Consider the following 230686-nt stretch of genomic DNA (forward strand, 5'->3'; position numbering starts at 1 on the left):
GGCGGAGCGGACGGGACTCGAACCCGCGACCCCCGGCGTGACAGGCCGGTATTCTAACCAACTGAACTACCGCTCCACACAAGTGCGATGAATAATAAAGTTGTGATAATTAATCGTCAACAGTTTTTTAATTGTTTTCGCTCATTTAGTTAAAAAATGTACAATTATCAAGTTTTAGTACAAAAACCACTCACTTCAGTGGCTTAGTTTTTATCATCTGGCATACTCAAATCAATATCATCTAAGTCGACGCTTTCTAGAATACTGTCTTTAGGTTTATCTTCATTTACTGGATTTTGCTTTAACCTTTCTTCCGCCGCAGCCATCGCCTTTGCCAGCGTTTGTTTTTTACGCCATATAACCAAACCAATAATACCAACGAAAAAAAGTATGCCATTAATGGTAATAATCCAGAACATCGCATCGTCTTTAGCGACTTTCTCTTCAATTTCTGCTTGAATGGCCGCTTTTTCAGCAAGTTCTTCAACTGTTGGGACTGGAGCTGGGGGCTCTACTAAATTAAAAAACATTTCAGGTAAATTGAGCACAATTTCTCGGCCATCAACCGTAGTAGAAACCACACTGCCTTTAACACGATAACTGCCAAACTCAGTCACTTTAGGTAAGTATAGAATTTGATCTGCACTGGTCATGGTTTGCAAGGTAATAGGCAGCAACAACCCAGCAGGGCCGACTAAGTCAAACTCAAAATGAGTTTCTGCTAATTTCACCACAGATTCATCAACCGTTAACTGTATCTGCCATATGCCTTTTAATGGATCGCTATTGGGTACCATTTTGACTTTGATTGGTTGTGGCAAGAGCTCAAACGGCATCACATATTCACGCTCAAAGACATTATTTCGTGCAGTGACATTGAGTACATAATGACCGGTAGGTTGTTGTAAATTATGGCTTCCGGTAAAGATGCCATCGTCAGGTGTTTCGTCCAACAATTCACCATTGTCTTTATAAGCACCAACAATAATGGTACCCGTTGCGAAATTGTCGTCAGTTGGAAGATGCGCACTGGTAAAACGTGCAGTCCATTCGACCATATACTCCAAACCCGGCATTCTCATGGTTAAATTATCACCCAAGAGTCTTGCTGTAACTTTTAACCTTTCACCCTGATAAAGTGGTTGCGGTAATGGTTGCACAGCAATGTCTAATGCAGAGATTTTTTGTATTGTCGATCCTTCAACCACACTGCCTAATAACTGCCAAGGCCCTGGCATCGGTTTTTCGATATAAATCATATCGGCAGCAATACCATCTACCCATTTTACCGTTTGAGGATGACGATTTGAGTACCATTTGCTGCCATCAGGTAAAATCACCACGACAGGCGCAGAACCATAGCTTCGTTGGATAACTAACGTTAAATGATCAACCATATAATCGATTCGAAAACGATTTTTAAGTTCTGCTGCTTGCGATGCATTGACCATTGCAGCTTGGGCATTAGGTTGCCAAGCAAAGATAAGACTCAGCAACAATAAACATGAAATAGCAAGATAACCGGCGCGAGTGGCACTCATAAAGGTTGGTTTACCCTCTCCAGAGACATTTACCTGACTTCGCAATGAGATCAAGTCGTTGTTCGTGTAATAGTATTTCATCGGCTGATGCACCAACGACTTTAAGATTAAACGCCGCCGGATCGATATTTTTAATTCCGCCACCTTCTTGACCCGCTTTTTCATTGGACAAATTAAACTTAATTTGTCCACCTGTCATGATTAAGTAAACATCAGCAAGAATTTCCGCATCGAGTAATGCGCCGTGATAAGTACGGCGGCCATTATCGATACCATAACGTCGACACAATGCATCTAGATTGTTTTTTTGGCCTGGATGCAGACGTTTTGCAATGGCTAAACTGTCGAGGATACTGCAAATCTCTTTGGTTTTAGGCCCAATTGGATTGAGTTTTGAAAACTCATGGTCCATAAAGCTCACGTCGAAGTTGGCGTTATGAGCGACAATTTCAGCGCCATCGATAAAATCGATAAAATCTTTGGCTATTTGATGAAAACGCGGTTCGTTGGCAACACGGTCATTGGTAATACCGTGAACTTGAATTGCCTCTTCATCAATCGCTTGACCAGGATTAATATATTGGTGATACGTTCGACCTGTTAAGCGACGATTAATCACTTCAACACAACCAATTTCAATAATGCGATGGCCCACATAAATCGGTCCACCCGCTTGGTTCATACCGGTAGTTTCGGTATCGAGGATCACTTGACGACTTGCACTAGAAATAATGTTCATATTTTTTACTCATTCAGCCCTCGCCTTTGTATAAATTGAGTATACTGGCGCGAATATTTCGCTATGGTAACAACTTGATGGCCGAACTCAAACAGCTGTATATTTTTACTGATGGCTCTTGCTTAGGAAATCCAGGACCTGGCGGTTATGGCGTGGTAATGAAATATAAACATCAGCAACATGAAATCGCCGATGGATTCTCATTAACAACCAATAATCGTATGGAACTTTTAGCCCCAATTATCGCGTTAGAAACCTTATACGAACCCTGTAATATTATTTTAACCAGCGATAGCCAGTATATGCGCCAAGGTATTATGACTTGGATCCATGGTTGGAAGAAAAAGGGCTGGATAACCTCAACTAAACAACCAGTTAAAAATGTCGATTTATGGAAGCGTCTAGATGCGGTAAGTCAATTACACAAGATCGACTGGCACTGGGTAAAAGGCCATGCCGGCCACATTGAAAATGAACGTTGTGATGTATTAGCACGCAAAGCGGCTGAAGCTAAGCCTCGACAAGCTGATACAGGTTATAACCCAGAATAGTGAGGTCATCGCTATTTAACTCTAGCTCGGGATAATCACTGGTTATCAAAAAGTCCTTTGCTACGCTAACGGGGTGCATTGACTTGCAATAAGCTAGATATTACCGCTTCAATCAGCCCTGGTAGCAAAAGTAATATTTTGCTATGAAATAGCTCAACTCTTCTAATTTTGGCTTACGGACCTCATCTCTTAAAACGAGTTGAGGTTACTTTTTATGATTTTGAATTGTTTAATGTCTGGGTCTCAATACTCGGAGTGTGAGTTAACCCGGTACGACCTGCCGATGGCGCCGTTGACCAGTTAGGCGCTTTGACCTTCGACTTATCTTTAATCGGTGTAAGTGGCGTCGTCATTTTTCGAGCCACGATTAAGTAAACACTGCCAGTACTAGGTAGCCAGTTGGCGATACTTTTTTGCCACAATGGTGCTTGTTGAGGTTTGCTCGGTTGATTAGGCGTGTTGACTCCGCGGTGCCCTAATAACGAATGGTACATTAACCGTTCATCTGCTAGTACTTTATATCCCAGTAACCCAAGCCAATCTTTAACTCTTGATGGCATAAAAAACTGCCCGTTCCAAGGTAACTGAGTTTGATATTTAGGCAATATTTTGCCTATAAAAGCCGGACTGATGGGATTAAAACCAACAATAAAAATATAACCACTGCTAATGAGCACTCTGTCGAACTCTCGTAAAATTTGATAAGGGTCTGATTCAAATTCTAAAAGAAAACAACTTAACACCGCATCAATTGCACTTTGCTGTACAGGTAAATGATGCGGATCGGCTTGAATACTCGCATCTGCACCATCATAAACAGAAAAATGCCGTGCTATGCTGCAATGTAAACTGTTTAACTGGCTACTTAACGCCCCTGCTTTAAGTAAATGATAGCCAAATATTCGCGGCCACCATGGGGCTAATTTTGCTTCAATCTCAGCTTGCAATAATTCACCAAAAGGTAAATCTTGCCAAATAAGGGGTTTTAACATGGAGCCCGCCAACGATTACTTTGCAAAAATGTCATATTCTCTCAACCCATCAACTTTACCATAGCTCATTTAATGTTCAGCTAACCATCATTGATACTTTTAGGATAACTTCACTTGAAGTTATTTAACGATATCCGTTACCCTAACAGATAGTCAATCATCACTCGAGTCAGATTATGCTTAACGTTCATACCATTCCAGCTTTTAATGACAACTACCTCTGGTTAATTCATCAAACAAGTAGCCTTGATGCTTATGTAGTTGACCCTGGCTGCGGCCAAAGTGTTATCGATTACCTAGCTACAACAGAACTTAATTTAGTCGGCATACTCATTACTCATCATCACAGCGACCATACCGGCGGTATAAAACAACTGCAACAGCACTTCAACAACCGTCTTATTGTTTATGGTCCGAGTAACGAACCTATCGATGGTTTAACCCATCCTTTAACCGTTTCATCGGATATAAATATTGAGATACCTCATTTAGGGCTTACCCAAGTGATGGCAGTTCCTGGGCATACTTTAGGTCATATTGCCTATTATATTGATGATAAATTATTTTGTGGCGATACCTTATTCAGTAGCGGATGTGGACGTTTATTCGAAGGCACACCGACACAAATGCTGCAATCGTTAACTATGCTGGCAAACTTACCCGACCAAACCCAAGTCTTTTGTGCTCATGAATACACACAATCCAATGTCGATTTCGCCTTACATGTCACACCAAATAATTCACAGTTGATTGATTATGCCCACAAAGTTGGCCAATTACGCTCACAAAACATACCAACGATACCTAGCACAATCGCGACAGAAAAAGCCATAAACCCGTTCCTACGTTGTCATCTAAATGAGACTCAAGTCGCAATATCAACAGAATACAAAATAACAAATATAGATGATATTCAGACATTTACATTGTTAAGGGAATGGAAAAATCAATTTTAGATTAACATGAAAACACTTTAATAAGACATGCCAAATAATTTAATCTACAATGCCAAACTGAACTAAAGCATGACCAAAAGAGTCTCATAGGCATTTGGTATGTTCGCCCTTTTTTTAACGCCCTGAGAACTTGAGGAAGTGTATCTTCAAATGAAAGCAAACTTGATTATTATAGCTGGCAGTATGCTGGCTATAACGGGGTGCCAGACACTCCATACTGCAGAGCCAAGTTCTGATAGTACAACCCACGCTGTTACAGCTAACGCTAAAAACAAAAAATCAGCGACCGTAACCCTTGATCAAATTGAAGAACAAGTTGCTCAAGTTAACGATTTATGGCTCATGATCGGCAATCAAATGCGCTTTCCTGTTGTCGATAATGCTTTAGTGGCTCAATACCGCCAATGGTACATCGAGAATCCTACGCATTTAGAAATCGTGACTCAACGTGCTCAGCCATATCTGTATTACATTGTCGAACAGTTAAAAAAGCGTAATTTACCTTTAGAGCTAGCATTGTTACCTATTGTTGAAAGTGGCTTTGATCCACTCGCCTATTCACCAAGTGATGCCTCGGGATTATGGCAATTAACCGCGCCAACGGCCATGTCGTTCGGTGTAAAGACAAATTGGTGGTATGACGGACGCCGTGATGTTGCCTCATCGACAAAAGCTGCTTTAGATTTAATGGAATACCTCTACGCCAAAATGGATCACAATTGGTTATATACCATTGCCGCTTATAACTCAGGTGAAGGTCGAATATTCAATGCAATAAAACATAACCAGGCCCGTGGAAAATCGACAGATTTCTGGTCACTATCGCTGCCTCGGGAAACAGCTCATTATGTGCCTCAGTTATTAGCATTGGCCGATGTCATTAAACATGCAGACAAGTACGGTATCAATTTAATCCCTATTGATAATTCACCTCAGATAGAGGTAGTCAATATTGAAAGCCAACTCGACATTAACTTAGCTGCTGATTTGGCTCAAATTGACATAAATGATTTAAAAGCGATTAATCCAGGTTTAAAGCGCTGGGCAACAGCCCCACAAGGTCCACATCAATTGATTGTACCTAGTGAAAAAGCGGCTTCCTTTAAACGAGCATTAGCCACTATTGAACCAAACTCCCGTATTAACTGGGTTCGGTATAAAATTAAATCTGGTGACAGCATCAGTGAAATTGCCGACCAATTTGAAACCACTGCAACATTAATAAGAAGCAGTAACGGTATTAAAGGCAATAATATTGTTGCTGGTCGTTTTTTAATTATTCCTGTTGCGGCAAAAGATCCCGATCTCGTCACCATGACCGCAGACCAAGTACTCGCGCGTAGAACCGTGGTTAAATCAAGCTCGAACAAGCAAGCTTATACCATTAAATCTGGTGATTCATTATGGAAGATAGCGCAGTCACAGCAAGTGACCGTCGCACAACTAATGAAGTGGAATAATCTTAAAAAACAATCCACGTTAGCCATTGGCAAATCATTAGTTATTTTTCCTAATGAAGTCGCCTCTCTCACTGCAAGCAATGATAAAACGGTTAGCTATCGCGTACAATCAGGTGACTCTTTAGCGCGTATAGCACTTAAATATAAGGTTACCGTTGCAGAGTTAATCGAATGGAACAGTTTACAAAACAGTAAATTGATCCAACCAGGACAGATACTGAAATTGATTATGACCAATAGCTAGTTAGCTTTGCCAATAAGGCACAATTAATGAACAAAGGCTAAAATAGCTATTGGTATGAGTTAAACACTCAGTTAATTTCAGCCATAAAAAAACGGACAAGTGAACACTTGTCCGTTTTTTTATGGCATAACATTCGCATTAATAAATCCACTGGTTCACAGTGTTCAATAATTTGATTAGGCTAACCATACTGTTATTACTGTACATTACTATCCATTTTTAGCCTAGATAACCTCGACTCGGGATAATAAACGGTTATAAAACAGTCCTTTGTCTCGCTAACTGTGTTGCATTGACTTGCAATAGGTTAGCTATTGACGTACCAATGCGCCTTGTTAGCAAAACAAATGACAAGTTTGATATAAAATAGGCTAAATATTGTCATTTCGACTCACATATCCCACTTCTTACACCGAGTTGAGGTTAGTTAACGGCAAACCGTATAGCAGTAACAAAGCCGCTTTGAATAAGGCTGTAGTATTATTCATATCGAAGCACCTACAGCCCTTGTCATTAATGGATGATTTAAATTCCAAGCTTCTTAAACAATCCTTCTTTTAGCTTTTCTTTAGCTTTATCAGCCTCATCTTTAAATTGGCCTTCCAATAACGCTTTGGTATCAATGCCAAACTTAGGCTCTTGGAATGTACCTTTGATAGTTAACGGAATGTCGATACCTTTCAGTGACTCATCAGCAGCTTCGCCTTGTCCTGATAATGACCCAACGACACTGGTTGTTAAGGTGTAATCCAACGCTTCGGTGGCAATGTTTGCTGTGCCTTTACCATTTAAGCGAATTAACGGTGAAGCCATCGCTAAATCAGGGTTAGTCACAACAGCATCTTTCATCGTGAAACTACCGGTCAAACTGGTAAAATCGGTTTTCAGCTCTTCTTTCTTATCTGCCGATAAATCACCTTTCAATTTTTGCTGCGCGCTACGGATCATCTGTGGAATGTTAACCCCATACAACGAGCCATCTGCTACTTCAAACTGACCCTCTGCATTAAGATTGTTTTTTAGATTATCAGCAATCAAACTGGCACCGCTGCCTTTAACTTCAAAACTCGCTGTTCCAGAAAGTAAATCCACTTCAGCAGCATCGATTAATAACGGACGAATTTGCACACCAGTTAATTTTTTATCAAACACATAAGTTGGTACCGCTTTACGACCATCAAGCTTAGCGCTAAGTACTAGCTTACCTTCATATAAATCGGCAGTCAGCGACGATAACGTTAATACACCTTTATTTATGGCCATTTTCATTTGCCAATTTTGCGTTAACATATTACTGACTTTAATTGATTTAGCGGTTAAGTTTAGAGTTAAATCTATACTCTTTAATGCCGATAAATCAGGTTCTTGAGTTGACGCAGTTTCAGATGTTGCCTCAGTTTCTTTCGCATCGCCTTCTTGCTTTGGCAGTAATGCATCGACATCAATATCGCCAACATCAAGATTCATCGCAATTTTAGGAATGCTATTACCATAATTAATCTTAATATCGCCAGTGGCAGCTAAGTCCATAGCTGACATTTTAGTCAATTGCAGCTCAATGGTTTTTGCATCTAATGCCATCGTCATTTGTGTACTCAGCTCTGCGGTAATCGCTTTGCCTGGCAAGCTATCGCCTTGGGCTTTATGCACCATGTCAAAATCATTAATCGTGACATTCTGCAATGCTTGGTCGACTTTAACGTTGCCTTGCCCAGATGACGCTAACTGCATATCAGGCAGTGTCGCTGAAAACTCGTAAGCAAAATCAGCGAATTGTCCTAGGCTGAACTGTCCTAAAGTAAAACTTTTTAGACTGAAGGTTTGAGTGGTATTGCTGGCCATATCAATAATATTGATATTCGTATTGGTAAGTTCAATGCCGCCAATATCTAAGGTCTGTAAAGACATCGCTTCTGAATTGCTTGAGGTTGATTGCGGTTTTTCTGCCGATGTTTCAGCAGTCAAACCATCAAAACTGGTCTTGCCGTCTTTTTGAGTGACTAAGTTGAGTGTTAAGCCATCAAGCTTTAATAAATCAACTTCAATTTGTTGGCTAAATAATGGCATCAACGCCACATTAGCCACTGCCTCATTAACATCAAGCATCGAAGCTGGGGTAAACCCATTTGGGTTCGATAACGAAATGCCCCCAAGCTTGATGCCTAAAGAGGGAAACACGCTCCAACTTAAATCTTGGCTGATTTGTAAATCACGGCCAGTTTGATTTTTTACCGCATCGACAATTTGCGGTTTAAAATTATTTAAATCGAAAAACATTGTGAGGTAGACAGTTACACCTATCACTAACGTTAGCACTATTGCTAACAACCACTTTATTAGTTTCATTTTTGCTTCCTTGTCTGTCGCTATTTTAAGTTAAAATAGCTAAATCCAGTGCCTGCCTACTGACAGCAACACCATTTAAATCTGCGTAGATCATCATTCCAGGAGAAATACTGATGCCAGCAATCTCAATTGTGACATTGACCTCTCCTACGCCTTTTTTGTCAGTTTTAATGGGATTAGCGCCTAAAGCTTGCACACCAATTAACATGGTGTTAATGGTTCCAGCGTCACGAATACAACCATTAATGATAATACCTTCCCAACCATTGTCACATGCACTTAAGGCTATCATGTCGCCAAGCAATGCACGTCTTGTTGAGCCACCTCCGTCAACAACCAATACTTTACCGTGACCCTTTTTAGCTAATTCAGATTTTACTTTTGAATTGTCTTCAAAACATTTAACGGTCACGACTTCACCATAGAATATCGATTTTGCGCCGAATGCTTTCCATGGATTTGACAACAACGTCAATTGTTCAGGGTAGTGATCAAATAAGTCTGGCAATAGATCTAACATGACTCCTCCTTGTAGATCAAAATCTTAGGTTACCGAGAATGAGTATATTCAACAAGTATTGTTAACGATATATTATTACACTCAAAAAGTACCGTTAACTTACTATATCAACATACCCACAAATCAAGTTAAAGAGTGACTTATTCAATAAAAATGAATATAATTTATAAAAATAACGTAAAAAATCATACTTATGAGTGAAGATTTAAATTTACAGAAAATGATGGATGCGTTTGATGAGTTAGACTTCGAACAACGCACTACCACAAACCTTGAAAATGCCCGTAATAAGCAGCAAATGACAGCGTATATTGACTCGTTGGATTTCAGTTTGCGCCGTTTATTAATCTTGCAAGACACGGTCAATACTATTGTTGAGCAGAAACAAGTAAACCTGCTTAAACAAGAGCATATTCAAACTTATAAAACTAAGATAATTAACCTCTCACGCCAGTACAATATCTCATATCAAGATGTCATCAACATTATGGTGCAAATATCACACTAGTACTGCTGAAATAATTGAATCTATTTCTGAGAGAATAAGTAACCTCAACTTGAGTGAACAGGTGAAATAAATCGCTAAAATGGATTTATTTCAAGTCCGCTATCGCAAACTTGCGATGTATTTAACTCATAATGATTTTTTCATCAGTCAGTTACTATATCAATGACATGGCTATTTCAAGTGAAAACACCATCGATAGTAAGTTATAGAGTCTGTGAGATAAAGAGCTGTTTGGGCATCACTCATTATCTCGAACGGAAGCTAGTCAGGCTAATAGAACCAACCTGACTAACGACGGGTTATTTTACTTTAAATTGGTCTACAAGTTGATGTAACTGAATAGCACCTTGTTCTATATCCATACTGCCTTTGTTAATGAGCTCATTCTGAGTTCGATTTTCTAACGACATGTCATTGATGCGAGTAATATTCATATTCAGTTCGCCAATAACAGTGCTTTGCTCTTCTGTGGCTGCTGCTATTTGAACATTCATTTGCGATATTTGCTCAATTGAAGACTTAATATTTTCAAGCGCAACTACAACTTGTTGAGTTTCATTGACCGTTTCAGATGATTTAACTTTAGCCCTAGCAACAGAAGCATTAACACTGTCAATGGCACTTCTGATTGCGTCGATGATAAGATTAATTTCACTTGTTGAAGCTTGAGTTCGGCTAGCAAGCGTTCGAACTTCATCAGCAACAACAGCAAAACCTCGACCAGCTTCTCCCGCTCTAGCGGCTTCGATGGCAGCATTCAACGCTAACAAATTAGTTTGATCTGCTATTCCCACAATCACATCCAGAATTTGACCAATCTTACTTGAACTTACTTGTAAGCCTTTAGCAACCTCTTCTGTCGCGGCTAATTCACTGGATAATTCAGATATTTTTTTCATCGCATTATCAACAACGTTAGCAGATTTGTCTGCCTCTTTATCAGCATGGTGGGTACTGTCTGCTGCCAGTTGCGCATTAGAAGCCACTTCTGATGCGGTCATCGACATTTCATTTATCGCGGTTGCCACATTCTCAGTTTCGGCTTGTACGTTAGATGAGATTTGATTGGCCTGCTGTGCAATCGTCGACATATTTTGTGCTAAGCGACTCGACTCATCAACCGAGTGGCTGACAGATATAATGACTTTCTGGATTTTATCAATAAAAGCATTGAAATGATGTGCGATTTGTTTGAGTTCATCATTACCCTCTTCAGACAAACGTAAGGTCAAGTCCCCCTCGCCCTTGGCAATATTTTTAAACGCGCTAATGGTTTCAATCATCGGCCCTGAAATACTGCGAATGATAAAAAACAGCAATAAGATGACAGGCAGCCAAACCAGAGCCAATAACAATAAGTATTGCGTAATAAATTGATTTTTATCATTTTGAATATCATCGACATAGATACCCGTCCCGATAATCCATCCCCAGGGCCTAAAACGCTTGACCACTGACATTTTTGGACTAGGTTGTTCCTGTTGTGGTTTGTTCCACATGTAATCTACTCGTGCTGAATCCTGCTGTTCGGTACGTTGGATCATTTGTTCAAACAGCTTAACGCCATTTGGATCTTGCATTGCTAATACCTTGGTATTCACCAATTGCTTTGCAAAAGCATGTTGGATCATCGTCCCTTGAGTATCAATACTGAAATAATACTCATTGCCTGAATAGCGTAATTTATCAATTGCTGCCAAAGCCATGACTTTGGCCTCATCTTCGCTCAGGATTCCAGACTGAGCATCTTGATAATATTTATCCGCGATGGTGGTAGCGATGTCTACCAAAGCATTCAGTTTGGCTTCTTTTTCATTAATTAACACGTTTTCAACTCGTGTTAATGAAAACCAGAAAACGATAACAGTAGCAATGATTGCTAATGCCAACATTCCTAATAAACGGTTTGCAATTGTCGTTTTACGAAAAAACATATTAATTGGGTTCATACAGGCACCATGACATTATGATTATTATTAAAATGGTTATGAGATGAAAACTGACACGAACTCAGCAATGTTAGTTATAGTATAAAATAGACTCAGTAACAGGACTGTTTTATCACTGCTGTGTTTTGTTGATGAGTTGTTCACGATAGTGCTTCGCAACCGACAAATATAGTAGACTTTATTATAATGGCTAAAAAGGGACCCTTAATTACTCCATGCTGCATCTATCGTAATAATGCAGCTTGATCTGGTTCGATATGCCAATCGATATTTCTGCTCAATAGCGTTTCTATTCCGCAATAAAGATGATTACTTCGCAACAATAACCATCTCAATTTGTGCTCTTAACCACACAAAAGCGGGATCGGTCTCAGTATTCATGTGCCAATATAAATGGGTATCAATGTCCGGTAGTTCAAATGGCATTGTGCACACATGTAAATCTGGATGTGTAAATTGCTCCGCTAAAGAGCGCGGTAAGGTCAACATAAAAGGCGACCCTATGACAATTTTCGCGGCTGTTTGGTAACTCTGGCATCGGTATTTAATGTGCCGATTAATACCTTGTTGTTGTAACAAAATATCTTCCATTACTCGGCCAGTGGGCCTGCTCGATACTGCTACATGCTCAGCATTGGCATAGTCGGTTGGAGTCAGCTTCGTACTAGGCTCTAAATACATTGCATGTTGTCGACGGTCTATCAACACACAAAATGGATCTGACAATAGGGTTTTGTGAGCTAAAGGGGCATTCACCGCTCGCGCAACATCAATGGCTAAATCCACCTCCCCATTGGCTAATTGACGCGCTATATTTTCCCGAGACAATGACATACTGGCTATTTTCGCATGCGGAATTAACTGCGAAACTTGCTTAATCAGCGTCGGCATTATTTGGCTTTCTAGGGCCTCATGAATGGCTATTTTAAAAGTTTGCTCCGTAGTAAGCGGGTCAAACTCCCCACATTGCTGCAGTATTTGCCTTATTCGATTTAGCGCACTTATAAGTTGCGGAGCCATACGTTGACAAGCAGCTGTCGGTTGCATTTGCAGGCCTTGGCGTACAAATAGCGGGTCGTTTAACACTAAACGTAATCGTTTTATCGCATGGCTTACTGCTGATGGCGTTATAAACAACGACTTTGACGCTAAAGTCATGTTTTGTTCAGAATAAAGCGCTTCAAATATTTTCAACAAATTAAGGTCAAGCTGCTGAATTGCTTTAGTATCTGCCATCTTGACCTCTATTGTTAAATGAATTTGCCACACACATCTATGAATGGCATTCATTACAACCTAGCATGTTATTTCATTTCATTCACTCAAAATACTGCGATATGCTGAACCCTTAACAATAGCTTGGTCACATACTGACAATAACTGAGGCTTACGTCACACAGGATGCTTAAATGAATATCTACGCTACAGAAAAATCACAACAATATTTAGCGAAAGTAACGTTGTTTATTAATCAATATATCCTCCCAATTGAAGCTGAATTACTCGCAGAAAATAGACGAATCAATCACAGTTGCGATTGGACTCGTTGGCAACTGTTACCGCAAATAGAAGCACTTAAAGCTCAAGCAAAAGCACTAGGATTATGGAATTTATTTCTACCTGATGCCACATTAGGTAAAGGGCTGACTTGTGTTGAATACGCCCCCTTAGCTGAAGCAATGGGGCGATCGCTTCTGGCCCCAGAAATCTTCAATTGTAATGCACCAGATACCGGTAACATGGAAGTGCTTTATCACTTTGGTGATAAGCAACAACAGCAACAATGGTTAACACCTCTACTAGCTGGCGAAATCCGATCAGTATTTGCGATGACAGAACCTGACGTGGCTTCGTCGGATGCCACCAATATGCAAGCCACTATTATTGAAGACGGTGATGATGTTGTCATCAATGGCCGCAAATGGTGGTCAACGGGTTTGGGCCATCCAAATAGTAAGATCATGATCTTTATGGGACTGTCTCATAGCGACGCACCAAAACACCAACGTCATAGCATGGTATTGGTGCCGATGGACACGCCTGGGGTCAGCATCACACGTATGCTAACAGCCTATGGTGATTATGATGCACCTTATGGCCATGGTGAGATGGAGCTCGTTAATGTTCGTGTGCCCAAAAGTAATGTCATTATGGGTTTAGGTAAAGGCTTTGAAATAGCTCAAGGTCGATTAGGCCCCGGTCGTATTCATCACTGTATGCGCGCGATTGGCGCAGCAGAACGAGCCTTATCATTAGCGATTGAGCGCGGTAAATCTCGAATCGCCTTTGGTCAGCCTATTATCAAATTAGGCGGTAATCTTGAACGTATAGCCCAAGCGCGCATGGCAATAGAGCAAGCTCGATTATTGACACTTAATGCAGCGTGGAAAATTGATAACTTAGGCGTCAAGCACGCCATGACCGATATTTCTGCAATTAAAGTGGTTGTCCCGAATATGCTGACCCAAGTCGTCGATATGGCGATTCAAATGTATGGTGGTGCAGGCATGAACCATGACACACCATTAGCAGGTTTTGCAGCTATGGCAAGGAGTTTACGTTTAGCCGATGGACCGGATGAAGTGCATATGGCCATGGTGTCGCGTCTTGAGTTAGCAAAGTACCAATAATGGTGATAACAATGAAACCAATAGAACAACAACATGTGGTGATCACCGGCGCGGCATCGGGCTTAGGTAAAGCTCTTGCGCTTAAATGGGCGAGTCAGCATGCCGAAGTGTGCGTTGCAGATATTAATCAACCAGCTGGCGAACAGGTGTGCCAAGAAATCGAAGCGTTAGGAGGCAAGGCTTTTTTCGTGCCTTGCGATATCACTAACACAGACAGCATTACAGCCCTCGTAAAAGTACTGAATGAGCGTTGGCAACATATCGATGTATTAATCAATAATGCCGGCGTGGCTTCTGCAGATAAAATAGAAGCTGAACCTATGTTGCAATGGCGTTGGATTATGGAAATCAACTTATTTGGTATCGTTAACATGTGTCAGCAATTTGTACCGCTTTTTAAACAACAAGGTGTTGGCAGTATTGTGAATGTGGCATCACAAGCGGGTTTAACCCCAATCCCATTTATGTCCAGTTATAATGCATCAAAAGCGGCTGTGGTATCGTTGTCAGAAACGTTGCGCTTAGAACTTGCCGATGACAATATTAATGTTAGCGTGTTATGCCCTGGCTTTTTTAAAACAAATCTTGGTACTAGCTTACGCACCCAATTACCAACCATGGAAAAACTCATGGGTAAGCTATTTGATAAGTCACCTATCAATGCAACACAAGTGGCAGACATCGCCTATCAAGGCGAAAAGAACAAACAATTTCTATTACTGACACATCAACAAGGCAAACGGCTTTATCAGTTAAAACGTTTATTGCCTTTACATTGGTATTTTAAACTAGTGTTAAAACAAACACAGCGTCTTAGGCAATTGTTAAGGGAGGAACAAGCTTAATGAACCAACAATATCTTGATAAAGCTAAAACGGTTCGTACCGGCGAGGAGCTTGACGCAGCGCTTATCGACCCGTGGTTAAAACAGCACATTAATGGGCTTGAAGGTGAGTTAACCATAACCCAGTACACTGGCGGTGCATCAAATTGGACTTACTGTTTAAGCTACGCTAATCGCGAGCTTATTTTACGCCGTGCACCTAAAGGCACCAAAGCCAAAGGTGCTCACGACATGGGGCGCGAGTATCGATTACAGCAAGCACTTAAACCCGTGTACCCTTATGTGCCTGCAATGCTGGTACATTGCGATGATGACAATGTCTTAGGGACTGAGTTTTATGTCATGGAAAAGCTCAATGGCATTATCCCAAGACAAAATCTTCCTAAAGGCTTAAAAGTCGATAAACAACAAGCCAGAACCCTTTGCACCAATGTGATTGATTGTTTAATCGAGTTACACAAAGTGAATATTGATGCCGCTAACCTTAACCACATCGGCAAAGGCGAAGGTTATACTCAGCGTCAGATTGATGGCTGGAGCCAGCGCTACACTCAAGCTAAAACTTGGAATGTGCCTTCTGGTAAAAGTGTGATGACTTGGCTACAACAACATAAACCAGCACAAGAAAGCATTTGCCTAACCCACAATGACTTTCGGTTTGATAACGTAGTGTTAGATCCAAATGACATCAGTAAGGTCAATGGAATACTCGACTGGGAACTGGCGACGCTGGGGAACCCATTAATGGATTTGGGCAATACCCTCGCCTATTGGGTTGAAGCCGATGATGACTTTTTAGCTCAAATGACTCGCCGCCAACCCACACACCTTGATGGCATGCTCACTCGCGAGCAAGTGGTGAAATATTACTGTGACAAAATGGACATCACTATTGAAGATTTTCGCTTTTATGAAGTATTTGGTTTATTCCGTTTAGCAGGCATAGTGCAGCAAATTTATTTTCGCTATCACCATAAACAAACACGCAACCCTGCATTCAAACAATTTTGGATTTTTTCACATTATTTGTTGTGGCGCTGTAAACGTGCAATGAAGCAAAAAGGATAACCGTGGCGAATATTTATTTAATCCGCCATGGGCAAGCAAGCTTTGGCGCTAATAACTATGACAACTTATCAAGTTTAGGCCATAGCCAAGCAAGGCATTTGGGTGAGTATTTTAACCAACGCTTAATTCAACCTAAGCATGTTATTTGCGGCAACATGACTCGTCATCAACAAACTCGTGATGCTTGTTTATCGACGTTGTCACCACTTTTATTGAATGAGTCATTACAGATAAGTACTCTTTGGAATGAGTTTGACCATGAAAATGTGATTGCGGTTTATCGACCAGACTTAGCCAATCCAGAAGCGATGAAGCATTACCTCCAACAACAAGCTTCACCCACCAGGGTCTTTATCGAATTATTTAGTCAAGCCATTGAGCAATGGCAACAACAATCAAATTACGCTAACGATAACTATAACTATAACGAATCTTGGCAACACTTTACTCAACGTGTAAGCCAAGGATTACAACAACTGATCGAGCAGACAAATGACAATGACACTGTGTTTGTATTCACCTCTGGTGGCGTAATTAGTGCCGCGATAATGCAAATATTATCAGTACCAGAAGGTCAATTTTTTAATATCAATAAACAGCTAGTTAATTGCGGTGTGAGCCAATTACAGTTAAAACGACAACGACTGAGTTTAATTACCTTAAATGAGCATAGCTTTTTTGATGGGGAGCAACGCCATTTACACAGCTTAATTTAAGTTATATTCACTTTGTGAGTATCGTTAAGTGACGATGCTCAACACATTTAGCAAAACAATTAAAACAAAAAAAAGAGCACATTATGAAACGGACAAACATATTAATCACTGGGGCGAGTTCAGGTTTAGGCCGCGGTATGGCAATTGAATTTGCTAAGCAAAACCATAATCTAGCCTTGTGTGCTAGACGAATAGACCGCCTCGAAGAATTAAAGCAAGAATTATTGGTGATTAATCCCAATATACAGGTGTTAATTAAATCACTTGATGTGAACGACCACCCACAAGTATTTGAAGTATTTAGTCAATTTAAACAAGAATTAGGCCAACTAGATCGCGTCATTGTTAATGCTGGAATGGGCAAAGGTGCTGCAATTGGTAGCGGTTTTTTTGAAGCTAACTTACAAACTGCGCAAACTAACTTTATTGCTGCAATAGCCCAATGTGAAGCTGCGATGGCCATTTTTCGTGAGCAAAACAATGGCCATCTTGTCACTATTTCTTCGATTAGTGCAGTGCGTGGATTTAGACGTGCCATGACCGTTTATGCGGCTACAAAAGCAGCCTTAACGTCGTTATCTGAAGGTATCCGTATCGATGTGATGAACACACCAATAAAAGTGACGTGTATACACCCTGGCTTTATTCGCAGTGAAATTAATGAAAAAGTTAAAACGGTTCCGTTTATTGTCGACACCGAGACAGGTTGTAAAGCTATGGTGAAAGCGATTCAAAAAGAGAAAGCTAATGCTTATGTACCGAGTTATCCATGGGCTATTTTGCATTGGGTATTACGTATTGCGCCGCTTAGTGTGCTGCGTAAAATGAGTTAAATTTTTTTAAGAAAATGAGCTAAAACAAAAATGCCAAACTCTATGTTTGGCATTATTTTATTACGCACATTAACTTCAATGATATTTATTAAGCTGCCACGACTTGTCTGGCTTTACGCAATGGGTGCAAACGATTATGCATCACTTTAATGGTGTCGAATTGTACTAGCGATTTGCTGTCTGATAACTGACAGTATTGCGATAGAATCATCACTGTTGCGGCTTGTAAGCCATTATCAACCACTAATGCTAATACTTTTGAATAACCACAATTAAGTTGAAATAACTTACCGACTTCGCAATAAACACACTCATCACTCACGTCGAAAAACCAAGACTTGGGCATTTGTGATTGTAATAAAAAATGGGCAGCGGTGGCATTTAAAGCGGTTTGTACAATACCTGCATCAGAGATGTGTAGCACTTTAGGAAGTGTTTCGAGCATTTTAATGTAGAATTTTGCGTGTTCAAGATTAAATTCAGTTGCGGTTAACGCATCTGGAATTAATAGTTTTGTCTTGTATGGGGTTAAGAACTCCATCTCGGAACCCAATGAAATACTTAGCTGCTTGCAAGTTTCATTGTATTCCCAATGCCAGTCCTTGTTTGGCATTAATAACATGGCAATCTGCACCTAAATGTTGAACACTTGTGCATAATAGTTTATTTTTCACCCAATATCAAAATTTAATTATAAATTATAACATAAATTTCATAGTGTTAGCGCGATCGAATGATCTAAAATTCGATCGCGGCATGATTTTTGATCAATAACGTTATATTTTAGTCACTATTTTTTACAATAAGCTCTAGCGATCTGATCAACCAATTTAGGACCTTGATAGATAAAACCAGAGTATATCTGCACCATAGTTGAGCCAGCGTCAAATTTAGCTAAAGCATCTGCTGCACTATTGATCCCACCAACACCAATGATCGGGATCTTACCTTGTAAACAGATCGCTAATTGTTTGATCACTTGTGTTGATAAATCCGTCAACGGTTTGCCACTTAAGCCACCCATTTCTTCAGCATTTTTTAATCCAACCACATTATCGCGGCTTAAGGTGGTGTTGGTAGCGATAACACCATCAAACTGATTACTCATCAATGAATCAGCTATGGCGCTAATTTCTTCTGAGCTTAAATCAGGCGCAATTTTTAGCGCCACTGGCACATATTTACCGTGTTTAGCGGCTAATTCAGTTTGTTTGGCTTTAATTGAGCTAAGTAAGTCATCTAATAACTCACCGTATTGCATTGAACGTAAACCAGGAGTGTTAGGAGAGGAAATATTAACTGCAATATAGCTCGCATATTGATAAACCTTTTCCATACAAATTAAGTAGTCATCTTTACCCTGCTCTACTGGAGTGTCTTTATTTTTACCTATGTTCACGCCAACCATAATGTCAGACTTTTTGGCCATTAAATTACGAACCAGATTATCGACACCTTTATTATTAAAACCCATGCGATTAATAATGCCTTTGGCAGGTTTTAATCGAAATAAACGCGGTTGATCGTTACCGGCTTGTGGCCGTGGTGTTACTGTCCCGACTTCAACATGGCCAAAACCCATTGCATGAAAAGCATCAATTGACTCGCCGTCTTTATCTAATCCTGCAGCTAAGCCGACAGGATTTGGGAACGTCAGTCCCATACAGGTTACAGGAGCAGATTTAACCTGTTGACGATAGAAACAATTTAACAGATTGTTTCCGGTCATTTTCAAACTGCCAATCGCGATATTGTGGGCTAACTCAGGGTCCATCTGAAACATTACTTTTTGCGCGAGTTTGTAAAACATGTTTTCTCCTAGACCTAAAAAAAACCCCGGCAATCGCCAGGGCTTATTCACATTATAAAAACTACTTCTGACCTTCGCAATGCAAAATCAGCAAGTTCAGTTCTCTTAAGGCGACTGAGAACTTAGCAAATTCATGGGTTTGAGAAACCTTGAAGTCGGCTAGCATGTGATACCATCTTTCAAGCAATGGTTTGTTTAATGTAATCCATTGATTAATAACACTATCTGCATCACAAGTATCTGTACAAGTACGTAATACTGCAGAACTTAATGCACGTTGTTGCCAATCAAGTTCTTCTCTGAATGCCGCACGAGCAAGTGCTTGCCAATGGTTTGCTACAGGTTGAGCATTGATTTGTTCTAAGAACCAATGTAATTCAACTTTTGCACCGAGTTTGAAGTAAGTTTCTGATACCAGATCAACTGACTTATTCTCGATTTGAGCAATTTGTGCAATGTCTAACGCAGAGAATAATGTACTCATTTTAGCGACAATTAGTGCAACTGCTTCAGGGACATTTTCTTTTACTAGAGTAGTAATTTCAGCAGAAATCACTTTAACTTCAGCTTCAATCATATACTGGTCAACGTTAGCTTTAAGCTGTTCAAATACAGGCTTAAAGAATGCCACTGTTTGATCAATATCATGAGCACGATTGCGATGACGAATAAACCAACGACATGCTCGACGCATATTACGACGTAACTGATGTAGCATTTCACCCTGCACATGTGCCGGAATAACACCATTTAACTCAGTAATAGAAGCGGTTAACTCATCAAGACCAAAGATTTCTCGGGCCATAGTATAACTAATAGCCGCTTCAGCAACTGTTGCACCGGTCTCATCTTGCATACGTTGTACAAAATTAAAGCCCATATCATTAACCAATTCATTAGCTAATGATGTAGCAATAATTTCACCACGTAGAGGATGTGCGGTCATTTTATCAGCGTATTTTGCTTGTAACTTTTTAGGGAAATAAGCCACTAATAACTTGCTTAAAAATGCATCTTCAGTGATTTCAGGTGTCACGAGCTGTTCTTTAAGTACCATTTTAGCGTAAGCAACTAATACCGATAACTCAGGACGAGTTAAAGCACGGCCATTGGCTAAACGTTCGGCAAGATCGTCATCAGTTGGTAAGAACTCAAGTGCGCGGTCAAGTTTACCGTCTTTTTCAAGATACTGAATAAAACGAATCTGCTCTTTAAGCTGTGACACACCATGTACTTGGGTAACCGAAATCGTACGGGTTTGATCTTTACAATCTTTAATCACAATTTCACTGACTTCGTCAGTCATGTCTTCAAGTAAACGGTTACGCTGTTTAACGGTTAACTCACCTTCTGCCACTAACGTGTTTAAGAAGATTTTGATGTTAACTTCGTTATCTGAACAATCTACACCGCCAACGTTATCGACGAAGTCGGTATTCATACGGCCGCCATTAGCGCAGTATTCAATACGGCCTAATTGAGTGCAACCTAAGTTACCGCCTTCACCGATGATTTTAGCACGTACTTCTTTACCATTAACACGTAAGGTGTCGTTGGCACGGTCGCCTACTTCAGCATGCGATTCTTTGCTCGACTTAACGTAGGTACCAATACCACCATTCCAAATCAAGTCTACTGGCATTTTCAGTAGTTCTTTCATCAGTTCAGTTGGGTTCATGGTGTCTTTGTCAGTGTCCAACATCTTCTTGATTTCTGGTGTCAATTTAATTGACTTAGCAGAGCGTAAGAATATCCCGCCGCCTTTAGAAATCAGTTTAGCGTTATAGTCTTCCCAGCTTGAGCGTGGCAGTACAAATAAACGCTGACGCTCAGCATAGCTTTCTGCAATTTTGGGCGTAGGGTCAATAAAGATGTGCATATGGTTAAATGCAGCGACCAATTGAGTTTGCTCAGATAACAGCATACCGTTACCAAATACGTCACCAGCCATGTCGCCAATCGCCACACAACTAAATGGAGTAGTTTGGCAATCTACACCAATTTCACGGAAATGGCGTTTAACCGACTCCCATGCACCGCGTGCAGTAATACCCATTTTCTTGTGGTCATAACCGTTACTACCACCAGAAGCAAACGCATCGCCTAACCAGAAGTTATATTCAATCGCAATCGCATTAGCAATATCTGAGAATGTTGCCGTGCCTTTGTCAGCAGCAACAACCAAATATGGATCGTCTTCATCGTGACGTACAACATCTGCGGGTGGAACCACTTCACCATTAACAATGTTGTCTGAAATATCTAATAACGCACGGATAAAGATACGGTAACATTCTTGCCCTTCAGTGAATAATGCTTCGCGGCCACCTTCTGTCGGCAGTTGCTTACACACAAAACCACCTTTTGCGCCTACAGGCACAATCACGGTGTTTTTAACTTGTTGTGCTTTTACTAAACCGAGTACTTCGGTACGGAAGTCTTCACGACGATCAGACCAACGTAAACCACCACGGGCCACTTTACCACCGCGTAAATGCACACCTTCAACACGAGGCGAATACACGAAAATCTCAAACTTAGGCATCGGCTTAGGCATTTCTGGGATTAAGCTCGGTGCAAATTTAAACGAGATATAGTCTTTCGCTTTGCCGCTGACTGCAGTTTGATAGAAGTTAGTTCGTAATGTGGCGTTTATTAAATCTAAGTAACGACGAATAATCCGGTCATCATCTAAGCTTGAAACGTCATCAAGTTGTATGTTCACCTGTTCAAGGAACTTACTTAAGGTGCGCGTTTTTAGTTTAGGGTTAAACTTACGGATGAACATTTTCACCAATAAGTCCGCTAATTTAGGATAACGGCTAAACGTTTCTTCGATGTACGACTGACTGAATGTTGCATCTATTTGACGCATATACTTAGCATAAGCACGCAAAATAGACACTTCACGACCACTGAGGCCTGTTGACAGTACCATGCGGTTAAAGCCGTCATCTTCTAACTTCTTCTGCCACACTTGCAATAAAGCCGTTTGGAAACGGTCTTGACTGTCGGCTAGATTCTCTGTGGCAGCGCCTTGCACTGTCATTAAGAAATCTAAAATCCAGAATGTCGCGCCATCATTGGTTTTCACTTCGTACGGACGTTCATTGATCACGCGTAAGCCAAAGTTTTCAAGCATTGGCAAAACATCAGACAAATGAATTGGCTCGTCTTTATGAAACAGTTTTAAGCGAACTTTATTGTCATTTAACGCCGACTCTTGTGGCTGATAGAACAACATGCCTAACTTGTGATCATCATCCAAAGCTTCTAAATGCTGCATATCAACCACAGCAGAACTTGGTAATACATCATCTTTATAGCTAGGTGGGAACGCATTTAAATAACGCTTTGTCAGTCCTGTTCCAGCTTGTTCACCAACGGCATTGTTTAATGCAGTGTGCAGTTTGTCATCCCACGAGCGAGCGGCTTCAATAAGATTTTTTTCAATGGCGGCCACATCAACATCCATATTGTTATTATCAACTTTGATAATATAGTGAGTGCGAGCCAAAGTAGACTCAGAAAAATACGTGGTGAACTCAACATCTTCATTACTTTGGAAATGTTGTGCCAAAATGCGTTGAGTGTCTTGGCGTAACTTAGTGTTGTAGCGGTCTTTAGACACATACACTAAACACGACAAGAAACGACCATAACCGTCTTTACGCACAAACAGCTTTAACTTATCGCGATCTTGCATTTCCAAAACACCATGAGCTATGTTTGATAGCTCAGGATCTTTAGCTTGAATTAGCTCATCACGAGGTAAGTTTTCAAGAATGTTCATCAACGCTTTATAATCATGCGAGCGCGGAGTTAGCCCTGAATTATCAAGAATGCGCTGAACCTTTTCGCCCAATAATGGAATTTCGCGTGGGCTACGGTTATAAAGATTTGAAGCATATAAACCAATGAAGCGATCTTCACCGATTACGTTGCCTTTTTTATCGAAACGTTTAACACCAATATAATCTACATAAGCCGGACGATGTACACGACTTTTAGCAGAGCTCTTGGTGAGAACAAGTAAGCTTTCATCTAATGCCTCTTTACGGGCTGAATCAGATAAACTTGAAAGTAATAAACCACGCTCACTGTGTGAGGTTTTTGAACGGTTCATTAGCCCTAAGCTAGATTCAATATTAGGAACAAGCTCAACATCACCTTCAACACGTTTTAAATCGTAATAACGATAGCCAAGCAAAGTGAAATGATGGTTGTTCAAGTAGTTTAAAAAATCAACTGACTCTTTCAATTCCGTTTTATCACCAGGGAATGGACGTGAAGGTAATTGCTTAATAGTCTCGGTTAATGTATCTGACATTAATTGCCAATCATTGACCGACGCTGAGACATCAGCAAGTACAGATTGAATTTCTTTTTCAATCGCTTTAATGTCAGCATCACTATTTTGTTTATCAATTTCGACCAAGAATACAGCAACATTATTGCTGTTATCAGTTGTGTCATTAACAAATGACACATCTGACACATTGTTGTTATTACCACGTACAACGGCTAATGGCGTATGTAACATCACATGGGCAGTGATGCCCATTCGATTTAACGCCATTGAGAGCGAGTCAACCAAGAAAGGCATATCAAGTTGGATAACCTCAATAATGCTGTGAGTTGACTGCCAGCCATGTTTTGCTTGGCTAGGATTAAATACACGGATGTGGGTTTGATCCTGGGCCGTTTTATTCAGCGCATTCCAAAGGCTCACTACAGCACCATATAAATCACTGTCATTACGAGCATTGAGATCGTCTTTTGACATATGGGCGTAGAGGCAATTGGCAAATTGCTCAACTTGTTTGGCTTGAGAATGAGGGATTTTTGTGTGAATTAAATTGACTACATTTTCCAGTAGTACTGAAGGCATTGCATCTTTCAAGGCCATGTTGCAGATTCCTTAAGCGTCTATGGCAGCGCTCTTATCATTATATGGATGCTTCGGCTTGTTGATTGTGTCGGTCCGAGTCATTTTGTGTGTAGCACGTAAATAACTGTTTTTCGTTTAACAAAAGAAACTCATATTTGAGATCTTGTGCAAAGTTTATTACTAAATTGCTGCTATATCGAGGAAAATTTTAGTGGTACATCCTCTATAAATCCAGTCGGCAGCATAGATTAGCGTTTAAAATGACATTTAAGTCGTTTGCATAGAGTAACTATGCAAAATAAAAAAGGGAGCTAAGCTCCCTTTTTTATTTAATTACATGTTTTAGTTACTTTTTTCGCCAAAACATCGCTGAAAGTGCGGGTAGAATAATAATTGCTCCCAACATATTCACTAAAAACATAAATGTCAGCAAAATTCCCATATCCATTTGGAATTTAAGGTCTGAGAAGAACCAAGTGCTCACTCCAATGGCTAACGTTAGGCCGGTAAAGATAACCGCACTACCACGTTCAACGAGAGCTTCGAAATACGCTTGTTGCACCGGCATGCCATTACTGAGTTTATTGGACATCGTCGACAAGATATAAATCCCGTAATCAACGCCGATACCCACACCTAATGCAATCACCGGTAAGGTACTCACCGCTAAACCAATATCAAGCAAGGTCATTAATGCTTGCGCTAATGTTGATACCACATAAAGTGGAATAATTACCGCAATCGTCGCTTTGAGTGACTTAAAGCTAATTAAACACAGTACAAACACAGCGCCATATACATATAGCATCATTGGTAGCTGAGCTTCGCTCACGGCTTCATTTGTGGCGGCCATGACACCAACAGGACCTGATGCTAGCTTAAATTGCAAAGTGTCAGAGTTAAGTTGTGCGGCAACCGCTTTAACTTTGTCTACAACCACCTCGATGGTTTCAGCTTTGTGATCTTTTAAGAACAAGTACACAGGCATAACCGAGCAATTACTATTGAGCAAACCAGATGTTGTCGGTACTTGGCCAACGGCTTGGACTAAACTCGCGGTGGTACGCGGTAAAATCTCCCACTTAGGGTTACCTTCGTTAAATCCTGCATTCACTTTCTTAGCAATAGATGCCAAGCTTGCCGTTGACTCTACCCCAGGTGTATTTGCCATCATCCATTCGAACTGATCTATCTGAGATAACAATGAATGATAAGTACAGGCTTCTGGTGTAGCTTCTACAATCACAGACATTACATCAGTTGTAATTGAAAAATGTTTAGTGATAAAGAAAGTGTCTTGGTTATAACGAGAGTCTTGATGCAGTGCAGGCGCCCCGCCCTGTAAATCACCAATTTGCATTTTGGACGCTTGTTGAAAACCAACCGCGTAAAGTATCGCAGTCGAAATCAATACGACAATGGCATATTTAGGGGTCGCAAATTTAGACAAACCACGCCAAATATTTTCAATTTTTTGACGTTTTTCAAGACTGTCTTGCTTACTCGGTAATTCAAAATATGAAATCACCAATGGTAGTAAAATCAGATTGGTTAAAATAATAACCGCGACACCTAACGATGCAGAAATAGCCAACTCACGAATAATACCAATATCAATTGACAGTAAGGTTAAAAAACCAACCGTATCAGATAATAATGCAACACCACCGGGCACTAATAAGCTACGAAATGCGGACGCTGCAGCGGCTTTAGTTGTTTGGCCATCAAGCACACGACGACGTACAGCATTGATCATCTGTACCCCGTGACTGACACCAATAGCAAACACTAAAAACGGCACTAAAATCGACATTGGGTCCAAACCAAAGCCAACCACGGTTAATAATCCTAATTGCCAAAATACTGCAACCAAACTACACACTAGTGGTAAGACGGTTAGCACTATCGATTTTGAAAATAGGTATACCATTACAGCAGTAATCGCAATGGCGATTAAAAAGAACAGCAGTACGCCTTTAGCGCCCTCAGCAACATCCCCAGCCATTTTTGCAAAACCGATAATATGAATTTTAATCTTATCGTTTTCAAACTTGCCACGAAGCTCTTGCTCTAATTGATTTGCAAACGCAATAGTATCAATAGCCTCACCCGTTTGAGGGTCAAACTCCATTAACTGCGCAGACACCATGGCAGAGGTGTAATCATTACCGATAAGTCGGCCTACAATGCCAGCTTTTTCAATGTTATCGCGAACGATTTTAAGACCGTAATCATCATTACTAAAATCAGCGGGGATCACCGGACCACCGGCAAAGCCGTCTTCTACGACTTCGGTAAAACGAGTTGAAGGTGAGAATAACGACTTAACCTGAGAACGTTCTACACCCGGAATAAAAAATAATTGATCGTGCACATTTTTGAGCGCATCAAAAAATACCGGGTTAAATATATTGCCACTGGTATCTTCTACCGCCACCATAATACTGTTAGCACCACCAAAATCTTTTTGATGTTTGGTATACGTTTGCATGTACGAATGATTGAGTGGGATATTTTTACTAAAAGCAGCATCCATTTTTAATTGGCTGGCTTGATACCCTAAGAAAAAAGTAATAAAAATAAACGAAATGATGACCCATTTTCGATTGCGGAATAAATGAGATTCAAATCCATTGACCAGTTTTTCTAACATCTTTTCGGCCCTATTATTGTTGTTTTAATTGTCCAGTTTAACCAAAAGGTTAATCAAGCTGGAACAGTCCCTTAGAACCGGCAAACCATAACTGGCCTTTACTGTCTTTAGCAATTGCCACTATATTTTCACCTTGGCGTCTGGCAACAATTGTTGCTTTATCATCATCTACTGACAACACAATCCCAGCATTTCCCACCAGGTATAGGTCATTATTAGCGGTAATAAGTGCGCTATTAATTGATGATTGGACAGGTAAATTAACTTCTTGCCATGCGGATAGCGCTAAGTCTGACTTAAACACATGACCACGTAAGCCCATGACATAAACATCTTCGCCAACTTCAATGGCATTAAACATTGAACCATCATAATCAAAGTTAGTTTTCGAAAATGTTTGGCCGTTATCACTTGATACCGCTACCAAGCCAAGCTCACCCACAAGCAACAATCGTTTATCTTTTAGGCGAATTAAACGGTTGAAATGGGGTAATAATGAAGCTCGCTCAGATAAATACAATGCTTCATCTTCTGCTTTAAGTTCATTTAAATAGGCAATATCTTCTTCAAATAATAATTCTTGATGAAATTCTTGTTGCCATGTTTTACCGCCATCAGCGGTGCGATAAAATAATCCATAAGCGCCCACCGCAATACCATCAACGGGACTATAAAAACGAATATCTAGAAAAGGTTTCTCTATTTCAGCAGATTGCATCTGCACCGACCACGTTAATCCACCATCTTGAGTGTGGATGATGGTGGCATCATGGCCGACAGCCCAACCTTGTTTGTCGTCGAAAAAAAACACTTTGGTTAATTGAGACAATACAGGGGTCGCGACTTGGTGCCATTGATTATTGTCCAAAAGCAACACATTACCGCGTTGGCCTACCGCGACAAGTTTGTCACCAGCATTAGCAATATCAAGCAATAAAGAGGATTGAGCTAGGGGTTGAATCTGAACAGAGAGTGGATCGAGTTGAGCATCTACTGAAGTAGTATATAAACATGCACTAATCCCAATCGCCACTGCACTGCGAAGCATGCTAAACGTCATACAAACTTCCTTTACAATTTATAGGGGCGCAACCGCGCCCCATTTTATTTATGGCTTGTTAACGAATACCGGCACGTCTTAGGGCGTCTGGGGTAAAGTTAGCTTCAGAAAGCGATGCATCAAAATTATACATGCGACCTTCGTTGTCTAGACCCATTGCTAAATAACGGCGAGATTGAAGATCGTGGAACACTTCTAAGGTACTCCAAAGCGCAGGCACTTCATAATAGTTGATAAGATGAGCGACACCAACACGATAAAGCTCATCGCGATTATCATATATATCAGTTACTGCAACTTGCCATGAATCTTCATCAATATAAAACACACGAGTTTTATATGTATGACGCATGCCTTCTTTTAACGTCGCTTTGACTTCCCATACGCGATGTTTTTCATAACGTGGATATTCAGGGTTAATATGGCCAGGTTTTAAAATTTGGTCATATTTCAACGCATCTGAATGTAAACGATAATCATTGTATGGAATGTAAATCTCTTTCTTACCGACTAATTCCCAGTTATAACGCATTGGAGAGCCGTTAAACATATCGAAATCATCTGTTGTTCTTAACCCATCAGACACAGTACCAGGTGTATCAAAAGCTACGTTAGGCGCTTTACGAACTCGGCGTTGTCCAGTGTTATAAGTCCAAGCTTGGCGTGGAAGAGCCTCTTGATCCATGGTTTCTTTTACAAGTAATGCTGTACCAGCGAGTCGTGCTGGTTGAGTCACAACTTGTTTAAAGTAAAACAATGTATTTGTTTCTTTAAGTTTCTCTAATGTCACCTCTGGACGAGAATATTCAAAACGAATTTCCTCAGCGTTTTCAACCAAAGTGTAAGAACCATTAGACATCGGCGCAGCTTGGCTACGATAGGTTTCTACATCAACACCACGATAACGTAAAATATGATTCCAAATCACTTCTAAACCGTTAGCAGGGATTGGAAATGGCACACCAATGGTCGCCCCAGTAATACCGTTACCTTGTGAAACTAACTCAGCTCTAACGGCATTGGCTTTAGTCGCATCATAAACATATTGAGGTACGGCTGCAGTACGGCGACTTTCATAGACATTCATTTTGTAAGTATCTGGATATACTTCAAATAATTGTTTCTGACCCGGGGTTAAAAACTCAGCATACTGGGCTTTATTTTCATTAGTGATCGTAAATAGCACTTTGTCAGTTGGGAAAGGATCTGGATGATGCATACCCTTAGTGTAACCCGCTATAGGTTTGCTAATACCACCACTCCAAACAGGAATTGAACCATCGGCATTAGCCGCTTTTTCTGCACCCATAGGGGTTAATGTTGTACCCAATTTGTCTGCATCAGCTTGTGATACTTTCGCCAGCGCAGCAGGTGCACTTAGTGCTAGCATCACTGCTGCCGATAATATCGTCAGTTTCTTCATTATAATTATCCTTCTAAATCGAATACTTGACGTTGAAAGAGATGTAATCTCTGTCTGTCATCGCATTTGTTGTTCCTACGCCACCAAAGAAGCTGTTGTAAGAAATATCTGCGCCCCAACGACTTTGATAATCAAAGTTCACACCCAAAGCGACAGATTTTCTGCCTTCGGTGAATAAGAACATTGGATCCGGTGTAATGCCATCAACGTCATGAGAGAAAATCACTCTTGGGTACATGTTCACACCAGCAAACACATTGTTAAAGTCAGCTTTCGCCACTAAACGATAACCCCACGCAAAATCTGTTGGGAATGGATTGGTTTCAGGACCATTATGTAATGCGGCAATAATACCAGTCATTTCTGGGTTACCACCAGAACGAGCTGTTCCTGGACCGTTTAGACGTAATTCGTCAAAACCAGGCATATCATGGATCCACACACCACCGACTTCAGCAAGCATGGTTAGATTATCTAAACCTAATGTCGGGCCGAATAAGTGGGTAAAGGTTACCTGTGCTTGAGTCGTATCGGTAAGTATATACCCCTCAGCGTTTGAGCCAGGCTCCACATTATCCATTTGTGAAATACCATCTAAATCAGGACGAAGACCCGCATTAGCTAGCTGCTGAGGCATCGCTAAGAAAAGTAATTCAACGTCGTCAATTTGCAATGGCTCATCAACACGATGAGAAATTTCACCGGCAACAGAAGTGTCGCCTACCAAAGTGTTAAAACTAAAACCATACAACTGGATATCTTCAGGATATACAATTTGCGATTTGGTAAAGGTTTCCATACTTAACAAAAGTTCGCGGTCAATGTTCCCACCACTTTGTGCTAAACGGCCATAATCACGACCAATAGCTTCTGCAGTAAAGTTAGAGGCAGTACCACTAATAATTGGACGACGACTGTGGTAATTCATGTAATAAAAACCAAACTCAGTTTCGCCCAGTTCTGGAGAGTAATAGCCTAATTTAACCCCAAATTGGCCATCATCACTAGGATCTGCAGCATCTTGAACCAAAGCAACCTTAGTTGAATAAGCAGTCATGTAAGCGGCATATGCTGAGTTAAACCCAGTAGCGGCTGCAGCTTCATATAAACGTGAATATTCTGAAATAAGGAAATCTTGGTTGATATCTGGATTGGAGTTGAAACCCAATTGCGCATTTTGGTTGTAGCCACCATATCCAGCAAAATCATTGGTTGCAAAGTTTGACCCCGGTGTAGGGATCCAAATTGGCTGCCAATCATACTGATAGAATGCTTCTAGGTTTAAGTTTTCAGATAAACCTAACGATGCCCAAACCATGCCTTGTGGACGGAATGCTTCTTTGAGCTCCGCACCGGGTGCATTAAGAATATTTAAGTCTACAGCATTGATTTCAGCAATGCCGTGAGAAATCAAGGTGCTTTCGCCCCATGAAACGACTTGGTTACCCACGCGAACACTTAATGGGTTAGCACCGTCATTTAAGTCCCAGTTACCGTAAACAAATGCATCTAGTAAGCGAATATCTTTACATTGCACTTCTGATGCTTTGTTATCTTCACAAGGATCGAATTCTTTTCCGGTTAATGGATCGTTAAAGCCATAATCACCATCATTTAATTTGCGATCGTAAAAATACATACCGCGTAAAAAGATACCGTAATTTTCGTACTTCAGTGATAACTCGTGAAGACCTTTAACAATCTCAGAAGTAGTATCACCTTGCGCATACAACAAATTACTTAAGTCATTGTTGCTTGAATAAGAACCAGGCTGAGTCCAAATTTCTGTTGAGGTATATTTGGTTGATCCAAACGCACCACCAAATGCCGAATAACCAGACCAATCGAATTGTGGTTGGTTTACCTTTCCGATTTGATTATTCCAATCGCGGTCTGACACACGCCAACTCGCACCTGCAGTCCAAGTTGAGTCAAATGTACCTCGTACATCACCCCAATCAAAAGAAACGGCTGAGGCTGAAGTGCTCATCCCCAAACATAATGCCGACACCACCCCCAAAGCGAGAGCCGACTTGTTAAATCTTTTTTTAACAATATTCATTTTAGTTCATCTCCGTAACCTGTTGGATTAGTTGTTATAGGAATTTAACCAACATCTTGTTAGCCCACAGGCAACACCATTGTTACAGCATTTAACTATATTGAGCAAGGTCAAAAAAAAGAAAATGTTTAAGAAAATTAACGATGTCGGGGTAAAAACGACAAAATAAAACCAGCCTATATTTGAATTAACACAGACGATATAATTACAGTCATTTAACCATTAACGAAAAAAGTTTATTTTCATAGACTTATATATATTAACGGGGCGCTACTTCACACACCACTAATCAATCAAACGTTTGAAGTAAATACTCTATAATTTATTAAGTGATTTGAAATTCCCATCTTGGTTAAGGACTAATTTGAACTGTCCTTGAATACCTTGAGGGGTTAAATAAGGTCTAAAATACTTACCATTGATGTGCAACACACGACCGTGGTGATCTCTTACTTGCACTTTCTCTGCAAGTCCTTGGTAATATGGTAGAAATGCTTCATAACTTACGTTAAGAGAAAATAATAACTCCATAATTTACTCCATAAAAAGGAGAGCAAGCTCTCCTTTTTAACATACTAAACAGTCTAACTATTCATACTAGATGAATAGCCGTGACGCTATTATTCGGCCAATGATTTAGTGACTTTTTCATATAAATCTTTTGATAAATCCGGTAAAGCTTTTAACTCTGCTAAACACTGTTTCATTAATTGCTGACGATGTTGATCGAATTTGGCAAACTGAATTAATGGTGTGATCATTCGCGATGCGACTTGTGGATTCGACTTATTCAATTTGACTAAAATTTTAGTCAAATAACGGTAGCCTTCGCCATCAGCACGATGAAATTGATAAGTGTTTGCGGCGGCAAAAGCCCCAATCAATGAACGTACTCGGTTCGGGTTAGAAAAACTAAAACTGCTGTGTTTTGTCAGCGTTTTAATTTGATCTATCACTTCATCGCTATTCACTAACGCTTGTAATGTCAGCCATTTATCCATCACTAATGGCGTTGATTCCCACGTAGACTCAAAGTCACTTAATAACATAGGTAAACAGGCTAGTTTGGCTGTAGCTGCCGCTTTCAAAGCCCCTAAGCTATCAGTCATATTTTTAGCTGAATAATATTGCTTTTCAACTAATGATTCATGAGTATCGGACACTTGACATAACAATGACAAGGCAATGTTTTTAAATGCACGAGCACCAGCGTTATCTATAAGTATCAGCTCTCGATAACGTACCAATAATTCATCTTCACAAGCTGATGCAAGTTCTTCAACAACAAACTCTCTGGCTTTGGCCAAAGCATCTAAATCAACACTATCTACCTGCTCAATTAATGCAGAAGCAGTAGGAATAGACAAAATCTCAGCCACTAAAGCTTGGTCTATTTTCGCATCTAAAATGACGCCTCTAAATGCTTCAACAACACGAGTATCAACCATCATGACTTGCTGCTTTTGCAACTGAGCAACATTATTCCAAATGGCTTGGCTCACTAACTGCACAGATGCTTCCCAACGCGCCACTTCGCTAGAAGCATGGCGCATAAGATGCACAAGTTGATCAATGCTAAAATCGTAAACCAATTTAACAGGTGCAGAAAAATCTTGTAGTAAAGATGCTATAGGTGCGCTTTCTAGTCCATCAAACACAAAGGTTTGGTTGGCTTTAGTCACATCTAGCACTTTATTGACTATTGATTGCCCTACACTATCCAACAGCTCAACACTGAACGGAATATGCAAGGTTTGGCCCTTCACACCTTGCGACATCACTTGTTGAGTAACGGTTAAATGGTACTCACCTTTATCCGCATCAAAACGGTCTTTTACCGTCACAACGGGTGTACCAGCTTGGCTATACCAACGACGGAATAAGGTTAAATCTTTACCGCTAGCATCTTGCATAGCATTAACAAAGTCATCGCAGGTTACCGCTTGGCCATCATGACGCTCAAAATAGCACTTCATTCCAGCTTGAAAGCCTTCTTCGCCTAGAATGGTGTGCATCATGCGGATAACTTCAGCGCCTTTATTATATACCGTCACAGTGTAGAAATTGTTCATTTCAATTACACTTTCAGGCCGAATAGGATGTGACATTGGACCGGTATCTTCAGCAAACTGTTGATTTTTCATCACTCGAATAGCATGAATTCGGTTAACTGCGCGCGACCCAACATCGGAACTAAATTCTTGATCACGAAATACCGTTAAGCCTTCTTTTAAACTTAACTGAAACCAATCACGACACGTGACTCGGTTACCTGTCCAGTTATGGAAGTACTCATGACCTACAACCGACTCAATACCATGATAATCTTCATCTGTTGCACTGGCTTTATCAGCGAGCACGTATTTGGTATTAAAGACATTCAAGCCTTTATTTTCCATCGCACCCATATTGAAAAAATCAACTGCAACAATCATATAAATATCAAGATCATATTCAAGACCGAAACGAGTTTCATCCCATTTCATTGATTTCTTCAATGATGCCATAGCGTGATCAGCTTTATGTAAGTTGCCTTTATCAACAAAAACTTGCAGTTTGACTTCACGACCAGTTTGAGTCGTAAAACTGTCATTAAGTAAATCAAAGTCTCCAGCGACCAAGGCAAATAAGTAACTTGGTTTAGGGAATGGATCATGCCATTTGACAAAATGACGACCAGAACGAGGCATCTCCCCTTTATCAATTAAATTGCCGTTACTTAACAAAAATGGAAATGCCTGTTTATCGGCTTCAACGCGCACGGTATAAATAGCCAGAACATCGGGTCTATCTAAGAAATAGGTGATCCGGCGAAATCCTTCTGCTTCACATTGGGTACAATAAGCACCGTCTGACATGTAAAGCCCTTCAAGACTCGAATTTGCCTCAGGGTCAAGCAAAGTGACCACTTCTAATTCAAACTCATTTTGGTCCGTACTAATTATTAATTGGTTGTCGTGTTGACGATAGTTAGCCGCTACACCATTAAGTTTCACTGTACTTAGCGAAAGTTGTTCGCCATCAAGCACTAAATCATGCTGATGCTCACCATTACGGATCACCTTACTGATGGCTGTCACTTTAGTGTTTTTGCCATCTAGAATAACGTTCAAATCAACATGGGTAATGGTGAATGAAGGCTTGGTATAATCTTTTAGGTGTTTTTCTTGCGCTTGGTTCATACATGTTCCTCTTGAACGGTACTAATGCCAATATGATTAAATGTGCGTGGTCTTTATCGAATTGGTACTGTTTTTAGTGATTGTGATTAAGAAAAAACGCGCCTAAGCGCGTTTTTTAACAGTAATAAAAAATTACTTTGAGTTTGTTTTAGCTATTTTTTCTACGTCAGCCATATCGAGGGTGATATAAGCCGTTTCATCTAAAAAGGGATCAGGTAACTTGCTATCATCTGTTTTTTCAATATCGTCTAAAGACTTCACGGCAGCCAAACCTTGATGGACTCGACGTGCGTTTGCTCGGTCTAAAGCACGCTTATCATCGTCTTCACGAGAAGCAATTCGTTCACTCTCAACAAGTGATATTGTTTTGTCTTTATGATGTTTTTTAAACTCAGTAATGTCTTGGTATATATAACTGAACTCTACATCTTTGCTGATACGCTCTTTATGTTTAACATCAAGATTGTTGATCAGCATAGGGTTGATATTCCCTAAAGTAGAGTACTGAGCAACGGGAACCTTATCCCATGGCAGAGCATTCTCTTCCTCTGACTCGCCGTATTCGCCAGCCTCTAAAGCACTTGGAAAACGGACATCAGGCGTAACGCCTTTTAATTGAGTGCTGCCACCATTAATACGGTAAAATTTAGCGATAGTATATTGTACGTGACCAATTGGCTTTTCATACATGTCATAAATACGACCCAAGCTTTTATGTTGCTGAACAGTCCCTTTACCAAAGGTAGACTCACCGACGATAAGTGCGCGGTCATAATCTTGTAAAGCCGCAGCAAAAATCTCTGAAGCCGATGCACTATAACGATCAACCATCACCGCCAATGGGCCATTATATGCACTGGCGCCATCATTATCACGATTTTGATTAATGCCACCATTAGCATCACGGATTTGAACAACTGGGCCCATGTCAATAAACAGGCCTGTAAGTAATGTCGCTTCGGTTAATGCTCCACCGCCATTACCACGAAGGTCAATAATAATCCCTTCAACATTGTCTTTTTCAAGTTTAGTGATTTCTTTAGCCACATCTTGTGACAAATTCATATAAAATCCAGGGATTTGGATCACCCCGACTTTACGATTGGCATACTGGCCTTCTTTAGGCTCAACCACTTTTGAGGTCGCGGCACGGTCTTCTAAACGAATTTTATCTCGGGTAATGACCACTTCAAAAGGTTTAGCATTAGCCCCGCCTTTATTCGGTAAAATCTGTAATACGACTTCACTTCCTTTTGGCCCTTTGATCAAATCAACAACATCATCTAAACGCCAACCTATGACATCAACAATGTCACCGGTTTTTTGACCAACACCAACAATTTTATCTTCTGGTGATAATTTCTCGCTATTGGCAGCAGGCCCTCCGGCCACTAAACTTTTGATGACGGTGTAGTCATCATCCATTTGCAACACGGCCCCAATACCCTCAAGACTTAAATTCATTTCCATTTGGAAACGTTCTGCATTACGAGGTGATAAATAACTTGTATGAGGTTCAACACTACGAGCAAACGCATTCATGACTGTTTGAAACACGTCTTCACTTTGTGTTTGGCTTAAACGCTTAATGGCATTGTTGTAACGCTTCTCGAGCACTTCAACAATTTCAGGCCACTTTTTACCGGTTAATTTAAGATTTAACGCGTCATATTTAACGCGCTGACGCCAAAGTTCATTCACTTCGGCTTCATCTTTTGGCCATTGCGCATCTTTGCGATCAAATTCATACGCATCGCCAGCTTGAGTAAAATCGAACTCTTTATCAAGCAAAGACAACGCATAAGCAAAACGCTCATAACGACGTTTCTGTACTAGGTCGTACATGGTAAATGCAGGGCTAATATCGCCCGATTCAACCATGTTATCAAACTGGTTTTGATATTGACTAAAGCTCGCAATGTCTGCCGCAGTCAGCACATTACGACGATAATCAAGTTGCTCAAGAAAACGGGTATATATTTGCTCAGAGAATGCATCGTCAAGTACAAAACGATGATAATGCGAGCGAGTAAACAAAGTTGTTACTCGCTTGCTAGCCACTTTATGTTGTGGCTCTTGTGCTAGTTTAGGTAACTCGCTGATTTGAATCGTTGGTGAAATTGCCCATGCCGAAAAGCCGACAAATAAACTGGCAATTGACGCGGCCAAGGTAAGTTTTCGCATCAACAAGTACTCCTTAAATTTCTATAATAGTATGTGCTCAGCACGTACTTTGATGGATAAGCCAGAATCTAATTGAACAAGCACATCCTCTTTATTAATATCAGTCACAACACCAGGAACAGGTGTGGCACCTAATTTAACATTAACGCGTTGTTTTTGTTTTAAATCTTCTAGCTTAGCCGGCACAAGTTTAATCACTGGAGCCGCCACCGGTGCAGGACGTTCCTTTTTAACGGCAGGAGCACGTTTAGGTGCCACTTTCTTTGCCGGCTTTTTAGGCGCTAACGCTTGACGTTTTGCTTTAGCTTTATCTTGGCTTTCTTTAAGCGTCAAAATAGCATGGTCAATGTGCTCTTGTTCTAATTCAGCACATTCATTACCGTCAAGATCTATACGTTTAGCACCTGCTTTAACGCCTTTCAAATAGCGCCAGCTGCTTGTGTAACGACGAAGCGCTACACGTAATTGTGTTTTACTGACTTTAGAATCATCAGCTAACCGTTCAGCCAAATCTTGAAACAAACCAATTTTTAATGGCTTCGTTTCACCTTCTGCAATAAAGCATAAAGGAAAGGTTTCATATAAATACGCTAAAATTGCGTTGGTGTCGGTCAACTTGTCTGTTGATTCCATTTTTACTTCCACGTTAATAAAGGGACTGATTATGCGGCATACAATTTGCCTTGCAGTCGTTCATCTTTCGTTAAACCTTACTGTTAAGGCTTAACGTACAAAATATCACTATCCGCCAGTTTGCTAAAGTCATTGAAACAAACCTTAACAATTTAACCAAACTTACTCTCAGCTTAATCATCGCTCATCAGTAAATCCAGCACAAATGCGTATAGCGGCATATTATAAAGCCCGCGACAGCGAATGCGACCATGATTTAATCTAATTTGTTCGCTATTTAACCAAATAGGCAAGTTTCGAAACTTTTTACCATGTTTTCTAAACCAATTTGATCATCTTGATCGAATCGATTCAGTAATGGGCTGTCAATATCTAACACTGCCACAACCTCATTACCCTGCCTAACAGGGATCACGATTTCTGAATTACTGGCAGAATCGCATGCAATGTGGCCATCAAATTGATGAACGTCGGCAACTCGTTGGGTTTTATTTTCTGCTGCGGCAGTGCCACAAACACCTTTGCCGATATTGATACGGGTACAAGCCACTTTACCTTGGAATGGTCCAAGGACTAATTGTTCACCACGCTTAATATAAAAACCTGCCCAATTTAGGTCTTCTAGGTTGTCATTTAGCAACGCTGAAAAATTTGCCATAGCAGCAATCAAATCATCTTCGCCTTCAAGTAAAGCTTGTGCTTGACGATTTAATGTTTGGTAAAATTCGGTTTTCATGTCCATTCCTTAAGCTGACACTCAATCGAAGAATGAGTGATGAATACGACTATTCTGCAGATGTAGTTTTAGCCGTAGTCTTTTTAGTTTTCGCTGTAGGAGCGTTTTTAACCTGTACGATGCCTTTTAGCAAGTTAGAAAGCTCATCTTTATTGTTTGCTAGATAAAATGCCAGCTGTTCGCATTTATTTTCATCAAGTCCGAGGTCTGCCTTAATAAGAAATGGCACTAGGTTATCGGAAATATCGAGCATCTTATCGTAGGCATCAGCCTCTTTCTTCGATATAAATGTCATCTTTTCCACCCCTTCTCTGACCACGACAAATTGGGTTATCACTGCCATGATGTAATCCTCACTGTTTTTATATACAGTGCATAGAATCTCACATAGTTAACTTATGATGCAAGTGTTCTGATTATTCTGATATTATCAAGCACAAGAAAATCGAGATTATTTAACAATTAACTCATTTTTCTGCCAATATAAGGCCAAGCAGAGAGGTTTGACTCTTCGCTACCCAATAATGTGTTTTACTATGGATTAGATTAATTCTTCATGCATGAATTTGATGATCATGATTCTATAATTTTATGCCAATCATGTGATTTGGCAGTGAGAAAACGAGCTTTGCCTTCAAGTGCCCGTGCGCTTTGTCCGCGTTGCCACACGGCGCTCTATGATTCACCTTATTGCTCCATTAATGGCATGCTAGCGTTATGCGTTGCGGCGTTAATTATTTTTATTCCTGCTAATTTATTGCCAGTACTCGAAATCCACTTCCTTGGCAGTGTACGAACCACTACGGTGCTGCAAGCTGCTGTGACGGTTTGGGCCGAAGGATATTGTGTTGTAGGCCTAGCGGTAATGGTTGCTGCAGTTATCGCGCCTGGGTTATTGATTTTGTCAATTATGGCTCAAGTTGTAATTGTAAAATTAAAACTGCACAACTCATTTTGGCAAAGAACCTACACTACATTGTTAAAAAATCATGGTTTGATATCACAAATGACCATGTTAGAAATTTATGTCATCAGTTTTCTCGTGTCGGCCTTTCAGTTATCAGACTTTTCCGATGTGTATTTTGGTATGGGAACATTCAGTTTTACAATGTTGTTTATCATCATATTATTTTTACAACGTGAATATAATCTAGAACACATGTGGAGTTATGTAGATGCCTAGTACTCCAATTACACCATCCAATGAACATATAGTGGACAGCACTAAGCAAACTGCGAATACCGATAACGAGCCGAAAACTGAGGTTTTACCTCATATTCAGGGCAAGAAAATTGGCTTATGTTTATGCCCTGTTTGTCGCAAACTTAACGTCACAAGTAACAGTCATTGTCGACGTTGTTTTAGTCAATTAAGTAGCCGTAATTATGCCAGCATCCAACAAAGTTGGGCTTTATTAGTTACTGCGACAATTTTACTTGTTGTCGCCAATATTTACCCTATTACCTTGTTAACTAATCGCGGAGTGGTCACCAATGACACCATTTTTAGTGGCATTAGTCATTTAGTCAAAACCGGTATGTTTCCGATTGCTATCATTGTTTTCACTGCCAGTATTTTAGTACCTTGGCTTAAAATTATTGGCTTAGCGACTTACTTGACGGCTATTAGTTTTAACTTACCAATATCAAAAAGAAAATTAATGGTTGGGTTTCACATTATTGAATGGATCGGCCGCTGGTCTATGCTCGATTTATTCGTTATTTCATTAACAGTTGCCTTAGTTAATATGGGGCAATTATTAGACGCAAAACCTGCACCTGCCGCGACAGCATTTGCGTTAGTTATCTTACTAACGCAAGTCGCAGCAAAAGTGTTAGATACTCGATTACTTTGGGACCGCTTGGAAAACACTGATGACACAAATTGAATCGCCTAAAATTGTGAAGAAAAAGTTATTCTCGCCAATATGGTTATTACCGGTTGTTGCTTTGATATTAGGTGCCTGGTTAGGGGTCAAAAGCATTAAAGAATCCGGCATTGAAATATTAATACATTTCCCTAGTGCTACGGGTATTGATATCGGCAAAACGTTGGTAAAATACCAAGGGTTGACGGTAGGTAAAGTCACTGACATTGGTATTGACGATGATCTAAAAGGGGTAAACGTTAAAGTTATTATGGATTACCGTGCCGACCCTTTCCTCAATAAAAACACCCTTTTTTGGTTAGTAAAACCTAAAGCAAGTATTACCGGAGTTGAAGGACTCGATACGTTATTTTCTGGTAATTATATTGCTCTTCAACCTGGTGATGGCCGCTCTGCAACCGTATTTGAAGCACAACGTGAAGCGCCTGCGATACTCCCCGGCAGTGAAGGACTGATGATCGAACTAAAATCCCCTAAACTGGGTTCGATTGATGTTGGCTCGCCTGTATTTTACCGTCAAGCACCTGTCGGAAGCATTGTCAGTTATCGCCTCGACGGAAATAAACAAATAATTATCAGCGCATTTGTTCAAGAACAATATGCCCATTTAGTCAATAAAGACTCCCATTTTTGGAATGTATCGGGCTTGAAAATCGATGCTTCTTTAGCGGGGATAAAAGTCAGCACTGAAAGTATCGCGTCTATTTTGGCCGGCGGCATCAGCTTTGATACCGGCAGCTACACTGAAAAGGCCCAAAATGGTGATGTTTACAACCTATATGAGGATGAGCTTACCGCTATTGGAGGTGTTCATTTTGATTTAACTGCATCTAGCAGTGAAGATGTTAATGAAGGCACCGCCATCACCTACCGCGGTATCGTTATTGGTGAAATAGAAAAAGTAACCTTAACCGACACTGGAGTGAAGCTTATTGCTCGGGTTGAACATCATTACAAAGCATTAATTACCAACGATAGCCAATTTTGGATAAGTGGTGCCGAGTTATCATTAAAAGGTGTCAAAAATATCAGTAGACTGGTTACTGGCAGTGTTATTAATGTCTTACCAGGCACTCAAATAACCGAAGAGGCGATGCAATTTGAATTGGCATCACATGCTCCCGATTTGCTCAGTCAAGACAAACTTAAATTGACGGTAGTTGCCACGACTCACACAGGTGTCAGTAATGGCGCGCAAGTGCGATATAAACAATTGCCTATTGGGCAGATAACCAGTATTGGTTTAAGTAAAGACTTTTCAACTGTTGAATATAACATTGAAATTCAACCAGAGTTTAAGAGTTTGCTGACTAAGGGAAGCTTCTTTGTTCCTGAAAGTGCCATAGCCATTAATGCTTCACTAGAGGGCGTTAATGTTAAAACTCGCGACCTCACTACGATGTTGGAAGGCGCTATTAGCTTAATTCCGGGTAACAGCGAAATGCTGCTTTCGGCTAATAGTACTTTAACACTGCACGAATCAATTGAATCGGCCCAAACGCTTTACGCTCAACAACAGCTGACACCCTTTACTTTAACTAGTATTGATGGTGCCGACTTAGCTGAAGGCTCGCCAATTTATTACAAAAAAATGCAAATAGGCTCAGTGAATAAAGTCAATTGGTTAGCTAAAACGGATAAATTTAATATCGATATCAATATCGACAATAAATTTGTTCCGTTAATTAAGCCCACTACGGTTTTTTGGCGTAATGACGCTGTAGCCATCAATGCCAGTTTAGCCGGTGTCGATATCAATGTTGCACCATTGAAAGGTGCAATAAATGGCAGTATTACCCTTGGACATATAGACGACAGAGTTGATACTGAAAATAATCAACCTAATCTACGATTATATGATAACAAGTCACTCGCACTCATGCAGGCTAAAGTCATCAACCTCACTCTGCCTGTGAGTACTAAAGTGTCAGAAAAAGCGGCTATTCGCTATCAAGGGCATAAAATTGGTGAAGTGTCACAGGTTAAACTAAATCAAGATTTAAACACTCAGAATGCACAAGCTTATATCTATGGCCATTACGTAAACCATTTTAGTGCCAGTGACACTGAATTTTTTATCGTCGATGCACAAATTTCTTTAGCGGGTATTAATGCCCCAGAAACACTATTAACGGGTCCTTATATTGGTGTTATCCCAGGTAACAGCACAGAAATTATTGATAATTTTGTTGCCCAACCTCACTCGAGCTTTGAGGCTACCGTACCTAAAGATGCATTAGCATTCCAATTAGTAGACGATCAACTAGGTTCTATTAAGGTCGGTACACCGCTATTTTTCCGCGGAATTAAAGTCGGACAAATTGATGGATACAGGTTGGATGACTCAGGAATTGAAATTACGTTGTTTGCCCATGTAAATGCTGAATATAGTCACTTAATCAACCAGACTAGCCAGTTTTGGGATGCCTCTGGTATTAAATTAGACGTCGGTTTATTTTCGGGTGCACAGTTAGAAACAGGCTCATTAGAAACGATACTCGCCGGTGGTATAGCATTTGCGACCCAAGATACAACATCAGACAGTAACAGTATCAATGCAACCGAACGTTTCCCATTGCATGAGAATATGCAAGATGAATGGGCACAATGGCGACCGACACAAACTAAGTAACCTCAGCTAGAGATAATACAATTAGTACAAAAACAAAGGCCGATATATTTATCGGCCTTTTTATTTATATTATTAATTTCGATAATTGATGTTTAACCATAAAACCAATAACACACACCGATGGCGGCACTAATACCTGCAAAATCTGCTGCTAAACCACACCCTAGTGCATGACGACCATTACGGATCCCCACTGAACCAAAGTACACAGCCAACACATAAAATGTCGTTTCGGTACTGCCTTGTAAAATAGCTGCTAGTCGGCCCGCAAAAGAATCAACTCCGTGATGACTCATGGTTTCTAACATCATCGCACGCGCACCAGAACCGCTAAAAGGTTTCATGAACGCGGTTGGCATCGCATCAATAAAGCGCGTATCGGCGCCTAATGCACTCACGCCACTTGCTAACAGCTGTAAGGCATAATCTAACGCCCCTGAAGCCCTAAGAAACCCAATGGCTAATAACATCGCCAGCAAATAAGGGATTAGCTGAATTGCTTGGCTAAAGCCCTGTTTAGCGCCATCAACAAACTCGTCATACACGGCAATTTTGCGATAACCTGCGACTAAAATAAAACTTAAAATCAGCAACAACAGTATACCGTTACCTAACACCATAGACACCTGGCCTATCGCATCGGCGGATAATGTCACCAAATAAGCAATCCCGGCCATGAATACACTCATAATGGTTGCAGCATAAGCCAAAATAACACTATTGATTAACGAGATACGCTGCACTAACGCGACAACCAATAGTCCCACAACGGTGGAAACACTTGTGGCCAATAAAATGGGTAAAAAGATATCCGCAGGATTAGCCGCACCTTGTTGGGCACGATAAAGAAAGACTGTTACAGGGACTAATGTTACTGATGAAGTATTTAATACTAAAAATAAAATTTGGGCGTTGGTTGCTACTGATTTTACAGGGTTAAGAGATTGCAGATCATGTATCGCTTTTAAGCCTAAAGGCGTTGCTGCATTGTCCAGTCCCAACATATTAGCAGTAAGATTCATGCTAATGCTGCCATAGGCGACATGTCCACGAGGAACCTCAGGCATCAACTTAGACAGTAAAGGTTCAAATATGCGGGCAAACAAACCCACCACACCGGCCTTTTCACCAACTTGCATCAAGCCCATCCATAACGCTAACACACCGATTAAGCCAAGCGAGATGTCAGCGGCTAACTTAGCACTGGCAAACAATGCCGTCACCGACTCGCTTAATACATCGACATTGCCATTCACTAATTGAATCGAGATAGACAACGCAGCAATGATAAAAAATAATAACCACACTCTATTTAGCACACACCACTCCATTAGCCAGTCGGTTTTATTAACGTCAATATACAGTAATCATTGCCAAACAGGGTGTACAATTCCGTGATATGATCGCTTCAATTACTGCAACAATAATGTATCGTTTTTTATTATGGCCCAATTAAATATAAACTTTATCAATCACATTGAGAAAGAGTTACCCGCTCACTTGGCTTTAGAAGAGTTTATCGCCTATTGTGATAAACCACTTCGTAAATCCATTCGAGTGAATACGCTTAAAATCAGTACTGCACAATTTGTCAGCATCATGACTAAAGCCGGCTGGCAACTGTCTCCAGTACCTTGGTGTGCTGACGGATTTTGGATTGAGGGTAAAGATGATATCCAACTGGGTAATGCCATTGAACATATTCAAGGGCTATTTTATATCCAAGAAGCCAGCTCAATGCTGCCACCGACCGCATTATTTTATAATGGTACCGCCGCTGAAATAATCTTAGATGTCGCTTCTGCACCAGGTTCTAAGACAACGCAAATCGCAGCCTTAATGAATAACAATGGCTTATTAGTCGCTAATGAATATTCTGCCAGTCGCGTTAAAGTATTACACGCTAATGTGTTACGTATGGGGGCCAGCCACACCGCCCTAACCCATTTTGATGGCCGAGTCTTTGGTGAATATTTATATGAATCGTTTGATGCTATTTTATTGGATGCTCCTTGTGGCGGCGAAGGCACCGTTCGTAAAGATCCCTTGGCATTAAAATACTGGGATATTGAAGATGTTACTGCGATTGCTGAAACCCAAAAAGATCTTATCGAATCAGCATTTTTAGCGTTAAAGCCAGGCGGAGTGTTAGTCTATTCGACTTGTACTCTAAGCCAGTTAGAAAACCAACATATCTGTTATCACTTACAGCAAACTTACCCCGATGCGGTTGAGTTTGTTTCACTTGCTGAGTTATTTGATGGTGCAGATAAAGCATGCACTAAAGAAGGTTTTTTACATGTTTGGCCACAGATTTACGACAGCGAAGGATTTTTTGTCGCTAAAATTCGTAAAACAGCCTCAGTCGAGCGAGTAAAAAAACAGCCTAAATTACAAAAAAACTTTCCTTTTACTCCCGTAAACGAAAAGCAAAAAGTGGAATTAACACAATACTTTCAAAACAACTTCTGTCTCGAGTTACCCAGCGATGACGTGATCATGTTGCGTGACGATGAATATTGGTTGTTTCCAGCCCAATTTATTCCTTTTATAGGCAAGATGCGTTTTCAACGTATTGGCATTAAGCTCGCTGATGCGATGAAAAAAGGCTACAAAGCTAAACATGAAGCCGTTATTGCTTTATCGGCAGCAGCGCATAATCCAGCAAAAACCATGGAATTAAGTGCGGCGCAAGCACAAGATTTTTTAATGGGCCGTGATATTGCTACAAGCACTTTTGATCAACCGACACAGCAGCAGTTAGCCATCATGCCACAAGGCGAAATGTTAGTGAGTTATCATAAAGTCGTGCTTGGGGTTGTAAAACATTTAGGCCATAGACTGAAAAACAATTTACCGCGTGATTTGGTCCGCGATAACGTTAACTTGAGCCTATAGCACGCTACACTATTTCGATGAGCAAGAATAAAGAATATAAAACATAATTATCAATGAATTACTATAAAACACAGTGATAAAACAGAGTGCTAAACCAACATTATTAATTAAATTTTATGCACAACGCAATTTGAGTGCCTATAGTTAATTCATGTTCGACTCAGTATTTGGCATTTTAAGCTATCTTAAGATGCCACAACAGTAGCGCAAGGCTCTTAATCGAGCCCTTTCCCTAGGCCCAAAACAATTGGATAGTTTTGGGCCTTTTTTTATCTTTTCAACCAACGGTACGCCCTAAAATGTGCTTAAGTCATAGGTTCATGGTGGTATTTGAGTAACGTTAGCGCAATTATTTAAGCAACTGCGCTAACGTTATTTTATTTGCCTGCACAGCAGGCATATCAGAACTTTATTGCCGCGAAGTAAGCCACAAATTAGATAATTTGCTGTTAGTCTCAGGATTGAATTAGCTTCAATCTTGAACTAGCTGCAGATTTGATTTAGCGGCCAACTAACTTAGCGGCATCTTTAAATAAATTAAAAAAGTTATCCGTGGTGTATTGAGCTAACTCTTCGAATTTTTCACCGCGCAATTCTGCGACAAATTCGGCAACATCTCGAACATAAGCAGGCTGATTCTCTTGGCCACGATGCGGCACCGGAGCTAAATAAGGTGAATCGGTTTCGACCAGTAATCGGTCTTTTGGTACTTGGCGAATAACACTGCGCAATTCACCTGCATTTTTAAACGTTACAATTCCTGAAACAGAAATATAAAAGCCTAAATCAATGGCGGCTTTGGCCATTTCCCAGTTTTCAGTAAAGCAATGCAGCACGCCACCCACTTTGTCGGCATGACCTGCTTTTAGCATATTAATGGTATCTTCACGGGCATCGCGAGTATGTACAATTAATGGTTTATTCACCTCAACAGCTAACGCAATTTGTTGTTCAAAGCACTGCTGTTGCAAGGTTTTTGTGTCATTTGAATAGAAATAATCTAAGCCTGTTTCGCCAATGGCAACCACTCTGGGATCTTGTGCAAAACGTTTAATGTCTTCAATATTCAACCCTTCTTGTACATCGAGAGGATGTACGCCAGAAGACAAAAACACATTATTAAAGGCAGACATTTTATCTCGCATGGCTTCAAAGCCTTGCTGACGAACGTTGACGCATAATAGATAGTCAACGCCTTGAGCTTTGGCATTGTCCATAATGAATTGTAAACTGGCTGAGTCTGGGGCCGCTTTTAAGCGGTCAAGGTGGCAATGTGAATCAATTAGCATGGGAATTCTTTCGCAACTACATTAACAAATAAAACAGATGCGCAAGAATACCTAGCTACATAGTGCAGGTCAAATCGCTAGAGGCAAGTTCGCTTGATAATAATTTTTCAATATGATGTTTATGACTTTCAACATCAGTTTTAATTTTAACCCCAATACCCGCTGGGCGCCCACCAGATGCACCTAATGGATTAATCCATACAACTGTGCCTTTAAACTCGTTTGTTTGGGTGGCATTAGGCAATCGATAAGCAATGGTAAGCTCTTGGCCTAAAAAATGACTTTCTGTAGTCGCAACGAATAAACCTGCAGGCTTAATAAAAGGCATATAAGCACGATAAAGTTTATGTAATGTATCGTAATTAACAACAAGATCGACCATAAATAATTATTTTCTTTCCATAAGCAGGTTAAAAATCAATATAAAAACGTTTTAATGGGTCAACTGTCTAAATGTGAGCACATATTGTTGACACAAGGCTGGCGCGTTCACACTCGGCATTGTTTCAAGTCTATGACACATGGTCATCACACGCCCAGCAAGTTCAATGACTTTTGATTGAACCAGTGGATTTAATGACTGACGACTCGTGTTTTCAGTTTTTAGCTTATTACTTTTTAACACATATTGGCGCAAGTACAAATACAAAACATTAAGTGCATCAACAATTTGTTGTTCAGACACCTTCAATAAACTGTTGCTTAAATGACCCATTTGTAAACTTTGGGCCCAATCTTGGCGAAATGTCAGCAGTTGTTGATAATGCTGACTGGTTAAACTATTTGCTAACGCAAGAGGACCACCAACAACACTAAGACACCATGTAACATCATGGATTTTGCCATCGGCATTGGCTGGCGGTAACAACTGCTGCGCCGCTAACCACTGATGGATTTCATGCTTAGTTGGCTCAACAAAATTAAGCGTTTGACAACGACTGGTAATGGTCGCTAGTAACTGGGCTGATGTATTGGTTTGCAAAATGAGTACAACATCATCGCCAGGTTCTTCAAGGGTTTTCAATAATGCATTAGCCGCTGCCAAATTTAAGCGTTCGGCATTAACGATTATAGCTACACGTGCGCCACCTTGCTGAGCCGTTTGGGTTAACGCTTGGCAGAGCTGACGAATTTGATCGACTTTAATTTGGTTGCCATCAGGTTCGATTATATATAAATCAGGATGATTACCTGCTGCCAATAACAAACAACTTTTACACTGGCCACAAGCACCAACCGGAGTGAGTTGCTGGCAAAGCACAGTTTGCGCTGCGGCCTTAGCAAGCTTATCGCCCCCTAATGCTTTATCGATGTTGAACAAATGCGCATGACTGCTTTTGCCTCGATAATGCTGGTCAACAAAACGCTGATGTGGATCGGCTAACCAAGGCAGCTGGTCAATCTGATAATCACTCATGTCGGCACATTATCCCTTTTAATATCAATCACTGCTCACTCATAAGAGTGGATAAATGGCGTTGTAATTGTATACCAATATCATTATGCACTTGTTCCATGGATTGACTGGCATCAATCACCACAATGCTGTCATCTTCATGCGCTAATTGTAAGTAGGTTCGTCTGGCTCGCTCAAAAAAATCAATCGCTTGTTGCTCTATTCTATCAAGCTCGCCACGACTGGCTGCACGGCTTAAGCCTAACGTAGGATCAATATCCAAATATAAAGTGAGATCGGGTTTAAAACCACGTAAGCAAGCATCACTGACCGCTTTCACTAATGGCATTAACCCTCGGCCACCACCTTGATAAGCTAATGATGACAGATTGTGTCTATCGCCAAGTACCCATTGACCCGCAGACAAAGCAGGCTTAATAACATTGGCGATTAATTGTGTTCGCGCTGCATAAATAAGTAAGCATTCTGCTTCATCGCATAATGGATCTGTCTCATCGGCAATTTTAACTAAATCGCGCATTTTTTCTGCCAAAGGAGTCCCGCCCGGCTCACGAGTACACACAGGAGCCTGACCGATATGCTGCTTAATAATATCGTTAACAAGGGCTATCGCGCTTGATTTACCAGCGCCTTCTAATCCTTCAATGACAATAAACTTGCCTTGCTGTTGAGTCATTTTCTTTTTCTCTGAAATTCGTTTACGGCATTATTATGGGCTTTCAACGTAGATGAAAACACATGACTGCCATCATTGCGTGAAACAAAGTACAAGTAATTTACTTTGGCTGGATTAGCGGCGGCAAATAATGATGCGCGACTTGGTGCAGCGATAGGCGTTGGCGGTAAACCATCAATCTTGTAGGTATTGAATGCCGTTGCTTCGCGTAAATCTTTACGAGTAATATTACCTTTATAACGTTCACCCATGCCATAAATTACCGTGGGGTCGGTCTGAAGACGCATACCTTTTTTAAGTCTATTATTAAACACTGCAGACACCCAATCACGCTCTTCAGGTTTGCCCGTTTCTTTTTCAATAATAGACGCAATAATTAATAATTCGTAAGGTGATGATAATGCTAAATCAGGGTCGCGCCCTTCCCATGCTTGCGCTAAGCTTAACTGCATCATGGTGTAGCTGCGGTTTAAAATAGTCTGTAAGTTATCATCTGCATGATAATGGAATGTTTCTGGATAGAACTTACCCTCAGGCAAACCAGAGGTATCGCCATTTTGTAATAGCACTTGGTTAAAGTCGTCGGTATTTTTTGCTAAATGCTCAGTCGTGGTCAGTGCTTGCTGCCACTCGGCAATGGTTTTACCTTCGATTAAGGTGATGCTGAAAACCACTTGTTGGCCTAAGTACAGCCGTTTTAATAACGCTTCTAATGTATCGCCTGGGATCAATTGATACAAACCGGTTTTAATATGGGCAAGCTTAGGTTCAAGTTTGACCAGATATTTAACTTTCCAGCTATCGGTAATCAATGATTGTTGCTCTAGTTGTTGCGCAAGCTTAATCAAACTAGTACCAGGTTCAACCGTTAATGTTTGAATTTCAGTTAACTGTAATGGCTGTTTTTGGTAAGCGATTAAGCCAGATACAAGCCAATATCCTCCAAGACAAAATACTGTAAATAGAGGAATAAGACTGGCTAAAAAAAAGGTTTTTATGGTTTTAATCATGATGATAAATTCACACTCAAAATGTGCCTGAATCGCGGTGTTTGCGTCCAATGGCTAAATTGAAAGTCGTCAATGGCAGTTACATCAACAATGCCAAATAAACTGTTCGTTATAAATATATTGTCCGCGGCCTGAATATCACCAAGTGTTAATTGTGTAGCCATAACTGAGAAACCCTGACAGAGCAGAGTATCAATTAATGTCTCACGCATCACACCACTTACGCCCGCATGGGTTATTGCTGGGGTAAACACATGACCATTTTTGACTACAAAAATATTGGCCATGGATGACTCTATCACATTACCGTCACAGTCAAACACTAGCCAATCTTGATGAGTACTCGGTAGAGGTTGTGACTTTATGAGCACCTGTTCCAATCGGTTAAGGTGTTTCATTCCCGCTAGAAGTGGTTGCCTGCCAAGACATATGGGTGATGATGCTAGCGAGATACCACTTTGCTGCCAATCAAGGTAATGCTCAGGAATGGGATGCACTGACACAACTTCTGTAACGTCTGCGCTCAAAGGAGCCTGATAACCACGGCCACCGACTCCACGCGTTAGCAATAGCTTTATACAATGTTGTGGGTATTGTTGGGCGAGTAGGATTAATTGTTGTATTAATAAGTCGCTTGGATGCCACTGAATACTTAGGCGCTCGCAACTTTGCTGCAAACGAGAAATATGCCCGTCAAGGAATAGGATCCCTGCGGGCATATCAGCTGATGCTGTGCGCATGGTTGCGAACACACCATCACCATAAGCAACACCACGATCAAATGGATTTATGAGTCCGTTTTCAACGTGATTAACCCAAACTGGTGCCATTATTTATCCTGGCTGATCCGGCTTGCCACAGCCTCTTGTTGATCTTTGTACTTCGAGCTTTTACGCGTGTTATATGGACGAGCAACCGCAGAGCTTAAGCGCTCGAAATTAAGCGCACCAATCGTCATACCAGGGCGAAGAGCCAACGGCAATTTGCCACTGTTAAAAAACTCAAGTACAATTTTACCTTGCCAACCTGGATCAATACGATGTGCGGTCACATGTACCATCAACCCTAAACGGGCAAGTGATGAGCGACCATCTAACCAACCTACAACATCTGCAGGTAAGGTCACACTTTCATAGGTTACCGCTAATGCTAATTCGCCAGGATGAAGGAAAAAAGCTTGATCATCAGCAATTTCAATTTTATCGCTCATGATCCGATCAAGTGCTATTTGCATTTCTGCACTAGGGCCACTTAAATCGATGTAAGGTGCAGTATGGTCTTTAAATACACGAAATTGGCTGCCTAAACGTACATCCACGCTCACTCCTGAAATGGCTTCAATACCAGGGCGAGGATCGATAATAATGGTGCCATTATCTAAACATTGCTCAATTTCTATATCGGTTAAACGCATGCTGCACTCTCTTCTAGATAAGGCTACTTCGCCAATAAATGCTGAATTCTAGCTTTTAAAATATCAGTTGCGATACGGTTTTTACCGCCCCGTGGAACGATAATATCGGCATATTGTTTTGACGGCTCAATAAACTGTAAAAACATCGGGCGTACGGTTCGTTTATATTGTGAAATAACCGATTCCATTGTTCTGCCACGTTCAGCAACATCACGAGTTAACCGACGTAAAAAGCAAATATCTAATGGCGTATCCATAAACACACTGGCATCCATTAAGTCACGTAATTTAGGATTGGTTAATAATAGAATGCCTTCTAAGATAATCACTTTTTTAGGCTGCATGGTCAACGTGTCGCTAATACGAGTATGCTCAGTATAGCTGTAACATGGAATGCTAACTGGCTCACCTTGTTTAAGCTGAGATAAATGAGACGCTAATAACTGATGGTCTAACGCTTTTGGATGGTCGTAATTAGTTTTGACACGATCTTCCATCGTCAAATGGCTTTGATCATGATAATAAGCATCCTCATTGATCACACCAATTTGATTTGTTCCTAAATCACGACACAATTCTTCAAAAATTGTTTTAGCAATTAAACTTTTACCTGAAGCCGACGCACCGGCAATCCCAATAATGACACACTGCTGAGAATTCATCTCTTAACCTTACTCGTCTTCTGATATGCTAATTTTTACGGTTGATTGTACTTGTTGAAGTGCTAATTCTGCCCCTAGTTTGCGGGCAATTTCGCGATATATCCCTGACACTTCACTTTCTGGTTCGCTCATCACGCTCGGCGTACCATTGTCCATTGATTCACGAATATTGATGTGTAATGGCAGTGAGCCTAATAATGGTACGTTATAACGTTCCGCTATTTGACTACCACCATGAGTACCAAATGGGTGTTCTTTATGGCCACATTCAGGACAAAGATGAAAACTCATGTTCTCGATAATCCCAAGTACTGGAATGTTGACCTTGTTGAACATGGTGATGCCTTTCTTGGCATCCGCTAAAGCAATATCTTGCGGCGTTGTCACTATCACCGCACCACTAACCGGTACTTTTTGCGATAATGTCAGTTGAATATCACCAGTTCCTGGTGGCATATCGACGATTAAATAGTCTAATTCAGGCCACTGCGTTTCATTAAGTAACTGTGCTAAAGCACCTGCGGCCATAGGACCACGCCAAACTGCAGCTTCATCACCACTTAGCATAAAGCCAATTGATTGCGCAGAAATGCCATGCACCAATGCTGGTGTCATGTGCTTTCCATCTGGCGATTGTGGACGAAAATTAGGAATGCCCAACATCAATGGAATAGACGGGCCATAAATGTCGGCATCTAAAATACCCACTTCGGCGCCTTCAGCTTTTAACGCTAATGCGAGGTTTACTGCGGTGGTTGATTTACCCACACCGCCTTTACCAGAAGCCACAGCAATAACTTGTTTTACATTAGGAATAGGTGCAATGGCTGGCAGCGCTGAATAAACCCGTGGTTGGAAATCAATTTCACATTCCACTTCATCAATGGCGTCAAGAACAGCCAATTTATTGGTTATTGCCATCACGGTGTCACGGTATTGTGTCATACACGGATAAGGATAAACTAAGCCTAATTGTAGGCGTTTTCCTTCTATCGACAATGCTGTAACACATCCTGCACTGACCAAACCTTTATGCAAATAAGGATCTTCAAATGCTTCTAAAATATCTAACACTGGTGACAATAATTCATCACTTAATTGATAATTTGTATGCGTATTGACCAAAACGGCAACTCCGAACCAGAAATTTGCACAAGTGTATCAGAACTTGGTAAAAAAATAGCGACTAATAAGCCTTTTTAAGTCATGTTTTGGTGAAAAAAGTCTGCTAATCAGTTAGTATCAGGCAATATTTTTGGTGTAATTTGATATCGAGACAAAATGACAAAATCACAGCGTAAAATACTGGTCACAAGTGCCCTTCCTTATGCCAATGGCCCAATCCATCTAGGCCACATGCTTGAATATATCCAAACGGATATTTGGTCACGTTTTCAAAAGTTACGTGGACATGAATGCCACTACATTTGTGCCGACGATGCTCACGGCACGCCGATTATGCTTAAAGCACAGCAAATGGGCATTACGCCAGAAGAAATGATTGCCCAAGTGCAAAAAGAGCACCAGCAAGATTTCGTGGATTTCAATATCCAGTTTGATAACTTTCACAGTACTCACAGCGACGAAAACCGCATTTTGGCCAGTGATATTTATCTAAAGCTCCGTGATCGCGGTTACATCAAAACCAAAACCATTTCACAATTATATGACCCTGAAAAGTTAATGTTCTTGCCTGACCGTTTTGTTAAAGGCACCTGCCCAAAATGTAAGTCTGAAGATCAATACGGTGATAACTGTGACAACTGTGGTGCAACTTATAGTACAACCGATCTGATAAATCCTAAATCGGCAGTCTCTGGTGCTACACCAATAATGAAAGATACCGAACACTTCTTTTTCGACCTGCCAGCATTTGAAGGCATGTTAAAAGAGTGGATTCAATCAGGTTCATTGCAACAAGAAATGGCCAACAAGCTTAACGAATGGTTTGAACAAGGCCTAAAGCAATGGGACATCTCTCGTGATGCACCCTACTTTGGTTTTGAAATCCCTGATGCTCCCGGTAAATTTTTCTATGTTTGGTTAGATGCACCTATCGGTTATATGGGCTCATTTAAAAACCTATGTGACAAGCGTGATGATTTAAACTTTGACGATTTTTGGAGTTTAGATTCTACCGCTGAGGTGTATCACTTCATCGGTAAAGACATTGTTTATTTCCACAGTTTATTCTGGCCAGCAATGCTTGAAGGCGCTGGCATTCGTAAACCGACCAGTGTTTATGCTCACGGCTATGTCACGGTAAACGGTTCAAAAATGTCTAAGTCTAAAGGCACGTTTATTAAAGCGCGTACTTATTTAGATAATTTAGATCCGGAATACCTACGTTATTATTACGCGGCTAAATTAAATAGTCGTATTGATGATTTGGATTTAAATTTAGAAGATTTCGCTCAACGAGTAAACTCAGATTTAGTCGGTAAATTAGTTAACCTTGCTTCACGAACGGCAGGTTTTATCGGCAAACGTTTTGACGGAAAATTAGCCAAGGTAACCGACAGTAGCTTAACCGACATATTCTTAGCCAAAAGCGAAGTGATTGCCGAATTATATGAAACTCGCGAATTTGGCAAAGCGATGCGTGAAATCATGGCATTAGCTGATATTGCTAACGCCTATGTTGCAGACGCAGCACCTTGGCAATTAGTTAAGCAAGACGATAAACAAGATGAAGCACATCAAGTTTGCAGTAATGCATTAAACTTATTCAGAATCTTGGTCACTTACCTCAAGCCTGTATTACCAAAACTGGCCGGTGATGTTGAAGGTTTTTTACAGTTAACCTTAACGTGGGACAATTTGGGCCAAGATTTATCAGGTCATGAAATAGCGCCATTTAAAGCATTAATGCAGCGTATCGAACCCAAAAGCATTGAAGCTATCATCGATGCCTCTAAAGAGAACTTGCAAGCCAGTAACACGGACGCACCTAAAACCGATGCGCCGACACAAGCCGTTAATCAATTAGAGCAAGATCCTATCAGCCCAGAAATAAGCTTTGAAGATTTCGCAAAAATTGACTTACGGATTGCGCGTATCAGCAAAGCGGAACATATCGAGAAAGCCAATAAATTACTGCGTCTTGAATTAGATTTAGGCGGCGAAACCAAACAAGTATTTGCGGGTATTAAATCTGCTTATGCTCCTGAAGATTTGGTTGGCAAACTCACGGTGATGGTGGCAAACCTTGCCCCACGTACAATGAAGTTTGGTGATTCAGAAGGTATGGTATTAGCTGCAGGTCCTGGCGGTAAAGATCTGTTTATACTAGAACCCCATGAAGGTGCTCAACCTGGCATGCGCGTTAAGTAACTGTTAAATACATAGAAAAAGACCGCCTCGGCGGTCTTTTCAACAGAAACACATCCAGAAAAACACTACCAGTGATTAAGTGATTAATCTACAAGTATAAAGTAGTGCATTAATGATTAGAATTAACATCAACATCTGATTTTGGCTTTGCATTAACTTCGTTCTGGATATCTACATCTTGTTGGTGAGTGGCATTATCTTCATCCATTGCCTGCTTTAATCGCTCTTCATATAACATAAACAGTTTAATAAAATCGTTACCAAAACGCTCACCCACTGATTCTTTCAACCACATATCGTATAAACGTTTTGAAGCTTCTTTTTCAACCCGCTTATAGGTTGCTTTTCGTCTCAACACATATTCTTCCGAATGACCTAATAACTGTAACGATGACAAGCTGAGTTCAAGAGCTGAATGATGCGTTTCCGACTCGACCGCGTCAGCGCCAGCCTCTTTTAATAAATGCCCATGACCACGGTCAAATGCTCTAGCAACAATCTTAAGTTTAGGGTACGTATGATGTAAGTATTTAACTAACTCCACACTACTTTCTCTATTATCGATGGCCACCACAAAAAGCGAAGCTTGTTCAATGCCAGCAGTTTTTAATAAATCTGGACGAGTCGCATCACCGAAATAGGCCTTAGTATTAATACGCCTGATAGCGTCGACCTGTGAAACCTGATAATCGAGCACTACGGTTTTAATATTATTCGAAATTAAAAAGCGATTTACCACCTGGCCAAAACGGCCAATACCCGCAATAATCACCGTGCCCTCATCATCAATATTATCCTGTTCACGCTGATTTTTTTTCACTTGAAAGCGTGGATAAATCACTTTATCGAATAATATAAATAACCCTGGGGTTAAAAACATCGATAACGCGACTACGATCGATAAAGTCTGCGCCAGATCAGTTGGAATAACATGCTGTTGAACACTGAAACTCAGTAATACAAAACCAAACTCCCCCGCTTGAGCCAGACATAACGCAAACAACCAACGATCACTGCCCTTAATCCTAAAAATCAACGCTAATAAATACAGCACAAGTGCTTTAATCAGCATAACACTTAAGGTGATTGCAATTATTTCACCAAAATCAGCAAATAGAACCGTAAAGTCGATTCCAGCGCCAACAGTGATAAAAAACAATCCCAATAATAAGCCTTTAAACGGACCAATATTGGCTTCAAGCTCATGCTTAAATTCACTGTTTGCCAGTACAACGCCTGCTAAAAAGGTGCCTAATGCGGGTGATATACCCACTAAACTCATTAATGCCGCAATGCCGATGACCAACATAAGTGCTGCTGCGGTAGAGATTTCACGAGCACCTGATTCGGCGACCATTTTAAATAATGGTCTACTGAGATAGTGACCACCTAACACCACAGCCCCAATAGCTAACACCAGTACAATGGCATATGCCCAACCAGGTAATGAGGCCACTAGGCTTAACTGCTCGTGTTGTTCACTCATACTACTAACTGCAGCTTGGGCTTTCTCAACTAACTCAGGTAAGGCTAATAACGGAATAAAGGCCAACATGGGGATGACCGCGATGTCTTGAAACAACAATACCGAAAATGCGTTCTTTCCGGCGTGGGTTTTATTGAGGCGTTTTTCAGATAAGGTCTGCAACACAATTGCGGTAGAGGATAGTGAAAAAATTAATCCTATCGTTAATGCAATACTCAGTTGGTAGCCCGCATAAATTGCACAAGCCATTACCACCACAACCGACCCCACAACTTGTAAACCACCAAGCCCCAGTAAACGATTACGCATCGCCCACAACATTTTGGGTTCCAGTTCTAAGCCAACCAAAAATAGCATCATCACCACACCAAATTCGGCGAAGTGTTGAATGGTATTGGTTTCACTGCCCACTAAACCAACAATAGGACCAATGACCACACCCGCAATCAAATATCCCAACACGGAACCCAAGCCTAATTTATTCGCTAACGGAACAGCAATGACTGCAGCGGTGAGATAAATAAAAGCCTGTAAAAAGTACTCTGTCATTGGGGGTCCTTATCGGGTAAATAATTAATATCGACTTTTACACTGCAATTACAAGTGCAAGTACAAGTGCGGGCCAATATTTAGCGATGTATTTTAATCCACTACACTGGGTTAACGATATCAATAAAATGATGGGTTAAATCAAACTTACTCGCTAAATGCTGCCCTAATGCCTGAATACCAAATTGTTCAGTAGCATGGTGTCCTGCAGCAAAATAATGCAGCCCTTGCTCCATTGCTGCATGATAAGTACGTTCTGACACTTCACCGCTTATAAACGCATCTACTCCCATTTGGGCTGCATAATCAATATAGTCTTGAGCACCACCAGTACACCAAGCCAAGGTTGAAATAGGCTTGCTGTTATCACCAATATGTAATGGTGCACGTTTAAGTACCTTAGTCAGTAATTGACTCAATTCGCTGGCGCTTAAAGGATGCTCTAAATGACCATGCCAGAGTAAGTCTTGCCCTACTGGTTCATATACTCGAGGACTAATAATCCCTAACTGGTAAGCTAGTTGGGCATTATTTCCAATACCGTGATGGGCATCAAGCGGTAAATGGTAGCCGAATAAACTCATATCATGGTCCATTAATGCCTTAATTCGGCGATACTTCATCCCAGTGATAATTTCTGGCTCGTTTTTCCAAAAAAAACCGTGATGAACAAGAATAGCATCAGCATTAACGGCCGCCGCTTGCTCAATTAATGCTTGGCATGCTGTTACGCCTGTCACAATCGTGCGGATATCAGACTTACCTTCAACTTGTAAGCCATTAGGAGCATAGTCTTTAAAGGCTGACACGTTTAAAAAACTGTCTAAATATGTCCCTAACGTTTGACGAGTAATGGTAGAGGAGCCTTGATGATGTGTTGACATAATATTTTCCTAACAAAATGGATAGAAGCCTCTGAAGTCAACTCAGAAGATAATGGGCCGTTTATCACTTACAATCCGTTGTTAAATTGCAAGCGAATCAGCCACTGAGTTGTACGATTTTTTAGGGATTTAACTAATTAACCTCTGCTCAGAATCATAAACGGTATCGTGCTAATTTTAGCTTATTTATTCAATACCTTCACTAGAGATGAGTTTAATAATTCAATGTAACTCACTGTCGAATATTTCAACAACAGCAGTCATAAACGCTGATAAATCGGACTTTATGAGGGATAAACCGACAATTCAAGCCACTAATTGGACTTTTGTAGCCTTCACACATTAAAATTAGTAACAACCTTCATTTAACATGATAACAAATAGGTTATTAACTATGACAACATTGACTAAAGAAGAGGTCATCGGCCAACTACAAATGGCTCTTGAAAAGCAGTCTGGACAAGCAGTTTCTATTGAGCAAGCTGGCAGCTGGTACAAAATTGACGGCGGCAAATCAGTGCGCTTTAGCGAACTTGAATCCATGCATGCACAACTAACTGCATCGTCAGTAAAAAAAGCACCTACTGCGCGCCAAGCAGCTATTAAGCCTGCTGCAAGGTTAACGGCAAAAACTGCAGCGAAAAAACAACCGAGTAAAAAAGTGCAATTAAACTCAGGCGGATTAACGCCTAAGCAGTTGTGGCGTAAAAAACTCGAAAACACAACCGGTCATCAAACCTTGCCGCGTGGATTTTAATCTCTATTAGCAACAACAGATCAAACAGTATTGTTAGCAAATATTGACCACAGTGTGTAAACAAAAGGAGCCTAGGCTCCTTTTGTTTTAGTTGCATTTTCACATTGCGAATAATTACATCGAGAATAATTACATCGAGAATAAATACATCGAGAATATTTACATCGCTAGGTCGACCCTGACATAACCGGTTAAGTAAACCACCCTAACCTCATCTCCGGCAGTAAAACTCATACCCGGATCCGCATCTTGGATCACCATAACTTGGCTACCATCTTCTTGCTTTATCATTAGTTCAACTAACTTAGTTTCAAGATAATATTGTTGGTTACCGTGCTGACTGCCAATGCCACCGCCAATCAACGCCCCCAAAACAGTGGCAACATCTTTACCTGAACCGCCACCAAATTGATGACCGATGACACCACCGATTAATGCACCGCCAAAGGTTTTCCAACCGCTTCGACTGTCTTCTACTAGCTGTTTCTCTGTCACATGCTTCACAGATTCAATGTGGCCGTATAACACTTTTTCAACTGGAACGGCTTGATTACGTTCGTAAGCAGCTTGGCTTTGACCACAAAACAAACAAATAGTCAGCAATACTGCAAAAAAACTCTTCACACTTACAGTTATGATTTTAAACATGGCCATTTTCCGCTAAGTTAACGATAAGGTATTACAAATAATATACTCAATTGTGAACTCACTGTCTTATTTAAATCAATCCATCGGCTTCCCGCCGCCAGAGCAAGCTCTTACTGATCCGAATGGTCTATTAGCCATCGGAGGAGACTTACGGCCAGACCGCCTAGCACAAGCCTATCACCAAGGTATTTTCCCTTGGTTTAACGCTAATGACCCCATTTTGTGGTGGTCTCCCGATCCTCGAGCGGTGTTCACACCAAGCCATCCTTTTGGCAGTAAAAGCTTAATTAAATTTCTTAAAAAGTCTTCATGGCGCTTTACCATCAATCATGCATTTTTAGATGTTGTTGCCGGTTGTGCTGGGCCCCGTAACACCCAAGATGGCACTTGGATTTCGGCCGAAATACAAATGGCCTACTATGAGCTGCATCTCCAAGGGCGTGCTCATTCTATTGAAGTATGGGATGGCGAACAGCTAGTGGGCGGATTGTATGGTATTCCGGTGGGCGGTATTTTTTGCGGTGAATCGATGTTTCATCGTCAAACAAATGCATCAAAAGCAGCCTTTGCTATACTGAATCAACACTTGGTGAAACACGATTTTCAATTGATTGATGCGCAAGTAATGAATCCTCACTTAGTTAGCCTTGGGGCTAAAGCCTTACCTAGAAGCGAGTTTTTAACGGTGCTTCATCAGTACAGAGATCGTACAACTTCAGCGTCAATGTGGAACAAACAAGAGGTGTTTATTGAATTCTAAATCTGTCAGCGTTGGAATAAGCCAGCCTTTTGATTGCAATTATATTGAAGGTAATAAAGAGCAATTGCTGGTGATCCAAGAACCGCAAATAGACGCAGCGCTGTTTGAACAACTGCTGACGATGGGCTTTCGTCGTAACGGCAATGCTATTTACAAACCTCGTTGTCCCTCCTGCCAAGCTTGTCAGCCTATTAGATTGAATGTTAATGATTTTATATTATCTAAACGCCAAAAAAGAACCTTAAAAAACAACCAAGATTTGCATTGGAAAGTCACTCATACCTCACGGCCAGAGCACTATGATTTGTATCAACGTTATATCAATGAACGTCACAACGATGGGCCAATGTTTCCTGCATCGCCAACCCAATATGATGATTTTTTATTATCAGATTGGTTACCGCCGATGTTTATTGAGGTGTTTGATCAAGAGCGATTAATTGGGGTAGCCGTAACCGATGAAATGATGAGCAGCTTCTCAGCAATTTACAGTTATTTTGATCCTGATTATGCCGACCGTTCATTAGGTTCGCTGATGATTTTAATCCAATGCCAATTAGCAAAATCATTGGGTAAACGTTTTTTATATTTAGGCTATCAAATTGATCAAAATCGGAAAATGAGCTACAAACGTCAATACCGTCCGTATCAAATTTTAACAGCACTCGGTTGGCAAGTTGGTGAAAATCTTACGGCTCTTTCTCGTTAACGCCCTTTACAGTTCAGTGTTTTTGGGGCATGATACGCCCGATTTTTTCATATTTGAAGGCTAATGGGATAACTAATTAATGGCGAAAGAAGACAACATTGAAATGCAGGGCACTATCCTTGAGACCTTGCCAAATACAATGTTCCGCGTAGAGCTTGAAAATGGACATGTGGTGATAGCCCACATCTCTGGCAAAATGCGCAAAAACTACATCCGTATTTTAACGGGTGACAAAGTCACTGTACAGTTGACTCCTTATGACCTATCAAAAGGTCGTATCGTCTTCCGCGCACGTTAATCGCTAGCCTCAACAATGTAAAAACCGACTGCCTGTCGGTTTTTTTGTTGTTATACCAAACTGCATAAATAAAGTGTATTCAACGTAAAGCAACACGCATCAAACAAGACGAATGTTCAACGTAATGGGTATCCCTTTATCAGAGCATTCAACCAGGCATCGCGATGGTTGTAATCCGTTTTGCAGAAGCACCTCATACGATCCACTACTATGTTTATTGATTTAAAAAGGGAATACCCATTTTGCTATCAATACCCATTGAATTGAACAGTAAGAAATGCTTTGAGTTGAAGGCTTATTTATAAGTAACGGTATTGGGCGCAATTAACATACATAAAAAAAGATGACCCATGGGTCATCTTTTTTAATGGCATATTTTCAAGTATATGGATTGATTCCTACGAGACTTTTTCTAACGACTCGCAATCGATATTGATCTCACCTTCTTTAACGTCAATATGCGCAATACCACCTCTTTCAAGCACACCAAACAGAATCTCATCCGCTAACGGACGTTTAATCAATTCAGTGACGACACGTGACATTGGGCGTGCGCCCATCGACTTGTCATAACCTTTCTCTGCAAGCAAGGTTCGCGCTTCATCACTAACATCTAGCGTGACACGCTTATCATCTAGCTGTGCCTGAAGCTCAACTAAGAACTTATCAACCACTTTGGCGATAACGGTCATATCCAAATGATTAAACCATACAATTGAATCTAAGCGATTACGGAACTCAGGTGAAAAGACTTTATTGATTTCAGCTAAGGCATCTTGAGTGTGATCTTGCTGTCTAAAACCAATCGATTTACGAATAGTTTCTTGTACGCCAGCGTTGGTGGTCATCACTAAGGTGACATTTCTGAAATCTGCTTTGCGACCATTATTGTCGGTCAAAGTACCGTGATCCATCACTTGCAGTAACAAGTTGAATACATCAGGATGCGCCTTTTCAATTTCATCAAGTAGCACCACACAATGCGGATTTTTAATCACAGCATCGGTTAACATACCACCTTGGTCATAACCCACATAACCTGGAGGCGCCCCGATTAAACGTGACACGGTATGACGTTCCATGTACTCAGACATATCAAAGCGAATCAGTTTAAGGTTAAGACAATTAGCTAATTGATTAGTGACTTCTGTTTTACCTACCCCAGTCGGGCCTGCAAACATAAAGCTGCCTACTGGCTTTTTCTCAGAACCTAAACCGCTGCGCGATAAGCGTATAGCAGCACTAAGGCTCTCAATCGCTTTGTCTTGACCAAATACTACCATCTTAAGGTTACGTTCAAGGTTACGTAACATATCCTTGTCAGTCGACGATACCGACTTCTCAGGAATACGCGCCAACTTAGCAATGATGGCCTCTATTTCCGCTTGACCAATGGTCTTCTTACGTTTGCTTTGCGGCATCATCACCATGCGCGCACCAGCTTCGTCAATCACATCAATCGCTTTATCAGGTAAATGACGATCGTTTATGTGTTTGGCCGATAAAATAGCCGCACTGCTGATGGCAGCTTGGGTATAACGCACCCCATGGTATTCTTCGTACTTAGATTTAAGTCCCATCAAAATTTTGGTGGTTTCGGCAACTGAAGGCTCATTAATATCAATCTTTTGGAAGCGACGCGCTAAAGCACGGTCTTTCTCGAAAATGCTTTGATATTCTTGGAATGTGGTTGAGCCCATGCAACGTAACTTACCACTCGATAATAATGGCTTAAGTAAGTTAGATGCATCCATCACACCGCCAGAAGCGGCACCAGCACCAATAATGGTATGAATTTCATCAATAAACAAAATGGCATGCTCATCAGCAGCGAGTTCTTTTAATAAGCTTTTAAAACGCTTTTCAAAATCACCACGGTATTTAGTGCCCGCTAATAATGAGCCTAAATCTAACGAATACACCGTTGCATTGGCCATAACATCAGGCACTTGCTTATTGACAATACGATAAGCTAAACCTTCAGCAATAGCCGTTTTCCCCACCCCAGCTTCACCCACTAGTAATGGGTTATTCTTACGGCGACGACACAATGTTTGAATAGCACGTTCAATTTCAGCATCACGACCAATTAATGGATCGATACTGCCGTCTTGGGCTAATTGATTTAAATTAGCAGCAAACTGCGCCAACATGCTGCGATCTTCTGGATTTTCAGATTGTTCGTCAATGCGTTCTTGATCTTGTGGTTCGCCAGAATCATCTTCTTTTGACATGCCATGAGAAATAAAATTAACCACATCTAAACGGGTAATATCACAACGACGCAGTAAATACACTGCTTGCGATTCTTGTTCACTAAAAATAGCGACGAGTACATTGGCACCAGAAACTTCGTTACGACCAGACGATTGCACATGGAATACAGCTCGTTGCAAAACACGTTGGAATCCCAAAGTGGGTTGTGTTTCACGTTCTTCAGTTGATTCTGCAATAATGGGCGTGGTTTGTTGAATGAAATTAGCCACTTCTTCTCGTAAACGATTAACATCCGCCCCACAAGCAATTAATGCTTCGTAGGCAGAAGGATTATCAATCAGCGCTAATAATAAATGTTCTACCGTCATGTATTCATGACGTGAATCTCTAGCTTGCTGAAACGCTAGGTTCAAGGTGACTTCCAGGTCTTTGTTCAGCATAAGCACCCCCTAAATTTAACCACAGACTGTGAGATATCGATTTTATACTTTCTCTAACGTACACAGTAACGGATGTTGGTTTTCTCTTGCAAACTGATTTACTTGAAAAACTTTTGTTTCTGCAATCCCAAATGGAAATACACCACACAATCCTTTGCCTTGGTTATGAATCGCTAACATAATATCTACAGCTTGCTGTTCATTTTTCTCAAAAAAACGTTGTAATACTTCTACCACAAAGTCCATCGGGGTGTAATCATCATTGTTTAGCACCACTTTATACATATGGGGTGGTTGTAGTTCAGATTCAACCTTTCCTTCAATATGTTCTACATTGCCTAATTTAGCCATTGTTTAATTCTAGCCTCTCGTTTGGTTCCCGACCACTTGATATCGTTAAATTAATTAAATGTTGTTTTTTTGTTAATTACTACTTGACATATTTTCGTACAAATTTCATTCTGTTTGTTAGGCGGCGAATACTAGACCGCTGGATAATAAGTTTTACTATCTTACTGGTAAGTAGACAACAGAAGGAAGTGGAAGTATGGCAAACGGAACTGTTAAATGGTTCAACAACGCCAAAGGATTCGGGTTTATTTGCCCTGATCAGGGTGGCGAAGATGTATTTGCGCACTATTCAACTATCGAAATGGAAGGTTATCGTACCTTAAAAGCAGGTCAACCTGTGTGCTTCGAAGTTGAAGAAGGCCCCAAAGGAATGCATGCTTCAGCCATCTCGCCAACAATCTAATTGGTGAGACTATAAAACAAAAAGACAGGGATTTTAATCCCTGTCTTTTTTATTGCCTAAAAAAACATCAACTCAATCAATTTAATACACCTTCAACTGAAGATGTATTCATTAACAGAATAACTCACACCTAGTTAGGAGAGCTCTTGTGCAGATTAACCAATTACAAACTGGTTTAATGTTGCACTAGGGCGCATTGCTTGCTCGGCTTTAGCTGCATCTAAACGGTAATAACCACCTAAATCAACTGCTGGGCCTTGTGCACCGTTCAATTCAGCAAGAATAACCGTTTCATTTGCAGCCAATGACTTAGCTAGAGGTGCAAAGTGTGCAGCAAGCTCTGCATCAGCCGTTTGCTCAGTTAATGCTTGTGCCCAATACATCGCTAGGTAAAAGTGACTACCGCGGTTATCAAGTTCACCTACACGACGTGATGGTGATTTATTGGTATCAAGGAATACACCAATTGCCACATCTAAGGTGTCTGCTAATACTTGTGCCTTAGGATTATTGGTCGTTTGGCTTAAATGCTCTAAAGACGCAGCAAGTGCTAAAAACTCACCTAATGAATCCCAACGTAAGTGACCTTCTTTTTCGACTTGTTGCACGTGCTTAGGCGCTGAACCACCGGCACCTGTTTCAAATAAGCCACCGCCATTCATTAACGGCACGATAGACAACATTTTAGCACTGGTACCCAGTTCAAGAATTGGGAATAAATCGGTTAAGTAGTCACGTAACACGTTACCCGTTACCGAAATAGTGTCTTCACCTTTGATGATGCGCTCTAGCGTAAAGCGAGTTGCATCCTCTGGCGTCATTATTTGAATGTCTAAACCAGCAGTATCTTGCTCAGCTAGATATTGAGCCACTTTCTTAATTAACTCAGCATCGTGAGCACGGTTACTGTCTAACCAAAATACCGCTGGTGTATTACTTAAACGTGCACGCTTGACGGCTAGTTTTACCCAGTCGCGAATTGGCGCATCTTTCACTTGGCACATGCGATAAATGTCGCCAGCTTCAACGTCATGGCTCATTAACACATCACCGGCTTGGTTAATCACATTAACCGTACCAGTAGCTTTAATTTCAAAGGTTTTATCGTGGCTGCCGTATTCTTCTGCTTTTTGAGCCATTAAGCCCACGTTAGGTACGCTGCCCATAGTTGTTGGATCAAATGCACCGTGCTTTTTACAGAACGAAATCGTTTCTTGATAAACACCAGCGTAACAACGATCTGGGATCATTGCTTTGGTGTCTTGTAACTGGCCATCAGGACCCCACATTTTCCCCGAAGAACGGATAGCTGCAGGCATTGATGCATCAATAATGATGTCACTAGGTACGTGTAAGTTAGTGATACCTTTATCAGAATCAACCATCGCAAGTGCTGGACGAGCAGCATAAACAGCAGCAATATCTGCTTCAATTTCGTTACGTTTAGCTTCTGGTAACGTGCTAATTTTGGCATAAACATCACCAAAACCATTGTTTACATCAACGCCTAGCTCAGCAAATAATTTACCGTGCTTATCGAACACATCTTTAAAGAACACTTTAACGGCAAGACCAAATAATATTGGGTCAGACACTTTCATCATGGTCGCTTTAAGGTGTAAAGATAGTAAAACATCTTCAGATTTTGCCGCTTCGATTTCACGAGCATAAAAATCCACTAACGCTTTTTTGCTCATCACTGATGAGTCAATAATTTCGTCCGCTAATAACGCTAAGCCGCTTTTCAATACAACGTCTTTGCCGTCTTGTTGAGTCAACACGATATTGACTTTATCAGCTGCCGCTAGAGTGACAGACTGCTCACTGCCATAGAAGTCGCCTTCGTTCATATGAGCAACGTGAGACTTAGAGTCGCTGGCCCATTTACCCATTGAATGTGGGTTTTTCTTGGCGTAGTTTTTCACTGACGTTGGTGCTCGACGATCTGAGTTACCTTCACGTAATACTGGGTTTACCGCGCTACCTTTAATTTTATCATAACGCGATTGAGCTTCAACTTCTGCGTCATTTTTAGGCTCATCAGGATAGTTAGGAATGTCATAACCTTTTGCTTGAAGTTCAGCAATACAGGCTTTTAACTGCGGAATTGATGCACTAACGTTAGGTAATTTAATGATGTTAGCTTCTGGCTTATTAGCCAATTCGCCTAATTCGGTTAGCGCATCAGCAATTTTTTGCTCTGCGGTTAACTTTTCAGGGAAGTTAGCAATAACACGACCTGACAAAGAGATATCGCGCGTTTCAACTTTTACGCCAGCAGCGTTAGTGAAAGTGCGGATAATCGGTAATAAAGACAGCGTGGCAAGTGCCGGTGCTTCGTCGGTTTCTGTGTATATGATCGTTGGAGTGTTATCTTTCATTTTGTTTCCTACATTATTGTAAATTTATAATTTATTAGAATAAATTGCGTAAGCATTTGACGGGCTTTGGTGGATAACACTCGCACAAGTTAACCGTGGTCAGCGACCATGGCACACTTTTTTATAAGCCAAGTATGTGAAATCCCCTATCCCTTTATTATTATATTTTGTTCTCAAACCTCTGAGATTTAGCGGTTAAAGCCGATATCTCAGAATGATAAATTAGGTACAGATCACAATTTTTAGGCGGACATCATAGATCATTCTTAGTAATTTTCAAATTCCACTAAGGGCGAATACGCAGTAAACTACCATAAATAGATTTATATTCGTTCACTTTTCACTCACTTGTATTAGCAAAGGATGTTAACCATACCTTTATGTCAAAAATCGGTAAATTCAGTCAATTTAAAAAAACATCTACTTACAGAACTGGCGCGTCTACAAAACCAGTTAATTCAGAGGCAACAAGTGCGACAGCCAATCGTGGCAGGGCAAAATCGCGACCGCCACAAAAACCACGGCCTGAAAATCCCGTCATCGTATTATTTAACAAGCCATTTGACGTGTTGTGCCAATTTACCGATGAAGCAGGCCGACAAACATTAAAAGACTTTATTCCAGTAGCCGATGTTTACGCAGCAGGACGTTTAGACCGTGATAGTGAAGGTTTGCTATTGCTTACCAACGACGGACAATTGCAGGCAAAGCTTACCCAGCCATCGCAAAAAACCTTTAAAACCTATTGGGTTCAAGTGGAAGGAGAACCATCAGATGAGGCAATCAATGCCTTATGTAATGGGGTTGAATTAAAAGACGGCATGACATTACCGGCTAAAGTTTGCGTAATGACATCTCCTGATATTTGGCCAAGAACCCCGCCGGTGCGAGAGCGAAAAGCCATTCCAACAACCTGGTTGGAAGTGCAAATTTGTGAAGGTAGAAATCGCCAAGTCAGAAGAATGACCGCACATGTAGGTCACCCAACCTTAAGATTAATCCGTTATAAAATAGGCAAATGGTGTCTAGATGATTTACCAAATGGTGAATACAAAGTGATCAGCACGGCAATGTAATCGCTGGCAGACGCTTTATACAAGAGGGAAATATGACTGAACGCTATAAACCTAATACTACTGTAGCTTGCGTGATCCACTGCCAAGGTAAATTTTTATTGGTTGAAGAATGCATCAACGGTGCGGTTAAATTTAACCAACCAGCGGGGCATTTAGAGGCCAATGAATCGATTATTGCAGCATGCGCTCGTGAAATTGTTGAAGAAACGGGACTTGAGCTGACACCACAAGCCTTAGTAGGGATCTATCAATTTCGGGCAGCTACAGATTTAGCCTTTGTTCGTTATACATTTTGTATTGAGCTGGCCGAGCAACAACACGCCACACCCGGTGATAATGCCATTACCGCTACCCATTGGCTTAATCTTGCAGACATCATCGCCCTTGGCAACCAGCTTCGTAGCCCATTAGTGCTAAAAAGTATTGAAGATTTTTTACAACAAACGGATAAAAACCATTCCGCACAGCACACGCCGTTATCGTTGCTCAATGTAGATTATTTTTAATGGCTTGTATTAGGCTATTTGTATGTGCCTCAAGATAGCCCATTAAGCGAATGCGTGATAGAATACGCGCCGCACAAATGCCGTATTAATTGACCGTTTACCAATTAATCTCTTCGATATGTGCAACTATAATCTCTGCGATATTCACAACTAGATAGTATTCAAGTTAACGACTAGCAAAAATCTAGCACAATCGCCTTGAAACATCGGCATTGCGGCACAATATATACATTATCTTTCTTCAAGGTTTTTAGGATTTATGACATCACTCAGCCCTACTTCAAACGGAAAAAAAGTCATTGTCGGCATGTCCGGCGGTGTGGACTCTTCAGTATCAGCTTACTTGTTAATGCAGCAAGGCTACGAAGTTGAAGGTCTGTTTATGAAGAACTGGGAAGAAGACGATACTGATGAATATTGCGCTGCAGCAGATGATTTAAAAGATGCTCAAGCGGTTTGCGACAAGCTAGGTATAAAAATGCACACCGTCAATTTTGCTGCCGAATACTGGGATAACGTATTCGAATACTTCTTAGCAGAATACAAAGCAGGCCGCACGCCTAATCCCGATATCATGTGTAATAAAGAAATCAAATTTAAAGCATTTCTTGAATTTGCCGACGACATTTTAGATGCTGATTATATCGCCATGGGCCATTATGTTCGTCGTCGTGATAATAGCGATGGCAGCGTTGAAATGCTCCGTGGGGTTGATGGCAATAAAGATCAAAGTTACTTCTTATACACCTTAAGCCACGAACAAGTTGCCCGCAGCTTATTCCCTGTCGGTGAACTTGAAAAACATCAAGTACGCGAAATAGCCCAAAAACTGGGACTCATTACTCACGACAAAAAAGACAGCACTGGCATATGCTTTATTGGTGAACGTAAATTTACTGACTTCTTAGCAACGTATTTACCAGCACAACCTGGTGATATCGAAACATCGGAAGGTGAAGTGATTGGTACACATCAAGGGTTGATGTATCACACACTTGGACAACGCAAAGGCCTTGGCATTGGTGGACTGAAAAACAGCAATGAAGACCCATGGTATGTGGTCGAAAAAGATTTAGTCCGTAATGTGCTTATTGTGGCGCAAGGCGGCAATCACCCTCGTTTAATGTCAACAGGTATGACTGCCAATCAGCTCCATTGGGTTGATCGTAAAGGTCCAGCCAATAACAGCACGATTACGGTAAAGACCCGTTATCGTCAACGTGATGTTGGATGTACCCTCACCTATGATGACGCAGACAATATTACCGTGATGTTTGATGAGGCGGTTGCCGCAGTGACCCCTGGGCAATCAGCCGTGTTTTATGATGGTGACATCTGTTTAGGTGGCGGCATAATCGATACTTTAATTCGAGGATAATCCGTGAGCCAAACTCCAGACAACATCTTGTTTGAACGCACTATGGCCTTCGCGGGTATTTTACAAGCGATTGGCCAAGTGCAGTATTTAGCACGCCACGGCGAAAGTGACAAAGACGCCTTAGCTGCTACGCTTAATACTATTTTAGTCACAGAGCCTGAATCGACAGTTGAGGTCTATCAAGATAAAGCCATTTTAGATAATGGCTACCAACTGATTCAAAATCAGCTCGGCGATGGCAGTAACAAAGATGTCGAAACCACTCGTTACTTAGTTGGCGTATTAGCGCTTGAACGTAAGCTTGCCCGCTCGCCCAATGGTTTGGGTATGCTGGCAGAGCGCATCAATCAAGTGCATCGCCAACTGGCACATTTTGCGATTACCGATGAACAAGTACTTGCCAATTTTGCCAGTATTTACAGTGATATCATCAGTGAATTAGGCCCTAAATTACAAATATCAGGTAATCCCGATTGCTTAAAACAGCCTCAGGTGCAAAACAAAATTCGTGCGTTACTGCTTGCTGCAATGCGCAGTGCGGTATTATGGCGCCAATTAGGTGGCAAACGCCGCCATTTAGTGTTTGCCCGTAAGGCCATATTTGATACAGCAAAACAAAGCCAAAATAACAATTAATCGAATCACCCTACAACAAAGTTCATCAAGGAGCTTCAAATGGATCTTTCCGCACTAACTGCTATCTCTCCGGTAGACGGTCGTTATGGTAGTAAAACCGCCTCATTACGAGGGATTTTCAGCGAGTTCGGTCTTACTAAGTACCGTGTTCAAGTTGAAATCAACTGGTTAAAGCTATTATCTAGCTGCCCAGAGATTGAAGAAGTTCCCCCTTTTAGCGAAACCGCCCTTGCCGTGCTAGACAGCATCAAGGACAACTTTAGCGAACAAGACGCCCTGCGCGTTAAAGCGATTGAAAGCACCACCAATCACGACGTTAAAGCGGTTGAGTACTTTATTAAAGAACAAATTGCCAATAATGCCGAGTTAGTCGCCATTGATGAATTTGTCCATTTTGCCTGTACCTCTGAAGACATTAACAACTTATCTCATGGCTTAATGTTAAAAGAAGCGCGTGAACAAGTGCTAGTGCCGCATTGTCAGCAGATTATTGATGCGATCAAAAAATTAGCTCATGACAATAAAAGCGTGCCGTTAATGTCACGCACCCACGGCCAACCAGCATCGCCATCAACGTTAGGCAAAGAAATGGCTAACGTTGCGGTACGTTTAGATCGTCAATTAAACCAAATCAACGCTGTTGAAATTATGGGTAAAATTAACGGTGCAGTCGGTAACTACAACGCACACATCTCTGCATACCCAGAAGTAAACTGGCATGAGTTGTCACAGCGTTTTGTCACCAGCCTTGGCATTAATTGGAACGCGTATACCACTCAGATTGAGCCACATGATTACATTGCTGAATTGTTCGATGCCATTGCTCGTTTCAACACCATCCTAATCGATTTTGATCGTGATATTTGGGGTTATGTTGCACTAGGCCACTTTAAGCAGCGCACTATCGCAGGCGAAATTGGTTCATCAACGATGCCGCACAAAGTCAATCCAATTGATTTTGAAAACTCGGAAGGTAACTTAGGTATCGCTAACGCGCTAATGCAACATTTAGCCGCTAAATTACCCGTTTCAAGATGGCAACGTGACCTAACTGACTCAACCGTGTTACGTAACTTAGGCGTTGGTATGGCTCACTCGTTAATTGCATATCAAGCAACCTTGAAAGGCATTAGCAAGTTAGAAGTGAATGAAGCACAACTTTTAGCTGAATTAGACAAAAACTGGGAAGTATTGGCAGAGCCAGTACAAACCGTAATGCGTCGTTACGGTATTGAAAAACCGTATGAGAAGTTAAAAGAACTGACGCGTGGCAAACGTATTGATGCTGCACAACTTGCAGTATTCATCGATGGTCTTGAATTACCAGAACACGTAAAAATTGAATTGAAAAAGATGACCCCAGCAAACTACATTGGCCGCGCAGAAGCCTTTGTTGATGAGCTAAAATAGTCTTATAAGCTTATACATACCATTAGCGGTCGCATATGTGGCCGCTTTTTTATTGTATTACCACTCGTTAATTATCTCGACCTGAGGTCAATGATGTACACATTAAATATTGATACCCAAGCCTTTATTAAACAGCATTGGCAGCAAAAACCACTTGTAATCAAACAGGCTTTTGTCGACTTTCAAGATCCTATCGCAGCAGATGAACTTGCCGGCCTAGCCTGTGAAGAAGAAATATCATCACGCGTTGTGGTCACAAAAGGTGATGACTGGGACGTGGTTCAAGGTCCATTTGAAGACTATGACCAATTTGGTGAAGACAACTGGCAGCTATTAGTTCAAGCCGTCAACCATTGGTATCCAGATTCTCAGCCTCTGGTCGAAGCATTTCGATTTTTACCAGACTGGCGCTTTGATGACTTAATGGCATCATTTGCCACGCCAGGTGGTGGTGTTGGGCCGCATATCGATAACTACGATGTGTTTATCATTCAAGGCGATGGCGAACGTCGTTGGAAAGTGGGCGACAAAGGTCAACATAAGCGTCGTGGTGATAACCCTAACTCACCGCTAGTTGATGACTTTGAACCGATTATCGATGTGGTATTGCAAAAAGGCGACGTGCTCTACATTCCACCAGGATACCCACATTGCGGCGAAACGCTATCGCTAGCCTTGTCATATTCGATTGGTTTTAGAGCGCCTAGCCAACAAGAACTATTAACTGAACTCGCTGATAGTTTAATCGACAGCAACCAAGGCCAAAAACGTTTTAATTCTGTGGATGAGCCAGCAACACCAGGGATGATTAGCCAATCACACCAGCAGGGTATTATGGATTTATTGACCCAATTGGCTCAAGATCCAGCCAGCTATCAAACCATGCTAGGTAAGTTACTGAGTCAAAATCGTTTCGAACTTGATATCTGTGAAGGCGAAGAGCCATTAACGGCCGATGAGTTATTGGAAGCGATTGAGCAAGGCGCGATAATTCAACGCATTGGTGGTTTGAAAGTATTGCAGTTAGAAAATGATAATGAGCAGCGTTTGTTTATTAATGGTGAAGTGTACACCTTTACTAATGTTACAAATGACATGTTACAACTATTGGCTAACCAGGTCAGGATCACGCCTGAAGAGGCCGGTTTATTCACAGCCAACCCAGCGGCAATGGATGTTCTAACCGAATTACTCAATCAAGGGTTATTCTATTTAGCCGAAGACGATTGCGAGTAATCATTAGCATATAAGTCACTGAGCTTGATGGCGGCTATCAATAAGAGCTCATCGATATGTTCTATCAAGCTCAAGATAATAAAAAAGGCACTGTGAGTGCCTTTTTTATGTTTATTACGTCAAGTTACTAGTGGCTCAGGGCATTACCCCCACAGTTTCTCATCTTGATTCATTTTATATAAGCTTTCTGCTCGCGACACCAATAATTGTGCAAACTTAAGTTGAGTAGGATCTTTGGTTACACCCGACTTGTGCAAGTTCTCTGCTTTAAGTTGCCACATCATTGAAAAATGTCTAATCGCATCACGAGCTGTTGCCGCGACTTTCACATCAACATAATCCGAAGGTAAATCACCAGACATTACCCAAAATGTTTGTTTTTTAGGTTGCTTCGATTCCATCTTCCAAATGGCTAAATAAGGAGCAAGATAACGGCTTTCGTCAGCAAGTACTTTACTTGGGATCACCCCTTTCTCAGCCAAAAAACGGTTCGCCTTTTGAAATTGAGTACGAACCCACTCTTGTCTTAATGCCTCAGGCTCTGGTGTTGGCTGTGCAACCGGCTCTGCTACTTCTTCAGTCATAATACTTCCTATCTTATTGTTATATTACAGGTTAGAACAAAAATGCAACCTGATATTCAATCTCAAAAACACTGATGCAACACAAGTTACTTTACGTTTACGTAAGGTGGCAAGCTAAATTTCCACATCAATGACAAAAATAACTAAATCATGCTTTGTTGAGAGTATCGCTAAATGCTATCGTGCTGCAATAAATATAACAAGCAGTCGTTTGCGCCTTTTGTACTCAATTAACAGAAGGTGTGAGAACTTTACTTTAACAAGCTAGCAAGCGGAGATGTCACGTGGCAGTTTTTAATCATGTTTCGTTCGATGAACACGAACAAGTGGTCTTTTGTCATGATAAACAAAGTGGTTTAAAAGCCATAATTGCAGTCCATAACACTAACCTAGGCCCTGCCGTAGGTGGTTGTCGTATGTGGAACTATCAATCGGATGATGAAGCCTTAACAGACGTATTACGTCTTTCTCGTGGAATGACTTATAAAAATGCGTTAGCCGGTCTCACCATGGGTGGCGGTAAAGCAGTGATCATCGCCGATCCTAAAACAACCGACCGCGAAGCGTTATTCCTTGCATTTGGGCGCTTTGTGAACAGTTTAGGTGGCAAATATTATTCTGCAGAAGACGTTGGCGTATCGACATCAGACATCATGATAGCCAGTCGTGAAACTGAATTTGTTGCTGGACTTGAAGGTAAATCAGGCGATCCATCGCCACTTACCGCGTTAGGCACGTACCTTGGCATTAAAGCCGCCGTAAAACATCAACGCGGCATTGATAGCCTAAAGGGGATTAAAGTCTCTGTGCAAGGCGTGGGACACGTTGGTTATTACTTGTGTAAGCATTTACATGATGCAGGCGCTGAACTGATTGTTACCGACATTCATCAAGCCTCGCTTGACCGTGTTGCAACCGAATTTGGTGCAACAGTTGTTGCTCCACAAGATATCTATACCCAGGATGTTGATGTCTATGCGCCTTGTGCATTAGGTGCAACACTTAACGACACAACCTTACCATTACTAAAAGCGACCATTGTTGCCGGTTGTGCCAATAACCAGTTAGCTGAAGTTCGCCACGGTGAAAAACTCAAGCAAATGGGTATTCTGTACGCGCCAGATTACGTGATTAATGCTGGCGGAATTATCAATGTGTCATTTGAGAAAAACTATGACGCTGCAGCCTCTACCGCCAAGGTTGAGCAGATTTACAATACCCTGCTGACTATTTTTGAACGTGCTGATAGCGAGAACCGCACTACCGGTTCTGTAGCCGATGAAATGGCTAAAGCAATTATTGATGCCGCAAGATAGTTAATCAGCTTGATATTAAGGCTTTTGAATCCCTTAATATAACTTTATAAACATGCATTTATAAAAATCAATTTATAAACATAACTTTATAAAAAAAGCTAAAAGGAAATGCCTGTGCATTTCCTTTTTTATTACTCCTCCCTCCAGATATTGCTGGTGACGGGTTCATCAAGTTGCAACAAATCGTTCACCTTAGCGTCAAATAACTGCCCTACTCTACATCAACACTGACGCAATCTGTGTATTAGGGTGAATGACGGATGATCTCACACAGCAAAAAAAGCAATCAACAACGGCAACCTTTATCTCACTTAACGCATAGTGACAAAATTCAGCATTTTCATGCGTTGTGGATATCGGATGTTCATCTAGGCAGCATTGATTGTAAAGCAGACTTTTTATTACATTTCCTCAATCATAGCCAATGCCAATACTTGTATTTAGTCGGTGACATTGTCGATATCTGGGCACTGAAAAAACGTGTTTATTGGCCCGACAGCCACAATAAAGTGATACAAAAAATCCTCGAACTGGCCAGTAGTGGCACCCAAGTTATTTACATACCAGGTAATCATGATGAGGCTTTCAAAGATTATGCCGACAGTCATTTCAGAGGTATTACCCTCGTTAAACAGCATATTCATCAGTCTCTGAGTGGTAAACGTTTTTTAATACTTCATGGCGATCAATTTGACTCACAAGTATGTGTTAGTCGTACCTACGCAAAATTAGGCGACCATTTATATGATGTGTTGTTGTGGCTAAATCGTCAGTTACACAGAGTAAGAAGCCGCCTAGGATATCCATATTGGTCACTAGCCAGCTACATAAAACTCCGCGTCAACAAAGCTCAGCAAGCCATTAACCAATACCGAGATGCCGTACTGCGCTATGCCATTAAAAAACAAGTCGACATGGTGATATGTGGCCATATTCATCAGCCAGAATTATCACAGCATACGATTAATAACCACATCATCACTTACGCAAATGATGGTGATTGGGTTGAAAATTGTACTCTCATAGCAGAGACAGAATCTGGAGATGTGCAGTTGCTTAAGTGGGATGAACAAACGTTGCAAGCTACAGCAGTAAACACGATTGATTTTGGCAGTTCAGAGGCTACATCAATCATCACGCCCCAAAAACAGCACGTTGCATAAATAAGGCTAAAATATGATATTTACTGTTGATAATATGGTCGAAAAAAACCTGCCAAATGTGCATAACAAGCCTTGGTTAGCCGTGCCGACTAAAGCCATGTTGCGTTACTTGCTTCATGAAAAGCAGTGTAATGACATTGCCAACGAACATGCGCATTTATCCGGGGTCGATTTTGTTGAACAAATTCTTGCCTGTTTGAATTTCAGTTACAGCGTCCCCAATAACGAAATTGAAAATATTCCCATTGAAGGTCGAGTGGTGATCTACGCCAATCACCCTATCGGTTCACTTGATGCGCTGGCATTAATCAAACTGATTAGTCAGGTGAGACCAGACATCAAGGTCGTTGCCAATGAATTACTAATGGCCATTAAACCGCTTCATTCCATTTTATTGCCAGTACGTAACATGACTGGTGGAACACCGAAACAGCACTTAAATGAAATTCATCATCACCTCAAAAATGAAGGTGCGGTATTGATTTTCCCCTCAGGTGAAGTATCGCGTTTACGCCCTACGGGTGTCACTGACTTACATTGGCACAGCGGATTTTTAAAAATGGCTCGCGCCTGTAATGCGCCGCTTTTACCTATGTATGTTGATGCAAAGAACTCCGCTACATTTTATGGTGCTTCAATGATTTACAAACCATTAGCGACGTTATTGCTGGTCAAAGAAATGTTTAAACAAATGGATCATGTGATGCCAGTGCGGATTGGCCAATTAATAGCAAAAGAAGTTGTCAGCACTCAAGACTTTCCGCTTAAAACTAAAGTGAATCTGCTTAAAAATCATTTATATCGCATTGGTAAAAATCGCAGTCCGTTATTCATTACCCAAAATGCCATTGCTCATCCTGAAAAACGCAGTGAGCTACAACAAGCATTACAACAATGCGAATTGCTCGGTAAAACCCAAGACAATAAACAAATCTATTTATACAAGCATACTCACAGCAGTCCTATTATGCGTGAGATTGGCCGGCTTCGTGAAATCGCCTTCAGAGCCGTGGGCGAAGGTACCGGTAAACGTCGCGATACCGATAAATATGATAATCACTATTTTCATTTAGTGTTATGGGATAAAGACGAATTAGAGATTGTGGGTGCCTATCGTTTTGCCAGTGCCAAAATGCTCCACGAATCCATTGGTGAAAATGCGCTGTATAGCCAATCACTATTTGAATACCACGATGCGTTTGCTCCCTATTTTGACCAAGGACTCGAACTTGGCCGCAGCTTTGTGCAACCTAAATATTGGGGCCGCCGTAGTTTAGAATATTTGTGGCAAGGTATTGGTGCATTTTTAATTAAAAACCCACAGTATCGTTACCTCTTTGGGCCTGTGTCGCTAAGCGATAGTCTACCTGTCCCCGCCAAAGAGATGCTGGTATTTTTTTACCAACATCATTTTGCCACCAAACACGTTTTAGCGACTTCATTTAATTCATATCAATTCACCGACGAACGTCAGCATCAATTGCATCAGTTATTTAATGGCGATGACTATGCTGAGAACTTTAAAATACTCAAACGGACGCTATCGAATATGGGTGTATCAGTACCGACGTTATTTAAGCAATATGGCGAATTGTGCGACAACAATGGCGTACAGTTTCTCGACTTTGGTATTGATGCAGAGTTTGGTGACTGTATCGATGGTTTAGTGTTAGTCGATATTCATCAGTTAAAGCCGATAAAATATCAAAAATACTTGGCTGGTCATTTACCTGAAAACAAAATTGCATCTTGACCAGATACAAGCTTATAACGTGAGTAAGTCGTTGTCATTGGCCGTTAAATGATTGTTACACTGATATTTATCTGATATAAAAGAATAAATACGTGGAGAATCGCTTATGACAACTGCTACTGAATTGTTGACAGAGACATTACCTGATAACCCGACTAAACATCTCTGTGTCGCGGACATCATGACTACGCGAGTGGTTACCATAGAGATGGATGACCGGCTGACACTGGCCAAAGAAATTTTTGACAATGTCAGCTTTCATCATCTACTCGTGGTTGATAACGAGCAATTGAGCGGCATATTGTCTCATCGGGACTTTCTACGGGCACTCAGTCCTAATATCGGTACCGCTGCTGAATTAATTAGAGACACTGAAACCCTGCATAAAAGGGTTCATCAAGTCATGACTCACAATCCATTCACTATTGCTCCTCATTGCGATATCAACCAAGCAACCAGACTTATTTTAGACCACGATATAGGGTGTTTACCGGTATTAGACAACAACACCATCGTGGGCATTATTACTTGGAAAGATCTATTGAAGGCCTATTACGTGAAGTAAATGGTCTGCTTTTCATCTATTTAATCGTTAACAAAAAATAGTCTGCCTGTTACTACTGTATTTTTGAACTGTTCTTTTGATCTGTTCTTTTGATCGAATACTCATGTATAAGTTCCGTATATTATCCGTATATTCCGACAATACAACCCTGCTTCATTTATCATCAACCGCTAATATTTAAATGCCGAAAAATCATATTTTGGCAATAGCTCTTCCAAAAAATAAATATTACTAAGCTTGCCAACTAGATAGCTTCATTTCGTAAATTGTTCATATTTATATGCTGGAAAATGTCACATTACTCTGCTTTTATTAGACACAGGGCTCGTGGCTATCATGTGATAAGGACAGCATTATGATTAAGTTTACATACCACCTCAATCAAGACAACATTGAGTTGCAAGCGAGTAATTGGTGCGGACTAGAACGAGTATTTATTAATGGCAAAGTGGTGTCACGCAAGTTCAACTTTGGTTTACAAAGCATGCATGATGTACTGCTTAATAATGGCAAAAAGTGTCGTTTTCAATTAATAGTCGATCCACAAACAGAATTAGTCTCTTGCCGTATTTACAAACAAAACCAATTGGTGACTATTTTAAATCAAGGTAAAAAACAGCTACAAAAAAGCCAGTTCCTAATCGAAACTAGCTTCGTTGTTGTGTGTGTTGGCATGCTCAGCTTGTATTGGTTAACTTAAGTTAAACATAACCAATGAGATTGGTATAACACAAGCTGGCTTAGGTATTAACCTATGGTGAAATCAAGCTGAACGGTAGATTTTGCTTCTGTTGGCTTACCATCAACAAATTTAGGCGCATAACGCCATTGACTAAGCGCTTCTATCGATTCTTTTTCAAACTGGGTGCCACCTTTAGAGTCAATGATCTCAGGTGATTTAACAAAACCATTTTCATCAACTGTAAACTCAACTTGCACCCAACCAGATTTTCTTCTTTGGGCATATGATTGCGGGTATTTTGGTGGTTTTCTAAATAACGGGGTTTGTTCTTGTTGGTCATTCCATGGCGTCATTTTACCAATCGCAATACAATGCTCAGTGGCTTTATCTCCTAGGCCTTTTTGCTCATACAGTTTCACTAACAAGGCATGCGCACGAAGTTCATAAGGATGACTATAAGGTAATGCCTGATATTGTTTGATAACTTCAACTAAATTTGTAATTGCTTGACTTGGCTTACCCATGGAATCATATAACGCAGCAACGAGGTAAGTAGCATCAACTCGTTTAATGGCATCTTCTGGTAACTTACTGGTATAAATATCGTAAGCGTCAAACGCCAAAGTTCTCACTGTGCGGGTATAATACTCGGTATGCGATAAGCGATGAAACGTAATGAGTTTTACTTCGGCAACCGTTAACTCATTGTCAGCTTTTTCTGCAATCTCTATTGCTTCAAATAATAACGTTTTCGCGTATTTATCATCTGTTGTCGATTCAGCTAACCCAATCAAAGGATCGATTAACTCGATACCATTATCGGTCACGTTTTCACGGTATACAGCTAATGCAGAAGTAAATAATTGATGCGCTTTAAGCGTCGCTTCATCTTCAATAACACGGCCTTGATTCTTTTTCTTAGGTTCAACCATTACCGCATTTGCATAATTAATGGCTAACTTAGCGCTATCAAAGCTGTCTTGACCGAATTTAATTTGACCTAACTCATAGGCTTGCTGCGCATATTTCAGCGTATCTTGGTTGTTGTGGTTTTCAACAGAAACATTGTATTGCTGGTAAGCGTGTGAAAAAGCTTCTGTATTTGCTGGTTCAGCATAAGCAAATTGGCTCATAAAAGCCGCTGCTATCGATAAGCGTAAAAGTGTCTTCATAACGTTCTAAATCCTTTTTGATTTTATCCTTAACCTTTTCTCGCACTTCGCAAAATACTGGTCGAGTAATATTTTAATAAACAGCCCTCCACTTTTACCCATTTTTATGACCTACGTCAACTTACTGTAAATAATTGTAAACAATATGTTGTGAAATATTGTTCCATAGGCACACTAATTTAGTTGCTGGCTATTTATGTCAGCGAAACCATTACAGGAGCCAAGATGTCAGCCATCATCAAATTGCTCCAAGCGATGTTAAGCAGCTTCAAAGACCTTATTCCTATTATTTTAGTGGTCAGTTTTTTTGAAATATTTGTGCTTCATCAAGCGCCTGCACAACTTGGATCTATTCTTGTGGGTGTGGTGTTTATTGTATTGGGACTGACCTTTTTTGTATTTGGTTTGGAAATGGGTTTATTTCCGATTGGCGAATCACTGGCTGAAGCATTAGCACGAAAAGGCAGTGTATTTTGGTTAGTTATTTTCTCATTCTCGTTAGGTTTTGGCACCACATTAGCAGAACCTGCTCTTACGGCTGTTGCAAACGAAGCAGCGCAGGTTGCCGCGAATGCTGGTGCGATAGAGTCAAACCAACAAGCCATGAGTTCTTATGCGATGGGCTTACGATTAACCGTCGCTGTCTCGGTTGGTCTGGCCATTTTACTTGGGGTCATTCGTATTCTTAAGGGATGGCCAATCCATTACCTCATTATTGGCGGTTACGTGTTGGTGATGATCCTCACCAGCTTTGCACCAGCCAACATTATTGGTATCGCTTATGATTCTGGTGGCGTCACCACATCGACCATTACTGTGCCTTTAGTCACTGCACTAGGGGTCGGCCTGGCAAGCGTCATTAAAGGTCGTAATCCAATGGTAGATGGCTTTGGATTAATTGCTTTTGCCAGTCTTAGTCCAATGATTTTTGTATTGCTATACGGCATGGTGTTTTTGCAGTGATCGCTATCGCCAATAAAATGAGGAGTGGTTTTGCTAAATGAACTGATTAGCACTTTATTACTGACTGCTCGTGATGTCATACCTATTGCGATAATTCTATTTGGCTTTCAGCTGGGCGTGCTTAAACGCCCAATAAACCAATGGCGTAAAGTATTGCTTGGATTTTTTTATGTGATTATCGGCCTCACCTTCTTTCTCGTGGGCTTACAATTGGCGCTATTCCCTATCGGTGAGAGCATGGCCAATCAATTGACCACCAGCGAGTTTTTACACCCTGATGGTGGCAATGAGCCGTATATTTGGCAAGACTACTTTTGGGTTTATGTGTTTGCCGCCGCAATCGGTTTTAGCACCACCATCGCAGAACCGTCATTAATCGCAGTGGCCATCAAAGCCAACCAAGTCTCTGGTGGCACCATTGGCATTCAAGGTCTGCGAATGTCAGTGGCATTTGGCGTGGCGATTGGGATTACGTTAGGCTGTTTTCGTATTGTGGTTGGTGATCCCATTCACTATTACATTATGGCCGGCTATGTTGTGGTGGTCATTCAAACCTTTTATGCCCCCAAAATGATTGTCCCTTTAGCTTATGACTCTGGTGGCGTAACCACCTCAACGGTAACGGTTCCATTAGTCGCGGCATTAGGACTTGGACTGGCCACCAATGTTGAAGGCCGTAATCCATTAATTGATGGCTTTGGCTTGATTGCCTTTGCCAGTTTATTTCCGATGATCACTGTAATGGGGTACGCCCAAGCGGTTGACTATTTATCCAAACGAAAAGCCACTAAGGAGTAACCTATGCGCTTTAAATTAATTGTCGCCTTTGTCGACGATGACTGTACCGATAAGGTACTTGATGCAGCGCGTGTTGCAGGTGCAACGGGTGCCACGGTAATTAATCATGCTCGCGGTGAAGGCTTAGAAAAAAAGAAAACCTTTATGGGGCTTACCTTAGATGTTCAGCGTGATGTGATTTTATGGTTGGTAGAAGAACACATGAGCCGCAACATTCTCGAAACCATTTCAAATGTAGGTGAATTTGACACTAATTCAGGCAAAGGTATTGCGATACAAATTGATGTTGAGGATGCCGTTGGTGTGGCCCATCAGGTTCAAAAGTTGAGTAAAGACATTGAGGATCAAATATGAGTAGCACAACCCCTATACGTAACCGCGACGTCATGAATAACCAGTACGTCATGGTTGATGGTATGCACACAGTGGCCGAAGCGATCCAAGAAGCCATTAGCAATAACGTGAATATATTAGTGGTAAATAAACGCAATGAGCATGACGAATTCGGCATGGTACTCATGAGCGATATCGCCCGCAAAGTGTTAGCCAAAGACAAGTCACCAGAGCGTACCAACATTTACGAAATCATGATAAAGCCAGTGCTCTCATTGTCTGCTGATATGGACGTACGCTACACGGCTCGACTTTTTGAACGTTTTAATATCAATAAAGCGCCGGTGATTGAAGCGGGTGAGATTTTAGGTTTTGTCACTTATGACAATATTGTACTTAAGGGGATGATTAAAAAATAATATCAATATACTACAGCGGGGCATTTTAGCATGATGAAGCGGAACAGACTTCATGATCAGTGAGCCTAACCGCAACCTAACTGATTGGCTGACTTTGCCCTACAACTCGATCTATGCTTGTTAAATTTTCCGGTATTTCACAGACAATATTACGTCCACTATTTTTAGCTCTGTATAATGCTATATCGGCAATTTTGGTGAGGTCTTCTAATTTTGTCATTTGATTATTACACTCTGCAACACCAAAGCTTGCGGTTATTGATAACGAACAGCCATCATGTAACACAACCATTTTTTCAATTTTTTTACGAATAAAATTAGCCAGTTGAATAGCCGCTAATTTGTCGGTATTAGGTAAAAAAATAATAAACTCTTCTCCACCCCAACGCGCTAACACGTCACTATTTCTAATATGTTGCTTTAGTGTATCAGCAATACTTTTAAGGGTGGCATCACCTACAGCATGACCATAATCATCGTTTATTGTTTTAAACCAATCGATATCTAACAGGATCATTGAAAATGTTTTTTGTTCTCTCATGCCAAGATCCCACAGAGGACTGGCATTGACAATAAAAGCACGACGATTATATAACCCGGTTAAATGATCTACTTGCGCGATGACTTCGGCTGTAATCCGCGCTTTATCAACTTGTTTTAAATTAAACGCTAACGCCAAGGCTAAAATAAACATTTCAATCAGCATGCCTACTTCAATACTGTGAAATAACATCGTGTTATACGGAATAGCACCCCAAGTTGTTGCGGCAGAAAGGGCTGCACCACCCGCACCTAAAAATACCGCAGGGATAAAAAATTTGACCATTGCATGGCCATTTCTTAAGGCTAAAAAACCTAAGCTAATAAAAATAACGACTAATAATGAAGTCAATGCCACACCAACATTAACGGCGAGTAATTGATCTGCGTATATAAACAGCGACACAACTAACAACACCAGACAGGCGTATATCGTTTTATTAAAACGATATACGTTAGGTAAATAGACTTTTAATTTAAGGAACTCAAAGCAAAACGCGATACCGAAAATGATGTAACAATATAAAAAAAGTATCATTGCCCAGCGCTGCACAAACAAATTTTCTGGCCAGATAACTTTAAAACCATGGCCCGTGTAAGCGATATTTAAACTTAAAAATGACAATAAATACAAAGAATAATATATATAGCTACTGTCTTTTAAGCTTACAGAAAGCACAATGTTATAAACGAATAAGATAAAAAAAGCGCCGTATAAAAAACCATAAAAATAATTCGTCACTTCTAAATTACTTTGAATGATTTCTTCGGTCGTTAAATACAGTGGGATCAACAAAGGGTCTTTTGACTCAAACCGCATTAACACCTGAGTTATACCGGGTTTAAATACATGCGGTTGAGCTACCATTCGAGTTTGATTTGTTCGCAGGCTAAAGGGGATGGCGTCACCCGTAAATGCTTTTTCTATTACCTGACTCTGTCGAATAAAATAGAAATCTGCGTGATCTAACCAAGCAGAGTCGAGATAAAAAAACTTTTTTAGTGGTTTTCTTGTTGAATTATTAATCAACGCAGACACCCAAAGTACATCATGAGTAAAACCAAAACTGACTTTTCCGTCAATATTTGGAGCAAACTGTCCTTGCTGGTATTGGATAAACGCATTCTCAAACGAAACATCATCACTCGCAACCTGCAGAATACTGACGTGTTCGTTAATGAATAACTCTTCAACAACATCTGATAATTCAATAGGTTTACTTGTAACGTGAAAACTATAAAAGAATAAAAAGATCATTAAGAAGCGAATAGTAAATACTCAATCGAATTGTTTGATATTAGATTAGCCTCTGATGTACTTTTTGTCTAACAAACAGGCAACATCAAACATATTTTTGTTCGATCTTATAAACAATATTAATACGATTAATAATGCCATTAAAGCAGCCATTAGATACCAACCGTTAGGCTAATTGCTCCACAATAAAATCAATTAATGCTCTGGTTTTAAGCGGCAGGTTTTTGTCTTTATACAGTAAGTGAATTGGCATGGCTTCTGGCGGGATTAAACAATCAATATTCACCAGTAAGCCCGCAGCTATCGCCTCACTCACGACAATAGTCGGTTGTAAAATAACCCCTAAGCCATCAATGGCTGCCCGGGTGAGTACCACACCGCTGTTTGATAATAATCTGAAATGACGTTTACCAAAAATTTGTTGATGTGCAATAGACAATGACCCATTGGTAGAATAGCTGAAGCCCAGACACTGATGGTGGCGTAAATCGTCACGCGATTGTATTACTGGATGTTGTGCTAAGTACTGCGATGACGCACAAAATTGCATTTCATAATTCATAATATGGCGTCCAATTAACGCCGAATCATCCAACGCACCTATTCTCACCACTAAATCCACATTATTGTGAATAGGATCGATGAGATGATTATCAAGGCGTAATTCCACATCAATTTGAGGATATTGCAGTAAAAATTGATTCACTATCGGTGCTAACACGGTATTACCAAAGCTGACAGGCGCATTAATTCTAATACTACCTCGCGGCGTGCCTGTCATCGTCTGTAAGGTATTTTCAGCTTCTGTAATAGACGCTAAAATCGTTTTGCATTCTTGATAATACACTAACCCAGACTCAGTGAGTTCTTGCTGGCGGGTGGTACGGTTAATCAGCTTAATTCCAAGGTAGGCCTCTAACTGATTAATGTGTTTACTGACCATAGTCCGGCTGATATTAAATTTATGCGCAGCTGTGCCATAGTTGCCCTGCTCAGCCACATGACTAAACACCTGCATCGCGGTTAATTTATCCACTGAATATCCCTAATCCTGCATCAAACCAGTGTTAATTATAAACCTATGGTGTTTTCTGTAAACACCATCAAACCATTTTGCCTTGCGCCGAACTGGTTTACGATGACCCATTATTATTAAGGGGTCGATATGGATAACAAACTGGATCAACAAGGCGTGTCCATCACCGCCGAAATTCACATTAAAGACCAAGTGCCATTAGCACAGGGAATCGCAGCTGTCCGTCAATTTTGTGTGGATATGAATAGCGAACCAGGCTGTTCGCTTGCAATGGCGCTGCAAAATAAAACCAACCCTAAACAGTTTGTTTTTTGGGAACGTTATGATGACCAAGCTGCGTTTGATGCCCACTTTGCAGCCGATCATACCCAAGCATTTATCAAATCGGCATTAACCGATCTACAGCAAGCGTTTGACTATCAACTATTAACCACTGAGGGATAATGAATGTCTGGATCAATTAAGTGGGCAATATTAGGCACCAGTTTTATCTCTGGTGTAATGGCCGATGCGATTAAAGCACAAGGTCAAAGTACAATTTATGGCGTTGCAGGGCGCAACACCACAACATTGGCAGAGTTTGCGAATCAGTATCAAATTCCACATCAATTTACTGATTTTGATGCGTTAATCAACAACCCTGAAGTCGATGTTATATACATTGCCCTGCCAAATCACTTACATCATGAATACGTGGTAAAAGCTGCTGATGCTGGCAAAGCGATTTTATGTGAAAAATCACTGTCCGTAGATATGCCAAAAACCATCGAAAGTCTTGCGGCAGTAGCTCAAAACAAGGTGTTTTTCCTTGAAGGCTTAATGTATTTAGCTCACCCATTTATGCAACAGCTAAGCAAAACGCTAGCAAGTGGTGTAATAGGTGAAGTTAAAAGTATCCGCGGCCAATATTGCGCTGCCATTAGCCAGTTTGTTAACCCTGCCAGCCTTGGGGCATTATTTAACCTAGGTTGTTACCCTGCATCATTAATGCAGCTAGTGATGCAGCAACAATTTGGCACCGAGCTGAGCCAGCAATACCACATAGAAGCGACCGGAAGACGTGGTCAAGACGGTAATATTTGCGAATCGACTGCCATCGTCAGTTACAGCAATGGCGTGCAATGTCATCTTCACACCGCTGAAGACTATGGTCTGCACGCAGGCTTTACTATCTTGGGCAGCTTAGGATGTATTGAGTTCACCTCAAACCCTTGGTTACCAGAATCTCAGGGTAATCATTTTACCGTTAGGTTATATGAACAAGATGTTGAAGTAGTAGACGTTGAAGCCAAAGGCAATGGTTTTTACTATCAAGTAGAAGCAGTGCTTAACGCATTAGACACTAAGCAATACACAGTACCAAGACCCTTAGTACAGCTCAGTGACTCTGTGGATGTCATGCAAATGCTAACCACATGGCATAACGCCGCGTTAGAAAGCTGCGCTGCGAACCACACCACTGAACGATAAACACTCGTTCACCCGCTGTTGCTGAATCGTCGATAATTCAGCAACAGCAACGTAAGCATATTCGCTGTGTTCATCACTAAGCTGTATTTGCGCGCATTGCGGTAACTGACAACGAAAGATAAACGCTTGCGACTGATATGCACTGTGAAAATACACTCCAGACAGATATTGCACATCAACCTCACAACCCAACTCCTCTAAACATTCTCGCTGTAATGCCTGATGAATCGTTTCATTAGGGTCAAGTCCACCACCCGGCAAGCCCCAATGTTTGTCAGCATAATTGGCTTTTAACAACAGCACTTGCCCATCGTCATTGGTGATAACAGCGTGGGAACTGAGTCTAAATAAATCATTAAATGCCATGATGATTTTCCATTTTAAATTAGTTGTGATTGCGATGATGATTACTACACTCAAACAATCGCATTAGACTTTTATCTATCGTTCAGAATACGACATCAAATCAACTCTACTCTACTCAATAAGTAATTGAGAACATAGTAATATAGATAAAAACAACTAACATTTATGAAAGAAATTCTATTCTAAACATACACATATTCGATACTCATGGTATGTTGATTAGGACAAGTCAACCTGATTAATCTTAAGTTCAGTATTTTGCGTAATCATATGGCATTAATTTTAATTAAAAAGGTAAAGATGCTTAAAAAGTCGCTACCTTACTAACGCTTGTTTGTTACAAGGTTTGCTTTAAATTAGAGGCGGTATAAGTCTTAAATGAAAATTACTTTTAGGAAACAACAATATGTACATGATAGTTAAGCACACTCATCTAACAATAATTGCGATTACGTTTATATTTTTTATGATTAACTTTGTGTTAACGATGAAAGGGTCTGACAAGGTCAATCATAAATTACTAAAAATCGGGCCGCATGTTTTATATACTCTCTTTATCTGCACCTTTATTTATCTGGTTGTAGCAAATCCACTTAACCTGTACCCCTTTGTGAATGGTTGGGCTTCATCTAAATTAGGTGGTTTCGTACTGTATGTGCTCTCTATTACTTTTGCACTTAAGTGGGCCAAGTCAACACCGTGGCGTATTGTCGGCTTACTGAGCACAATCTTTTGGTTAGCAATGACTGCACGACTTGGTTTTGCCGACCATCTTAAATCAAAAGGAATTGAAGAAGGTGCTAATGTTTTTTATGACTTAGGCCAGTCTATGCTAACTGCTATTTGCTAAGCTGTTTTGATTAAAGTGGTTAATTAATTTTAGCCACTATTAATAAGACAAATGCTTATGCGCTCGGTGTTTATTCATTAGGCCGATTTAAGATGTTTATAATAATTAGTCACTTGTTTTAGGCATGAGTGTGTCACGTCTACGCAAGTATTTAGGACAACTGTGGGCTTCCTCTTAGTCTGGTGTGGGTGAAGCGCCACGGCGATAGTGATAGCAGGCCATAGTCCAAACACGTTTAGGGACATAAATGTGTCAGCCATCAAACTCAGAATTGCACATAAACGAGTTAGTTTGCTTGACTTAGAAATGGACAAATTCAACTGTGAATTTAAGGACGTTGAAGACTCTTTACAATAGAATGCATGAGCCGGACAGGCCTTTCTCGCACATCTGACCTATATGGATATTGGAAATGTCGTTATGATATCGGAAACATCATTGACCCTGTGCTTCAAGGCATCCTGCGTATCAGAGTCAGGCTAGCTTTCGTTGGCCATGTTAGTTTTCGGTTTATATGCGATGAGAAGCTAAGCATTACCTTAATTAAGCTTTACCACTTGTTTGATGGGTTAATGTGAACGGAGTTTCTAATCCTGAAATACTCCAATGTAGCCTAGAAAATTTACCGCCAGACATAAAAAAGCTACCTTTTGGTAACTTTTTCATGTTGCGCAGAGAAGCTTAAAAAATTACTCGTAATCAGTAGAATAAGTTTCTTCATAGGTGTGCGAGTAAAGTTCAAACAAGTTACCAAACGGATCTTCTAAGTACACCATTTGGGTTAGATTGTTGTCGTCTTCTGGGTGGTAGCGCATGATATCCATACGAGCTTTACCGCCATATTGCACAGTACGTGCAATTGCCCCCTCAAAATCATCTGTTTGCAAACAAAAGTGGAAGATACCAAGACGGGTGAAATCAACTTCATGACGTTCTTGACGATCTTTCATTTCAAACATCTCAACACCAATACCGTCAGTCGTGACTAAATGTGCAATGTTAAAGCCTTTGAAGCCTTCACCAAATACTGCCACACACATTCTGCCAATAGCAGTTTCACGTTCTTCTTGAACCTTAGTGTTACCCATTACCACTCTTAGACCCAGCGCTTTAGTATAAAACTCAACCGCTTTATCCATGTCGCCAACCATCAAACCTACGTGATTCATTTTCATAACTTACCCCTAAAAACTATTGATTGATTCGTCATTTGTTTCGATGGAGTAATCTTACAGTGAACTAATAATAAATAAAAATTATCAAATATTATCAAATTAATAACTAAAATTTATGACAATTGATTGGTCAAAAAAGTAAGTTTTATCAAGTAATGGCTTAGCCAGAGTTAATATGACAGATTCAGCACAGCAAAGAAGCTTGAAAGCAATCAAGTAGAAATCAAATAGCAGGTTTTATAAATGAGTAGGTAAGCGCAGAGCCAAAGCGGACAGTTTATAAGCACCTAACTCATCGCGATCAGCTATATTCACTTGGCCAAATAACTGTATATTGTCTATTGATTGGTGAGAGGCTCACATGCTTTAGGGAGATTAATGGCTCTGTCTTTCTATTTCTAGTTCAATTTCTAGTTCTATTTCTAGTTCTATTAATAGTGCGGTATGTGCATCATTTGCTGCGTATTTTTTTTGATGATCGTGTAGAGGAAATATTGACCAATTTGATTGTTGTGCGCTCTTTGAGAGCCGTTGATTAAAAAATATCGCAACCGCAACTCTAGCGCCAACGCGTTGTTTAATTTGCGTAAAACGCATCACTTTTGAAGATAGTTCTTCTGTATTGACTAATTTAATTCCAAATTTTCTAAAAAGAATTTTTTTATCTTCTTTCAACCCAAAACCTACCTTCCTAATTGTTGGGTCAGATAATATTTCTGCGATTGCAGTAACGTTTTCATAAAATTTAGTAGGAAATAAGAATACTTTAGATTTTGTGGCTAGCTGAATTAGATGAGGTCCATCACTGACCTCACCTTTTATAAAACAAGGTTTACTCTCTGTGTCAAACCCTAAACAAGAGTGTGTTCTTAACTCCGCTATTGCACTTATCGAGTCTGCTTTGTTTGTGACAACGATTATATTATCTAGACTAATACCATTATAAATGGGTAAATCACGAATTTGTTCCTTTGTTGGCCTTTCCATTGGATCCTTATTTTCCAGAGAGTCAGTATTCATTGTGCTATTTACAAGGCATAAATCGCTTCTTGGATTTGCCCGATGCCACATCCAAATTATTAGGTAACGGTTTACTTAACCTGCTTACTTTACACGACAAATTGCATGATCTTAGGCCATAAAGAGCGCTAGTCACCGTTAAAAAATTATTAACTAAACTGATTCACTTTATTCAACAGCCGCATAAACTCATCTTGCTCGTCATCAGCTAATGCCGCTAAAAAACGTTGATTGACCCACTCAGCTTCATGAATTAAATCTTGTTGAAGCGCTTTACCGTTGTCGGTTAAAAATATTTGGAATGCGCGGCGGTTATCCGCTTCTTGATGACGGGTGATAAATCCCTGGACTTGCAGATGGTCCAGCAGACGAGTCATGGTGTAATTAGCCACATCACAACGTTTAGATAACTCAGTTTGGCTTAAACCTTCTTCTTGCCATAAGGTAAATAATACCGGCCAAAGTTTACTGTCTAAGTCGTAGCGCTTTAAGCGCGTATCAATTTCTTGCTGCAAGGCAATATTAAGATGAGAAATCAGGTAACTTAAACTTTCAAAGCGTTTCAAATGATACCTCCTACATCGTCAGTGAGATAAATTGACTGTGTTAAGACAAATACTAATGCCTACACTGCAGTTCAACCACACTTGAACAGATTTTAGATTACCATCTCTATACGTTAAGAAAAGCTCTTTTAGTCAAAAGATAAGTATTCATTGATATAACGATAATAACAGGCTCGGTTTAATTGCCCCACCAAGCCTCTGATTAATGGCGCGTATATGCCATCGCCTGTGACGATAACATCCACGATATTAATCGCGGGAAGTTGCGTACCTATGCTAGTGGTAAATATCAATTGACTATCATTTACCTGAACTTCCGTTGATGCAGCTTGATGATAGTCCACCAGCAGGAATGGATAGGCTTCAACGGTGACTTTGACTTTTTCGACCGGGGTGATTAATAAATACTCATTGTCGATACAGTGCAAAATACTACTGAACAAAGCCGCAAACTTTGCAGGCAACGGACTATTGAGGTAAAGCCAATCGCCATTCGCTTGAATATGAAACAGCGCTTCATCACTGCAAAGTGCCACACCTTGAGGGTGAGTATACGAACCTAATGCTGCTGTTTCATCTGTCATTATGCTTACCTATCCGAGTAATTTAAGTAGCGCTTCTATAGGGTGTTGCGGTTTAAAACCAGCAAAGCGTTTAACTTGGCTACGACATGAATAACCAGATACTAATACTTGGCTATGCTCAGCAATTTTTTCAATGCTTGGTTGCCAAGACATTTCAAATAACTGCTCTGAGCGTTCAAGGTTTTCCAGTTCATGGCCATAGGTGCCCGCCATACCACAACAACCTAAATTAACGCTGCTTAGTTTGGCACCAAAGTGGCTAAATATCGCTTTCCATTCATTAGCCGTATTAGGTTTGGCTGTCGATTCAGTACAATGACTAAACCAGGTGAATTGCGGTGCATCTGTTGCTAAAGCAGATGCTTCACTTCGGTTTACTACTACATCGGTTAACCACTCATTGGCCAATAGCACCTCAAATGGCCCACGACGCTGACCTAAGACCTCTTTGTATTCGTCGCGATAACATAACACTAATGCAGGATCTAACCCCACCATCGGCATGCCAAGGGCATGTACGCGGTTTAAGAAATCGGCACTGTTTTGCGCTGTTTTAGCAAATTTGTCTAAAAAGCCTTTAATATGAGTCGGTTTGCCATTGGGCTTGAATGGCAGTAATACGGGTTTAAAGCCTAACTTTTCGATTAATTGAATAAACCGATAAACCAAACCTGCATCGTAAAAACTGTTAAATGGATCTTGCACTACTAATACATGTTTACTGCGCTGCGCTTGCGGAATTGCGCACAAGGCTTCTAAATCGTAACCACGGCTAGCATGACCATCTAAACGCTGTTTTAGTGTCGGCACGGATAACTTAGGCGCATCTACATAACCAATGGCTTTTTTAATCACCCACTTGCTCAGCGGATTTTGCGAGGCCAAATTAGTCAATTTAGGCATCGCGGCCATCAGTGGTAAGGAATCTTCGATACCTGCAACTAAATAATCTTTGGCTGGACGTAAATAGCGTTTGTAGTAAATATTAAAGAACTGGGCTCTAAACTTAGGCACATCGACTTTAACCGGGCACTGACCCGAACAGGCTTTACAGGCTAAACAGCCTTTAAGTGATTCCATGACTTCGTGCGAATAATCATAGTCACGCTGGTTATTGAGGGTATTTTGAGTACGCTGCATCCACCCTAGTGGTTTAGATTTTGCTAACGCGTCAACATCAACACCTTCGGCTTCAAGTAAACGTAACCATTCGCGCATTAATCCAGCACGGCCTTTAGGTGATTGCACTCTATCGCCAGTGACTTTAAATGACGGACACATAGGTGAATAACTGCTGTAATTAAAACATAAGCCATTACCGTTACAGTTCATCACATCTGGAAAAGCATCACGTACTTTAACGGGGATTTGTCTGTCGAAACTGCCGCGTTTTGCGCTGTCGACGTTAAACATTAATGGGCCAGATTTAGGAGGCGCCACTAATTTACCTGGATTAAGGCGATTATCAGGATCAAACAAGCCTTTGATTTGCTCAAGCACAGCATAAAGCTCATCACCAAATACCGCAGGGCCATATTCACCACGGACACCTTTACCGTGTTCGCCCCACATTAAACCGCCATACTTAAGCGTTAAGGCGGCAACTTGATCAGATATCACTTTCAGCAATTGCTCGTCGGCAACATCACACATATCTAATGCTGGTCGCACGTGCAGTACACCTGCATCCACATGACCAAACATACCGTATTGTAAATTATGGCTATCGAGCAGTGCACGAAACTCCATAATATAGTCGGCTAAGTTTTCAGGTGGTACGGCGGTATCTTCGGCAAACGCTAATGGTTTACGACTGCCTTTTGTTGCACCCAATAAGCCAACGGCCTTTTTGCGCATGGCATAGATACTGTCAATATCCGTTCTGTCGGTAATAACTTGAAAACCCACTAAACCAAATTGTTGTTGGCTGAGCTGCCCACTGAGCATCTCTTCTAGCAAAGCGACTTTCTGTTTCACATCGTCATCTTCGCCAGCAAACTCGACCATATTAAGACCTTCAATGGTCTTATTAGGTACCGCTTTAATTTGCTCGGCAACTGAATGCCAAATAATGTCTTCGCGGGCAAGGTTTAGTACTTTTGAGTCAACCGTTTCGACTACCGTTGCTTTAGCTTGTACCAATGATGGGGCATGACGCAACGCAGATTCAAATGAATCATATTTGATGTTGACCATCATGCGGGTTTTCGGCAATGGGGTCAGGTTTAGCTTGGTTTCGGTGATCACCGCAAGCGTACCTTCTGAGCCCGTTAAAATACGCGATAAATCAAACTGGCTTAAATCATCGTTCCACACATGCTTTAAATCATAGCCCGTTAGAAAACGATTCAATTTTGGAAAACGTTCAATGATGGTGTCACGCTTTACAAGGCACACTTCTGCGACTTGACTGGCAATGCGATTTCCTAGTTGGTTGTCACCAAAAGGTTGCTCAGCCAGTTTATCTTGGTCGATTGGTGTGGTGGTTAATACGCTGCCATCAATCAGTACACTGGTTATGCCTAACACGTGATCGGAGGTTTTACCGTAAACTAATGAACCTGCACCTGATGCATCGGTATTGACCATACCACCAACAGTTGCACGGTTTGACGTTGATAAGTCGGGACTGAAAAAGAATCCATGTGGACGTAAGGCGTCATTTAACGCATCTTTCACTACACCGGCTTGTACCCTCGCCCAACCTTCCTCGGCATTAATTTCTAGCACTTGGTTTAAGTGGCGTGACACATCTAAAATTAATCCGTGGGTAAGCGATTGGCCATTTGTTCCCGTTCCGCCGCCACGCGCACTAAAGGTCACTTGTTTATATTGTGGTTGTGCCGCTAACGATAACACCAGCTCGACATCTTGTTGATGTAGAGGATATATCACCGCTTGGGGCAAAAATTGATACACCGAATTATCGGTTGCCTGAATAAGCCGCGCACTGTAACGCTTGTCTATTTCACCTTCAAACTCGCTTTGTTCAAGCGCGTCAAGATACTCAAGATAGATAGGTTCTAATGTTTGTTTATGTGATAGCAAAGGTAACATAGAGGACTTATTATTTATTGGCATATTGTAGCCATTATAAACAAAAAAAAGCCGCTAAAAAGCGGCTTTTATTACAACTTGATAAAAATACAGGTTGGAGAATAAATAAACCTGTAATTTTTACTCTTATTTAGCCATGTGCTTCGGCTAAATATAACCAAGTGTCAATGACCGTATCAGGATTAAGTGATACAGAATCAATACCTTGTTCAACTAACCATGCAGCAAAGTCGGAATGATCTGATGGGCCTTGGCCACAAATCCCCACATAAGCACCTTTTGCTTTAGCCGCTTTAATGGCCATTGAAAGCAATGCTTTTACTGCATCATTACGCTCGTCAAACAAGTGACTGATGATTCCTGAGTCACGATCAAGCCCTAATGTTAACTGAGTTAAGTCATTTGAGCCGATAGAGAAACCATCAAAATGCTCAAGGAACTGGTCAGCTAGCAAGGCATTTGAAGGTAGTTCACACATCATGATAACGCGTAAGCCATCTTTACCGCGCTCTAAGCCTTGCTCTTTCAGTAACTCAATGACTTGAGATGCTTCATTGACGGTACGAACAAATGGAATCATCACTTCAACGTTGGTTAAGCCCATTTGGTTACGAACACGTTTAATCGCTTCACATTCAAGCGCGAAACAATCGCGGAATGATTCAGAAATATAACGGCTAGCACCACGGAAGCCCAACATTGGGTTTTCTTCATCTGGCTCGTAACGGTCACCACCTACTAAGTTTGCGTACTCGTTCGACTTAAAGTCAGACATACGTACGATAACTTTCTTCGGATAGAAAGCCGATGCAATAGTGGCAATACCTTCAACTAAACGCGCAACATAAAACTCAACAGGCGAGTCATAACCCGCGATCATTTCGTTGATTTCATTTTGCAGTTCAGCAGTCTGACCGTTGAAATCTAGCAAAGCTTTAGGGTGAATACCAATCATGCGGTTAATGATGAACTCTAAACGCGCTAAACCGACACCTTCGTTAGGCAAACGTGCAAAATCAAATGCACGATCTGGGTTACCCACGTTCATCATAATTTTCATTGGCAAAGGAGGTAATGTATCAACACGGTTAGTGATGATTTCAAAATCTTGCTTACCTGAATAAATTAAACCGGTGTCACCTTCTGCACAAGATACTGTGACGATGTCGCCCGTTTTGATACGGTCGGTAACATCACCACAACCTACTACAGCGGGTACACCTAATTCACGTGCAATGATTGCAGCATGGCAAGTACGACCACCACGGTTGGTCACAATCGCACTAGCACGTTTCATGATAGGTTCCCAATCTGGGTCTGTCATGTCGGTCACTAACACGTCACCTGGTTCAATTTGGTCCATTTGATCAATCGAGGTTAATACCTTCGCGATACCGGTACCAATTTTATGACCAATTGCACGACCTTCACAGATCACGTCACCCTTCGTTTTTAAGTGATAACGTTCAATTAACTGGACATCTTCACGACTACGAACCGTTTCTGGACGAGCTTGAACAATATACAACTTACCGTCGTTACCGTCTTTTGCCCATTCAATGTCCATCGCACGGCCATAATGCTTTTCAATAACCATTGCTTGCTTAGCAAGCTCCATGACTTCGTCATCGTTAATAGAGAAAATACGACGCTGTTCAGCAGAAACATCTTCAATTTTAACTTGCTTGCCATGGCCAGCATCATCAGAGTAAACCATCTGAATCAACTTACTGCCGATATTTCGGCGCACAACAGCTTTATGCCCTTGCGCTAAAATCGGTTTGTGCACATAGAATTCGTCTGGGTTAACCGCGCCTTGTACAACCATTTCACCTAAACCAAAAGATGAAGTGATAAAGACAACGTCATTGTTTCCTGACTCAGTGTCCATGGTAAACATCACACCAGAAGCGGCTTTGTCTGAACGTACCATACGTTGTACGCCAGCAGATAAAGCCACACCTTGATGTTCGTAACCTTGATGAACACGATAAGAAATTGCACGGTCGTTAAAGAGCGAGGCATAAACATGCTTAATTGCTAGCATGACCGCATCAAAACCTTTAACGTTTAGGAATGTTTCTTGTTGGCCTGCAAAAGAGGCATCTGGCATGTCTTCAGCGGTAGCTGATGAACGCACTGCAAATGACGCTTCTTGAGTTTCGCTTGACAACTGCTCGTAAGCTTCACGAATAGCGTCTTCTAATGCCGGCTGGAATGGGGTTTCAATAACCCACTGTCTGATCTGCGCACCTACTTTTGCCAGTTTATTGACATCATCAACATCCAATGTCGCCAGAATGTCAAAAATCTTCTGGTTAACTCCACTTTGTTCAAGGAACTCATTGAACGCATGCGAGGTCGTTGCAAAACCGCCAGGAACTTGAACCCCTGCATTAGCCAGATTGCTGATCATCTCTCCAAGGGATGCATTTTTACCGCCAACCTTGTTTACATCGCCCATGCCTAATTCTTGATACCAGAGTACGTATTGCTGCACAGTTTTATCTCCGCAAGTTTTTATTTCAGTGGCCACTTCACACGAGGGCAAGAGCATCTTACACTCCCATACAACAAGCGTAAATCTATAATTTTATTTGTAATTTTATTACTACAAGAGGTCAGAATGACACCAAAAGTATTCTATATTTCAGATGGGACCGCGATCACAGCAGAGGTTTTTGGACATGCCGTACTTTCGCAATTTCCTATAGAATTTGAAGCACTTACGATTCCATTCGTTGAAACAATTCAGCGAGCTCAAAAAGTTAAGCAACAAATAAATGATTGTTTTATTACAACAGGCGAAAGGCCGCTTGTGTTCCACTCAATCATTAATCCTGAGATCCGCAATGTGATTTTTTCGAGTGAATGTGTCGATTATGACTTTTTGAACACCTTTGTTGCGCCACTAGAACAACACTTAGGGGTACAAGCTAAGCCTTTATTACACCGAACTCATGGTAAAAGTAACCATGGTTATGAAACCCGTATCGATGCGATTAACTACACCATGGAGAATGATGACGGCCAAACCATGAAACACATGGATAAAGCTGACATTATTTTATTAGGCGTGTCTCGTTGCGGTAAAACGCCATCAAGCTTATATCTGTCAATGCAGTTTGGTATAAAGGCTGCAAACTACCCGTTTACTGAAGATGACATGGATAACCTCAAGTTACCTGAAGCATTGAAACGCAACAAATCAAAGCTCTTTGGCTTAACCATCGATCCTCATCGTTTGCATGAGATACGTCAAAGCCGCATGGAAAATAGCCGCTACTCTTCATTAAGACAATGTCGACTTGAAGTGAAAGAAGTCGAAATGCTGTATAAAAAAGAACGAATTCCCTTTGTAAATACCACCAACCATTCGGTTGAAGAAATTGCCACCAAAATTCTTGATATCACCGGTTTAGAACGTCATATGTTCTAATTTATAAACAATCATTTTTTGCATGAAATAGAATGAAAAACCACCAAAAGACGAACTTAACCCAGGTTGATTCGTCTTTACCTTTTACGGCAATCTGTTTTTTAACCGTTAGAATCCGAGGCTAAGCCTCGCATCTTGAACTTCTTTGGGTATATAATCCCGTTCAATATGATGCAGATGCATCTCACGATTTCTCGGTAATATGCATGACAATTAAAACAGATGAACTCAGAACAACCTTATTAAGCAAAGTTATTTCTCCTGCTCAGTTGGCTTCAGAATATCCATTAACGCAAAATGCTGCAGACTACTTGGTTGCGCAACGTCGTGAAGTAGAAGCAATTATTGCCGGAGAAGATCAGCGCTTACTGGTCATCATTGGCCCTTGCTCAATCCATGACACTAAAGCAGCACTCGAATATGCAGAGCGTTTGTCGGCCTTACATCACGAACTAAAAGATGACTTGTGCATTTTAATGCGGGTGTACTTTGAAAAACCTCGTACGATTGTGGGTTGGAAAGGCTTAATTTCAGATCCAGATTTGGACGGCAGCTTTAGCCCGAATAAAGGCTTGCGAATGGCGCGTCAGTTATTACAACAAATCACTGAACTCAAGTTACCTATCGCCACCGAGTTTTTAGACATGGTGAACGGCCAGTACATCGCAGACCTTATTACCTGGGGTGCTATTGGTGCACGTACTACTGAAAGCCAAATTCACCGCGAAATGGCTTCTGCATTGTCTTGCCCTGTTGGCTTTAAAAATGGTACTGACGGTAACATCAATATCGCTGTTGATGCGGTACGTGCCGCACAGGCGCCGCATATTTTTTACTCTCCAGATAAAGATGGCGCTATGGCGGTTTACCGTACCCACGGCAACCCATTTGGACATATTATTTTACGTGGTGGTAAAACCCCAAATTATTCAGCTGAAGATATTGAAATTGCACGCGCACAGCTTGAACAAGTGGGCGTAACTCAACGTATGGTGGTTGATTTTAGCCATGGTAACAGTGAGAAACAGCATAAAAATCAGTTAAATGTTGCCGATAGTATTATGGCGCAACTGCGCAGTGGTAGTACCGCAATTGCTGGTATTATGGCAGAAAGCTTTATGATTGAAGGCAACCAGAAAGTGGTTAAAGACGAACCATTAGTGTATGGCCAAAGTATTACCGATGCATGTTTGCATTGGGCTGATTCTGAAAAACTTTTACGTGATTTAGCTCAAGCTTCAAAAGAACGTAAAGCCTTGCTAGCACAGTAAGAGCCTCGCTATGGGTTAATGGCTGGCAAAAACAAAGCCAACTAAAATCCTGTTTATATATCGGCTCTATTATTACCGTAACTGTATAATATTGTTTAACAATGCCAGTCCCCAGGACTGGCATTGTTGTTTATACGTCTCTATCAATAACGTTAATCCTCTTCGAGTAAAGATGCTTTTGACAACACAGAAAATTGTTCACTAATGACCATAAAGCTATCGACCAATTTAGGGTCAAAGTGTTTGCCTTTTCCTTCAAGAATCAACGCCATCGCTTCTTCATGACTAAAAGGCCTTTTGTAACATCGTGGTGAGGTTAATGCATCGTACACATCGACTAAGGCTACAATTCTGGCTGACAACGGGATAGATTCGCCTGCTAACCCATTAGGATAACCACTGCCATCCCACTTTTCATGATGGGCGCCGGCAATGTCACGTCCCATTCGTATAAATGTACACTGAGGGGCATACGCTAATAAACTGTTAAGCACTTTTTCTCCAATCACTGGATGAGCCTTAATCTGCTCAAATTCTTCTACCGATAAGCGCCCTGGTTTTAACAAAATATGATCGGCGATACCCACTTTGCCAATATCATGCAAAATGGCTGAGAGGCTAATTTCTTGAATAAAAGCGTCAGTTAACTCTTCTGGAACATGTTCATCGGTTAATCTTTGTTTTGCCAGCATATTGGCATACTGCTGCATTCTAATCAGATGCGCACCGGTTTCATTATCACGATACTCTGCCAACTTAGCTAAGCCCATAACCGTTGCCGTACGAGAGGCTAAAGTGGACTCTAATGAGTGAGTTAATTTACCCAATAAATAAGAGGTCGACTGAGTCACTATTGCATTAGTGACGAGAAAGTTAATCACCACTACATACCAAATTAAGGTTGAAAATCCGTTTATATCAGGCCATACAACAAGCTCATAATGATAAGCGATACCGATTAATAATAACGATATACCATTAGCCACCTGAGCCCATACCGCCATTTTTTCGCCAAGAAGAATACTGCTCAAAGGAGGGAAAACGAATAACCAGAAAAAACCTGCCCCAGAAGGGCCAATAGCGAGTAAAAAACCGATGCCGATACCAAATGCAAGATAACACCCTATGGTAAATTTTTGTGTATCGCTAATTCGTGGATAAAACAAAATGAATAATAATACCCCGTAAGCCACAGTATCAAATAGTGCCATGCCCCAAAGGTTTTGAACAATACACAGATATACGCTGGTGATGTAAATCGGGATACATAACAAAGCCAACACACTAAACAGTCGCGTGAAAATGATCCGACGCCATATTGGTAAGCCATCATCAAAACCATGTTGAATAAGCGGTGCTGTTAACCGAGATGACATATTAATTCCTTTTAAAACGATGTAAATCTAACACCATTACATTCCATTAATCGCGCAAACAGACTTATTTAGATGACCGAGTCGTATAAATGTCAGATCGATTTAAATAACAACATGAGCCAGTCATACGCCAACCTAAGTATTGTTGCTAGACAAGCATTAAGTAAAACTAGGATTAAAATTAATCCATAAAACCAATATTCAACTCATATTCGATTATGATTGTCATTAATTTGGGTGCTTACCATTGCCAATAATCCATAATATTAGCGAAAATATTGACGTTTCATGACGTTCCATGACGGTGTGATGCGACAATTAACACGCTATAACAAAAAGTAACGTTAGCCACAAAGCCAACGCTACTCCATCACTCCCCACCTATAATAAGGATGTTGTTATGCAAAGTTCGTCTCGTAGTGCTGCTATTTTCGGAATATTAATTGCACTGGGCTTAGGCGCATTAGGCGTATTACTCAAACAAGCCATTGTTGAGTACAAGTTACTCGACCGCAGCGTCACGGTAAAAGGCCTGGCAGAAAATGAATATCCTGCCGACATCGTCATTTGGCCGATACAATTCACCGCAGCCAATAATAATCTCGATGAACTCTACAAACAGCTTGAAACACAAAACAACCAAGTGGTTAACTTTTTAGCCGAACAAAATATCGATCCCAAACAGATCACTCTCGCCGCGCCCACTATTACCGATAAATTGGCGCAACAGTATGGTGGAAATCAACCAGTAGAATTGCGCTATACGGCGTCGCAAACCATTACGGTATATTCTAATGACATAGATAAAGTTCGCGGGGCTATGCCTCAATTAACTGAGCTAGGTAAAATGGGAATTGTTTTCTCACAAAATAACTATGATGCCCAAGTCGAATATATTTTCAGCCGCTTAAATGACGTTAAACCGAAAATGATCGAAGAGTCGACCACTAATGCACGTTCAGTTGCTGAAAAATTTGCTACCGATTCACAAAGCCGATTAGGTAAGATAAAAAAAGCGACTCAAGGACAATTCAGCATTAACAATAGAGATAAAAACACGCCATATATTAAACAGGTACGGGTCGTATCTACCATCGAATATTATTTAGCGGATTAACACCATGAAACAATCAATCATTAGAGCCGTTTTCGGCTGTATGAGTTTAATCAGCGTATCACTAATGGCACAGACGCCAATCGTTGCTCCGATTGCGCTTAACAATACCGCCGTAAATAGCGATAACAATACTAAGAGCAATCAAGTTATTTTTATTGTCAGACATGCAGAAAAATTTGCTGGAAAAGACCCTAGTTTATCTGCACAAGGACAATTACGAGCCCTGCGTTTAGCTAAAGTACTGTCCAGTACGCATTTAGATAAAGTGTACACAACGGATTATAATCGCACCCGTGAAACGGCCACCGCCGTAACGCAAGATCAGCAAGTGGATTTAAGTGTTTATGACCCACGTGATATGGCGGCATTTACCCAACATCTATTAACTCAACAGGGTAATATTTTAGTGGTCGGACACAGTAATACTTCAACAGATTTAGTTGAAGGTCTCGGGGCAGAAAAACAAATACCCATTGCAGATGCAAGTGAGTTTGATCGCTTATACATAGTGACCCTCAATGCGAACAAGCAAATGGTTTCTACTGTGTTGTTACGCTATTAGCGGGTCATTGAAAGTGAGTAAATGATAGCTGGTAAATGATTGTTAGTGAGTGATGGTTTTTAGCAAAAGACATAGCAGACAAATAGGAGACGGACATGAACCCAATTAAATGTGAGATTTACGATTATATTGAGATCATCTGTTTGTATCGCTATAGGGTCAAACTAACATTAACAGATGGAACCCATCTTCAAGGTCAATTTGATCGAACATTGTATGTCAGTCGCAATCAACAAAAACATGAAGCCATTGCGGGTATTAATCAACAACAGCAAGCGATTGAAGTGATATTAACCGATATCACTTCAATTGATGTTCTCAGCAAAAATGCCTCATTTAGCCATATCTCGTTAATCGAATAGTTTACTCTACCCAACTCATCGGAACATTTACCTTAAAGGCCCGCGAAATTTGGCCCTTGGGTGACTAAACAGGCGCTACAACATCGACAGAGATCCGCGCAATACAGTATAATACGCGGCTTTTTTCGCTGAATTCTTTGTTGATCTGCATAACATTAGGTAGTTGTATGTCCCTTGCTCAAAACCCTGCTCAAACTCAAAACCATTTCCCTGATGACATTGCTGCACGTATTGCTCAATCAGAAGCGCGCGTTATAAAGGCTATTTTCCCGTCTAATACCAATCACCATAACACCTTATTTGGTGGTGATGCTTTAGCATGGATGGATGAAACAGCCTTTATCGCCGCCACCCGTTTTTGTCGTAAATCATTAGTGACCGTCAGTTCTGACCGTATCGATTTTAAAAAAGCGATACCCGCAGGCAGCTTAGCAGAGCTGATTGCTAATGTGATTCATGTTGGTAATACATCACTCAAAGTTGAAGTGAACATTTATGTCGAAGATATGTACAACGATCATCGAGAACATGCAATACGCGGAGTATTTACTTTTGTTGCGGTAGATGAAAACAGAAACCCAACCCAAGTGTGGCCACACAATTAATACATCCTTGCTAATGTAGTCAGATAGATGGCTGCATTAGCACTTTATTTACTCGACTAAAGTCTATAATTTTACGGTTTTTATTCAAATCAATCACAATGTGACATAAAGCAATAGAATACTCGATTACTTTTCTGTTACATTGAGTTTATCTTCACGTGCAACATAGAATAAAAAACGCCATGAAGCTCGAAAATTTAAACATCATCATTGCAGATGATCATCCATTATTCCGTAATGCCTTAAGGCTAGCGCTGAGTAATGCGTTTGAACAAACTCAATGGTTTGAGGCCGATAGTGCCGAAGCGTTACAAAGGGTTCTTGATCAAAAAGAGACCCCATTTGACTTAATCCTGCTGGACCTACAAATGCCTGGATCGCACGGTTACTCAACCCTGATCCACCTTAGAACTCATTATCCAGATATCCCCGTAGTGGTGATATCTGCCCATGAAGACATCAATACCATCAGCCGAGCGATACATTATGGCAGTAGCGGATTCATTCCTAAATCTGCGTCAATGGAAGCGTTGGCAGAAGCATTAAATGCGGTGTTATACGGTGATATTTGGTTGCCAAAAGGTACTCAAATCGTGCCAGTTTCTGATGACCCAACCGATAAAATGGCCAGCCGATTATCAGACTTAACCCCGCAACAATATCGCGTGTTACAGATGTTTGCAGAAGGGTTACTCAACAAACAAATTGCTTATGATTTTGGGGTATCAGAAGCAACCATCAAAGCGCATGCCACGGCGATATTCCGTAAACTGGGTGTTCGCAATCGCACTCAAGCGGTGATAGCATTGCAGCACTTAGAAATGGACAGAATTGATATCTCGTAATGCCTCAATCATTATCGCTACAACAGCTGCCTTTTTCACAAGCGTGTGAAAATAATAAACAGCCTATCTTAACCCTATTGGCAGAGTGGTTTGCCAATAGGCAACATATACTCGAAATAGGCAGTGGTACAGGCCAACACAGCGTCTATTTCGCTGAACACCTTCCTCATGTCCGCTGGCAACCAAGTGACCAACAACATTATTTACCTACCCTACAAGCTCGACTCAATTTGCAAACACAACCCAACTTACAACAGGCAATCGGGCTTGATGTCACTCAACCATGGCCCCTGCTTGTATCTGATATAGATGCCATATTCAGTGCTAACACCTTGCACATTATGAGTAAGCCAATGGTTGAAGCGTTCTTTGCTGGCGTTGGTAGTGTATTGCTTAATTCAGGCTCATTAGCAGTTTATGGTCCCTTTAATTATCAAGGCCAATTTACCAGTGACAGTAATCAACAATTCAATTTATGGCTGCAACACAACAACCCTGATAGTGGTATCCGTGATATTGAATGGATCTGCCAGTTAGCACAACAACAAGGGCTAATACTTCAAAAAGACATCGCCATGCCAGCCAATAACCGTCTGCTACATTTTAGTAAATAACCTAAACTCTACATTAGAGATGGGTTAAATCGATACAGTGTGATGATTTCAAATCTGTAATATCAAAACGCGTTATTTTGCTCACAAGGCGAATTGAACTCGTAATAGCCTATCGATGGCAAGTGATGCAATGCTTGGTACTGAATCAATAGCGGTTTGATGTTTACTTATTGACTAAAGTTGACCGTTAACACCCGTAAATCATCCAAACGATTAGTGACTTACTTGCCAAAAACCTTGTAAGCTATCGACTAGAGTCAAAATACACAAGGACACACGCTATGGGTTCGGTTACCACTAAAAGACATCTCAATGGTCTTGATTATGTTGCTGTTGACACTGCACTTTGCCAAGCACGTATTTTTATGCAAGGTGCACAAATAGATCAATTTATACCTGTAGGCAAAGCACCACTATTATGGGTTTCAAGTGCAGATGATTACCAACCTGGTAATGGTATCAGAGGAGGAATCCCCATTTGTTGGCCTTGGTTTGGTATGAGCGACACTCCAGGGTTTCCGCAGCATGGTTTTGCACGAAACAAAACCTGGTCGCTTGAATCAGTCAAAATGCGTAACCAATTAGTAGATTTAGTTTTCACCCTGCCCGCCAGTGAAATGGATAAACAATATTGGCCCCATAATACCCAAGTAAAGGTGCTATTCACCTTAGGCGAAACCTTATCAGTCAGCTTGGTGAATACTAATAATGGAAATGATAACGTGAAGCTTACCCAAGCATTGCATAGCTACTTTCCTATTGAAGATATTCATCAATTGCAAGCGAGTGGCTTTAGCGGGTCACAATACATTGAATTTGGTGAAGGGCCGTTTAAACAAGTCGATGATGTCGTTAAATTTGAACGAGAAACCGACAGGGTTTATACCCTATTAGGTGATACTCAGGAGTTACATACACAAAATGGCACCATTGTAGTCAGTCGCGAAAACAGTCAATCAGCGGTTCTTTGGAACCCTTGGATAGACAAGTCGATGCGCCTTTCACGCTTTAATGCAGACGATTACTTAACCATGGTGTGCTTAGAAGCCGCTAACGTGTTGGAAGACTGCGTGGTGTTAGCACCTGGACAAAGTCATACATTAACCACTCATATTGGCTGGAAATAACACACCTAATTGAGTGAGATAAACAGCCATTCAGAGAACGTCATAGCTTTATAATAGAAAAGGCAACCTAGGTTGCCTTTGTTACTTTCAAATATCCATTTACGATTTCAATACTCTGCCCAATACCATCATAAGCAATTCAACAAGCAACCTCTGATAACCGATAACTGTTTAAGTTAATATTAACTAATGCTTCTATTTTTAGATTTTTTAAACAAGCCAAACCAAAAGGCTGTTTCAAGCAATCCACCTGCCACAAAAAAAGTCACCGCTCCCGTTTGGCTACCGGCTAGATAACACGTTAGTGCAAGCACAATTAAAGTGACTAACAACAATAATCTGTAGGTACCTGTCATATTAATTTCTCTCAATCCTATACATGCACTGTTCAGCAATAGTAACAAAACCTATTGATTACATTACCGCTTTATTAAACCACGAGTCAACTAAACTCTCGCCAATAAAAAAGCAGCCGAAGCTGCCTTTGTTGCAATCTAACCTTAGCTCGGAATAATAAATGGGTACCCCATCTATTAACCTAAATTGAGTTTAATTAGTTTGCAGTAACTTCACAACCTAGTGGGCTGTTTGAGTTTTCATAAACAATGTCACCTATTGGCGCATAGTCAGCGGCAGCAATAGTGCCTTTGTCTTTGAAGAAAGTGTATAACACTTCAGCATCAACATAACCTGTTTGGATTGGGTCTAATGTTGGATAACCGTCACCGCCAGCAGCATTAAAGCTTGGTACAGTGAAGCTATATGAATCAGTGGCACTGTAATCTTTACCATTAATTTCACTGATAGCGACTGTTTGCGCAGTACAATCAACCGTCATTTTCACACCAGTGATTTGGGCATAAGCACCAGAACCACGTTGGAAAGATGCTACAGTATTAAGATACTCAGTGACTTCTGCACCTGTCATAGTGCTCAACGTTACCATGTTGCCAAAAGGCTGCACAGTTAACACGTCACGATAAGAAATATCACCCGCTTGAATAGAAGCTCGTACGCCACCAGAGTTCATCACGCCGATATCTGCACCCACTTTAGTACGCTGTGCTTCAGCAACTAAACGACCTAAGTTAGTTTGCATATTACGTACATTTGCACGCTCACCGTCTAATAATGCATCTGTAGTAGCAATAATCTCATCAAGTTGGCCTTGACCACGTTCTTGGTAATAAGAAAGTAGTGCTTTTAAATCTGCATCGGCTGTGATTTCATCAGCAACTAAAACTTTAGTTTTGTTACCTTCAGCATCTTCAACCGTTTTCTTCAAATTAACCGGAATTAACTTGTAGCTTGCAAGATGAAGCTCACCGTTGAAATATTCAAAATCAGCACGGCCAACATACTTACCCCATTCATGAGCTTGCATAATGTAAGTGCCATTTTGCATGTCAGGAGTACAAGCGTCACCAGGAGCAAACTCTGCATAGTCGTTAGTATCTGGTTCCATACATACAGGGTTTTGTGAGTGACCACCAATAATGGCACTTAAATCACCTGCAGCTAGTGCGCGAGCTAATGTTACATCGCCAGGAGCATTACTACCATTTTGCGCATCAGCATAGTGACCCATATGAGTCGTTGCGAAAATTAAATCAGCGGTATCTGCAGCTTTAATTTCTGCAATCACTTTAGCTGCTTCAGTTGTTGGGTCAGTAAAGGTTAAATCTTTAATAAATTCTGGGTTACCGATTTTAGCCGTGTCTTCGGTGGTTAAACCGATAACAGCAACACGAACACCGTTAACGTCAAACACTTTATAAGCATCAAAATAACGAGTACCGTCTGCTTTATAAATGTTTGCCGCAAGCATTGGGAAGTTTGCTACTGAACGTTGAGAATCTAATACTGCTAATGGGTTATCAAATTCATGATTACCGACAGCCATTGCATCATAGGCAATTTCGTTCATACCGATAAAATCTGGTAATGCATCTTGTAAATCAGATTCTGGAACACCTGTGTTGATGTCACCGCCAGATAGCAATAACGTTTCGCCACCGTTTGAACTGACTTCAGCACGAATTTGGTCGATCAACGTCTTACGCGCTGCCATACCATATTCGCCATCACTGTTAGACCAAAAACGGCCATGGTTATCATTGGTGTGTAATACTGTGAATATTTTACAATCTGCACCTGCTTCGGCACATGTTGTTGGTGCTACGACTGCTGTATTGTCGTCGTCACTGCCACAACCGGTTAACGCTGCTAGTACAGCCGTTGCGACTAATCCTTTAATTAACATATTTGTCATGATTTACCCCGATGTTATAATTTATATTTTTAAATCCGTGAATTATCCTATTCACGGCCAGAATGATAACAAAGATTGACGGATTTTGATGTCACTTATATGACAGAATGTGATTTTAAATACACTATTTAACAGCAGCTTACCCTTTAACAATTCCCTGAGAAAAACAATAACCATGTTAACGGGCTTGTTAATGCAAAGTAAAAAAATGGCTTAAGCATTTTTACTGCTAAGCCATTTAAATAGATTGGTTTTTTAAATACTACGTAACACCATCGATTATCCCAAAACAAGAACAATACTTATTTTGCATTATTTCAAAACTTGTTGTAACCATTGACCAATATCAACAAGTTGATTAGGTAATACGCTGTGAGCCATAGGATAGGTTTTCCAAACACTCTGATAACCTGCTGTTATCAGAGCATCATGTGCCATTTTCCCCGCAAACATAGGGACTACATCATCTTGCTCACCATGATTTTGGAAGATGGGAGTATGAATATTGGCGTCAGCAAGTTGCTCTGGCAATGCTTCTCCACCAGGTAAATAACAAGATAATGCCATAATACCTGCCAGTTTTTGTTCAAAACGCAGACCGGTAAACAAACTCATTACTCCGCCTTGACTAAAACCCGCTAAGACTATTTTATCTGCTGGTATACCGCTGCTGATTTGATCGACGATTAGCTGACGTATTGCTTGCTCAGACGCCATAACACCTTGGATATCTGCACGGTCATGCAAATCCATGCTTTTGATGTCGTACCATGAACGCATCACAAACCCGCCATTAATCGTCACAGCTTGCTCTGGTGCATGAGGGAAAATAAAACGAATACTATGCTGACTATTTAAGCCTAATACTGGTACTACTGGTGCAAAACCAGCACCAGAATCGCCTAAACCATGTAACCAAATGACACAAGATGTTGCAGGTGATTGCGGTTCAATCACGATTTTATCTAACTGAGCAGTCATATTTATTAATCCTATCAATACAGTCACAATATTAGTGGCTATCTTACGTTAATTGATTTTTAACATCGAACGATTCACGTTTAAACATCATAAATAATCTAGTGTATTCAGATAGATTTATGACTAATGGCTATTGTGCGTGGATCCCGGTGTGATCAAGTAACGCCTCTAATTGCGCTGGATTATCAAGTTTGAGACTCCACCGCACCGTCCCCGCATCGGCAACAATCACTAAACCTTGATGAAAACAGCTAATATCATCTACTGACGCAGCAAGCACCAGTTGACTATCATGAAACCGGCATTGAATCTCATGCACAGTGACAATAATTTTACCCAAAGAAAAATCAATAACCATAATAACTCACTGTAAAAACAAAAATCCCAAGTATTCACTTGGGATTTATACAAGAATTAAGTTGCTGTTAAATTAAGAATTAACAGCAAATCAATCTCATTAGTGGTGATGACCACCGGCACCATGGGCGTGGCCATGAGCAATTTCTTCATCTGATGCATCACGAGCACCGACAATTTCGATGTCGAATGTTAATTCACGGCCAGAAAGTGGATGATTAACATCAACCGTTGCCATGAATTTACCCACTTTAATGATGGTAACTTGACGTTGACCTTGTTCAGTGTTCACCACTGCAGCCATGCCGGGTTTCCATACTTTTGCGCCGACAAGATGTTTAACTGATACACGCTGCTCTGAATCTTCTTGGCGTTCACCATAAGTGTCAGCGGCTGGCGGAGTAATAGTAAACTTTTCGCCAATTTCTTTACCATTAATAGCAGCTTCGATACCAGGCATCATGTTGTCATGCCCATGCAGATATGCAATCGGCTCACGACCTTCATTTGATTCAAGCACATCGCCTTTTTCATCACGTAGCGTGTAATTAAACTGCACTACCATATCGTCTTTAATGATCATTATCGTTCCTTAACTCTAAAATTTGCCGAAGCTTAGCAAAAGCGTGCTAATGCATCCACAAAAAAGTAGCCTTTTAGGTGGCCATTATAATTTGATGCCTAATGCATTAAATGTTTGTTCGTCAGGAAATCCATCCGCAATTAGCCCTTTTTGCTGCTGAAAAGCTTGCAAACCTAGCACTGAATTACGACCTAAAATGCCATCTGGCTTACCGACATCAAACCCAGCATCATTCAGTTTTTGTTGTAACTGCTTTACCGTTTCTCGGCTTAACCTTGGCTGCTTAGGTACCGCACGTGTTAATTCCGCACCGCCATTAATTCTGTCGGCTAAATGACCGACTGCTATGGCATAAAATTCAGAGCGGTTCCAACGCATAATCACATTAAAGTTGTCATACCCTAAGAAAGCTGGACCCGTATGCCCTGCTGGTAAATATAAAGCGGCTTGCATATCTGGTGTCGATAACGGCTGACCATTAGATTTTTTAATATCAAGCGCTTGCCATTTTACTAATGGTAACGGGTGTTTACCGCCCAAGTAAGCAAACGGGTAATCAACAGGTAATAATACTTCTCGTCCCCATCGCTCATCTGCTTTCCAACCTAGGTGTTGTAGAAAGTTAGCTGCAGAAGTTAATGCATCCACTTCACTATTCCATAAATCGGCAATACCATCACCGTCACCATCTACTGCATACTTACGATAGTTAGTTGGCATAAATTGGGTGTGCCCCATCGCCCCAGCCCACGATCCAACCATTTTGTTATCTGCGAAATTATATTGCTGCTTTAACTTCAACGCTTGTAATAACTCGCCAGTGAAATAATCGCTACGCCTTGGATCGCATGCTAGCGTTGCCAATGAATCGAGCACTGGCATGCTACCTTTGTAACTACCAAAGTTGGTTTCTAGGCCCCAAAAAGCAACAATATATTGCCCAGGCACGCCATACTCTTTTGTTAGCTTAGTTAATAATGACTCATGTTTAGCCATCATTTTTCTGCCTTGTTCAACCCGCCATGGTGTGACGCGTTTGTCGAAGTAATCACCAAAGCTTGTGGTAAATTCTGGCTGCTGATTATCTAATTCAATCACCCTAGGGACAAACTTTAAATTTGCCACCGTTGTATCGATAATCTGCTGTGAAATCCCTGCCGTTTTTGCTTTTTGCTGTAAATTAATCACACAGGTAGCAAAATCGGGATGCTCTTGAACTGGAGTAACATCAACAACAGGATCGGGTGATGCCGACACAGCACAGGCACTCAATAAGGTGCTAGATACAAACATTGAAGCAATAAACACAGAAAAACGTCTTTTATGAGCCATGAACAACACTTATTTTACAAAAAATGAATATTGAATATCGTGACGCATCGGCTTTCAGTAAACAAGACCTGTTAACATTAAACCCTGTTTATTTATGCCAAATTCAAGTGAAAAATAACAACACCGATGACAAGGTGATTAATAATGAAGCCGTCACTCAAAACCACAGACACTCGTCTTAATCGCTGCACTTGATTTGAGTCATACAAACAGCTTGATAAATAAGCGGGTCAATAACGCCAAGACTATCGATTGATTTAAATGACCCAACGAACGACAGCGAATACAGTTACAACATTGACGCATTTAATCGTGTTAGTTTCTAATAAGAGACTAAATGCCCGATTTGCGTCTAGATTCTGGGGCAATTTAGTTTCTAAATGACCACCAAGGATCCTCATAAACAAAATTGTCATTAATTAAGCCTTTTCCTTATTCATTGAGTCCGTATAATGATGTTAATTCTCACTCATTTAAGCGATTTATCATGACAGAACAAACAGCAGCACTAACAGGCTTTATCGAAAGCGTAAAACAACATCAAGTCTTATGGGGCTTACAAGATGAAACAGGTGAAGGTTGGGTTGTATGTGACTCATCAGAATTTGAAGAAACTGATGTTATGCCACTTTGGTCAAGTGAAGCTGCTGCAAAAAGCCATTGCACTGATGAGTGGGCAGACTACAACCCAGTGACTATTACACTGACTGAGTTTTTAGAATACTGGGTAAGTGATTTAAATGATGACGGTGTATTAATAGGTGTTGATTGGGAAGCTGAACAAGAATGCCTAGAAATTGACCCTATCGTATTGGCTAAAGAATTAGTTGATTTTGAAAAAGAATAATCATTAATTGATTTGATCTTACTACCCAAGCTGTTCAGCCATTGAACAGCTTTTTGATATTATTATGCCCATGCCTACACTGATTGATATTCCTTTTGACAAACGCCACACCTGTTGGTTTTGCAACGAACCCAGTAATCATGTTTTTGATTACTATAGAATGACTCACACCCCCCACCCCTCTCTAGCCATTCCTGCTTGTAAAGAATGCCATATGTTAGCCAAGAAAAATCTGCTGACCTCTATTTGGGATTGTCGAGATGCGGTTAAAGATAATTTAATGCATCTATATAGCAAAGACTTGGCGATTGGCATTAATTGGACTGAGCAAGAACTCGAAGAATCAGATTTTGATTGTATGATTTTTGGTGGATTTAAAAAAAGTGCCTGGATGATGTATCAAATAGCCCAAAGTCGCATGAATGCACGGGGCTGGCCATTAAGTCTGGACGGGGTTTTACTTGAAGGCGAAATAGCGGGTGACAGTAGTCAATATCATACCGGTTTCGAATTTGACGATATAATGTTTACCTCTTTAACAAAAGCCATTAGCCACTATAGCAAGACCTTATCTTTAGACAGTGGTTTTTTACAACAACTGGTGACTTTACTTGGTAAAGCTCAATTTGGCCATGCAGTCAAAATAGCGAGACTGAATATTGGTATCACCCCAGGGCATCAACGTCGTATTCTTGACGAGTTAATCGAAGATATGGATCAATAAAACCACTTAATCATTCAATTGTGGCCTAACTAAGAATACTCCGTAAACGATCTTGAACAACGCTGACTAATAAGTCGGGCTGGAATTTAGAGATAAACTCATTACAGCCGACTTTTTTCACCATCGCTTGGTTAAAGCTACCGCTTAAAGAAGTATTGAGGGTAATAAAGAGTGCCGCCATTCGAGGATCGTTACGCACCTCAAAGGTCAACTTATAACCATCCATTTCGGGCATTTCGGCATCAGTAATCATCATTAGCAATTCATCGGCAACCTGTCTGCCTTCATCAGCCCACGATTGTAATAATCGCAAAGCTTGTAATCCATCTGACGCCTCAATAATCTCTATACCAAGTTGATTGAGAGTGTCCCTTACTTGTTTACGCGCCGTTGACGAATCATCCACAATTAATATCTTACGACCAGGCATGTAAGAAACGAGCGCTTCATCTAACACACCGTCAGATAACTTCACATCGTAATCAATAATCTCAGCTAATACCTTCTCAACATCAATAATAGACACTAATCGTAAGTGTCCTTGGTCTTCAATTTTCGTTATTGCGGTTAAGTAATTATGTCCGCCAGTGGTTTTGGGCGGCGGCATAATATCACTCCAGGTCATGTTAACGATATTCTCGACTTTACCGACTAAAAAAGCCTGCACACTGCGGTTATACTCGGTAATAATCAAGTTACAATCGTCATTCACTGGCATCGGCGAGAAACCAATCGCTTGTCGTAAATTAATCACTGGGATCGACATCCCTCTAATGTTGGCTACTCCATAAACATTATGATTACTGCCGGGTAACTTATGTAAGGATGGCAACTTAACCACTTCTTTGATTTTAAATACATTAATGGCAAACAACTGGGTAGAGTTAATGCGAAACAACAACAATTCTAAACGGTTTTCGCCAACTAACTTAGTTCTTTGATCTACCGTATCGAGCACTTTTCTCATGAACAGGTTCCACCTAAAAACATACAAGCAACATCAAAGATGCGTCATCATTAACAAGGGTAATTATACTTAAAAAATATCATTAAACAGTGTTGAATCAGGATTTATGCCGCAAAAATAAAAAATATATATAAACAAGATCAAAAAACACCCCTAATACGTAAAATGTTTAATTCGAAACTCGAATTATTTCATCTCATAAACGTTCTACTAAAGTTAACACCAATAAAAAGACTCCTGAAACCGCGGCATCAATTCACCCTCGGTTTTGCTTTGTTAAGTCTGTCGGCTGTTATCCTAATAGATAAGCCTGTTACTGTTGTAAAACCATTTAACTCAATTAATACTTAAGACGTTCATATGAATAGCCCGTCTTGATAATGCATTTGAGCATAACTTTTCACACATAACACAATATAATTTGGCATGTTTAAACCACAGATCAAGGTGATCATTAACCTGTTTGTGTACGTACAACAGTGTAGATTATTCGTTAAAAGTCATTCAGGGGCCGTTATGATCATCCCATTATTCCCATTACCGATTTGCTTGTTACCTCAAGGATATACCCAGTTACGTATTTTTGAACCTAGATATAAACGCTTAGTATCAGAATCGCTAAAAAGTGGTGTTGGTTTTGGCTTATGTATGTTGGCTGATGATAAAAAAACCATATTACCCATGGGCACATTAACCCAGATTATCGACTTTGAAACTCTTGAAGATGGCTTATTAGGTATTAGTGTGCAAGGGCAAAAAACGTTCATTATTAACAAAATAAGTGTTGATAGTGACGGTTTAAAGCGCGCCGATGTCAGCTTAATTGATTCTTGGCCGTGCGATATCATTGAACGACAAACTGAACAGAGCCACGATCACACTGATGAGCGTAAAAAAGATAAAGCACTTAGCAATACGTTAAAGCAAATTTTACAGCAATACCCACAGCATCTTGCCCACTATTCTGAAGAAAACTTTAATGATATTGCGTGGGTTTGTCAGCGATGGCTTGAAATTATCCCATTGAGTTCCAAAGAAAAATATCAGTGTATCAATAGCCATGATCATCAATTAGCTAAATCATTCTTAGCCGACATAATAAAATAATACAGAACTGTGATCCGAACCCAATAATGCCACGTATAAGATAATGATACTGCAGCTTGTTTGAGCTCAGGATAGCCACAGCATAATGACGTAATCTCTTATGCTCAATGAGTTATTTATTGGATGCGGGTGAAATAATGGAAAATGTTCAATCACAAAGCACACAAAGTCGTTATGATAAGGGGCATCTTGCACAAAGATCCCTAATTAAACTAAGCGGTGCTATGAAATCAAACGAACCCAATCCAATGGCTGATGAGCTTGCGTCATTAATGATGCAGGTGGCTAATGATCGATGCAAAGCATCTTTTGCAAAACTTTTTTCGCATTTTGGCCCAAAAATTAACTCTTTTGGTGTTCAGCGCTTAAGCCAACAGGGCTTAGCCATGGATTTAGTTCAAGAGACAATGACTCGAGTATGGACAAAAGCCCATCTTTACAATGCAGACAAAGCAGCGGTAAGTACTTGGGTATTTACCATCATGCGTAATCAATGTTTTGACATGCTCCGTAAAGTACAACATAACCGTGAAGATTCTTTCGGTGATGATATTTGGCCTTTATTTGAGTCTGATGAAGCTGAAAACAACGACGATGATTTTTTATTATCGGCAACTTTATTGCTGCATGTAGAAGAATTACCTCCTCTACAACGCCAAGTAGTACAAGGTATTTATATGCAAGAGCTTACTCAACAAGAGTTAGCAGACAAACTTAACATTCCAATTGGAACGGTTAAATCTCGACTTAGACTTGGCTTGGAAAAATTAAAAAGCTTTATGGAGAAACACTATGATTAATTACCACCCAGACCAGCATTTGCTGTCTCTCCATGCTAAAGGCGAGTTGCCGCTATCGATGTCGATTGCTATCTCCGCTCATGCTGAATTGTGTCCTCATTGCCAGCAACAACTTGACCAGGTGACAATTGCGTTGTCTGAGCAACAGTTTGAGTCGGCCGTAAAAACTCAGTCGGTAGACACTAATAATAATCAATTAGACGCACTACTCGAGCAGCTACTAAATTCAACCTTAGATACTTTAGAGGTTGAACAAGCTAGTACAGTTGATCAGATTGAAGACAATAGCGTTAGTATTAAAGGTCAACATTATCCGCTGCCTAAGGTATTTCGTAAGCAAATTAATGCTTCTTGGCAGGGTATTGGTAAAGTCAGCCGTTTGAGACTCGATACCGGAGAGCCACAAGCAAGAGCAAGCTTGTTGCATATCGCAGCCAACGGTGAAATTCCTGAACATACACACAAAGGTGCAGAGCTAACATTACTGCTCGCAGGTGAGTTCAGCGACTGTTACAACACCTACAAGCCTGGTGACTTTATGTTGCTTGATAAAGAGCACCAACATTCACCAAAAACACTTGAAGGTTGTTTGTGCTATACCATTGTCGATGCCCCGTTATACTTCACTAAAGGGTTCAGCAAACTATTAAACCCAATTGGCGATTTACTTTACTAACCATTACGTTAGTTTCTTAAAATGTTAACTACTAAGGTTTGTGTATCGACAACTTGGCCGCTATTTATCATTAAGTTGTACCAGCAATAAGGGATGATGAGTGAATTTTCGTCATCCCTTTTAACACTATCGACATCCGAGCAAGGTGAGAATTGTCGATGATTAGTCACTAATTGCTATTTTTTAATCGAAAACTGCATTAATTTGATTAAAAATTGAAAAAGACTATTGCCATATGCAAACACTCAGTATATTATCCACACAGATTTAGTTTTCTTGTTAATTTTGGTTACCTACCTGTAAGTCTGCTCAACTTCACTTCGTAAATAAACCCAAGACAAGCTTCTGTACATCGTTTTTGATTTCAATTGATTTCTGTTGATATGATAATTTAAATTATATTCACGTCATCTTGTTGTCATAAAACTATGTTTAACTTACAAAGTTAAGTACTAAATATGTATTAATTTTTTTATGGCTATATGTCATGTGACAACATCAATGTTGCAAGCATAAAATAGACCTTAATCAACTATTTACATATCAACACTTGATTAGTGAGTAAAGGATAGGTTAAGTTAAATCTCGAAACATTAATCTTTTGCAACACTAAAAAATGCCAAGGATATTTTATTGAACAATTTTCTCACCTAATGGTGAATATATAAGAAGGAGTGTGACCTATGTCATACAACATGAATGGACACGAAATTTCAGTTAGCTTTCCGGTTAACTCTATCTCGTCAAACAAGAATTCAATTGCTTTTACCGACAGCCTAGGTAAAAACAAAAAAACCTTTTCAAAACGTATTGAAGCATTAAACTTCATGAAATGGTTAATCTCTGCCAATAAGTAATACCCCCTAACGCTTTGCGTTAATCATTTGCTCTGTTATTTAATAAACTCATTTCTCGGTATTCTCCTCTCACTTACCGATGTTTATTAAAACAGGGCAAAATGAATAACTCACTCGCATCATTTTAAGTTATTCTTCAGCGTTACATCCCAGTTAACCCCTCTAAAATATCTAATTTTATATCAACAACTTATAGAAAAAACATCTTGCATTCACCCTGTAATTAAACAGTGTGCGAAAATTTTCGTTGGTATCTTGGCAACATTGTTTTATTTCCCAAAACTCCCCCCTGATGTATATAGAGAATATCGGTTGCATTGGCAGTTTTACTATTCAAATAATGTTGTAACACTAGAAATCCAACCGGGTCGTACAATAATTCAAATTCAATTCCCGACTGGCATACTGTATTCCACATATCAAAACAACGTCGTGATAGTTTGCCAAAATGATATTTATAACCATCATTAATAATTGTAGGAAAATAAACCTCATCGACTAATTGTGAGAATTGTTGACGTAAATATTCATCCCCTCCCACGGTACTGCAAGTTAACACCTCAATGGTAAAAACTTTCGTTAATGATAAATGAGCCAATTGTTGAGTAAGTTGTTTATTTAAATAAGCCGCAGTGGTCCCCGTACCTGAGGGTAAAAATACCTTTAGCTTATTTTGTTGTTGATCTTGCGCCCATTGAATAATTTCACAGGCGAGTTGTGTTATCCCGGTTTCGGCATACTCACAACGCCCACCTTCAGGAATAAAAAGTAATTGTTTTTTATCTGCGTAGCTTGGATTCGATGAAACAATATATTGCATCGCATCGTCTAAATGCATACTTTGAAGATTTTCAGCATCGGTCAAATGACTAACATCAATAATATTGGCGCCATTTTGTATCGCAGCAGCATAATTGCCTTGAGGATGTTGTAATAAAAACTCACTGATATGGCTTACATAGTAATCAAATTTCCACCCTTGCCGCTTAGCCAATACTGACATGGAATATAATGAGTTGCCTTGGGCCGAACCCGATGCCACTAGTTGGGTAACATGTGAATAATCATGATGTAAAAAATGATAAAATTTACGTGCTTTATTACCACTAAAATCAGCATGTAATAAATCATCTCTTTTAATGTAGATGCTGCGTCCAGCAAAGTTCATCGTTTGCACTGGGCTTATCGAAAACATGAATTGTCTCAATCAACTGTAATATGAGTATTTTAACTAAAAAATGATAAATCTCATCGATTCATTTGCGTGAATCCTCGCACTGTTCTATTTATACAATACCACAGCAACACTTAATCCTTAATAATCAATAAATTGAAAACATGGCATGAAAATGGCTTTATATTGAGAATATTGACTATTGATAGGAATGAAAATGTCTCTTTTACGCTTAATCTTTAATATTGCTTGGTTTTTAATGGGTGGTTTTGTTATGGGCCTAGCTTGGTGGTTTGTTGGAGTACTGTGCTTTATCAGTATCATTGGCATCCCATTTGGTCGTGCTTGTTTTGTTATTGGCGAACTGGCTTTCTGGCCATTTGGACAAGAGACCGTTAACCGAAAACACATTTCAGGCCAAGAAGATATTGGCACTGGCACGTTAGGTTTGGTGGGTAATGTAATATGGTTTTTATGCTTTGGTATTTGGCTCGCGATTGGTCATCTAGTCCATGCTCTGGCTTGTTTTGTAACGATTATAGGTATTCCGTTCGCGTTACAACATCTTAAGTTGGCCTTATTAAGTTTAACCCCTATTGGTCAAACCGTTATTGCCAAACCGACTTATTAACATTCGTTAATAACCGCTGAATGACCACTATTGTAAAAAGCCGATAGCATAATGCTGTCGGCTTTTTATTTGCCTAATCGTATCAGCAACGTGTACATTGCCATTCTTAAGCACTGAAAGGTTATTAAGTCACTTTAAAGACGATAATGGGATCACATGAACTATTGGTTAATGAAGTCTGAACCAGACGACTTTAGTATTGATAATCTACAGATGAGTAAGCAGCAAACTGTTGCTTGGCAAGGTATTCGTAACTATCAAGCACGTAATTATATTCGCGATCAAATTACACTGGGCGATGTAGTGTTGTTTTACCACTCTAGTTGTAAAGTTCCTGCCATTGTGGGTTTAGCAAAAATTAGCAGTGAAGCTCAAATTGATAGCAGTGCTTTTGATAACCGTTCACCGTATTTTGATGCAAAATCTAACGCTAATGCGCCTCGATGGTGGCAAGTCGATATTCAATTTATGGCCAAATTTTCTAAGCCTGTGAGCTTGAAGCAATTGAAAGCCGATCCCGCGCTGCAAGATATGGTATTAGTGGCTAAAGGTGCCCGCCTGAGTATTCAGCCCGTCACACAGTTGCAATACCAACACATTATGCAACTAACAACCTTAGAATAATAACGTTAGATTGATGACCTTGCATCGGTAACCTTGAATTAAAACAGACCAGCTTGTCAGCCGACCAGTAAACATCTTCTTTAAATCAGCCTCCTAAAGACAGCTCAGACTACGTAAACACTATTAGCTATAATAGTCTGAGCTCAAATACTAACGGCACAGTGATAAGATCACGCAATGCCCATATTAGTTAATCATTCGCCCTATTCCGCCAAGTACAGAACCTTCACCTTGGTCTTTACCACCACTTGATGGTGCATGAGCAATAATTCTGTCAGCCATACGAGAAAACGGTAAGCTTTGTAACCACACAGTCCCATGGCCTTTTAAGGTTGCAAGGAACAAACCTTCACCACCAAATACCATCGACTTTAATGAGCCTGCACGCTGTATGTCATAGTCAATCCCGGGAGTGAATCCAACTAAACAACCGGTATCGACTCGCAATGTCTCACCGTGTAATTCTTTTTTAATCAGTGTCCCACCAGCATGCACAAACGCCATGCCATCACCTTTAAGGCTTTGTAGAATAAATCCTTCACCACCAAAGAAACCGGTGCCTAATCGCTTATTAAACTTCATGCTTACTTGCGTGCCTAAGGCTGCCGCTAAAAAGCTGTCTTTTTGGCAGATAAGTTCGCCTTGATGTTGAGCTAAGTCTATCGCCAAAATAGTGCCAGGAAATGGCGCAGCAAATGCCACTTTTCGTTTTTGTTGACCTTGATTAGTAAAGTGGGTCATAAAAATACCCTCACCCGAAATGGCGCGCTTACCTGCACCAAGTAGCTTGCCAAAAAAACCGGATTCTGGTTCAGAGCCATCACCCATTCTGGCCTCAAACATAATGTCTTCTTCGAGGTAAGTCATCGCACCCGCTTCAGCAATAACAGACTCATTTGGGTCTAATTCAACTTCAACCAGCTGCATGCTAGAACCTATAATTTCATAATCTACTTCATGACTTTTCATGCTCATTTTCATTCCTTAAAAATTTATTTAATGTTTGCAGTTGCCCAATTCAGTATTAAGGCATTATTCCTTATGGATGATTTAAGGTAACAAAATGATCATCCATTTAACATGACAACATTTCAATAAAATATCCGCGTTCTGTTGCCACTGCATTTGTTTACCAATTGTGTCCATCGTTAACCTAAACCCGCACCGCTCAATCCTGATTGTTGTTGTAATTGATATTGAGCAAATTCTTGCAAAATAAGCTCGGTAAATAACTGCCCAGCTCGCCCAAGCGGACGTTCAAGTGTAGAGACTAATTGCGGTGTAAAACTAAACCGATTACCACCAATAAAATCAATCTCGATCAGTTGCCCTTGATGTAATTCTTCAGCAATTAAAAAATCCGGCATCCAACCAAAACCCAGGCCTTTTAGTAAAGCATTTTTTTTCATGATAAAGCCTGACAAATAAAAGACTTTATCGCCGCCAAATTGCATTTCATCGCGGTCACGTTTACCTGGAGATGAATCTTCGATGGTTAACTCAACATGTTGTTGCAATTCAGGCAAACTAATGTCTTTAAGCTGACTTAATGGATGTTGTGATGACGCGACAAGCACGCTGGTAATAGCAGGTAGCGGTTTAGGATGATAAGAGGGGCCAGTACGATAATCCTTAACCAGCATTAAGTCGGCCTGGTCGCGCTCAAAGCGATGCTGTACCCCGCCTAAAAACTCCATATTAAGCTGCACTTTAGTCGGTATGTTGTGTTCTGACATGCGCTTAAGCGCGGTCATGATCGGTTCCATCGGTAAAGCACCGTCTATGACTAACTCAAGTTTGGGCTCCCAACCCTGACTAAAACGACTGGCCAGATGTTCAATATTGGCTAAATGCTGTAACAGCCGTTGCCCTTCGGCCAAAATAACTTTACCTTCGGGTGTTAATTCCGCTCGATAATGATCTCGATTAAATAATGTCACGCCGAGATGTTGTTCTAGTTTTTTAATCTGATAGCTTACTGCCGATTGTGCCTTGTGTAATCGCTCTGAAGCTTTTGCAAAACTTCCTTCTTCAACAAGTACTTGCAGTACATTAAAGGCATCGATATCTATTCGCATAAGATTTCCACTGTCCCGTTATCCATACACAAATGTAAAGTTAACATAACAATCTAAAATATAGATTGTGTTGAGTTATTTATTATTCTTTTTTTTGTTGATCTTTACCACTAAATTGTAAGTTAGATCACATATTGGTTTGCCCAATGCGATTAGGCCATAACAACAAATAACATAAACGCCACGACACTCGCAGTCGATTCACCATAGGACAATCAGATGCCATTCTATGTTAAACAAGGTCAGATCCCGACCAAACGTCACATTGCCTTCGAAAAAGACAATGGCGAGTTGTACCGTGAAGAATTATTTTCAACCCATGGCTTTTCGAATATCTACTCCAATAAATATCATCACAATATGCCAACCAAAGCGATAGACGTTCAACCTTACTCGTTATCTCATGGTGAACAATGGCAAGACTCATTAATTCAAAATTACAAATTAGACTCGCGCCAAGCCGACTGCCAAGGCAACTTTTTTAGCGCCCGAAATAAAATATTTTTCAATAATGATGTCGCCATGTACACCGCGAAAGTGACTGAAGACACCAATGAATTTTATCGAAATGCCTATGCTGACGAAGTGGTGTTTATTCACGAGGGTGAAGGCCAATTATTGAGTGAATACGGTGTCATTGAAACCAATAAATGGGATTACTTAATTATTCCACGCGGGACCACGTACCAACTTAAATTTAACGATTATCAAAATGTACGCTTGTTTGTTATTGAATCATCCTCAATGGTCGAAGTGCCAAAGCATTTCAGAAACGAATACGGCCAAATGCTTGAATCTGCACCTTACTGTGAACGAGACATTCGTACGCCAACCTTGGCTGATGCCGTGGTTGAAAAAGGTGCGTTTCCGTTAATGTGTAAATTTGGTGATCGCTATCAAAAAATGACACTGCAATGGCATCCATTTGACTTAGTAGGCTGGGATGGTTGCGTTTATCCTTGGGCATTTAACATCAGTGAATATGCACCCAAAGTCGGCAAGATTCATTTACCACCGTCTGAGCATTTAGTGTTTACTGCACACAATTTTGTCATTTGTAACTTTGTGCCACGCCCATACGATTTTCATCCGAAATCGATACCAGCACCTTATTACCACAACAACATCGACAGCGATGAAGTCTTGTATTACGTCGATGGTGACTTTATGAGCCGTACAGGTATTGAAGCGGGCTATATGACGTTACACCAAAAAGGTGTGCCGCATGGGCCTCAACCTGGTCGTACAGAAGCCTCTATCGGCAAAACCGAAACATACGAATATGCGGTGATGGTTGATACCTTCGCCCCACTGAATTTAACCGCTCATGTCAAAAATTGCATGAGTGATGATTACAACCGCTCTTGGTTAGAAAACTAAGACCACATTTATAGCTAACCCAAGTCACCAAAGAGTGATTGCGTGTTGACATAAAATAAAGGAAAACAAAATGGCAAGCGAACTAAATCCACTGGGCCTTTTAGGCATTGAATTCACCGAATTTGCTAGCCCAGATACAGAATACATGCACCAAGTATTCATTGATTTTGGTTTTTCGATGTTAAAAAAAGCCAAAAATCATGACATTGTTTACTACAAACAAAATGACATTAACTTTCTATTGAATAAAGGCCGTGCAGGCTTTTCTGCAGAATTCGCCAAATCTCATGGTCCGGCTATTTGTTCAATGGGTTGGCGTGTAGAAGATGCACAGTTTGCATTTACAGAAGCCGTTGCCCGTGGTGCAAAACCTGCCGATGATGCCAATAAAGACATGCCCTACCCAGCTATTTACGGTATCGGCGACAGTCTGATTTATTTTATTGACACTTTTGGTGAACAAAACAATATTTATCAAACTGACTTTGTCGATTTAGAACAGCCTATCGTAACGCCTGAGAAAGGCTTTATGGAAGTCGACCATTTAACCAATAATGTCTACAAAGGCACCATGGAAAAATGGGCTAACTTTTATAAAGACGTCTTTGGTTTTACCGAAGTGCGTTATTTCGATATCAGCGGCGCTCAAACTGCTTTGGTATCTTATGCGCTACGCTCTCCAGACGGCAGTTTCTGCATCCCGATTAACGAAGGTAAAGGCAATAACAAAAATCAAATTGATGAATACTTAGGTGAATACAATGGCCCAGGTGTTCAACATCTGGCATTCAGAAGCCGTGACATTGTGGCCTCACTCGATGCTATGGAAGGCACCTCAATCAAAACACTGGATATTATTCCTGAATATTACGACACCATTTTCGAGAAGTTGCCACAAGTGACCGAAGATCACGACCGTATCAAGCATCACCAGATTTTGGTTGATGGCGATGATGACGGTTATTTATTGCAAATTTTCACCAAAAATCTTTTTGGGCCTATCTTCATTGAAATCATTCAACGTAAAAATAACCTTGGCTTTGGCGAAGGTAACTTTACCGCGTTGTTTGAATCGATTGAACGCGATCAAATGAAACGCGGCGTGCTGTAATTTTATAAACACGAAGTGATACATAAAAACCAGCAAATTGCTGGTTTTTATCATTTTAGGCCTTTACACTCTGCCATCTACATTCTAATCAAAGACCTTTCTAATGCCAGATTACGCCGTACTCGCTGTGTTTATTCCAACGTTCTTTTTTGTGTCTATCACCCCCGGTATGTGCATGACTTTAGCCATGACACTCGGCATGAGTATTGGTGTACGCAGAACCTTATGGATGATGTTAGGTGAATTAGTAGGCGTGGCGTTGGTCGCCATTGCAGCAGTACTTGGGGTTGCTAGCATCATGCTAAATTACCCACAGGTGTTCGATATTCTTAAATGGGTAGGTGGCGCTTACCTTGGCTACATTGGCATTAATATGTGGCGTGCTAAAGGCAAAATGGCCATCATCACTGGTATTGAAGTGAAAGCCAGTCGCATGAGCTTAATCAGCCAAGGATTTATTACCGCGATTGCCAACCCTAAAGGTTGGGCTTTTATGATTTCGCTATTACCGCCGTTTATTAATGTTGATAATGCCGTTGGGCCACAACTCGCCGTTTTGCTTGGTATTATAATGGTCACCGAAAGTGTGTCGATGCTGGCTTATGCCAGCGGCGGTAAGAGTTTACGATTATTTTTAAGTCGAGGCGATAATATCCGCTGGATGAATCGTATCGCCGGAAGTTTAATGATACTGGTTGGTATTTGGCTAGCGCTAGGCTAACCCAGAAAGTACATTTGATGAGTAATTAACCTCATACTATTTTATGTATTTTCAATCGACTTATACGGTAGTTGTTCGTACATTTGCTGTATATAAATGTCGATATGAGCTTGCTCTTGTTGACAAAAAGCACCGATGGCATCATTAAATCCTTCATGAGCAACAAAATGGCTTGAGGTGGTTTTCACAGGACGAAAACCTCGAGCCACTTTATGTTCGCCTTGTGCTCCTGCATCAAAAACTAATAATTGATTAGCGATAGCGTACTCAATGCCTTGGTAATAACATGCTTCAAAATGGACATAGTCGCATTCTGTTAAGGCTCCCCAATAACGACCATATAAATGCGTGTCTGACACAAAATATAATGCTGATGCCACTAATTGTGCGTCACTATTTTCAATCAATAATAATCGGATCATTGAGCCCATTGTTGCTGCTATCTGCTCAAAGAATGCTGCCGACAAGTACCCTTTATGACCAGAACGCTTTAAATAAGTATTTTGATAACAACGCACAAAATCCTGCCATTGCTGTGCACTCGCCTTATCGCCATCTATAAATCGAAATTGTAGCCGTTGCCTTGCAGAAATTCGTTCTTTAGTGATGTTTTTGCGTTTTCGTGACGTTAATGTACTCAGAAAGTCATTAAAATCAGCATAATTTTGGTTGTGCCAATGAAACTGACAACCAACACGCTCCATTACCCCTGCTTGTGCAAACTGAAGATGTTGCTCGGTATTGGTAAATAAACAATGCCAAGATGACCAGCCCTGTTTAATGACAGTTTGTGACAGATAGGTTTGAATACCGTCAATCAAGGGCTGTTGATCGGGTTTTGGTAACCTTGGGTCAATACCAATACGTCGCCCAGTTGTGGGTGTGAAAGGTATACTGCCCACAAGCTTAGGGTAATAGCCTATATTATGACGGTCATAAGCTTCTGCCCATGCCCAATCAAACACATATTCCCCCCAAGAATGACTTTTAAGGTACAAGGGCATTAATGCAATAATATTATCGCCATCCATCACCATAAGGTGCATCGGCGTCCAACCCGTTTCAGCACTAACACAGCGACTCATTTCCAGAGCGGATAAATATTCATGCCGGGTAAAAGGATGAGATGATCCAAAAAAGATATTCCATACTGAAGAATCTATATTGCTAATACTATTAACAAATTTATATTGATAAACTCGCGTTTGTGTTTGTTCCACCCACACCTACCCTATAATAATTAACACTCAACCGCTAAAACTCATACCAATTATTGCTATCATGTGGCATGTTCTATCACAGTATCTTCTCAATACACACCAAGGATTGATCGTGACACGATTCCCTAAATTAACACCGCTTTTTTTGAGCACCGCATTAACACTCACACTTTGTTATCCTGCGCTTCATATTGCTGACAGCCAAGCAAATGAAGCTTCAATCTTCAGTGAAATGGCAACGGCTCAGCCAATCTATGCTAAGCATGGCATGGTTTCAAGCCAAGAAGCCATAGCTAGCCAAATTGGTGTTGATATTTTAAAACAAGGTGGCAACGCGGTCGATGCGGCCGTAGCCGTGGCATATGCACTTGCAGTAACCTTACCTCGCGCGGGTAATATTGGTGGTGGTGGTTTTATGCTAGTGCATTTAGCCGAGCAAAATAAAACCATTGCTATCGATTACCGTGAAACAGCCCCTGCTAAAGCGCACAAAGATATCTTCCTTGATGAACAAGGCAATGCAGTTGACAAACTCAGTCGTGAGCATGGACTAGCTGTGGGCGTACCTGGAACCGTTATGGGGATGGAACTGGCCTTAAAACAATATGGCACCATGAAAATGGCGCAAGTGATCAAGCCTGCGATTAAGCTCGCCAAAGACGGTATAGTTGTTACTTCAGATCTATCAAACTCATTAGCGGGCCTTAAATCTCGTATTACTCAATGGCCAAGTTCAGCAGCAATTTTCTACCATGCCGACGGCAGTAATTATCAGGTCAATGAATTGCTCAAACAACCCGAGTTAGCGCAGTCATTATCGTTGATTGCCCAGAAAGGTAGTAAAGGGTTTTATCAAGGTGAAACGGCTGAAAAAATTGTCTCTGCGGTCCAAAATGCTGGCGGGGTAATGAGTTTAACTGATTTAGCTAACTACAAAGTTGTTGAGCGCGAACCGGTTCGAGGTAATTATCGAGGCTACGAAGTGGTATCTATGCCGCCGCCATCTTCAGGGGGTATTCATATTATCGAAATGCTCAATGTACTCGAGCAATTCCCCATTGATAAATTAGGCCACAATAGCGCAAACACTTTGCATCTTATGGCCGAAACAATGAAATATGCCTATGCTGATCGTAGTGAGTATTTAGGCGACCCAGATTTTGTTACTGTTCCTGTAAAACAATTGACTAGCAAACAATACGCAAAAGAGATTTCCAGTAAAATCGCCATCAATAAAACCACCCCTAGCAGCGAAATTAAGCCGGGGAAACTAGCACCATATGAGAGCGATCAAACTACCCACTTCTCGGTTATCGATAAATGGGGCAATGCAGTTGCTAACACCTATACCCTTAACTTCAGTTATGGTTCAGGCTTAGTCGCTAAAGGTACTGGGATTTTATTAAACAATGAAATGGATGACTTTTCGGTTAAACCAGGTACCCCTAATGGTTATGGCTTAATTGGTGGGGAAGCAAATGCAGTGCAAGGAAATAAGCGCCCTCTTAGCTCCATGAGTCCAACCATGGTAATGAAAGATGGCAAACCTTTCATTGTTACCGGCAGCCCCGGTGGCTCACGGATTATTAATATTACGCTGCAAATGATCATGAATGTGATTGATCATAACTTAAACATTGCCGAAGCAACCGCTGCTGCACGTATGCATCACCAATGGTTACCTGATTTTATTTGGGTGGAACATACATTGAATCGCGATACTATTTCATTACTTGAAGCCAAAGGTCACAAAGTGAAAGTGCAAGAATCGATTGGCAGTACTCAATCGATAATGATGACAGAGCAAGGTCTTTTTGGCGCTTCAGATCCAAGACGCGCTGGTTCTGCCGCCATCGGCTATTAATACCATTAACCATTACCCTTAAAGCAATAGCGGCTTTACATAATCTAAAGCCGCTATCATTGATAATAAAGTAACAAAAATCATTAACAATATCGTTCTCACGCTAGCGGTACTTACCTAATTCGAAATCATTTCGAATACATAAAAAGTTCATCTTGATGGTTCACAATTAAAATATGTTAAATCAAACATAAACTATATTAACTCACAAAAAATAACATATCCATCGGCTATCAAACTTGTTTATAATCATAATGTTAAATTAACACCTCATTCAGGGGTGAATAATATTTTATTATATTAAAACAAAATCAATATTGTATTTCCAACGAGTTGAACAATACTAACATCGCAATGTGATTGTTTATTAAGCTTTAGCTTTTGTTAGTGATTTTATCCCATTATTTAAAGTGATATTATTGTAACCATGTTAAATAAATTGATTACATAAGGTTATATGCTGCTGACAAATTTAAAAATTAAGCACAGAATTACCCTACTTACTGTTGTCGCCATTTTGTCGTTTGTGATTTCTTTAATTATTAACAATCAAACTGGTGAAAACAATGCACAACGGTTAAACGGACTTCAAAACCAACTTTATCCCGCACTTAATCTGGCAACCATAAATCAAGGGTTGTGACTGCAATTAGATCAAACTATTCAGTCAGCAATAACCACAGGCGAAGAAGACAGCTTAGACATAGCTAAAACGATGGTGAAGCAAATTACGAATAATTTAAATGAGTTAGCCATTTTACTTCCTGCTGAAGAAATAAATACACAGCAATTGATTCGTGACATTACCCTTTATCATGAAAATGCTAGAAGCCTTGCTGCCGAGTTTATAAAGGATGATGTTGACTTTAGTAAAATTCAAACTCAAGCGACAGATAATGCCAAGCGATATCAAACTTTAGTTAAACAATTTGCGGCCAAGAAGAAAGATTATTCAACAGAGTTTGAGCAACGGATCCAATTAACCATAGCCAGTACTGAACGTGCAGAAAATAGTCTAATGCTCATTGGTATAGCGGCTACAGTCGTCATGATTGCAGTAGGAGTCTTAGTTAATAAATCAATTATTAGTACTATCGACAATGTAACCCAGTCACTTCGTAACATATCCCAAGGTGAAGGCGATCTACGATCACGGATTCAGTATGCAGGCAAAGATGAAATAGCACAGCTTGTTTATTGGTTTAATCAATTTGTGTCTAAACTTCAATCGTCTATTGCCGATACAAAGAATACCACTGAAAATTTAACCGAAGTTGCAGCAACGTTACTCAGTGGTAGTCAATACAGTGAACTCAATGTACAGCAACAAAATGAATCCATTGAGCAGATATCACAAGCCATGAAAGAAATGTTTGTCAGTGTCACTCATATTGCTGAATACGCATCAAGCGCAGCGCTTGATGCTGAGAATGCCAACACTGAGGCAAAAAAAGGCGTTGTTATTGTTAACGATGCTGTTATTACCATTAATACCTTGGCTGAAGAAGTACAGCAAACTGCGGTTGTCGTTAATCAATTGGACGCATATACCCATAATGTTAATGACATATTAGACACGATAAGAAGTATTGCAGATCAGACTAATTTACTCGCACTTAACGCTGCGATTGAAGCCGCGCGTGCTGGTGAACATGGGCGCGGGTTTGCGGTAGTTGCAGATGAAGTCAGAACATTGGCCTCTAGAACACAAACCTCGACCCAAGAAATCCAACAAGTGCTACAAGAATTACGCTCCACGTCTAAACAAGCCGTTGACGCGATGGCTCGTGGTATCAACACTGCAGCAATAGGGGTTAAATCAACCTCTTTAGCCGGTGAAGCCTTACAACGTATAACAGGTAAAGTGAGTGCAATATCAGAGGTTAATGACCAAATTGCGGCTGCCACCGAAGAACAACATACAACTTCGGTGTTGATTCAGCAATATGTAGCTGAAATGGAAGCCGGTTCACAGAAAGTCAGGGTAACGACGGCTGATATGGGAGGGATCAGTGTTGATATTCAAAATATAAGTAAAAGACTACAATCAATTACTAACCAATTTAAGGTGTGAGATTGATTGTAAATGCAGTAGCAGAAAACCAAAAATATAAGCCCTAGAGGCATATTGAGTGATGATCAAGGAGTAACACCATGCAGTTTAATTTAAAAGTATTATCTGTTGCAATATCAATGGCAATGATACCTAACCTAGCAACAGCAGATGAAGCTGCTGATGCAAAAATAGCTAAGTTAGAGCAGCAAGTTCAAACGCTGCAAAAACAACAAAATGCTAGCCTAACTGACAAAGTAAAATTTAACGGCTTTATTAGTGGAGCCTATATCAGCTCTGACAATGATGCTGGTTATAATAATGCAGATTCAAGTGCTGATTTTAACGAAGACAGTAAATTAGGGCTACAAGGTACCTTTAACATTTCTGACAATACTCAAGCAGTATTACAGTTAATGATGCGCGGTAAATACGACTGGGAAGTTGAAGCAGAATGGGCCTATTTATCTCATCGCTTTGAAAACGGCGTCAAGATTCGTGGTGGTAAACTGCGAGTCCCTTTATTCATGTACTCTGATTACTTAGATGTTGGCTACGCACAGCCATTTGCTCGTCCACCACAAGAAGTATACGGCGCTATTCCGTTTTCGTCTTACACAGGCGCTGGCGTGTCATACGATGTTGAATATGATGACTCAACCTTAACAATGCAAGCCTTCGGTGGTGAGTCAGATGTTAAAAATTCAGCGGTTGAACTCAGTAACCTTATGGGTGCGAACCTGAGCTGGACTGACGAAATATGGACTTTACGTGCCGTATACGCTCAAGCACAACTAGACGGACCTATTGTTAATGAAGTTGACGTAACATTAGCGCCTGGAGTGAACACCCAAGCGAACTATACGGTATTAGAACTTGATGATGATAAAGGTTCTTTCGTCGGAGTGGGTGCAAGTTACGACAATGGTGAAGTCATTGCGATAACAGAATGGACTCGTTCAGAAATTGATAACGCTTACCCTGATATTGATTCTGGTTACTTAACATTAGGCTATCGTATTAAGGCATTTACGCCTTACGCTACTGTTGCTTATACGAAAACTCAAGATAATGATGAGCGTCTACCTTTATCTACAGCGGCTGCAATTCAGATGGTCGCCTTTAATGCTGAACGTATGGCTTACAGTATTGGTTTGCGATGGGATGCAATTGATAACGTTGCGATTAAATTTGATGTCACCTACGCCGATGATTTTGGTGACACTTCAGGTGGATTCTTAGGCAACAACTTGGACACTTCAACAGGTAAATTCACTTACGATGACACCTTGATTTACACCGTTAAATTCGACGCAGTATTTTAAGGGGTATGATAATGAAAAAATTATTAACAATTTTAGCACTAAGTTTAACTGCCGTTACCTCAGCTAATGCTGCTGTAGTGATTATTGGCAATCCTGCTGCTGCAGATATTTCAATTAATGATGTAAAAAAAGCTTTTTTAGGAAAAGGTGATTCTTCAGTCGTCGTTTACGAATTAGAAGAAGGTAATCCTATTCGCAGTGAGTTTCATCAAGCTGTTACCGGTAAGTCAGATGCTCAACTGAAAGCATTTTGGTCTAAGCAAGTCTTCACAGGTAAAGGTACTCCACCTCCTGCGGTTTCTGGTGCAAGTGCGATGAAATCAGCAATTGCAAGCAATCCAAATGCCATTGGCTACATTGATGAAGCAGACGTTGATGCCACAGTAAAAATCATTATTAAGCCATAAATAATAATGAAACTGTGATTAATACCCACCAAATAGGGTAGAAACATAACCAGCGATGGTTTTGACAGTAACCAAAAAACAAACCGAGCAATTACCACGATTGCTCGGTTTTTTGTTGCTAACTCATCAATAAAACATTGAGCCGACTAAGTTAATAGCAACAAAATAGCACCAAAACATATCAACAATCCGTTTATTAATGTTTATGGTACTTTGCTGATATCCATAAACTAATAAATATTGCCAGCAATATGATATTCAGGCCATTGAGACTACGATTGATGAGTTATACCAGAGAGTTAGTACTCGCATTGATAATCGTTAAATATCTGCCTTGCCATATGATTGAAGCAATAGAATAATCATATTAATTTCACTCGCATCAAATACATATTTTTAATTTAACAGATCATGTACCGATGAAATGGTACAGATAACTAAAAGGTAAAGATGCAAGTATTAAAACGCTGTTACCTAGCAAAGGTTGATTAAAGGATAAACCTTAATATATTAAGATTTTAATTCTATTATTAACCATACCCGTTATGGTTTTGGTCGTGTTAATGTTAACCAGCACAGTGAATATTATTACATTTATAATGACTATTTAGTCTAAATAAGCAGAATTTATATATTTAGTGACATAAGTGTTATTCATAGTAAACCATGAAATAAGTTCATAGTCTCAGTCTTAGTCTTAGTCTTAGTCTTTATTAAGTAAACAGAAAAATTAATATAAAATACAATGATAGCCAGTCAGCTTTTTATCACTTTTTATGGCTATTAATTGCCCGAACGCACTCATTAATCATATTAATTCAGCGTTACATCACAATTTATTCATATCTTATGCTTATAATCACCACGGTGTTTTCATTTTATTATCAAAATAGTTAAGGAACGTTAACACTACGTAAGAGGCAAAAACAAAAAATACGCCTCGGGGTCAAATAAATATAGAGAGTAAAATATGTTAAATAAAACACTTCTTGCCGTTGTTATCGCTGGCGCACTGGGACTTGGCGGTTGCGGCTCTGATAATGACGATCAAACAAATACTGTTACTGCAGATATCAAGTTACGTGTAATGGAAACGACTGATCTTCATACTAATATGATGGATTACAACTATTACTCAGGGAAAGATGATAAGACCATTGGTCTGGTACGTACAGCAAGTTTAATCAATGCAGCACGCGCCGAAGTCACTAACTCAGTTTTATTAGACAACGGTGATTTATTGCAAGGTAGCCCTATGGGGGATTACATTGCCAATAAATTCAAAACTGACAGCAACATGTTAACCGACACACACCCAGTGTACAAAGCAATGAATACACTAGATTATGAAGTAGGTAATATTGGTAACCATGAATTTAATTATGGCTTAACATTTCTTGAGCAATCAATATCGGGTGCAAATTTCCCCTACATTAACTCGAACGTAATTTGTGCTGATAAAGATGGTTGCTGGGGTGATGTGCTATTTAATGAAAACATGTTCACACCGTATATCATTAAAGACAAAGTTGTTATCGATGTTGACGGTAATGAACACACAATCAAAATCGGTTATATCGGTTTTGTACCACCACAGGTTTTACAATGGGATAAAGCTAACTTAGACGGTAAAGTTGAAGTCTTAGGCATTGTTCAAGCGGCTAATAAGTTTATTCCGCAAATGAAAGCTGAAGGTGCTGATATTATTTTAGCCATTCCGCATTCTGGTATTGGTTCAAGTGAAAACCCTGGCGATCCATGGGCAGAAAACGCCACTTATGCACTCACCAATGTTGATGGTATTGATGCAATATTCTTTGGCCACAGCCACTCAGTTTTCCCAGCCGCAAGCTATAGCGATTTACCGAACACTGACGTAGAAAAAGGGCTATTAAACGGCATTCCAGCTGTAATGCCTGGTCGTTGGGGTGATAACTTAGGTGTGGTTGACTTAGTTGTACGCCAAGTAGAAGGGAAATGGACCGTAATTCATGAAGAATCAACGGCTAAAGCACGCCCAATTTACGACAATGCTAATAAAGTAGCATTGGTTGAAGGTGAAGCGAGCTTACGTGATGCAATTGAAATTGAACATAATGGTACTATCGAATATGTTAGCCAACCTATTGGGGTTGCTGCCGCTAACATGTACAGCTTCTTAACGTTAGTTCAAGATGATCCAACGGTTCAGATTGTATCTAATGCTCAAATAGCGCGTGTTAAAACATTAATTACTGATGATTTAAAAGATTTGCCAATCTTGTCAGCTTCGGCACCATTTAAAGCCGGTGGACGTTATGCTGAAGGAGATGCAAGCCAATATGTACAAGTTGATGCTGGCGACCTTTCGTATAAAAACGCAGCTGACTTATACCTTTATCCAAATACTATGGTTGCAGTTAAAGCCACCGGTGCGGAATTAAAAGATTGGTTAGAATGTTCTGCCAACCAGTTTAATCAAATTGATCCAACCATCAGTGCCCCACAAAATTTAATTAATCGCGCAGGCCACCCAACCTATAACTTCGACGTTATTGATGGCCTAACTTACAAAATTGATGTAACTCAACCAACTAAGTTTGACCGTAGCTGTGAAGTTGTTAACGCCGGTGCTAACCGTATTGTTGACTTAGCTTACACTGATGCCGATGGTACGGTTATTACGGGTGATGATTTAGCCGCTATGTCATTTGTAGTGGCATCAAATAACTACCGTGCATTTGGTGGTTCATTTGCGGGTACCGGTTCTGACCACGTAGTGCTAGAACTGCCAGATACCAACCGTGATGCATTATCAGCTTATATTACTGAGCAATCACAACCAAATGCAACTGGCGGATATGATGCTATGGTCGATCCATCAGCTGATTACAACTGGGATTTTAAAACTATTGATAATGCGACTGTTGCATTAGACATTCGTTTTGAAACTCAAGATAGCGATGTTGCTGACAAGTTTGTTGCTGATAATCAACAACGTAAAATGGTGAAGTTACCTACAACAGCTGATGTTGTCGCAGGCTTTGCGATTTATAGCATCGACCTAACGACACCTGTTGCTGCTAAATAATTATTAGCGGACTCAATACAAAGAAGGCGCTTTATGCGCCTTCTTTATTTTTATAGTTCTGGCCTAAAATATGGCCACACAACTTAAATACAGTCACCATTATTTAAACAATGAGTTTGCAAACTATTACTCTTCAAACAACTGCGCCATTTTTTGAATATGCACTAATGAAACGTGATGTTGATTTCGTTGTGCACAAAGCTGTTGATGTTGGTCATCATCTGGATTCCCTACTAATACCACTTTAACTTGATAGCCTAACGCTTTTGCTGCTGCATCATAAGCCATAAATTCCCATTTCGCGATATTAGTATTATCACAAATAACTATTGGTTCATTTCGCGCCAACGCCTGAATAAAAGCCGTTAAATTAGCCTGATGATATTGGCCAATTTTTTGCGGATTAAAGCGATATTGTCCCTGTTGATAAAAATAGCGGTCTGTAGAGAATAGACCATGCTGTCGGATATGAATCGCCTGCTCAATGCCTTGAGAAATAATAAATTGTTCAACCCAATAAGACTTACCACTGCCAGGTAAACCACGCATTATAATCGCCAGCTTTGACGGCATCACGTCATTTACCGCTCTATCAACTAACGTTTCACTCACTTCCAACCACCTTACCCGCTAAAATATCATCAACTAACTTAGGTAAAATATCACCCGCTTTTCCGGTAAAATGATATTGAAACTGACTATGACGGTCTGCAGGATCAAGGTTAACCTCCACAGTTTGAGCACCGTGGTGATTCGCGCTATCGACAAAGCCTGCCGCGGGATAAACCGTACCAGATGTGCCAATCGCAATAAATAAGTCACAGTGGTCTAAAGCGTCGTGGATTCTGTCCATACCAAAAGGCATTTCCCCAAACCACACAATATGTGGCCGCAAGCGTTTTCCCGGGATACAACAAGTGCAACAGTTTTCAGCACCAAAAGGTTCACGTAATACAAAGGTTTGTAATGATTGTGGGCATCGACCTTTTGCTAATTCGCCGTGCATATGCAGTAATCGTTTAGACCCTGCCCGCTCGTGTAAATCATCAACATTTTGGGTTATCACTAGCAATTCACCCGTAAATTCTGTTTCAAGTTTCGCGAGTGCTAAATGTGCTGCATTTGGAATGACATCATCACTGTGTAATTGTTGCCAGCGGCTATTATAAAAACGCTCCACTAACTCGATATCTCTTGCATAGCCTTCAGGAGTGGCAACATCTTCAATATGATGCTGTTCCCATAAACCATGCTGATCTCTAAACGTGCTCATACCCGACTCAGCTGAAATACCTGCGCCGGTCAGCACTACAATTTGCCGGTACATTGTTTGTCCTTTATTGTGATGATGTAAAATAAAATGTAATGACTTTTAATACCATATCAAAAATACGTACTCAGGTTACAAAATGTTGTCACTACACGGTCTAAAAATTCACATAAAATTCATGTTATAGATTTGATAATAATATCGGATATCCGAATAGGTACAATAATCCCTTAGTATAAGTAAGCTTATTGAGAGATCCTTAACAAATAATATCAGCTTAAGTGACTGTTTTACTAAATATCCTCTATATAGGTTGATAAAGCAGCTTAAGAGGTTTATGTTTTTAGACTCAAGACATATAATGATTAGAATATCCACCGATGAACCGATTGGTTCTGCAATCAAGAGATTAGCAATGACAGATGGAAATCAAGCACTCAAAAAAGCCGGATTAAAAATAACTCTGCCGCGAGTTAAAATTCTAGAACTGATGCAATCCCCAGACAACCAGCATATCAGTGCAGAAGACTTATATAAAAAGTTACTCGAAATAGGCGAGGAAATTGGTCTCGCTACTGTATACAGAGTATTAAACCAGTTCGATGATGCGGGCATTCTAAATCGTCATCATTTTGAAAGTGGTAAAGCGGTGTTTGAAATGTCGACTCAACAACACCATGATCATTTAGTGTGTTTAACCTGTGATAAAGTGATTGAGTTTACTGACGACGTAATTGAACGTCGCCAAGATGAAATCGCCATGCGTCATAACATCAAGCTGACTCACCATAGCTTGTACCTTTATGGCCATTGCACCAATGATACTTGTGATCACGCTGACGAATAGTCAGTATGTGAGCAACAAACAAACCAGCAAATTTGCTGGTTTTTTATTGGTTAATATTTGTCATAAGATTGAAAATTTAGTTAAAGCAACAATGTCAGCCATAAGCTAAAACTAAACACAGATAACAAGGTCGATAATACCACTGTGCTACCTAAAGTTGATTCATGTTGCTTAAGCTCTGTGGCAATAAGATAAGCGTTGACGCCAAGAGGAGAGGCACTGAGCAAGACCAACATCGCGGTGCTTGAAGCTGCTAGCTCAAACACAAAATGCGCCATCACATATACTAACGCTGGCAATAAAATAATTTTTAAGCTACTTGCCATTAAGGCTAAACGCCAATGTTCACCTACGCGATAAAAACTTAAATTAGCACCTAGCACAAACAATGCACACGCCAAAGCGGGCTTAGCTAATAGCGCTAAACCATCATCTAATTGTGGTCCCAAGTTAATACTTAATGCATTCGCCAAAATGCCTAGCCCAATACTCATTACTACCGGATTAAGTACCATAGAGCGAGCAAACCGTCGCCACGAGAAACCCTGAGGCTGCGCTCGTGCCGCTAAGATAAAAGTCAGTGCAAACAGGGTGGCGCTATGAAAAGTAATGATCATAAATACCTGCCCTATCATTGCTGGGCCTAATGCCGCGATAATAATGGGTAAACCTACCAATACCGTATTGGAATAACTGGCGCCCAACGCGAATACCGCACTGGCATCACGCCCCTGCAGCGCTATTGGACTAAAGTGTCGATTAATTCGGTAACCTATAGCAAACACTAACAACACTGGTAAATAAAAAGCCAGCAATGCAAATGGGTCAATGCTTTGCGCTAATGGTGCTGCCAGCATATTGATAAATAAAAATGCCGGAATACTGACATAAAAAGTAAATTTGCTGATCCCGGCAATGTGTTCTTTATTAAAGAAACCCACTCGGGTTAATACAAAACCTAATACCACCATAAAAATTAACGGAAATATAATACTGATGATGGCCATACTTACCTTACAAATACCGAACTAAATACCAGCTGATTGTCTATTATAATAATATGAAAAATATAACAGTATGAAAAATAGTGTAAAAAAACCAATAAAAAAGGCGCCTAAGCGCCTTTTTCAAGCCGAGTAAATGTTACCAGCCAGTCCGAATACGTAGTGCTTTACCAATGTCAGCTAAAGAGCGAACAGTCGTAACGCCTGCAGCTTCAAGAGCAGCAAACTTATCTTCAGCAGTACCTTTACCACCAGCGATAATTGCGCCAGCATGGCCCATGCGCTTACCTTCTGGTGCAGTAACACCAGCAATGTAAGATACAACAGGCTTAGTTACGTGTGCTTTGATATATTCAGCAGCTTCTTCTTCAGCATTACCACCGATTTCACCGATCATTACAATCGCTTCAGTCTGTGGATCGTTTTGGAACATTTCCAATACGTCAATGAAGTTAGTACCAGGAATTGGATCACCACCGATACCTACACAAGTAGATTGGCCGAAACCTTCATCAGTAGTTTGCTTAACTGCTTCGTACGTTAATGTACCAGAGCGTGAAACAATACCAACTTTACCAGGTAAATGGATGTGACCAGGCATGATACCAATCTTACATTCACCAGGCGTGATAACACCTGGGCAGTTAGGACCAATCATGCGAGTGCCAGTTTCTTCAAGCTTCACTTTCACTTGCAGCATATCAAGTGTTGGGATACCTTCAGTGATACAAACGATTAGCTCAAGGCCAGCATCGATTGCTTCAAGGATAGCATCTTTACAAAAAGGTGCTGGTACGTAGATAACAGTTGCAGTTGCACCTGTTGCCGCTACAGCATCTTTAACTGTGTTAAAGACTGGAAGACCTAGGTGAGTTTGACCACCTTTTCCAGGAGAAACACCACCAACCATTTGCGTGCCATAAGCAATCGCCTGTTCAGAGTGAAAAGTACCCTGACCACCAGTGAAACCTTGACAGATTACCTTGGTATCTTTGTTAATTAAAACAGACATTATTTGCCCTCCGCAGCTTTAACAACTTGCTCAGCCGCGTCAGTTAGACTTGTAGCCGCGATGATATCAAGACCAGACTTAGCCAATACTTCACGACCTAATTCGGCGTTAGTACCTTCAAGACGAACAACAACTGGCACTTTAACGCCAACTTCTTTAACCGCACCGATAATACCTTCAGCGATCATATCGCAACGCACGATACCACCGAAGATGTTAACCAATACTGCTTTAACATTGCTGTCAGAAAGAATGATCTTAAAGGCTTCAGCAACACGTTCTTTAGTTGCTCCACCGCCAACGTCTAAGAAGTTAGCTGGCTTGCCACCGTGTAGGTTTACGATGTCCATTGTACCCATTGCTAGGCCGGCACCGTTAACCATACAACCTACGTTACCGTCTAAAGCAACATAGTTTAATTCAAATTTTGCAGCATGTGCTTCACGTGCATCATCTTGTGATGGATCGTGCATCGCTTTGATTTTTGGCTGACGGAATAATGCGTTGCCATCAATACCAATTTTGCCATCTAAACAATGAAGGTTGCCTTCAGTGGTGATAACAAGTGGATTGATTTCTAATAACGCAAAATCATGGTCGTTAAACATGTTCGCTAGACCCATAAAGATCTTAGTAAACTGCTTCATTTGTGTTGGGTTTAAACCTAACTTGAAGCCAAGATCGCGAGCTTGGAAAGCCTGAGGACCTGTTAACGGATCAATGATAGCTGTGTGAATAAGCTCTGGCGTATGTTCAGCCACAGTTTCAATATCAACACCACCTTCAGTCGACGCCATGAACACTACACGACGTGTGCTACGGTCAACAACTGCACCTAAGTACAATTCATTGGCGATGTCAGTGCAGCTTTCAACTAGAATTTTAGCAACTGGCTGACCTTTAGCGTCAGTCTGGTACGTTACTAAGTTCTTACCTAACCAGTTTTCAGCGAATGCTCTGATTTCGTCTTTACTTCCGGTAACTTTAACGCCACCTGCTTTACCACGGCCGCCAGCGTGTACTTGACACTTAACAACCCATAGGTTCCCGCCAATGTGGCCAGCTGCTTCAACTGCTTCTTGAGCGGTATCACATGCAAAGCCTTCAGAGACTGGTAAACCATATTCGGCAAATAAAGATTTTGCCTGATACTCATGCAAATTCATGATGATCTATCCATATACTTCTAATCAAATCCAACTGGCTCAATATGAGCCAGCGACGAGGGTTTTATCTAACTACTTATAGATCAAGTAGCAGACGAGTTGGATCTTCTAGGAAGTCTTTAATCGCGACTAAGAAGCCAACTGACTCACGACCATCAACAATACGATGATCGTAAGAGAGTGCTAGGTACATCATAGGCAGGATTTCAACCTGACCATTGACTGCCATTGGGCGATCTTTAATGGCATGCATGCCTAAGATTGCGCTTTGTGGTAGGTTCAAAATGGGTGTAGACATTAGCGAGCCGAAAACACCACCGTTGGTTACAGTGAAGTTACCGCCAGTCATGTCTGCAACAGACAGTTTTCCGTCACGGCCTTTAATGGCTAATTCACGTACCGCTTTCTCAATCTCAGCTAGGTTCATGGTATCAGTGTCACGTAATACTGGTGTCACCAGGCCACGTGGAGTCGATACTGCAATGCTGATATCAAAATAGTTGTGATACACAATGTCATCACCATCGATAGAGGCGTTAACTTCAGGGAAACGTTTTAGCGCTTCAGTCACCGCTTTGATATAGAAAGACATAAAGCCTAAACGAATACCATGACGTTTTTCGAAAATGTCTTGGTACTGTTTACGAATATCCATGATTGGCTTCATGTTAACTTCGTTAAACGTGGTTAACATTGCCGTTGAATTTTTCGCTTCTAAAAGACGTTTAGCGATAGTCTTACGAAGACGTGACATTGGTACACGCTTCTCACTACGGCCTTCTAATACTGCAACAGGCGCTACCGGCGCTGCTGCTTTAGCTGGAGCAGACTTAAGGAATGCATCAACATCATCCTTAGTCACACGTCCACCAACACCAGAACCTTTAATTTTACTGGCATCAAGATTATGCTCAGCAATAACACGACGAACAGATGGACTTAATGCATCGTTAGATTCATCAGTAGCGACTTCAGTCGTTGTATTAGTAGAAGGCGCTGATGCTTCAGCTTTAGTCACTTCTTGGCCAGACACTGCACCAGCGACGAAATTAGCAATCACTTGCTCACCTAAAACGGTGTCACCTTCTTGGAATAACAATTCAGAGATTGAACCGTCTTCTGGTGCAACCACTTCTAATACAACTTTGTCAGTCTCGATATCAACTAAGTTTTGATCGCGTGTCACCTGTTCACCAGGTTTAACATGCCAAGTAGCAATAGTTGCATCAGCAACAGATTCTGGTAATACGGGTACCTTAATTTCGATACTCATGGAAAGCTTCCCTTATATAAATTATCTATTACGACAGTTTTAATGCGCTATTTACTAATGATTCTTGCTGCTGTACGTGTAACCCAGGATAACCACATGCTGGTGCAGCAGAAGCTTCACGACCGGCATAAGTTAGTTGAGCACCTGCAGGAATATTAGCCCAGAAATGATGCTGACTACAGTACCATGCACCTTGGTTTTGTGGCTCTTCTTGACACCAAACAAAATCAGTAACATGTTGATATGTTGCTAATGCCTCACGCAATTCCACGTCAGGGAACGGATATAGCTGCTCAACACGCACAATGGCAACGTTGGTAACATTCTCTTTGCGACGTTTTTCAAGTAACTCGAAATACACCTTGCCGCTACAGAATACAACGCGGTCAACTTGGCTTGCATCTAAGGTATCAATCTCACCAATAATATTTTGGAAAGTCCCTTCAGCAAGCTCTTCTAAGGTAGACACCGCTAATGGATGACGTAGCAAAGATTTAGGTGACATGACTACCAGCGGGCGACGCATTGGACGCACAACCTGGCGACGCAACATGTGATAAACCTGCGCCGGAGTTGATGGCACACACACTTGCATGTTGTGGTTAGCACATAATTGCAAGAAGCGCTCTAGACGTGCACTTGAATGTTCAGGACCTTGGCCTTCATAACCATGAGGTAATAGCATCGTTAGACCACATAAACGGCCCCACTTTTGCTCACCAGATGATAAGAATTGGTCAATAACGACTTGGGCACAGTTGACGAAATCACCAAACTGCGCTTCCCAAATGGTCAAGCCACCTGGTTCTGCCGTAGCGTAACCGTATTCAAATGCCAACACAGATGCTTCAGATAATACTGAGTCAATAATATCAATTGGCCCTTGTTCATCAGCCACATTACGCAAAGGTAAATAGGTAGTGCCGTCTTTTTGGCTATGCAATACAGCATGACGATGGAAGAACGTACCACGACCAGAGTCTTGACCAGTAATCCGCACACGCTTGTTATCTTCAAGGATAGAAGCATAGGCCAAGGTTTCAGCGAAGCCCCAGTCTAATAACTTTTCGCCTTTAGCCATCGCAGTACGGTCAGCACAAATTTTGGCAACACGAGATTGAAGCGTATGGTTTTCAGGAATATCAACTAACTTATTGGCTAAGTTTTGTAGACGTTCCATTGACATAGCACCCGCGTAATCTTCATCCCATTCGCGATTAAGATACGGTGTCCAGTCAACAGTATGTAACGTCATAGGACGCCATTCTTTAACCACACAATCACCAGCATCTAATGCATCACGATAATGGTTAATCAAACCAGTCACTTCATCGGCTGGAATACTATTTTCAGCGATTAACTTATCTGCATAGATTTTACGTGGTGTAGGGTGCTTTTTGATTTTAGCGTACATCAGCGGCTGTGTAGCACTAGGCTCGTCAGCTTCGTTATGGCCATGACGGCGATAACACACTAAATCAATAACCACATCACGCTTAAATTCATTACGATAATCCACTGCAAGTTGAGAGATAAACGCAACCGCTTCAGGATCGTCAGAATTAACATGAAAAATTGGCGCCTGAACCATCTTAGCGATGTCAGTACAGTATTCGGTTGAACGTGTGTCAGCCTGATTAGATGTGGTAAAACCAACTTGGTTATTGACCACTATTCGAATGCTACCGCCAACAGTAAAACCACGTGTTTGAGACATGTTAAACGTCTCTTGCACAATGCCTTGGCCAGTTATAGCAGAATCACCATGAATAGTAATTGGCATGACTTGCAGACCGTCTTTACAACCACGACGATCTTGACGAGCACGAACAGAACCAATAACCACTGGATTAACGATCTCTAAGTGAGATGGGTTAAAGGCAAGTGCTAAATGAACGTTTCCACCTGGCGTTTCAAAATCAGATGAGAAACCTTGGTGATATTTTACATCGCCAGAACCGTGAGTGTCGGCATGCTTACCCGCAAACTCATCAAAAAGTTCAGCAGGACGTTTACCTAGCACGTTAATGAGCAAGTTTAAACGACCACGGTGAGCCATACCTACCACGATTTCTTTAGTACCCGCTTCGCCTGCACGGTAAATGATTTCACGCATCATCGGAACGAGCGAATCACCACCTTCTAAAGAGAATCGCTTAGCTCCAGGGAATTTAGCACCAAGGTATTTTTCGATACCTTCTGCAGCATTCAACCCTTCAAGAATACGCTTTTTGACGCTGTTATCGTACTGGGCTTTACCTAATGTGGGTTCAAGACGTTGTTGGATCCAACGCTTTTCATCGGTATCAGTAATATGCATGTATTCAGCACCAATCGAGCCACAATAAGTGCTCTTTAGTGCGTGAATAATATCAGCCAGTTTCATGGTCTCACCACCTAGGGCGAATGAACCAGTATTAAACTGACGCTGCATGTCATCTACGGTTAAGCCGTGATAAGCAGGATCTAACTCCTGAACTTCCTCGCGCTTCCACAATCCTAATGGATCTAAATTGGCATTTTGATGGCCACGGAAACGGTGAGCATTGATCAGTTGCAGAACCTTAACTTGCTTCGCATCTAACTCTGGATCGCCGACGCTGGTAGCGTTTTTTAAACGACCTTGTAGAGCTAAACTGCGGAAATAGTCACGAACTTTAGAGTGAGCAGTTTCGGGTACTTCTACTGAGGCACCGTTAACCGGAGGGAGATTATCAAAAACAAGCTGCCAATCAGGGGTCACTGATTGCGGATCTTCTTGATAGGCTTCATACATCTCTTCTACGTAGGTCGAGTTCGAACCACTTAAATGTGACGACTCGAGCCAGGCTTTCATGATGCCTTGGTGCATTGTTATTCCTTTCAAACTTGATACACGTGCTAGCCATAAACATAACAGTGAGTAACGTAAGTTACATCACACGTAGACTGAAACTATCTTTACAAGATAGTAGCAGGAGGTCTTACATAAACACGCAAAAGAGCCATCTCCAATAATGAAGATGACTCTTAACAGAGCTAATAAGTCAGACTATTTTGCTCTTCGTCGTGCATTAAACAGCTCGCTTCAGTAACATCGACTTGATATGACCAATCGCTTTAGTTGGGTTTAATCCTTTAGGACAAACATCAACACAGTTCATGATGCCATGACAACGGAACACACTGTAAGCATCATCTAGATCAGATAAACGCTCCTCAGTTGCCGTGTCGCGGCTGTCAATCAAGAAACGATAAGCATGCAATAAACCGGCTGGACCGATAAATTTATCCGGATTCCACCAGAAAGATGGACACGAAGTTGAACAACATGCACACAAAATACATTCGTATAAACCATCTAAATGAGCACGCTCTTCAGGTGATTGTATATGTTCACGAGCTGGCGCCTTTTCATCATTGATCAGATAAGGCTTAATTTTTTCGTATTGCTTGTAGAACTGAGTTAGGTCAACGACCAAATCTCGAACTACTGGCATGCCTGGTAAAGGACGGACTTCAATTTTCTTCCCTTTAAAGGTAGATATTGGCGTAATACACGCTAATCCATTTTTACCATTCATGTTAACACCGTCAGAACCACACACGCCTTCACGGCATGAGCGACGAAACGCAATCGTTGAGTCTTGTTCTTTCAGCTTAATTAACGCATCCAACACCATCATATCAGAACCATCAGGCACTTCTAGGGTGTAATCCTTCATGTAAGGCTTGGTATCTACATCAGGATTATAACGATACAATGCAAATGTTAATTTCATCTTTTGCAACTCCTGCCTAATAGGTACGTTTTACTGGTGGGAATGCATCACGTAATTTAGGTGTCATGTTGACATCACGTTTGCTCATATTCTTAGTCACTGGGTCAAATAAGCTATGACACAACCAATTGTCATCATCACGGTCTAAATAATCTTCACGAGAATGCGCACCACGGCTTTCAGTACGGAAGTTGGCTGCATAAGCAGTTGCCAGCGCTGTTGCCATTAAATTATCTAATTCTAAACATTCAATACGCTGAGTATTAAATTCATTTGAGTTATCAGATAACTTAGCATTATCAAGTCGCTTTTGAATAGCTTGTAGCTGCTCTAGACCTTCAGCCATGGCTTCACCACTGCGGAAAACAGAGAAATTTAACTGCATACACAATTGAAGCGCTTTACGAATAACCGCAGGCTCTTCGCCGTCTTTGTTGCTTTCCCAACGATTAAGACGAGCAAGTGATGCACTAATTTCTATGTCTGATGCCGCTTTTGGATCAGGTGTAGCGTCTAACGCTTTACCTAAATGTTGACCCGCAGCACGTCCAAAGACCACTAAATCGAGTAATGAGTTACCGCCTAAGCGGTTTGCACCGTGTACAGATACACAAGCGATTTCACCAACCGCAAATAAACCTAATACATCTTGCTCACTGCCATCTTTATTCTGACGAATAACTTGACCGCTCACTTTAGTCGGTAAACCGCCCATCATGTAGTGGCATGTTGGCAATACAGGAATAGGACCGTCTGCTGGATCGATATGAGCGAAAGTACGTGATAATTCACACACACCAGGAAGACGCGCTTCAAGGGTTTCTTTGCCCAAATGATCAAGCTTTAGTAACAAATGCGGGCCTAAAGGACCGTCTAAACCACGACCTTCGCGAATTTCAGTCATCATTGAACGTGCTACCACGTCACGAGAAGCTAAATCCTTCGCATTCGGTGCATAGCGCTCCATGAAACGTTCGCCATCTTTATTTAATAAGTAACCGCCTTCGCCACGACAACCTTCAGTTACCAAGGTACCTGCACCAGCAATACCCGTTGGGTGGAACTGCCACATTTCCATGTCTTGTAATTGAATGCCAGCACGTGCTGCCATACCTACACCGTCACCGGTGTTAATATGAGCATTAGTGGTCGAAGCATAAATACGCCCTGCACCACCCGTTGCTAGTATCGTTGCTTTGGCTTTGAAATAAACAATATCGCCTGTTTCAATTTCAATTGCGGTACAACCCACTACAACGTCATCTTCATTTTTAACCAAATCTAAGGCATACCACTCAGAATAAACGTTAGTTTTATGTTTAACGTTTTGTTGGTATAAACAATGAAGCAGTGCATGGCCTGTACGGTCAGCAGCAGCAGCGGTACGAGCAGCTTGCTCGCCACCAAAGTTACGAGACTGGCCACCAAAAGGACGCTGGTAGATTGTGCCATTTTCAAAACGAGAAAAAGGTAAACCCATTTGCTCAAGTTCAATAATCGCTTCCGGACCCGTTTGACACATAAACTCAATAGCTTCTTGGTCGCCGATAAAATCAGAACCTTTAACCGTATCGTACATGTGTTGTTCCCAATGGTCCTCGTGAGCATTACCTAATGCTACGGTGATACCACCTTGAGCAGAAACGGTATGTGAACGAGTTGGGAATACTTTAGATAACAGCGCACAGCTCTTACCTTCTTTAGAAATCTGTAATGCTGCTCGCATACCCGCGCCACCGGCGCCGATTACGATTACATCAAATTCGCGTACTGGAATACTCACTTAAACACCCCACACTATTACAATGCCTGACGCTAAATAACTGATCGCGACCATAACAAAGGTAAACTGTAATACACCACGTAACGCTGTGTGTTTGACATAATCAGTCAACACTTGCCATACACCAATCCACGCATGAATAAGTAAAGCAACTAACGTTATAAGGGTAAAGACTTTCATTGGAAGTGAACTAAATAAGCCACTCCAAATTTCGAAAGTTAACGGGGCACTACACGCGATAAAACCTACTAAGAAAATAGTATAACAAGCGAGGATCACTGCACTTGCGCGTAATAGAATATAGTCATGAACACCACTGCGTCCAAAACTTGCTGCATTTGTTACCATACCCAAATCCCCGCTATGATTGAAAAGACTACTGCTAACACAAAAGTAGCCTTAGCTGATGCAACACCCGAAGTTAATTCTTCCCAGTGTCCGGCATCCATAATCAAATGACGAATGCCACCTAATAAATGATAACCCAACGCAGTTAGAATACCCCAAATGATGAACTTCATCACGAAACCATCGAACAAGGATTGTACGCTAGCAAACCCCTCTGGTGATGTTAAAGTCGAATTTAACAGCCATAGAAGAATACCAATTGCGAATAGCATGATAACACCGGAAATACGGTGTAGGATTGACGCGATAGCTGTCGCAGGAAAGCTTATCGTCTGCAGGTCTAGATGGACAGGTCTTTGCTTTTTCACGTTCTGCTCACTCAGCTCCGTCGAGCATTATTTTTGTTATCTATCTGTTTTTTGTTTAACTATTAACGCTAACACTAGGCATACGTTTTAAAACAAATAACGGACCACTCTGAAACATCTAATCAATTGAGAAACCACTATTTAGTTCGTAAATTCATCATTCCTAAACTGTGATGTTCGTCGCCCTTGGGGGCGCAGGCAAGTATACTCGTGGGAATTGTCAAATACAAACCTCACATTATGCAAAATAAGTTTTTTTAGTATTTTTTTATTCTAATCCAAGCGCAGAGCGGTTTACAGGGCACATATACCATGGTCTAACAAATTTAAACGCTTATTTAAATTGATCTGTGATCCCGATCCACTGTAAAGTAATGACCGCTTAACATGCCGCACTCATATAGAAGAATGAAGTAAGGAGAACGGGGTATGGCTGATAATATAGCCAAATTAGAGTTACCAGGAAACGAATCAATCGACCTACCTATCAAGAAAGGTACTGAAGGTTTTGACGTTATCGACATCAGTACACTTGGAAAAAAAGGGTATTTCACCTTCGATCCAGGCTTTTTAGCTACTGCATCTTGTGAGTCAGCAATTACTTATATCGATGGTGAGCAAGGTATCTTGTTACACCGTGGGTATCCAATTGAACAACTTGCAACTGAATCGACCTACTTAGATTTATGCTACTTGCTATTATATGGTGAATTACCGTCTAAAGCTGATTACGAACAATTTGTTTCCACAGTGAAAGAACACACTATGGTTCATGAACAAATTGCATTCTTTTTCAGAGGTTTCCGCCGTGACGCACACCCAATGGCAATGCTATGTGGTGTAACAGGTGCATTATCTGCTTTCTATCAAGATTCTCTTGATGTTAACAATCCAAAGCATCGTGAAATTGCAGCTTACCGCTTAGTGTCGAAAATGCCGACAATAGCAGCGATGTGCTACAAGTACTCAATGGGGCAACCTTTTGTTTATCCACGTAACGATTTAAGTTATGCGGGTAACTTCTTGTCGATGATGTTTGCTACTCCGTGTGAAGAGTACAAAGTTAATCCTGTTGTAGAAAAAGCAATGGACCGTATTTTTGTATTGCATGCTGATCATGAGCAAAATGCATCTACATCTACTGTTCGTTTAGCTGGCTCTTCAGGTGCTAACCCATTTGCATGTATTGCAGCGGGTATTGCTTCGTTGTGGGGCCCAGCTCATGGTGGTGCTAACGAAGCTTGCTTAGAAATGTTAGAAGAAATCGGCAGCGTTGATCGCATTCCTGAATTTATCGAGAAAGCGAAAGACAAAAACGATCCATTCCGTCTAATGGGCTTTGGCCATCGCGTTTATAAGAACTTCGACCCTCGCGCTAAAGTGATGCGTGAAACTTGTCATGAAGTCCTTAAAGAACTTAAAGTGGTTGATCCATTATTAGACGTGGCAATGGAACTTGAGCGTATCGCTCTTGAAGATGAATACTTCATCTCTAAGAAGCTATACCCGAACGTTGATTTCTACTCTGGTATCATCATGAAAGCCATTGGTATCCCTAACGATATGTTCACAGTGCTATTCGCATTGTCACGTACTGTTGGTTGGATTTCACATTGGAAAGAAATGTTAGATCAACCAGGCCACAAAATCAGCCGTCCACGTCAGTTATACACTGGTGAGTCTGCACGTGAATTTGTGAGCGTTGATAAGCGTTAATCTTTTGATTAACCAAACTAAAAAAGCGCCGAAAGGCGCTTTTTTGTTATTTAAATTTAGATATCGGTGACTATTCAACGTAGTGAATAAATCAGCCCTAAACACCTTCAATGATTTATAATCGGTTAGAGGTGATGTTTAATAGAACATTTAATTTTACAATTTTTAACAGATTGAAGTCGTATGACAGTAATCAGTAATCAGTATTGAGTTGGTGGTAGTTACACTCAAATTAGTCTTTGCTGATGACGCTATTATAATCCGGATCACCATTACCGGTGTGCAAGTTAAGAGGTACTAAACCTCTCCAAGAACCCATATTAATGGCTTTTTTACACCATAGTTCCAGCTTTTAGGAGCATTAATTAAGCTTTTTTGGCACTGCTCCGCGGCAACATTAATTGTTAAGTTGTGATCATCTATATAAATTGAATTATTCCACCTCGGACCTGTTTCGTTGGCGAAAGATATAACAAAGAAAAAGCAAACAAAAATGTTTTCCCCATGTCAAAGTCCCTTCTGAAGAAACTCTTTTTTGAGAAATATAAACTGTAAAAGAAAGCATAGGCGAAGGTATGAATGAGCCTGTTCAGCAAAATAGGCCTGCTTTTCTAATTCATCATCTTGGTACATTTATTCCACTTTAATCACTTTGATTTTAGCAAGATAATGAACATTTTTAATTCACTAGAAATCTTCAATAGAGCCCAACTTACTAAAACCTGAATCATCACAAAGCCAATATTCTTTTGTACCAATTTTTTGTATTGTTACTGATGTTTCTTTAATAATCATATTAAGTTCTTCGCTGTAGTAGTCACTCACTATGACTTCACTATCGTCGTATGTGAAAGTCATACTGTGCTCTGTAACTAAAGAACGGTGGTAGCTCGATTTACTCACATCACTAATTAGCGCTGCATTAGCAAGCTTTGAACTCTCAATATTAAATTGCTCTAATTTAAACGTGTTATCCATTTTACTAATAACAACATCAATCGATTTGGGCTGATCAGCGTGGCATTTAAATATAATCTCTGCCACATCACGCTGAGAGGCGCTACACGATGCAACTAAAAATAAGGATAAAACCCACAAAGCGTTAGAGAGTTTACTTTTTGTCATATTTTTCAAATGCCTTCTGTAATTTAATATCATACTTATTCTGTTCGTACTGCGAACCGTTATAACCTTTAGCAAATGAAGCCCAGTCTAGCGTTATTAGGTACTTTTCTAGGCCTTTATTCTTTACAAAGCTAACGAAAGCATCAAGCTGTTTTCTTTCAGAGCTGAACATTGCTTTAACAAATGCTTCTACGCTAGTAAAACCAGACTCACTATAATTAAAGCCCATAATTTGAAAGCGCTCCCATGAAGTCGACTTCAAAGCCTCTGAAGTATCTAAACTCATGGCAATTTCAAGCCTTGCATACTCTTGGGAGCCACCGGTATATAAGCTTCGATTCCAGGTTATGCTGGATACAGATGGATGACTCTGATCATACTTGTGATTTGTCAAACGAGCAAAAATATGGGCTTCAAATAATATTTTCGGCTTTCCGTTTGAGAAAAATGCATCACCAGAAGACTCTACGTCCGCAACAGCTTTAACAGCAGCGACTTTACAACCAAGTTGATTCGCAATATCTAGATAATCAGAATCTGATATTTTTTGAATTTCGCTAGATGCTACTGGCAACTTAAAGTGAGCTTTGCTTGAGACCGCTATTAGCTTTTCATTTAGCTTTCGATGAGTTCGACCATTTACGTCAATTTTGTCATCTGGACGTACCATGTTGAGTACTTTACTTTGAAATAGCTTTATCGCTGCAACAGTTTTAGCGCTTTCAGGCCTAGAGCCTAAACGGCCATCAACAATTAATGATTTTGTAGGAGGAATGGATTTGAGTAGTTTGTTTAAACCAGTTTGTACTGCTTTTACATCGTTTCCATTGTTAGCTCCACCCAGCCCGACAGCTTGAGTTATTTTTATTGATGACATCTTATTATCCTTGTCATTATTGATTTAAGTAATAGATAGAATCTGTAACTTTTTTAATTTTTTGGGAATTAATTTTTGACAATTTAGCGTTATAATTACATTTCCACGACATGTTTTCATCGTTAAAAAGCCCACACAGAACATGCCTATATTTTTATAAAGTTTCAAAAATATACGAGAGGAATTTATATCCCTTTTTATTAATAAAATTAGCATGCCTTGCAATTTGTGATTTAACATTTCCAAAAAATGATGATTTAGATACTTCATTGAGATAACGATTTACAGAATTCCATTCAGGCCCATTTTGATTTTCAAAAAGAAAACTATAAGTAAAGCCTCCCCTGCTTTTTTGAGCGCAATACGAAGATAAGTTAGCAAGTAAATGGTTAAGATCATCTTCAGATACTTCCAAACTATCTAAAAATTCTAAAAATTCTAAAAAAAACTTATCAAATTCTTTTGAGTGCTCTCTTGATTCTTCTGCGTAAACCCTTGCTGCGCCTACCATTTGAGCACCATACACATGTCCATCATAATCAGGGCTTGGTATAAAATATGAACCTTTGCCCCTAAAAAAATCATGCACACTTCCGCTTTCTATAGCTTTTTGAAAATTATTATTTATCATTTTATTTTTGAGGGATTATCTTAATACTCACCTAAAAATTTACAGGTTAAAATCTATAGCAAAAAATTCCATTTTTTTGTTTTCTCTTTTTATTTCGAAATATTTTACTCTTTCAATATACCTTTCAAAAAAGCATTGTTGACACCACCCAACTAAATCATTTTGTGCCTGATAAAATGGGTCTTTATGCCCAACACAAACTTCTTTATCTACACTGTTTACAAAAGCTCGTAATGATGGATCATATAAAATACCTCCAACTAATGGGATACTATATTTTTTTACACAAACATCACAGAACCATTTTGTTTCATAGTACTTTTCTAACATAAAACGTTCATAAAAAAGAGGTGTAATATTAATAGTTTTATTAGACTTCGCAGCTTCTTTAATGTGTTTGCACACAAAAGAATTCTGATAACAGGTGTGCACATTACACATTGACGGTTTTTTAACTTTCATAACTATTCATTACCTGCTTTTTTAGATGTATTAGACTCTTTTCTTAATCCCGCAACATATCCAACAGTCTTTTTATTCACAGGTGAAGAAGCTGGTGCATCTTTTCCACCAGCATTAAGAACACCAAAAACATGTGTTAAACAACTTTTATTTGTTTCATCATATTCCGGTGTATCTAGCTTATCTGCATCCCCGCCTGCTTTAGCATAAGAAAATTCACCCTTTCTAACCAGTGATTCTTGATATTGCATTGCATTAAGCGCATCAGGAATGCTTACATTATATATATCAACTAAATTCATACCATTATCTTCACTTGGATCAAATTCTATATCTAAAGTTTTTGTCCCTTTCCCTCCCCATTGTTCAGTTCCATACTTTTTGCTTTTATATTCTATCACTATTGCAAAGTGAGGACTCTCAGCCCCTTGATAATGATATATATGTGCAATCCCTTCCTTACAACTCAACCCAAACGGATCTACCCAATTCACTGGATTCGGCGCATATTGATAATGGTTTATGCCGCCTACCAATCCTATTGGGTCTTGATGAATAAATCGAGCTTGCTGAGGGCTGTAGTACCTAAAACGGTTGTAGTGTAACCCTGATTCGTCATCAAAGTATTGCCCTTGAAAACGGATTGGGTTAGTTATCTTGTCTTGCTTGGCTGCATCTTTAAAATCTGTATATTCAATGTCTCTATCTTTAATAGATGTGCTTTCAATTGTCTGGCCGAACACGTCTTGCTGACTGCGCCAGACAATTTTAGCATTTTCATCCGTTAAGCAAATAGGTGTGCCGAGTTGGTCTAAGTGATAATAATAAACCTGTCCTGCTTTAATCAGTGCTACAGGTGTAAAAGTATCAGGCTGATAAATATACCAAGTGTATTCACCTAAAGTGCATTCGCCAATAAGCTGATGATTGTCCCAAATGAAGTCGGTGCGACCAAGTTCAGTAATTTTTGCACTGCGGCGGCCTAATGCATCATATTCGTATTGCGTCAGCTTGCCATTAACGTTGATTTGAACCAATTGGTTCAAACCATTAAAACTACGTTGTTGTTTATCGCCGCTGCCTATTTGGCTGATTTGGTTGCCACTGACGTCGTAACGGTAATCAACGCCTGCCATGCTCATTAAGCGGTCGTTGTTAACCACCACATCATTAAGGTTTTTATTGGGCCTTGCTGTGTCGGATGATAAAGCCGATGACGCTGGCTGTTGAATGTGTTCTGCACACTCTAATCCTGCAGAGCCATTAACACGACCTTCAATCAAAAGCAGATGCGTTAACCAGTAACGCATCTATATTGGGGTTATTCATGTTTTAAAGAGCTGATACTGTGTTTCGCTTTATTTATTCGCATCTATCTTCATCAATTGGCGATAGGACACTTCGTAAGGGGGGATTATGCGTCACAATCGATTTTTGAAAGCTCACATTTAAATCAGCTAATGACTCAATACCAAATTCTTTTAATGCTGACATCAATTGCTCTCCCTTGATATTTTTGTCACGTAAATCAATCACAAAGCTTTGTAAGTTTTGCAGTTCAGCCAATATTTTACTGACTTCTTTACTGAGTGGTGCCTGTGCTTCTTTTAACGCATGATAAGCCGCTTCTCTTGCGCTATCTGATGATGAGAGAAGTGTTATTTTTTCATCGAATGCAGAGTGTAATTCTGCTTTGTATACTGTTAATTTTTCAACAATATCAGCAATAGTAACCTCTTTTTCACGGCTGAACTCCTGCTTAGCGTCATCGATACGCTCGAATACTTTTTCTAATCGCTCTTCATAGTCGTTAAAGTCATTCACTACTCGCCATAAATCAGCAACAGACTGTTGTGGGTAATCTGCTTCTTCAATCATGCCAAAAATCTCCATCCGAACAGCGTTTACGGCTAACATCGCAGGCTTAATGGCGGCTATCGCAAACACACCAATCACAGCATATAATTGATATTCTGACGTCATGCTAGGAACGTGACCGGTGACAAAGTAAACAAGACCAGCATTGATAAGATGCGCAACAACGGCAATGATAGCGGCTTTAATCTTGATTTTTTTAACCCTGACTAAATCATTGCTCAAATCAATACTGTCAGGCTTTTGAGGATGTGTCGCTCGTCTCTCTAGCATGGTTTGAGCATTACGGGCGATAAAGTAAGTGCTACCGATTAATAAGCTAATGGTAGATACATACCAGAGATAAAGAGTCGCTGAAACCCAGACATGAAATTCAAATTCTGGGACGTCATATTGTTGAGCAAACCATTTAATCAACACGACCAGTAAAAAGGTCCCCACAATCCACCCTAACCACTCCTTGATTGTTTGAGTGTAAAATTCGCGTCTAATTTCGCCGAATATATCGTGCATAGTATTCCTTTACCTTATTGATGATGTTGATTCCGCCTAATTACTGTAGAAAACTAGGCGTTAGATATCATGATGATAAGTTTATTTATGTGGGTATGAGACTACTCATCACCAAGAACATGAAATAATTCTTAGCTAAAAAGATAATCTTTGTTAATTTTACCATTCTTTATAGAACCCTATATGTGTCAACGGTATTCTTCGAGTTGAATGCCACACAGAAAAGCGTTAACCACCACTCGCGAAAAACGGCGATAATAAAGAATATATTCTACGCTAACGATGGTGCCTTTGGGTCTGGAAATACTATTCAATTCAGTAGCCTTATCGGCTGACAGCACAGCTACTGAGATAAATGCCAATGATATTATTTTAACGCTTTTTATGTATACCCGTTAGGTCAAAATCATAGTATGCCAATTGGTTTATTACCTTATTTTTAACTAATTCGGTATTGTTAACTTCAATACTTCCATTAACGATATTGATTTGGCTTAAATTACTACTTAAGGTAAAGTTTGGAAGTTCAATTAAATCAGAGTCTACATATTGGTACCCTTTCAATACCTGAAGCTTGTTCCCCGTATGATATTTGATCAAGGCATACTCAATATCATCTTTTTTTATCAGTGTGATATTTGGCGTGTGTCCCTTCAAACGAACAGCAATAAATGGAACACCTTCATTATATGCTAAAACATAGGTGTCAAGAGTCGGTAAACAAATGCCCGATTTATCTTCATGTAAAAGTTTAACTTGATCAAATCTTTTTGACTTAACATCATCACTACTAAATTGCACTAGTATCGGCTTTATCACTTTTATTTGAATACAATCTGACGCTGCAGCAAAATGGCTAGCGGTCAATAATAAGACTGCAAAAATAGATTTATATAACGTCATTACTTAACCCCATAGGTTTGCCAATTATGAACATACTCTTGAATTGTTCCCTTACCTAACGGCGTATTGTAATAAGATTTCCAATACGCTGCCTGACCATGAAGATCATCCTCTGATGGTAACCCTGCTGGTGCCCTTAAATAATGCACTCTTGCCATAGCACATGCATATAGATCATTATCTTTTAGCTCTTGTAATTTGTCATCATTGTTCAACAATTCGCTGACTTTTTTTGCAAGATCGGGTCTGTATGCTAGATAATTATCCCAAATATCATCGTGTGTGGCAGGTTCCATTTGAAAATAACTTAAAGCAGGCCCACCACCTAATTGTTGTCGGTATTTTAAACGACTCTCCTGGATAGCTGTTCCTAGTAGTAACATTTCTGCATTTCTGGAGGCTAAACCTATTTTCAAAAGAGCTGGCTTTATTACATTAGTAATGAAAAGTTTAGGGTCTTGCATTCCGGTGACCTGAACGCTATTTACTATCAACAATTCATTTATCTTTCGATGAGTTCGACCATTTACGTCAATTTTGCCATCTGGACGTACCATGTTGAGTGCTTTACTTTGAAATAGCTTTATCGCTGCAACAGTTTTAGCGCTTTCAGGCTTAGAGCCTAAACGGCCATCAACAATTAATGATTTTGTAGGAGGAATGAATTTAAGTAATTTATTTAATGCCGTTTGTACAGCTTTTACATCGTTTCCATTGTTAGCTCCACCCAACCCGACAGCTTGAGTTATTTTTATTGATGACATCGTATTATCCTTGTCATAGTTGATTTTAATAAGAGATAAAATCTGTAATTCTTTAATTTTCGGGAACTGATTTTTGACAATTTAACGATATAATTCCATTTCCCTGAGGTATTCCCCAACGGATTGGGTTAGTTATCTTGTCTTGCAAAGCAGCATAATCAACATCAGCTTGTTCATTATCTGTATCTTCAATGTCCCTATCTTTAACAAATGTGCTTTCAATTGTTTGGCCAAACACATCTTGTGGGTGAACTCTGCCAGCCACTTAATTATGATTTTCTAAATTTGAAATTATATCTTTAAGAAATCTGAATTAGTTCTAATTAACTTATCGTACTAGTAAAATCACATATAAATACCTACGGCTGGTATGGCTGCTCGAACCAATGTATTTAATTTGTTTAGCATAAGAACTAATAAATCTTTAACAAATTTGTATGTAATATCAACGACTTTAACACTAGGTTTACCGACGAAATTTAAAATATGACCCAATAACCCTTTAGCATCAGCAGCATACTCGGTCGTCATTTTGGATATTTCAACAATACCTCTCGCAAGTGCATCATATAATGTTAATGTACCACCCACAGCAGCTTGCGCTAAAATACTCGATAACTTTCCACTTTCACGTAATAAAGTGAGTAAAGCATCGCCAATTTTATCCGACCAATGAGCATTAAAACAAGCTAAGTGCCGTTTTCGATAGTTTAACCTCACAACGGCTAAATTTTGGATTGAGCCTAATTGCATTTGTGAATACTCAGAATACCTAGTTGCTGTATTTATATAGCCTGGAGCATCTCCATCCATCATATGAGATGCTCCAGTCAAAGAAACACAAGTGCTCAATCGATATTCTTTTCCTGCATGAACAAACGGCCATACAGGGACCATCGGAACAGGGTCACTTCGATGAACTGCGCGATAAATACCATGTAAACTAGTTTCTGTTTGCAGAGCATAAGCATTGAATCCAACTCTAGGAGAGCCAAAAGTATATAACTTAACTGGAATTTTATAATTCGAACGTATCCAAACAGCTGCAAGATTTGCTATTGCACCACCCAAACTATGGCCAACACAATGAACAGGCCTATTTCCTAATTGATCTAGAAGAATAGCAAGTTGAGATTTAATTGACTCAAAAGTCTTGTTGAAACCTGCATGAACCGTTTTATTGTTACTACTACAAGTCACACCACAATGTAAGTCAGTTATAGCATCAGCCATCGATGCCGTACCTCTAAAAATGATTACCGCTTCATTTTTAAAATTCCCCTCAGAACGGCCTATCCCAAAAAAACCAAAGCCAGAAGTATGATTAAGTAAATGTTCTGCAATAGTTCCCGATACCCCATGGAGAGTAGATTTCTGAGCATTAAACATGAACTGTTTTCTCAACATAGCTGGAACTTGAATCTTTGCTATATTGTCTTTACTTATATTTTTACTTTTATATGCAAAACTCGCTAAATTAACCGCTAATTGTGGTGTTAATGTGTTCATATCATTCCTTTGATTATTCTTGTACATGTCAATTTAAAAATTAAAAAAGTCTTCATCGTCATCGTTTAATTCATAGACATCAAAATCAGTTTGCCAACGACAAATACTAGTTCCATCAAACTCTAAATTACGATTACGTTTGTTCGGAAAAGTAAAATCAACCTCCTTAGAGGTTAAGTCAGCATTCAATGTTGCTAATTTTTCTTTTACTTCGGGGGACTCTTCGATACCTATAACACTAGAACGCCAAAGGAGGTACGATTGACCATCATGAAACAGTTCAATTTGCTGTTCAGTAAAATTATGAACAAACATGTCTCCCGGTTTTTTTGAACTTAAATTAACTTCGGGCATAGAGAATTCTCCATTTTCGTCTGTTCGAGTTTCATCATTTTCAACAAACTTATGGATATAATTTAGTTGCCGTGTAATTTTAGCGCCAACAACAGGTTTTCCGTTTAACAAAACCTGCCCTTTTACTTCTGAGCACATGTGTACGTCGTATGTTTTTAGTAGTCCAAACATGTTGAGCAAATCTCCCTATTAAAAATACTCTCGATAATTAAACATCTACCGAAGATACTTCATCTTAACCCGTTAAAAATATTTACCTTCAATCAAAAAGCGTGGCAGAGAGTCACTTTCAACCAAGACTTGATTACCTCGGTCATGCCACATACAGGCCATACCGAGCAATTGGAGTGGCAAAAATGAATCAACAGGCACAGTGTTAGGATCACTTGCATTTATCCAGTACTTTTCTTGCAACTGAAGATTTTTAGCAAGCGTTTCGTTAAAGTCAAACCCGATATCTGTCGTGAGCGCTGCAAAGGTTTCTAGATACCCCATTGCGATATCAAGCGCCCAATCGTTACCTTGCGCTACCGCCATTTTCATACATTCGTTTAACAATGCAGGATAATTGCTTTGACGGTGATGGTAGGCTTGAAATACTTCAACCAAGTTATAAGATACAGGGCCAGCTTTGGTTGCACTTTGTTTCATTATCTCTACGGGAAAATTAGCTAAGCTGTCCATACTTTCTTTATCACGCGTAATTACCGCTAAAAAATAGGCATCGAGCCACTCTGCAGGGGCTGCATAGCCAGCTTCTAACATGCCTTTGCCGTTCCAAGTTACTTGAGGTAAATCATATATCTTAAACGTAAGCTCTTGCTCTGGTTGCGCAGCCAACTTCAAAAATGCTGAATACATTTTTGAGGCAAGCTTTAGGCCCATTGCTGACTCTTGTTCTATCTCTGGGGTTTGTTCTGCCCAGGTGAGCCAACGAGAAAAATTAATATATAGTTGAGAGAACCTTAGCAAGTTATCTCTTTTATTAATTATATTTACTGGAATTTTTTTTATTCTTTTCTTTGGGGATTCTAGCCACTCCTCCAAAGACGCTTTTTCAAATTGAGGCTTATGAGTTCTTTCAGTTTTCATTTGTTAACCTGCTAATTATAATAAATCAATATCAAACTCTGAAATTTTTACTTCACTAACCTTAGAGCCAGTATCCGTTTTCGTTATCGGAGTTTCGATATGCAAATATTTAATGATGTTTTCATCATCTATGGCTTCTTCGATTGCATTAGCCGCTTTCTTATCAGATGTATTTGGTAAACTTTTCCCCATATTATCTGTAATGGCCTGCGCATATTTGGGTGTTCCCTGCTGATAATCACTGTCACCAATCTGCTTTTTACCCAGTGGACTCTTGCCCCCTTTGGCTTCAACAATGATCACATCACCGTTAGCATTTTGATACACCATATCAAAGTTACCCGATACAGAAGAAGATTCATCCAAACTGTCTGGATGAATTCGCTCATAACCAGGGTAAGTGGCTTTCACTGCCATATCTGCGGCTTTTTCGCCTATTTTGGCTGATTGCTCATTCACTTTTGGGATTTGCTTATTATATCCATCAGTTTGACGAGCAAACTTATCACGCTCTATCATTGCCTCATCGCGCTCGTCACAATGTTGTTGCAATTCATCCTTTTCTTCAGGCGTCAATTTATACGTTTTTTCTGAGTTTTCTTTCTTTTTAGCTGTGATCAACGTTCTGGCTGTATTTTCTTTAATGCGCCCTTTACTGGCCCACTCATCATTCACAGCCTTACCGCCAAATTCATGCATACCAGCAAACTCTTCAATGGTAAGCTCCATTTCTTTTAGCTCACCACCAATGTTACGGCGAATAGTAATGGTGTTATCCACTTCATTCATCGATTCAAGTGTATAAGCATAATTTAGCTTATTTACTCCATCCGGCTTTTGTACTTTTAATTTACCTTCTGGATCGGTAATGGCAGCACTATCAATTGCACTTTGTAATATCTTATCTTTCGTTTTTTGATCTATTCCTTTGCCAACTAAATTATCTAACATCGCCGATAATTTAGCTTGCCCTTCTTTACACAACAACCCAAATGGATCCACCCAATTCACATGATTAGGCGCATATTGATAATGATTTATGCCACCCACTAATCCAATAGGGTCTTGATGGATGAATCGTGCTTGTTGAGGGCTGTAGTACCGAAAGCGGTTGTAGTGTAAACCTGATTCGTCATCAAAGTATTGCCCTTGAAAACGGATTGGGTTAGTTATCTTGTCTTGCTTGGCTGCATCTTTAAAATCTGTATATTCAATGTCTCTATGTTTAATAGATGTTCTTTCAATTGTCTGACCAAACACGTCTTGCTGACTGCGCCAGACAATTTTAGCATTTTCATCCGTTAAGCAAATAGGTGTGCCGAGTTGGTCTAAGTGATAATAATAAACCTGCCCTGCTTTAATCAGTGCTACAGGTGTAAAAGTATCAGGCTGATAGATATACCAGCTGTATTCACCTAAGGTGCATTCGCCAATCAGTTGGTGATGATCCCAAATAAAGTCGGTGCGACCAAGTTCGGTGATTTTTGCACTGCGACGGCCTAAGGCATCATATTCGTATTGGGTCAGCTTGCCATTAACGTTGATTTGAACCAGTTGATTTAAGCCATTAAAGCTGCGTTGTTGTTTGTCACCCCTACCTACTTGGCTGATTTGGTTGCCACTGGCGTCATAGCGGTAATCGATGCCCGCCATGCTCATTAAGCGGTCGTTGTTAACCACTACATCGTTAAGGTTTTTATTGGGCCTTACTGCATCGGATGATAATGCCGATGAAACTGAATGTTGAATTTTTTCAGCGCGCTCTGTATCAAATGTTGAACTGTTAACACTGGCATCAACACGGTTATCGTTATCACGTAGAGAATGAGTAGGATTACCAAATCCATCCCATTGGTATTGTTGCTGAACACTGGTTTTGTTGCCAGTAGGGTTATCCGATACACGAGTATGACTGTCACTGACGAGTTTGCTGATGTTGTTATAGCGAAATGGCTTAACATCGGGTGTGCTTTTGGTTTCAGGCCCTTGAGAGGTTTGAACCTCACTAGTTGCGCCCTGCTCTGCTACTTCGCTATCACAGCGAAGTAATTGATGTTGCTTATCGTATTGATAATGTCTTGATGCGAACAGAGCTGACTCTGATGAGGCAAGCTCTTCTAATATAAACTCTGGTGCTGCGTTATTTGAGCTCGCATGTCGCCATGTCTGCTCAATTAATCTTGAATAGCTATCATAGGCATGACTGAGTTCAAGTTGATTACCTTGTGTCGCTTTATTCAATAAACCCGATGGCAGATAGTGATATTGAGCCAGCTGTACACACTGCTTTGATGGGCCATTGACTGTAAATCCATTGTCTGTAACGCTAATGCCACTTAATTTACTGTTTTTACTGTTTTTACTGGTGAAAAACGATCATCCGCAACCTTAAATTTTCATAAAATAAATCATAAGTATGAGCTAGAATATTGCCAGGGCAATCGCATGAACGTTTTTAATTTAAATCTGTGAAAATTAGAATAAGAGGAAGTTTAGTCGATAACAATTTCTATGGTTAGAATATGAAATATTGGATATACCTACCTCGACTTGTATGAAAAACACTCACTCGTGCGGTAGCCCTGCCTTACTTAACCTGAACTCGGGATAAGAATTGAACTAAACGCCCTCTTTACGATCAGATCTTTCGACCAAGAAGGATTTAATCATGCAGAGGGCGTATGAATAATTTAATGGATATATTTTGTGATGTCGATGATTTTTGTGCTGTATTCACTCCGCAATGGAAAACACAATGCCTGACTGACGGCACACGAAGACGTCAGCGCTCAAATTGAATGGACATGAGCGAAATAATGACCATTATCATACTCTTCCATACATCCCACCACCGTGACTTCAAGAACTTTTATACTGGTTATCTTGCTCGATTCTTTAAATCTGATTTTCCACATTTGCTCAGTTACAGCCGCTTTTTGGAACTAATGCCCACAACTGTCGTGCCATTGTACAGCTATTTTTGTACCATAAGAAGTCAGCCAACAGGGATTGGGTTTGTTGATTCAACGAGTATCAAGGTCTGTCACAACTTACGAATTCCAAGGCATAAAAGTTTATCGGGCCTCGCTAGCCGAGGAAAAGGCACGATGGGATGGTTCTACGGGTTTAAACTTCACCTAATTGTTAATCACAAAGGCGGCATTGTAGCCGCCAAAATAACGCCCGCGAATGTGCATGACACTCAGCCTGTATCGGGGATGGTGGTTAACTCAATGGATAAACTTTATGCCGACAAAGGCTACATTAGCAAAGCACTGGCGAGCGACTTACTCGAACAAGGTGTTACGATCGTCAATAATGTCCGTAAAAACATGAAAGCTAATGCATTATCCCTATGGGATAGAGCGATGCTTTCACGTCGATTTATCATTGAAACCATCAATGACCAGCTAAAAAATATTTCACAAATAGAGCATACAAGACATCGAAGCGTGCATGGTTTTATGTTGAATATGATAGGCGGATTGATTGCCTATCAACTGAAAGAAACTAAGCCACAACTCAATATTACGAATGCTGAGTTTGGCGCTATTGTTGTTATGGCTTAAACCGATCTCAGGTTACTTAGTCTTAATCGAATGAATAACATTATCAATAATAATAAACCAAACTGAATATCAATAGTCCCGCCGCTGTAATTATTGCTATGTTCCACCTTGGCAATTTTTTCCTCTTTAATTCTCACTTTAAATCGAGCTAACTCATCGTCTAAGTTTTTAGTCATATCAGTAACCGCCAGGTCAAAACCTTGCATCGATTTTTCAGCTAATGTTTCGTCAATACCAATAGCGGTTGTGCGCTTTTCGAGCTTACTGATCCCTGGTGCTCTAAAGAGCATTTTCCTACTTTTAATGTCAAACACTGCAGTATCGACAAACGTTTGTACGGTATTTTCATTGCCCGGAATCACATACATACCCACGATGGTCCAATACAATAACGCGGCATTATTCTCTACAGACTGAGTCACTTGATCGTAAGACACCAACGCCATTACATCGACATCATATAAACGCCCAACTTGTTCTAATGTGTTAAAACCATCACCACCTGCAAGATAAGTACTCGGAATGACTTCAATGCGGTCAATATAATCATATTGAACAAAAGCCGCTTTCACTTTTTCAAGTAATTCGTATTGATCTTTACTATGCACTGCCTCTTTTTGAAAGCCTGTAGACGGTACAAAGGCAATACCGACTTTTACCGGTAATGTGAGCAATGGAACTTCGGCGCTATGTACTGCACGGGCTTCTTTATTAGGATACAAAAAGTCCATCAGACTGCTCGAAACAGACTGTTTCCCCGACTGCTGGCTCACCAACATACTGCATGAGGACAATAAAAAAACTGATGCCATCATGCCCAACCATGTTGTTGTTTTCATTTACGCTTCCTTTTAAATTATTTTCCATTTATTGATATCAATGAATCTGTTTATTTCTACAACACGAAAATACATAAATAACCAATCACACCAAATGTTAATTATTTTCACTACATTAACATTGTCAATTTCGCTAACCCTTAACCAAAAATACTATAAACCTTTGTTATTTATACACTATAAAAAGTGGCACAGTTAGTGCTTTGATGTATTTAATTAACATTAGTTACAAATGATAACGTGACGTTAACTCGCTTAAGAATAACAATAAGTACATTAGCGTCATTTAATTCAAAAAATATAACACTAGCAGGTACCCCATGGATAGGTTCATCAGCATGAAGAAAATGGCAATTCCTTTACTTTGTATTGCAGTATTGAGTGGTTGCAGCGGCGAAGAAGAGCAAGCAAAAAAAGATGAAAAATTTGCTATTCCGGTTGAAACAGCACTGGTCACCACAGGCAATGTATCCTCTTTTTACAGCACCACCGCCACACTTGAAGCACCTGAAGAGTCTCATGTGATGAGCCGCATTGCTGGGATAATCGAAAAGATTAACGTTGAAGAAGGCGATCGGGTTACCAAAGGGCAAATACTTGCGGTAATTGATGCCAAGCGTCAACGTTATGATTTCAATCGTTCAGAAGCCGAAGTGCAGATTATTCAGCAAGAGTTAAATCGTTTAAATAAAATGAACAACAAAGAGTTTATTAGCCAGGATCAAATGGCCAAGCTCGAGTTCAACCTACAAGCTGCTAAAGCACAGCGCGACTTAGCAGAGCTACAAGTTAAAGAAAGCCAAATCACCTCACCCATTAATGGTGTCGTTGCTTCACGCTATGTTAAAACAGGCAATATGGCAAAAGAGTTCCAAGAGTTATTTTATGTTGTTAATCAAGACCAACTTCACGGCATATTACACTTACCAGAACAACAACTTGCTAGTTTACGGGTTGGTCAACAAGCCAGTATTATTCAACAACACCAAGGTACAGCGGCCAATATTATCGATGCAAAAGTGCTGCGCATTAGTCCGATAGTGGATGCTCAAAGCGGTACGTTTAAAGTGACGTTAGCCGTGCCAAATCAAGATGCAACATTAAAAGCGGGTATGTTTACTCGGGTTGAACTTAAATACGACACCCACCTTGATGTACTTACCGTGCCTTATAACGCATTAATCAACCAAGACAACACTCAAGCTTTGTATGTGATAAAAGACACCAAGGCACAACGACGTGAAGTCACCTTGGGATATCGTGAAAATAACACGGTTGAAATTTTATCGGGTGTTGAAGATGGCGAACAAATTGTCATCAGGGGCCAACAAAACCTCAAAGATCAATCATTAGTGGAAATTATTACCCCACTTAGCTTCGCAGCTATTCGATAACGGAGCGGGATAATGTCAATAATTAACACTTCGGTTAAACGCCCCGTCACTGTATGGATGTTCATGTTAGCTGTGATGCTTTTTGGCATGGTAGGGTTTTCTCGCCTCGCGGTAAAACTGTTACCCGATTTAAGCTATCCCAGCGTGACCATACGCACAGCCTATGACGGTGCCGCTCCGGTTGAAATTGAGCAGCTGGTATCAAAACCAATTGAAGAAGCTGTTGGGGTGGTAAAAGGACTGCGGAAAATAAGTTCAATTTCACGTTCTGGCATGTCTGATGTTGTGCTCGAGTTTGAATGGGGCACAAATATGGACATGGCTAGCCTTGAAGTGCGTGAAAAAATCGACACTATCGAGCTGCCCTTAGACATTAATAAACCATTATTACTGCGTTTTAACCCCAATCTTGATCCCATCATGCGCTTAGCTTTTTCTGTACCCAATGCCGATGCGGAACAATTAAAGCAAATGCGAACCTTTGCAGATGAGGAGTTAAAACGACGTTTAGAAGCCTTATCCGGTGTTGCCGCCGTAAGGCTATCAGGCGGGTTAGAGCAAGAAGTTCATATTGAATTAAATCAACAAAAACTAAGCCAATTGAACCTTAATGCCGACCAGGTTAAGCGCCGTATAAATGAAGAAAATATCAACCTTTCAGCAGGTAAAGTGATTCAGGGTGATAAAGAATACTTGGTCAGAACCTTAAATCAATTCAATTCATTAGATGAATTAGGTCAAGTGATTATCTACCGCGATGGCCAAACGTTAGTCAGATTATCTGATATTGCGGTGATTAGTGATGCCTACAAAGAACGCAGTGATATTACTCGCATCGGCGAAGTAGAATCGATTGAATTAGCCATATACAAAGAAGGTGACGCCAATACCGTTGCTGTTGCACAAAAGCTACGATCTGAACTTGAAAAAATCAATCAAGCTAATGAACACAATAAGTTAAAAGTAATTTACGACCAATCTGAGTTTATTGAAAGCGCAGTCAATGAAGTGACATCGGCAGCGTTATTTGGCAGCTTACTGGCGATGCTGGTAATTTACCTGTTTTTACGGGACATTATTGCCACATTAATTATTTCTATCTCGATTCCCTTTTCGGTTATTGCTACCTTTAACATGATGTACTTTGCCGATATCAGCTTAAACATTATGTCGTTAGGTGGTATTGCGTTAGCAATTGGTTTATTGGTCGACAATGCAATTGTGGTATTAGAAAACATAGACCGTTATAAATCTCAAGGCATGAGTAAAGTTGAAGCTGCCGTCACAGGATGTAAAGAAGTCTCAGGCGCCATTTTTGCATCAACACTCACCACTCTAGCTGTATTTGTCCCTTTAGTGTTTGTCGACGGCATTGCAGGAGCCTTATTTGCCGACCAAGCGCTCACGGTCACGTTCGCCCTACTCGCCTCATTATTTGTTGCCTTAACAGCCATTCCCATGTTGGCATCACGACAAGGCTTCACCAGCCTGCCGCAACCTATTGAAGTCGCCCAAAAACCGAAACCCACTAGCCGAAAAGGCAAAGTGGCCTACTACTTACTGGCTGTGCTGAGCTTTCCATTTAAACTCTTGTTTAGCTATTTGCCTTCAGGATTATTAACCGCAATTATTGTCATTAGCCGTTTTGTAAGTAGTGTATTTGGGCTATTACTCAAACCCATCTGTGCTGGTTTTAACTACTTATATCGCATCGTCGAATCAATCTATTTCCGGGTGTTACATCACGCTCTACGCTATCAAGTATTGACCATTGTGTTAGCACTTTTGGTAACCCTAGCGTCAAGCAGTTTACTGCCTAAGTTAGGTGTCGAGTTAATCCCGCCGATGAATCAAGGTGAGTTTTATGTCGAAGTATTATTACCGCCAGGCACCGAAGTCAGTGAAACTGATGCTGTATTACAACAACTAGCGCTGTCGATTAAAGACCGTGAAGATGTGAAACACGCCTATAGTCAGGCCGGTAGCGGTGGGTTAATGACATCGGATACAGCAAGAGGTGGTGAAAACTGGGGCCGATTACAAGTGGTACTCGCAGACCCTTTAGCCTTTAATGCGGTTAGTCAGGTATTGCGTAACACAGCAAAAAATATTCCTGAACTAGAAGCGCAAATTGAACACCCTGAATTATTCAGTTTTAAAACCCCGCTTGAAATTGAGCTATCGGGTTATGATTTAGCTCAACTCAAACAAAGTGCAGACCAACTGGTTAAAGCCTTGTCTGATTCTGACCGCTTTAGTGACATCAATACTACCTTGCGCGATGGCCAACCAGAGATCAGTATTCGCTTTGACCATGCCCGTTTAGCCTCGCTGGGAATGGACGCTCCGACAGTCGCTAACCGCATAGCCCAACGTGTCGGTGGCACTATTGCCAGCCAGTTTACGGTACGCGATCGTAAAGTGGATATTTTGGTGCGCAGTGAATTAAGCGAACGCGATCAAATCAGCGACATTGAATCGTTAATTATTAATCCCAATAGTGCCCAACCAATTCCATTAAGTGCTATTGCCACAATCGATTTGCAAATTGGCCCTTCAGCAATTAATCGTATCAGTCAACAACGAGTCGCTATTGTGTCGTCTAATTTGGCTTACGGTGACTTAAGCGAAGCGGTCATTGAAGCCCAGCAGATATTGGCTAAACAGCAGCTACCAAGTTCGATTCAGGCCAGATTTGGCGGCCAAAATGAAGAAATGGAGCACTCATTTGACTCATTGAAAATAGCCCTCGTTTTGGCTATCTTCCTAGTGTATTTAGTGATGGCAAGCCAATTTGAATCATTGTTGCATCCACTGCTAATCTTAATCGCTGTTCCAATGGCCGTTGCCGGCAGTATTGTGGGTTTATTCATTACCGGGACCCATTTGAGTGTAGTGGTATTTATTGGCTTAATTATGCTAGCAGGTATTGTGGTCAACAATGCGATTGTATTGGTTGACCGTATTAATCAATTGCGCCAAGAAGGTATTGATAAACTGACCGCGATTAATGATGCCGCGCAATCTCGTTTACGTCCTATCATGATGACAACCCTAACCACTACCTTAGGTTTATTACCAATGGCAATAGGCATTGGCGATGGCAGTGAAGTTCGTGCGCCAATGGCTATTACAGTCATTTTCGGATTAAGCATGTCAACCTTGCTTACATTGTTAGTTATTCCCGCTTTATATGCGCTATTTGACCGTAAACAATATACCCAAAGCGACGTTGAGTTTAATACAGCGGAGACGCCAGCATGAACATCACTCAACTGGCGATAAAGCGCCCCGTCACCACCTGCATGTTTTTCTTGGCCATTATGTTGTTTGGCATGGCGGCCAGTAGAATGCTGCCATTAGAAATGTTTCCAGGAATTGATATTCCACAAATTGTGGTGCAAGTTCCGTACAAAGGCTCCAGCCCTGCAGAAGTTGAACGCGACATCACTAAAGTGCTGGAAGAGTCACTTGCTACCATGAGCGGCATAGAAGAGGTGCGATCAGATTCAACCCAAGACGGGGCGTTTATTCAGCTCAACATGAAATGGGGTGAAGATGTTGCCACCAAAAGCCTAGAAGCGCGCGAGAAAATTGACTCGGTAAGGCATTTATTACCAAAAGATGTTGAGCGCGTCATGATCCAACAGTTCTCAACCGCCGATATGCCGGTGTTAACCATTCGCATATCAAGCGAGCGCGAACTCTCTAATGCATTTGATTTGTTAGACAAACAGCTTCGTAAGCCACTTGAACGCGTTGATGGCGTATCAAAAGTCACCCTTTATGGTGTTGAACAAAAACAGATTGAAATCCGACTTGATGCCGATAAATTAGTCGCATCAAGCCTTAATAGTCTCGATTTACGATCGCGTTTACTGGCAGAAAACTTTGTCATCAGTGCGGGTACCCTAAGAGAAAATTCACGGGTGTATCAAGTCTCACCAAAAGGTGAATTTACCAGCCTTGATGATATCAATAATCTGGTGATTGTGCCGGGTATCCGCTTGCAAGATATTGCGATGGTAAGCTATGCCCTGCCCGAGAAAATTGAAGGCCGACATTTAGATCAAAAATATGCGGTGGGTATTGATGTATTTAAGGAATCTGGTGCCAATTTAGTAGAGGTGTCTGATCGTGTGCTAAGCGTTATCGAACAGGTTAAGCAAGATCAGCAATTTAATGGCATCAAACTGTTTATCATGGAAGACCAAGCCTATGGGGTTAAGTCCTCACTCAAAGACTTATTACTGTCTGGCTTAATGGGTGCGGTACTGTCATTTGGGGTGCTGTTTCTGTTTTTGCGTAACCTTAAAATGACCTTAGTGGTTATCTCATCGGTACCGATTTCATTATGTATGACATTGGCTGGTATGTATTTTTTAGGCTACAGCTTAAATATTTTATCGATGATGGGATTGTTATTAGCCGTCGGCATGTTGATTGATAATGCGGTGGTGGTCACCGAAAGCGTGCTACAAGAGAAACAAGCTGGGCACATTGACGACACTTGTCAGATAAAAGCCAACCAACAAGCCGTGTTAACTGGCGTTGAAAAAGTCTCTTTGGCGGTTTTAGCAGGCACATTAACCACCGCCATTGTATTTTTACCGAATATTTTCGGCGTAAAAGTGCAACTGACCATCTTTTTAGAACATGTTGCTGTGGCCATTTGTATCTCGCTAGCGGCTTCATTATTGGTAGCGAAAACATTAATCCCACTGATGCTCAACCACTTTCACTTTGAAGTGCAGGCCGCTAATGACAACAATCGCTTAGGGCGTTTTTATCAACGTAGCCTCACGTGGATATTAACCCGACCAAAACGTTCTGGTGTCATCGCAGTGGCATTGTTGATATCGACAGCATTGCCATTAAGCATGGTGCAACAAGATCAAGGAGATGGCGAAGGTAATGACCGGTTATACATTAATTACCAGCTAGAAGGTCGCCATAATCTAGCGGTGACCGAAGCCATGATTAATAGCATGGAAACGTATTTATACAGCAATAAAGACACGTTTTATATTGATGCGGTTTACAGTTACTACGCCCCGCAAGATGCACAATCAACCATTTTATTACAAAAAGACATCCCAATAGACATTGGTGAGTTAAAGAAAATGATCCGCGAAGGATTTCCTAAATTTTCGATTGCTACGCCACAATTTGGTTGGGGCAATGAAAATAACGGCATTCGTGTAACCTTAACGGGACGCTCAACAACCGAACTAATCCGCATCAGTGAACAAGTGATGCCATTGCTCGACAATATAGAGGGCTTAGTCGATGTGCGCTCGGAAGTGAATGGCGCCCAACAAGAAGTGGTGGTGGTGATCAACCGAGAAATGGCTGCCCGTCTGGATTTAACCTTAAGCGATATAGCATCGAACATTGCCATTGCCTTAAGAGGGTCGCAGTTACGTTCGTTTCGCCATGATCCTAGCGGCGAACTACGTATCGAACTGGCCTATGACAAAAGCTGGCAGAACTCTTTAGAAAAACTTAAGCAACTGCCGATCATTCGCCAAGGTGACCGAGTTTATACCCTGGACAGTTTAGCTGAAGCAACCGTAGTTCCTCGATTTGATACTATTCGTCATTTTAATCGCCAAACGGCTTTATCCATTGGTGCAAATCTTGAAGATCTCACAACCGAAGAAGCGCAAACCAAAATTACTCAGGTGATGGACTCAGTGAACTTCCCCTACGGGTACGGCTACTCGTTACGCGGTGGTTTTGAACGCCAAGATGAAGACCAGTCCATCATGGCGGTAAATATGATCTTGGCTATCGCAATGATTTATATCGTCATGGCGGCGTTATTTGAATCACTGCTGCTACCGACAGCTATTATCACTTCGATTATGTTCTCAATTACTGGCGTGTTCTGGGCATTGTGGCTCACAGGTACACCAATGTCGGTAATGTCGATGATTGGCATACTTATTTTGATGGGCATTGTGGTTAATAACGGTATTGTACTGGTAGACCAAATTAATCAGATGACACCCGATTTGGATAAGCTAAGTGATACCATCATTAACGTGTGTATTACTCGTTTACGTCCGGTATTAATGACGGTTGCAACCACAGTGCTGGGATTAGTGCCATTAGCAATGGGAGATACTCAGATAGGCGGTGGTGGACCGCCGTATTCGCCAATGGCCATTGCCATTATTGGTGGGTTAACCTTTTCAACCGTCACCAGTTTGTATTTGGTACCATTATGCTACCAAGCACTATATCTGGTGCGCCATAAAGCCGCAATTAGACTAGGGCTAGCCAATGCATTTGCTCAAAAACTGCTGCCTTGGACCAAATAGTCCTACACTTCAGTTCTGCTGGTGCATCGTTATTGTTTACAGTAGTCAATGTTTGCTATGGTCAATGTTTGCTACGGTCAATGCTTAATAAGCTACATTGGAGAAGCGTGATTTTATTTAATCAGATGCTAATTCACTGGATGTTGTTGCACGATAAGTGATCAACTTGTTACGCTAGGCAGTATTAATAACAATAAAATAATTGCTATGACAGCAATGAGGGATCGTCATGAAACTAACATTTCAACGTCACATCATCGGACTCAGTGCAGTAGCGATGCTTGCATTAGCTCAAACGTCAGCCATTGCTGATGATAAGTTCAGTGATGTGGTCATTAAATCCAACAAACTAGACAATAATACTTACATGTTTATCGGGGCCGGAGGCAATATTGCGGTTTCAGCTGGAGATGACGGCATATTAATTGTTGATGATCAATTTGCACCTTTAGCCGATAAAATTACCGCCGCACTTAATGATATTCAACCTGGCTTGCCTAAATACATCGTTAATACTCATTACCATGGTGACCATACGGGTGGAAACGCCCACTTTGGTGAAACAGGCTCTATCTTAGCTCATCATAATGTTCTCGAACGTCTCAAAGCGGATAGCAGTACTCCTGCGTCAGCATTGCCCGTTATCACTTATGAAGACAATATCTCAATTCATTTTAATCAAGATACTTTAGAGGTTATTCACCTAAGTCCAGGCCATACCGATGGTGACAGTGTCGTCATGTGGCAAAAAGCCAATATTATTCACATGGGCGATTTATACTTTAAAGACCGCTTTCCGTACATTGATTTAGCGGCGGGAGGCTCTGTAACAGGCTATCGTGAAAACGTCAGCTTGATCCTCGATCGTTTAGACAATAAAACTAAGGTAATACCCGGTCATGGCGAGTTAGCCGATAAAAATGCACTGCTAAAATTCAAGCATATGCTTGATGACAGTATTAATTGGATGCGTGGTGAAATTGAAATGGGCCATGATTTAGCCACCATCAAAAAACAGGGCGTTCCAGCAAAATATGCTAATTGGGCTTGGGAATTTATCTCGGCAGATAAATGGATTGAAACTTTATATCAAGACCTAGCCGCAAAATCTTAACTAGATAATCCATTTCGGTATATCAATCAAGATCACTGCCGGTCTACATACAAAAAGCTTGCTGTCTAGGCAAGCTTTTTGTATAAAATACCAACGTAGTTAAAGGTATTACAGACACTATGCCAGTGTTAAAGGCGCTTGCCTGAAATGCCACAACACCCAATACACTGGCTTCAAATCTTTTCCACCAATATCTCGAAAAGGTCTCGCGAAATAATATAACCATTGCCAGGAAGCTAAAAATTGCTTGGCTTTTTGCCATATTGCTTCACCACCCGCTAAACGATAACAAGCAATAGCTTGATTAATCACATTATTATTGGGTCCAATATAGCGATATAAGCTATGGATAAACACCAACACATCTCGAATTTGTTGTGAGACAACTGATTTATGCTGTTGATTCGCCTCAAAATCGATAAATTTAACCTCACCGGCTTGCCAGCTAATGTCACGTAAGGCTGGACGACCATGAGCAAGCTGCATAGAGTGTAGTTTCGCTAATGCTACGCTGACATCATTTAAAATGGGTTGCCATAAGGTTTGGTTTGTACACTCGAGCAGATGATTAATGGTACTTCCAGCGTCTTCGACAACCATGTAACCGTCACCAAAATCGACAACCGCAGGCACTGGTGCACCTAAATGACTTAGCGTATTTAATACACCAATTTCTTTATGTAATGCAGCTGTGGAGTTTTGCTTTAATAAACGCATCGCCCCTGCAAGATGCTCTACTTGCTTCAACCAATATCGCTTACCTTGGTATTCGAAAGGCACTACACGTTCGCCACGGTGTTCACGATAAACCTTAGCCACATGTTGTTGAAAACTATCATTCTCAGCCATAAAACAACCTAGTCATCGACTCACTATTACTGATGACTAAATTATCTTACTAACGTTTATAGAACTCAATTAAATCAATGATTTTTAGTGCTTTTTGATAGAATATTAGCTTTATATAAAAACTTCATACATACCTTGTATACAAACTAAAAACACAAAAGATACATTTGGTTACCATCGATATTAATCAGTATAAATATCCGATCAATTCATCATTAAATAGCACACACGATAAATGACCATGATTAATGACTAAGGTAAAAATGATTAGATAAACGGAGCTAAGAGCAAACTGTTGATAGCTGAATAAGAAAAATGTTGCAGCTCAATATAATGGCTTTCCTCAAACAAAAAAAGCGCCCTTTTGGGCGCTTAATCATTCAATCATTTTTCACATCATCGAACCGTTATTCAGTCACTAACGCTGTAGCACGATTTTCTAACAATACCGGAATACCTTCGGTAATAGGGTACGCTAATTTATCAAACTTGCAGATCAGTTGTTGCGACTCTTTGTCGTAATCTAGCTTGCCTTTACATACTGGGCAGGCCACAATTTCGAGTAATTTTTTATCAAATGCCATGAGACAATCCTTTTTTAGTTTGAGCCACTTGCTGTAATTGGCTCAACAATGCGTGATCAAATTCTGAGTTAAGCTTCGCATTTACAGGTAAATACCACCAGTTTGATTGTGCAAAATCGCGACATTTAACCGCATCTTTTTCAGTCATTAATAATGAATGCTGTACGGATAAGTCACTTAATTGCTTTTGGTCAAAAGCTTGGTGATCTGCGAACTCAACTGTTTGTACTACTTTATAGCCTAACTGGCTAATACTATTAAAAAAACGTTGCGGGTTACCAATACCCGCCATCGCAACGACACTGTGTTGCTGATTAAACTTATCGTCTAGGTTATTGTCAACCTGACAAAGCGGCGCGGGCTCTAGTGCCATCAGCACTTCACCGGTTTGAGCTGGTCCGCCATTATTTATCACAAAATCAACTGAATTTAACCGCCACAAACCTTCACGTAAAGGGCCTGCGGGTAACAAGCAGTGATTGCCATAACGACGCTCACCATCCACTAAAGCAATTTCGATATCACGGCCTAAGGCATAATGCTGTAAGCCATCATCACTAATAATCACATCAACATCAAAGTCTGCTAATAATGTATGCGCTGCGCTCACTCTCTTGGCACCGACAACCATAGGTACTTGAGTACGAGCCACTATCATTGCAGGCTCATCCCCTACATCATTAGCTTTTGCATTAGGATTGACAGCAACAACACCATCGATATTAACTCCATAGCCTCGGCTTATCACACCTGGCTTGTAACCATGTTGGCGTAACAGTTCAATTAAATAAATTACTGTTGGAGTTTTACCACTGCCTCCCGCGGTGATATTACCCACCACTATTACGGGGACAGGTAATACTTGCGCTTGTTTTAGCCCACAACTAAACAGTAACCGCCTAATAGTGGATATTAACCAAAATACCCCAGATAACGGCAGTAATAACCATTTAGCTTGATGACCTTGATACCAAATGCGATGAATAAGCTGTTGCATCACAACCACCTAATCATTATTGACTGAACTGCATCTGGTAAAGATTCGCGTAAATACCGGCTTGGGCAATTAACTCACTGTGATTACCGCGTTCAACAATTTTCCCTTGATCGATAACCAAAATTTCATCAGCGCTTTCTATGGTTGATAAGCGATGGGCAATCACAATAGAGGTGCGATTATGACGAAGATTATCGAGGCCTTTTTGAATCGCTTTTTCCGACTCAGTATCTAATGCCGATGTTGCTTCATCTAAAATTAACACTGGCGCATCACGTAACATGGCGCGAGCAATGGCAATACGTTGGCGCTGGCCGCCTGAAAGCAACACGCCATTTTCGCCGACTTGGGTATCAAGACCTTCAGGTAAAGTATCAATAAATTCCATGGCATAGGCTAATTCTGCTGCATGCACAATTTGTTCGCGAGTCACTTCACCTGGATAAGCATAAGCAATGTTATTGGCGATAGTGTCGTTAAACAAGGTAACTTGTTGCGACACTAGAGCGACTTGATTACGCAGTGATTTTAGTTGGTAATCATAAATACTGGTGTCATCAAGACGGATATCACCGGTTGATAAATTACCATAAAAGCGAGTAATCAAACTGGCAATGGTCGATTTACCAGAGCCTGAACGGCCTACTAATGCAACCGTTTTACCCGGCTTAACTTCAAAATTAATCCCATTAAGTGCAGACTTTTCTTGGCCAGGATATGCAAATGTCACATTATCAAAGGTCAACTTACCTTCAACTCTATCGATACTAAATGCACCATTATCTGGTTCTGGTGGGGTGTCTAATAATTCAAATACTGTGGTACAAGCGGCAATACCACGCTGAAATTCCGCATTGACACGGGTTAAGTTTTTAATCGGTTGTAGCATGGCTAACATGGCGCCTAAAATAGCAGCAAAAGTACCAGCGGTTAAATCCGTTCTCATGCTATCCCAAGTAGCGGCATACAACACAAACGCCAATGCGAATGAACCAATCACCATAATGAGCGGCTGGCTGATTGACTGCGCAACCGCAAGTTTCATGTTTTGGTAGCGGTTACGATCGTTAACTTGGAAAAAGCGTTCAACCTCAGTTTTTTGTCCACCAAACACTAATACGTTTTTATGGCCCTTAATCATCTGCTCTGTGGTTGCGGTTACACCGCCCATTGCAGATTGAATTTGCTTAGAAACCTTGCGAAAGCGTTTGCTGACAACACTAATAACCACGCCCATGATGGGGCCTATCACCAAAATGCATAACGACAATTTCCACGAATAGTAGAACATAATGCCTAACATACCGATGGCCGTCATGCTGTCTCGGACGATTGAAATTAACGCACTGCCTGATGCTCGAGCAATTTGTTCGGTATCAAACGTAACGCGCGAAATCAAATTACCGCTATTTTCACGGTCAATATAACTCACAGGTAAACGTAGGTAATGCTCAAACACTTGTTGACGCATATCCATAATGAGCTGAGCACTCATGTACGACACACAATAGGTCGACACAAAGTTAGCCACTCCACGTAAACTAAACATTAAAATAACCGCTATTGGGGCCATTAACATAATGTCTTTATTGGCGTTAAAGCCACCGTGTGTTGGTAAGTCGACACCGGCGACTATCGCTGGAGTTTGACTAAAGCCTTCATCAATAAACGGCTTAATAAATGCGATAAACGCTGCATCGACAGCGCCATAAGTAATAAGACCTAGAACAGCCATAATAAACATGGCTTTCATCGGTACGACATAGGCCATCAAACGTTTGAAAACGACCCACATTTCATTTTTAGGTGATGCTGACATTGAATCCAATACTTAACTAGCAAACATGAATAACATTCTACTCTGCTTTAAGTGACTCACCAAATCTAAACAAACGGTTATACCAAAATGGGGCAATTTGCTGACGATAAGTGGTCACTTTGTATCCTTCATCAGTGAAGTTGATGCTTATTTGTCCGACATGGCCAGTTTGTAATATTTTACTGCCTTGTTGTTGATACCGCGCCACAATATCCGGTTTAGGAAAACCATATTGATTAGAGAAACCTGCGGTAAAAATAGCTAATTGGGGGTTAACACTATCAATAAAGGCTTGGGTAGATGAGGTTCGACTACCGTGGTGCGGAACGAATAAAATATCGGCTTGAATATCTGCATTTACCGCGAGAAGTACTTGCTCTCGTGGAGCTTCAATGTCTCCGGTTAACAATACTGTAGATTGACCGTCAAACAATTTAACCACGCAGGAGCGGTTATTATCATTACTATTGGCGCTTAACAGATTTGGGATAAAACTCAGTTGTACACCGCGCCAAAATAATTCACCGTCACAAGTTTTTACGCCATGTGATGAATCAGTTAAGGCTGAGACTGACATTGAAAAATCAGCAATTAATGTCGCCTGTGGAAATTGTTCGACTAATACGTTTAATCCACCAGCATGATCATTATCGTCATGACTCACGACAATATAATCAATATAACGAATCCCCTTACTCGCCAAAAAAGGCAATATCGCACGTTGAGCATAACTGAACTCGCCATAAGCAGCGCCAGTGTCGTAAATAACCCCGTGCTGCCCTTGCTGTAAAACCACAGCCATTCCTTGAGCCACATCGATGGCATGAAGCTGCCATGGTGTTGAACCTAACGAAGACGCTGGCGATAACAATATCTCATGGGTCACTAACTTGTTCATGATGACTGGCAGCATAAGCACTGACACTATAACGCGATAACTCCACTTGCGCTGACTCGGCACATAACCGCGTAACATCAACAATATCAGCGCAAAAACAAAAAAGACTCCCGCAGCTAACTCTTGTTCGGTTAACACCAGTTGTTTTAACGGCAAGCGATCACTCAACTGCAATAACCACGCAAAGGGCTCCAAACTAAAATTAGCCCACTGAAATATCATTACGCTTAGGCTTTGCAATGAAACAATATCAATCGCTAACAACCATAGGATGCACAACGCCAGTAACCAAATGCAAAAACTCAGCATGGTTAATGGAATAACCACCAAACTAAACCAAGGTACCAGCAGCATATTCAACCAGATACTATGAGGTGCAATGCCACCAAATAATATCCCTTGCAAAACACCGAGTAACAGCGCTAAACGCCATTGAATAGACCACAATATAATAAGTCCATGTAAAATTTTATCCTTAAGCTGTATAGCTTTTTGGATACATTTGTCCCTCAAAGTGAACTTAGAAACTTCAATGTCTGGGTTAACAAGAGCAGTGCTTAAGCTAGAACGTTGATCTACCGAATCAGGTTTCACCGACAATAAAATAATCACCAATGCACCAAAAGATAACCACAACCCTGCACCTAGTGACGCAAAAGGATCGACCAACAATACAAAAAATAATGCATATACAAGTCGATCCCAATGATGACTAAATTGTTTAATAAAGCTGAATATCATCAATAAAAATAGCATCAGCAATGCGCGTTGAGTGGCAATAGCAAACCCAGATAAGTAGCCATAACCTAAGGTAAATGCTGCCGCAAATACCATTGCGAGTTGGATTTTAGCCAAATGCTGCCAAGAGAAAACATAACGACTTACCCCAATCAAAATGCCATAGAATAAACCGAAAACCACCGCCAGATGTAAACCTGAAATCGCGACTAAATGCCCTGCCCCTGTCTGCCGCAACTGCTGCCAACGTTCAGAGGTTAACGCGCTTTTATCACCAAAAATCAACGCTTGTAAAATATCGCCCTGAGAAAAGTGTGCCAATAAAGGCGATAATGTTTCCATGATCTGTTGACGCATCGATCCACTGTGACTAAGCAACTCAGCTTGCTTAACTCGACCTTTGGCTACAATATGTTTACTAATAAAGTACTTTTGCTGGTTAAAACCACCTTGATTTTGGATACTCGAAATCCCTTTAACCTTTGCACTAAATTGCCATATTTGGCCAACAACAATTTTATCTGGCTTTTGCCATGTTAATCGGTAATATCGCTCCACATTATTAAGCGACAACGTCTCTAAAAAAGCGTCTTGATAAGGTTTTTCCATGACGCGCACATCAAAACTAATCCAGTCGCTGTTTTGGCTAACTAGTGATACTATCTGCGCCTTAAACTCGATTTGTTGCGACTTTTCAGCATATTGATGCATATATAGACAATGAAACAATAGGCTCAGCCAAATGACGGCGAATAAACAGCCAGCCATAAGCGGCCCTTTGCGAAGGCAAAGAAGCATAGCCAAGAATAGAATGGGCAAACACCATATTGGTGCCAGCGAAGGCCATAACATCGCTGATAAAGAACAGGCGCAAAAGCCATAGATAAATCGATTCATAATGAATTAGTTAAGACATTAATCGACAAATATGCCAAAAAAATTAATACAAAGATTTATGCCAAAACCAGAAACACTTCGTGAACATAAGTATTTACGGATGTTTGGCACACTATTGCACAAACCTAATTTATGGGTATTAAATCGCAAATCAGCGCCAGGAGCCTTTGCTGTTGGGCTATTTGTGGCTTGGATCCCCATGCCATTTCAAATGGTCGTTGCTGCTGGATTCGCCATTATATTTAACGTCAACCTTCCGGTTGCTGTGGCGCTGGTATGGATAACAAATCCACTGACGATGCCTATAATGTTTTATGGTGCCTACTTGTTAGGCGCTAAAATCCTAGGTCATAAAGCACAAGCATTTCAGTTTGAAGCCAGCTGGGCATGGATTGAAGCATCAGTATCAACCATCGGCCCACCCTTTCTCGTTGGTTGCTTCGCACTCGGTATTGTCAGTGCGCTAGTTGGATTTATTGTTATTAAGAGCATGTGGCGCTATTCAGTTCTGTTTAAATGGCAAAAACGTAAAGGTTAGAAAGCCATCAATAGATTGATCAACTTAATACCATTAAGGCCGTTTCTGCGGCCTTAATTATTGATAAGCTAAGGATGTTAATTTATATTTGTGCCATTGGGCTTGGCCATCCGTGAATATAAACGATGGGGTGGCTCAACATATGCCTATGACGATAATCTATTAATAATACGGCAAAGGGATGTTGGTTATTGTTGCTTTGTAACCGCTCGATAAGCCCACACCATCAAGTGCAGAATCAGTAAGCCGGTAAAGCTAGTAGCAAGAAAAGTAGCGCGATAGACTCGACCGTCTTGGGCGTATCGGCGTAGTAATACCACCACAGTGGCCAGGTGAATAAGCTAAGAGCCGTTAACTGCCACATACAGCGTTTACAACGGCCAATTTTCTGTTTAAAAACCGAATCAGTGCATTGATTACAAGACATAACACATCCTTATAAGCCATACACAGGCTGCAAATTAACTCGCTAACTAGTAAACATGACGTATAAATACTCATACACCACCATGGCTCAACTCAGATTGTTTACGCTATCACTCATTGGCTCGATAATTCAATAAGCGACGATGTTACAACCCAATTAAGCCCTAAAACCGAATGAAGCGCTACAACCAAGTGTTCATCTGCACCTAAACTATCGGCCCGCTAATGCTGTCGCTGGTGCTATTTTAGTGGCTTTCCATGCGGGGTAAATAGTCGCAAGTAAGCTCATGACCAATCCCATAACAATAACGACTATCACATCTTGACCATGAAGTTGCGACGGTAAAAAGTCGATAAAATAAATATCTGACGCCAATAGCTGAATACCCAACAATTGCTCAAAGCCATTTGCTATCGCGCTCAAGTTATAGGCAAAAGCGACGCCAAACACACCGCCAATAGTGCACCCCATAAGCCCATTTAATGCACCCTGTAACATAAATATGGTCATTATAGCGCCACGACTGATGCCCATTGTCATTAAAATAGCAATTTCAGAGGCTTTATCACGTACTGCCATCACTAATGTCGACACAATGTTAAAGCACGCCACAGCAATCACCAGCGCTAATACCAAGTACATCACTAAACGCACTAACTGAATATCTTGATAGACATGCCCTTGTGAGCGAGTCCAATCATTAATGTATAAATATTGTTCTTGGGCGAACCCCAAATCACGAGTAATGCTCGCTGCATTAAGTACATTAGCGACTTGAATGCGTACTCCGCTAACCGAAGTCCCTAGCGTTAACATATCAGCCAGATACTCCATCGATGTATAAGCCTGGATTGATTCAATTTCCCCGCCGACATCATATACACCAGAGACCACAAACCGATGACTTTTAGCCGAGGTTAATTGACTGTTATTGGCATCTGGGGTGAACATAGCTAACGTGTCGCCGACATTAAGCTCTAATTTAGTCAATAAACTACGGCCTAAAACAATATTATTTTGATCGCCCTGTAACGACTGCCATGCCTCTGTAGACATGTATTGGTTAATGCTCGACACATCAGCTTCATGGTTAATATCAATACCCGTTACCACCAGTCCTTGAAAACCACTCGGCTTTTGCACTAACCCTTGCAAGCGAATAAACGGTGCTACACCGGTAATTTGTGGTAAGTTTTGTGCGCTTTTAGCAATTACCTGCCAGTCGGCGATGGGTTCATTCACACCAACAAGTTCACCATGAGATGCCACGCCCAATAAACGTTGTTGCAATTCTTTTTCAAAGCCATTCATGGCCGACAACAACACAATCAGTACACCGACGCCTAACGCAATGCCCGCAGTTGAAGCAAATGAAATAAAACCGATAAAACGATTTGATTGCCTGGCACGAAAAAAACGCCAACCAATTGTTAATGGTAACCACTGACTCATTCGGCCTGCCCTGCACTATTAGGAACCACTTGTAACACACCATCTTTCATGGTCAATTGACGGTCCATTTTAGCGGCTAATTTATGATCATGAGTCACTACAACAAACGCAGTATCAAATTGCTGAGCCAGCTCGCGGATCATCGCATAAACATTATCTGCACTACTGGCATCTAAATTACCCGTTGGCTCATCGGCTAACACTAACTTGGGCTTGTTTATTAATGCCCTAGCTATCGCAACACGTTGACGTTCGCCACCAGACAATTGCGCTGGGATATGATGTAATCGATGCCCCAAACCAACACGATCTAGTAAGCTTTTAGCATCAACCAAAGCTTGCTTTTTATCTCTACCTTGGATAAACGCAGGCATAGCGACGTTTTCAATCGCAGTAAATTCGGGTAATAAATGATGGAACTGATAAATAAAGCCTAAATCGTTATTACGCACTTGTGCTTGGCGTACCGCAGACAATTTATATATGTCTTCGCCATCAAGTAATACCGAACCCGACGTTGGCGAATCTAAGGTGCCCATAATGTGTAGTAAGGTACTTTTACCTGAACCTGAACTCCCCACTATGGCCAATTGTTCGCCTTTATAAACCGTTAAATCGACTCCAGACAATACATGAGTAGTCACTTCACCATCATGATATTGCTTGCTGACATGATTAACTTGTAATAACGCGGTTTGTATTTGACTCATTATTCGTATCTCAAAGCAGTAGCGGGTTGAACCCTTGCAGCCGATAGCGCAGGGTAAAGAGTGGCAAGTAAGGTAATTAATAGCGAGCCAACAATAATATAACTCATTTGATTTATCGACAATTGCACTGGTAATGTTTGCCCAACACCTAAAATAGAAACACCAAGACCAGATAGAATTTCATTTAAATTCAAGGTGACAGCAATACCAACAACCGTCCCTAGAATTAAACCTAACAAAGCATTTAATAATCCCTGCACAATAAATATGCCCATCACAGACGAGGTTGTGACACCTTGTGTTTTGAGTACAGCAACATCAGTGGTTTTATCGACCACCATCATGACCAATGCCGACACCATATTAAACGCGGCAACAGCAACGATTAAACTTAACATCAACGACATCATGTTTTTTTCCATCTTAACGGCCGAGAATAAGTGGCCAAAGTCTTGCCGCCAGTCGCTGGTTTGGATTTCAATATTTTGCTTAGCAAATCCAGCAACCACTTTGGGTGCTAACGCTGGCGCGGAAAATGGATCGTTCAAATAGACCCGTAATTCATTAATGGTATGACTGTCTTGGCGCATCAATTTACGCGCATCTTTATAATGCACATAGGCAACACTGGAATCGACTTGCGAGCCCATTTCAAATACACCTGCAACGGTAAATTTACGCTGACTCGGCACCGGGCCCATGGGTGAATAGACCACCCCGTCACCGCTTAACACTCTAACCTTATCGCCCGCTTTAACGTCTAATTTGCGAGCTAGATCAGTGCCGAGCACAATTGAATACTTGCCAGCTTGTAACGTTGAAAAAGCATCTGAATAAGTATGAGCCGCAATGCTCGACAATGATTGCTCAAGCTCTGGGTAAACTCCATACATTTGTATAGCTTGAATGTTACTGCTCGATTGGATCATGGCTTGAGTGGTCGCACTAGGCACAATGCCACGAATATTTTGTAGTAAATATTTGTCCGCCAACAGGCTTTGGCTACTTTGTTGCCAATCCCTAAATCCCATATCACTGATCAGGGTCATTTGTGGCACAGCCCCTAAAATGCGATTTTTTAGCTGGCCTTCGAGTCCATTCATCACTGAACTGACCACTATCAATGCTGCAACACCTAAAAAAATACCCGATACCGCAAAGAAGGTAATAAAAGAGGCAAAAGCATTCGCTTTTCGGGCTCGCCAGTAACGGTAGCCAATAAAAAAAGAAAATCCTAAATTCATAAAAAAATACTAATCCTGTGCGCCTATTGGGGCGTATAAGTCAGACAATCAGGCAAAATGTGAATATGAAAACAACAAGCCAGCGTGTATGACTTGCTAAATCATTAAGTTGGGCACGATAATAGGGCTATTAGTGTGATAAATAAAGAGGCAAACCTTGATACCTGACAGCAATTCTTATTTTAGTGTGCCTCACCACTTTAATGTTTACTTAACTTCGTGGGATGCAAACCAAGCTTTACCCACAGATGATGAACTCCGCGACATGCAATCTGTTGGGTTAAAACTACTGACCGAAGTGAAAAGTCTTGAAGCAAATTGTTTACTGCAACTGCGCAATTTAGACAATGATGCTAAAGCCGTAGTGGATTTTTTAAAGCTACAATCGCGTAAAGTCGATTTAGTATTGCAACACGTGTTGGAAAAAGAAGTTCAAGATGGTGAGTTATTTAAAGGTGATCAATTTGGTGGCAGTGGAATTAGTATCATTTCATCACGTCCATTAGTTGTAAATGAATACGTTAAGACCCACATCTATTTGCATACAGAATTAGTGGCATTGCTGTGTCTGTGCCAAATACAAAGCTGCACCCCAATATCAACAGATGACGCCATCGAAACCGCATATTGGCGCTGTGAACTTGAATTTAGCCAAATACTTGAAGATGATATTGAGCAATTAGTTAAAGCAAGCTTGAATGTACAACAAAAAATGCTAAAAAAACGTAAACAGAATATCGATAAACAGCGTAGCTGAAGCCTCGCCTCATTCAATACGACTTGATCGCAAACGGAACTGACAAAGATTTCAATGAACCTATTTAGTGTACTCACGCCGCCGAGTGTAAAAAAAGGCCAACAAACGCAAACTTTGGCAACATTGGGTGGCGTGTCGCAAGCCATCACCCTCGCCAACTTAATCAATAACCATCCTGGCACCAGTATTATTGTCACTCACGATACGCCTAGTGCGTTATCGCTTGAGGTCGAACTGAGTTATTTATTAAACCACATCAATGTGAATGTATGTTTGTTCCCCGATCGTGAAACCTTGCCTTACGATAGCTTTTCGCCGCACCAAGACTTAATATCGCAGCGACTTGAAACCTTAGCCAATATTGGTCAAAGCCAGCACAATGTGGTCATCGTACCGGTAAATACCTTAATGGTTCGCCTACCGCCTAAATCATTTATGACTGCCAATGTCATGGTGCTTAATAAAGGCGACACATACAGTTTACAGCAAGCCAGACAACACCTTACTGATACCGGTTATCATATTGTCGATCAAGTATATGAACATGGTGAGTTTGCTATTCGTGGCTCTATTATCGATATTTTTCCTACCGGCTCAAAACAACCATTACGCATAGAATTGTTTGATGATGAAGTTGAATCGATACGTTTTTTTGATGTTGATACTCAGCGTTCAGGCATGGCTCGCGATGCGATTCGCATGCTGCCAGCCAAAGAATTTCCCACCGACAGCAATGCTATTGAAGGTTTTAGACAACGTTATCGTCGTCGCTTTGAAGTCATTTCAAAAGAGGCCGAATCAGTTTATCAACTCGTCAGCCGTAATTTAATGCCCGCAGGCATTGAAAACTACTTACCGTTATTTTTCGATGACACGGCCACATTGTTTGATTATTTGCCGCAAAACAGTCAACTCATCACCTTAGGCAATATTGAAAAAGCCAGTTTAGCGCACTTACATGAAGTCAATGTTCGCTACGAAGACCGACGTGTTGATCCACTAAGGCCGTTATTGGCGCCCAAAGAACTTTACTTGCTTAATGATGAATTATTCGCGGCATTTAAATCTTTTACTCGTACCCAATTATTACAGCAATATATTGCCACCGACACCAATAATGCCGGCGAGCCGCTAGCTGAAGTTGCACTTCCAACGCATACCCTCATCGCTAACGTTGAAACACTGCCCGACATCAATGCTAACCATAAACTCAAACAGCCACTCATTGCGTTACAAGAGTATTGTCAGCAGCATCCAAAATTAGTGTTTAGTGCCGAATCGGAAGGCCGCCGAGAAGCCCTGTTAGACTTGTTTGCCAAAATTGACATTAAACCCAAGCAGTTTGCTCATCTTAACGACTACCTCGCAGCCAAAGACAATATAGGCTTAATCGTGTCGCCTTTAGCGCGAGGTTGTGTGCTAACCGACACCGCAAAAGGTGCAGTAAGTATCATTTGTGAAACCGAACTGTTTGGTCAGCGTATTTCGCAGCAACGTCGCCGCGAAAAACAAAAACAAGTTAGCACCGATGTTTTAGTCAAAAACCTAGCTGAACTTAAAGTCGGTCAACCTATTGTCCACCTAGAGCACGGTGTTGCGTTATACCAAGGATTAGAAACGCTTGATACTGGCGGTTTGGTTGCAGAATATTTAAAACTGGAATATTCAGGTGGCGACAAGTTGTATGTGCCAGTGTCGTCACTGCACCTTATCAGTCGCTATAATGCCAGCGGCGATGGTAATACCCACCTCAATAAGTTAGGTAACGAAACCTGGGCTAAGGCCAAGAAAAAAGCCATAGAACGTATTCGTGATGTGGCCGCTGAGTTGTTGGATGTATATGCTCGTCGTCAAGCTCGTCCTGGCGATGCAATGAGTATTGATGAAGAAGAATACGCCCAATTCAGTCAAGGTTTCCCATTTGAAGAGACCGTCGACCAAGAAAGTGCCATTCACGCAGTACTTGAAGACATGCAAGCACCACGCGCAATGGATCGCTTAGTCTGTGGTGACGTAGGTTTTGGCAAAACAGAAGTGGCCATGCGAGCAGCATTTGTCGCCGTGAATGCCGGTAAACAAGTGGTGGTGTTAGTGCCGACTACCCTGCTTGCCCAGCAACACTACGAAAACTTTAAAGACCGTTTCGCTGATTGGCCTATCGTTATTGAAGTGATGTCACGCTTTAGAACCGCTAAAGAACAAAGCAGTGTTGTTGAACAACTGTCTGAAGGTAAAGTCGATATCGTTATCGGCACTCATAAATTACTGTCATCAGAAGCTAACTTCGACAACCTCGGATTATTAGTCATCGACGAAGAACACCGCTTTGGTGTGCGTCAAAAAGAAAAAATTAAAGCATTACGTGCCAATGTCGACATTTTAACCCTCACCGCCACACCGATTCCGCGGACATTGAACATGGCCATGTCGGGTATGCGAGATTTATCGATTATCGCCACCCCACCAGCTAAACGTTTGGCAGTAAAAACCTTTGTGCGTGAATATGACAAAGCCACGGCACGAGAAGCCATCTTGCGTGAAATTTTGCGTGGTGGCCAAGTGTATTATCTACATAACAATGTTGAGACCATTGAAAAAACCGCGCAAAACATTCGCGATTTACTTCCTGAAGCCCGCGTCATAACCGCCCATGGGCAAATGCGAGAACGCGATCTTGAAAAAGTCATGACCGACTTTTATCACCAACGTTTTAACGTGTTGGTATGTACTACCATTATCGAAACCGGTATCGATGTGCCTAGTGCCAATACCATCATTATCGACCGAGCCGACATGTTTGGTTTAGCACAATTGCACCAGCTTCGCGGCCGTGTTGGGCGATCGCATCACCAAGCTTATGCTTATATGATGACGCCTCATCCTAAACGTATGACCCCAGATGCCCGCAAACGTCTTGCAGCCATTGAAGCCCTAGAAGATCTTGGCGCAGGATTTTTACTCGCCACCCAAGATTTAGAAATTCGCGGTGCGGGTGAATTGCTCGGCGATGAACAAAGCGGCCATATCTCAAAAATTGGTTTTAGCTTATACATGGAAATGCTGGAATCTGCCGTAAAAGCCCTCAAAGAAGGGAAAGAGCCTTCTTTAGCCTATATGATGAGTGCCAAAGCAGAAATCGATTTACGCATTCCGGCGTTATTACCAGAAGATTACGTCAGTGATGTTAATATGCGCTTATCATTGTATAAACGTATCGCTAACTGCGAAACCGACACCATGCTCGATGAACTTAAAGTCGAATTTATTGACCGATTTGGTATGTTACCTGTGCCAACCCGAAATTTAATGGCAATTACTCTGTATAAACATCAAGCAACCGCGTTAGGTATTGTCAAAATAGAAATGCACGCCAAAGGTGGCAGTGTCGAATTTGGTCAAGAAAATCACGTCGATCCGATGTTTATTATTGGTTTGTTGCAAAACCAACCACAAATCTATCGAATGGACGGGCCAAATAAGTTAAAGTTCAACATTCCTGCTGAGACAAGCAAAGAGCGTCTTGAGTTAATCAACACCCTGCTTGAACAGTTCGCTAAACATCAAATTTTGGAGACAAATAGTGCTTCGTAAACTTGCGATTTCTATCGCCGCTATCACAGCGCTATCCCACAGCTTTTCAGCCCATGCAGAATCATGGTTTGAAGTTGAAGTGTTTGTATTTGAACGCCAACAGCCGTCTGTTGAAAAATGGCTCAATGCCACACCACCAAAGCTCAGTAAAGACACTGTGGATATCATTACGCCAGTGATCAGTACCGACATAACCGGGGTTGCCGTTGGCTTAAATGGTTGTACTTCAACCGACTGGACCAATGGCGCCAGTAACTGTAATGACCCAAAAGTCAGTAACAGTATCGCGGCCCATCCAAGCGAAGTTCCGTTTAATATCGGAGCCAGCAAGCCGCAATCCGCATATTTAGGTCAAGGCCCATTACTGCTGGCTCAAAGCCAAGGTAAGTTTAATGACTTAATTCGAACGATCAGTCGCGAACCTTATGTTAAAAGCCTAGTGCATTTAACCTGGCAACAAAATATGCAGTCGCGTAGACGCGCTAAACCAGTGCGTATATTTGGTGGTAAGGATTTTTCAAAGAATTTTGAATATCATGGCTTAGCGGTCAAAAAAGCAACTCAAACAGAAGCCATGCCAAGCACAGAATTTGGTGCCTTAGGTAACGCTTATGAAGCGCCAAAAATAGGTCCTGTATGGGAATTAGATGGCTCGATAAACATTTATCTCAGTCATTATCTGTATATTGAAAATAATCTGGCTTTGCGTAAACCGACTCAAAAAATGCTTGAATCAAGTCCTTTAGAGTTTAATGAATATGCCGCTCTAGAAATAGAAGGTAAAAAGCAACTAGCACCTTATTTAGAAAGCATCCCGCTTATCCAGAATCGTCGTGTGCGCAGTGGCGAGATCCACTACTTTGATCACCCGCAATTGGGTGTTGTGATGCAAATTCGAAAAATGTCTCAACCGACTAATGTTAAACCCATTGATTTAACCGAGCGTGCTACCACTAGCCAACCAGCACCTTATACTGGTTAACAGCTCGATAGCTTAAGACTAAAAAACCGGATCAATTGATCCGGTTTTTTTGCTTAATGGCCTGCTCATTTACTCGACAACCTCTGCCCGGGAGAATAAATACGCCCCCTTAACTCGAGCTGTGGTTATTGAGACAATCTACAATGATTGTGCAATGCGAGTAATGTCCATCGTCAATTGCTGCGCAGCTTGCCAACGCGATTGTTGCTCAAGCGCCTGCAAGGATTGTGCAGTATTACCCTTTAGCGATAATGCGGTATGTGTAGGCTCTGCAGCAGGCCAATCAAACTCGGTTAATAAAGCATTAACACCAACAGGATCATTACAGACCAAGATCATATCACAACCAGCATCTAATGCCGCTTTAGCACGGCCAAGGTAATTACCAGCAAAACTGGCGCCCTTCATGCCTAAGTCGTCAGAAAAAATCACCCCATCAAAACCTAATTGTTGACGTAAAATAGTTTGTAGCCAGTAAGATGAAAAGCCAGCGGGATTAGGATCAATATTTGAATAAACCACATGTGCTGGCATCACACCTTGTAGCTGCTGAGAACCTATCAAGAGCTTAAATGGCTGCATATCAAAAGCTTCCACCTGCTCTTTAGTCCTTGGATCAACTGGCATGGCAATATGTGAATCGGCAGCAACACTGCCATGACCAGGAAAATGTTTTCCTACCGCAGCCATACCGGCCTCATTCATGCCAATGATAAACTGCTGAGCTAATGCACTGACTTCATCAGGATTTGCACTAAAACTGCGCTTTCCAATCACTTCACTTATACCATTTACGTCTAAAACAGGCGCAAAACTTAAATCAATATCACACGCTAACAGCTCAACAGCCATTAAAAATCCGCACTCTTTCGCCCATTGTTTAGCTAATGTTAAATCGCCTTTAGCGGCAGGTAAAATATCACCCATGGCAGGAATTAAACTAAAACCTTCACGAAAACGTTGAACTCGGCCACCTTCATGATCGACCGCAATTAATAATTCAGGGCGAATACTGCGAACACTTTTAACCAATTCAATTAATTGACTTTTATTTTCACAGTTGCGACTAAACAATATAATACCACCCACTTGCGGATGCTGTAATTGCTCAGTTTCTGTTGCAGATACAGTTAAACCTGCAAGATCCATCATTAAATAGCTCAAATCTTTCCCTTATCTATATAGCTGACAATCATGCCAGGTTGATCCAGTCACATTATGCATCAAGTATAAGGCTGGCTAATGTGAGAATAATGCATCAAAAAATCTAATGAACTGTCATTGATTAATGTGTGGGATACTCTACCAAGAATAAGAGATAAACCGCCAACATTACTTTTGACGATTATACTCACTTATAACGAAAACAATAAACGACTCAGCAAGGGTTAAACAACATGATTAGCGTATTTGACATGTTCAAAATTGGTATCGGTCCTTCTAGCTCACATACAGTGGGTCCTATGAAGGCAGGTAAAATTTTTATACAGCATGTCGCTGATAATAATTTATTAGCGAATACCGATGAGTTACAAGCAGAATTATTTGGATCTTTAGGCCAAACAGGTAAAGGTCACGGCACAGGAAAAGCGGTCATTTTAGGCCTGATGGGTGAAGATCCAGAAACCGTAGATACCGATGGGATTGATGCCATTTTAGACATTGTGTCTACGACTCAAAAACTTACCTTAGCAGACGGACGTCAGGTGAAATTTACTCGCGAAGAAGGGGTAACCTACCACAGACGTAAAACCTTACCTGCACATGCTAATGCCATGACCTTATATGCATTGTCTAAAGGCGAATGCATATATCAGCGTACCTATTATTCAGTTGGCGGCGGGTTTATTCTTGATGAAGATGAAATCACTCAACGTAATGCGTCTCCAGCAACGCCAATAGAACAAGCACCTTACGACTTTAATAGTGCATTGCAATTGCTGCAATTGTGCTGCGACAACGGCTTAAGTATTTCATCATTAATGATGGCCAATGAACTTAGCATTGCCAGTGAAGATGATATCAAGCAAGGTTTGTGGAAAATTTGGCAAACCATGAAAAACTGCGTTGAACGTGGTTATCACAAAGAAGGCATATTGCCAGGCGGTTTAAAATTACGCCGACGTGCGCCAGCACTCTACCGTCGCTTAAAAGCGGAAGGGCGAAATAACACTGACCCATTGACCGCTATGGACTGGGTCGATTTATTTGCTTTATCGGTTAACGAGCAAAATGCCGCAGGCGACCGCGTTGTTACAGCGCCAACAAACGGCGCAGCAGGGATTATCCCATCAGTATTGTGTTACTACGATATGTTTGTGCAAGAAGTCGATATCGATGTGTGCAGCCGCTACCTGTTAACCGCTGCTGCCATTGGTATTTTGTACAAGAAAAATGCCTCGATTTCTGGCGCTGAAGTGGGTTGCCAAGGTGAAGTGGGCGTAGCCTGTTCAATGGCAGCCGGTGCGTTAACTGAAATCATGGGCGGAACCGTGGAACAGGTTGAGAACGCCGCTGAAATTGGCATGGAACATAACTTAGGTTTAACCTGCGATCCAGTTGGCGGCCTAGTCCAAGTACCTTGTATTGAACGTAATGCTATGGGTGCTGTAAAAGCGATTAATGCTTCACGCATGGCACTTCGCGGTGACGGTAATCACAAAGTGTCACTGGATAAAGTCATTAAAACGATGATGGAAACCGGTAAAGACATGCGCAGTAAATACAAAGAAACAGCAAAAGGCGGTCTTGCGGTGAATATCGTCGAGTGTTAATTCACGTATTCATTTAATCTGCTCAATTCGACATGCCTGTTAGCGAACCTAACAGGCATTTTTGTATGCCTTAAATGGCGAGTTAACCTGTTAATGATTCATTGTGAAATCAATTAACCGAACAACCTATTTTCCCTTGTACCAAAACCAGATAACAAGATAACCAGATAACAAGATGGTAGAAAATGCATACTAAATATGCTCGAAGCAAGACAGACCTTTGCCCTTAGTGAGCTGGTGCGAGGTCAACATAAGCTTTGGTTCCCCAAAGTGGAACGGTCGAAAGGCTGTGTTTGAAGCTTCCCGATGTTTCTTTGGTAGAGTAAGAGACATACATTAACGTTTGATTTTCAGCATCGAATATTCTTCTGATTTTCATGGTTTTGAAAAATATACTTTTTGATTTTTTAAACACAACTTCACCAGATTTACTTTTATCTATTTGTGCAATCATATCGGTGGTGATTTCCCCTGTTTGTCTGCAAGAGATAGAGCTATCACTTGGATCTGAAAAACTAAGATTTTCTTCTATTGAGGCGATGTGACAAGTGACACCTGTTACGATGTCATCCTTTAAAATGTTTAATTTTATGTCTTGTGTCGTAAACATCCCAAGTGATACATCACCGACTTCATTGTCAGAACAAGCCGTAAGAAGTGCCGTTAACCCTAGCACTATTAGCATTTTTTTCATCGGTAACACCTTTTAATATTATGAGTTTATATCATCAAAATAGGTTGTTATAAAAAATTGAGATGTTCTGTCATTAAAGGTAAACCATTATGGCTATGCCTTTAATGACAAATAAGTCCACACTGACGCGCGGCCACCGCAGGCCATAATAATAACTAACATTGTCATCATTATGGTAAGCACGATAATCATATTAATTGACCATATTGATGGCAGACAAAGCAAGCTTGTTGATCATTCTACTATTAGCACAATGATCAACCTTTAGCATAACCATCAGCCTTTAACATAACCATCAGCCTTCGCGAGCTAAGTGCAATGAATTTTAGTTAAATGCACTTTGAGCACAACGGGTTAAACCTGCTGTTACCGAACCGAAATGGTCACCCACCACCACTTTGGCATTGGGGTAAACACTAGCAATTTTATTGTATATAGCTGGGCTTCGGGCCGTACCGCCTGTTACATATACAATATCAGGACTGGTTGGCATATCGCAATCTTGTTGCTCCGCTTTGGCGATAGCCGTTTGCATCGCTTGTTTCATTAATGCTTCAACTTTCGCTAAGGGATCATTAATGGCTTGCTCAAACTGTGCTGCTGTTAATGGGACTAACAGCCCCTTTTCAATAAAATCTAACGAACATAGAATGGTATCATTGTCTGACAAACTAATTTTCGCCGCTTCAGCTTGGCGTACCACTTGATAACTCATTTGATTCTTTTGTACTTTTTGTAAACGAACTAATAGTTCAGGCTGCTGTGCTTCTTTGATTAGCTGCTCAACTAACTTACGAGAAGGTAAACTAACAAAGTCACGTTGGGCACTAATATCATTGACGGCCACCGCGTTCCAAAAAGGTGTTCTTGGCATAGGTTTACCGTTAATCATTAACGTGTCTGCACCAAAGCTTGGCATCAATCCAGTCATCGCTAATGCGATATCTAAATCGTTACCACCAATCCGTTGACCTGAATGGCCAAAGCAGTCTGGGCTGCGGTCTTGTTGCTTAATGTAGGACGGCCCCATCTTTACCACTGAACAATCTGTCGTACCACCGCCAACATCGACCACTAACACGGTATTGTCATCGCTAAGGTTTGATTCAAAATCCATACCTGCAGCTAAGGGTTCAAATAAAAACCTCACATCAGTAAAGCCTGAACGAGTAGCCGCCAGGCGTAAAATGGTTTCAGCTTGTTGATTACTGTCTTGGCCACCTATGCCTTGAAAATTAACCGGTCGACCTATCACCGCATGGCTCGCTGCGCTAAGCGATTTTGCGTTTAACGCTTTATCGGCTAGTGTTTTAACATGTTGCATCATCAAGGTGACAATGTCTTCAAATAAGGCTATTTGTTCAACACGTAATCCGTTGGCACCTAAAAAAGACTTTGGAGAACGGACATAGAAACCTTCTTCAGGCATGTCTAAATAAGCATCTATCGCAGCTTGGCCAACAAATACGGCTTGTTCATTCGGCGACAGATCAAGCTCATGACGCATTTGTTTTGCACGCATTAACTGAGAACTGCGCAAATGAGAATACTCTGCTTTTAAGTGTTCTGGTAATCCTTGGTATACCGCCTCGGCAATAAGCTCGCGATCCATTGCGTACAACGTTGAAGGCATAAAATCCGAATGAGTTGATAATGGTAATAACGATACCGTATCATCAATCATTACCCCAATCGCACAGTTGGCACTGCCGTAATCAAATCCAACAAACATTGACTTACCTTCTGTCATCTAATCGAAAAAAGCGCTCAAAATAACACACTTATGACACTTGCTAAACCCTTTATCACTGTTTTATCTCCCGCTTGGGTAAAGCGAGTCCCCTATCTTAAAAGGCAACGCTGTATATGGCGTTTAAAATGATAAAAATCTAACTAACCTAATAGGGTAACTATTAATACTGTGCCCATAACAAAAAAGCCCAATCTTATGTAGATTGGGCTTTCGTTTTAGCAAAGGTATTCATTAGCCTTTGTTATTCATTTTTTCTTGTGCTTTACGCTGAGCTTCTTTTTGTTGGCGACGAGCATCAATCACTTGCTTTACATCGCTACCAATATGCGCTTCACCGCGTTGCTTGGCTAATTGGACTTGACGTTCACGTTCAATAAACCGCTGACGTTGTTCTTCAGGCACTTTATCAATGCAATGAGGACAGCTGACTCCTTGAACATAGGCTTCAGTTTGTTTTTCTGCTTCAGTAATTGGCATACGACAAGCATTACACTGATCGTATTGACCTTTTTCTAAGCTGTGATTTACCGCTACGCGGTTATCAAACACAAAGCATTCACCTTCCCATAAGCTTTGCTCTTGCTCGACTTCTTCAAGATATTTTAATATGCCGCCTTCAAGATGATATACCTCATCAAAGCCCTGCTCTTTCAAATATGCAGTAGATTTTTCACAGCGAATACCACCGGTACAAAACATCGCCACTTTTTTGTGTTTAGCCGGATCTAAATTTTGCTTCACATATTCAGGAAACTCACGGAAAGTCTCGGTTACTGGATTAACAGCATTTTTAAAAGTACCAATCTTCACTTCGTAATCATTACGGGTATCAACCAACACCACATCTGGATCTGAAATAAGTGCATTCCAGTCTTTAGGTTTCACATAGGTCCCGACGACTTTACGAGGATCAATACCTTCAATACCCATAGTCACAATTTCTTTTTTCAGCTTCACTTTGGTGCGATAAAACGGCATTTCAGCGTCAAAAGATAGCTTAGTCACGATATTATCTAAACCAGGTTGAGTGCCCAACCAGGCCAATAAAATATCAATCGCTGATGAGGTTCCTGCAACAGTGCCATTAATGCCTTCTTGAGCAAGCAACAAAGTGCCTTTAATTTCGTTTTGTTCCATGACACTCAGCAATGGCTGACGAACTGCCTCAAAATGCGGTAATGCCACGAATTTATATAACGCGCACACAGCGACTTGGGCTTGAGATGCAGCTGTTATAGCTTTTTGAATAGGTTCTTGTTTAGGCTCTTGTTTAGGCTCTTGTTTAGGCTCTTGTTTAGACGCTTGTTTAGGTTGTTGCATAAAAATGAGGTCTCCGCTGGCTGGAACTTAATTTCCAGTGCATATTACTGTGCATATAAATAAGGTCTGCACATTGTGCACAGACTCAAAAAAACGGCCGAAAGTATACCTAAATCACAGTCAAAAAAATACTAAAACCAGCAGATGTACTTTTTTACAATGTTGGTAGCGGTTAATTTTGGGTTTTCAGCCAAGAAACGTTACTCTATTAGCAAGACATCATTTTATAGACACCTAATGAATTCTGCCATTTTGTACACCTTTCGTCGTTGCCCTTATGCTATGCGAGCACGTATTAGTCTTCATTTGAGCCAACTGAATCCGTTAGTGCGTGAAATAGAGCTTAAAAATAAACCCGCAGAGCTGATCACCATTTCGGCCAAAGGCACAGTGCCGGTTTTAGAGTTTACTAACGGCCAAGTGATCAGTGAAAGTCTAGATATTATGCGCTTTGTATTAACTGAACACCCAGCGCCAGAAAACCATTACTTAACCACAGAAGAGTATCAAGTCCTGCAATACTGGTTAGATAAATCAATGACTGAATCGCTCATTAATGCCAATGATAATCAATTTAAACCATGGTTAGATAAATATAAGTATGCCGACAGGTTCCCTGAATACAGTCAACTTTGGTATCGACAACAGGCAGAGCTGTTTATTCAGTTGTTGGAAAGGCAGTTGCTGCAGCACAACTATTTGTGTACCGACAGCCCAACACTAGCTGATTTTGCTATTTTTCCGTTTATTCGACAGTTTGCTAATGTTGAACCTTCGTGGTTTGACACCATGCCATACCCTAAAGTTAACGCTTGGTTAACCACATTAATCAATAGCCCGCTATTTAACGTGACCATGTGCAAATATCCATTGTGGTTACCACAAAAAACTTTGATTTACCTCAAACATTCAGTACGTAATGATGGACAAGTAATACCTTTGTGCAAAAATTAAAAAATTATGAATATTTAATGGTTTACGGGCTATTAATCGGATAATTTTTAACGTAAATTAAAGGTGTTAGCAGTGAATAGCCGTTTAAGAACATGGATTTCTATTATTTTTACTGCAGATTTTAATTTTAAGCTTACACTTAGATAAGTCATTGCTGGAACGCAAAGGAACATGACATGAATAATATGGATATTACGTTAGTATTAATGCTCATTGCATTACTGATTTTACATATTCACTTTTGCTATCGAGCCTATACCTCGAAAGCACATATCAAACATGGTCAACGTGTAGTGTGGTCTATGCTGAGTTTGTTAATGGGACCATTAGGCTATTATGTCTATCAAAACATGATCCCACTCGAGTTCTACGAATAGATTTGTTTTAGAGCTTTGCTTTGAAGTTCAGTGAATAAAGTCTGATTGTTTCTTAATATATTATTGAACAAGAGCTTGTTAACCCTCTTCTCGTCGTCCCGCTAATGCTTTTAAGCCGAGATCTTGGTGTTTGTTTTGCTTTGTACTTATGGCCTGCGGCCACCAACGTCGTGGCCCATTGGTCATAACCCCAACCTTGCAATGCTTACAAATATCGCGCAAATTGCTGGCCACTTTTAAGCGGTTTAGTGGGAGCGAGCACTGCTGGGGTGCCAACATATAAAAAGCCAACAATTTGATCGTCTGCGGCTAATCCTAATGCGTTATTCACATTAGCATCAAAAGCAAAATCGCCTGTACGCCATACCGCACCTAGCCCAATCGCAAATGCCGCCTGCTGCATTGCCATCGTGGCGCAACCCGCTGCTATATGCTGTTCTAAAACGGGTACTTTATCATGCGTTTGTGTTTTGGCGACGACCGTAATCACCATAGGCGCACGATAAGGCATGTTAGCGACTTTAGTCAGAAAAGTATCATCTGCACCACTTTTTTTAGCCGCATCAACAAAAATATCTGCCAACTTAGCTAAGCCATCATCTACCGCAATAATAAATTCCCAAGGCGTTAATGCACCGTGGTCTGGTACTCTTGCTGCTGCATCAAGCAAAAAAGTGAGTTGTTCGGCATTGGGTGCTGGGGCAACTAGGCGAGGCGTCGATTGGCGAGTCAATAACAGTTGTTTGGCGTCCAAGATACAATCCTTTTGAGTAAATTATGCTGCCGATATTAGCAAAAATCCCACGTATTAGGTGGGATTTTTTAGGGTTGTTCTATGTAACCTAAACTCGAAATAACAAACGCCTCTCAAACAGCCCTTTTTTATACTGAGTTCAGGTGATGTAAACAAGGTTACTTTAACAACCGGCGTCCTATAAAGTAATCAACGCTGGTGTAACGGCCGCCACCAATCACAAATAATACCAATAACATAATTAGATACGTCATCGCGAATTCAATACCATTATTTAAAATAACAAAATTACCTGAACTGGTTAGCCATTCATAATTACCGTGCTCTTGTAAAATAGCTTTCGCCGCAGAAAGCTTTTCCGCTGAAGCTAACACTTGCTCATTCGCCAACCACGAACTTGGGTCGGCAATAGCCAACCAACCATTGGGTAAATGCACCGCAAAAACAGCAACTAGCATTGTGACCATCATTGGCAATGCCACGATTCGAGTGGCTAAACCAATCAACAGTAAAAAACCACCGAACAATTCAGTGCCTGCAGCTAACGCAGTCATGACTTCTGGCATAGGTAAACCGAGTCCCCAGTCGGGATTGCCGAACCATGCTGCGGTGTCTTCAAAATGTGACAATTTGTTGTATCCTGCCTGCATTAGCACTGGCGCAAGATAAAGCCTTAGCAGTAAGGCGGCTAAGCCTTCTGTATGTTTAATCACATTTAAAAACTGTTGATAAAATCCACTTAGTGTCTGCATAAATAATCCTAGCTGAAATCGTTGTTGTAGTAATAGACCCGCTGAAGATTAAAAATATTTCAGCTTTGGAGACTAACGGATAAAAATAGATATTATTTGTCTAAGTGTAATTCAGTTAAATCTTCTACTAATTCAGCTAATTTTTTATCAAAGTGCTTACGTTGTTTTTGACTAAATGTTTGATTAAGCGTAATCAACATTGAGCCAAACTTACGGGTGTTTTCGGTAACATTATCGCGATAAACCTCTGATTTCAGTTCATCTGGCGAGATCATTAATAATTTCATTTGTTGGGTAAAATAATCAGTTTGCTGACGGCGTTTCAGTGCTTGTTCAAATTGACTTAGCCATTCATGGCGATACTCAAGCCACATGTCTAACGTGGCTAAACGCTGCGTATTAGCTTGATGAATAATGTTTTTTTGTTCATCTGTAGCATCGCCAGTCCATTCAGATAATTGCTCGGCGATTCTTTTATCTGAGTCTTTTATCAATTCAGCTTGATCTTTGCCGGCGTATTCTTCGATTAATTCTTGTTGTTCTTTTTTTAGCTGCGCCAGTATCTGATCAACTTGTCCATCAGATAAGCTCGCCATAATAGGTAACAGATCAGGCATAACAAAATCGAAAATTCGGGACCAATGTGCCTTCGCCATTGACACTTGGTTAAGCCATAGCTCCGGGGTCATTGTTTGTTGATTAGTCAATGTCGATAATAAAGACAGTTGATCACGATAACGCGGTAATTCTTGTTGGCGATGCCAGACTAAAAACGATTCAATAATAATATCAAATTTATCTTGCTGTTCTGAGGTTAACTCTACGTACTCTTCAACTTCCCACTCTATCGCCCAATCCAGAAAGAAATAGCTTACTTTGGTTGAGCAGCCGACAAAAAATAAGCTACTTAACAGTAGGATAATCAATTTTTTAGACACAGATAATTCCTTTATCAAAATTTATATCAATTCCAGTAATGATGTGATCAATCAGAGTCACTCAGATTTTTCAGTTTGAGACGCATTGTTGAAAGAATGGTTGTTCCCTTATGAAACAATGCAACAAAAAATAGAAAGTCTGAATGACTCCCGCAGGACGGGTTTCAGAACCTTCTATGCTGCTTAATATGATTTTGACGTAGAAAAACTATGTCTATAATCTTATTACTTGTCTAGTAGGCGCTGAATGACCAGATATTTATTAGAACTGGTATTACTTCACTTATACTTTATCAGAAGCTTGTACTTTATCAGAGCATATTAGCAAGTGATTAATGTAAAATACTTTGTAAAGTATTGTAAGTATTGTGTAGATTTTTGCGGTTCTTTGGCTGCCATTAATAACGCCCACATTGCCGAGAATAACCAAAAACAATTTATTGCGGCGGGTAATGCCGCTTTGGCCGCAGACACATCGGTGAGGCTAGCAACCTGACAATATTGCATAATCACGTTATCGATTAATTGGTTAGCTTGCATCGTTGATAGTTGATGACTAGCCACGACGCTGGCTAAATCGAACAACGGATGGCTCGCCACAGCATATTCATAGTCTATACAAAGCAGTTGCTGAGGGGCACTGCCGCTAAGCAGTAAATTGTGTGGAGTTAAATCTCGATGACAAAAAGTCGGCAGCAACACACAGGCTTCTAACTGCGATAACCAATGTCGAACAAGCCCATTTAAGCGTAACAATTGCTGCCTCGCATCATGCCATTGTGGATCTTTTTGCGACCCCGTTAATGAATCTAATTGGTATGCATATTGTTGCCATTGCTCACTAACGGTAATGCTTTTCTCCGGCACCGGCAACACACTGAGTTTACAAAATAATGCACTAAGTAAAGGAACGGCATCCACAGCCGAAATGGATTGATTTGTCGATTGCCCAAGCGATAAGTGACTGCGCATTGAGGCAAATATCGACCAGTCTGTCTCTGGTTGATCAATAAACTCACTCAGATACACTTGCTTATCATCACTGACCCAAATCAATGCAGGTGCAATGTTAGCCACAATTGCAGCTTGCCAACATTCAACTTCAAGCGCTCTATCGCACCAATTACTGTGAGGCTGATTTACTCGTAAGACCTTATCGCCATCTTCACAAGATAACTTAATATTAACATTACTGATCCCTGTGTTAAGAAAAGACACCGCAGTACATTGCGTAGCAAGCTGCTGAAATAATGTAGTTGGCATGGCTTTGTTGATTATATTAAGCACATCGATAGGTAGAGATAACAACGGCTGGGACATCAAATATTTACTCTAATAAAATGATATTATGGTTGGTTATGCACCAACCACCTCTTGACTCGTATTGTGTTGCGTTATTATATGATGACGATATTTCTTACGCCACATCATGTATCCGCCAACTGCCATTGCGACGTATAAAACAAACAAACCCGATGTCAGCATTAAGCCTTTTTGGAAGTAAAGGTAAATAGACACAAAATCAATGACGACCCAATAGAGCCAATTTTCCAGCACTTTTTTCGCTACTAGATAGGTTGTAACGATAGCAAAACAAGTGGTTGCCGCATCGATATAGGGAAATGCGGCCGACGTGTAATGAGCCATTAAATATCCCACCAGCATAGACACTAATGATGTCGCGCCGATAAGCCGAGCGTGAGTACTCCAAGACCAACTGGTAATATTAAGGTGATTGGTTTCTATGTTGTGCTGAGTACCATTATGCAGCTCAGAATTGTGCAAATTGCTTTGCTGAGAAGGTGGCACGTGCAACCACAGCCAATAACCATATACCGCCATCCCCATATAATAAATATTAAGGACTGACTCCATCAATAACGATACATTCCAAAATAGTACAGTGTAAATGGCGGTACTAATAAATGCTGCCGACCAACACCAGATATTAGTCCGCATAGCAAGAATTAAGTAAGCAAGCGCTAGCATAACGGCAACAGCCTCCCAAAACGTCATTAATGACGCTTCACTAAAGGCTTGTTGTAGCGTTATAAATAGATCATTCATTGTGGTTATTCGCTATGAGCTAGGTTGAGCTCACCACCGATAAATTTACACACAAAAACAGCTTTACCCCACTTTTGATGTGCGGCTTGCATTTCAACGGCTAGCATCGACATTACATCAGCATACTCGCCACAGACTTGGGTTGCCATCGCGTTAGTCACTCGTTGAATATTGTCATAACTATCCACTCTGCCGATAAACCATTGGATAGGATCGAGATAGTTTTCATTGAACGGATACATACTGATTTCTGCAGTTAACTTCATTTCTATTCCTTAATAAAAATCGCTGCAACAAAGGCTACAGCGATTTTATGTCATTACATAAATTGAACTTCTAATGTCACACCCATTTGGCGCGGATCACCGTAACGAATATATTGTTTATCGACCCAATCTTGATCTGGTTCGTTGCCAAAGTAAAAGCCTCGCACACCATATTGTTCATCAAACAAATTGCGGCCCCATAAATATGCCGACCATGTTGGCGTTTCATAGCCTAAACGGGCGTTATAAATGGTATAGGCTTCTGACTGAGATTCATTGCTGTCAGAATAATAAAACTGGCTTTTACCACTGGCATTCACGTTTACAAACCAACCAGAATCAGCAACATAAGTCATACCAGCACTGTAAGTAAATTTAGGTGAATGCGCTAAGTCGCGCCCAGATAAATCGACGGTAGAACCGTATTTGTCACTGTATTGATATTGGCCATATTCAGTTTCTAACCAACCGAAACTACCATAGAATTCAATATTTTCTGTTAAATACCATTTTGCATCGAGTTCCGCGCCATAGTTACTTGAACTGCCAGCATTTTCGGTAAATAGAATAAAACGCTGCGGGCTATCTGGGTCTTGTAAAGAGGCGGCAACTTGTTGGTCTTGGCGGTCCATATAAAATAGCGCCAAGGTAGAATCCACTTCTCCATCAAACCAGCTCGATTTTAAGCCAACTTCATAGTTATATAAAATCTCAGTGTCGAACTGTTTCTTGTCAGACAATTCAGCAGGCAGTGTCATATTAAAACCACCCGCCTTATAACCGCGGGCGACACGAGCATAAGCATTGTGATTAGCATTAATGGCTTTTGACAACGCAATATGGCCGCCCCACATATCTTCTGATGGGGCAAAGTCATCTTTATTGCTGTCACTATAATCACTATCGCGGCGCTCGAAACGCAACCCAGTCGACAATAAGTAATCATCACCTAAATGGCTGTCTAATTGACCAAATATGGCATAGTTTGTCGCCTCATAGTTTGACTGCAACACTTCATCTGGCCAGGTGTTGTATTCCGAGTATAAGTCGTTATCTTCTTTCAAATTCATCGCGTATACACCCAATAACCAGTCGGTACTACCGGCGAAGATGCGTCCTGCATCTTTGGATGATAAACGGAACTCTTGGGTAAAGGTTTTACGATCGCCCTTTTTGTCCCAGGTGTAATCATAAACACAAGGTTCAGTACCTGAGGCCGCTCCTGCGTCGTCATACACAGTACATGCTTTACTCGCCCAATAATCCGAATTGGCCCAATCACCATCATATCCATTATGATGATCAGTTTGCGCAAATGATGTTAATGATGTGAAGTCAAATGCTTGCATACCCGTGTATATGAACTTAACCCCTGCTCCAGTCGTTTTTTGTGTATCAACACCGGGTTGGTCAGTTAAGGTATTACTGCGATTATTATCTAATGTCCACACATCGTAACCATTATCAAAATTGGCATGCAATAAGGTTAAATCAACTTGAAGATCGTCAGTAGCGTACCAACGGAACTTAGCCCTAGCCGTTAACTCATCACGTTCATTGGTATCATCACGGTTAAGATAAAGGTTGTCACGGTAACCATTTTGATTGTGCTGTTCTAGTGATACACGGTAGAGCAATTTACCTGAGTCATTGAGTGGACCAGAGCTAAAACCAGAAAGAGTACGAAGATTGTCATCACCTAAACTGACTTTTGCGCCATGTTCAAATGATTCGGTAGGGTCATTACTTTTTAAGTAAATTAATCCAGCTAGTGCATTAGCACCATATTGAGTACCTTGTGGACCGCGCAAGACTTCAACTTGCTGCATGTCGTACATACTCGACACCATGCCAAGGCCTGATAGGTCGATGTCGTCGACCACAAAGCCAACCGATGAGTTAGGTGCACCTTGATATTGTTCTTGTTCACCGACACCACGAATTTGGAAATATTTAGGACGAGAACTGCCACCAGACCAGTTAAAGTTGGCAATAGAATTGAGCACATCTTCAAAATGTTGCGCCCCTTCGTCTTCTAATTGTTGGGCATCAATAACCGTCACGCTTGACGGCATTTTATCAAGGCTGATATTACTAAAATCAGCATTAACAACAATCACTTCCATTTTTTCATATTCGGGAGTGACATTTTCAACATCGGCCGTTTTAGCCATAACCACAGGCGAGCTTAATGCCACCATTACCGCTAAGGCGATTGGTGTTTGGTATAACCTAGTAGAGTTTTTCGTGAACATAGGACCTCAAATAGTGATTTTGAGATCCGGCAAGAGTAGCGAATAAGAGGTGCACATAAATAGTGTGGCCCATTCCTACGCCGGTATAAGCCGGATCAGGTTCTAAGGGTTCGTCATACAGACATCTCAGTTCAGGTTTTACTGAACACCCCTTGGCGATCACGATTATAAACTAACTTCACCATGAATACACGAGCAGCGATACAATTTGATAACGCAAAAATATAATTGATTAACTTTATATTAAATCTCAGTAATCATGTCTCTTCAAGTTCTCTGTAGCGTGGCTTAATTTGAGAAAGCTTCGCGCACATAAATCTCAAATCGAATAGCTTGTGTATTGGGCGCTACCGCGCCCACTTGCAACTGCTGTTTACCATGTAATTTAACCGACTTCCAACTGCTTGCTTCATCCTCAACTGTAAATCCGCTAGCATCGTACCAAGTGAACTTATATTGTAGACGTAGGTCAGTGCTCGATCTGCTTTGAATTAGCGCCGATGCTTTGATTAAGTCAGCAACCATGACAGATGAAATATCCACAACATTGACATCACTGGCAAAAGAGCTGCTATCGACTCTAACCTGTCCGCTTGAGTCTACCGAAATACCTGCCGTGTTATGCGCACAGGCGCTAAGCAACAATGCTAATGCGAACACAAATATTGACGTTATTTTCATGCTATCTCCTTATTTGCTGTTAATGTAAAACGTTGACTTAATCTATCAAAAAATGTGCTCTGGCAGTGGCTATTAATTGTTTACGGTTGGTTTGCCAACAGTTCATACTGACGTTAGCCACACGGCGGCCTTGGCGAGTAATTTTACATTCTGCAAAGGTATCTTGATGTAAACCTGCGCGTAAATAATCAATTGAAAAATCAACAATTTTAGGTACTTTCTTGGCTTGCATAAATACCATTAATTGCACAATTGCCGACATTTCCATAAACCCAGCAATCACTCCGCCATGTATTGCAGGTAAAATCGGATTACCAATGTTGTCATCTTTAGCCGGCAGTCTAAATACCATTTCATCACCAAAACGGGCCACTGACATGCCAATAAATTGTGAGTAAGGTACTTTCTCAAGTAGGTAACTATAATCATTCAGTTCAATGGCACGTTTAACCACATCTTGAACATCTAAACCCTTTTGTGTCTCTATTTGGGTTGGCTCACTCATGATTTCGCCCCCGGTAAATTCCCCATTAACACTTGACGAAACTCTTCGCCGACCATTTCTGGACTAATTCGCATAAAAGAACCCACCGCGTGAGCGATAGGTTCATCAATACTGTCTTGATATGCTATCGCACGGGTAAAAGCAACGCTTGACGATAAACGATAGCATTCAGCAAAGGCATAAACCGACTTATGAGGCTCTGCGGGTTTCATGTAGTCGACACGTAAATCCAATGTTGGAGACAACTCTAACGATTGGTACTTCTTCAAAATGGCGCATACCACGGCTGTGCCACAAGCGGTATCTATCAAGGTTGTGATCACCCCACCATGAATGACTCCGGTGTCGGGGTAACCAATAATATCTTGACTGTAAGGTAACTCAATTAACACATGATGCTCACTGGCTTCTTGCACTGAAAGCCCTAAACGACGGCACTGAGCTAACTGGTTGACAAAACGGGTGGCAACTTCAGTTAACGGGAAAAAATCACTGTTAATTTTCATTATCCACGACTCAGCATTGGGCCTAATGGTTTACCCCCTAAAAGATGCATATGAATATGGTACACCTCTTGACCACCATGCTTATTGCAATTCATGATTAAGCGATATCCATCTTCAGCAATACCGGCTTCATCGGCAAGTTTGGCCGCTACTGTTATCATCCGCCCTAATGCTAATTCATCAGACGCTTTAACATCATTTGCTGTCGCGATTAAATGATTGGGAATAATCAGAATATGCGTAGGAGCTTGCGGAGCAATATCCCGAAATGCGGTGACTAATTCATCTTGGTATAAAATATCCGCTGGAATTTCACGGCGGATAATTTTGCTAAATATGGTTTCTTCGGCCATTTGGATGCCCTCATTAGATAACTGCATTGATGCTATTGATAATACTATCAACTCTTTGAACTATCACTCCAGTAAAAACGCTTTTTATGGGTAATATTTTGCCTAAAATGGGATTCGTTTGCTTAAGTGAGTCAATTTTGGCAGCATTGGTTATTATAGCTCAATCGTTTTGATTGCGACTTGCCACTCATTCGGAATTCTTTATGCATTATCATATTCATGCGGTCGACCCAAAAGCTCATTTATTTGAAGTGACCTTTACGCTAAAAAACGCCAATCCATCTCAGATTTTTTCATTACCAGCATGGTTACCTGGCAGCTACATGATCCGCGATTTTGCCAAAAATATCATTGAAATTGATGCCAAAGAGAATCTACAATCGCTTGCAGTCACTCAATTAGATAAACAAACATGGCAATTGAATAACCAAGGCAGTGATATCACTCTGTGTTATCAAATTTATGCATGGGATTTGTCTGTTCGCACTGCACACCTTGATACTAATCATGGCTTTTTTAATGGCAGTAGCGTGTTTCTAGCGGCTAATGGTCTTGAGTCTCAACCACATACCGTCACCATGGCTAAACCTGCACTTGCAGAATTAGCTCATTGGACGCTAGCCACCAGCATGACTAGAGCATCAGGTGAACAATTTAGCTTTGGTGATTTTAGCGCTGAAAACTACGATGACTTAATTGACCATCCCGTTGAAATGGGTGAACTGACCATTGAAACCTTTTTCGCTGCTGGTGTGCCACACGATATCGTACTCAGTGGCAAACAAAGAGCAAATATGGCTCGATTAGCCAAAGATTTACAAGCGATTTGCGAATATCAAATTAATTTATTTGGCACTCCAGCACCCTTTAAGCGTTATGTGTTCATGACAACCGTTTTGGACAATGGTTTTGGCGGTTTAGAACATAAAGCATCAACAGCGTTAATGTGCTCTCGCAACGACTTACCTTTGTCACTCGATGCGCCAGTAGATAAAGGTTATCGCACTTATTTATCACTGTGCAGCCATGAATATTTCCACTCATGGAACGTTAAACGGATTAAACCTGCTGAGTTTACGCCATTTGATTTATCACAAGAGTCTTATACTTCTCAATTGTGGGCGTACGAAGGTATCACGTCATATTACGATGATTTAATTACCTTTAAATCTCAGTGTATTGATGAGAAAGGTTACCTTACTTTACTCAGTCAAATTATGACTCGAGTATACCGAGGCGAAGGTCGCTTTAAACAAACCTTAAAGCAATCAAGTTTTAATGCTTGGACTAAGTTTTATAAGCAAGATGAAAATGCCGCTAATGCAATTGTCAGTTATTACACTAAAGGCGCACTATTTGCCTTGTATGTAGACTTAACTATCCGTATTGAAACCCAAGGTAAATACAGCCTTGATGATGTTATGCGTACACTTTGGCAACAATATGGTTTAACGGGTGTAGGTACTGAATCGTCAAGCCATCAACAGATTGTTGAAGCGCTATTAAATCGCCCTTGTGACGATATATTTACTTATCTCGACAACACAGACGATTTGCCACTAAAAGAATTACTGGCTCAAGTGGGCGTGAATATGAGTTTACGGGCCAGTGAAGGTGTAACTGATTTGGGTGGTGCTGGAGCTACAGGTTATAACATTGGTTTTGGCGCAAAAACAAAAGCGGAATCATTAGGGTTAAAAATTCTAACGGTTAGCCAACACAGTCCAGCACATCAAGCGGGATTAAGTGCGGGTGATTTATTGATTGCAGCAGACCACTTGCAAGTAACCAGTCAATTTGAACAGCAACTGCAAAGTCGAACCCTTGGCGAACAAATCACTTTGCATTGGTTTAGACGTGATGAATTGATGCAAGGAACATTAACGATCAGTGAAGCGGCTTTAGACACGATTTCGCTTAGCATCATTGATGCGACTAAAACACAATTGTGGCTTGGTTAAGACTAAGAAACGATTATCAAGTTTGAAAATTGATTTACTGAGTGCCATCAATATTAATCGCAAATTTGAATTAAAAAAGGATATCAATTTGATATCCTTTTTTATAAATATTCTCTATTACTATACAAATGTACCAATACGACTAGCTTTGCTTAATCCGTTCTAATACTTGATTTTCAGTATGTGCTTCTAACCAGTATTTTTGTAATGTTGGGTTTTTTACTCCAGATGCTGCATCAAGTAAATTCCAAGCTCGTTTCCAAATACCGTCGGCAATCATATGTACGACCGCACTTTCTATTGCCGCGGCAATACACAAACTCACAGGTTCATTTGAGGTATAACCCGCCTCTGACTCTAATAATTCTTGCGCATCAATAAATTTAAATACACCAGCAGTAATTTCTTTTGAAATAACGGCCTTAGTGGTTGTTACACTGCTTAATAATCGACCGGTACGGATATCAACCGCGCGTAAATTAACCGTTATACTATCGACACGGTATTGACCCGATACGCCGATCCCCAAATAACGAGCACCTGCGCCACCGGTTTTAATATTGGTATCGTAAGCCACTATGCCACCTTCCATAAGAATTTGGGCACTGTTTAATTGTGGCAACTTACTGGCATCACCATTGAGTCCTGCACGAACAATTTTTCGTTCTGTCAGTAAATTTTGTAACCCTTCACGCTCAACAGGCACAAACCAAGCAGAATCATTGAGCGCCTGAGCTAAGAAAGCCGTTCCAGACTGAGGTACTGCAGTTGAAAAGTTACTCGAAGGTATCGGCTTGTATTGGCCCGTTTGATCACGGAAATCATACACTGCAGCCACCATACTTCCTTGGGGGGATGGTAAACTGACTAAATCGTAATAAGTCTCGCCCTTTGGCATTAAACTCGTGGTAGCTTCAATACCGTCGAATTCACTTTCTATCGAAGAACACGCGCTCAAAGATAGAATAAATAAGCTAAGCAGTAGTCTTTTCATGATTAGCCCCCTGTTGATGCGCCGACAATACCACCAACTTCGATGATGGTCGTCTCGCCGGTTAATAAATCAGTAATGTGAACCAGTAACGATCCATCTTCATTGACCACATTTATCTCAAAGTCATCGGTTTTTAAATAACCTTCACCACCATTTGCCGCATCATTAAACAGTTGGCTCATTAAGCGTGACTGTAATGAACTAGCAAGCCTGTCCAGCGCAGTAGGGGCAACATAGGAGGAACCACCTTGATGTTCATTTTGCGCTGACGCATTTGCCAATAAATAACTACCATTAAGGTAACTGCCCCCAAACGCAGGGTTAACTGGGGTATATACCAGTTGCGTCGCGGCTAAGGGAAAACTAAATGATGTTATTGATAAAATTAGTAATAATTTTTTCATATACATTCCCTACTAAAACTCATCAGGAGCAAGATCGGGGTCTGAAAATGCCGCCCATCTTACCTGTTGTTGATATTGCAACAGGGAAGCATTGACCCGCTTTGCTGCCATGTTCGCTTGTGCATCAATATTTCGCGATGCTGGGGATAAAAACGTCACAAAAACCGGCTTGCGATTATGCAACACTAAAATTTTACTACCACTTCTTGCAGTGGCTTGTTCTACAACAGTGAGCCCCGAGTGGTTGCTCATGCCATTGATATCACGATAAGCGCTAACAAATTCTCGATAAAAACGGTGGCCAAATCTTGTCATGGCTCTATTTAAGATTAATCCGTCAATTAAATCAGCTTCACGCTTAGGCTTTGCATCACTGACACTCGCTACAGGTTCAATTGACTGCAATAAATTCTCTTGAGCTTTTGAGGCCGTGGATTCTGGAATAACTTCATCTGTGGTGGGGGCAATGTTAGCTTTTGTAAATTCTGGAACATTAACGTCAACATCTTTACGATCATCAGCGATAGCATCACTTAATAAAACGGCTTGACTAGCAATCAAGCAAATGAGTATCACTGATGGATATTTCACACTCTCACCTCATGCATGTGAGTTTGTGCCCAAGCAATGGCTTGACCACGACTAGACACACCAATTTTTCGAAACGCACGATAGAGATGCGTTTTAATGGTAGATTCACTGACAAATAGTTGATTAGCGATATCGAGATTAGTACTACCAGACAATAACGTTTGTAATACCTCACGTTCACGAATGGTCAGTTGCTCACTGTCATCGTCATGGTTAATACTCATTAACGATTGATAGAGATCTTGGGGGATGACACTACGGCCTTTGAGTATTTCATTTAAGCCGCTACTAACATCAGCTAAATTAGCATTGGTATAGAAGACACCCGTTGTGGTCGATGGATGAATTAAAAATTTTGCATCAACTTGTTTGGGGAAATTTAGAAAAACGGTACGAACACCACAATATTCACGTTCAATAACACGCTGTAATTGATATGCTTGCTGAAGATCAATCGTTGCTAAATCGAAAACCACTATTGAGTTGGTTTGTGTGGAAAGTAACTTAGACATATTACCTGGCTGAGCCTTAGTTAATTTAACCAGAAACTCTTGTGGCCAGCGTGAATCGAGTAAATCGATTAGTAATTGTGAACGCGATACGATCATCCAATTTTCAACTTTAAACATTCCTAACACTCCATGTGGTATGAATAAACTGTGGTATAAAGAAACTATCATATTGATATTAAGTCCATATCAACATCTATAAGTTTAGCAAGTGGATTACTGCATAACAATTAGTCAAAAGGGTGCTTACACACCCTTCATTATACTTTAGTACTACATACCTTGAGTAATCGTCACTGTATTACCAAACCCTATGCTGCTTACAACTGCTGAGTTATTCATATCGGTTTGGGTAACATAAACCACATTGCTGCCATCACCAGAGACATATACATCAGCTAAATGATTGCCACCAGTTTGATCGATAACAATTTCGTTAGCTTCGCCCCATTCAGATTCAGCATATGCTTCGTTATGATGTCCAGACTGGTCTATATCAATAACTGATGACAAATCAGCAGCATCAGCATAGGCCTTGTTATGATGGCCATCTTGATCAACCATAACGACATTATCGGCCCCCCACGTTCCAGCACCGATCCCTTCACCATAAAAGTTGCTGCCATTGGGTTTGCTATTAACTTCATTATGATGCCCAGTTTGATTTACTGTAACGGTACTTAATCCGCCATCGTCAGTTGATGCACCTGCATAGTTATGATGACCCGACTGGGTGATTGTAATTGTGTTATCAAAACTGTACTCCCCTTGAAACACTACGGCTTCGTTTGCGAAACCCGCTTGCGCAACCGTAGCGGTATCATCCATACCCTCTTGGTCTACAGTCGCACTATTACCAGAACCTGAATTACCGTTACCGTTGCCATTCCCAAGAGTTAAAGAACTTTGAGTCACTGTCGCAGTGTTGCCTACATTGGACTGATTGACGGTTGCAACATGCTCAAAGTCCATTTGCATTACCGTTGCGACTTGATTTAAACCATATTGGTTAACTTGAGCTTCATGATTACCGCCATTTTGTGTCACATGTGCATCATGAGATTCACCATTTTGATATACATCAGCCATGTTAGACAAACCTGCTTGCTCAACTAAACCTATGTTACCATTACCTATCTGCTCTAATGTTGCGACCGTATCATCGCTACCTGAGCCGCCATAATTCTGGTTATTTTGCAATATATCACCATCGTTGTTTGAACCAATTTGGGTTAACGACGCACTTGCAGCATCTGACGCTTCCTGTTGAATATAAGCATTATTGTTAGAGTTGCCGGATTGATTAATGGTTGCATCTGCATAATCTGACCAATGATTATAAACTTCAGCAGTATCCTCACTTCCAGTTTGATTAACCGTAGACTGTGCACCATCACCATCATTTTGAGTGATGGTTGCTAAGTTACCGTTGCCCATTTGATTAACAGTTGCTTGCGCATTTTCACCATTAGAAAATTCTTGTGTTATATCTGCTTCGTTACGGTCACCAACTGATTTTACAAAGGCACTAGCTGTACTTGTTGCATTATGTTGGTCAATCAAAGATGTATTATCATTTCCCTCCTGATTTGATGAAGCTTGGGAGTTTGCCGTTTCTGCCTGTAAAATAGTTGAAAGATTATTATTACCGAGCTGCTCAATAGTTGCATTATTAGCAACACTATTGCTTTGTTGAACAACCACCGCGGTATTTAGCTCTCCCTCTTGACTAACATCGGCTTCGTTACTGCTTGCATACGCACCAGCAGAGGTCAATAAAGCTGCTGAGATTAATAAAGCTAATTTAGAATATTTCATCTTTGTATTTCCCTTCATTTGGTTGAAATAAATAACTCAAATTAATTACTCTGAGTCACGCTAACGTTTTGCATTGTTCCCCATTGAATAACGCCAACAGCACTTCCATAACCATTCTGCTGGATCATAATGGTATTATCACTTCCGGTCTGACGAATAACTGCTAAGTTGTGTGTTCCAATTTGACTCACATCCATTAGCAAATTGCTTCCTGCTTGACTGGCAATAACTCGATTACTAAACCCTGATTGGTAGATACTGGCTTCAATATCCGTCCCGGACTGGAATACAGTAACGCCATTGAATATGCCTTGTTGATGAGTAAAAATTTGATTGTTGTAGCCAAATTGACTTGAATCAAACTGATTATTGAAACCGCTTTGATTTAAATTAATGGATAGTGCATCACCAAACTGAGTTACATTGGCTGTATTATTAATGCCTATGGCAAGTTCATTAATATCACTCAAGTCTTGTTGGCCAAGGCTAGAAAACGACATCACACACAGAAAAATAGCTAGAACCTCAGTTGTTGCATTAAGGTAATATTGATGTTTACGCTTGTTCAAGGTCATATTCATGTCCCCGGGTTATTAAACATCAAGAACATCTTATTCATGTCGCTTAATAACTTTTACATTCATTGTTTCGATATTGTGGCTCTGTCATACCACATTCGAATCAACCTTGAGTATTAAACCAACATAGACCTATAGGTTATATTAATTCCACCCCCAGACTTAATTGCAATAGCTCACCTAATAAATTGATCTAAATCAATTTTATGTTAGTTTTTTGAAAATAAAAAACAACACATATGACAAAAAAATTATTTTTAAATAATGGAGTTTTTTTAAAATAATTAATGCTATTTACATTTTTTTGATGTAGGCGGATAGTTGATATGAATAGCGCTATTTATATAGATAGTGCTATTGATATAGATAGGGTTATAAATAATTATTTCGATGTGAAAAGTTATCACATCGAAATAATTGTTTATTAATAAGTTAATTTATTTATACGCATTAATTTACTACTCACTTGTAAGCTTTATGTTTAAAACGCACTCTCATAATCAATTATTCAGCAAAGAAGCCACTAAACATATAAACAACACGATTGAAATCACTTGCCAAAAACGTACTGGGTTGCGAGTTATAATGGGCACATAATCATTTACTGTGTGATTCGCTTTGGCAGTGGTTAATTGATGAATAAGCTCACAGGTATCCGCTTGGCGTAAATTAGGTTCAACATTGAGTGCTTTTTTTAATGCTACGTCAATCCACTCTGGCACCATTGGGTTTAATTTATGTACACTAATATATTCTAAACGTTGATAATCCTGCCGCGTTCGGCATTTCTCGAGTTTGCCTTTAAAAGGCAATTGCCCAGCCAACATCTCAAAAGCAATCACTGCAAGCGAAAATAAATCGGCACGACCATCGGCCTTATAACCCAGTATAACTTCAGGGGCGGTGTAATCAGCCGTACCCAAAATACGATCTCGAGTTAACGGACTACTAATTTCTGCCACGCCTTTGATATAACAAGAACCAAAATCGATGATTTTAACTACCCCTTCTCGGGTGATAAAAATATTATCCGGTTTTAAATCTTGATGCAGCGTTTCGCGACGGTGAAATGCTCTTATCCCTAATTCGATTTGTTTTAGCAACAGTAACACCTCTTCTACTGGGGCCTTTTTATGTTGAGTTAACCATTCACCTAAGCTTATCCCCGATAAAAACTCGGTGACATAATACAAAGCGGACTTTATGTTATGTTGCTCTACAACCTTAACGACATGAGCACTGCTAATACGCTGCCCTACCCAGCTCTCTAACATAAAGCGCTCTATGTAAGCGGCATCATCTATGTAATTGACGGAAGGTGTTTTCATGCAAAAGACTTGGTTTTGCCCATTGACGACTCTATACACTTGGCTGCGTTGTGATTGATGAAGTATATGAGTTACCTGATATCCATCAAGTTTCATTCCAACGCTAAGTGGGGGGGGGAATGGTTGACGCGACAAGCTTTGGTACACATCATCGATAGCTTGTTTAGGTAATTGTCTGACACTTAATAACTGCGCACTGAGATTATCTTTACTGCCTAAATCGAACGCCTTTTTATTCAACGCTAAGCAGAATTGTTCACACAAATCATCGCTAAGCGTTGGATGTTGCTGACAAAGAGCCGTCAACTTTCGGTGTATTTCAAATTCAGTGAGTACGTCATGAACTCCATCCGTTGTCAGTAAATAGAGGTCGTCAACTTCAACTGACAAGGTTTTATAGTCAACATCTAATTTAACATCCATCCCCAATGCACGAGTAAGATATTGGTTTGATGAGTTAATATTAGTACTGTGATCATGAGTTAATTGCAGTAATTCGCCTCGGCGAAAACGATAAATACGTGAATCGCCCACATGCAACATGTGCACTGAACAAGACTTAAATACCAATGCACTAAAGGTACATACAAAGCCGCGTCTGGCATCGCGATAGTCTTGCCCCAATCCATACAGCCAACGGTTTAATGCTGTTAATACTTTGGTACTCGATGTTTGCACACTCCAAGTTTCTGGGGTCGAATAATAATCCGCAAGAAAATTACTGACACTAATGGCAGACGCATGAGCCCCACCTTCAGCGGTACTGACACCATCACTGATAACACTAACAACACCTTTCGACGTAAGTGGTATCCCTGAAGGAATACGAATACCTATGGCATCTTCATTTTGCAGTTTACGTCCTTTTTCAGAAGCTTGGCCTACAACAAGCTGCAAAGTTGCAGCAAAAGGAAGCATGGCATCTACACTATCCATCGTTTGTTCTAATGACTCTGAAGCCATAAAACCTCTCACTCTAAGATTAAGCTGTTTTATCAATATAAAAACTCAAATTGCTTAAACATAAACAATTTGAGTTTTATGGCACAATGTTGCTCTGGCTACTTTACTCGAGCACTAACTTACGCTGATTAAAGTGACTTCGCCTTGATCGTTTACTTCAGCAATATGACCTTTGGGTTCTTTCATAAAAAATAATGTCACAAAACCAAATACGGCACTTATCGCAATCACATAAAAGAAAATTTGAGTGGATACGATAGAATATACGGTTAAGAAAAACACTGCACCGACGTTACCATAAGCCCCTGTCATACCCGCTATTTGCCCTGTTAAGCGACGCTTAATCAGCGGCACAGCAGCAAACACAGCCCCTTCGCCACCTTGAACAAAGAATGAACATGCCATAACGACTGCGACAGCCAAAGGTAATGACCATGACGAGTCGATTTGTGCTACCGACAAATAACCAATCGCTAACCCTGCAGTTAATATTAACAAGGTGGTTTTACGACCAAACTTATCACTTAACCAGCCACCGCCAGGACGAGACATTAAATTCATAAAGGCATAGCTTGATGCCAACATACCCGCTTGTGCCATGCCAAGCTCGAACGTTTCTGCAAAAAATAATGGCAACATAGATACCACGGCAAGCTCAGAGCCAAATGTAGTGAAATACAGCACATTCAATACAGCAACTTGCTTAAACTGATAGCGTTCAAACTCAGGCACTTCCATTGAAAACAAGTGCTTGTTCACTTGGTACGTTTGGTAAAAATCGAACAAAAACACCACCACCAACCCAAGATAAATAAGGTAGGTTGCATCTTGAGTAAACATACTCACACCTGCTGGAGACAGTTTCCAACCTAACAGCGCTAGCGTGGCATACATTGGCACCTTCATAATGATCAGTAACACATAGTCACTTTTACTGGTCACTTCTAAGCCGCCTCCCTTTTTGGGCTTAAAGTAAGTCGAACCTTTTGGGGTATCGGTCACATTGAAGTAATAAACAAATGCAAACAACAAACTCATTAAGCCGGTAATGCCAATGGCATAACGCCATCCGTCTGTGCCACCAAAAGCAAGTGCAACGGCAGGTAACGTAAAGGCTGCTGCAGCTGAACCAAAGTTACCCCATCCGCCATAAATGCCTTCTGCTGTACCTAACTCTTTTGCCGGAAACCATTCACTCACCATACGGATACCAACCACAAAACCAGCACCAATAAAGCCAATCAGAAATCGGGCTAAGGCTAACTGCTCAAAAGTGTCGGCTACCGCAAACATAAAACAAGGGATTGAACAGATACCCAATAAGGCAGAATAGGTGATCCTTGGACCATATTTGTCGGTTACCATACCAATGATAATCCGCGCCGGGATTGTTAATGCCACATTGAGGATCAACAAGGTCTTAATTTGTGATTTAGTCAGCCCTAAACTGTCGGCGATTACGCTAACAAGTGGCGCTGCGTTAAACCACACAACAAAGGTGATAAAAAACGCCATCCAACTTAAATGCATGATTTTCATCTTGCCGTGGAAACAGAAAATATTAAATTTTTCAGCACTCATATTGCACCCCTTTATGACTGAGCCAAGACAAAAACATTGCCTTGTTCAGTTTTAATTTCGAATGGTTTAACCACTAAATCAACATTTTCAATACAACGTCCGCTATCCAAGCGGTAATGTTGTTTATAAAGCGGCGAAGCAACACAAAGCTCACCATCGATTTCACAAATAAGTCCTCGGGACAATAAACTCACACCACTGGCAGGATCTATATTATCAAGGGCAAATAAACCGTCATCCCCTAAATTGAAAATGGCAACCGCACGTCCTGCTACCCAAGCCGCTATTCCGGTGCCTTTTGGCATGCTTGCTTCGCTACACACATTGACCCAAATCATGCTAATTCCTCCACAGCGAGTTGTGCTGCATCGTCTGTAATATCGTTAATAGCTATCGTTCCTGCCCCTGCGTCTTTAACACTCGGGAAACGTTGCTCACGAATTCGTTGGTAAGCACTGGTATCTGCTTCTGGCGCATCATTTGGATTAACAAACTCATTAAAGCGCGCCAAAAAGGCCGGTTGTTCAAGGCTGGTTTTCCACTCACATTGGTATGTCGCGGCAATATGGTCCATCTGCTGCTCTAAGGTCGAGTTAATCCCCAACGCATCGTCAATAACAACTGATTTTAAATACGCTAGACCACCTTCTAATGAATCCATCCAAGTCGAGGTTCGTTGTAATTTGTCTGCAGTTTTGACATAGAACATCAAAATGCGATCGATATATTTATAGAGATCTTCAGTGGATAAATCAGTGGCAAACAAATCACCATGACGGGGGCGCATACCGCCATTGCCAGCAACATACAAGTTCCAACCTTTGTCGGTTGCGATAATGCCAATATCTTTGCTTTGTGCTTCAGCACATTCACGAGTACATCCAGAAACAGCAAATTTTAATTTATGTGGACTGCGTAAGCCCTTGTAACGGTTTTCTAAATCAATCGCGAAACCAACGGCGTCTTGCACCCCGTAACGACACCAGGTGCTGCCAACACAGGATTTTACCGTGCGCAATGATTTACCGTAGGCATGGCCTGTTTCAAAACCAGCATCAATGAGTTTTTTCCAAATTTCGGGTAGCTGCGATAACGTTGCGCCAAACATATCAATACGTTGGCCACCGGTTATTTTGGTATAGAGGTCATATTCTTGGGCAATTTGGCCCATGGCTATCAGCTTAGTTGGGGTAATTTCACCACCAGCGACTCGCGGCACAATAGAGTAAGTGCCGTCTTTTTGGATGTTGCCTAAGTAAGCATCATTGGTGTCTTGCAGTTGCACATGACTGCTATCTTGATTCAACACATATTGGTTTTGTAAGCTAGCAAATATGGACGCGGCGGCAGGTTTACAAATATCACAGCCATATGTATGACCACTAGCTGAAGGTTTTCCATGCTGAGTGATTAAGGTATTAAAATCATTAATGCCTTCGACTTGGCATAAGTGATACAAGGCTTGTCGGTCATGATCAAAATGGGCGCAAATTCCGGCATTAAAATCGAGTCCTGCAGCTTGTAAGGTTTGATCAATAATTTTTTGAACTAACGGCGCACAACCACCACAACCCGATGCCGCACGAGTACATGCTTTAATCTCAGCTATTTTATGGTTGCCGGCGGTCACGGCCTCAACAATGTCGCCCTTGGTTACTTGATGACAAGAACACACTATAGAAGTGTCTTTTAAATCGGCTTCGTTTTCTGCACCGGCTAGCAATAACTCAACTGCGGAACCTTCAATCTCGTCTTGAGACAAATAGCTATCGAGCAAGCGGCTGTAATCGCTGTTATCACCAATCAGCACTGCACCTTTTAAAAATTTACCGGTTTCGTCTAACCATAATTTTTTATAAATACCCGCTTGGTTATCAGATAACTCAACAAACTGTGCGTTATCAAAACCACGGCTAGCACCAATAGCGGCCACATCAACACCCAATAATTTAAGTTTGGTACTCATGTCTGCGCCGGTAAATGACTGCGACACGCTATTAGATGTTAATGAAGCAATATGCGAAGCGACCACTCGGGCCATTTGGTAACCAGGTGCAACTAAACCAAATATTTTTTGTTGCCATAACGCACACTCACCGATGGCATAAACATCGGGCGCTGAGGTTAAACAGTAATCGTCAATTTCAATGCCGCCACGTTCACCGATACAGATATTTGAAACTCGAGCTAATGAATCTTGTGGACGAATACCGGCAGAAAACACAATCATGTCAGTTTCAAGATAAGACTCATCATTAAAGGTCATTCGGTGCATTGCCGTTTCACCGTCAATAATCGCAGTGGTGGCTTTTGAAGTATGTACACTCACGCCGAGCTGTTCAATTTTACTGCACAGTAATTCACCCGCTTTATCATTTAGCTGAACGGGCATCAATTGTGGTGCAAACTCAACAACGTGTGTTTTTACCCCGAGCTGCATCATGGCATTGGCGGCTTCTAAACCTAATAGTCCACCACCAACAACCACCCCAACTTGACTGTTTTGAGCTGCGGCCTGAATCGATTCAAGATCTTCAATGGTGCGATACACTAAGCATTGAGCACGATCGTTACCTTGTATCGGTGGCACAAATGGAAATGATCCCGTTGCAAGCACTAAGCGGGTATAAGAATAATGATCACCTTGCGCGCTAGTCACCGTTTTGGCGGCAATATCAATTGCCGTAATAGGTGTGTTTAAGTGAAGCGTAATGCCCCAATCTTGATAATCTTGCGCGCTGGTTAACATCAGTGGATCGGCGCTACCGGTCTCGAAATATTTTGACAGCTGCACTCGGTCATAAGCTGGACGCGGCTCTTCACCAAACACGTGCACATCAAACGTTTTATTGAGACCTAAACTGCACACTTGCTCAATAAAATGATGACCAACCATGCCATTACCAACGACCACTAACTTGGGTTTTGAGACTGCCATATCCAACTCCTTCATGCCTTGGACCGTAAAAAGCAAAATGGCGCCAACTCCGCTTAAGGAGTTGGCGCCATTGCCTGTTGAGATCCAAATTTTTAAAATAAATTGTTGAGGTAAACGACCCCGTTAATTGCTGCCATTCACACTATCGTCAATCTGATACTTTATTCATTATATGTATTGTTTGCAGGCTCTATGCCAACTACAAAAAAGACTTAAACTATTGATTTATTAGCCTTAAAAAATCAACAGCCTTTACTAAATGCTCTACTGTTGTCCATCTTGGTCACAACCGCACCAAAGTGAGGCGCACCATCGTTGTTCACTGCGGTGTTTAGTGATTTTGACTTACCATGATGCTGAGTCACAATAGCAATAATTTGCGCTGACATTTGAGCTAATGACAAACCTTTTTGCATCGCTTGTTGTTGAATAATCTGGTGCGCTTTGGTTTCATCGAACCCTTGCTGCATAACGATAAGCTTGGCCTGACTAAGTAGTTTTATACTGCGGATTTCATCATCCAGTTTCTTAAATTCGGCGAGTGTTTTACTCGCAGCATTAAAACGTGCTTGGGCCAAACTAATGACACTGGTTAAACGATTAACACTTAACATCTCAGGAATAAAAGTGATGCGACCGCAATCAAGTAACTCGGTTAATGCTGTCTGCTGCCATGTTTTGGCATTGACAACTATCACCATTGGCTTACTGGTTAATGTACGCTGAATAAGTCCTTGGATTTGAGCGTGCAATGTATCGGTTAATATCAACAAGGTATCAAATGTTTGTTGATGTAATCGTTGCTCAATTTGGCTCACAGAAGTTAACACCGTGACATGTCCAAACGCTGCCAAACAAGCTTGGTACTTTACAACTTCACAATCGACCACTGGCACAGCTGAAAAACTCAGGTCACAAAAAATTAAACTGCGCATAACCACTCCTCGTTCAGCCATTTGGCTAATGGATTGTCTGTTGAACTGAAGCGGTTTGCCCAACATTGTTGACTCAAGTAAACGGCTTGCTCCGCTGCCATAATCTTTTGTGAATTTGATTTGTGTGAAATGGATTCTGGTGAAATTGATTCCTGTGGAATAATCGCTGTATTTAATTTGTGGTTAAGTAATAACAATACTGCAGCCAACGTTGCCGTCATACTGCTAAGCGCCTGCTCAATCATGGTGCGCGACATTAATGATGTCAGCGCATCAGCAGAAAAAGGCTCTTTTTCGCGCCATAACAGCGCAAGAATGTCGCTAGATAATTCAGCTTGACCCACTTTTGCACCAGAAAAGCCTTCTAATAACGTAGGGATAGATAAGCTCGATACCGCTATATTATCTGTCTGTCCGTTGACAACAGTTATCGTGGTAGCCACTCTTGGATTACACTCGGTTTCACCTTGTAAGCCTTTAAAAATAGCCACACTGCCGGCGTGATATTCGCTTTTCTCAAATAAAATTTCGCATATTCCTTGATGTACCGTATCTAACCCAGGGTGAAAATAACTGCGAAGGCTTATAGGTGCATTAGTTGGGTTCATGCAACGCGCTGCGGTTTGAATCAAACTGCGTAGACCTAATTCTTGATGTAATTGACGACACTCATCTAACACTGGTGCTAAGTCACCCGCTCGGACATAAACAATATTATCTGACTGCAATGCCACTTTGGCCATTTGTGATGATGTACAACACGCAATATTAAGTGATGCTAAACATGATTCAACATGACGGCGATGAGGTAACGCTTGGCTGTCACCGTGTAACATCACCCGAACACCTTGTTTCGCTAATAACTTAGCAACGAGTAGAAGCCAAGGTAACTGCTCGCGCTTGCCCGCATATACTGGCCAATCGATATCTACTGCCAGCGAATGCCAACCTTTATCGACAGTGCGACGTAAGCCCGCCACCATCCCTGCTATTTCTTCAGTCGTTTCACCGCGCACGCGCATGAGCATCATGGCACTGGCCATTTGCACACGCGATACTTTTCCTTTGGCAAAACCTTCAAGCAGCAAACATGCCTCATCAAACGTTAATGCACGTGAGCCTTTTTCGCCCTTACCTAATGCTTTTATCAGCAAACGAAAGTCAAACTCATCCACGGATGTCAGCGTTAACTCACCAATTTTAGGCATATAAAGCCTCACGCCCATATTCAAATGAGGTTTGTGTTGCAGCGACATCAATATCGGCAAGCAAAGCATTCAGCTGTTGACCAACAGACACCACTTCACCAATGATGATTAACGTCGGCCCAGAGTCTTTAATGGTTAACGCGGCATCGGCCATAGAAGCGACTGTGGCATAAGTAACAATTTGATTCGGTCTTCCACCATTGGTAACAAATGCTACCGGCAGATTAGCGGCACTTTGAGCATCGAGTAATCCAATTGAAATGCTTGCCGCTTGTTCTTTACCCATATAAAACACCAAGGTTGATTGCGCTGCTAATAATGCTTGCCACTGCGTAGGTGCATTTGCATTATCGGCATCGGTCATTTTGGTGCCGGTGATCAGCGTAACACTGCGAGCCATACCACGATACGTTAATGGAATTCCGGTACTTGATGCACAACCTAACGCCGCGGTAACACCAGCAATAAATTGCGAACGGATACCATTTTGTGCAAGGTAAAGTGCTTCTTCTGCACCTCTACCAAAAATATGCGGATCGCCGCCCTTTAATCGCACCACTTTTAATCCTTGCTGCGCTAATGTCAGCAATAAGGCATTAATGTCGTCTTGCTTTTTACTCGGCTGACCACAGCGTTTACCCACAAAATGACGCTGACAAGTTGGCGTCACTAACGTCAAAATGTCACTACTGACCAGACTGTCGAACACCAACGCCTCAGCTTGTGCAACAATTCTAGCGGCCTTGAGCGTCATTAACTCTAATTGACCACAACCCGCACCGACAATAGCCACATCACCCGCGTGTAATTCATTCGCCGCATGTCCTAAAGTACTTATAGGTTGACGACCTTTTATCATTGCTTCTACGGTATTCATTAGGCTACGTCCTCTGCTACTGATTGTTGATCTTCAATGCCGGAATAAGATAAGGCGTCTTGCCAACTTTGCTTGGCACACTGTTTAACTTCACTATGACAACTGCCACATTGACGGCCGCAACCGAGTAATAACTGGGTGCTATCTAACGCCTGCTCAAAACTGATATTCGCTAAACCGTCACTCATCACTTGGTCGTTAAATTGTTGATTGATTTCGTCGTTAATGTTCGCTTCGGTTACCCCTGTACAAGCGCAGATTAACGGACTATTTCCGGCTTTTATTTGCTGATGTAGCTGCTTAATTAACTGTTTATCGACAGGCTTACCAATAAAATCATTCATCTGATATAGGGCCACATTGACTTGAGTATGAGACAAGACTTTTAATGCTTTAAGTAATCCTTTATCCATATTGCATTGGATATATAAAGGCTGGCCATCTACCGTTAAAGTCCACTTAAGTGAATGCACAGTCGCTTGATACGCAAAGCCGTCGTCGGTATCAGTAAAACCGATGTGATGACACACTCCGTTCTCTAGTGTTTGTGCAACTTGCCAACATAGCCCGTGAGCAGAAGAGTCGTGTTGACCAAAAACCACCCCTTGCAGCGCCAGTTCAACAGAGCTTAATGTCACAGGTTGACACTTAAACCCTGGTTGTTTTGATATTGGGTCGACGCGAGCATCTAATGCCTGATTCACGCCTTTGGTCAGCGAAAACTGCGCAGACCAATGCATTGACATCAAAGCCATATTTGTCGGTATGTCATCATCGACAACAGCGCGAGCCATCGTGAATGAGGCATGGGGAAAAAGGTCGGGGTTAGCGGTCTCTGTGGAGTATTGTTCAATTTGATTTTGAATAGCTTCAATGCGGACCAAGCCACCTTCGGTTAACGACAATGCATTGAGTTGTGATGAATGCAGGTGAACGACAGGCTCAGGAATACTGGCTCGTAAGCTAGCAATATGTCCGGTGCGAGTCATGGTATGCCACTGATCTCGGCTGCGGCCAGTGTTTAATAACAAGGTGTTACTCGGTAATGATTGTTGCGGAACACTAACAACCGCAGGCGCAACAAACTGAGCTTTACCCGTCGCGGTAGCAAACTCTCCCTGGCTAAAAACTCGCACGTTTTGTTGACCAATTTGTGTCGCCAAAGCAATGGGCCATTGTGTCGGTGCTAGTGCATCATATTGCGCTTTGGATAAATCTGTTAGCCCAGTGAGATCAAACACCTTAGTCGGAAAAGCTTGTTTAACTATAGCGGATAAAGCTGCAAACTCGCTAAATACACTGGCATTGTCATCAAAATTAAAACCATCAAAGCCCATTTTGTTCGCGACTTGGCTAACCGCCCACCAATCAGGTTTAGCTTGGCCTTTGGCTGTGATAAAGCCACGTTGACGCGTAATAGTGCGCTCACTATTAGTGACGGTACCGCACTTTTCTGACCAGCCTTGAGCTGGGAGTAATACATCGGCAAGTTTGGCGGTATCAGAATCAGGACTGATTTCAGACACCACCACAAAAGGACAATCGGCTAATGCTTGTGCTATTTTTTCACTGTTGGGCAAAGACACCACAGGATTGGTGCCCATAATCCAAATCGCTTTGATTTTACCTTCGGCAAGGGCATCAAACATCTCAACTGCTGCTAAACCTTTTTGATCTGCAACACTGTCAACTTGCCAAAAATCAGCTAATAACTGCTGCTCCGATTGTGAAAACCCCATATGACACGCTAACTGAGTGGCTAACCCACCGACCTCACGGCCGCCCATGGCATTGGGCTGCCCTGTTAACGAAAAGAATCCACAACCAGCTTGACCGATGTGTCCTAACGCGAGGTGACAATTAATCATCGCATTGGTTGCATCGGTGCCAATGGTTGACTGATTAACCCCCTGACAAGATGCCGTAAGTACTTTTTTATTGTTGGCTACAAGTTGATAGAATTGCGTCAGCTGAGTGACTGAAACACCGACTTGTGTGGCAAGATCGGCTAAATTAATACTTAATTGTTGCGCCTGCAAAACCACGGTATCAAAGCCTTCTGTGTGTGCGGCAATGTACGCATGGTCGACACAATTTTGATCGGCTAAATAACCGAGTAAACCATGAAATAATGTTAAATCAACGCCCGGCTTAATGGCTAAATGTAAATCTGCTTGTTTTGCTGTGGCTGTTGATAACGGGTCGATTACCACTAAACGAGCATTATTGATTTTTTTTGCGGCTAAAATCCGTTGAAAAAGAACGGGATGAGTCCAAGCAGTATTGGCCCCTACAAGCACAATCACATCAGCTTGCTCTAGGTCGTCGTAACAACCAGGTACAACATCTTCACCAAAGGCGCGTTGCATCGCACTCACCGCTGACGACATGCATAAGCGTGAATTAGTATCGACGTTGGCTGTCTTTAAAAAGCCTTTGGCAAACTTGTTGGCTACATAATAATCTTCAGTGAGTAATTGCCCTGATAGATAAAGCGCAACAGAGTCTGGGCCGTGCTCAGCAATGGTTTGTGCAAATGTATCGGCAATCAAGGTGCTAGCACGGTCCCAATCAAGTGGCATACCAGATCGTAGTTTAGGGTAACGCAGTACATTCGGTTGGGCTAAACTGTCGAGTAAGCGTTCGCCTTTGGCACATAAATGACCGTAGTTAGCTGGATGCATGTTATCGCCGACTAATTCTAAATCTACAGCATCGATATCGGTCCAATCCGCTTTATTTGAAGACACGCTAATGCCGCATCCGACACCACAATAAGCACAACTAGATTGGATTGCTGACATACATCTACCCTTTCACATTAACGATTACATAATTGAAATACTGCGAAAGATGTGCCAAAAAAATAACTTACTGATTTACAATAGAAATAGAAAATACCTAGGTATTTTAAAACAACATTTGTGCAACAAAAGTGCGCAGCCTGCGCCCTTATGTTGCGCATCTACTTGAAAATAAAAGAATTTAAATACCTAAAAAGAGGTATACTACTGCAAGTAAAAACGTTTTATATATGTGTTTCACTCAGCCTCATGATTTTCTAACTTGACGAATTAACGTTAAATGATGAATTTCTTCAAAGCATGTTAAAGGTTGAGGTGAAACAATTAATACACGAGGGTGAGATATTTTATTAGACTGACTAAAATTCGCTGCATCATCTAATAAGAGCAAGTTTGTATACAAATTGATTCAATTGACTAGTGCACTTTATGCGGAAGATCGTAAAGAATGATTGGGATATTAAAACAAAATACCGACATTACGTCGGTATTTTTCAGCTACTAAAAGACTTTATTTAGCAACACGGCCATCATCGTGGCATGTATCACATGTTGGCATTTCGCCTACTTTAGCTTCATGTGGTGCATGACAATCTGCGCACATTAAAATACCATCATGCGGCTTATGGTTATCATCCATTTCGGCAAGTGTACCATGGCAACTTTGACATTGTTCAAATTCATAAGCGCCATCTTTTGATGGTTCGCCATCAGCGTGACAGTTTTCACAGCCACCCATTTCAACGTGAAACTCTGCGAGGGTCTCATCAGCAGCAAATGATGCAGAAGACATCATCATTACCGCGAAACCAGCCGCAAACAATGCACTCAGTAGTTTATTGCTCACTATTCATTCCTCCAATTTTAGTGTGTGTCCGCATTCTTTTATCTGACACGGATCATCACACTGCAGCACGACACTTTGCTTAAGGGTTATTTAACAACTTTGTTTATAGACCGTTTATCAAAAAATTTATAAACAATCTCAAATTGACTGACAATATAAACGTAGTTAATCAATCCACTTTAAGCAAAATTAATTTAGATTAAACAATAATAGCAGCGATAATTAGATGAAGATGTGCGCTATATCATGTAACTCGATGGTTTTTAGTCAATAAATCAACTTAAGATCAGAAAGCAGCTAATAAAGCAAAGGCTAATGTTTGTGGATTTGTAGCCAATAAAAAAGCCCCAATTTATATTGAGGCTACATTCTCGCAATAATATGTTACAACCAATATGTGATGATATTAACTGCGCGACTTTTCTAAGCGGGCAAGTAAGCTAGAGGTATCCCAGCGATTACCTTTCATTGCTTGAACTTCTGAATAAAACTGATCAACTAATGCGGCCACCGGTAAATGGCTACCATTACGACGAGCTTCGTCTAATGCAATACCCAAATCTTTGCGCATCCAATCGATAGCAAACCCAAAATCATATTGACCTTGCCACATAGTTTGATAGCGATTTTCCATCTGCCAGCTTTGTGCCGCACCTTTGCTGATCACTTCAATCACTTTTAAGCCATCTAAGCCCGCACTCTTAGCAAAATGAAGTCCCTCTGCTAGACCTTGCACTACACCAGCAATACAAATTTGATTAACCATTTTAGTCAACTGCCCAGAACCAACTGGCCCTAACAGTTCAGCGCAGCGGCTGTATGCCGCAATAACAGGTTTAACGGTATCAAAATGAGTCTGTTCGCCACCCATCATCACTGTTAACGCACCATTTTCTGCACCAGCTTGACCACCAGATACAGGCGCATCTAAAAAGGCAATCTGAAGTGGCTCTATGTGCGCAGCAATTTCACGCGCGACATCAGCAGAAGCCGTAGTATGGTCAACCAAAATAGCACCTGCATGCATACCATGAACAACACCTTGTTCACCTAGTACGACCTGACGTAAGTCATCATCATTACCAACACAGGTAAAAACAATGTCTTGGCCTTTGGCGGCATCTTTTGGTGTATCGGCCTTCTTACCACCATATTGTTCAACCCACTGAGCCGCTTTAGCCCCTGTACGGTTATACACAGTAACGTCATGACCCTGTTTAACCAAATGTCCCGCCATCGGGAACCCCATAACGCCTAAACCAATAAATGCTACCTTGGCCATGATTTCCCCTTATTTATTCAACTGAAGGTTTAACGTGAGCTTCCATTTCGGCACCGATACGCTTACGCATATCCATTAGTCTCAATGCACTATCACGTAAGCGAACATCATCGGCAGTAGCTGGTATCCACTCTGGAACCGATGTGGGATGACCTTCATCATCAACGGCTACCATGATAACGATACAGTGTGTCGTCAGATGACGTTCAGACTCTTTAGGATCGCCCGCCTTTACATCAATCGCAATATGCATAGACGTTGTACCGGTATAAATAACTTTACCAGTCACTTCAACAATATTACCCACATGGATAGGCTTAACAAATCGAATGCCACCAGCATACACAGTAATACAATATTTACCGCTCCAGCCTGCTGCAGCTGCATAAGCGGCTAAATCGATCCATTTCATTACAGCACCGCCGTGAACCTTACCGCCAAAATTGACGTCTGCAGGTTCGGCCAAAAAACGTAATGTAAGTTGTCTATCTTTACCGGCCATAATAGATCCTATTAGATAAATGTCATTACTTATCAGTCTACGCTAAATCATCATTTAGCGGGAATTGATAAATACTAATGTGACAAAAAAAACAAACCAAATAAATAAAAAAGGGAAGATTTTCATCTTCCCTTATTGGCATAAACTCGATTAAATTCTCTTGAACAATAACGAACCGTTCGTGCCACCAAAACCAAATGAATTACATAAGGCATAGTCAAACTGATGACGACGTGAGGTGTGAGCAACAAAATCTAAGTCGCAACCTTCGTCTGGGTTATCTAAGTTGATTGTTGGCGGTACGTGCTGATCACGTAGTGCAAGCAAAGTAATAATGGCTTCAACAGCGCCAGCTGCGCCCAACAAATGTCCAGTCATTGATTTAGTTGAACTTACAAGTACCTCGTAGGCATGTGGTCCAAACACCGATTTAACTGCTGCAGCTTCTGCTTTATCACCCGCATGAGTTGAGGTGCCATGTGCATTGATGTAACCCACAAGCTCTTTGTCAATTTGGGCATCATTAATGGCGTTAACCATTGCAGCTGCGGCACCAGCACCATCACTTGGAGGCGATGTCATATGAAATGCATCGCCGCTCATACCAAAACCAACTAACTCACCGTAAATTTTAGCACCACGAGCTTTAGCTCGTTCATACTCTTCCATCACAATAACCCCGGCGCCATCGCCAATAACAAAGCCATCACGGTCTTTGTCCCAAGGGCGACTTGCTGCTGTTGGATTGTCATTACGAGTCGATAATGCTTTAGCAGCACTAAAACCTGCAACGCCTAATGGGCTAGTAACATCTTCTGCGCCACCAGCCACCATCACATCAGCATCACCGTAAGCAATGGTACGTGCTGCAAAACCAATATTGTGTACACCAGTTGTACAGGCTGTAGTCACCGCAAAATTAGGACCTGTCATGCCAAACATAATCGACAAGTTTCCGGCTATCATATTGATAATGGTGCTTGGCACAAAAAATGGCGACACTTTACGTGGTCCACCATTTAATAATGCAGAATGGCCTTGTTCAATTAACCACATACCACCCATACCAGAACCAATAGCAGTACCTATACGAGCTGGGTTTTCTTGGCTCATATCTAAGCCTGAATCTTTTACTGCTTGAATACCCGCAGCCATGCCGTATTGGATAAATAAATCCATTTTACGAGCATCTTTTTTGGTTAGGTATTGTTCGA

Annotated in this window: 202 protein-coding genes, 1 tRNA gene, 2 pseudogenes and 1 riboswitch (1 of these 206 cut by a window edge); of the genes and pseudogenes, 77 read left to right on the forward strand and 128 right to left on the reverse strand. The window is 40.9% G+C overall.

Going from position 1 to position 230686, the window contains the following annotated elements; genetic code table 11:
* Positions 1 to 2: 2 nt before the first annotated feature.
* From AAEY97_RS04235 to dnaQ, 3 genes are all read right to left on the reverse strand, one after another.
* Positions 3 to 76, reverse strand: a tRNA-Asp gene (locus tag AAEY97_RS04235).
* Positions 77 to 203: 127 nt separating this feature from the next.
* Complete coding sequence (locus AAEY97_RS04240; RefSeq protein ID WP_182743765.1) at positions 204 to 1541, reverse strand: TIGR03503 family protein; 1338 nt, start codon at positions 1539 to 1541, stop codon at positions 204 to 206.
* Between the two features lie 10 nt (positions 1542 to 1551).
* Positions 1552 to 2280 carry a DNA polymerase III subunit epsilon gene (gene dnaQ / locus AAEY97_RS04245; RefSeq protein WP_101087004.1) on the reverse strand — a complete coding sequence of 243 codons (729 nt, stop codon included), beginning with the start codon at positions 2278 to 2280 and terminating at the stop codon, positions 1552 to 1554.
* Between the two features lie 77 nt (positions 2281 to 2357).
* On the opposite strand from dnaQ, the gene rnhA reads away from it, so the two are divergent.
* Positions 2358 to 2831 (forward strand): ribonuclease HI, encoded by a 474-nt coding sequence (gene rnhA, locus AAEY97_RS04250; protein WP_101087003.1) that lies wholly within the window; start codon positions 2358 to 2360, stop codon positions 2829 to 2831.
* Between the two features lie 212 nt (positions 2832 to 3043).
* Here the strand turns inward: rnhA and AAEY97_RS04255 are convergent, their stop codons facing one another.
* Entirely contained in the window at positions 3044 to 3823 is a 780-nt protein-coding gene (locus AAEY97_RS04255; RefSeq protein ID WP_162023269.1) for a methyltransferase domain-containing protein, read from the reverse strand.
* Positions 3824 to 3999: 176 nt separating this feature from the next.
* Here AAEY97_RS04255 and gloB point away from each other — a divergent pair, with 176 nt between their 5' ends.
* Positions 4000 to 4779 carry a hydroxyacylglutathione hydrolase gene (gloB, locus tag AAEY97_RS04260; RefSeq protein WP_350977990.1) on the forward strand — a complete coding sequence of 260 codons (780 nt, stop codon included), beginning with the start codon at positions 4000 to 4002 and terminating at the stop codon, positions 4777 to 4779.
* A gap of 150 nt (positions 4780 to 4929) precedes the next feature.
* Positions 4930 to 6483, forward strand: a complete 1554-nt coding sequence (locus AAEY97_RS04265) for a lytic transglycosylase (RefSeq protein ID WP_350996827.1) — start codon at positions 4930 to 4932, stop codon at positions 6481 to 6483.
* A 525-nt stretch (positions 6484 to 7008) separates the two neighbouring features.
* On the opposite strand, the gene AAEY97_RS04270 is transcribed toward AAEY97_RS04265, so the two are convergent.
* The gene (locus tag AAEY97_RS04270) at positions 7009 to 8829 is read right to left on the reverse strand and encodes an AsmA family protein (RefSeq protein WP_350996830.1); all 1821 of its coding nucleotides are present in this window, start codon (positions 8827 to 8829) and stop codon (positions 7009 to 7011) included.
* 25 nt (positions 8830 to 8854) lie between these two features.
* On the reverse strand, positions 8855 to 9349 hold the full coding sequence (locus AAEY97_RS04275; RefSeq protein ID WP_101086998.1) for a putative 4-hydroxy-4-methyl-2-oxoglutarate aldolase: 495 nt from the start codon (positions 9347 to 9349) through the stop codon (positions 8855 to 8857).
* Positions 9350 to 9542: 193 nt separating this feature from the next.
* Between AAEY97_RS04275 and AAEY97_RS04280 the strand changes: the two genes are divergently transcribed.
* Entirely contained in the window at positions 9543 to 9857 is a 315-nt protein-coding gene (locus tag AAEY97_RS04280; RefSeq protein WP_101086997.1) for a hypothetical protein, read from the forward strand.
* A gap of 299 nt (positions 9858 to 10156) precedes the next feature.
* Here the strand turns inward: AAEY97_RS04280 and AAEY97_RS04285 are convergent, their stop codons facing one another.
* Positions 10157 to 11806 carry a methyl-accepting chemotaxis protein gene (locus AAEY97_RS04285; RefSeq protein WP_350996833.1) on the reverse strand — a complete coding sequence of 550 codons (1650 nt, stop codon included), beginning with the start codon at positions 11804 to 11806 and terminating at the stop codon, positions 10157 to 10159.
* A 309-nt stretch (positions 11807 to 12115) separates the two neighbouring features.
* On the reverse strand, positions 12116 to 13042 hold the full coding sequence (locus AAEY97_RS04290; protein WP_174839640.1) for a LysR family transcriptional regulator: 927 nt from the start codon (positions 13040 to 13042) through the stop codon (positions 12116 to 12118).
* A gap of 173 nt (positions 13043 to 13215) precedes the next feature.
* Between AAEY97_RS04290 and AAEY97_RS04295 the strand changes: the two genes are divergently transcribed.
* The 5 genes from AAEY97_RS04295 (at position 13216) to AAEY97_RS04315 (ending at position 17897) form a co-directional block, all read left to right on the forward strand.
* Positions 13216 to 14436: an acyl-CoA dehydrogenase family protein gene (locus AAEY97_RS04295; RefSeq protein ID WP_350996836.1), complete on the forward strand. Its 1221-nt coding sequence runs from the start codon at positions 13216 to 13218 to the stop codon at positions 14434 to 14436.
* Between the two features lie 11 nt (positions 14437 to 14447).
* Positions 14448 to 15281 (forward strand): SDR family oxidoreductase, encoded by an 834-nt coding sequence (locus tag AAEY97_RS04300; protein ID WP_101086993.1) that lies wholly within the window; start codon positions 14448 to 14450, stop codon positions 15279 to 15281.
* A complete protein-coding gene (locus tag AAEY97_RS04305) occupies positions 15281 to 16348 on the forward strand; it encodes a phosphotransferase family protein (protein WP_350996839.1) in 1068 nt (355 codons plus the stop codon). Before AAEY97_RS04300 ends, AAEY97_RS04305 begins: the two co-directional genes overlap by 1 nt.
* Before the next feature lie 2 nt (positions 16349 to 16350).
* Complete coding sequence (locus AAEY97_RS04310) at positions 16351 to 17064, forward strand: histidine phosphatase family protein (protein WP_350996842.1); 714 nt, start codon at positions 16351 to 16353, stop codon at positions 17062 to 17064.
* Between the two features lie 83 nt (positions 17065 to 17147).
* Positions 17148 to 17897, forward strand: coding sequence for an SDR family oxidoreductase (locus AAEY97_RS04315; protein WP_182743771.1), 750 nt, complete (start codon positions 17148 to 17150; stop codon positions 17895 to 17897).
* 88 nt (positions 17898 to 17985) lie between these two features.
* Here AAEY97_RS04315 and AAEY97_RS04320 read toward each other — a convergent pair whose 3' ends face one another.
* The 13 genes from AAEY97_RS04320 to AAEY97_RS04380 form a co-directional block, all read right to left on the reverse strand.
* Positions 17986 to 18519, reverse strand: a complete 534-nt coding sequence (locus AAEY97_RS04320; RefSeq protein ID WP_011637675.1) for a cell division protein ZapC — start codon at positions 18517 to 18519, stop codon at positions 17986 to 17988.
* A gap of 168 nt (positions 18520 to 18687) precedes the next feature.
* Entirely contained in the window at positions 18688 to 19707 is a 1020-nt protein-coding gene (pyrD, locus tag AAEY97_RS04325; RefSeq protein WP_101086989.1) for a quinone-dependent dihydroorotate dehydrogenase, read from the reverse strand.
* 61 nt (positions 19708 to 19768) lie between these two features.
* Positions 19769 to 24616 (reverse strand): NAD-glutamate dehydrogenase, encoded by a 4848-nt coding sequence (locus AAEY97_RS04330; protein ID WP_350996846.1) that lies wholly within the window; start codon positions 24614 to 24616, stop codon positions 19769 to 19771.
* Between the two features lie 328 nt (positions 24617 to 24944).
* Positions 24945 to 27251, reverse strand: a complete 2307-nt coding sequence (locus AAEY97_RS04335) for an efflux RND transporter permease subunit (RefSeq protein WP_192115042.1) — start codon at positions 27249 to 27251, stop codon at positions 24945 to 24947.
* A 49-nt stretch (positions 27252 to 27300) separates the two neighbouring features.
* A complete protein-coding gene (locus AAEY97_RS04340) occupies positions 27301 to 28311 on the reverse strand; it encodes a WD40/YVTN/BNR-like repeat-containing protein (RefSeq protein WP_350996849.1) in 1011 nt (336 codons plus the stop codon).
* 58 nt (positions 28312 to 28369) lie between these two features.
* Positions 28370 to 29734 carry a DUF1329 domain-containing protein gene (locus AAEY97_RS04345; RefSeq protein ID WP_101086985.1) on the reverse strand — a complete coding sequence of 455 codons (1365 nt, stop codon included), beginning with the start codon at positions 29732 to 29734 and terminating at the stop codon, positions 28370 to 28372.
* A gap of 13 nt (positions 29735 to 29747) precedes the next feature.
* On the reverse strand, positions 29748 to 31796 hold the full coding sequence (locus AAEY97_RS04350) for a DUF1302 domain-containing protein (RefSeq protein WP_162023283.1): 2049 nt from the start codon (positions 31794 to 31796) through the stop codon (positions 29748 to 29750).
* Positions 31797 to 32111: 315 nt separating this feature from the next.
* Positions 32112 to 32327 carry a DUF2835 domain-containing protein gene (locus tag AAEY97_RS04355; protein ID WP_162023284.1) on the reverse strand — a complete coding sequence of 72 codons (216 nt, stop codon included), beginning with the start codon at positions 32325 to 32327 and terminating at the stop codon, positions 32112 to 32114.
* Between the two features lie 89 nt (positions 32328 to 32416).
* Complete coding sequence (gene pepN / locus AAEY97_RS04360) at positions 32417 to 34978, reverse strand: aminopeptidase N (protein ID WP_350996852.1); 2562 nt, start codon at positions 34976 to 34978, stop codon at positions 32417 to 32419.
* 132 nt (positions 34979 to 35110) lie between these two features.
* Positions 35111 to 37162 (reverse strand): carboxy terminal-processing peptidase, encoded by a 2052-nt coding sequence (prc, locus tag AAEY97_RS04365; RefSeq protein ID WP_182743775.1) that lies wholly within the window; start codon positions 37160 to 37162, stop codon positions 35111 to 35113.
* 21 nt (positions 37163 to 37183) lie between these two features.
* Positions 37184 to 37795, reverse strand: a complete 612-nt coding sequence (gene proQ, locus AAEY97_RS04370; protein WP_011637685.1) for an RNA chaperone ProQ — start codon at positions 37793 to 37795, stop codon at positions 37184 to 37186.
* Positions 37796 to 38072: 277 nt separating this feature from the next.
* Complete coding sequence (msrC, locus tag AAEY97_RS04375) at positions 38073 to 38531, reverse strand: free L-methionine (R)-S-oxide reductase MsrC (protein WP_101086980.1); 459 nt, start codon at positions 38529 to 38531, stop codon at positions 38073 to 38075.
* A gap of 49 nt (positions 38532 to 38580) precedes the next feature.
* Positions 38581 to 38874 carry a YebG family protein gene (locus tag AAEY97_RS04380; protein ID WP_101086979.1) on the reverse strand — a complete coding sequence of 98 codons (294 nt, stop codon included), beginning with the start codon at positions 38872 to 38874 and terminating at the stop codon, positions 38581 to 38583.
* A 213-nt stretch (positions 38875 to 39087) separates the two neighbouring features.
* Here AAEY97_RS04380 and AAEY97_RS04385 point away from each other — a divergent pair, with 213 nt between their 5' ends.
* Genes AAEY97_RS04385 through AAEY97_RS04395 form a run of 3 tightly spaced genes read left to right on the forward strand, consistent with a single transcriptional unit; the run spans position 39088 to position 43052 of the window.
* Positions 39088 to 39714 carry a paraquat-inducible protein A gene (locus AAEY97_RS04385; protein ID WP_350996855.1) on the forward strand — a complete coding sequence of 209 codons (627 nt, stop codon included), beginning with the start codon at positions 39088 to 39090 and terminating at the stop codon, positions 39712 to 39714.
* Positions 39707 to 40420, forward strand: a complete 714-nt coding sequence (locus tag AAEY97_RS04390; protein WP_350996858.1) for a paraquat-inducible protein A — start codon at positions 39707 to 39709, stop codon at positions 40418 to 40420. The genes AAEY97_RS04385 and AAEY97_RS04390 overlap by 8 nt, the downstream gene beginning before the upstream one ends.
* Positions 40407 to 43052, forward strand: a complete 2646-nt coding sequence (locus AAEY97_RS04395) for a PqiB family protein (RefSeq protein WP_350996861.1) — start codon at positions 40407 to 40409, stop codon at positions 43050 to 43052. Before AAEY97_RS04390 ends, AAEY97_RS04395 begins: the two co-directional genes overlap by 14 nt.
* Positions 43053 to 43144: 92 nt before the next feature.
* Here AAEY97_RS04395 and AAEY97_RS04400 read toward each other — a convergent pair whose 3' ends face one another.
* Positions 43145 to 44371, reverse strand: coding sequence for a spore maturation protein (locus AAEY97_RS04400; protein WP_350996864.1), 1227 nt, complete (start codon positions 44369 to 44371; stop codon positions 43145 to 43147).
* A gap of 124 nt (positions 44372 to 44495) precedes the next feature.
* Here AAEY97_RS04400 and rsmF point away from each other — a divergent pair, with 124 nt between their 5' ends.
* A complete protein-coding gene (gene rsmF / locus AAEY97_RS04405; protein WP_350996867.1) occupies positions 44496 to 45950 on the forward strand; it encodes a 16S rRNA (cytosine(1407)-C(5))-methyltransferase RsmF in 1455 nt (484 codons plus the stop codon).
* Positions 45951 to 46450: 500 nt separating this feature from the next.
* On the opposite strand, the gene AAEY97_RS04410 is transcribed toward rsmF, so the two are convergent.
* Genes AAEY97_RS04410 through apbC form a run of 9 tightly spaced genes read right to left on the reverse strand, consistent with a single transcriptional unit; the run spans position 46451 to position 53543 of the window.
* On the reverse strand, positions 46451 to 47239 hold the full coding sequence (locus tag AAEY97_RS04410) for a TatD family hydrolase (RefSeq protein WP_101086975.1): 789 nt from the start codon (positions 47237 to 47239) through the stop codon (positions 46451 to 46453).
* Between the two features lie 55 nt (positions 47240 to 47294).
* Positions 47295 to 47621 (reverse strand): PilZ domain-containing protein, encoded by a 327-nt coding sequence (locus AAEY97_RS04415; RefSeq protein WP_059743855.1) that lies wholly within the window; start codon positions 47619 to 47621, stop codon positions 47295 to 47297.
* A 51-nt stretch (positions 47622 to 47672) separates the two neighbouring features.
* Positions 47673 to 48656: a DNA polymerase III subunit delta' gene (gene holB, locus AAEY97_RS04420; protein WP_350996871.1), complete on the reverse strand. Its 984-nt coding sequence runs from the start codon at positions 48654 to 48656 to the stop codon at positions 47673 to 47675.
* A 28-nt stretch (positions 48657 to 48684) separates the two neighbouring features.
* Complete coding sequence (gene tmk, locus AAEY97_RS04425) at positions 48685 to 49332, reverse strand: dTMP kinase (RefSeq protein ID WP_350996874.1); 648 nt, start codon at positions 49330 to 49332, stop codon at positions 48685 to 48687.
* Positions 49329 to 50339 (reverse strand): endolytic transglycosylase MltG, encoded by a 1011-nt coding sequence (gene mltG / locus AAEY97_RS04430; RefSeq protein ID WP_392343636.1) that lies wholly within the window; start codon positions 50337 to 50339, stop codon positions 49329 to 49331. The genes tmk and mltG overlap by 4 nt, the downstream gene beginning before the upstream one ends.
* Positions 50339 to 51172, reverse strand: a complete 834-nt coding sequence (pabC, locus tag AAEY97_RS04435; RefSeq protein WP_350996878.1) for an aminodeoxychorismate lyase — start codon at positions 51170 to 51172, stop codon at positions 50339 to 50341. The genes mltG and pabC overlap by 1 nt, the downstream gene beginning before the upstream one ends.
* On the reverse strand, positions 51172 to 51756 hold the full coding sequence (gene dcd, locus AAEY97_RS04440) for a dCTP deaminase (RefSeq protein ID WP_101086970.1): 585 nt from the start codon (positions 51754 to 51756) through the stop codon (positions 51172 to 51174). Before dcd ends, pabC begins: the two co-directional genes overlap by 1 nt.
* A 23-nt stretch (positions 51757 to 51779) precedes the next feature.
* Positions 51780 to 52418 carry a uridine kinase gene (udk, locus tag AAEY97_RS04445; protein ID WP_101086969.1) on the reverse strand — a complete coding sequence of 213 codons (639 nt, stop codon included), beginning with the start codon at positions 52416 to 52418 and terminating at the stop codon, positions 51780 to 51782.
* A gap of 9 nt (positions 52419 to 52427) precedes the next feature.
* On the reverse strand, positions 52428 to 53543 hold the full coding sequence (gene apbC, locus AAEY97_RS04450; RefSeq protein ID WP_101086968.1) for an iron-sulfur cluster carrier protein ApbC: 1116 nt from the start codon (positions 53541 to 53543) through the stop codon (positions 52428 to 52430).
* 156 nt (positions 53544 to 53699) lie between these two features.
* On the opposite strand from apbC, the gene metG reads away from it, so the two are divergent.
* Positions 53700 to 55751 (forward strand): methionine--tRNA ligase, encoded by a 2052-nt coding sequence (gene metG, locus AAEY97_RS04455; protein ID WP_350996881.1) that lies wholly within the window; start codon positions 53700 to 53702, stop codon positions 55749 to 55751.
* A gap of 109 nt (positions 55752 to 55860) precedes the next feature.
* Here metG and AAEY97_RS04460 read toward each other — a convergent pair whose 3' ends face one another.
* Positions 55861 to 57786: a monovalent cation:proton antiporter-2 (CPA2) family protein gene (locus AAEY97_RS04460; RefSeq protein WP_162023294.1), complete on the reverse strand. Its 1926-nt coding sequence runs from the start codon at positions 57784 to 57786 to the stop codon at positions 55861 to 55863.
* A 101-nt stretch (positions 57787 to 57887) separates the two neighbouring features.
* Positions 57888 to 58640, reverse strand: coding sequence for a Nif3-like dinuclear metal center hexameric protein (locus tag AAEY97_RS04465; RefSeq protein WP_350997096.1), 753 nt, complete (start codon positions 58638 to 58640; stop codon positions 57888 to 57890).
* A 424-nt stretch (positions 58641 to 59064) separates the two neighbouring features.
* On the opposite strand from AAEY97_RS04465, the gene AAEY97_RS04470 reads away from it, so the two are divergent.
* The gene (locus tag AAEY97_RS04470) at positions 59065 to 59427 is read left to right on the forward strand and encodes a hypothetical protein (RefSeq protein ID WP_350996884.1); all 363 of its coding nucleotides are present in this window, start codon (positions 59065 to 59067) and stop codon (positions 59425 to 59427) included.
* A gap of 159 nt (positions 59428 to 59586) precedes the next feature.
* Here the strand turns inward: AAEY97_RS04470 and AAEY97_RS04475 are convergent, their stop codons facing one another.
* Positions 59587 to 60075, reverse strand: a complete 489-nt coding sequence (locus AAEY97_RS04475; protein ID WP_502959385.1) for an outer membrane lipoprotein — start codon at positions 60073 to 60075, stop codon at positions 59587 to 59589.
* 52 nt (positions 60076 to 60127) lie between these two features.
* Here AAEY97_RS04475 and aat point away from each other — a divergent pair, with 52 nt between their 5' ends.
* The 3 genes from aat (at position 60128) to infA (ending at position 61842) form a co-directional block, all read left to right on the forward strand.
* The gene (aat, locus tag AAEY97_RS04480; RefSeq protein ID WP_350996887.1) at positions 60128 to 60835 is read left to right on the forward strand and encodes a leucyl/phenylalanyl-tRNA--protein transferase; all 708 of its coding nucleotides are present in this window, start codon (positions 60128 to 60130) and stop codon (positions 60833 to 60835) included.
* Positions 60825 to 61544: an arginyltransferase gene (locus tag AAEY97_RS04485; protein WP_350978047.1), complete on the forward strand. Its 720-nt coding sequence runs from the start codon at positions 60825 to 60827 to the stop codon at positions 61542 to 61544. The genes aat and AAEY97_RS04485 overlap by 11 nt, the downstream gene beginning before the upstream one ends.
* 79 nt (positions 61545 to 61623) lie before the next feature.
* Positions 61624 to 61842: a translation initiation factor IF-1 gene (infA, locus tag AAEY97_RS04490; protein ID WP_011496276.1), complete on the forward strand. Its 219-nt coding sequence runs from the start codon at positions 61624 to 61626 to the stop codon at positions 61840 to 61842.
* Between the two features lie 398 nt (positions 61843 to 62240).
* On the opposite strand, the gene clpA is transcribed toward infA, so the two are convergent.
* Positions 62241 to 64499 (reverse strand): ATP-dependent Clp protease ATP-binding subunit ClpA, encoded by a 2259-nt coding sequence (clpA, locus tag AAEY97_RS04495; protein ID WP_101086960.1) that lies wholly within the window; start codon positions 64497 to 64499, stop codon positions 62241 to 62243.
* A gap of 42 nt (positions 64500 to 64541) precedes the next feature.
* A complete protein-coding gene (clpS, locus tag AAEY97_RS04500) occupies positions 64542 to 64850 on the reverse strand; it encodes an ATP-dependent Clp protease adapter ClpS (RefSeq protein WP_101086959.1) in 309 nt (102 codons plus the stop codon).
* A gap of 196 nt (positions 64851 to 65046) precedes the next feature.
* On the opposite strand from clpS, the gene cspD reads away from it, so the two are divergent.
* Positions 65047 to 65253, forward strand: a complete 207-nt coding sequence (gene cspD / locus AAEY97_RS04505; RefSeq protein ID WP_011637711.1) for a cold shock domain-containing protein CspD — start codon at positions 65047 to 65049, stop codon at positions 65251 to 65253.
* Positions 65254 to 65408: 155 nt separating this feature from the next.
* On the opposite strand, the gene AAEY97_RS04510 is transcribed toward cspD, so the two are convergent.
* Complete coding sequence (locus tag AAEY97_RS04510) at positions 65409 to 67634, reverse strand: NADP-dependent isocitrate dehydrogenase (protein ID WP_350978053.1); 2226 nt, start codon at positions 67632 to 67634, stop codon at positions 65409 to 65411.
* 380 nt (positions 67635 to 68014) lie between these two features.
* Here AAEY97_RS04510 and AAEY97_RS04515 point away from each other — a divergent pair, with 380 nt between their 5' ends.
* The 6 genes from AAEY97_RS04515 to AAEY97_RS04540 all read left to right on the forward strand — a co-directional run bounded on the left by AAEY97_RS04515 (position 68015) and on the right by AAEY97_RS04540 (position 73876).
* Positions 68015 to 68710 carry a pseudouridine synthase gene (locus AAEY97_RS04515; protein WP_350996889.1) on the forward strand — a complete coding sequence of 232 codons (696 nt, stop codon included), beginning with the start codon at positions 68015 to 68017 and terminating at the stop codon, positions 68708 to 68710.
* Between the two features lie 32 nt (positions 68711 to 68742).
* A complete protein-coding gene (locus AAEY97_RS04520; protein WP_350996892.1) occupies positions 68743 to 69216 on the forward strand; it encodes an NUDIX hydrolase in 474 nt (157 codons plus the stop codon).
* Positions 69217 to 69475: 259 nt separating this feature from the next.
* Positions 69476 to 70594 (forward strand): tRNA 2-thiouridine(34) synthase MnmA, encoded by a 1119-nt coding sequence (gene mnmA / locus AAEY97_RS04525; RefSeq protein ID WP_350996894.1) that lies wholly within the window; start codon positions 69476 to 69478, stop codon positions 70592 to 70594.
* Positions 70595 to 70597: 3 nt separating this feature from the next.
* Entirely contained in the window at positions 70598 to 71230 is a 633-nt protein-coding gene (hflD, locus tag AAEY97_RS04530) for a high frequency lysogenization protein HflD (protein WP_281047853.1), read from the forward strand.
* A 39-nt stretch (positions 71231 to 71269) separates the two neighbouring features.
* Positions 71270 to 72640 carry an adenylosuccinate lyase gene (gene purB, locus AAEY97_RS04535; protein ID WP_101086954.1) on the forward strand — a complete coding sequence of 457 codons (1371 nt, stop codon included), beginning with the start codon at positions 71270 to 71272 and terminating at the stop codon, positions 72638 to 72640.
* 93 nt (positions 72641 to 72733) lie between these two features.
* Entirely contained in the window at positions 72734 to 73876 is a 1143-nt protein-coding gene (locus AAEY97_RS04540; RefSeq protein WP_350997099.1) for a ribosomal protein uL16 3-hydroxylase, read from the forward strand.
* Between the two features lie 143 nt (positions 73877 to 74019).
* On the opposite strand, the gene AAEY97_RS04545 is transcribed toward AAEY97_RS04540, so the two are convergent.
* A complete protein-coding gene (locus AAEY97_RS04545) occupies positions 74020 to 74460 on the reverse strand; it encodes a DUF4826 family protein (RefSeq protein ID WP_101086952.1) in 441 nt (146 codons plus the stop codon).
* A gap of 284 nt (positions 74461 to 74744) precedes the next feature.
* On the opposite strand from AAEY97_RS04545, the gene AAEY97_RS04550 reads away from it, so the two are divergent.
* The 5 genes from AAEY97_RS04550 (at position 74745) to AAEY97_RS04570 (ending at position 79957) form a co-directional block, all read left to right on the forward strand.
* Positions 74745 to 75776 carry a Glu/Leu/Phe/Val dehydrogenase dimerization domain-containing protein gene (locus AAEY97_RS04550; RefSeq protein WP_101086951.1) on the forward strand — a complete coding sequence of 344 codons (1032 nt, stop codon included), beginning with the start codon at positions 74745 to 74747 and terminating at the stop codon, positions 75774 to 75776.
* Between the two features lie 260 nt (positions 75777 to 76036).
* Complete coding sequence (locus tag AAEY97_RS04555) at positions 76037 to 76939, forward strand: UDP-2,3-diacylglucosamine diphosphatase (RefSeq protein ID WP_101086950.1); 903 nt, start codon at positions 76037 to 76039, stop codon at positions 76937 to 76939.
* 13 nt (positions 76940 to 76952) lie between these two features.
* Positions 76953 to 78692, forward strand: coding sequence for a bifunctional ornithine lipid synthase OlsF (gene olsF, locus AAEY97_RS04560; protein WP_182743907.1), 1740 nt, complete (start codon positions 76953 to 76955; stop codon positions 78690 to 78692).
* A 106-nt stretch (positions 78693 to 78798) separates the two neighbouring features.
* Positions 78799 to 79257: a CBS domain-containing protein gene (locus AAEY97_RS04565; RefSeq protein ID WP_101086948.1), complete on the forward strand. Its 459-nt coding sequence runs from the start codon at positions 78799 to 78801 to the stop codon at positions 79255 to 79257.
* A 355-nt stretch (positions 79258 to 79612) separates the two neighbouring features.
* Complete coding sequence (locus tag AAEY97_RS04570; protein WP_101086947.1) at positions 79613 to 79957, forward strand: hypothetical protein; 345 nt, start codon at positions 79613 to 79615, stop codon at positions 79955 to 79957.
* A gap of 47 nt (positions 79958 to 80004) precedes the next feature.
* Here the strand turns inward: AAEY97_RS04570 and AAEY97_RS04575 are convergent, their stop codons facing one another.
* Positions 80005 to 81111 (reverse strand): energy transducer TonB, encoded by a 1107-nt coding sequence (locus AAEY97_RS04575; RefSeq protein WP_162023300.1) that lies wholly within the window; start codon positions 81109 to 81111, stop codon positions 80005 to 80007.
* A gap of 225 nt (positions 81112 to 81336) precedes the next feature.
* Here AAEY97_RS04575 and AAEY97_RS04580 point away from each other — a divergent pair, with 225 nt between their 5' ends.
* The 4 genes from AAEY97_RS04580 to AAEY97_RS04595 are packed head-to-tail and all read left to right on the forward strand — an operon-like array spanning position 81337 to position 83624.
* Positions 81337 to 82074, forward strand: coding sequence for a DUF1538 domain-containing protein (locus AAEY97_RS04580; RefSeq protein ID WP_192115058.1), 738 nt, complete (start codon positions 81337 to 81339; stop codon positions 82072 to 82074).
* Between the two features lie 24 nt (positions 82075 to 82098).
* The gene (locus AAEY97_RS04585; RefSeq protein WP_350996900.1) at positions 82099 to 82872 is read left to right on the forward strand and encodes a DUF1538 domain-containing protein; all 774 of its coding nucleotides are present in this window, start codon (positions 82099 to 82101) and stop codon (positions 82870 to 82872) included.
* Positions 82873 to 82875: 3 nt separating this feature from the next.
* Complete coding sequence (locus AAEY97_RS04590) at positions 82876 to 83226, forward strand: P-II family nitrogen regulator (RefSeq protein WP_011637728.1); 351 nt, start codon at positions 82876 to 82878, stop codon at positions 83224 to 83226.
* The gene (locus tag AAEY97_RS04595) at positions 83223 to 83624 is read left to right on the forward strand and encodes a CBS domain-containing protein (RefSeq protein ID WP_101086943.1); all 402 of its coding nucleotides are present in this window, start codon (positions 83223 to 83225) and stop codon (positions 83622 to 83624) included. Before AAEY97_RS04590 ends, AAEY97_RS04595 begins: the two co-directional genes overlap by 4 nt.
* A 76-nt stretch (positions 83625 to 83700) precedes the next feature.
* Here the strand turns inward: AAEY97_RS04595 and AAEY97_RS04600 are convergent, their stop codons facing one another.
* Both AAEY97_RS04600 and AAEY97_RS04605 read right to left on the reverse strand, forming a co-directional pair.
* On the reverse strand, positions 83701 to 85422 hold the full coding sequence (locus AAEY97_RS04600) for a sensor domain-containing diguanylate cyclase (protein ID WP_350996903.1): 1722 nt from the start codon (positions 85420 to 85422) through the stop codon (positions 83701 to 83703).
* Between the two features lie 166 nt (positions 85423 to 85588).
* Positions 85589 to 86458, reverse strand: coding sequence for a LysR family transcriptional regulator (locus tag AAEY97_RS04605; protein WP_101086941.1), 870 nt, complete (start codon positions 86456 to 86458; stop codon positions 85589 to 85591).
* A 129-nt stretch (positions 86459 to 86587) separates the two neighbouring features.
* Here AAEY97_RS04605 and AAEY97_RS04610 point away from each other — a divergent pair, with 129 nt between their 5' ends.
* Together AAEY97_RS04610 and AAEY97_RS04615 are read left to right on the forward strand one after the other, a co-directional pair.
* Complete coding sequence (locus AAEY97_RS04610) at positions 86588 to 86902, forward strand: putative quinol monooxygenase (RefSeq protein WP_350996906.1); 315 nt, start codon at positions 86588 to 86590, stop codon at positions 86900 to 86902.
* Positions 86903 to 86905: 3 nt separating this feature from the next.
* Positions 86906 to 87928, forward strand: coding sequence for a Gfo/Idh/MocA family protein (locus tag AAEY97_RS04615; RefSeq protein ID WP_350978069.1), 1023 nt, complete (start codon positions 86906 to 86908; stop codon positions 87926 to 87928).
* Here the strand turns inward: AAEY97_RS04615 and AAEY97_RS04620 are convergent.
* Positions 87890 to 88294: an NUDIX hydrolase gene (locus AAEY97_RS04620; RefSeq protein ID WP_335692480.1), complete on the reverse strand. Its 405-nt coding sequence runs from the start codon at positions 88292 to 88294 to the stop codon at positions 87890 to 87892. The two genes, AAEY97_RS04615 and AAEY97_RS04620, sit on opposite strands and share 39 nt — an antisense overlap.
* A gap of 412 nt (positions 88295 to 88706) precedes the next feature.
* On the opposite strand from AAEY97_RS04620, the gene AAEY97_RS04625 reads away from it, so the two are divergent.
* The gene (locus tag AAEY97_RS04625; RefSeq protein WP_243756170.1) at positions 88707 to 89144 is read left to right on the forward strand and encodes a SirB2 family protein; all 438 of its coding nucleotides are present in this window, start codon (positions 88707 to 88709) and stop codon (positions 89142 to 89144) included.
* Between the two features lie 689 nt (positions 89145 to 89833).
* Here AAEY97_RS04625 and AAEY97_RS04630 read toward each other — a convergent pair.
* The 6 genes from AAEY97_RS04630 to ppsA form a co-directional block, all read right to left on the reverse strand.
* Entirely contained in the window at positions 89834 to 90319 is a 486-nt protein-coding gene (locus tag AAEY97_RS04630) for a VOC family protein (RefSeq protein ID WP_101086938.1), read from the reverse strand.
* A 375-nt stretch (positions 90320 to 90694) separates the two neighbouring features.
* Positions 90695 to 91306 (reverse strand): 3'-5' exonuclease, encoded by a 612-nt coding sequence (locus tag AAEY97_RS04635; protein WP_350996909.1) that lies wholly within the window; start codon positions 91304 to 91306, stop codon positions 90695 to 90697.
* 182 nt (positions 91307 to 91488) lie between these two features.
* The gene (locus AAEY97_RS04640) at positions 91489 to 91905 is read right to left on the reverse strand and encodes a MarR family winged helix-turn-helix transcriptional regulator (protein WP_101086936.1); all 417 of its coding nucleotides are present in this window, start codon (positions 91903 to 91905) and stop codon (positions 91489 to 91491) included.
* A 128-nt stretch (positions 91906 to 92033) separates the two neighbouring features.
* Positions 92034 to 92489, reverse strand: coding sequence for a DUF1285 domain-containing protein (locus AAEY97_RS04645; RefSeq protein WP_350996913.1), 456 nt, complete (start codon positions 92487 to 92489; stop codon positions 92034 to 92036).
* A gap of 9 nt (positions 92490 to 92498) precedes the next feature.
* Positions 92499 to 95546 carry a D-2-hydroxyglutarate dehydrogenase YdiJ gene (gene ydiJ / locus AAEY97_RS04650; RefSeq protein WP_350997102.1) on the reverse strand — a complete coding sequence of 1016 codons (3048 nt, stop codon included), beginning with the start codon at positions 95544 to 95546 and terminating at the stop codon, positions 92499 to 92501.
* Between the two features lie 130 nt (positions 95547 to 95676).
* Complete coding sequence (gene ppsA, locus AAEY97_RS04655) at positions 95677 to 98046, reverse strand: phosphoenolpyruvate synthase (protein WP_101087220.1); 2370 nt, start codon at positions 98044 to 98046, stop codon at positions 95677 to 95679.
* A 126-nt stretch (positions 98047 to 98172) separates the two neighbouring features.
* Here ppsA and ppsR point away from each other — a divergent pair, with 126 nt between their 5' ends.
* Together ppsR and AAEY97_RS04665 are read left to right on the forward strand one after the other, a co-directional pair.
* Positions 98173 to 98985 (forward strand): posphoenolpyruvate synthetase regulatory kinase/phosphorylase PpsR, encoded by an 813-nt coding sequence (gene ppsR, locus AAEY97_RS04660; protein WP_101086934.1) that lies wholly within the window; start codon positions 98173 to 98175, stop codon positions 98983 to 98985.
* A gap of 206 nt (positions 98986 to 99191) precedes the next feature.
* Positions 99192 to 100256, forward strand: coding sequence for a 3-deoxy-7-phosphoheptulonate synthase (locus AAEY97_RS04665; RefSeq protein ID WP_350996916.1), 1065 nt, complete (start codon positions 99192 to 99194; stop codon positions 100254 to 100256).
* Between the two features lie 152 nt (positions 100257 to 100408).
* Here the strand turns inward: AAEY97_RS04665 and AAEY97_RS04670 are convergent, their stop codons facing one another.
* On the reverse strand, positions 100409 to 101632 hold the full coding sequence (locus AAEY97_RS04670) for an HD-GYP domain-containing protein (protein WP_101086932.1): 1224 nt from the start codon (positions 101630 to 101632) through the stop codon (positions 100409 to 100411).
* A 400-nt stretch (positions 101633 to 102032) separates the two neighbouring features.
* On the opposite strand from AAEY97_RS04670, the gene AAEY97_RS04675 reads away from it, so the two are divergent.
* From AAEY97_RS04675 to AAEY97_RS04705, 7 genes are all read left to right on the forward strand, one after another.
* Positions 102033 to 102749, forward strand: coding sequence for an SIMPL domain-containing protein (locus tag AAEY97_RS04675; protein ID WP_101086931.1), 717 nt, complete (start codon positions 102033 to 102035; stop codon positions 102747 to 102749).
* 4 nt (positions 102750 to 102753) lie between these two features.
* A complete protein-coding gene (locus tag AAEY97_RS04680) occupies positions 102754 to 103311 on the forward strand; it encodes a SixA phosphatase family protein (RefSeq protein WP_182743911.1) in 558 nt (185 codons plus the stop codon).
* A 95-nt stretch (positions 103312 to 103406) separates the two neighbouring features.
* A complete protein-coding gene (locus AAEY97_RS04685) occupies positions 103407 to 103673 on the forward strand; it encodes a Rho-binding antiterminator (RefSeq protein WP_162023310.1) in 267 nt (88 codons plus the stop codon).
* A 167-nt stretch (positions 103674 to 103840) separates the two neighbouring features.
* Positions 103841 to 104278 (forward strand): acyl-CoA thioesterase, encoded by a 438-nt coding sequence (locus AAEY97_RS04690; RefSeq protein ID WP_101086928.1) that lies wholly within the window; start codon positions 103841 to 103843, stop codon positions 104276 to 104278.
* Positions 104279 to 104460: 182 nt separating this feature from the next.
* Complete coding sequence (locus AAEY97_RS04695) at positions 104461 to 105123, forward strand: response regulator transcription factor (RefSeq protein ID WP_101086927.1); 663 nt, start codon at positions 104461 to 104463, stop codon at positions 105121 to 105123.
* Positions 105123 to 105737 carry a DUF938 domain-containing protein gene (locus AAEY97_RS04700; RefSeq protein WP_182743912.1) on the forward strand — a complete coding sequence of 205 codons (615 nt, stop codon included), beginning with the start codon at positions 105123 to 105125 and terminating at the stop codon, positions 105735 to 105737. Before AAEY97_RS04695 ends, AAEY97_RS04700 begins: the two co-directional genes overlap by 1 nt.
* 281 nt (positions 105738 to 106018) lie before the next feature.
* A complete protein-coding gene (locus AAEY97_RS04705) occupies positions 106019 to 106864 on the forward strand; it encodes a D-hexose-6-phosphate mutarotase (protein ID WP_350996921.1) in 846 nt (281 codons plus the stop codon).
* Positions 106865 to 107046: 182 nt separating this feature from the next.
* On the opposite strand, the gene AAEY97_RS04710 is transcribed toward AAEY97_RS04705, so the two are convergent.
* The 6 genes from AAEY97_RS04710 to AAEY97_RS04735 all read right to left on the reverse strand — a co-directional run bounded on the left by AAEY97_RS04710 (position 107047) and on the right by AAEY97_RS04735 (position 112389).
* Positions 107047 to 107220 (reverse strand): hypothetical protein, encoded by a 174-nt coding sequence (locus AAEY97_RS04710; RefSeq protein WP_174839642.1) that lies wholly within the window; start codon positions 107218 to 107220, stop codon positions 107047 to 107049.
* A 197-nt stretch (positions 107221 to 107417) separates the two neighbouring features.
* Positions 107418 to 109136: a bifunctional UDP-sugar hydrolase/5'-nucleotidase UshA gene (gene ushA, locus AAEY97_RS04715; RefSeq protein ID WP_101086924.1), complete on the reverse strand. Its 1719-nt coding sequence runs from the start codon at positions 109134 to 109136 to the stop codon at positions 107418 to 107420.
* Positions 109137 to 109448: 312 nt separating this feature from the next.
* On the reverse strand, positions 109449 to 110117 hold the full coding sequence (locus AAEY97_RS04720; protein WP_101086923.1) for an alpha/beta hydrolase: 669 nt from the start codon (positions 110115 to 110117) through the stop codon (positions 109449 to 109451).
* Between the two features lie 130 nt (positions 110118 to 110247).
* Positions 110248 to 110475 (reverse strand): DUF3389 domain-containing protein, encoded by a 228-nt coding sequence (locus AAEY97_RS04725; protein WP_101086922.1) that lies wholly within the window; start codon positions 110473 to 110475, stop codon positions 110248 to 110250.
* 99 nt (positions 110476 to 110574) lie between these two features.
* Positions 110575 to 111057, reverse strand: a complete 483-nt coding sequence (locus AAEY97_RS04730; RefSeq protein ID WP_101086921.1) for an FKBP-type peptidyl-prolyl cis-trans isomerase — start codon at positions 111055 to 111057, stop codon at positions 110575 to 110577.
* Positions 111058 to 111141: 84 nt separating this feature from the next.
* The gene (locus tag AAEY97_RS04735; RefSeq protein WP_502959433.1) at positions 111142 to 112389 is read right to left on the reverse strand and encodes a lytic murein transglycosylase; all 1248 of its coding nucleotides are present in this window, start codon (positions 112387 to 112389) and stop codon (positions 111142 to 111144) included.
* 487 nt (positions 112390 to 112876) lie between these two features.
* On the opposite strand from AAEY97_RS04735, the gene AAEY97_RS04740 reads away from it, so the two are divergent.
* Entirely contained in the window at positions 112877 to 113236 is a 360-nt protein-coding gene (locus tag AAEY97_RS04740; RefSeq protein ID WP_041413601.1) for a DUF2750 domain-containing protein, read from the forward strand.
* Positions 113237 to 113300: 64 nt separating this feature from the next.
* Positions 113301 to 113960: a hypothetical protein gene (locus tag AAEY97_RS04745; protein ID WP_350996923.1), complete on the forward strand. Its 660-nt coding sequence runs from the start codon at positions 113301 to 113303 to the stop codon at positions 113958 to 113960.
* 25 nt (positions 113961 to 113985) lie between these two features.
* Here AAEY97_RS04745 and AAEY97_RS04750 read toward each other — a convergent pair whose 3' ends face one another.
* The gene (locus AAEY97_RS04750) at positions 113986 to 114927 is read right to left on the reverse strand and encodes a chemotaxis protein CheV (protein ID WP_335692485.1); all 942 of its coding nucleotides are present in this window, start codon (positions 114925 to 114927) and stop codon (positions 113986 to 113988) included.
* Positions 114928 to 115443: 516 nt separating this feature from the next.
* Between AAEY97_RS04750 and AAEY97_RS04755 the strand changes: the two genes are divergently transcribed.
* From AAEY97_RS04755 to AAEY97_RS04770, 4 genes are all read left to right on the forward strand, one after another.
* Positions 115444 to 116034, forward strand: a complete 591-nt coding sequence (locus AAEY97_RS04755) for an LON peptidase substrate-binding domain-containing protein (RefSeq protein WP_101086917.1) — start codon at positions 115444 to 115446, stop codon at positions 116032 to 116034.
* A gap of 137 nt (positions 116035 to 116171) precedes the next feature.
* Positions 116172 to 116834, forward strand: coding sequence for a sigma-70 family RNA polymerase sigma factor (locus AAEY97_RS04760; protein ID WP_101087219.1), 663 nt, complete (start codon positions 116172 to 116174; stop codon positions 116832 to 116834).
* Positions 116827 to 117510, forward strand: coding sequence for a ChrR family anti-sigma-E factor (locus tag AAEY97_RS04765; RefSeq protein ID WP_350996928.1), 684 nt, complete (start codon positions 116827 to 116829; stop codon positions 117508 to 117510). The genes AAEY97_RS04760 and AAEY97_RS04765 overlap by 8 nt, the downstream gene beginning before the upstream one ends.
* Positions 117511 to 118193: 683 nt before the next feature.
* Positions 118194 to 118367: a hypothetical protein gene (locus AAEY97_RS04770; RefSeq protein WP_011637775.1), complete on the forward strand. Its 174-nt coding sequence runs from the start codon at positions 118194 to 118196 to the stop codon at positions 118365 to 118367.
* Positions 118368 to 118590: 223 nt separating this feature from the next.
* Here AAEY97_RS04770 and AAEY97_RS04775 read toward each other — a convergent pair whose 3' ends face one another.
* Positions 118591 to 119562: a 1-aminocyclopropane-1-carboxylate deaminase/D-cysteine desulfhydrase gene (locus AAEY97_RS04775; protein WP_350996931.1), complete on the reverse strand. Its 972-nt coding sequence runs from the start codon at positions 119560 to 119562 to the stop codon at positions 118591 to 118593.
* A 196-nt stretch (positions 119563 to 119758) separates the two neighbouring features.
* Here AAEY97_RS04775 and AAEY97_RS04780 point away from each other — a divergent pair, with 196 nt between their 5' ends.
* The gene (locus tag AAEY97_RS04780) at positions 119759 to 120172 is read left to right on the forward strand and encodes a YccF domain-containing protein (RefSeq protein ID WP_101086914.1); all 414 of its coding nucleotides are present in this window, start codon (positions 119759 to 119761) and stop codon (positions 120170 to 120172) included.
* Between the two features lie 156 nt (positions 120173 to 120328).
* Positions 120329 to 120796 (forward strand): EVE domain-containing protein, encoded by a 468-nt coding sequence (locus AAEY97_RS04785; protein WP_350996934.1) that lies wholly within the window; start codon positions 120329 to 120331, stop codon positions 120794 to 120796.
* 186 nt (positions 120797 to 120982) lie between these two features.
* Here the strand turns inward: AAEY97_RS04785 and AAEY97_RS04790 are convergent, their stop codons facing one another.
* Positions 120983 to 121771, reverse strand: coding sequence for a TIGR00266 family protein (locus AAEY97_RS04790; protein ID WP_059743964.1), 789 nt, complete (start codon positions 121769 to 121771; stop codon positions 120983 to 120985).
* Between the two features lie 173 nt (positions 121772 to 121944).
* Complete coding sequence (locus AAEY97_RS04795; RefSeq protein WP_350996937.1) at positions 121945 to 122874, reverse strand: LysR family transcriptional regulator; 930 nt, start codon at positions 122872 to 122874, stop codon at positions 121945 to 121947.
* 219 nt (positions 122875 to 123093) lie between these two features.
* Here AAEY97_RS04795 and AAEY97_RS04800 point away from each other — a divergent pair, with 219 nt between their 5' ends.
* From AAEY97_RS04800 to AAEY97_RS04810, 3 genes are all read left to right on the forward strand, one after another.
* Positions 123094 to 124254 (forward strand): homogentisate 1,2-dioxygenase, encoded by a 1161-nt coding sequence (locus tag AAEY97_RS04800; protein ID WP_101086910.1) that lies wholly within the window; start codon positions 123094 to 123096, stop codon positions 124252 to 124254.
* 70 nt (positions 124255 to 124324) lie between these two features.
* Positions 124325 to 125365, forward strand: a complete 1041-nt coding sequence (hppD, locus tag AAEY97_RS04805; protein WP_350996940.1) for a 4-hydroxyphenylpyruvate dioxygenase — start codon at positions 124325 to 124327, stop codon at positions 125363 to 125365.
* Positions 125366 to 125468: 103 nt separating this feature from the next.
* On the forward strand, positions 125469 to 126086 hold the full coding sequence (locus AAEY97_RS04810) for a LysE family translocator (RefSeq protein WP_011637783.1): 618 nt from the start codon (positions 125469 to 125471) through the stop codon (positions 126084 to 126086).
* A 41-nt stretch (positions 126087 to 126127) separates the two neighbouring features.
* Here AAEY97_RS04810 and AAEY97_RS04815 read toward each other — a convergent pair whose 3' ends face one another.
* Complete coding sequence (locus AAEY97_RS04815) at positions 126128 to 127306, reverse strand: GNAT family N-acetyltransferase (protein ID WP_350996944.1); 1179 nt, start codon at positions 127304 to 127306, stop codon at positions 126128 to 126130.
* Between the two features lie 112 nt (positions 127307 to 127418).
* On the opposite strand from AAEY97_RS04815, the gene ggt reads away from it, so the two are divergent.
* The 5 genes from ggt to AAEY97_RS04840 all read left to right on the forward strand — a co-directional run bounded on the left by ggt (position 127419) and on the right by AAEY97_RS04840 (position 136025).
* Positions 127419 to 129170 (forward strand): gamma-glutamyltransferase, encoded by a 1752-nt coding sequence (gene ggt, locus AAEY97_RS04820; RefSeq protein WP_350996946.1) that lies wholly within the window; start codon positions 127419 to 127421, stop codon positions 129168 to 129170.
* A 715-nt stretch (positions 129171 to 129885) separates the two neighbouring features.
* On the forward strand, positions 129886 to 131244 hold the full coding sequence (locus AAEY97_RS04825) for a methyl-accepting chemotaxis protein (RefSeq protein WP_350996948.1): 1359 nt from the start codon (positions 129886 to 129888) through the stop codon (positions 131242 to 131244).
* Positions 131245 to 131324: 80 nt separating this feature from the next.
* Complete coding sequence (locus tag AAEY97_RS04830) at positions 131325 to 132548, forward strand: porin family protein (protein WP_350978091.1); 1224 nt, start codon at positions 131325 to 131327, stop codon at positions 132546 to 132548.
* Positions 132549 to 132559: 11 nt separating this feature from the next.
* A complete protein-coding gene (locus tag AAEY97_RS04835; RefSeq protein ID WP_182743922.1) occupies positions 132560 to 132955 on the forward strand; it encodes a type 2 periplasmic-binding domain-containing protein in 396 nt (131 codons plus the stop codon).
* Positions 132956 to 133925: 970 nt separating this feature from the next.
* Complete coding sequence (locus AAEY97_RS04840; RefSeq protein WP_350996951.1) at positions 133926 to 136025, forward strand: bifunctional 2',3'-cyclic-nucleotide 2'-phosphodiesterase/3'-nucleotidase; 2100 nt, start codon at positions 133926 to 133928, stop codon at positions 136023 to 136025.
* A 126-nt stretch (positions 136026 to 136151) separates the two neighbouring features.
* Here AAEY97_RS04840 and AAEY97_RS04845 read toward each other — a convergent pair whose 3' ends face one another.
* On the reverse strand, positions 136152 to 136598 hold the full coding sequence (locus AAEY97_RS04845) for an ATP-binding protein (RefSeq protein ID WP_162024356.1): 447 nt from the start codon (positions 136596 to 136598) through the stop codon (positions 136152 to 136154).
* 31 nt (positions 136599 to 136629) lie between these two features.
* Positions 136630 to 137352, reverse strand: coding sequence for a Sir2 family NAD+-dependent deacetylase (gene cobB / locus AAEY97_RS04850; protein WP_182743924.1), 723 nt, complete (start codon positions 137350 to 137352; stop codon positions 136630 to 136632).
* Positions 137353 to 137710: 358 nt separating this feature from the next.
* Here cobB and fur point away from each other — a divergent pair, with 358 nt between their 5' ends.
* Positions 137711 to 138142, forward strand: coding sequence for a ferric iron uptake transcriptional regulator (gene fur / locus AAEY97_RS04855; protein ID WP_101086900.1), 432 nt, complete (start codon positions 137711 to 137713; stop codon positions 138140 to 138142).
* Positions 138143 to 138222: 80 nt separating this feature from the next.
* Here fur and AAEY97_RS04860 read toward each other — a convergent pair whose 3' ends face one another.
* From AAEY97_RS04860 to sdhC, 9 genes are all read right to left on the reverse strand, one after another.
* Positions 138223 to 139149 carry an AEC family transporter gene (locus tag AAEY97_RS04860; RefSeq protein WP_350996954.1) on the reverse strand — a complete coding sequence of 309 codons (927 nt, stop codon included), beginning with the start codon at positions 139147 to 139149 and terminating at the stop codon, positions 138223 to 138225.
* Positions 139150 to 139285: 136 nt separating this feature from the next.
* On the reverse strand, positions 139286 to 140158 hold the full coding sequence (gene sucD, locus AAEY97_RS04865; protein WP_101086898.1) for a succinate--CoA ligase subunit alpha: 873 nt from the start codon (positions 140156 to 140158) through the stop codon (positions 139286 to 139288).
* A complete protein-coding gene (sucC, locus tag AAEY97_RS04870) occupies positions 140158 to 141324 on the reverse strand; it encodes an ADP-forming succinate--CoA ligase subunit beta (protein ID WP_101086897.1) in 1167 nt (388 codons plus the stop codon). Before sucC ends, sucD begins: the two co-directional genes overlap by 1 nt.
* 76 nt (positions 141325 to 141400) lie before the next feature.
* The gene (gene odhB, locus AAEY97_RS04875; protein WP_101086896.1) at positions 141401 to 142597 is read right to left on the reverse strand and encodes a 2-oxoglutarate dehydrogenase complex dihydrolipoyllysine-residue succinyltransferase; all 1197 of its coding nucleotides are present in this window, start codon (positions 142595 to 142597) and stop codon (positions 141401 to 141403) included.
* Positions 142598 to 142625: 28 nt separating this feature from the next.
* The gene (sucA, locus tag AAEY97_RS04880; RefSeq protein ID WP_101086895.1) at positions 142626 to 145448 is read right to left on the reverse strand and encodes a 2-oxoglutarate dehydrogenase E1 component; all 2823 of its coding nucleotides are present in this window, start codon (positions 145446 to 145448) and stop codon (positions 142626 to 142628) included.
* Between the two features lie 202 nt (positions 145449 to 145650).
* A complete protein-coding gene (locus AAEY97_RS04885; RefSeq protein ID WP_101086894.1) occupies positions 145651 to 146358 on the reverse strand; it encodes a succinate dehydrogenase iron-sulfur subunit in 708 nt (235 codons plus the stop codon).
* Positions 146359 to 146374: 16 nt separating this feature from the next.
* On the reverse strand, positions 146375 to 148141 hold the full coding sequence (sdhA, locus tag AAEY97_RS04890; RefSeq protein ID WP_350996957.1) for a succinate dehydrogenase flavoprotein subunit: 1767 nt from the start codon (positions 148139 to 148141) through the stop codon (positions 146375 to 146377).
* Positions 148142 to 148489 (reverse strand): succinate dehydrogenase, hydrophobic membrane anchor protein, encoded by a 348-nt coding sequence (gene sdhD, locus AAEY97_RS04895; protein ID WP_101086892.1) that lies wholly within the window; start codon positions 148487 to 148489, stop codon positions 148142 to 148144. It abuts the gene before it with no gap.
* On the reverse strand, positions 148483 to 148857 hold the full coding sequence (gene sdhC / locus AAEY97_RS04900) for a succinate dehydrogenase cytochrome b556 subunit (RefSeq protein ID WP_101086891.1): 375 nt from the start codon (positions 148855 to 148857) through the stop codon (positions 148483 to 148485). The genes sdhD and sdhC overlap by 7 nt, the downstream gene beginning before the upstream one ends.
* Positions 148858 to 149286: 429 nt before the next feature.
* Here sdhC and AAEY97_RS04905 point away from each other — a divergent pair, with 429 nt between their 5' ends.
* Positions 149287 to 150573: a citrate synthase gene (locus AAEY97_RS04905; RefSeq protein ID WP_101086890.1), complete on the forward strand. Its 1287-nt coding sequence runs from the start codon at positions 149287 to 149289 to the stop codon at positions 150571 to 150573.
* Between the two features lie 687 nt (positions 150574 to 151260).
* Here the strand turns inward: AAEY97_RS04905 and AAEY97_RS04910 are convergent.
* The 14 genes from AAEY97_RS04910 to AAEY97_RS04975 all read right to left on the reverse strand — a co-directional run bounded on the left by AAEY97_RS04910 (position 151261) and on the right by AAEY97_RS04975 (position 162919).
* Positions 151261 to 151698, reverse strand: coding sequence for a hypothetical protein (locus AAEY97_RS04910; RefSeq protein ID WP_350996960.1), 438 nt, complete (start codon positions 151696 to 151698; stop codon positions 151261 to 151263).
* Positions 151685 to 152575, reverse strand: a complete 891-nt coding sequence (locus AAEY97_RS04915; RefSeq protein WP_350996963.1) for an N-acetylmuramidase domain-containing protein — start codon at positions 152573 to 152575, stop codon at positions 151685 to 151687. Before AAEY97_RS04915 ends, AAEY97_RS04910 begins: the two co-directional genes overlap by 14 nt.
* A gap of 154 nt (positions 152576 to 152729) precedes the next feature.
* Positions 152730 to 153206 carry a hypothetical protein gene (locus tag AAEY97_RS04920; protein ID WP_350996966.1) on the reverse strand — a complete coding sequence of 159 codons (477 nt, stop codon included), beginning with the start codon at positions 153204 to 153206 and terminating at the stop codon, positions 152730 to 152732.
* A gap of 39 nt (positions 153207 to 153245) precedes the next feature.
* Positions 153246 to 153668: a hypothetical protein gene (locus tag AAEY97_RS04925; RefSeq protein WP_101086886.1), complete on the reverse strand. Its 423-nt coding sequence runs from the start codon at positions 153666 to 153668 to the stop codon at positions 153246 to 153248.
* A gap of 2 nt (positions 153669 to 153670) precedes the next feature.
* Positions 153671 to 154810 carry an RHS repeat domain-containing protein gene (locus AAEY97_RS04930; protein WP_350996969.1) on the reverse strand — a complete coding sequence of 380 codons (1140 nt, stop codon included), beginning with the start codon at positions 154808 to 154810 and terminating at the stop codon, positions 153671 to 153673.
* Positions 154811 to 155030: 220 nt separating this feature from the next.
* Positions 155031 to 156056 carry a hypothetical protein gene (locus AAEY97_RS04935; protein WP_350996972.1) on the reverse strand — a complete coding sequence of 342 codons (1026 nt, stop codon included), beginning with the start codon at positions 156054 to 156056 and terminating at the stop codon, positions 155031 to 155033.
* Positions 156057 to 156244: 188 nt separating this feature from the next.
* Positions 156245 to 156370, reverse strand: a complete 126-nt coding sequence (locus AAEY97_RS04940) for a hypothetical protein (RefSeq protein ID WP_259395515.1) — start codon at positions 156368 to 156370, stop codon at positions 156245 to 156247.
* 58 nt (positions 156371 to 156428) lie between these two features.
* The gene (locus AAEY97_RS04945; RefSeq protein ID WP_182697105.1) at positions 156429 to 156959 is read right to left on the reverse strand and encodes a hypothetical protein; all 531 of its coding nucleotides are present in this window, start codon (positions 156957 to 156959) and stop codon (positions 156429 to 156431) included.
* Positions 156959 to 157723 (reverse strand): peptidoglycan-binding domain-containing protein, encoded by a 765-nt coding sequence (locus tag AAEY97_RS04950; RefSeq protein WP_259395516.1) that lies wholly within the window; start codon positions 157721 to 157723, stop codon positions 156959 to 156961. The genes AAEY97_RS04945 and AAEY97_RS04950 overlap by 1 nt, the downstream gene beginning before the upstream one ends.
* Positions 157724 to 157775: 52 nt before the next feature.
* Positions 157776 to 157988 (reverse strand): hypothetical protein, encoded by a 213-nt coding sequence (locus AAEY97_RS04955; protein WP_182745452.1) that lies wholly within the window; start codon positions 157986 to 157988, stop codon positions 157776 to 157778.
* Between the two features lie 80 nt (positions 157989 to 158068).
* On the reverse strand, positions 158069 to 159232 hold the full coding sequence (locus tag AAEY97_RS04960) for a lipase family protein (protein WP_350996978.1): 1164 nt from the start codon (positions 159230 to 159232) through the stop codon (positions 158069 to 158071).
* Between the two features lie 33 nt (positions 159233 to 159265).
* The gene (locus AAEY97_RS04965; protein ID WP_182744363.1) at positions 159266 to 159757 is read right to left on the reverse strand and encodes a DUF6795 domain-containing protein; all 492 of its coding nucleotides are present in this window, start codon (positions 159755 to 159757) and stop codon (positions 159266 to 159268) included.
* A 72-nt stretch (positions 159758 to 159829) separates the two neighbouring features.
* On the reverse strand, positions 159830 to 160678 hold the full coding sequence (locus AAEY97_RS04970; RefSeq protein ID WP_182744362.1) for an immunity 49 family protein: 849 nt from the start codon (positions 160676 to 160678) through the stop codon (positions 159830 to 159832).
* A gap of 15 nt (positions 160679 to 160693) precedes the next feature.
* The gene (locus AAEY97_RS04975; protein ID WP_350996982.1) at positions 160694 to 162919 is read right to left on the reverse strand and encodes an RHS repeat-associated core domain-containing protein; all 2226 of its coding nucleotides are present in this window, start codon (positions 162917 to 162919) and stop codon (positions 160694 to 160696) included.
* Between the two features lie 440 nt (positions 162920 to 163359).
* On the opposite strand from AAEY97_RS04975, the pseudogene AAEY97_RS04980 reads away from it, so the two are divergent.
* Positions 163360 to 164247 (forward strand): annotated as a pseudogene (locus AAEY97_RS04980) (IS982 family transposase).
* Here the strand turns inward: AAEY97_RS04980 and rhlP are convergent.
* Positions 164244 to 165086 carry a rhombotarget lipoprotein gene (gene rhlP, locus AAEY97_RS04985; protein ID WP_350996985.1) on the reverse strand — a complete coding sequence of 281 codons (843 nt, stop codon included), beginning with the start codon at positions 165084 to 165086 and terminating at the stop codon, positions 164244 to 164246. The pseudogene AAEY97_RS04980 and the gene rhlP sit on opposite strands and share 4 nt — an antisense overlap.
* Before the next feature lie 320 nt (positions 165087 to 165406).
* Between rhlP and AAEY97_RS04990 the strand changes: the two genes are divergently transcribed.
* From AAEY97_RS04990 to AAEY97_RS05005, 4 genes are all read left to right on the forward strand, one after another.
* Positions 165407 to 166480, forward strand: a complete 1074-nt coding sequence (locus AAEY97_RS04990) for an efflux RND transporter periplasmic adaptor subunit (RefSeq protein ID WP_350978119.1) — start codon at positions 165407 to 165409, stop codon at positions 166478 to 166480.
* 12 nt (positions 166481 to 166492) lie between these two features.
* On the forward strand, positions 166493 to 169744 hold the full coding sequence (locus AAEY97_RS04995; protein ID WP_350978120.1) for an efflux RND transporter permease subunit: 3252 nt from the start codon (positions 166493 to 166495) through the stop codon (positions 169742 to 169744).
* Positions 169741 to 172806: an efflux RND transporter permease subunit gene (locus tag AAEY97_RS05000; RefSeq protein ID WP_350996986.1), complete on the forward strand. Its 3066-nt coding sequence runs from the start codon at positions 169741 to 169743 to the stop codon at positions 172804 to 172806. Before AAEY97_RS04995 ends, AAEY97_RS05000 begins: the two co-directional genes overlap by 4 nt.
* Before the next feature lie 229 nt (positions 172807 to 173035).
* Positions 173036 to 173920, forward strand: a complete 885-nt coding sequence (locus tag AAEY97_RS05005) for an MBL fold metallo-hydrolase (RefSeq protein ID WP_350996990.1) — start codon at positions 173036 to 173038, stop codon at positions 173918 to 173920.
* Between the two features lie 117 nt (positions 173921 to 174037).
* Here AAEY97_RS05005 and AAEY97_RS05010 read toward each other — a convergent pair whose 3' ends face one another.
* The 5 genes from AAEY97_RS05010 to AAEY97_RS05030 all read right to left on the reverse strand — a co-directional run bounded on the left by AAEY97_RS05010 (position 174038) and on the right by AAEY97_RS05030 (position 180702).
* On the reverse strand, positions 174038 to 174769 hold the full coding sequence (locus AAEY97_RS05010; RefSeq protein ID WP_162023353.1) for a BUD32 family EKC/KEOPS complex subunit: 732 nt from the start codon (positions 174767 to 174769) through the stop codon (positions 174038 to 174040).
* A 407-nt stretch (positions 174770 to 175176) separates the two neighbouring features.
* The gene (locus AAEY97_RS05015) at positions 175177 to 175353 is read right to left on the reverse strand and encodes a Trm112 family protein (protein ID WP_101086858.1); all 177 of its coding nucleotides are present in this window, start codon (positions 175351 to 175353) and stop codon (positions 175177 to 175179) included.
* Positions 175343 to 176350 (reverse strand): tetraacyldisaccharide 4'-kinase, encoded by a 1008-nt coding sequence (gene lpxK, locus AAEY97_RS05020; protein WP_192115104.1) that lies wholly within the window; start codon positions 176348 to 176350, stop codon positions 175343 to 175345. The genes AAEY97_RS05015 and lpxK overlap by 11 nt, the downstream gene beginning before the upstream one ends.
* Before the next feature lie 16 nt (positions 176351 to 176366).
* Positions 176367 to 178169 carry a lipid A export permease/ATP-binding protein MsbA gene (gene msbA, locus AAEY97_RS05025; protein ID WP_101086856.1) on the reverse strand — a complete coding sequence of 601 codons (1803 nt, stop codon included), beginning with the start codon at positions 178167 to 178169 and terminating at the stop codon, positions 176367 to 176369.
* 37 nt (positions 178170 to 178206) lie between these two features.
* Entirely contained in the window at positions 178207 to 180702 is a 2496-nt protein-coding gene (locus AAEY97_RS05030; RefSeq protein WP_350996995.1) for a DNA internalization-related competence protein ComEC/Rec2, read from the reverse strand.
* Positions 180703 to 180733: 31 nt separating this feature from the next.
* Between AAEY97_RS05030 and AAEY97_RS05035 the strand changes: the two genes are divergently transcribed.
* Positions 180734 to 181240 (forward strand): DUF2062 domain-containing protein, encoded by a 507-nt coding sequence (locus AAEY97_RS05035; protein WP_350996998.1) that lies wholly within the window; start codon positions 180734 to 180736, stop codon positions 181238 to 181240.
* A gap of 188 nt (positions 181241 to 181428) precedes the next feature.
* Here AAEY97_RS05035 and AAEY97_RS05040 read toward each other — a convergent pair.
* The 4 genes and pseudogenes from AAEY97_RS05040 to AAEY97_RS05055 all read right to left on the reverse strand — a co-directional run bounded on the left by AAEY97_RS05040 (position 181429) and on the right by AAEY97_RS05055 (position 185073).
* A pseudogene (locus tag AAEY97_RS05040) lies at positions 181429 to 181667 on the reverse strand (DUF3624 domain-containing protein).
* A 210-nt stretch (positions 181668 to 181877) separates the two neighbouring features.
* A complete protein-coding gene (gene lolE, locus AAEY97_RS05045; RefSeq protein ID WP_350997001.1) occupies positions 181878 to 183119 on the reverse strand; it encodes a lipoprotein-releasing ABC transporter permease subunit LolE in 1242 nt (413 codons plus the stop codon).
* Complete coding sequence (lolD, locus tag AAEY97_RS05050) at positions 183116 to 183820, reverse strand: lipoprotein-releasing ABC transporter ATP-binding protein LolD (protein ID WP_350997108.1); 705 nt, start codon at positions 183818 to 183820, stop codon at positions 183116 to 183118. The genes lolE and lolD overlap by 4 nt, the downstream gene beginning before the upstream one ends.
* Positions 183821 to 183828: 8 nt before the next feature.
* Positions 183829 to 185073, reverse strand: a complete 1245-nt coding sequence (locus tag AAEY97_RS05055) for a lipoprotein-releasing ABC transporter permease subunit (RefSeq protein ID WP_350997004.1) — start codon at positions 185071 to 185073, stop codon at positions 183829 to 183831.
* Between the two features lie 157 nt (positions 185074 to 185230).
* Between AAEY97_RS05055 and AAEY97_RS05060 the strand changes: the two genes are divergently transcribed.
* The 3 genes from AAEY97_RS05060 to AAEY97_RS05070 are packed head-to-tail and all read left to right on the forward strand — an operon-like array spanning position 185231 to position 190403.
* Positions 185231 to 185830 carry a hypothetical protein gene (locus AAEY97_RS05060; protein ID WP_101086847.1) on the forward strand — a complete coding sequence of 200 codons (600 nt, stop codon included), beginning with the start codon at positions 185231 to 185233 and terminating at the stop codon, positions 185828 to 185830.
* A 54-nt stretch (positions 185831 to 185884) separates the two neighbouring features.
* Complete coding sequence (gene mfd, locus AAEY97_RS05065; protein ID WP_101086846.1) at positions 185885 to 189421, forward strand: transcription-repair coupling factor; 3537 nt, start codon at positions 185885 to 185887, stop codon at positions 189419 to 189421.
* Positions 189411 to 190403, forward strand: a complete 993-nt coding sequence (locus tag AAEY97_RS05070; RefSeq protein ID WP_162023360.1) for a peptidoglycan binding protein CsiV — start codon at positions 189411 to 189413, stop codon at positions 190401 to 190403. The genes mfd and AAEY97_RS05070 overlap by 11 nt, the downstream gene beginning before the upstream one ends.
* A 138-nt stretch (positions 190404 to 190541) precedes the next feature.
* Here AAEY97_RS05070 and nagZ read toward each other — a convergent pair whose 3' ends face one another.
* Positions 190542 to 191567, reverse strand: a complete 1026-nt coding sequence (gene nagZ / locus AAEY97_RS05075; protein ID WP_162023361.1) for a beta-N-acetylhexosaminidase — start codon at positions 191565 to 191567, stop codon at positions 190542 to 190544.
* Positions 191568 to 191800: 233 nt separating this feature from the next.
* Here nagZ and AAEY97_RS05080 point away from each other — a divergent pair, with 233 nt between their 5' ends.
* Positions 191801 to 193177 carry an L-serine ammonia-lyase gene (locus tag AAEY97_RS05080; RefSeq protein ID WP_101086843.1) on the forward strand — a complete coding sequence of 459 codons (1377 nt, stop codon included), beginning with the start codon at positions 191801 to 191803 and terminating at the stop codon, positions 193175 to 193177.
* Between the two features lie 226 nt (positions 193178 to 193403).
* Here AAEY97_RS05080 and AAEY97_RS05085 read toward each other — a convergent pair whose 3' ends face one another.
* From AAEY97_RS05085 to trhO, 3 genes are all read right to left on the reverse strand, one after another.
* A complete protein-coding gene (locus AAEY97_RS05085) occupies positions 193404 to 193871 on the reverse strand; it encodes a CreA family protein (protein WP_101086842.1) in 468 nt (155 codons plus the stop codon).
* Between the two features lie 325 nt (positions 193872 to 194196).
* Entirely contained in the window at positions 194197 to 195603 is a 1407-nt protein-coding gene (yegD, locus tag AAEY97_RS05090) for a molecular chaperone (RefSeq protein ID WP_350978138.1), read from the reverse strand.
* 252 nt (positions 195604 to 195855) lie between these two features.
* Entirely contained in the window at positions 195856 to 196944 is a 1089-nt protein-coding gene (gene trhO, locus AAEY97_RS05095) for an oxygen-dependent tRNA uridine(34) hydroxylase TrhO (protein ID WP_242445136.1), read from the reverse strand.
* Positions 196945 to 197181: 237 nt separating this feature from the next.
* Between trhO and AAEY97_RS05100 the strand changes: the two genes are divergently transcribed.
* Both AAEY97_RS05100 and AAEY97_RS05105 read left to right on the forward strand, forming a co-directional pair.
* Positions 197182 to 197898: a glutathione S-transferase gene (locus AAEY97_RS05100; protein ID WP_350978140.1), complete on the forward strand. Its 717-nt coding sequence runs from the start codon at positions 197182 to 197184 to the stop codon at positions 197896 to 197898.
* A 176-nt stretch (positions 197899 to 198074) separates the two neighbouring features.
* Positions 198075 to 198275 (forward strand): hypothetical protein, encoded by a 201-nt coding sequence (locus AAEY97_RS05105; protein WP_101086839.1) that lies wholly within the window; start codon positions 198075 to 198077, stop codon positions 198273 to 198275.
* A 205-nt stretch (positions 198276 to 198480) separates the two neighbouring features.
* On the opposite strand, the gene AAEY97_RS05110 is transcribed toward AAEY97_RS05105, so the two are convergent.
* The 11 genes from AAEY97_RS05110 to hinT form a co-directional block, all read right to left on the reverse strand.
* On the reverse strand, positions 198481 to 199029 hold the full coding sequence (locus AAEY97_RS05110) for an NAD(P)H nitroreductase (protein WP_101086838.1): 549 nt from the start codon (positions 199027 to 199029) through the stop codon (positions 198481 to 198483).
* A gap of 158 nt (positions 199030 to 199187) precedes the next feature.
* Entirely contained in the window at positions 199188 to 199781 is a 594-nt protein-coding gene (locus AAEY97_RS05115; RefSeq protein WP_350997010.1) for an HvfX family Cu-binding RiPP maturation protein, read from the reverse strand.
* 92 nt (positions 199782 to 199873) lie between these two features.
* A complete protein-coding gene (locus tag AAEY97_RS05120) occupies positions 199874 to 200719 on the reverse strand; it encodes a DUF6279 family lipoprotein (RefSeq protein WP_162023366.1) in 846 nt (281 codons plus the stop codon).
* A 321-nt stretch (positions 200720 to 201040) separates the two neighbouring features.
* On the reverse strand, positions 201041 to 202039 hold the full coding sequence (locus tag AAEY97_RS05125) for a phosphotransferase (RefSeq protein ID WP_101086835.1): 999 nt from the start codon (positions 202037 to 202039) through the stop codon (positions 201041 to 201043).
* A 36-nt stretch (positions 202040 to 202075) separates the two neighbouring features.
* Positions 202076 to 202786, reverse strand: a complete 711-nt coding sequence (gene pnuC / locus AAEY97_RS05130) for a nicotinamide riboside transporter PnuC (RefSeq protein ID WP_101086834.1) — start codon at positions 202784 to 202786, stop codon at positions 202076 to 202078.
* 5 nt (positions 202787 to 202791) lie between these two features.
* A complete protein-coding gene (locus tag AAEY97_RS05135; protein WP_101086833.1) occupies positions 202792 to 203052 on the reverse strand; it encodes a hypothetical protein in 261 nt (86 codons plus the stop codon).
* Between the two features lie 53 nt (positions 203053 to 203105).
* Positions 203106 to 205307 carry a TonB-dependent receptor gene (locus AAEY97_RS05140; RefSeq protein WP_350997015.1) on the reverse strand — a complete coding sequence of 734 codons (2202 nt, stop codon included), beginning with the start codon at positions 205305 to 205307 and terminating at the stop codon, positions 203106 to 203108.
* A gap of 55 nt (positions 205308 to 205362) precedes the next feature.
* Positions 205363 to 205470: riboswitch (TPP riboswitch) on the reverse strand.
* A gap of 125 nt (positions 205471 to 205595) precedes the next feature.
* Complete coding sequence (locus AAEY97_RS05145; RefSeq protein WP_350997018.1) at positions 205596 to 205988, reverse strand: YcfL family putative periplasmic lipoprotein; 393 nt, start codon at positions 205986 to 205988, stop codon at positions 205596 to 205598.
* 37 nt (positions 205989 to 206025) lie between these two features.
* On the reverse strand, positions 206026 to 206493 hold the full coding sequence (locus AAEY97_RS05150) for a PaaI family thioesterase (RefSeq protein WP_101086830.1): 468 nt from the start codon (positions 206491 to 206493) through the stop codon (positions 206026 to 206028).
* Positions 206490 to 206999, reverse strand: coding sequence for a PaaI family thioesterase (locus AAEY97_RS05155; protein ID WP_101086829.1), 510 nt, complete (start codon positions 206997 to 206999; stop codon positions 206490 to 206492). The genes AAEY97_RS05150 and AAEY97_RS05155 overlap by 4 nt, the downstream gene beginning before the upstream one ends.
* The gene (gene hinT / locus AAEY97_RS05160) at positions 206999 to 207352 is read right to left on the reverse strand and encodes a purine nucleoside phosphoramidase (protein WP_162023370.1); all 354 of its coding nucleotides are present in this window, start codon (positions 207350 to 207352) and stop codon (positions 206999 to 207001) included. The genes AAEY97_RS05155 and hinT overlap by 1 nt, the downstream gene beginning before the upstream one ends.
* Positions 207353 to 207555: 203 nt before the next feature.
* Between hinT and AAEY97_RS05165 the strand changes: the two genes are divergently transcribed.
* The gene (locus tag AAEY97_RS05165) at positions 207556 to 209313 is read left to right on the forward strand and encodes a M61 family metallopeptidase (RefSeq protein ID WP_350997022.1); all 1758 of its coding nucleotides are present in this window, start codon (positions 207556 to 207558) and stop codon (positions 209311 to 209313) included.
* Positions 209314 to 209455: 142 nt separating this feature from the next.
* On the opposite strand, the gene AAEY97_RS05170 is transcribed toward AAEY97_RS05165, so the two are convergent.
* The 18 genes from AAEY97_RS05170 to fabF form a co-directional block, all read right to left on the reverse strand.
* On the reverse strand, positions 209456 to 210307 hold the full coding sequence (locus AAEY97_RS05170; RefSeq protein WP_350997025.1) for a CsgG/HfaB family protein: 852 nt from the start codon (positions 210305 to 210307) through the stop codon (positions 209456 to 209458).
* Between the two features lie 2 nt (positions 210308 to 210309).
* Complete coding sequence (locus tag AAEY97_RS05175; protein WP_123776865.1) at positions 210310 to 210711, reverse strand: curli assembly protein CsgF; 402 nt, start codon at positions 210709 to 210711, stop codon at positions 210310 to 210312.
* A gap of 12 nt (positions 210712 to 210723) precedes the next feature.
* Positions 210724 to 211302, reverse strand: a complete 579-nt coding sequence (locus tag AAEY97_RS05180) for a curli production assembly/transport protein CsgE (protein ID WP_242445135.1) — start codon at positions 211300 to 211302, stop codon at positions 210724 to 210726.
* Positions 211299 to 211931 (reverse strand): LuxR C-terminal-related transcriptional regulator, encoded by a 633-nt coding sequence (locus AAEY97_RS05185; protein WP_350997029.1) that lies wholly within the window; start codon positions 211929 to 211931, stop codon positions 211299 to 211301. The genes AAEY97_RS05180 and AAEY97_RS05185 overlap by 4 nt, the downstream gene beginning before the upstream one ends.
* 153 nt (positions 211932 to 212084) lie before the next feature.
* Complete coding sequence (locus AAEY97_RS05190) at positions 212085 to 213629, reverse strand: curlin (protein WP_350997032.1); 1545 nt, start codon at positions 213627 to 213629, stop codon at positions 212085 to 212087.
* A 41-nt stretch (positions 213630 to 213670) separates the two neighbouring features.
* Positions 213671 to 214204, reverse strand: a complete 534-nt coding sequence (locus AAEY97_RS05195; RefSeq protein ID WP_192115126.1) for a curlin — start codon at positions 214202 to 214204, stop codon at positions 213671 to 213673.
* Between the two features lie 503 nt (positions 214205 to 214707).
* Complete coding sequence (locus tag AAEY97_RS05200) at positions 214708 to 216498, reverse strand: bifunctional protein-serine/threonine kinase/phosphatase (protein WP_242445134.1); 1791 nt, start codon at positions 216496 to 216498, stop codon at positions 214708 to 214710.
* Positions 216499 to 216612: 114 nt separating this feature from the next.
* On the reverse strand, positions 216613 to 218079 hold the full coding sequence (locus AAEY97_RS05205; protein WP_350997036.1) for a NarK family nitrate/nitrite MFS transporter: 1467 nt from the start codon (positions 218077 to 218079) through the stop codon (positions 216613 to 216615).
* 11 nt (positions 218080 to 218090) lie between these two features.
* Positions 218091 to 218417 (reverse strand): nitrite reductase small subunit NirD, encoded by a 327-nt coding sequence (gene nirD / locus AAEY97_RS05210; protein WP_350997038.1) that lies wholly within the window; start codon positions 218415 to 218417, stop codon positions 218091 to 218093.
* Positions 218414 to 221017, reverse strand: coding sequence for a nitrite reductase large subunit NirB (gene nirB / locus AAEY97_RS05215; RefSeq protein WP_350997040.1), 2604 nt, complete (start codon positions 221015 to 221017; stop codon positions 218414 to 218416). Before nirB ends, nirD begins: the two co-directional genes overlap by 4 nt.
* Positions 221018 to 221259: 242 nt before the next feature.
* Entirely contained in the window at positions 221260 to 221952 is a 693-nt protein-coding gene (locus AAEY97_RS05220) for an ANTAR domain-containing response regulator (RefSeq protein ID WP_162023376.1), read from the reverse strand.
* Positions 221940 to 223160: a glycosyl transferase gene (locus AAEY97_RS05225; protein WP_350997044.1), complete on the reverse strand. Its 1221-nt coding sequence runs from the start codon at positions 223158 to 223160 to the stop codon at positions 221940 to 221942. Before AAEY97_RS05225 ends, AAEY97_RS05220 begins: the two co-directional genes overlap by 13 nt.
* Entirely contained in the window at positions 223153 to 224037 is an 885-nt protein-coding gene (gene cobA, locus AAEY97_RS05230; RefSeq protein WP_101086818.1) for a uroporphyrinogen-III C-methyltransferase, read from the reverse strand. Before cobA ends, AAEY97_RS05225 begins: the two co-directional genes overlap by 8 nt.
* Complete coding sequence (locus tag AAEY97_RS05235; RefSeq protein WP_350997047.1) at positions 224037 to 226841, reverse strand: nitrate reductase; 2805 nt, start codon at positions 226839 to 226841, stop codon at positions 224037 to 224039. Before AAEY97_RS05235 ends, cobA begins: the two co-directional genes overlap by 1 nt.
* Positions 226842 to 227352: 511 nt before the next feature.
* Positions 227353 to 227688: a tetraheme c-type cytochrome CctA gene (cctA, locus tag AAEY97_RS05240; protein ID WP_101086816.1), complete on the reverse strand. Its 336-nt coding sequence runs from the start codon at positions 227686 to 227688 to the stop codon at positions 227353 to 227355.
* A gap of 406 nt (positions 227689 to 228094) precedes the next feature.
* Positions 228095 to 228970 carry an NAD(P)-dependent oxidoreductase gene (locus AAEY97_RS05245; protein WP_101086815.1) on the reverse strand — a complete coding sequence of 292 codons (876 nt, stop codon included), beginning with the start codon at positions 228968 to 228970 and terminating at the stop codon, positions 228095 to 228097.
* 13 nt (positions 228971 to 228983) lie between these two features.
* Positions 228984 to 229472, reverse strand: a complete 489-nt coding sequence (locus AAEY97_RS05250) for an acyl-CoA thioesterase (protein ID WP_011636973.1) — start codon at positions 229470 to 229472, stop codon at positions 228984 to 228986.
* A 150-nt stretch (positions 229473 to 229622) separates the two neighbouring features.
* Positions 229623 to 230686, reverse strand: partial view of a beta-ketoacyl-ACP synthase II gene (fabF, locus tag AAEY97_RS05255; protein ID WP_350997050.1) — the 3' portion only. The gene runs 175 nt beyond the window's last position; only the last 1064 of its 1239 coding nucleotides appear in the window; the start codon falls outside the window, past its right edge; its stop codon occupies positions 229623 to 229625.

Origin of the sequence: Shewanella sp. TB7-MNA-CIBAN-0143, assembly GCF_040310065.1 — a bacterium.
In the GTDB taxonomy this organism is placed as follows: Bacteria; Pseudomonadota; Gammaproteobacteria; order Enterobacterales; family Shewanellaceae; genus Shewanella.

Bases quoted from the DNA above. Each gene is read 5' to 3' on its own strand.
- AAEY97_RS04240 (WP_182743765.1), bottom strand. From the start codon at position 1,541: ATGAGTGCCACTCGCGCCGGTTATCTTGCTATTTCATGTTTATTGTTG.
- dnaQ (WP_101087004.1), bottom strand. From the start codon at position 2,280: ATGAACATTATTTCTAGTGCAAGTCGTCAAGTGATCCTCGATACCGAA.
- rnhA (WP_101087003.1), top strand. From the start codon at position 2,358: ATGGCCGAACTCAAACAGCTGTATATTTTTACTGATGGCTCTTGCTTA.
- AAEY97_RS04255 (WP_162023269.1), bottom strand. From the start codon at position 3,823: ATGTTAAAACCCCTTATTTGGCAAGATTTACCTTTTGGTGAATTATTG.
- gloB (WP_350977990.1), top strand. From the start codon at position 4,000: ATGCTTAACGTTCATACCATTCCAGCTTTTAATGACAACTACCTCTGG.
- AAEY97_RS04265 (WP_350996827.1), top strand. From the start codon at position 4,930: ATGAAAGCAAACTTGATTATTATAGCTGGCAGTATGCTGGCTATAACG.
- AAEY97_RS04270 (WP_350996830.1), bottom strand. From the start codon at position 8,829: ATGAAACTAATAAAGTGGTTGTTAGCAATAGTGCTAACGTTAGTGATA.
- AAEY97_RS04275 (WP_101086998.1), bottom strand. From the start codon at position 9,349: ATGTTAGATCTATTGCCAGACTTATTTGATCACTACCCTGAACAATTG.
- AAEY97_RS04280 (WP_101086997.1), top strand. From the start codon at position 9,543: ATGAGTGAAGATTTAAATTTACAGAAAATGATGGATGCGTTTGATGAG.
- AAEY97_RS04285 (WP_350996833.1), bottom strand. From the start codon at position 11,806: ATGAACCCAATTAATATGTTTTTTCGTAAAACGACAATTGCAAACCGT.
- AAEY97_RS04290 (WP_174839640.1), bottom strand. From the start codon at position 13,042: ATGGCAGATACTAAAGCAATTCAGCAGCTTGACCTTAATTTGTTGAAA.
- AAEY97_RS04295 (WP_350996836.1), top strand. From the start codon at position 13,216: ATGAATATCTACGCTACAGAAAAATCACAACAATATTTAGCGAAAGTA.
- AAEY97_RS04300 (WP_101086993.1), top strand. From the start codon at position 14,448: ATGAAACCAATAGAACAACAACATGTGGTGATCACCGGCGCGGCATCG.
- AAEY97_RS04305 (WP_350996839.1), top strand. From the start codon at position 15,281: ATGAACCAACAATATCTTGATAAAGCTAAAACGGTTCGTACCGGCGAG.
- AAEY97_RS04315 (WP_182743771.1), top strand. From the start codon at position 17,148: ATGAAACGGACAAACATATTAATCACTGGGGCGAGTTCAGGTTTAGGC.
- AAEY97_RS04320 (WP_011637675.1), bottom strand. From the start codon at position 18,519: ATGTTATTAATGCCAAACAAGGACTGGCATTGGGAATACAATGAAACT.
- pyrD (WP_101086989.1), bottom strand. From the start codon at position 19,707: ATGTTTTACAAACTCGCGCAAAAAGTAATGTTTCAGATGGACCCTGAG.
- AAEY97_RS04330 (WP_350996846.1), bottom strand. From the start codon at position 24,616: ATGGCCTTGAAAGATGCAATGCCTTCAGTACTACTGGAAAATGTAGTC.
- AAEY97_RS04335 (WP_192115042.1), bottom strand. From the start codon at position 27,251: ATGTTAGAAAAACTGGTCAATGGATTTGAATCTCATTTATTCCGCAAT.
- AAEY97_RS04340 (WP_350996849.1), bottom strand. From the start codon at position 28,311: ATGACGTTTAGCATGCTTCGCAGTGCAGTGGCGATTGGGATTAGTGCA.
- AAEY97_RS04345 (WP_101086985.1), bottom strand. From the start codon at position 29,734: ATGAAGAAACTGACGATATTATCGGCAGCAGTGATGCTAGCACTAAGT.
- AAEY97_RS04350 (WP_162023283.1), bottom strand. From the start codon at position 31,796: ATGAATATTGTTAAAAAAAGATTTAACAAGTCGGCTCTCGCTTTGGGG.
- AAEY97_RS04355 (WP_162023284.1), bottom strand. From the start codon at position 32,327: ATGGAGTTATTATTTTCTCTTAACGTAAGTTATGAAGCATTTCTACCA.
- pepN (WP_350996852.1), bottom strand. From the start codon at position 34,978: ATGAACCAAGCGCAAGAAAAACACCTAAAAGATTATACCAAGCCTTCA.
- prc (WP_182743775.1), bottom strand. From the start codon at position 37,162: ATGCGAAAACTTACCTTGGCCGCGTCAATTGCCAGTTTATTTGTCGGC.
- proQ (WP_011637685.1), bottom strand. From the start codon at position 37,795: ATGGAATCAACAGACAAGTTGACCGACACCAACGCAATTTTAGCGTAT.
- msrC (WP_101086980.1), bottom strand. From the start codon at position 38,531: ATGAAAACCGAATTTTACCAAACATTAAATCGTCAAGCACAAGCTTTA.
- AAEY97_RS04380 (WP_101086979.1), bottom strand. From the start codon at position 38,874: ATGGCAGTGATAACCCAATTTGTCGTGGTCAGAGAAGGGGTGGAAAAG.
- AAEY97_RS04385 (WP_350996855.1), top strand. From the start codon at position 39,088: ATGCATGAATTTGATGATCATGATTCTATAATTTTATGCCAATCATGT.
- AAEY97_RS04390 (WP_350996858.1), top strand. From the start codon at position 39,707: ATGCCTAGTACTCCAATTACACCATCCAATGAACATATAGTGGACAGC.
- AAEY97_RS04395 (WP_350996861.1), top strand. From the start codon at position 40,407: ATGACACAAATTGAATCGCCTAAAATTGTGAAGAAAAAGTTATTCTCG.
- rsmF (WP_350996867.1), top strand. From the start codon at position 44,496: ATGGCCCAATTAAATATAAACTTTATCAATCACATTGAGAAAGAGTTA.
- AAEY97_RS04410 (WP_101086975.1), bottom strand. From the start codon at position 47,239: ATGCTAATTGATTCACATTGCCACCTTGACCGCTTAAAAGCGGCCCCA.
- AAEY97_RS04415 (WP_059743855.1), bottom strand. From the start codon at position 47,621: ATGGTCGATCTTGTTGTTAATTACGATACATTACATAAACTTTATCGT.
- holB (WP_350996871.1), bottom strand. From the start codon at position 48,656: ATGAGTGATTATCAGATTGACCAGCTGCCTTGGTTAGCCGATCCACAT.
- tmk (WP_350996874.1), bottom strand. From the start codon at position 49,332: ATGACTCAACAGCAAGGCAAGTTTATTGTCATTGAAGGATTAGAAGGC.
- pabC (WP_350996878.1), bottom strand. From the start codon at position 51,172: ATGGCACCAGTTTGGGTTAATCACGTTGAAAACGGACTCATAAATCCA.
- dcd (WP_101086970.1), bottom strand. From the start codon at position 51,756: ATGCGTTTAACCGATATAGAAATTGAGCAATGTTTAGATAATGGCACC.
- udk (WP_101086969.1), bottom strand. From the start codon at position 52,418: ATGAATTCTCAGCAGTGTGTCATTATTGGGATTGCCGGTGCGTCGGCT.
- metG (WP_350996881.1), top strand. From the start codon at position 53,700: ATGACAAAATCACAGCGTAAAATACTGGTCACAAGTGCCCTTCCTTAT.
- AAEY97_RS04460 (WP_162023294.1), bottom strand. From the start codon at position 57,786: ATGACAGAGTACTTTTTACAGGCTTTTATTTATCTCACCGCTGCAGTC.
- AAEY97_RS04470 (WP_350996884.1), top strand. From the start codon at position 59,065: ATGACAACATTGACTAAAGAAGAGGTCATCGGCCAACTACAAATGGCT.
- AAEY97_RS04475 (WP_502959385.1), bottom strand. From the start codon at position 60,075: ATGTTTAAAATCATAACTGTAAGTGTGAAGAGTTTTTTTGCAGTATTG.
- infA (WP_011496276.1), top strand. From the start codon at position 61,624: ATGGCGAAAGAAGACAACATTGAAATGCAGGGCACTATCCTTGAGACC.
- clpA (WP_101086960.1), bottom strand. From the start codon at position 64,499: ATGCTGAACAAAGACCTGGAAGTCACCTTGAACCTAGCGTTTCAGCAA.
- clpS (WP_101086959.1), bottom strand. From the start codon at position 64,850: ATGGCTAAATTAGGCAATGTAGAACATATTGAAGGAAAGGTTGAATCT.
- cspD (WP_011637711.1), top strand. From the start codon at position 65,047: ATGGCAAACGGAACTGTTAAATGGTTCAACAACGCCAAAGGATTCGGG.
- AAEY97_RS04510 (WP_350978053.1), bottom strand. From the start codon at position 67,634: ATGAAAGATAACACTCCAACGATCATATACACAGAAACCGACGAAGCA.
- AAEY97_RS04515 (WP_350996889.1), top strand. From the start codon at position 68,015: ATGTCAAAAATCGGTAAATTCAGTCAATTTAAAAAAACATCTACTTAC.
- AAEY97_RS04520 (WP_350996892.1), top strand. From the start codon at position 68,743: ATGACTGAACGCTATAAACCTAATACTACTGTAGCTTGCGTGATCCAC.
- mnmA (WP_350996894.1), top strand. From the start codon at position 69,476: ATGACATCACTCAGCCCTACTTCAAACGGAAAAAAAGTCATTGTCGGC.
- purB (WP_101086954.1), top strand. From the start codon at position 71,270: ATGGATCTTTCCGCACTAACTGCTATCTCTCCGGTAGACGGTCGTTAT.
- AAEY97_RS04540 (WP_350997099.1), top strand. From the start codon at position 72,734: ATGTACACATTAAATATTGATACCCAAGCCTTTATTAAACAGCATTGG.
- AAEY97_RS04545 (WP_101086952.1), bottom strand. From the start codon at position 74,460: ATGACTGAAGAAGTAGCAGAGCCGGTTGCACAGCCAACACCAGAGCCT.
- AAEY97_RS04555 (WP_101086950.1), top strand. From the start codon at position 76,037: ATGATCTCACACAGCAAAAAAAGCAATCAACAACGGCAACCTTTATCT.
- olsF (WP_182743907.1), top strand. From the start codon at position 76,953: ATGATATTTACTGTTGATAATATGGTCGAAAAAAACCTGCCAAATGTG.
- AAEY97_RS04565 (WP_101086948.1), top strand. From the start codon at position 78,799: ATGACAACTGCTACTGAATTGTTGACAGAGACATTACCTGATAACCCG.
- AAEY97_RS04570 (WP_101086947.1), top strand. From the start codon at position 79,613: ATGATTAAGTTTACATACCACCTCAATCAAGACAACATTGAGTTGCAA.
- AAEY97_RS04575 (WP_162023300.1), bottom strand. From the start codon at position 81,111: ATGAAGACACTTTTACGCTTATCGATAGCAGCGGCTTTTATGAGCCAA.
- AAEY97_RS04580 (WP_192115058.1), top strand. From the start codon at position 81,337: ATGTCAGCCATCATCAAATTGCTCCAAGCGATGTTAAGCAGCTTCAAA.
- AAEY97_RS04590 (WP_011637728.1), top strand. From the start codon at position 82,876: ATGCGCTTTAAATTAATTGTCGCCTTTGTCGACGATGACTGTACCGAT.
- AAEY97_RS04595 (WP_101086943.1), top strand. From the start codon at position 83,223: ATGAGTAGCACAACCCCTATACGTAACCGCGACGTCATGAATAACCAG.
- AAEY97_RS04600 (WP_350996903.1), bottom strand. From the start codon at position 85,422: ATGATCTTTTTATTCTTTTATAGTTTTCACGTTACAAGTAAACCTATT.
- AAEY97_RS04610 (WP_350996906.1), top strand. From the start codon at position 86,588: ATGGATAACAAACTGGATCAACAAGGCGTGTCCATCACCGCCGAAATT.
- AAEY97_RS04615 (WP_350978069.1), top strand. From the start codon at position 86,906: ATGTCTGGATCAATTAAGTGGGCAATATTAGGCACCAGTTTTATCTCT.
- AAEY97_RS04620 (WP_335692480.1), bottom strand. From the start codon at position 88,294: ATGGCATTTAATGATTTATTTAGACTCAGTTCCCACGCTGTTATCACC.
- AAEY97_RS04625 (WP_243756170.1), top strand. From the start codon at position 88,707: ATGATAGTTAAGCACACTCATCTAACAATAATTGCGATTACGTTTATA.
- AAEY97_RS04630 (WP_101086938.1), bottom strand. From the start codon at position 90,319: ATGAAAATGAATCACGTAGGTTTGATGGTTGGCGACATGGATAAAGCG.
- AAEY97_RS04635 (WP_350996909.1), bottom strand. From the start codon at position 91,306: ATGGAAAGGCCAACAAAGGAACAAATTCGTGATTTACCCATTTATAAT.
- AAEY97_RS04645 (WP_350996913.1), bottom strand. From the start codon at position 92,489: ATGACAGATGAAACAGCAGCATTAGGTTCGTATACTCACCCTCAAGGT.
- ydiJ (WP_350997102.1), bottom strand. From the start codon at position 95,546: ATGTTACCTTTGCTATCACATAAACAAACATTAGAACCTATCTATCTT.
- ppsR (WP_101086934.1), top strand. From the start codon at position 98,173: ATGACACCAAAAGTATTCTATATTTCAGATGGGACCGCGATCACAGCA.
- AAEY97_RS04665 (WP_350996916.1), top strand. From the start codon at position 99,192: ATGACAATTAAAACAGATGAACTCAGAACAACCTTATTAAGCAAAGTT.
- AAEY97_RS04670 (WP_101086932.1), bottom strand. From the start codon at position 101,632: ATGTCATCTCGGTTAACAGCACCGCTTATTCAACATGGTTTTGATGAT.
- AAEY97_RS04675 (WP_101086931.1), top strand. From the start codon at position 102,033: ATGCAAAGTTCGTCTCGTAGTGCTGCTATTTTCGGAATATTAATTGCA.
- AAEY97_RS04680 (WP_182743911.1), top strand. From the start codon at position 102,754: ATGAAACAATCAATCATTAGAGCCGTTTTCGGCTGTATGAGTTTAATC.
- AAEY97_RS04685 (WP_162023310.1), top strand. From the start codon at position 103,407: ATGAACCCAATTAAATGTGAGATTTACGATTATATTGAGATCATCTGT.
- AAEY97_RS04690 (WP_101086928.1), top strand. From the start codon at position 103,841: ATGTCCCTTGCTCAAAACCCTGCTCAAACTCAAAACCATTTCCCTGAT.
- AAEY97_RS04695 (WP_101086927.1), top strand. From the start codon at position 104,461: ATGAAGCTCGAAAATTTAAACATCATCATTGCAGATGATCATCCATTA.
- AAEY97_RS04700 (WP_182743912.1), top strand. From the start codon at position 105,123: ATGCCTCAATCATTATCGCTACAACAGCTGCCTTTTTCACAAGCGTGT.
- AAEY97_RS04705 (WP_350996921.1), top strand. From the start codon at position 106,019: ATGGGTTCGGTTACCACTAAAAGACATCTCAATGGTCTTGATTATGTT.
- AAEY97_RS04710 (WP_174839642.1), bottom strand. From the start codon at position 107,220: ATGACAGGTACCTACAGATTATTGTTGTTAGTCACTTTAATTGTGCTT.
- ushA (WP_101086924.1), bottom strand. From the start codon at position 109,136: ATGACAAATATGTTAATTAAAGGATTAGTCGCAACGGCTGTACTAGCA.
- AAEY97_RS04720 (WP_101086923.1), bottom strand. From the start codon at position 110,117: ATGACTGCTCAGTTAGATAAAATCGTGATTGAACCGCAATCACCTGCA.
- AAEY97_RS04725 (WP_101086922.1), bottom strand. From the start codon at position 110,475: ATGGTTATTGATTTTTCTTTGGGTAAAATTATTGTCACTGTGCATGAG.
- AAEY97_RS04730 (WP_101086921.1), bottom strand. From the start codon at position 111,057: ATGATCATTAAAGACGATATGGTAGTGCAGTTTAATTACACGCTACGT.
- AAEY97_RS04735 (WP_502959433.1), bottom strand. From the start codon at position 112,389: ATGGCTCATAAAAGACGTTTTTCTGTGTTTATTGCTTCAATGTTTGTA.
- AAEY97_RS04740 (WP_041413601.1), top strand. From the start codon at position 112,877: ATGACAGAACAAACAGCAGCACTAACAGGCTTTATCGAAAGCGTAAAA.
- AAEY97_RS04745 (WP_350996923.1), top strand. From the start codon at position 113,301: ATGCCCATGCCTACACTGATTGATATTCCTTTTGACAAACGCCACACC.
- AAEY97_RS04750 (WP_335692485.1), bottom strand. From the start codon at position 114,927: ATGAGAAAAGTGCTCGATACGGTAGATCAAAGAACTAAGTTAGTTGGC.
- AAEY97_RS04755 (WP_101086917.1), top strand. From the start codon at position 115,444: ATGATCATCCCATTATTCCCATTACCGATTTGCTTGTTACCTCAAGGA.
- AAEY97_RS04760 (WP_101087219.1), top strand. From the start codon at position 116,172: ATGGAAAATGTTCAATCACAAAGCACACAAAGTCGTTATGATAAGGGG.
- AAEY97_RS04765 (WP_350996928.1), top strand. From the start codon at position 116,827: ATGATTAATTACCACCCAGACCAGCATTTGCTGTCTCTCCATGCTAAA.
- AAEY97_RS04770 (WP_011637775.1), top strand. From the start codon at position 118,194: ATGTCATACAACATGAATGGACACGAAATTTCAGTTAGCTTTCCGGTT.
- AAEY97_RS04775 (WP_350996931.1), bottom strand. From the start codon at position 119,562: ATGTTTTCGATAAGCCCAGTGCAAACGATGAACTTTGCTGGACGCAGC.
- AAEY97_RS04780 (WP_101086914.1), top strand. From the start codon at position 119,759: ATGTCTCTTTTACGCTTAATCTTTAATATTGCTTGGTTTTTAATGGGT.
- AAEY97_RS04785 (WP_350996934.1), top strand. From the start codon at position 120,329: ATGAACTATTGGTTAATGAAGTCTGAACCAGACGACTTTAGTATTGAT.
- AAEY97_RS04790 (WP_059743964.1), bottom strand. From the start codon at position 121,771: ATGAGCATGAAAAGTCATGAAGTAGATTATGAAATTATAGGTTCTAGC.
- AAEY97_RS04795 (WP_350996937.1), bottom strand. From the start codon at position 122,874: ATGCGAATAGATATCGATGCCTTTAATGTACTGCAAGTACTTGTTGAA.
- AAEY97_RS04800 (WP_101086910.1), top strand. From the start codon at position 123,094: ATGCCATTCTATGTTAAACAAGGTCAGATCCCGACCAAACGTCACATT.
- hppD (WP_350996940.1), top strand. From the start codon at position 124,325: ATGGCAAGCGAACTAAATCCACTGGGCCTTTTAGGCATTGAATTCACC.
- AAEY97_RS04810 (WP_011637783.1), top strand. From the start codon at position 125,469: ATGCCAGATTACGCCGTACTCGCTGTGTTTATTCCAACGTTCTTTTTT.
- AAEY97_RS04825 (WP_350996948.1), top strand. From the start codon at position 129,886: ATGGTGAAGCAAATTACGAATAATTTAAATGAGTTAGCCATTTTACTT.
- AAEY97_RS04830 (WP_350978091.1), top strand. From the start codon at position 131,325: ATGCAGTTTAATTTAAAAGTATTATCTGTTGCAATATCAATGGCAATG.
- AAEY97_RS04835 (WP_182743922.1), top strand. From the start codon at position 132,560: ATGAAAAAATTATTAACAATTTTAGCACTAAGTTTAACTGCCGTTACC.
- AAEY97_RS04840 (WP_350996951.1), top strand. From the start codon at position 133,926: ATGTTAAATAAAACACTTCTTGCCGTTGTTATCGCTGGCGCACTGGGA.
- AAEY97_RS04845 (WP_162024356.1), bottom strand. From the start codon at position 136,598: ATGCCGTCAAAGCTGGCGATTATAATGCGTGGTTTACCTGGCAGTGGT.
- cobB (WP_182743924.1), bottom strand. From the start codon at position 137,352: ATGTACCGGCAAATTGTAGTGCTGACCGGCGCAGGTATTTCAGCTGAG.
- fur (WP_101086900.1), top strand. From the start codon at position 137,711: ATGACAGATGGAAATCAAGCACTCAAAAAAGCCGGATTAAAAATAACT.
- AAEY97_RS04860 (WP_350996954.1), bottom strand. From the start codon at position 139,149: ATGGCCATCATCAGTATTATATTTCCGTTAATTTTTATGGTGGTATTA.
- sucD (WP_101086898.1), bottom strand. From the start codon at position 140,158: ATGTCTGTTTTAATTAACAAAGATACCAAGGTAATCTGTCAAGGTTTC.
- sucC (WP_101086897.1), bottom strand. From the start codon at position 141,324: ATGAATTTGCATGAGTATCAGGCAAAATCTTTATTTGCCGAATATGGT.
- odhB (WP_101086896.1), bottom strand. From the start codon at position 142,597: ATGAGTATCGAAATTAAGGTACCCGTATTACCAGAATCTGTTGCTGAT.
- sucA (WP_101086895.1), bottom strand. From the start codon at position 145,448: ATGCACCAAGGCATCATGAAAGCCTGGCTCGAGTCGTCACATTTAAGT.
- AAEY97_RS04885 (WP_101086894.1), bottom strand. From the start codon at position 146,358: ATGAAATTAACATTTGCATTGTATCGTTATAATCCTGATGTAGATACC.
- sdhD (WP_101086892.1), bottom strand. From the start codon at position 148,489: ATGGTAACAAATGCAGCAAGTTTTGGACGCAGTGGTGTTCATGACTAT.
- AAEY97_RS04905 (WP_101086890.1), top strand. From the start codon at position 149,287: ATGGCTGATAATATAGCCAAATTAGAGTTACCAGGAAACGAATCAATC.
- AAEY97_RS04910 (WP_350996960.1), bottom strand. From the start codon at position 151,698: ATGACAAAAAGTAAACTCTCTAACGCTTTGTGGGTTTTATCCTTATTT.
- AAEY97_RS04915 (WP_350996963.1), bottom strand. From the start codon at position 152,575: ATGTCATCAATAAAAATAACTCAAGCTGTCGGGCTGGGTGGAGCTAAC.
- AAEY97_RS04920 (WP_350996966.1), bottom strand. From the start codon at position 153,206: ATGATAAATAATAATTTTCAAAAAGCTATAGAAAGCGGAAGTGTGCAT.
- AAEY97_RS04925 (WP_101086886.1), bottom strand. From the start codon at position 153,668: ATGAAAGTTAAAAAACCGTCAATGTGTAATGTGCACACCTGTTATCAG.
- AAEY97_RS04930 (WP_350996969.1), bottom strand. From the start codon at position 154,810: ATGAGCATGGCAGGCGTTGATTACCGTTACGACGTCAGTGGCAACCAA.
- AAEY97_RS04935 (WP_350996972.1), bottom strand. From the start codon at position 156,056: ATGCACGATATATTCGGCGAAATTAGACGCGAATTTTACACTCAAACA.
- AAEY97_RS04945 (WP_182697105.1), bottom strand. From the start codon at position 156,959: ATGACGTTATATAAATCTATTTTTGCAGTCTTATTATTGACCGCTAGC.
- AAEY97_RS04950 (WP_259395516.1), bottom strand. From the start codon at position 157,723: ATGTCATCAATAAAAATAACTCAAGCTGTCGGGTTGGGTGGAGCTAAC.
- AAEY97_RS04960 (WP_350996978.1), bottom strand. From the start codon at position 159,232: ATGAACACATTAACACCACAATTAGCGGTTAATTTAGCGAGTTTTGCA.
- AAEY97_RS04965 (WP_182744363.1), bottom strand. From the start codon at position 159,757: ATGTTTGGACTACTAAAAACATACGACGTACACATGTGCTCAGAAGTA.
- AAEY97_RS04970 (WP_182744362.1), bottom strand. From the start codon at position 160,678: ATGAAAACTGAAAGAACTCATAAGCCTCAATTTGAAAAAGCGTCTTTG.
- rhlP (WP_350996985.1), bottom strand. From the start codon at position 165,086: ATGAAAACAACAACATGGTTGGGCATGATGGCATCAGTTTTTTTATTG.
- AAEY97_RS04990 (WP_350978119.1), top strand. From the start codon at position 165,407: ATGGATAGGTTCATCAGCATGAAGAAAATGGCAATTCCTTTACTTTGT.
- AAEY97_RS04995 (WP_350978120.1), top strand. From the start codon at position 166,493: ATGTCAATAATTAACACTTCGGTTAAACGCCCCGTCACTGTATGGATG.
- AAEY97_RS05000 (WP_350996986.1), top strand. From the start codon at position 169,741: ATGAACATCACTCAACTGGCGATAAAGCGCCCCGTCACCACCTGCATG.
- AAEY97_RS05005 (WP_350996990.1), top strand. From the start codon at position 173,036: ATGAAACTAACATTTCAACGTCACATCATCGGACTCAGTGCAGTAGCG.
- AAEY97_RS05010 (WP_162023353.1), bottom strand. From the start codon at position 174,769: ATGGCTGAGAATGATAGTTTTCAACAACATGTGGCTAAGGTTTATCGT.
- AAEY97_RS05015 (WP_101086858.1), bottom strand. From the start codon at position 175,353: ATGGCATTTGATAAAAAATTACTCGAAATTGTGGCCTGCCCAGTATGT.
- lpxK (WP_192115104.1), bottom strand. From the start codon at position 176,350: ATGCAACAGCTTATTCATCGCATTTGGTATCAAGGTCATCAAGCTAAA.
- msbA (WP_101086856.1), bottom strand. From the start codon at position 178,169: ATGTCAGCATCACCTAAAAATGAAATGTGGGTCGTTTTCAAACGTTTG.
- AAEY97_RS05030 (WP_350996995.1), bottom strand. From the start codon at position 180,702: ATGAATCGATTTATCTATGGCTTTTGCGCCTGTTCTTTATCAGCGATG.
- AAEY97_RS05035 (WP_350996998.1), top strand. From the start codon at position 180,734: ATGCCAAAAAAATTAATACAAAGATTTATGCCAAAACCAGAAACACTT.
- lolE (WP_350997001.1), bottom strand. From the start codon at position 183,119: ATGAGTCAGTGGTTACCATTAACAATTGGTTGGCGTTTTTTTCGTGCC.
- AAEY97_RS05055 (WP_350997004.1), bottom strand. From the start codon at position 185,073: ATGAATTTAGGATTTTCTTTTTTTATTGGCTACCGTTACTGGCGAGCC.
- mfd (WP_101086846.1), top strand. From the start codon at position 185,885: ATGAACCTATTTAGTGTACTCACGCCGCCGAGTGTAAAAAAAGGCCAA.
- AAEY97_RS05080 (WP_101086843.1), top strand. From the start codon at position 191,801: ATGATTAGCGTATTTGACATGTTCAAAATTGGTATCGGTCCTTCTAGC.
- AAEY97_RS05085 (WP_101086842.1), bottom strand. From the start codon at position 193,871: ATGAAAAAAATGCTAATAGTGCTAGGGTTAACGGCACTTCTTACGGCT.
- yegD (WP_350978138.1), bottom strand. From the start codon at position 195,603: ATGTTTGTTGGATTTGATTACGGCAGTGCCAACTGTGCGATTGGGGTA.
- trhO (WP_242445136.1), bottom strand. From the start codon at position 196,944: ATGCAACAACCTAAACAAGCGTCTAAACAAGAGCCTAAACAAGAGCCT.
- AAEY97_RS05100 (WP_350978140.1), top strand. From the start codon at position 197,182: ATGAATTCTGCCATTTTGTACACCTTTCGTCGTTGCCCTTATGCTATG.
- AAEY97_RS05105 (WP_101086839.1), top strand. From the start codon at position 198,075: ATGAATAATATGGATATTACGTTAGTATTAATGCTCATTGCATTACTG.
- AAEY97_RS05115 (WP_350997010.1), bottom strand. From the start codon at position 199,781: ATGCAGACACTAAGTGGATTTTATCAACAGTTTTTAAATGTGATTAAA.
- AAEY97_RS05125 (WP_101086835.1), bottom strand. From the start codon at position 202,039: ATGTCCCAGCCGTTGTTATCTCTACCTATCGATGTGCTTAATATAATC.
- pnuC (WP_101086834.1), bottom strand. From the start codon at position 202,786: ATGAATGATCTATTTATAACGCTACAACAAGCCTTTAGTGAAGCGTCA.
- AAEY97_RS05135 (WP_101086833.1), bottom strand. From the start codon at position 203,052: ATGAAGTTAACTGCAGAAATCAGTATGTATCCGTTCAATGAAAACTAT.
- AAEY97_RS05140 (WP_350997015.1), bottom strand. From the start codon at position 205,307: ATGTTCACGAAAAACTCTACTAGGTTATACCAAACACCAATCGCCTTA.
- AAEY97_RS05145 (WP_350997018.1), bottom strand. From the start codon at position 205,988: ATGAAAATAACGTCAATATTTGTGTTCGCATTAGCATTGTTGCTTAGC.
- AAEY97_RS05150 (WP_101086830.1), bottom strand. From the start codon at position 206,493: ATGAGTGAGCCAACCCAAATAGAGACACAAAAGGGTTTAGATGTTCAA.
- AAEY97_RS05155 (WP_101086829.1), bottom strand. From the start codon at position 206,999: ATGAAAATTAACAGTGATTTTTTCCCGTTAACTGAAGTTGCCACCCGT.
- hinT (WP_162023370.1), bottom strand. From the start codon at position 207,352: ATGGCCGAAGAAACCATATTTAGCAAAATTATCCGCCGTGAAATTCCA.
- AAEY97_RS05165 (WP_350997022.1), top strand. From the start codon at position 207,556: ATGCATTATCATATTCATGCGGTCGACCCAAAAGCTCATTTATTTGAA.
- AAEY97_RS05170 (WP_350997025.1), bottom strand. From the start codon at position 210,307: ATGAAAAGACTACTGCTTAGCTTATTTATTCTATCTTTGAGCGCGTGT.
- AAEY97_RS05175 (WP_123776865.1), bottom strand. From the start codon at position 210,711: ATGAAAAAATTATTACTAATTTTATCAATAACATCATTTAGTTTTCCC.
- AAEY97_RS05185 (WP_350997029.1), bottom strand. From the start codon at position 211,931: ATGTTTAAAGTTGAAAATTGGATGATCGTATCGCGTTCACAATTACTA.
- AAEY97_RS05190 (WP_350997032.1), bottom strand. From the start codon at position 213,629: ATGAAATATTCTAAATTAGCTTTATTAATCTCAGCAGCTTTATTGACC.
- AAEY97_RS05195 (WP_192115126.1), bottom strand. From the start codon at position 214,204: ATGACCTTGAACAAGCGTAAACATCAATATTACCTTAATGCAACAACT.
- AAEY97_RS05200 (WP_242445134.1), bottom strand. From the start codon at position 216,498: ATGGCTTCAGAGTCATTAGAACAAACGATGGATAGTGTAGATGCCATG.
- AAEY97_RS05205 (WP_350997036.1), bottom strand. From the start codon at position 218,079: ATGAGTGCTGAAAAATTTAATATTTTCTGTTTCCACGGCAAGATGAAA.
- nirD (WP_350997038.1), bottom strand. From the start codon at position 218,417: ATGATTTGGGTCAATGTGTGTAGCGAAGCAAGCATGCCAAAAGGCACC.
- nirB (WP_350997040.1), bottom strand. From the start codon at position 221,017: ATGGCAGTCTCAAAACCCAAGTTAGTGGTCGTTGGTAATGGCATGGTT.
- AAEY97_RS05220 (WP_162023376.1), bottom strand. From the start codon at position 221,952: ATGCGCAGTTTAATTTTTTGTGACCTGAGTTTTTCAGCTGTGCCAGTG.
- AAEY97_RS05225 (WP_350997044.1), bottom strand. From the start codon at position 223,160: ATGCCTAAAATTGGTGAGTTAACGCTGACATCCGTGGATGAGTTTGAC.
- cobA (WP_101086818.1), bottom strand. From the start codon at position 224,037: ATGAATACCGTAGAAGCAATGATAAAAGGTCGTCAACCTATAAGTACT.
- AAEY97_RS05235 (WP_350997047.1), bottom strand. From the start codon at position 226,841: ATGTCAGCAATCCAATCTAGTTGTGCTTATTGTGGTGTCGGATGCGGC.
- AAEY97_RS05245 (WP_101086815.1), bottom strand. From the start codon at position 228,970: ATGGCCAAGGTAGCATTTATTGGTTTAGGCGTTATGGGGTTCCCGATG.
- AAEY97_RS05250 (WP_011636973.1), bottom strand. From the start codon at position 229,472: ATGGCCGGTAAAGATAGACAACTTACATTACGTTTTTTGGCCGAACCT.